The organism is Flavobacterium sp. WC2430 (assembly GCF_040822075.1).
Lineage (GTDB): Bacteria > Bacteroidota > Bacteroidia > Flavobacteriales > Flavobacteriaceae > Flavobacterium.
The window spans coordinates 57,672-288,357 of record NZ_CP162007.1; the positions used below are offsets into that span (position 1 = coordinate 57,672).

The window sequence follows — 230,686 nt, forward strand, 5'->3', positions numbered from 1 at the left end:
TTTGCAAAAAACTCATCTACTCCCCATGTTGCCAAAGCGAATAGAACAGAAAAAATAGCAACAACAATCGTTAGACGTTGCACCTCAGCCCATGTTGGCCAAGTCATATTTGACTTTAATTCCTCAAATGCTTCTGATATGTAATTAACTACTTTTGCCATTATGATATATTTTATTTTGCACGGGCGGAGGGATTCGAACCCCCATCAACGGTTTTGGAGACCGCTATTCTACCCTTGAACTACGCCCGTATTAAAAACCAGTAACAACCTAAGCCGTTACTGGTTTAAATTTATTTTATAGAATTATGCAATTTCAGTTACCTGACCTGCACCAACTGTTCTACCACCTTCACGAATCGCAAAACGTAAACCTACGTTTAATGCAATTGGACTTAATAATTTAACATCAATTGTTAAGTTATCTCCAGGCATAACCATTTCTACACCTGTAGGCAAAGTAATGATTCCAGTTACATCCGTTGTACGTACGTAAAACTGTGGACGGTAGTTATTATGGAATGGAGTATGACGTCCACCTTCTTCTTTTTTCAAGATATAAACCTCAGCTTTGAAAGTATCATGTGGTTTAACAGAACCTGGCTTACAGATTACCATTCCTCTTTTAATATCTTCTTTTTGAATACCTCTTAAAAGGATACCCACGTTATCTCCAGCCTCACCTCTATCAAGGATTTTACGGAACATCTCAACTCCTGTAATAGTAGAAGTCAATTTTTCAGCTCCCATACCAATGATTTCAACTGGATCTCCTGTATTAGCAACTCCTGTTTCGATACGACCTGTAGCAACAGTTCCACGACCAGTGATTGAGAATACATCTTCAACAGGCATTAAGAAAGGTTTTGCAACATCTCTTACTGGCTCTTCAATCCAAGCATCAACAGCTTCCATCAATTCAAGAATTTTCGGAACCCATACTGGATCATTGTTCAATCCACCTAAAGCAGAACCTTGAACAACAGGACCATTATCTCCATCATATTCATAGAAAGACAACAAGTCTCTGATTTCCATTTCAACTAATTCTAATAATTCCTCATCATCAACCATATCCACTTTATTCATGAATACAACCATTCTAGGAATACCAACTTGACGACCTAAAAGGATATGCTCACGTGTTTGTGGCATTGGTCCATCAGTAGCAGCAACTACAAGAATAGCACCATCCATTTGAGCAGCTCCAGTAACCATGTTTTTTACGTAATCCGCGTGACCAGGACAGTCAACGTGAGCGTAATGACGATTAGCAGTTTCATACTCAACGTGAGATGTATTAATTGTAATACCTCTTTCTTTTTCTTCAGGAGCATTGTCAATTTGATCAAATGATTTTGCTTGACAGTAACCTGCATCAGATAACACTTTAGTTATTGCCGCAGTTAATGTAGTTTTTCCGTGATCCACGTGCCCAATTGTTCCAATGTTTAAGTGGGGTTTGTTACGGTTAAAGGTTTCTTTTGCCATTTTACTTAATTTTTAATCTAGTTATATATTCATTTCAATTTCCTACTTACTTGAGCCAATGTCGGGAATTGAACCCGAGACCTCTTCCTTACCAAGGAAGCACTCTACCCCTGAGCTACACCGGCAGAGACTTTCATTTAGATTTATCTAATCTAAATTTGTGGGGAGAGCAGGATTCGAACCTGCGAAGTTTACACAGCAGATTTACAGTCTGCCCTCGTTGGCCGCTTGAGTATCTCCCCTCTTTTTTTATCTTAATATTACATTTAGCCAAATGCAATACTGCTGCTTATTTTGAGCCGGCGGAGGGACTCGAACCCACGACCTGCTGATTACAAATCAGCTGCTCTAGCCAACTGAGCTACGCTGGCAGTTTCAATAAAAAAAGTCCGCTATTTCTAACGGACTGCAAATGTAGAGATTTTATCTCTCAATCAAAACATTTTTTAAAAAAATTTTAATATTATATATGCGCTCTTATCTTTTCTTTCCTTTTTACCAACAATCGCTCTAAGGATTCAGCCGAAAGTTCTATTGCCTCTTCGAAAGTCTTACACTGTTTTTTTACTAAAAAATCATCTCCCGGAACATTAATTTTAACCTCAACAATTTTATTTTCTTTGTCACTCGTCTTTTCAACTTTTAAATAAACATCAGAAGAAACTACCTTATCGTAATACTTCTCTAATTTATCCATTCGTTCTTGAACATAATTTACTAGTTTTCCGTCAACTGCAAAGTTAACTGCATGAACATTTACCTTCATAATCATTTTTTTTTAATGGTTAAACTATTTTGAATTATAACTTATTCCTTGGATGAGCATCGTTATACACTTTTTGCAACTCTGACAAACTACTGTGCGTGTAAATTTGCGTCGAAGCCAAACTAGAATGTCCTAACAATTCTTTCACTGAATTCAAATCGGCCCCGTTATTCAATAAGTGAGTCGCAAATGTATGTCTTAAAATATGCGGGCTTTTCTTTACTTTTTCCGAGACAGTACTAAAGTAAGAATTTATTAATCGATACACAAAAGATTCATTCAATTTTAACCCTTTTTTTGTTAGAAAAAAAAAGTCATTATCCTTAATATATTCCAAATCAGATCGCTCCTTTATATATTGAGAAAATTGAGATTTAATAATTGGCAAAACAGGCAAGATTCTTTCTTTATTCCTCTTACCAAGTACCTTAATTGTACTATTCTCAACGTTAACATTACTAATATTGAGATGAATTAATTCAGCCCTTCGCATACCTGTAGTATAAAACAAATCAATTATCAATTTGTTTCTAATTTCTTCAAAACCTATTGGATTTTCAATAGTACTCAACACTTCCACCACTTCTTTTTCTGAAAAAGGTATCTGAAGCGTTTTAGGAATTCTTAAAGCTTTGTGTTTTAACAGAGGACTAACTTCTATTTGCTTTGTCTTTAATAGAAATTTATAAAAAGCTTTTAAAGATGCTATTTTTCTATTGACAGTAACATTAGACAAACCACCATTGACAAGTGAAACGATCCAGCTTCTAATTTGACCATAACCCAGATGCACAATATTTTCTTCGTCAAAGTTTATTGTATTAAATGTTTGAAAGCTCAAAACATCATTTAAATACGCATTTACCGTATGTGAAGAATACTTTTTCTCCTTCAATAAATAATCCCGAAATGCCGCAATAATAGTAACCATATATAAAAATAAAAAAACCGTTAGCATCAAAGTTATAAAACTTTAATGACTAACGGTAATTATCATGTAAAAAGAACTACTTAGTTTTCTAAGTTGTCTTTCATGTTTTGAATATAAGCTGCTTTTTGAACTTTAATTCTATTTTTCACAGAAGGCTTAATAAAAGCAGTACGAGCTCTTAATTGACGAACAGTTCCTGTTTTATCAAATTTTCTCTTATAGCGCTTTAATGCTCTATCTATATTTTCTCCGTCTTTAATTGGTATAATTAACATAATATTGACACCCCCTTTCGTTAAGTGTGCAAAAGTAATCATTAATTTGAATTACAGACCATGAATTTCAATTATTTTTTGGTGTGCCGGCCAAACACAATTCCATTCCAAGACAACATTCCGTTTTTGCCGTCAGGCTATCCGCTACAATCTTTTATTCCGTTACACTTCATAAAAGGATTTTCGCTTCTATCCTTCACACATAAAAAAAGAGCCAATAACTAAACTGGCTCTTCTAAATCACTCTAGTTCGTTCGCTTTTATTTCACCGCTGGCTTATAATTTTGTTTGTCAATTATCATTTTTGCTAAAATCTCTTTAAGAATTTCCGAAGTTCCACCCCCAATTGGCCCTAAACGGCTGTCTCTAAACAAACGTGCTAAAGGATACTCTTCCATATAACCATAACCACCTAACATTTGTAAACAACTATATATTGTTTCGTCAGCCACCTTTGTAGATTTTAATTTAGCCATAGTAGCCTCCTTAACCACATATTCTCCTTTATCCAATCGAGCTACAGCAGCATAATTAAACACTTTGCAGTGCTCAACATCAGTAGCATGTTCTACCAAAGTATGTCTTAAAGCTTGAAACTTATCGATTGTTCTACCAAAAGCCTCACGTTGCCCCATATATTCGATCGTATAATCAATAGCATACTCCGCTCTAGCATGGCCATTTATCGCCATAATCAAACGCTCTAAAGCAAAATGCTGCATAATATAAGGAAACCCCTTTCCTTCTTCTCCCATCAAATTTTCTACAGGAATTTCGACATTATCAAATGCAATTTCCGCAGTATCCGAAGCTCTCCATCCTAATTTATCCAGTTTTACAGCGGAAACTCCTTTTAAATTACTATCCATCAAGAACATACTGATCCCTTTATTACCTAGCTCAGGACTAGTTTTGGCTGCAACCACATAATAGTCTCCATAAACACCATTAGTGATGAATGTCTTAGAACCATTAATAATATATTTATCTCCTTTTTTAACAGCTGTCGTGCGCATACCAGCAACATCGCTACCTCCAAAGGGCTCTGTAATACACAAAGCACCTATTTTATCACCAGATATACTTGGCGCTAAATAGTCACGTTTAATTCGCTCATCACCTTCCGCATTCAAATGGGTCATCGCTAAATAAGAATGTGCCCACATTGCAGCAGCAAAACCTGCTGATTTAATTTTTTGAAGTTCTTCTAAAAAAATAACAGTGTAAAATAAATCTAAGTTTAATCCACCATAAACCTCAGGATAGCGTATTCCGAAAAAACCCATTTCTCCAAATTTTTTCCATATAAAACGCTCAATTGTCCCCGTTTTTTCCCATTTTTCAATATGCGGAACAACTTCTTTCTGTAAAAAATCTTTTAAACTCTCTCTAAATAATTGGTGTTCTTCTGTGAAATAATTTGAATCCATGTATTTTAATATTTTTTTTACTTTTATAAATTGAAGTGATTGAAAAGAAAAGCAAAGGCTTTATATTTCAGACTTAAGTTTTTTTTTTGAACTACATAACTAAGATCTGATTTAATGAAAGAAAAATACGCAACAAAAACAACTATTTTGCAGTAAATTAAAAAATTTTAAACCATTTCAATTATACACTTCTAATTAAAGTCCAAATATAAGGCAATTATTTTTGCTTTTTCAACAGGAAAACCCTTAATATTTATTAAATCCTCAATATTATTAAAATTTCCATTCATACTTCGATAGATAATAATCTCTTTAGCCAAAGGATATTTAAAATAAGGAAATTGAGCCATTTCTTTCAAAGACGCATTATTTATATTCACTTTTTTCAAATTACTACCAGCAACAATTTTAAAATGGGAATCAAGATTAGCGATCACTTCAGGAGATAAACCCCAAACGTCTTTCATTTGATCCATCGAAACAAAGCCTCCAAGACTTTCTTTTAAAATCAATATCCTTTTAGAAATCACCTCGCCTATACCATAAATTTTAATCAAATCTTCTTGCGTTGCCTTATTGATATCAATTAAAACTAATTTTTCCTTCTTAGGGAAATTTACAATCGACTTGTTTTTATAATCTACATACACTTTACGTTCCTTTTTATTATTTACCCAATCTGGAAATTTAAAAAGTGGCGCTATACTATTCAATAACGAGTCTGATACTTGAGTAACAGCTTGAAATTCTTTTGCAGAGTTTACATATTTATTCTCTTTTCTATAAGCGAGTAATCTATCAATTTCCTGAATTGACATACCAAGTTTGTAGCCTTTATAATCTGTAATGAAATTGGGGTTAAAAAGATAGACCTTAAATAGTGTTTTAGACTTGTCCTTTTTTAAAGCATCAAATTTAGACTGTATGGAAAGCCATTTTTGCTTACCCAAGTCAGTCTCTAGAATTACATTCTCGTTAAAAAAGAAAAAACCCAATTGTAAAAACAGTATTATTACAACTAAAGAAAATATACCAGCTCGTTGATCCTTTGAAAACTCAAAATAAGACTTTATATTTTTAAAACCCATTGACAAGAAATTGATTAAAAATTATATTTTTTTAGATAAAAATCGGTCAATATTTCCCTTTAATTACTGAGCTCTAAATTTATACAATTAAACGTCAAGATGGTTCGTACTAGAAAAATAATTTGACAATTATTAGTGTCAAATTGCTAAAAAAGCAATTTTATTATTAGTAAATAATAATATTATTTCGAAATTCGAAATTAAACAAACACCAAAGTCTTTTTATTTTTAAGTAAAATTGAAAAAATTATTTTTATATTTTGTAAAAAATAATACATTTGAGCACTAATAACAATTAAACCAATAAATATATGTCAATTTGGAAAACAAAACCTCTGTCGGTTTTACTAAATGAAGCTTCAGAAGACGAAAAAGGGTTAAAAAGAACATTGTCTTCGCGATCCTTAGTAGCACTTGGAGTTGGAGCAATAATTGGTGCTGGATTATTTTCCCTAACAGGAATTGCCGCAGCAGAACACGCTGGACCAGCAGTAACTTTATCATTTATCCTTGCCGCAGTAGGATGTGCTTTTGCAGGACTTTGTTATGCTGAATTTGCTTCTATGATACCAGTTGCAGGTAGTGCTTATACGTATTCCTATGCAACAATGGGAGAATTTATGGCTTGGATTATAGGGTGGGATTTAGTTCTTGAATATGCTTTAGGGGCCGCCACTGTCGGGGTAAGTTGGTCACGATACTTACTTGAGTTATTAAATAAATACGGCGTTCATCTGAACCCTAAATTCATATGCTCCCCATGGGAGACATTAACACTAGGCGATGGTACGGTTGTAGACGGAGGATACATAAATCTTCCTGCTATATTAATCGTTTCTGCTCTTTCCTTGTTATTAATTAGAGGTACAAAAGAATCTGCTAATATTAATAACTTTTTAGTAGTTCTAAAAGTTATAGTAGTTATTTTATTTATTGTCTTAGGATGGCAATATATTGACCCTGCTAATTACTCTCCATACATTCCGGAGAACACAGGTGTTAAAGGACAGTTTGGTTGGTCAGGAATTGCTGCAGGAGCTGGAACCGTTTTCTTTGCTTTTATTGGTTTTGACGCTGTTTCTACCGCAGCACAAGAAGCTAAAAATCCACAAAAAGGAATGCCAATTGGTATTTTAGGATCATTAGTAATCTGTACTATCTTATATGTGTTATTTGCTCACGTAATGACAGGACTTGTTCCTTATTATAAATTTGTTGGAGATGCAAAACCAGCAGCTACAGCGTTTGCTGTTACTGGATATTCATTCCTTCAAACTGGATTAATCGTAGCTATTTTGGCTGGATACACTTCTGTAATGCTTGTGATGTTAATGGGACAAAGTCGCGTTTTCTATACCATGAGTAAAGATGGCCTATTGCCTTCTTTTTTCGGAGATATTCATAAAAAATTCCGTACTCCATGGAAAACAAACATCTTCTTTATGATCTTTGTAAGTTTATTTGCTGGTTTTGTTCCAGTAAGTGACTTAGGACATATGGTAAGTATTGGAACATTATTAGCATTTGTATTAGTTTGTATTGGTGTATTAGTAATGCGTAAAAAAATGCCAGATGCTCCAAGATCTTTCAAAACTCCATTTGTACCATATGTACCTATCGCTGGTATTCTTGTTTGTGTGTATTTAATGTACTCACTTCCTTACGAAAGCTGGTTGCGATTAGTAATATGGATGGCAATTGGTATTGGGCTATATTTTGCCTACGGTAAGAAAAATAGTAAATTAAATAATCCAGATAAATAATATCTGGTAGTCATAAATAGAAAAAGGGATTATAAAGTGTCAAAGCTTTATAATCCCTTTTTTTATTTTTATTTTTTTTACAAATCAAATACCGAGGTTCTTTTTGCGCGAATTAAATCTTTAAGCCTAATCCAAAAGGCCAAAGTTAAATAGACACCAAACCAAAGACCAGCTGTAACAAAAGAGATGTAAATAAAAAAAAGACGAACACTTGTTACTCGCATTCCTAATTTATCAGCTAATCTTGAAGATACATGGAAACCATATTTTTCGAAAAAATATTTAAGTTTAATTACTCTAGCAATTTTTTGAGCCATTATCTATTTTATAAAATTGAATTTAGCAAAAATACGATATTATTTCTGATCTTCTAAACCAAAGAATTAATCTTGTTTCATCAACTCCATTCCCACTGCGCAATCTAAACACTTACTTTTTGAACAATATTCATTTTTAAGTTGCAATAATGACTGAGTTTCAAAAGCATTTAAAGTTTTTAATCCAAAAGAAGTAAACTTATCTATAATCGCATTTTTCTCTGGATGAACATCCATAACTAACTGGATTAGATTTTCAGAAATTTCTTTACCAATACTTTTTGCATACGCAAATTGAATAGGAATGATTGTATTTATAATCAATAAATCAACGAAGGCTTTAGATAATGTTTTCTTTTTCTTTGGACTTTCCTTGTCAAATTGATAATGATTCTCCCAATACTTTGAAGAAGCAATCTGAAATAAATCATAACAACTTTCAACTGAATTGAGATCAGTAATTTTAGAAAATAAATTATGTCTAGAGTGATATAAATTAGCTAATTGTGAAAGTCGTATCGTTGGAAAATTATCGGGTCGGTGTTTAAAAAACTGAACTGGGGCCAGATTCATTTTCTCTATTTGATACTTGTGCAGCAAATAAAAATACCTGATTTTTAAATCTTTAAAATAATTATCTTCCTTTTCGGAATCGAGTAGTCCAGCATTTCCAAAAAGTAAGGCTTCCAAATTTTCGACCTCCGTACTTTCTTTTCTAATGATAGTAAATGGAATTGATTTGGCATTTTGGTAAAAAACATCGCCATTCGTATTCAACCCAAAATTCTTAGCCAACAAGCTAAATAAAACAGCTTCCCAATCATTATTGGTTTGTTCCAATAATTCATAAATAGGTTTGGATTTTCTTTCTAATCGTTCAAAAAACAAACGCTCTTGCCAATTTTTCAATGTAAACTCGCTTACCTCTTTTAACTGTTTTTCGCAATAAATCCAAGATTTAGGAGCCATTAAAGATTGATAATTAGCAACCGTGTTCTTATCTACATATTGACACAGTTCTAAAACAGGAATTTCGGTATTGTCTTTCCTAAAGATTTCGGTATCGTGTTCCCAAACGACATGAAGAATCACATTTTCGTAACCCGCATCTCTTTCATGATGATGCACATACCAATCAGAAGATTTAAGATGGATCTCTACATTACCAGCCCATTTTTGATTGCCGATGGTAATTTGCGCATTAAAAAAATCTGGTCCTGCTAATTCTAAATATTGGCCAACATGAGTAATTGTAACCTCTTCTTTATTTGAAGTTTTTAAATTTAAAGTATCAAACTTCTTAAATTTCCAGAGGTAGTGCAGAAAATCTTCTTTCATCTTAAAGCCTTGTTGTTAAGAGACTAAAGTAATGAAAAAACTGTTCCGTTTCACTTAAACGATGAAAATGAAAGTCTTATCTCAGCATATACAATTTAGCACAAGCCCGAGCATCAGATAATGCTTCATGATGATTTAAAGCAATATTCATTGCTCTACAACAATCACTTAATTTTGTTGGTTTTAATCCTTTGGCTTTATAGATTTTCACAGTACATTCCCAACGAGAGGCAATATTTAAATCTTCATAATTTAAATTGTAAAGTGCCATCGATTTAGCCAATACATTCCTGTCAAAACTTTCATTATGAGCAACCACTACTCTATTTTGTAATCGTTTTTGAATTTCGGGATAGACTTGAGCAAATGTTTTTGCATTCACTGTATCACGTGGATATATTCCATGAACTTGAATGGTAAATGGAGAATATAAATTATTGGGAGGCTTGATCAAAGTAACAAATTCGTCCACAATTATTCCGTTTTCTACGGTAACAATACCTACAGAGCAAGGATGGAATGCAGTTGCGGTTTCAAAATCTATGGCAGTAAAAGTCATTTGTAAATTATAATTATAAGTAAGCAATTATCAACAACGAATTTATATAAATTAATTAAAAAAACTCGTTTTAGAAATTAAAAAAGCCACGAATTTAAAATAGCACACAAAATTAATTTATGCTTATCTATGTAATTCGTGGCAAAAAAAAATAGTTTGAAATTATTTTATAGATCCTATAATATCATATTTGGTAATTATATGGTGTTTCCCGTTTCCTAAATCAATCAAAACAGCAGCATTTTCTCTAGAGAATAATTTAGATACTGCTTCAATAGTAGTTCCTAGCTCCACAATTGGATAGGGTTTCCCCATGATCTCACGAATGGGTCTATCAGCGGTATTTTTATCGCTTACATAACTTTGAAACAAATCAGATTCATCAAGAGAACCTACAAATCCAGTAATATCCATTACAGGAATTTGAGAAATTTTATATTGACGCATTCTTTCAATAGCATGAGAAACTAATTCTTCAGTCCTTGCTATAATTAATGGTTTATCAATATGATCCTTAATAACATCTTCTGCTTTAGTAACTGTCTCTTCTAGGAATCCGCGTTCGCGCATCCAGTCATCATTAAACATTTTTCCTACATAACGACTTCCTGAATCATGGAATAACACGACTACTACATCGTCTTTCTTAAAATGTTCTTTGAGTTGCAATAATCCTTTTACGGCTGCACCAGCCGAATTTCCAACAAATATTCCTTCCTCTAATGCAATTTTACGTGTATAAACAGCTGCATCCTTATCGGTTACTTTTGTAAAACCGTCAATTAAAGAGAAATCAACATTTTTTGGTAATATGTCTTCTCCAATTCCTTCAGTGATATAAGAATAGATTTCGTTTTCGTCAAAAATTCCAGTTTCGTGGTATTTTTTAAAAACCGAACCATAAGTATCGATTCCCCAAATCTTAATATTTGGATTTTTCTCTTTTAAATATTTTCCTACTCCTGAAATCGTTCCTCCTGTTCCTACACCCGAAACAAAATGAGTAATCTTACCTTCTGTTTGTTCCCAAATTTCCGGTCCCGTTTGTTCGTAATGTGCTATGGCATTTGATGGATTATCGTATTGGTTTACGTACCAAGAATTAGGAGTTTCCTCCGCTAATCTTTTAGAAACAGAATAATATGATCTTGGATCTGTAGGCTCTACATCAGTAGGACAAACCACTACTTTTGCTCCCACAGCGCGTAGAATATCCATTTTTTCTTTGGATTGTTTATCAGAAATCACACAGATTAATTTATACCCTTTTATAATTGCTACTAAGGCTAATCCCATTCCTGTATTTCCAGAAGTACCTTCAATAATAGTTCCGCCTGGTTTTAGACGGCCGTCCGCTTCGGCATCTTCAATCATTTTTACTGCCATTCTATCTTTTACAGAATTTCCTGGGTTGAAGGTTTCCACTTTGGCAAGTACTAAAGCCTCTATTTCTTCGGTTACTTTGTTCAATTTAACCAGAGGAGTATTTCCTATTGTACCTAATATATTTTCAGCGTAATGCATTTGATTTTATTTTAATAATTGCAAAATGTTATAAATGTAGCTACAAAGATAGCATTTTGTTATAAAATAGCATCAATTAGTCTGTTTTGCGTTCGTGATAAAAGCGACATCCTCTACTTGCTCCCTTTAAGCAAGTGGCAGCTATAGCGGATAGCACGATGAAACGCCCAAGAAACACTTAAAATCGAATGGGAATTAGTTAAAGAAGTTCCAGATTAAACCAAAGCGAACTGTGAAATCACGATACGGACTATTGGGTGCTGAATAGAAGTTATTTCCTGTGAAAGAAGAATTAAAATGTTCTGCTTTGAAGTAGATTCTTGTTCGTTGAATGCGAGCATTAACGAAAAAATCAACATTAGGATAATTACCAATTTCTTTTTTATTTTGAACAAAAAATTCTCCAATAACCGGATTATAATCATTCGCCAAGTAGCTTGTGAAATAATTCAATGTGAAACCAGTTTGCAAAAACAACGCTTTTTTGAACAGGTAATTAGTATAATAAATGGTGTTTCTAGTCACTATTTCGGGAACATTTAAAATAGCATCTTGTTGATCTGCTTTTTGGTATAAAACGGTATTATCTAAAGCAAATCTCCCGAATTTAAATTCCTTACTCGCTTTAACAGAAATGTAATTTATCGTATTACCATATTGTTTTGGCGTTACAATTTGCTGGCTGTCATCAGTTGCTGTGTTTTCAAAATACAAGTGATCATTTAATGTCATTAATTGAAGAGAAGCTTCAATCCATGGCGTCGACGCATTGGCCGTTATCGAATTTATTTTTTCGTTTTTGAAATCATTCGACCAGTTGTAATTTATATAACTACTTTGATATAAGTTGTAATTATCGTTTGGTAGTTTATTTAAGTTTTGGTATCCAAATGAAAATTGATAATCATCATTCATTTCATAATGCAACTTAGCATCTAAATTCGACAACGATTGATTTGTAACCGATCTTGAATACAAGAATTTTCCGTTCCATTTATTTTTTTGATATTCGTATTGCCCGCCTGCACTATTAATATTTCTAGACAAAGAAGCAGGAACGGTTTTAGTATCAAAAATCAATATTTGATTGTAGTAATAATTCGATCTAAAATCATCGGCAAAAAACTGAAATTTACCTAAAGTCGTATTCTCATAAACCAACCCCACTTTATTATACATTTTATTGTAATGCGTTTGATCATTGATTCCAGAACTTACAAAAGAATCCCCAAATCTATAAACAATTGAAGAACCTACTGTAGAAGGAACTGTAGCTTGATTGTATTCGAAAAACTTATTTTCGTAATTGAATTGATGGGCAACATATAAATTATTTTCTCCCTTGGTTGGATTCACTCTGAAAAAATGATCCACAAAAAAACGTTTCCCTTTTAAGAAGGATTTGGCATCATTGAAATAAACCTCCAATCGTTGTCTATTATCGTATTTAGGATCTTCGCTTTCAAAATCAGAAATGGTTGTTATACCCCCATTCTCTTCATTTAAAATATCTTGATATGTAAAATGAGCATTGGCAACATAGCGGTTATTTAGCGTGTTGTAACTTGTTGTGAATCTAAAATTTCCTGTACTAGCCAACTGATTAATATATTTTCCCTCAGAACGCAATCCTTTATAAGCGATAGAAAAATTGAGTCTAGGTGATGTATTTATAGCAAAAAAAGCATCCAGAGATTGTCCTTTTTGCATAACCGATTTGAAGTACAATTCAGTTACTGGAGTTGCTACAGAGCTGTATTTAATTTGATTGGCTTCCAAAAAATTAAAATGTTTTGCCTTGAAACCAAATTCTGGATATGGAGAAAACTCTGTTAGACTATATTGAAGTGTGTTATAGGTTTGCCCTTCATTAGAAAAGGGTAAAAGTCCAAAAATGTCTTTTCGTAAATAATTAAACGAATATTCTCTTTTAATAGTAAGAGCAGTATCAAGATAAGTGGTATCACGTTCTATGTTTATAAAACGGTACATATCCATCGTAGCTACTTTTTGCGCTTTTATGGTATCTGATTCTCTTTGATATTTATTATTGTTGTTATTATTGCCGCCATTTCCTGAATTTACTTGAGAAAACAAAAGAGTAGGAAATATTATGAAATATAAAAAAAAGAGGATTCTCATTGAAACGGATATATAATTAGGGCTATTATTTTCACACTAGTAATACGAGCAAAGGTAAATGATAAAATCATATAAAAAAACACCATAATTTACAGACTTAATATTGCAAATATTTAAAATAACGAAACATTATTAATAAAATTTCATAACCTTTGTTAAACCAAAAACATTATATGCTTGCACTTAATTTTTCTAATTTTATTCTAGAAACTGGAACCGATGAAGCAGGTCGTGGCTGTATAGCTGGCCCTGTAACTGCGGCTGCAGTGATTCTACCAATAGATTTTGAAAATACAACCTTAAATGACAGCAAGCAGTTATCCGAAAAAACAAGAGAAAAACTAAGGTCTATTATCGAAAATCAAGCTGTTTCATTTGCTGTAACTCATTTGTATCCCAATGAAATTGATGAAATAAATATCTTGAATGCTTCGATGAAAGGAATGCAAGAATGTGTTTTGAAATTAAACACAGTACCCGAATTTATTATTGTTGATGGCAACCGGTTATTGAATGCAAAACTGGGTTTAAAAAGTAATTTTGGAAAGCAATTTTCAAAAACTGAAATTGAATTATTAAAATCAATTCCGAATCAAAGCATTGTAAAAGGAGATGCTAAATTCATGAGTATTGCTGCAGCTTCCGTTTTGGCCAAAACCTATCGGGACGAGTATATGAATGCCATTCATGAGGAATTCCCTATGTACAATTGGAAAAAAAACAAAGGCTACCCAACTAAAGAACATCGAGAAGCAATTAGAAAATATGGGGTAACTAAATACCACCGAATGAGTTTTCGATTATTGCCGGAACAGTATAAATTTGATTTGTGATTTTGAATTAACGATTGATGCTTTCAGATTTCACGAAAGTTGCATCAAATAATTGTGAGAAGTGTTTCAAAATTTTCCCTTTAACTTCCTCTTCATCTACTCTTTCAACTCCCAATTCTACTTGTAAAGAAGTGACTGCTTTGCCTCGAATTCCGCAAGGAATGATGTTGTCAAAATATCCCAAATCAGCATTGACGTTTAAAGCAAATCCATGCATGGTTACCCAGCGCGAAGCACGAACACCCATAGCACATATTTTTCGTGCAAAAGGAGTTCCAACACCTAGCCAAACTCCAGTTTCTCCTTCGCTTCGTCCACATTCTAAACCGTATTCTTGAAGTGTAAGAATAATAGATTCTTCGAGAAAACGCAAGTATTTATGAATGTCAGTAAAGAAATTTTCTAAGTCTAAAATAGGATAACCTACAATTTGTCCTGGCCCATGATAGGTAATATCACCACCACGATTGATTTTGTAGAAAGTAGCTCCTTTGTCTTCCAATTGTTTTTCGGATAACAATAAATTACTCAAATCCCCACTTTTCCCTAATGTATACACATGCGGATGCTCTACAAATAGAAAATAATTGGGCGTTTCTAATTCCAGTTCTTCTCTCCTATTCTTAATTTTTAAATCTACAACGCCTTTAAACAATTCTTCTTGGTATTCCCAAGTTGCTTTGTAGTCTTTATTTCCTAAATCTTGAAGTTGGATTGTTTTATTCATTTTTTGAAGTCTCAAATTTTCAGAGGGACAAAGTTACAAAGTTCTAAGCTCATAAATTATATTATTCTAAAACTACTTCCAAATTAGTAATCTCAGGATCTTGAAGACAATCTGTCAATAGAAAATGTAATTCCAATGATTTTTTGTCTGCGCTTAATTTTGCATTTGTGTTCGAAACAGATTTTATTTTTTTAGAAAAATGGTAGCGTAAAACATATGGCTGACTTATTTTTAAATTAGAAAACCGAGTTTTTAACTCGGCTATTTTATCCTGCTGTTTTTTTAATTCAGCTTCATCAGTAATTTTTACCATTCTTTTAAAATGACTTCCGTCAAAAGTGTAACTAACACTATAATAATGTTCTTCGGCAGATAAAGCATAGTTATGTTCTAAATCATCTGCATATTCCTGAGTTTTATATAAATCAGGTACTTCTCCTATTTTATTGAAATCTAGATTCATCTTTGTTCTAAATTCTTTCTCATAAGAACTATTCTTAACATGAACCTGTACTGCTGCATATTTTTGAAAAATAGCTTTTTCGAATGCTGGAAGTTTTAAAAAATTCTCCGAATATTTATTTATGTAATCCTTAAAAATATAAGTGGTGTCTTCAAATTTCTCCTCTTTTGAATAATTTTCACCAGACAATTGCATATAACTATTTTCGTCCCGAAGCGATTCGGTTTCAATTTTACCAGAGCCATCTTGGTTTAAATAAATGGTTTCTGTTATTTGGCAGCTAGTTAAGGATACCATTGAAATGAGAAGTAGATATATTTTAGTTTTCAAGTTTTAAAAATTGGGTTATAAATTAGTATCGAATATAGTATAATTACTTGAATCCCTAGCCCAGATTAAAGTGGAAATCCTTTAGTTTTTTTCTTTAAAAAACTAAAGATTATAACGGAAAGCTGGAAAATGCTCCAAAAAAAACTTTGCCCCCATAAAACTTTGCGATTTTGCGACTTATAAAGTATCTTTGCGCTCTTAAAATCAGCATAAAATGGCATTATCAGAACAAGAAATTATCCGTAGAGAAAAACTACAAAACTTACGCAATTTGGGAATAAACCCTTATCCCGCTAATCTTTTTCCAGTAAATCATACTTCTAAGCAAATAAAGGAAAGCTTTGAAGAAGGTAAAAAGGTCATTGTTGCTGGGCGTTTGATGAGTGTTAGAGACCAAGGAAAAGCTTGTTTTGCTGAACTACAAGATAGCGAAGGGCGCATACAATTGTATGTGAATCGCGATGTATTGTGTGAAGGTGATGATAAAACATTATACAATCAGGTATTTAAAAAATTAACTGATTTAGGTGATTTTATTGGTATTGAAGGAGAATTGTTTACTACTAAAGTAGGTGCGCAATGTATTCGTGTGGATGGTTTTACTTTTTTAAGCAAAACATTACGTCCGTTGCCTTTACCAAAAGTAGATGAGGACGGAAAAGTACACGATGCTTTTAATGATGCTGAATTGCGTTATAGAATGCGTTATGTGGATTTAACTGTGAATCAAAATGTGAAAGAAACGTTTATCAAAAGAACAAAAATGTTCAATGCGATGCGTAATTTCTTTAATGATAGAGGATATCTTGAGGTGGAGACTCCAGTTTTACAACCTATTCCTGGTGGAGCAGCAGCACGTCCGTTTATCACACATCACAACTCGCTTGACATTCCGCTTTACATGCGTATTGCAAACGAATTGTATTTGAAAAGATTAATTGTTGGTGGTTTTGAAGGAGTTTATGAGTTTTCTAAAAACTTCAGAAATGAAGGAATGGATAGAACCCATAACCCAGAATTTACCGCTATGGAAATATATGTAGCTTATAAAGACTACAACTGGATGATGGAATTTGCCGAAGATCTTCTAGAGCATTGCGCCATTGCTGTTAATGGAACTAGTGAAGCTACTTTTGGAGAACACACTATCAACTTTAAAGCACCTTATGCTCGCGTTACTATGACTGATTCTATCAAACATTTTACTGGTTTTGATATTTCAGGAAAAAGCGAAACGGAACTTTTTGAAGCGGCGCGCGGAATGGGAATTGAGGTTGACGCTACCATGGGTAAAGGAAAATTGATTGATGAGATTTTTGGTGCTAAATGCGAAGGGAATTACATTCAACCTACATTCATCACTGATTACCCAAAGGAAATGTCACCCTTGTGTAAAGAGCACCGTGACAATCCAGATTTGACGGAACGTTTTGAATTAATGGTTTGTGGTAAAGAAGTAGCAAATGCGTATTCAGAATTAAACGACCCAATTGACCAAAGAGAACGTTTTGAAGAGCAATTAAAACTAGCTGCAAAAGGAGATGATGAAGCGACTGAATTTATCGACGAAGATTTCCTTAGAGCATTAGAATACGGAATGCCTCCTACATCTGGAATGGGAATAGGAATGGACCGTTTAATTATGTTCTTGACTAATAATGCCTCTATTCAAGAAGTATTGTTGTTTCCACAAATGCGTCCAGAGAAAAAACAAATTGTGGTGGAGCTTGAAGCAGATGAAAAAACAATTGTTGCTATTTTAGAAGCAAATGATAACCAAATGGAATTTGGTTTACTAAAAATAAAATCAGAATTGAGCGGTAAAAAATGGGATAAAGCCATGAAAAACCTTTCTTCACTTGGAATGACCGAAGTAGTTGTTGAAGGTGATGTTAAAGCGTGCCGATTGAAAGGATAATAGAGATACAAAAAGGAGTTCCAATTGGAACTCCTTTTTTATTTTAAGGAAAGATCAATATTACTTCTTGATAAATATACTAGTCCTATATTTTAAAGAATTATAAACAAAGTCATTATGTCAGAATCATTACCTATTAAACGAGCTAAAGAATTACAATCCATTACTGTTCATCATCATAACGGATTACTTTTAAGCAGGAAAATTAGAATTGGATTTAACAAAAAAATAGAGCCAAAACGAATTAAGAAATATGTAGATTGGTATTATGAAAATCAAATAGTCCCACATTTACAACTGGAAGAAGAACTTCTTTTTCCTATTTTAGGCAATCAAAATGAATTGATTAAAAGAGCTTTAACAGACCACCGCCGATTAAGGCGTTTATTCAAAAAATCAGAACAAATTGAAAAAACGTTAGTCCAAATTGAAGAAGAAATAGAATCACACATCCGCTTTGAAGAACATACTCTTTATGCTGAAATTCAAAAATTTGCATCGGTAGAGCAGCTAACTGAAATCGAAGAAGCACATTCAAAAATGGCCTTTATAGAAAATGAAGAAGATCAATTCTGGAATTAACAATTCAGTACTTATCAGATTAAAAAATGAGTTTGAGAACCTTTTCAAACTCATTTTTTAATTCATAAACTTTCACTAAATGCCATACAAAAAATTGTGGTAACGTATAAAAACAAATGCTAAATCAACTTATTCCTCTACTAAAAAAGCGAGCTTAAAATTTAGCTTTTTTGATAATTTTAAAAAAAAAACTTTTACCTGTAATAATTCTAAACTTTAGCCACTAATTAAGAAAAAACATAGTGAGTAGCGATTTTTACACCACATTCATTTTACCGTATTCAGGAATCATTATCAAGATTTGCAGGGCGTATACTAACACCCAAGAGGATTTTGAAGATTACTACCAAGAAGTTTGTTTACAGATTTGGAAAAGTCATGCTAATTTCCGTGAACAATCAGAATGGTCTACTTGGATTTACAGGATATCATTGAATGTGTGTTTGACTTTACTGAAGAAAAAAAAGAAACATCATTTCGTTTCTGATGCTATGCCTGACGAGGCAATAGAGGACAGCCGTTCTTTTGTAGATGAATCTCTTAACCAACTCTTTCAAGCCATCAGACAATTATCTGAAATTGACAGAGCAGTCATTATGCTTTATTTAGAAGAAAAGTCGTACCAAGAAATTGCTGAAATTATTGGAACAAACCAAAACAACATTGGGGTGCGCATTAAAAGAATTAAAGAACGCTTAAAAAAATTATTAGATGGAAAAGTCAATTGAAACAATTTGGAACGAAGGTTTTTTGAAAAATGATGCTTTAATAGCACCAAAATTGAATGACCTCTACAATCGAAAGTCGATAGATATAGTAGAACAATTTAAAAGAATGTATAAAATAAATCGGATTGCAGTTCTTGCATTTGCTTTTATCATTTTACCTATTTCTTTTTTAGTCAAAATACCCTATATGGGTATCGGAATATTTATTTTATTTAATGTATTAGCTGCTATTGCTGATAAATTTGGTAAAAGTTTAGACAAAATAGACAAAACCGTTAGCAGTTACCAATACCTCCTTTCGTTTGACAAATGGACAAAAGAAATGGTTTCAGTAAACACTAAGTTGTCAACTTTTTTATATCCTTATGTATTCATAATCATGGTTTCCGGTTTTTGGTTTGGAAGCATTGGAGGAGACGTTCCGGGTGACAGACTTTTAAACTATTTGCTTTTGGAATACCCCAACACCTATTTAATCTTAGGCTTTCCCCTAATTCTAATCATCATAGCGATTACTATTATTAGTTTATTAGCCTATTTCGGAGGGAGAATCGGGAAATGGGATTTGAATCTTGTATACGGAAGAATATTAAAAAAGCTAGATACTATGCTGGCGGATATGGCAGAACTAAAAGCCTAATTATTTTTTTTAACAACCAATACATTAAACTAGTTTTTGAGAATCTCAATTTCAGAAAGTAAATAAAAAAAGCGGCTTGAAAATTCAAGCCGCTTTTTTTTAAGCTAATTCCAATTCTGGAATTTTAATATTTGCAATTTCGGTTTTATACTGATCTAATAAATCAATTTTACTATTCACAAAATCCTTTACAAAAAACGGAGTTGCAAATAAATTCTCATAATATCCGATACCCTCTAAAAGATTATTTTTAAACAAGTTCCATTTTTTAATTTGTCCCGCTGTTATGGATGCAGAAACAGTAGCAATTTCATTTTTTAAATAATCGATATACATCTTCAACTCTTTGACAAACATGTTTGGACGGTCTTCCCCATCTAATACAGTATCATTTCCATAAATATGTTGTACCATTTTTATTAATGAAACTTCATGATCAAAATACGCCATATTGGGTCCTGGACAAATGACCACTCCTTGTGCTTGCCCTTTAATTTTTAAGTCTTTTTCAAGATAAGACGCATTGGCTAATCCAACGCAAAGACAGGATTTGTCAGTGATTTTATTTTTAGCATTCGCGTACATTGTTGCTGTCAAAGTTTCTTTTTCTACCTCTAATTCTTGCAATTTTACATCTTGGTATTTCTTAGAAGCGGTACAAATTCCTTCGGCTCCAAATTCCTTACTCAATGCTAAAAACCTTTTAGGACAAGAACTTCCTGCTTTATTATCTTGAATTCGTTTTTGCTTGAGGGTTTCATTTGTCGTTCCTCTCAAAGTGTTAAATGGAATTCCTAATGGCGAAATTGGACTTAGATACAAATCTTCTTCTTTGGCTTTCGCCAATAATTCACGGGTATGGACATCTACAGAAGTTGCCTCAGGAACCAATAAAAAAGGACTTCCCCAACCCACAGAATCCACTTGATAGTGATCCAATAAAAAGTCATGTTCTGTTGCGGTTCCTACTCCACCTTGAACCGTTATTTTTAATTCTAATGGATTTTCTGGAATGTATTTCCCTTTAATAGCTAAAGCTTTTACCATCAATTCATGAGCTGATTGAATTAATTGTTCTTTCTTTTCTTTGAATTCTTCTAAAATAGGTCCTAATAAATAACCGTCAGTTGCGAAAGCATGTCCTCCACAATTCAATCCTGATTCTACGCGGTATTCAGAAACCCAAAGTCCTTTCTTAGCTAAAAAATTTCCTTGTATCATGGCCGAACGGAAATCACTAACTTTTAAAATAATTTTTTTATTCAGATGATCATTTTTATCTGGAAAAAAAACATCGAAATTTTCGAAATAGCTATACAATCTGGGGTTCATCCCTGCAGAAAGCACAACCGATGATGACAAATTACTATTTGCAAAACCACGAAGTGAAGCATGCGCATCATTAAACTCAGTAGGCAATTGTTCGTCTTTTATAAAATTATCCTTGTCAATTTTAGTCATGATATTCACATCAATATCACCAGGGCTTAGATTACTTTCCAGATAATTCATAATTGCTTCCTTGCCGTCTTCCATCATGTTTTGCAACCCGATTTTAATGGCTGATTTGTTAGGCAACATAGCAATATAATTGTCTAATGCTATTTTGCTTTCAGACAATTCATTTTTAAAATTTTCAAACTTATCTTTTACAATTTTGTCAACCAAATTCAAATAAGTTGTAATTCTTTTTGCACGATAATCATGCATTTTTTGTGTGATTTCTTGATAAGGAAGATTGAATTTAGAGCTGTAAAAAGCACTCATTTTTTCAATAAGATCATCATCAATAATTGAAATCACTGAGGAAATTCCAAATTTTGCAACTCGAATCGGACTATCAATCGTGTATGCCAATCCCATAACAGGAATATGAAATGTATGTAATGGTTTTGTAGTTGTCATGGATTATGATTTTAAATAAATAATCCACAAATATTGTTATAATCGCCCATAAAAAAGCTGATATTTATCATGCTCTAATTTTAGATAAAACAAAAAAACTTGAATTTTGAAGACGCATCTCCAAAATTCAAGCTTTTATAAAAATTTAAATTGTTACAAAAAAAGTGCTTTTTACAAAGTATAATTCAAATTCACACTCCAACGATAATTGGCTTCAATTCGTCCACTAGATAAATTTTGATTGATAGGAAACATGGCATTGACACCAATAGAAAATTTGTCTTTCCCCGCTTCTAAACCAAATTTACTAAACAGAATAGCTCCAGAAGTATCAGGCAATGTAGTCCCATATTGCTTATTGGACTCATAAACCTCACCAGCAAGACCAACTTGCGGCATCAGTTTTATAGCATCAAAGTCTAAAAGATAGAATAAAGTACTTCCATAATTAAGCTGATTCCCATACTGATAATTCTTTTTATTCTCTGTTTTAACAGTATAATTCAACATAGCATTCAAACCCAAATTTTGCTTTTTTATTACATATTCAGTCACAAACAGATAGTCAAAACTTCCGGTTCCTACCTGAAAACTCTGATTTACACTTCCTGAATTATTTGCCTCATTAAACTTACCTGTTGGTATTTTTACTCCTCCACCAACTTGTAGATTATGCGTAAACAGCGTGCTGTCTTTTTCCGTTTGATAAACGGAATAGGTTGCAATTACTGAAATATCTCCAAGACCTTGAATATTTTCAGTTCCCGTGGTTAGTGCTCTTTCATGAAACTGATACGGAATTAAAGCGGCTAGTTGAATTTTTGGTGTTACTGGAATTCTAGCCCAAACTTGTACGGTATTGAAGTTTTCATCAATCCAAGGGGAATTGGCAAAAATCCCATCACGACTCGTATAACTTTGATTAAAATAACGAACACCAATAAAATTACTATTAAGCATAGAGCTAAATCCCATACTTCCACCACTTGCCGAACAGCCGCAAGCATCACAATCATCCAGCAATTGCATTTTTACAAAGGTGAATCTGGAAATGCTGTCGTTTTCAATCTTTGCAGATGCATACTGAATAGCAAAAAGCGAAAAAAGAGTTATTATTATTTTATTTTTCATTGTAATTAATATTCTGAAAATCGTTTATCTGTAAGATATTGATTGTCGGTTAATGTATTTAAGAATGCAATTAATTGTACTTTCTGTGTGGCAGTAAGAGGAATCCCTACAATACCATTTTGTTTTAAAATAGGATCCAATGTTGGCGAATCAGTAACTCCTGAACTGTAATAATCCAATACTGATTCTAAAGTTCCAAAGCGACCATCATGCATGTAAGGAGCAGTCATAGCTACGTTGCGTAAACTAGGCACTTTAAACTTATAATAATCGGTGGCGAGTTCCGTAACACGATACCTTCCTACATCATTTATTGCAGGGTTTATTACCAATCCATTATTACGGAACGAGTTATCAGTCATCAAATCAGTGGCGTGGCACGAAGCACATTTTGTATTAAATAATGCATATCCCGCTAGTTCCTCAGTGGTCAAGCTTCCTCCAGTTTCAACCCTTCTGTACTTATCAAACTTAGAGTCAGATGAAGTGAGCATAACCATAAACTGGGAAAGTGCTTTCAGCATGTTCTCAATTGTAATGTCTCCATTTGTAAAAGCCTGTTTAAACAAAGTTTTATAGACTGGATCGGCTTTCATCATTACTAGAATAGCATTTAAATCTCCATTCATTTCCACAGTACTCGTTAACGGTATTATGGGTTGTAAATCGAGATGATTCGCTGCTCCATCATACATAAATGTAGTTTGGTAGGCCATGTTTTGGATAGCCGGTGTGTTCCTAGTACCAATTCCTTCTCCTACTCCATGACTGAAGGTGTGCCCGTGGTGTGTAAATGCATTTTCCTGAATGTGGCAAAACCCACAAGACACAATTCCATCAGAAGCCAAACGGCCGTCATAGAACAACTTTTTGCCTAGCTCAAATCCTTTTTCCGTTGGTGGATTAAGAGCAATGTTATAGGCTAATTCTGGAAAATTGGACGGAACTAAAACATCCAATGGTTTATTGATATAAGCATCGTCATTATCCGTGCAGCTGAATAAAAATGGAAATAGCAGGAAACAAAAATATATTTTTCTCATTTCAAATGTTTTAGAAACGAAGAAGTACTAAATAGCCCCGACTGAACCGATATCCCGCGCCTTTTTTGGCGTGGATAAAGGGTAAGGCGGGACAACTATTCCTTATGAAAAAGAATAGTTGTGCTCCTCCTTAATTATTTAATCATTATGAACATGAGCAACGGTAAACATATTAGATAGGTTAGCCGTGATAAGTGCTAAGCTGGAACCTCCCATAATAGTTGCATTGTCAGATAATTTGAATTTATTTGTTCCGTCGATGATTTTAGATACATCAGAAACAACGTGGATTTCAGGAGTAATTGTTGTTCTCACCATCGCATTTGTTGGTAAATCAAGTGTTACTTCGGTATAATTATAATCGGTTCCCGTTTGTCCTGTGTGTACTTTAAAATCTTTTGCAGTTGTTACTGTTGGTGAGGTAAATGTTCCTTCGAAAGCCACAAATTTATAACCTGCTGACCAACTCCACATCATTCCTGCTGCTTGAGCTTGAGCTAAAAAATCGCCTTGCCCTGTTGCTCCAAGTTCCCATTGTGCTTTATCTACTCCGATTCCGAATTTTATTTTGGTGTAATTTCCAGCAGGAATTCCTTCCAGTTCCGCTACTCTTTTATTAGAATCTGATTCATCAATAATAAAATAACTTTGACTTTTAGGATAGGTAAAAGTAGTTCCATCTTCCTTTGTCAAGACGATATTACTAATGATATATTTTACGGTACTAATTTTAAGCATTTCACTATTCGAAGTAGTATTTGCTTGAGTTCCTAATATTAAATCATTGGCTCCAAAAGCATTATCAAATTCAACTCCTAGATTTCCTGTTCCTGTAATTGCGAGTTCATCACTTGAGCATGAAGCAAATGCTACACTAATAGCAATAATTAAAATTGCTTTATTCAATACATTTTTCATTCTATTTTATAATTTTTTTTCTTTATTTAAAATAATTTTGCGCACAAGTCTCTTTCAAATGAAGATGTTCAAATGAAAAGTACAGCTGGCACTGCTTTTACTAAAATTTAAGAAATAAAAATGGGGGGATGAAAAATAGAGTATACTTCTAAATGGGAATATAAATTAGTGTATTTAGAATTTAAAATATATTGAACTGGTTTATTACCAATCATAAATACATACTCACTTACTTCCTGAACAAAAAGGTCGTTTAACGTATTGGTATTTGTTTTTTTATTGGTAGAAATGGGTTTTTCATCATCAGCTGCATTTGCCAGTTCTTTCATCAACTGACATTTTCCATTACAATGCAACTCCGGTTTGTCTTTATTTACACAAAGTACTGTAGAGATATAATCATAATTAACAATATAGTCTATAACCGGAAACACTGGTTTTAGAAAAAGAACTATAATGATTATGAGTGCGATTTTTTTCACTGTGCAAAGATAGCTTACCATTTTTAAAAATATCAAATAAATTTTAGCTTTTATTAAACTTTTGTTAAGGATTAAACCTTTGAAACGTATCCCTGTCTTATTACTATAACTTAAAAACAATAAAAATGAAAAAATTACTTATTGCTGCATTATTGGTTGTTAGTATGACAAGCTTTGCACAAGACTCTAAAGGAATGGAAAAAAAACAACATAGAGCTGAGATGGAAAAATTCACTCCTGAACAACGAAATCAGCTAATGTTGAAAAAAATGACATTAGAACTGGATTTAAATGCAAAACAGCAAGATCAAATGAAACAAGTCATTATGGAACACAACAAAAAAAGAGAAGCTATGAGAGAAGCTCATAAGGCAGATAAGAAAGAGATGACTAGTGACGAACGTTTTGCCATGAAAAACAAAATGTTAGATGAACAAATTGCTATGAAAGCAAAAATGAAAAACATATTATCTCCGGAGCAATTTGAAAAATGGGATGCTATGAAAAAGAACCATCATCATAGAAAAGGAATGCATCAAAAAAGAGGGATGCATGAAAGAAACACAAAAGAAGAAATGAAAAAATAATTTTAAAAAAAACTCTCGGTTAATGCCGAGAGTTTTTTTTTGTATTAAAAAGTTTTAGCAACTTTGTCAATGGCTTGAATCGTAAAATCCAAATCTTCATATGAAAGTGCATCCGTAATAAACCAAGTTTCATACGCTGAAGGAGCAATATAAACCCCTTCGTTTAATAATCCGTGGAAGAATTTCTTAAAAGTTTCATTGTCACCGTTCCCTGCCGTTTTAAGATCAACAACTGGTCTCGCATCAAAATGTACTGAAATCATGGAACCGATTCTATTGATTGTAAAAACAACATTATTAGCTTTCAAAACTTTATCAATACCTTCATGTAAGTAGGCTGTTTTATCAGCTAATCTTTGAAAAATAGCACGATCATCATCTAATGTTTGCAACATGGCTAATCCAGCTGCCATAGCTAGCGGATTTCCTGATAGCGTTCCTGCTTGATAAACAGGGCCTAGAGGTGCTAAGTAATTCATTATTTCTTCGCGTGCAGCAAAAGCACCCACTGGTAAACCTCCACCAATTACTTTTCCGAAACAAACAATATCAGCATCCACATTAAAAAGTTCTTGAACTCCACCTCTTGCTAATCGGAACCCTGTCATTACCTCATCAAAAATAAGTAGTATCCCATTCTCCGTACAAAACGTTCTTAACCCTTCTAGAAAACCTTTATTTGGAGGAATACAACCCATGTTTCCTGCAACAGGTTCTACAATAATTGCTGCAATTTCATTTTCATTAGCTTCAATTAAAGTCTTTACATTTTCTAAATCATTGTAATTAGCCAATAAAGTATCCTTGGCAGTTCCTTCCGTAACTCCGGGACTATTAGGACTACCGAAAGTAATTGCACCACTTCCTGCCTGAATCAAAAATGAATCAGAATGGCCGTGATAACAACCAGCAAATTTTATTATTTTATCTCTTTTTGTAAATCCACGAGCCAATCTTACGGCGCTCATACAAGCTTCGGTACCTGAATTTACAAAACGTATTTTATCAATATTGGGCACCATTGCAACAGCTAAGGCTGCAATTTGAGTTTCTAATTCGGTAGGCATTCCAAAAGAGGTTCCTAGTTTAGCTTTCTCAATTACTGCTTGTACAACTGGTTCAAAAGCATGTCCCAAAATCATTGGTCCCCATGAATTAATGTAATCAATTAAACGATTTCCGTCTTCATCGTATAAATAGGCTCCTTTGGCACTTTTTACAAAAATTGGAGTTCCTCCTACAGCTTTAAATGCTCTTACTGGTGAGTTTACGCCACCAGGTATTACTTTTTCTGCTTCAGCAAAAAGCTGACTACTTCTTTTATATATCATTTTTTTGTATAAATTCTAAATGTGAAATTATGATAATTTAATTTACTCTCAGTTTTTGTCCAATGGAGATTGTATTTTCTGACAGATGATTTTTTAGTTTTAAGTCGGTAACCAATAGGTTGTATTTTTTGGAAATGGAGTACAAAGTGTCTCCTTTTTGCACTTCATAATAATCACCAGACTGTGTATTTACACTAGCTATTTTTACAGGTTGATTTTCTGTTCGTGTATAGTTGATTCCTAAAACTTGTGAATCATATTGCCCTAAATTATAGCGTTCAATATAAGATATTAGCTTTTCAGGGTATCTAGGATCTGTAGCATAACCAGCTCTTCTAAGTCCTTTCGCCCAAGCTTGATAATCTGATTTTGACAAGGCAAACAAACTGGAATACCTACTTCTCCCTGTCAAAAACAAGGCGTGATCTTTAAATGATTCAGCTGGTTCTTTGTATTTTCTAAAACATTCTTGACTGGAATCATCATCATGCCTAACACTTTCTCCCGTCCAATCTACATGGCATTTAATTCCAAAATGATTATTTGCTGTTACTGCTAAATCTCCTCTTCCTGCACCAGATTCCAAAATTCCCTGAGCCAGAATAATACTCGCTGGAATTCCATAAACTTTCATATTATTCATGGCAATATCTTTATATTGAGAGATATAATTTCCTATAACATCATTAGAAACAACCGTTCTTGAAGTGGATTCGATTATTTCATCTTCTTGTTCTCTCTTTTCGTTTTCTCTCTTTTCTTGAAGTACTTTCTTTTCAGCTATGGGTTTTGCAATAATTTTCTTTTTAGAAGTACGAATAACTGGCTTTTTATTACTTTGAGAAACTGCTTTGGTGGTTACAATTGGAGATTTTGTAGCGTTACAACTTATTAACGTTATAATTATAAAAAGGAGTACGATTTTTTTAAACATGGATATCTAGTGTTGGTAATTTTTTCTTTTTTAATTTCAAATTCATTCCCTGTATTCCTTGAATTCCACCAGTGTGAATCAATAAAATTTTGGAGTGCGAAGGAAAATGATTTGTAGCAATCCTATCCATAACGCCAAAAACCATCTTTCCAGTATAAATAGGATCTAATGGAATTTTATTTTCTTGATAAAACTGGTTTATAAAAGCAATCAGTTCTTCATTAATTTTACCGTAACCACCAAAATGATAGTCCGTAATTAGTTCCCAATTTTTATTCTGCGCAAAAATACGAATTTCATCTTTTAAAAAGTCTCCTTTTAAAGCGGGAAATCCTAAAACTTTTTGATGAGGAAGTGCGCTATTTATAATACCTGAAATAGTACCACCAGTTCCCACTGAACAACAAATGTAATCAAATTGACTATCCACAGGAGTTAAAATTTCCTGACATCCTTTTATTGCCAATTCATTAGTACCTCCTTCAGGAATAAGGAAAAAGTTTCCGTAAATACTTTTTAAATTTTCTAAAAACAATGTTTCTTGCTTGTTTCGGTATTCTTCTCTAGAAACAAATTTAAATTCCATACCGCAGTTTTTAGCAAATTGCAATGTTGGATTTTCTGCAATTTTACTTTCTAATTCATCGCCACGAATAATTCCTATTGTCCGAAATCCATTTTCTTGACCTGCATAAGCAACTGCAGCAATATGATTCGAATAAGCTCCTCCAAACGTGAGCAATGTATCTTTATGCTCTTTTTTTGCTTGAAGCAAATTGTATTTTAACTTCCTGAATTTATTTCCTGATACAAAAGGATGAATAAGATCTTCCCGTTTTATAGAAACGGTAATCGAATTTGGAAACGATATGGTCAGGTGTTGATTCAATCTTTTTTTTTACAAAGGTAAAATTTATATACAACAAAAAAATGCAATCAGTTACTGATTGCATTTTTTAGAATCATAAAAAACAAACTAATTTTTAATTATAATTTTCTGATTGAAAATCGCGTTTTCATTTGTAGCTAACTTCGCAAAATAAATTCCATCACTTAGGTTTGCAGTTGTAAAACTGTAAGTCGCATTTGTACCTAGGTCTTTTTTATTAAAAATAAGTTTTCCTAAAACATCATATAAACTACAAGACACTAATTCCTTTTGCAAAGGGTTACTAAGTGTTAAGCTTTTAGTTTTATTATTTTGATACATCAAAAATTTTTCTTTGTTTACATCCTCTACCCCTAAAGTTGATCCATTTTTGAAGGTGATTTCAAATTGGGTATTATTAACACCCGCAGGCAAGTCTACCTCATAAAAACTATTTTTGATATCAAAATAAGCATCGGAAGTTTTATCATGCAAATAAACATTTTCAGTTTCTGTGAAGTTTATAATTTCTTTGACTGAAATTTTATAATTGGCTTGTGCTTGATTTTTAAATCCTAAAGGGATTTTTTTATCTATACCAAATTGTACCGCATCTATAATATATTCATTCTCATTTAATACAAAATAAATATCTGCTTGATCATTATCACTCGTTGATAAAGCATCCATGGCATGATCTACACCATCAGTAGCTTCAGGGACAAATGCAAGAACCAATTGACGAACACCCTGTCCATTCAACAATGTATTTAATCTAATTTGTGACGGAGGAGTTGTATTAATTGTCGTATAATCAAATCCTGAAACTGATTGTATGGTAGATAAAAACGAATTGCTTTTTACTGTTTTAGGGATATTGGCATTCTTTTCGAACTCAGATGAATTTGAAGCACCTTCTTTTACATAAACCCTGTAACTATTTTTCATTTCGACAATTCCATTAACCTTACCTTCAATCATAAAACCCTGCCCTACTGGTGAGAAACGTCTCCCATAAACTACTCCAGAACCAGTTGATATTACTTCATTTCCAGAACCATCATACGAATAAAAAGTAGCTGGAGTATACACTCCATTTCCAGATCCACCTAGCGGAGAATAAGCACCGTATCCCCCCTTATAATCAGCTATATAATGAGAATTTACTGTTTTATCTTGTTCCCAAAAATAAGCAATACCAGTAGAATTTGTTGCATTAGTTAAAAAAGCAGCTAAATCTATTGCAGATGGATATGGATTACCTGTTAATGTTAATTCTTCATGAACAACAGGTATAGAGATAGTACCATCATTAGGTTTACCCCTAAAATCATAACGTTGTTTACTACCTGAATTATTTTGCACACCATTTACAGTAATGGAATTAATCCCTGATGTTCCCTTCATTGTAAAACCTTCACCCGTATTTAAAGTGGAACCTGAACCTACATAAACCCAGTTTGAAGTGGAATTGGCAGGCAGTTTCCATATCCAATATGGAGCAATTGCTAAAGGGGAAGAGGCACCATTATAATTATTTGATGGTAATATAGTCGATGAATTACTATTTGTCAAATCTACTACATCCATTAGTTGTGTAATTCCAAAAGCTGTATTTCCAACTGTTGCACTACTTCCTCCTACTGGTGAACACCAGTAATTATATTGAAAATTATTAGTTGTTCCTTCTTGAAAAACAGATAAAGTTCCTAATCCTTTATTAGCACTTGCTGTTGTAGTCCCTTGTAGCAATTGAGCATCTTTCCTTAAATAAAAATTACTAGTAGCCCCTTTTAATTCCAATTCATTTTTTATAAAAACAACTTCGTTATTTACAAAAACAGAACTATTTGGGCTAACAAACATTTGGGCATTAGAATCATGCAAAAATAAAAACCCAATAATAATCACTGTTGTATTCCTAAGTATTTTTGAGCTCATAAATAATTGTATTTTAATATATTACACTAATTTCTTGTTAAAAAAGAATTCTAATTATTGAAAATGTAAAAATAAAATCAAAAGATTTCTCTACAAACTGATTAACTTTAGAAGACTTTATTAAAGTTACTGAAAAATAATTGTGAATTAAGATAAAATGACGATAATAAGTAAAATACATCGTTTAAATACATCTTTTTAATATAAAAAGAAGTTTTATCTTACATTTGTAAAATGTAAAAACAAAACAAAAAAGATGTTTAGTTATATCTTTAAAATAGAAGTATCAAACTCAGTTGATGAATAAATATTTTGTGAATTCAAAAAAGGATCTGTTTTTTAAATAATTCAAATCCGATTCATTAGCATAAGCTTCTCTTTCAAAACTAATATTCCTATAGGCCAAATTTCGATTCTTAAATTGAATCAAACGAACCAAATATTCCAAAAAATAACATATAAAAAAAGGAAGTATTAATAATTCTTTTTGTTGTCTCAAATGTATTTTTTCGTGATTGATAAAAACAAGATTTTCTTTATCAACATGGTATTTTATAAAAATAAAAGGAAATGCGGTTAATCCGGAAAATCCTTTGGGTATTAAATATTTTGTAACTACTAGATACATTCGCTTTCAATTAAAAAATAAGAGTTATACAGATTGCAAAATAATCAAAATTTTATAAAACTAAACTTTAAAAAAAACGTAAATGAAATTAGAATTCAATTACAAATTATCAATTTTAAAAAAAACAAACCATGTTATAAAATAAATCAATAAACAAATAAAAAAATATTTTACATTTGCAAATTATTTTTTTATCCAGATATTAATATAACAAATTAATTGACAGAATGATATAAAATAACAAAGGCTTTATATTTTAAATAAATACCACACTACTTTAATCCACTTTTGTTACATGAATAGAAAATTACTTTTGTCAAATAATATATTTTTTACATTATTTATTATACTGCTTAGTCTATCTGGATTTTCTCAAGCAACCCAGACTTACAATACAGCAGGAACCTACACGTTTACTGTCCCTGCTGGAGTTACTAGTATCAATATTGAAGCATGGGGAGCTGGTGGAGCTGGAGGTGGAGCAACTGGCAACAATTGTTCAGCTGGTGGTGGCTCTGGTGGTGCTTATGCCAGAAGAAATACCTATACAGTAACACCTGGTTCAAACTATACTGTAATTGTGGGTAGTGGTGGTATTGGCAGTAGGAACAACGGAACATCCGGCGGATCATCCTCGCTAAGTACTGGAGGAGCAACTATATTATTAGCAGTAGGAGGAAATGGTGCAAATGCAATAGGCATGAATAACTCATACACTATAGGTGCAACTGCTGTCAACACAGGCAACAGTGGTTTTACAGGAACCCTTAATTATTATGGAGGAAAAGGTGGAGACGGAATTACCACAAATGGTTATGCTGGTGGTGGTGGTGGTGGATCAAGTGCAGGTAGCGGTTCTAATGGAAACGCAGGAGTCAATCAAACTGGTGGAGCTGCAGTAACTGCTGGAGCTAAAGGAGCCGATGGATCTATAGATAGTGGAGACGGTGCTTTTGGTTTTTCTCCTGGTGGTGGTGGTGCAGGAGCAGTTGCATTAACAAATACAGATCGCTCTGGTGGTGGTGGTGGTAGCGGCCAAGTCATTATTTCTTGGACATGCCCTATTTTTACTTTGACTGGTACTAATATCGCTACTCCTTCATGTTCTAACTATGTAGCAAATATAAACGTGACGTCTACAGCAGCTGGACTACCAATAGGTACTTATACAGTAACTTACAATTTTTCTGGGGCAAATACCGCTTCTGGAAATACAGCAACTATGAACGTAACCACTGCTGGTACTGGGACTTTTACAAGCAGCACCCTAGCAAACTCAGGCTCTACAACTATAACTATAATACGATTAGCAACAGGAACCTGTAATAATACTATTTCTGCCTCTAACACTGCTACAGTAACAGTTGCAGCTACACCTACTATAACTTCTACAACACCTAACTCAAGAACAGGTACAGGTACAGTTCCGTTAAGTGCAACTGCATCTGCAGGAACCATTTCTTGGTTTTCTGGATCAATTGGAGGGACAGCTTTAGCCACTGGAAATAGTTATACTACTCCATCTATTAGCACAACGACAACTTATTACATACAGTCCACAAATGGATCTTGTACTTCGAGTCCTAGAGTAGCAATTACGGCTACTATAAACAATCCAGAAATTGCAGTTTCAGGAAATGGTATCAATATTGCAGACGATAGTACTACACCAAGTACTACTAATTTCACAAACCTTGGTAGTTCTAACGTTCTTATTGGGTTAACTCGTACGTACACTATAAACAACCTAGGAGCTGCCACCTTAAATTTAGGTAGCATTACAATAAGTGGAGCCAATGCATCCGAATTTGTAGCGACAAACCCTCCTACAACAATAGCTCCTCAATCAAGTGCTACATTCAGTATAACTTTTACACCTACGGCTATAGGATTTCGTAATGCTACTCTATCATTTACAAACAATGATTCTGATGAGAATCCTTTTAACTTTAATATCTCTGGTACTGGAGATAATGGAGTTACCCCCGAAATCAACCTTCAAGGAAATGGTAATAATATAAGTGATGGAGCTTCTTCTTCAACTACAAATAATAATACTGATTTTGGAGGTGGACTGATAGGAACACCAATTGTAAAAACTTTCACTATTCAAAATACTGGAACAGGTCCTTTACTCCTCACGGGAAGTCCAACAATATCTTTAACAGGAGATAATGCATTTTCGGTTACAAGTCAACCGACTAGCAATTCTATAGCACCTGGTGCTAGTTTAACTTTTCAAGTTACTTTTAATTCGGCAATAACTGGAAACTTCTTAGCAATTATTACTATAAACAATAATGATAATGACGAAAGCAACTATGACTTTGTGATTACAGCAGGTGCTACGGTTGTGGGTAGAGAAATTGACATTCAAGGTAATGATGTTTCAATTGTATCTGGGGACACTACTCCTAGCCCATTAGATCAAACTGATTTTGGTATTACAGATTTAACAACAAAAATTTCAATTCCTTTTCAAGTTTATAATTACGGAAACTCAACCTTAACTTTAACTAGCACAGTATCAATAAGTGGCACTGGAGCTTCTTCATTTACAGCAACAAATTTACCCAATTCATTATCAGCTCCTCCATCCACAAATACAACAAGTTTTGTAGTCACTTACAACCCTGCAGTGCAAGGAATTGGAATAAGAAATGCTACTATCACAGTTACAAATAACGATAATGTTGGTACCCCTAGCGAAACATCGTATAGTTTTGCAATACAAGCTGAATCCAAAGCAATAAATACTATTACAATAGCACCAGGAGGTATAACTTCAAATTTAAAATTTTGGTTAAAGGCAGACAGTAACATTGGAAAAATTATAGACGGAGCTCCATTATCTAATTGGATTGAGGAAACTTCATCAAGTACAAAAAATGCAATAGCAAAACTTGGGACAGAGCCTAAATTTAACCATAGTATAAACAAAAATGTTAACTTCAACCCTGTAATTTACTTTAATGGTGCCAATTCGATGGCAGGGGGTCAAGGTTTCAACAATCTTGATATGTACATAGTGGTTAAACCAAATGCAACAATAAATTCTCAATCAAATGCAAATGATATTTATTGTGGTGATGATGTAATCAACAACAAGCCTAGCCAAGATGTAACTGGTTTCGAAATGGGAAACACTTCCTCTAGATTTCTAAATGAAATTCTAGCATATAATCAAGCAAGTAGTTCTACTTATGGAGTAGGTGAACTTAGCACTACAAAATCTTACACGGGAGCAAACATTTTCAATCCTAGTGGCAATGGAACTCGTATGGGAATTTATAACAATGGTACTTTACTATCTACAACTGAAGCAAATACAGGTACTTATAAAAACATAGTAAACTCAAGATATTGGCTAGGAGCAAGTGAAACCTTTGGACCTAGTTATGAAGGAGATATCCTTGAAATCATCAACTACAATACTAGTAATAATGCAACCGATAGAAGAAGAATAGAGACCTATTTAGCAATAAAATATGGAATTACTTTGGGGAATAATGGAACCAGTTTGAATTATTATAACTCTGCCTCTACAAATACTGCTTCATCAATCTATGACGAAAATGCAGGATTCAATTACAATATTGCCGGTATAGGCCGTGATGATAAATCTGCATTAAAACAAAGACAATCCAAAACTGAAAACACCTCTGATGATATTACCATAGGACTTGGAGGCATCTATGATAAAAACACAGATAATCCAAATAATTTTGTCAATGATAAAGAGTTTTTAGTTTGGGGAAGTGATAATGGAACACTACTTGCTCAACCAGCTGTTGTTGTAAACATAAGTTCTGGAATAACACCAGCTCTTACCACTGATGTTGATTATATCACTATTGGGCGAACTTGGAGAGTAAAAGAAACTGGTGGTAACATTCCTTCTTGCAAGGTTTCGATACCTTCTACTCTTCTTACCTCGACAATTACTCCTCCGGGGGATTTCTTAATGTTTATATCCACTACACCTCAATTTAATGCAATATCAGAATATAGAGTGATGCGCGTCAACGGATCAAAACTAGAAACTGACTATGATTTTGATGGAACTAAGTATATCACTTTTGGTTATGCTCCAGAGCGCACCTACGAAAGGGCTATTGATTTTAATGGAGTAAGTGATTATTTAGATGCTGGTAAAGTTTTAGACTTAAATTCTTCTTTTACAGTATCAGCATGGATGAAAACCAACGGCTCAAATCAAACTATACTTTCCAAAAGAAACAGCCCCTATACAGCAGGATATGATTTGAGTATTAATGTAGCGGGAAAAGTTGAAATGAGTTGGTTTAATGGAACTAAACAAACCATAACTTCTTCGATAATTATGCCTTTAAAAAAATGGCATAACATATGTATAGTTTATGATAATACTACCTCTACAGCTAAATTATACGTAGATGGGTTTGAAGATGCAAGCAAGACATTAAGTAAGGTGCCAGCTAATCCAACACAATCATTTTTAATTGCTGCCGCAGACGGAACAAATCCAACTTCATTCTTCAACGGAACAATTGATGAGGTACGCGTTTGGAGTGTTCCTCTTACCGTAAATCAATTGCGTTACGTAATGAATCAAGAAATACTAAGTAATGGAATAGCAACTAATGGTAAAATAATTCCCAATACTATTTCATCAAATGAAATTAGTAGTATTCCATGGTCAAATTTAAGTGCTTATTACCCTATGTCTACCTATACATTTACTAATGCTAAAGATATTTCAAACAACAATTATACGGCTGCCTTACGAAATTTAACAACAGTAAATTTACAAACAGCACCTTTACCTTATGAATCATTAACAAATGGTTTATGGCAAACTCCTGAGACATGGAAAAACAATTCAGTCCAAGACATTCCATATAGTTTATCAATCGTAGATGACACTGAAACTATCAATTGGAATATTGTAAAAATGACTCACAATATCACTTCTCAAGGAAACAAAACTGTATTAGGGTTATATGTAGGTGTAGGAACAGGAAGTACTTTAACTGCAACAACAACTGGTGGATTACAAACAGATGGAACTAAAATAGAAGTTTCCCATTATCTAAAATTAGACGGTAAAATTGATTTAGTAGGACGCTCACAACTCGTACAAAAATTAGGAAGTGATTTAGATGTTACAAGTTCTGGTTCAATTGAAAGAGACCAACAAGGACAGGCTAATAAATACAATTATAATTATTGGAGTTCCCCTGTAGGAACCATTAACAATACAGCTAATAATACCCCTTTTACTGTAGGAACAATACTAAAGGATGGAACTAATCCAGCTTCACTCGCAGCTATCAATTGGGTTGGAGGGTATGATGGAGCTCCAACAACGCCAATTAGTTTAGCGCGTTATTGGATTTACAAATTTGATAACTTAGCCAATGACTATTATAATTGGAATCAACTTTTTGAAACAGGTACTTTACAAGCTGGTAAAGGATTTACGCTAAAAGGAAGTGGAGCTGCAACAGCTACCCAAAACCTGACCTTCGTGGGAAAACCAAATAATGGAACCATTACAAATACAGTTGGAGCCGATCAATTATTACTTACCGGTAATCCATACCCATCGGCATTAGATGCAAATAAGTTTATAAATGATAATATAGGATCTATTGAAACCTCAACATCCAATCCCGCTATTGATGGTGCACTCTATTTCTGGGAGCATTATGCAACCAATGTTAGTCATAATTTAGGAAGTTATCAAGGCGGTTATGGAATCCGAAATTTATCGGGCGGTGTTGCACCAAGTTCAGTAGGCGTTAATTTTATTAGTGGTTCCGGAGCAACAAGCAAAGCTGCTCCAAATCAATTTATCCCTGTGGGCCAAGCTTTCTTTATTAATGGTAAAATAGGGTCTGGTGGTAACGTAATATACAAGAACAGCCAAAGAGATTTTCATAAAGAGGATGAAATAGGAGTTTCACAAACCACTTATAAAATTCCTGAAAACCAAAAAGGATATGAAGCCCATTGGACTGATAACAGCAATGCTACGCTTGAAAAAGACAATTACAAAAGAGTACGATTAGGGTATAATTATTATAACCAAAATTTCCATAGACAAGTATTGTTAGCATTTATGGATGAAAAAGCAAATAGTGAGATTAACGATGGGTACGATGCTCTGAACATTGACGACTCTCCTAGTGATATGTATCTATTAAATAAAGAAAATGAATTAGCAATTGAGGGTGAAGGCTATTTTGATACTAATGCATCATATCCAATTGGTATACGAAACGAAGTTGCCGGGAAAATTTCTTTTAATATAGACTCTTTAGAAAATTTTGACGAAAGTCAAAATGTATATATTTTTGACAAGGAAACGAATACTTACAATTCTATAAAGAATACAATGTATGAAGTTGAACTTCCCGAAGGTACCTTTAATGACCGCTTTGTTCTCCATTTTAGTTCTATGACATCCAAAACATTAGGAACTACAGACTTTAATTTAAAAAATGGTATAAAAGTAATCGTCAATAATGGAGTAACTGTACAATCAGACACAGCACTTATAAAAACCATTTTGGTATATGACTTATTAGGAAGAAAAATTGATAGCTACAAAAAAGTGAATGCCGCAATTCAACTCTTAAATCACCTAAACAAAACAAATTCGGGTTTGATACTCAGGATAACATTAGATAATGATGAAGTCATTTCAAAGAAAATAATTTATTAATTTTTAAAAAGCCACTTCTAAAGTGGCTTTTTTTATAGCTCTAAAATCTACAATCTTTATATAAAAAGCGGTAGTGGTTAAATAAAAAAGCAAAAATCTACCTAAAATGAGCGTTCATCATTATTAATTATTTAGCACTAAGAGAATACAATCATTATAAAATGTATAAATTTGTATTACTAAAATAGTTTCTTTTAAAGAAAAACTCAATCGTTTGAGTTCTCCATGTAATTAGAGATTTAAAATACATTTCAACAGAATACGACTAAAATGATTAACCCAAATAAGAATACTGAATTAATTGAAGGGGAAGATTTTTATTATACTCCCGAAGGTTATAAATGTTTCACTGAAAAACACCACTTAAAAAGAGGCTACTGCTGTAAAAGTGGTTGTCGTCATTGTCCCTACGGATTTGATAAAAAAACGGGAACTATTAAAAAGTAAGCAGTGTTCAATGCTCAATCACCAATTCAACTCAACAAAATAAATGGATATTTGCTCTCAAAAATTTAGGATTACCATCTACAAATCCTATCACAGATCGGATATTCGTTATCCATAGTCACTTTTTTTAAAAAGAAAATATGCTAATTTAAAATTATAGTAATCTAATTTTATCAATTATCACTTTTTTCAATCTTTAAATTTTTCAATCTTTAAATTAAAAAAATGACTTTTCAAGAACAAATCCAACAAGGAATACCTACCCTATTACCACAACCTAAACCGTATGAGGCAAATATAAATCACGCTCCAAAGCGAAAAGAAATACTTTCAGCAGAAGAAAAAAAATTAGCGCTTCGCAATGCCCTACGTTATTTTGATACCAAACATCATGCGGAACTAATCACTGAATTCAAAGCAGAATTAGAAACCTACGGACGCATATACATGTACCGTTTGCGCCCTGATTATGAAATGCGTGCGCGTCCCATCAATGAATATCCTGGAAAATGCGAACAAGCCAAAGCCATAATGTTAATGATTCAGAACAATCTGGATTATGCCGTAGCGCAGCATCCCCATGAATTAATTACTTATGGTGGTAACGGAGCCGTTTTTCAAAACTGGGCACAGTACCTTTTGACCATGAAATACCTGTCGGAAATGACAGAAAACCAGACTTTAACCATGTATTCTGGGCATCCTATGGGTTTATTCCCTTCACATGCAGCAGCTCCAAGAGTGGTGGTGACAAATGGTATGGTAATCCCTAATTATTCTCAACCAGATGATTGGGAAAAGATGAATGCTTTAGGTGTATCGCAATACGGCCAAATGACCGCTGGAAGTTATATGTACATTGGTCCGCAAGGAATTGTACATGGAACGACAATTACAGTTTTGAATGGTTTTAGAAAAATAAAAAAAACGCCAGAAGGCGGCTTATTTGTAACCTCTGGATTAGGCGGAATGAGTGGCGCTCAACCCAAGGCAGGAAATATTGCAGGTTGCATCACCGTATGTGCCGAGGTCAACCCAAAAATCACGCACATCCGTCACAGTCAAGGTTGGATTAACGAAGTCATCGAAGATTTGGATGAATTGGTAAGCAGGGTCGCTTTGGCGAAAGCCAATAAAGAAGTGGTCTCTATTGCCTACCTAGGAAATGTGGTGGATGTATGGGAAAAATTTGACCAAGAAAACATCCATATTGATTTAGGAAGTGATCAAACATCATTACACAATCCTTGGGCTGGTGGCTACTACCCTATTGGAATCACGTTTGAAGAAGCGAATGATATGATGGCTAATAATCCTGATTTATTCAAGGAAAAAGTACAAGAAACGTTACGTCGACATACGACTGCTATTAATAAACATACCGCCAAAGGAACTTATTTCTTTGATTATGGAAATGCTTTTTTACTAGAAGCGTCCCGCGCAGGTGCGGATATTATGGCTGAGAATCACATTGATTTTAGGTATCCTAGTTATGTACAAGACATCATGGGGCCTATGTGTTTTGATTATGGTTTTGGTCCATTCCGTTGGGTTTGTGCTTCAGGAAAACCAGAAGATTTACAAAAAACAGATGATATTGCTTGCGCTGTGCTGGAAGAAATGGCCAAAACGGCACCTATTGAAATTCAGCAACAAATGCAGGATAATATCAAATGGATCAAAGGGGCTCAAGCCAATAAACTCGTGGTGGGTTCACAAGCTAGAATTCTTTATGCCGATGCCGAAGGTCGTGTAAAAATCGCCGAAGCTTTTAATCAGGCTATAGCCAAAGGTTCAATTGGAACTGTAGTACTAGGAAGAGATCATCATGATGTTTCGGGAACGGATTCGCCGTATAGAGAAACCTCCAATATTTATGACGGATCTCGTTTTACTGCTGATATGGCCATCCAAAACGTAATTGGAGACAGTTTTCGAGGTGCTACTTGGGTATCTATTCACAATGGTGGTGGCGTAGGCTGGGGAGAGGTAATTAACGGTGGTTTTGGTATGGTTCTTGATGGTTCTAAAGAAGCTTCAAGACGCTTAGCCTCAATGCTTTTCTGGGATGTCAATAACGGAATATCAAGAAGAAGTTGGGCGCGTAATGAAGGGGCTATTTTTGCAATAAAAAGGGCTATGGAAACGCAACCTTTATTAAAAGTGACCATCCCTAATATAGTTGACGATAGTTTATTGGATTTTTAAAAATTTGATCGTAACTTTAGTAAACCCATATTAATCAAATAATCATACCATGAAAGCAATAAAACTTCTTCCCGTACTTTTTCTTTTCGTTTTGGGCGCTTGTAGCTCTATCAGAGTCAATTCTGATTATGATAAAAATGTAGATTTTAGTCAATTTAAAACTTATGCTTTTCAAAAAAGCGGAATTGATAGAGTACAGGTTTCTGAATTGGATAAAAAAAGAATACTTCGTGCCATTGATGCGGAACTCAGCAAAAAAGGAATGACTAAAAGTGAAAATCCAGATTTGCTAATCAATATTCTGACTAAGGAAAGAGAAAAACTAGACGTTAACCAGTACAATGCAGGTTGGGGTTATGGCTGGGGTTACGGTTGGAATCCTTACTTATGGGGAGGACGTACCTATGTTACCTCTTCTACTGAAGGAACATTATACATCGACTTAATTGATGCCAAGAAAAAAGAATTGGTTTGGGAAGGTGAAGGCGTGGGTTATTTAACTGAAAATAGAGACAAAAAAGAAAGTCAAATCAATGAGTTTGTTGCTAAAATTTTAGCACAATTCCCACCAAAATAACAATAGCTTAAACCGTATATACTAGAAATGGCCTACCTTTGTGTAGGCTTTTTTTATACCCAATTATGACCATACAAACCGACATAACTACCCTAGACGATATTAAATTACTGGTAGATACCTTTTACGCTAAAGTGCAAAAAGACGATTTCATAGGTCCCATTTTCAATCAAAAAATAGGCAACCGCTGGCCTGAACATTTGGAAAAAATGTACCGCTTTTGGCAAACTATTTTACTAGAAGTACACACCTATTCCGGAAGTCCTTTTCCTCCGCACAAACATTTACCAGTAGACAAAGTCCATTTTGACCGCTGGATGGAAATTTTCATTACCACAGTAGACTCCTTATTTACAGGAACTATTGCTGAGGAAGCTAAACTACGCGCCAAAAACATGGCTGAGATGTTCAATTATAAGATTAATTATTTTAGAGATGCTGGACAAAAAGGAGATCTTTTAAATTCTAAATAACACTTCATGCGCAAATTATTATTTTTAGCTTTTTTACAACTTGCTTTTATATCCTGTTCGATTGTAAAACCTACAGAAACAGCACACGCCAGCCCAACCTTACACTTCATCAACACCATTGAAATACCTTACAATCTAGAATTTAAAAATACAGTTGTAGGCGGTTTATCCAGTATTGATTATGATGCCAAAAATAATTTGTATTATTTCATTTCTGACGATAGATCCATTTATAATGATGCCCGTTTTTATACTGCCAAAATTCATTTGGATTCAGATACCATCAAAAATATTGCTTTCGAGAATGTGGTTACTTTAAAAAATAAAGCTGGCGCCAAATACAGTAATTGGGAGACAAAACCATCTCAATCTATCGATCCCGAAGAAATGCGTTACAACCCCAAAACGAATTCAGTAGTTTGGAGTAGCGAAGGGGTTCGAGTGATTGCCAAAGATTTTGTGGTCTTGCAAAATCCTTCGTTGCAAACAGCCTACTTAAACGGAAATTTCGTCAACGAATTTAGTTTGCCCACCAACCTCAACATGCAAAAAAAGGAAAAAGGACCTCGTAGCAATGGTGTTCTCGAAGGCATAACCTTCAACAAAGACTACAGCAAAGTGTACACAAATGTAGAAGAACCGCTGTACGAAGACGACACCGAAGCTACAACTACTAAAGGCGGAATGATTCGTCTCTTTGAATTTGATACAAAATCGAGAAAAAACACGGCGCAATACGGTTACCTTCTCGATCCAATTGCACATGAACCCAACCCACATACTGGCTTTGCCGTAAACGGAATTTCCTCGATACAATATTATGGTAAAAACCAACTCTTGATTGTGGAGCGCTCTTACTCTACTGGAAAACAAGCCTGCACGATAAAAGTGTATTTATGTGATTTTACCAAAGCGACCAATGTAAAAGATATCGCTTCCTTGCAAAATCAAGGCATTCAACTGGCTTCCAAAAAACTGATCTTGAACATGGACGATTTAGGGATTTTTACAGATAACATTGAAGGGATTACCTTTGGACCAAAACTAGCCAATGGCAAGCAATCCTTACTTTTTGTATCCGATAATAATTTCTCTGACAAACAGAAAACACAGATATTGCTTTTTGAAGTGGAGTAAAAAGAGAACTTTTTTTAAATTTAGAAATTCGTGGCAGAAGTGTTGCGGATTTTTTTTCTTCTTTTTTAAAAAGGCTTAGCTATAAAAAGGCTTATTCAGAAATAAATTATATTTTTGGAATTGAAAGATGCTAAATACAATTTCGTGTCAAAGCCCTAATAAGATTGATTTAGCAAATCTTGTTTCCCCCGCTCCAGCACGAATCCTTTCTTGTGGCTCGTCATAATAAAAGATAAACTTCATATAAATACACATTGTTTCTGGATGTGATTTACTTCCTCTTTTCGCTAACGCTCGAATCTCCTTCGTCGGAATGAAAAAGAATATAGAATTTGTTTGTAAAAGAGTTTTAGTGTGATTGCGTCGTTCCTCGCAATGACTGTAAGCATGACAAACTACATCCAAAAACTCCATATTAAATAGAAGTCGTTTTTGAAAAAAGATTTAAAATAATGTATTCTTACCCTTTTTCAGAAATAAATTATATTTTTATAAAATTGAAAAAAGCGAAGAACCCTTTTGTGTCAAAACCCAAAATGGATTGAATTACAGCAATTTTAATTAAACGTATGTCAAAACTAAAAAGCATAAGAGAATTACAAAATCTAACTCAGGAAGAATTAGCGAAACAATCTGGGGTTTCGGTAAGAACTATTCAGCGAATTGAAACAGGAAAAGAGCCCAAAGGATATACGTTACGAATTTTGGCAAAAGCATTAGCTGTAGCAGAAAGCCAATTGCAAACACAAGAAATGGAAGCAGCAAACACTACTGTTATTGAAGAAAAAGAAAAAATAGAAGAAGCAATTTTGATTAATTATTCCACCCTAAAATTAATCAACCTTTCCTCCATTCCATTTATAATACTTCCCCCATTTAATATCATCGTTCCCCTTATTTTGATGATTACAATGAAACAAAAAAACACATTCACTAAACAACTCATTTCCGTTCAAATACTTTGGACCATACTAGCCCCTATTGTATTTATGTTAGGTATTTTTTTAAAGCTTGGACGTCAGTTCACATTAATCCTTATGATACTCATCGCTTTGTCTAATGTTTTTATCATCCTTAGAAATGCTTTAGAAATAGACCGGAATAAAAAACTTCATTACAAGCTGAAATTTAGCCTATTGTAAAAGCTGTCATGTTGTTGTCGGGTTATTGTCGGGTGAATTTTTTGTGTGTAAAAGATACTTTCCTAAACTTTGCCAAAGTATAATTTTAGCAAAATCCAACAGTATCATGACAAAAAAAATACTTTTCAGCTTCCTACTTCTAATCACTATTTGCGCCAACAGCAATGCGCAGGTTGATAAAAATTCAGCACTTTATAAAACAATCCTATCCAAAGATAGTTTGCTGTTCAATGTTGGTTTTAACACTTGCGACATCAAACAATTTGAAATTTTGCTGAGCGACAACCTAAAATTTTATCACGACAAAGACGGGATTTCTGATAAAACAAAATTTCTTTACGACTTAAAAAATGGCCTATGTAAAAGTCCAGAAACACGACAAGTAAAACGGATTTTAGTTAAAGAAAGCACCAAAATTTTTCCGCTGTATAGAAATGGAGTGCTTTACGGAGCCGTTCATAATGGCGAACATCTATTTTATGAAGAACGAGAAAGCCAACCTGGAATTGCGAAGTTCTCTAACGTTTGGCAATTGGAAAATGGAGAATGGAAATTGACTACTTCATTTAGTTTCGATCATCAAGCTTACGACAATAATAAAAAAGAAACTCCAATTTTTGATACTGATATTGAAATTGAAAAATGGTTGATACAAAATAAGGTTCCTACACTTGGGTTGGGCATTATTGAAAATGGAGCGCTGAAACAAGTAAAAGTCTATGGAGAAATCACGAAAGGCGTTGCAGCTCCTTACAATACCATTTTTAATGTGGCTTCCTTAACCAAACCAGTGACTACCATCGTCGCGTTGAAATTAGTTAGTTTAGGCAAATGGAATTTAGACGAGCCTCTTTACAAATACTGGACTGATCCAGATATTGCCAACGACCCACGCAATAAAAAACTAACTACAAGGCTAATCCTAAGCCACCAAACTGGTTTCGCTAATTGGCGTTGGATGAATGACGATAAGAAGCTCCACTTTCAATTTGACCCTGGAACAAAATACCAATATTCTGGAGAAGGAATGGAATATTTAAGAAAAGCACTAGAAAAGAAGTTTCATAAATCATTGCAACAGTTAGCGGACGAACTTATTTTTCAACCGCTAAAAATGACTGATACCAGATATGTTTGGGATAAAAATGTGGATGTATCAAGAATGGCGATTGGTTATGACAAAGATGGAAAGCCCTACGAAACCATAAAAAACAATACACCCAATGCGGCAGATGACTTACTGACGACTATTGAGGATTATGGGAAGTTTCTAGTGAGTGTATTAAACAGTGAGGGATTAACAGACGAAGTCTTTAAAGAAATGACCTCAAACCAAGTCGCAAGTTCAAAGGGAAAACATTTTGGTTTGGGATTTGAAATTTATGATTTGGGTAATGACGAATATGCCTTATCTCATGGCGGTTCTGACAATGGAGTACAAACTCTCGTGTTCCTTTTACCCAAAACAAAGCAAGGAATTATAATTTTCACCAATTCGGACACAGGCGCAAACGTATATGAAAGTTTGCTAAAACATTATTTAGGAACCAATGGACAAAAAATTGTGGACATTGAAACGAAATAAGAACACACGAATTGAAGCACTTTGTCATTGCGAAGAATGAAGCAATCTCATCCAGCGCTTCCATTATACTCCTTTTCTTTTGTATTTGTTTGTAGAATTCTATTGGTGTGATTGCATCGTTCCTCGCAATGACTTGCTGCACGTTTACTTATTATTGGAATTCTTCATTGATTGGAATGAAAACAAACCTACAAGGTTCAAAAAAACCTTGCAGGACAGGAATCAATAAACAAACATTTTACCACTACTCCCCTAGCCCCGACTGAAATAGAAAGCTTTTTGTACAAGCCGTTTTTTTAGGTTTTCCTGTTTATAAAAAGCGACCAGAGGAAGCTCTTTTATAAACTATGGAAAAACAAACGGCTGGACAAAAACTTGCAATGAAAAGCGGGAATTGGCTTCAAGAATTCGTACTTTTGCATGATAACTACAACGATTTCGAAATGAACTCAATTATAGAAAGTAATCCGTTATTAGACCGATTACCCAAACATTTAAAGCAATTTATTAAACCTCAGGATTATAGCGATTATACGCCTATCAATCAAGCGGTTTGGCGCTATGTGATGCGTAAAAACGTGGATTATCTTGCTCAAGTGGCGCATAGCTCGTATCTGGAAGGGTTGAAGAAAACAGGAATTGAGATTGACAATATCCCGAGTATGTACGGTATGAACCGCATTTTGACCGAAATAGGTTGGGCTGCTGTTGCCGTGGATGGGTTTATTCCGCCCAATGCTTTTATGGAATTTCAAGCGTATAACGTTTTGGTAATTGCCTCGGATATTCGCCAACTGGAACATATTGAATACACGCCTGCTCCCGATATTATTCATGAAGGTGCCGGTCACGCGCCTATTATTGCCAATCCAGAATATGCGGAATATTTGCGCCGTTTTGGAGAAATAGGATGCAAAGCGATTTCATCGGACAAGGATTATCAAATGTATGAGGCAATCCGACTTTTATCCATCGTCAAAGAAGCCGAAGGTACGCCACAAGCTACGATTGACGCTGCCGAAAAAGCAGTCGAAGACTTGCAAAACAACATGGGCGAACTGTCTGAAATGGCTCAAATACGCAACCTACACTGGTGGACTGTGGAATATGGCTTGATAGGAACGGTAGAAAATCCAAAGATTTACGGTGCAGGATTATTATCGTCTATTGGTGAAAGTGCGTACTGCATGACGGATCAAGTGAAGAAAATCCCTTACGATATCTCAGCAGCCTACCAAAGTTTTGACATTACAAAACTACAACCGCAACTGTATGTAACACCAACTTTTGCGTATTTGAATTTGGTTTTGGAAGAATTTGCGAATAAAATGGCATTGCGCACAGGTGGTTTGTCTGGAATTGAGAAATTGATTCACTCGGGCGCTTTGGGAACGATTGAATTGAGCACGGGATTGCAAATTTCGGGTGTTTTTACCAAAGTAATTGCTGATGAAGGGAAACCGATTTACGTACAAACAATTGGAAAAACAGCTTTGGCTTCCCGCGAAAAAGAATTAGTAGGCCATGGTACTTTGACTCATGCCGAAGGTTTTGGTAGTCCAATAGGAAAACTGGAAGGAATTAACTTAGCGATAGAAGATATGAGTCCGAAGGACTTGCATGCCTATGACATTATAGAATCCAAAGCCGTTAAACTAGAGTTTGAAGGCGGTATCACTGTGGAAGGCGAAATTGTAACGGGTTCTAGAAACCTACAAGGTGAGATTATCTTGATTCGTTTTAAAAACTGTACGGTGACGCATGGTGAAACGATTTTGTTCCAACCCGATTGGGGTGTTTATGATATGGCGGTGGGTAAAAAAGTAGTTTCGGCTTTCTCTGGTCCTGCCGATGTGAATAGTTTTGATTTGATTACCCATTTACCATCTAGCACCACCATTAAAGCGACACATACTGCAGAGCGCGATGATTTAGAAATTTTATACCAAACTGTTAGAATTATCAGGGAGACGCATGACATCTACGCTTCGCTTAGTCCTATTTTTCATAAATTAAAAGTAAATCACCCAAAAGATTGGTTACTTTCGGTTGAGATTGTGGAGCTTTTAAAAGACCGCAATGATGCTCCACTATTGGATGAAGTATTGACACATCTCGAACAATTAAAACTTGCCAGACCCGAAGTGGCACATTTGATTACTGGTGGATTGGACTTGATTTTTGAGAAGGCAAAAGCATAAATTTTAGCCACGAATGCACTGATTGAAATTAGTGAATTCGTGGCTTTTTCTTTTACAACTTTATTTGCTGACTTAAATCTTTATCGCTTTCAATTACTTTGCCTTCGTATTTTAAAGTCCAACCTAAATTACTGGTTGTAATAAGGATTTTAGACAATTCACTTATTAAGCGATTTTGAGCATTAGATTTTAATGTGGAAGTTTCCATTTTCTTAGCTAAATTAGCTTTTACTGACTTGTTGATTTTGTTATAATCATCACCCGTAAAAGGGTTCAGTTTGCTTTGTTCTACATCATAAAACTTGATATCAGGACTGATTTTTATTTCTTCTTTAGGGATATAAACGATCGAGATTGTTTTGTTTTTCTCATCAATATCGTATTTCATTTTGTGTAAATCGTATGCCACTGTCACATCTGCATTTACGACAATCAATGCTTTTTTATCAAAAGAAAACATTCCCATCAAGTATTTCTCTTGGTTTTTATAGGTTATCACTTCCGAATAATGCCCTTCGGTAACAACCAGTTTTCCTACGTTTACAATTTGCTGCTGAATCAAACCAGCGCCATCTATAGTTGTAGCATCATCTGCTTTTTTAAATTCACAAAACTTGAATAACAGCAACACTGTTACTATTAAACCTATAAAAACGAATAGTCTTTTTAACATAATTAAAATTTCATGAATGAATATTGGGAAACCATTTTGCTGATTTTAGCTTGCAAATTGGATTCAAATTTTTGATGACTTTCAGATGCTGGATTAAAAGCTCGATGTTGTAATGATTTTTGAATAGTCGCAACGGCATCCATTGTTTCGTAAGCTGTTTCGGCAATATTTGTTTCTTTAAAACGCTCCCAAATATAATCAACTGCTAACGCGCTTGGATGCAACATATCCTCTGTGTAAAAGCGATAATCACGCAGTTCATCCATCATGATTTCGTAACTCGGGAAATAAGTAACAGCCGAAAGTCGAAAGTCAAAAGTTGCATGTAGCGCACTTATTAAATGCGCTTTACTTAGTTGATTTTCTACAAAACCATCCTTAATGTGACGCACTGGCGAAACGGTAAAAATAAATTTTGCTTCTGGATTAATGGATTGAATTAACTGAATAGTGTTAGAAATACTTTCTGTAATTGTAGGTATCGAAAGCAATTCTTTGGCGAATTGTTTTTGCGGTACTTTATGGCAATTCGCTACTATTTCATTGCTTTCTGTAGCACGATATATCCAAGAAGTTCCATAGGTAATAATAATATGAGAAGCTTCGAGTAATTGCTGTTTTGTAATTTTTAGAATAGAGTTTAAAGTCGTTAATAGCTCTTCTTTGCTATTGGAACTTAAATCTGAATGAACATCGAAACAATGCCAACGTTGGTTATTAAAGAAAACCTCCTCCTCCGTAAATTGTTTTTCTGAAACCACAAATCCAACTAATTTTTCAATAGAAACAGGATTGAAAATAATTCCAAAAGGATTGCAACTATTTTGAAACTGATAATAATCTAGTTTCTCCGCCATATTGACTGCAAAACAAGAACCTAAAGAAACCACCTTTGAATTATAATCAAGGAGGGAATTACTTTTAGGAATAGGTATTTGGGTTCTGAATTGCATGATTGTAATTTACTACAAATTTGAATAATTTTAGTGACTTAAACACGGTTTAGTTGTTTTTTTCCTGCATCAAAAATAGCATCAAAAAACCCTTTTAACGTTTTATAGTTGAAAGGGTAGTTTTATATGGTTTTACAAACTAAATTGTTTACTCGTAGAAATATTGAAAAATAGCATTGAGTTTATCACCATTATTTACAAGATATTCTTTATTTTCAATTGGATACCCATTAGTATTGTAGGTATATTGATTGGTTGTTGGATAATACCCCGAAATATTTGTTTTTAAAACAGTGTTAGATCGATCTAAATGTGGTTTTGAATAAATAACACTAAAATTTGGTGGCAAATCAAAGTATATCATTTTATTAAATCCTAAAATATTTTTTTTGGGATTGGATTTCAAATCATATTCAAAACTAGAATACGTGTTAGTTCCATCTATAGAACCCATTTTAATAATATTTCTATTCGCATCAAAAACAATCTTACCACTTGCAGATGAATTTTCAATATTGTCTCTGGAATCTGTTGTAAACATTTTAAACTCCTGAGTATTATTATCAATGTTGGTATACAACACCTTGAAAATCATTTTAAATGAATCAAAATATTGTTCCCTTATCGATGAAATTAAATTTTCATTGCTATCATAAACAAAGTTAGTACTCATTACTAATTTTTCGGGTGCTCCAAATATATTATTAACCTTAATGTTAGTTATTAAATTTCCTGTATAAGTATAGTCCATTCTATAACTATAGCCAACGTCCGTCCCCATACTAAAACTATTTTGCTTCCAAGACTCACTTACAATTTTATTCCCATCATAAGAAAAGGTTGTTGTGACTAATAGTTTACCTGCTGAATCAGATGTAGTAATTTTCTTTACTAATGCAGAAGGCGCAACTACAACTGGCGAATCACTCCCAGAAGAATCACTTGAACAGGAAAACAACATCAGCATTAAACCGACTAATCCTAAAGCTAATTTATTCATGTTTATTTTTTATATAAATAAAGTAAATAAAAAACATTTAACACTATTTTTTGCACAAAAAAACTCAATTATCTTTTAATCAAGACCATTGAGTTTTTTATTATAATTCAATCTTTTTTATTCTGTTTTATTTGTAGAAATATTCAGTTTTTAAATACCCTGATTTCCCATCAGATGGCATCACTGATTCAGCAACTTTTTCAGTAGGATATCCTTCTTTATCATATTTAAAAGAGCTCTTGTAAAAATTAGCCGATGATGTGATTTGATCTTCTGCATTTGTAATTGTTGCTTCCACAATACCTATCTGGCTATTATTTATAGAAATTAAATCGTTTTGATTCAGCAACTTATCAAAGCCCAATATGTTATAAAAGGGATTGTTTTTTAAGTCATATTCATAACTCAGGTCGTAATTTGAAGTAATCCCTGGTTCAGTATCATCAAGCGTTCTTTTGTCTTTAATCAAGTTTTTATTTTTGAAAAACAAAACACCATGACAAACCTTAACCTCTTCATTCTGAGAACTCAAAGTTGTTTTTTGATAAGAAACCGTTTCATCGGACTTATGCGTGAATTTAATTGAGTAATTGTCTGATGATTTTATACCCACTAATTTGTCCTTATCATAAGTGAATTCTAAGGAAGTACTACTTTGATTTACCTTCGTCTTCGTAATTATCTTAGTGATTAAGCCATTCGTATATGTATAATCAACATGTTGTTTTTCATTGTCTGTATTTACAATTTCATTTTCTTTATAAATAAACAAAGTCGTATTTGATGTACCATCAGATGAAGTTTCAACTAATTTTTTAAGTAACTTTATGTTGTCACTATTATCTTTTGAACATGAAAAAAGAATCAATAAAAAAATTGACACCACCCCAAATAAAATTTTTCCTTTTCTCATTATAATAAATCTAATAGGGTCGACGCATAGGGCTTTACCAATATCAAACCTAAAAAAATAAAATAAAAGCTACAAAATTCATCGTTACAATCCTTATTTTTCGGATTAACTACTTATTAATAGCCTTGAAAAAACAGTATATAAGTAATGAATTTGGGAATTTACGAGTTAAAAACAATCCTATTTCATTTAAAAAATCATCAGTTCGCTACTACAAATTCTAGAATTAAAACAACCTGCTTCTTGGAAGATGAATTTTATTTGTTGTTTTTTATAATGTTCATTAATTATAAAATAATTGCGACTTTAAATGATTCGCATTATGTCCTCCAAACATTTCATTTTCAGAAACTATTTCCGTAGGATAGTCATTCGAATTATATTTATATTTATTGGTGTTCATTTTGACAGCTGAAATAGCTTGATCTTCATTTACATATTTAACTGATGATGTTTCCATACTACTAATATCATTATTTGAAGAAATAAATTTAGAATAATCTAACAGTTTACTAAATCCTAAAATATTAAGCAATGCGTTATTTTTATAATCATAAGTAACCTCCATTTTATTAACTGCCAAAACTCCTGTCCCCACATTATCTAAAACTTTTTCATCTTTGATAAGGTTTCCATTTTGAAAATATAAAGTTCCGTGATTACTTCTAACCTCATTAGCATTTGAATCCTTTGTTAGTTTTTCATAAGAAACTGTACCATCTGTGTTGTGAATATAATTCAACGTATAATTATCTGAAGAAATAATTTTTACTAATTTATTATCAGAGTATACATATTCCAACGTATTTTGATTTTGGGTTGATTTATTTAACACAGTAATTTTAGTAATTAAATCTCCTGTATAATAAAACGTTGAAAATTCACCAACTTTATCAATACTCACAATTTTATTAGCTTCATAAGCAATAAATGTTGCTTTCGAAGATCCATCAACAGCAACTTCAACAATCTTTTTTAATAAAAGAGCTTGGTTGTCATTCCCGTTATCGTTAGTACAAGAACACAGAGTTATTAATAAGATTGAAACTAGTAAAACTATTTTAGTTGGTGTTTGCATGTTACCTAATTTATCCACATTTATTAAATGTTTCTGTTTTTTAAATTGATGGGGCAAACCTAAAAAAATAAAATAAAAGCTACAAAATTCATCGCTACAATCCTTATATTTCGGTTAAACTACTATTTTAAAAAACTAACAAATACAACCTATGAGGTTCATTTTACAATAGATTCTACAAATAATAAACCCTTTTAAAGCGCATGCTCTAAAAGGGTTATTTTATATAATGATTAAAACTATTTTACTTCACAAACTCAACTGCTTTATCTAAAGCTTCTTGAATTCCTTCTGATTTTTTACCTCCTGCAGTGGCAAAGAAGGGCTGGCCTCCACCTCCACCTTGGATATACTTCCCTAATTCACGAACCACCAGTCCTGCATTTAAGCCTTTATCAGCTACTAATTCTTTAGAGATATAACAACTTAACATTGGCTTTCCTTCTTCGGCTGTAGCCAAAACTAGGAACATATTACTTCCTAGATTTCCTAATTCATATGCCAAATCTTTAGCACCCTCTGGATTTAAATCCACTTGTTTTGCTAAAAATTGAATACCATTGATTTCTTGCAACTCTTTAGCCAAATCCCCTTTCATATTTTTAGCCTTCTCTTTCAATAAGGTTTCCAATTGTTTTTTCAATTTGGCATTATCCTCTTGAAGAGAAACTACTGCTTTCAGCGAATCTTGTGGGTTTTTTAAAGCTACTTTAATTTCGCTCAACATGTTTTCCTGAGATGCAAAAAAAGCTTTTACAGCATCGCTAGTTATTGCTTCAATACGACGAATTCCTGCCGCAACTGCTCCTTCACTTGTGATTTTAAAATGCCAGATTTCCGCCGTGTTTTTCACATGGATTCCTCCGCATAATTCCATACTGTCACCAAATTTTATAGCACGTACATGATCTCCATATTTTTCTCCAAAAAGTGCCATCGCTCCTTCTTCTACCGCTTGCGCAAAAGGAATATTCCTACGTTCAATCAATGGCAATTGTTCTTGAATTCTAGCATTTACAAAATCCTCTACCTGCTGCAATTCTTCATCCGTTACTTTTGCAAAATGTGAAAAGTCAAAACGCAAATAGTTCGGATTTACCAATGATCCTTTTTGCTCTACGTGTGTACCTAAAACAGTACGCAATGCCAAGTGCATTAAATGGGTAGCCGAGTGATTCTTGGCACTTGCTGTTCTTAAATTAGTATTTACTTTAGCAACAAAACTAGCATTTACATTTTCTGGCAATTGCTTAGCAAAAAGTAAAATAAGGTTGTTTTCTTTTTTAGTATCTATAATTTGAATGGTCTCATTTGCTGAAACCAATGTTCCTTTGTCTCCTACTTGTCCTCCTCCTTCTGGATAAAACGGACTATTATCTAATACAATTTGGTATAAAACGCCATCTTTTTTAGAATCGACTTTTCGGATACGGGTGATTTTCACGTCTGCTTCTGTGTCGTCGTAGCCTACAAATGTTTCTACATTTCCAGGTATTAAAACAGACCAGTCTTCTGTTGAAACTTCCGATGCTGCTCGAGAACGCGCTTTTTGTTCTTGCATTGCAATATCAAAACCCGCTTCGTCCAACTCTAATCCTCTTTCTCTTAAAATCAAAGCCGTTAAATCCTTTGGAAAACCAAAAGTATCATACAATTCGAATGCTTTAGCACCTGAAACTTCTTTTCCTTTTGTTTCAGTAATAACATTTTCAAGCAATTGCAATCCTTGGTCTAATGTTCTTAAGAAAGAAGCTTCCTCTTCTCTAATTACATTCGTTACCAAGTTTTGTTGCGATTTGATTTCTGGGAAAAATTCACCCATTTGATTGGCCAAAACAGCAACCAATTCAAATATAAAAGGTTCTTTAGTATTCAAAAAAGTAAATCCGTAACGGATCGCACGACGCAAAATACGACGAATTACATAACCCGCACCAGTGTTTGAAGGCAACTGACCATCAGCAATGGCAAAAGCAACCGCACGAACGTGATCCACAATAACGCGAATTGCTATATTCGTTTTGTTTTGTTCCTCGCTTATGTCTTTAACTTCGTTTGAAGTATATTTTAATCCTGTAATCTGTTCCACTTTCTCAATAAGTGGCGTAAATACATCCGTATCATAATTTGAAGTTGTGTTTTGCATCGCCATACACAAACGCTCAAATCCCATACCGGTATCCACATGTTGCGAAGGCAATTTTTCAAGAGAACCATCCGCTTTGCGGTTGAATTCCATAAATACATTATTCCAAATCTCTACTACTTGAGGATGATCTGCATTTACTAAACTTCTACCTGAAACAGCAGCTCTTTCTTCATCCGAACGTAAATCGATATGAATTTCTGAACAAGGTCCGCAAGGTCCTTGATCTCCCATTTCCCAAAAATTGTCTTTTTTATTTCCAAGAATAATTCGGTCTTCAGGAACAAACTGTTTCCAAATATCAAATGCTTCCTGATCAAAAGGGACATTTTCAGCTTCGTTCCCTTCAAAAACAGAAACGTATAAACGGTCTTTGTCTAATTTTAAAACTTCAGTCAAAAATTCCCAAGCGAAAGGCAAAGCCTCTTTTTTGAAATAATCGCCAAAAGACCAGTTTCCTAACATTTCAAACATAGTATGGTGGTAAGTATCAAAACCTACATCCTCTAAATCATTGTGTTTTCCTGAAACACGAAGACATTTTTGCGTATCGGCAATTCTATTGTTTTTGGGTGTGGCATTTCCTAAAAAATACTCTTTGAACTGAGCCATCCCAGAGTTGTTGAACATCAAAGTAGGATCATCTTTAAGAACAATTGGTGCAGAAGGAACGATTAAATGCCCTTTGCTTTGAAAAAAATCTAGAAATTGTTTACGTACGTCTTGTGATTTCATTATTTATTTTAGTTTAAAGTTTAAGGTTTAAAGTTGATTAGACCAGAAACTATCTCTTTTTATTATTTTTTTTCTTGCCCCAGATAGTAGTGAAAAGCTTCGAGGTTTTGAAATTTATTTTTTCTTGTGGTGGTAGAGCGACCGCAGGAAGCTCCTGCCAACGCAGTAGAAAAAAAGATTTCAAGACGAGAACTTGAAACGAATAGCTGGAATAGGCACATTATTTTATTTATTCCTGAAAAAAGGGTTGAACAAATGAAACATTTATTAAATTTGTTCGACTAACATTTTACAATGTGCAAAAATAGGGTATTTTAAAACATGGCGAAAGTAAAATATTATTACGATTCCGAAAATCTAGCATATCGAAAAATAAAAACAAAAAAAAGATGGAAATTCGGTTTTGCCATCTTGTTTTTAGTGGCTTCTGCATTGTTTGGCGTTTTAAGTTTTGTCGTTTTATTGAACACCCCTTATTTCGACACTCCAAAGGATCGATTGTTATTGCGTGAAATTGAAAATTTAAAACTGAATTACGCTGTTTTAAATAAAAAAATGGACGAGGTGGATGATGTCATTGTAGCTATTGAAGATCGAGATAACAATTTATACCGCACGTACTTTAATACTGCTCCGATTCCCGAAGAGGAAAGAAAATCAGGTTTTGGAGATGTAAACCGGTATGTAGCACTTGAAGGATATAACAATACACAACTGGTTTTAAATACCACAAAAAGAATAGATGTTTTAAGTAAAGAATTGGCAATTCAATCTAAATCTTTGGACTATATTTTAAAATTAGCCAAAGAAAAAAACAAGCTATTGTCATCTATTCCTGCCATTCAGCCAGTCCGAAATGAAAACTTGAAACGCATGGCTTCTGGTTTTGGATATCGAACAGATCCATTTACTAAAGCGCGTAAAATGCATGAGGGAATGGACTTTACAGCCAAAACAGGCTCTCCAATCTACGCCACTGGAGATGGTGTTATAGCTGAAGCCAATAGTAATGCTTCAGGTTTTGGTAATCATGTGGTCATTAGGCATGGTTATGGATACGAAACGTTGTATGCGCATTTGAGCAAATACAATTGCAAAGCGGGACAAAGAGTGAAGCGTGGAGATATTATAGGGTATGTAGGAAGCACAGGGCGATCTGAAGCGCCACATTGCCATTACGAAGTACATAAAGATGGAAAAGTGGTAAACCCACTTAATTTCTATTACGGAAATATATCGGCAGTGGAATATGTAGCCATATCAAAATTAGCCAACCAAGAGAACCAGTCACTGGATTAATTTATAATATAGACGTTATAAAATGGAGCGTTTGGCTTTAAAATTATAACATTAAACTTTTAAACAAGAAAATGCATATAGAACTTTCAAAAGATAAAAGATATTACAGCATTGGGGAAATCTCCAAAGCTTTTAATGTTAATGCATCCTTAATTCGTTTTTGGGATAGTGAATTTGATATTCTAAAGCCTAAGAAAAATGCCAAAGGAAATCGAATGTTTACTCCAGAGGATGTGACCAATTTACAGCTCATTTATCATTTAGTAAAAGAAAGAGGTTTTACACTGGAAGGAGCAAAAACGCATTTGAAAGAAGGACAAAAGAAAACCTTAGATAAGTTTGAAATTATTAGAAAATTAGAAACGATACGAACACAATTAACAAATATTAAAAACCAACTTTAAAATTAAATAAACATGAAAAGATTTTTGCCTTGGATTATCGGAGCGGTTGTTATTTTAGCAATTTACAGCTGGGCGTCAGGAATTTATAATAATGCAGTGACACTTGAACAAGATGTAAAAGAAAGCTGGGGAAATGTTAATACAGCCTACCAAAGAAGAAATGATCTTATACCAAACATCGTTAGCACTGTAAAAGGATATGCTGAACATGAAAAAAGTACTTTAACAGCAGTAATCGAAGCAAGAGCTAAAGCAACTGCCGTAACTATTGACCCAAGTAAAGTAACTCCAGAACAATTGGCTGCATTTAATTCGGCTCAATCTGGCGTTTCTTCTTCTTTATCTAAATTATTAGTAAGTGTTGAGCAATATCCAAATCTGAAAGCGGATGCAAGTTTTATGAAATTACAAGATGAACTAGCGAGTACTGAAAACCAAATTTTGACTGCTAGAACTCGTTTTAACGAGTCTGTTAAGCCATACAACAACAACATCAATACTTTCCCAAGAAACATCTTGGCTGGAATGTATGGACTTAAAGAAAAACCTTATTTTGAAGCAGTAGCTGGTGCTGATAAACCCGTAGAAGTAAAATTCTAAAAACCGAATTTAAATTTTTGAGTACCGATTTTTGATAGCAGAATAAAAACTTCTCCAATCAGAAATCGTTACTCTTCATTAAAAAATAATTTCCATGTCAAAAGTAGAAGATTTTTTAACACAAGAAGAAGAACAAGAAATTGTAGAAGCGATTCGCGTGGCCGAAAAAAACACCTCTGGCGAAATAAGAGTACATCTTGAAAAAACGACAGAATTAGATCCTTTTGATCGTGCTTTAGAAGTTTTTAATGAATTAAAAATGGATGAAACCCAACTGAAAAATGGAGTTTTAATCTATCTAGCGGTAAAAGACAAAACCTTTGTGATTTGTGGTGACCAAGGAATTAATGAAATTGTAGCTAATGATTTTTGGGACAGTACCAAAGACATAATGGTTACTCACTTTAAAAATGGCAATTTCAAACAAGGTTTGATTGATGGTATTTTAAAAGCGGGTGAAGAATTAAAAAAACATTTTCCATGGTCCGAAGATGATACGAATGAATTATCAAACGAAATATCTAAAGGATAATATGATTATATCTAAATCGAATACCCCACTTTTTTTCAAACTACTTATTTGTTTTTTTATTACTCAAATAGGTTTTGCACAATATACAATACCCAAAGTCCCTAGTGAACAAACCTCTGTTTATGATTATGCTAATCTTTTAAGTGCGTCAGAAAAAGCACAACTTGAAGAAAAATTAATCCATTATTCAGATACCACAACTACGCAAATCGTTGTTATTACTATTGAAAGTTTACAAAACGAAGATATAAGTCAACTAGCAACTAAATGGGCTCAAACTTGGGGAATTGGAGGAACTGCAAAAGACGATAATGGAGTTATAATTTTGGTGGCTAAAGCCGAAAGAAAAATTGCTATCAACCCCGGTTACGGATTGGAAGATCGATTAACAGCGGGAATTGGAGGAGAAATAATTCGAAATATAATTACACCTGAATTTAAAGCAGGAAGTTATTACAATGGTTTAGACAAAGGAACTGATGCTCTTTTTGATGTTTTCAAAGGGAAGTACAAAGGAAAAAGAAAACAAACGCAGCAAAAAGACTTTCCAATTTTACCATTTATTGTTATTATCATCATCATCCTTGTTCTTATTTCTAAAAATAAAGGTGGCGGTGGCGGAAACTCTGGAAATCGCGGTGGTCGTGGCCCTAGTTTACTAGATGTCATTATCTTAAGTAGCCTTGGACGTGGCGGAGGCGGTGGTTTCGGTGGCGGTTCATCAGGAGGTGGATTTGGCGGCGGAGGCGGTGGCTTCGGTGGTGGCTTTGGTGGAGGAGGATTCTCTGGTGGAGGCTCTAGTGGAGGCTGGTAATTATTTATTAGAACCTTTTTATAAACCAATACAATGATCAACGGTACTATAAAGTAGCACCCAGGCAAAAATGCATACAATAATTTTAAATCCATACTAGTAAATGCTTTCACACAAAGCCAAATACGCACTAAAAGCGCTACTCTTTTTAGCTCAGCAAGATGAAAATCATATTTCAAAAACAATTGAAATTGCAGAAGAGGCCAATATTCCAAAAAAGTTTTTGGAACAAATCTTATTGGATCTAAAACGAGGACATTATGTGGGTAGTAAACAGGGCAAATTTGGAGGTTATTATCTTTTAAAATCTAAAAACGACATCACTTTAGCCGATATTTATCGGTTATTTGATGGCGCTATTGCCCTTTTACCTTGCGCCTCTTTAAATTTTTATGAGCGATGTGCTGATTGCACCAGCGAACACAACTGCCTGTTGCGAAGCGGATTAATCACTGTTAGAGATGAAACTTTAAAGGCAATGGAAGAAATCACAATTGCTTCTTTAGTAAAAAAATAAAAATTTTATTTTAAACTCTACTAATTCCATAGAATTAATTATATATTTGCTGAAAATTATATAACACTAACTAGTTAAAGTAATTTTTAAAATAGTGCATTTTTAAAGTCGACTAATTCTATATAGTTAATTATATTATGAGGCCAATTCAATCAAAAACTGAAGTTTTAAATACTATAGCATTTTTAAAATTTAGAGCAATGGATTCTTTTTGTTATATGTGCCTTCGGGCATACTAAGCACTGTTTCATTAGAAATAAAAAAAAGAAAATAAAAAAGTATCCAATAAAGATTTAAAAATAAAAATGAAAACAAAATACATACTCCTACTGATCATCACTTTTTTTTCAGTCGAAATAGTTTCGGCACAATCATCAGATGACATAATCAATTTACTAATTCAAAAAGGCATTGTAAAACAAACTGATGCTGATTCGCTTCGTGCTGAATATGCTTTCAAACAACAAGAAGTAAAAGAAAAACAAAAACTATTTAATATTCTTTCCAGCCGCAATATTACTATTGGTGGTTACACCCAGGTTCGCTATCAATCTTTACAAGAGCCAGGAAAGCCAGACGGTTTTGACATAAGAAGAGCTCGTTTTGATCTAAAAGGCAATTTTTCGCCAGAATGGGAATACCGATTACAAACCGATTTTGCAATCAACACCAAAATAATAGATGCCTATTTTGTCTACAAACCATTTGAGTTCTTAAAAATAACAGGAGGACAATTTTTAATTCCCAATTCATTAGAAAGTACCACTTCGGACAATTTATTAGAAACCATTGACCGCGCTCAAATAAGTGGCTTAACAGGACGAAATAAAGATGCAATAGGAGATCAAAATGGCCGCGATATAGGAATACAAGCGAGTGGTAGTTTATTCAAAACAGCTTCAAATCGTTTTTTACTAGATTATTATGTAGCTTATTTTGATGGACAAGGAATCAATATCGCTGCCGATAAAAACGAATCCAAAGACATTGCAGCTAGAATTGTAGGTCATCCTTATTCCTTTTTGGATTTTGGTATCTCATATTCAAACGGTCATGACTCATGGACTACGCCAGCTAGAAACCAAGACCAAGTACGTACTGGAGCTGATGTCGCAGTAAATTATAATGACTTTTCATTTAGAGCCGAATATTTACAAGCACAACAAGGCACTTATATTGTAAATGGAGTAAATAGAGATCTACTTAAGGACGGCTGGTATGCGCAGCTAGGCTATTTTGCACTACCTAAAAAACTACAATTTGTAGCAAAATACGACACGTTTGACCCTACAAAAAACAATCCTAAAAACGACATAACTTCATTCTATACCCTTGGTGCCAATTTATATCCAAATTCATTTGTGAAATTTCAAGTCAACTACAAGCACAAAAGTGAACAAGGATATTCAATCAACAAAGATGAAGTCATCGCACAACTACAATTAAAATTCTAATTAATAAAATCCCTAAAATAAATAAAATGAAAACAAATAAAATCACATTAATAGCCGTAATAATTTTAGTATTGGCAAATGCGACCGCTTCAAAAGTAGTGGCACAAGATTTAAAAGGAAATATCAGTATCTCTGGAGCATTTGCTTTGTATCCAATTACAGTAAAATGGGCCGAAGAATTCAAAAAAATCAATCCAAATGTAAAAATTGACATTCAAGCAGGAGGAGCTGGAAAAGGAATAACTGATGTACTTTCTAAAGTAACAGATATTGGTTTAGTATCTCGTGATCTAAATGCGGCAGAGTTTAAAAAAGGAGCTTTTGCCATTGCTGTAACTAAAGATGCTGTGATACCTACAATAAGTGCGACGAGTCCATACAAAAAAATACTGTATGAAAAAGGAGTTAAAAAAGAGGCATTTAACCACATCTTTATTACTGGAAAATACAAAACATGGAATAACTTAGGTTTTAAAAGCGAAGCTCCAATACATGTTTATACTAGATCTGATGCATCAGGAGCTGCTGAAACTTGGGCTAAATATTTCAATAAAAAACAGGAAGATTTACAAGGTGTGGCTGTCTTTGGTGATCCAGGTTTAGCACAGGCAGTAAAAAGAGATCCTTCTGGATTAGGGTTCAATAATATCGTGTATATCTATGATACCAAAACAAATAAACCAACAAATGGAGTTATTCCAGTACCAATAGATTTGAATAACAATGGAAAATTAGATCCAGATGAGAATTTTTATGATGATATCAATCAATTAATTGCGGCTATTGTTAGTGGAAAATATCCATCGCCTCCCGCTAGAGATTTATATTTTGTAACTGTAAATAAACCTACTAATCCAATCGTAAAAGAATTTATAAAATACATTCTTACTGATGGACAGAAATTTGTTCAAGAAGCAGGATATATTAAGTTTTCAAAAGAAAAAATCGCTAAAGAGTTAGAGAAAGTAAAATAAATAAATCGTTTCATATTCCCTTTAGCAATAATGGAAAGAACTTATAATTCCTTCTACAATCGAACTAATTGGAGTTTAAATAATAAAAAATGAAAAACATACGACTCCAGAAAGACAGTGCATTGAGCAAACTATTTTTAGTACTGACACTATTATCAATTTCTACAGTACTATTTATAGGTTTGGGTTTGTTTTACAAATCTTTCCCTCTATTAAAAACACATTCTTTGACTAATTTACTATTTTCATCAGAATGGAAACCTTTCAAAGAAGCCTTCGGATTTTATCCTTTTATTATTGGAACACTATGGGTAACGGCAATAGCAATATGTATCGCATTGCCACTATCAATACTTACGGCAATCTTTCTTTCAGAATATGCTCCAATAAAAATCCGGAAATTGATTTTGCCGCTTATTGAATTATTATCAGGAATACCACCTGTTCTTTTTGGAGTTTGGGGCGTGCTGGTTATCGTTCCATTAATACAAGATAAGATAGCGCCTCATTTTATAACATTCACAACAGGATATTCTATACTGGCAGGAGGGATTGTATTGGCCATTATGATTTTTCCGCTTATTATCAGTATTCTGATAGAAGTGTTTGATAATGTTCCGCAAGAGCTAAGAGATGCTTCATTAGCTCTGGGTGCAACAAAATGGCAAACCACAAAAAAAGTACTTCTTAGAAAAACATCTGATGGGATAATAGCGGGAGTAGTTCTGGCCATTTCCAGAGCATTTGGAGAAACTATCGCCGTATTAATGGTTTGTGGAAACTTAGCACAAGTCCCAAATACGGTTTTTGATTCAGGATATCCTTTGCCCGCACTTATTGCTAATAATTATGGAGAGATGATGTCGATTCCTATGTATGACTCGGCACTAATGTTTGCTGCTTTGCTCCTATTTGTCATTATCTTTTTGTTTAATGCCCTGTCCAGAATTATTTTATTCCGAATTGAAAAAAGAACCAATTAAATCCATCAAGATGAGAAAATTAGAAGAAAATATAGTTAAATTTTTGATGGTACTCAGTACATTCATCATCAGTAGTACTTTGTTCCTGATATTGTATACCATTTTTTCAAAAGGTATCGGATCCTTGAGTTGGGACATGATTTCAAAAATTCCAGAAGGAGGATTTTACATTGGTAAAGGAGGAGGAATTCTGAATGCTATAATTGGGTCCATATACATAACTATTGGCGCTACATTTCTAGGTCTATTAATCAGCATTCCTGTTGTAATTTACATCAATGTTTATGCAAATAAAAACTCGCTCTTAGCTAACATTACGAGATTGAGTTATGATATTTTATTTGGAATTCCATCGATTGTTTATGGAGCCTTTGGATTTGCCATCATGGTATATATGGGATTAAAAACCTCATTAATAGCGGGTATTATAACAGTAACTTTATTGATAATCCCCATTCTTGTACGAGCCATAGATGAAGCGGTACGGGTTATTCCTGAAGAAATGAGCAGTGCGGTTTATTCCCTTGGAGGAACACGTTATGAAACAGCCAAAATTTTATTGCGACAATCTATTCCTGGAATCATAACCGCTATTTTATTATCATTTGGTAGAGCAATTGGTGATGCAGCTTGTGTACTTTTCACTGCTGGTTTTACAGATAGTATTCCAACTTTACTTGATCAACCTGCAGCAACACTGCCACTATCCATATTTTTTCAATTAAGCAGTCCAATACAAGAAGTCCAAAACAGAGCCTATGCATCAGCAGTTATATTAACTATAATAGTTCTGGTTATAAGTATCTCAGCAAAAATAATAAGCAAAAATCTTTCAAAAAATAAAATATGATCTTTCAACCACATATTAGTATACAAAACTTAAACGTACACATTGGAGAAAACCACATCCTTAAAAACATCAATCTGGATATTCCTGATAAAAAAGTAACGTCATTAATTGGCCCTTCTGGATGTGGAAAAACAACGCTTTTAAAAACCATGAACCGATTGCTAGACCGACAAACTGATGTACGTGTAGAAGGAAAAGTTTTAGTTGATGGCGAAAACATCTATGATCCAAAAATTGAAGTTACACACATTAGAAAAAAAATGGGGTTACTCTCGCAAAGACCTTTTCCGTTACCAATGAATATCTATGACAATATTGCTTATGGGCAACGAATTCATGGAAATAATAACAAAAAAGAATTAGATGAAATTGTAGAAAAACAACTTCGGGCTGTAAATCTTTGGGATGAAGTCAAAGACCGATTAAAATCGCCTGCGACACGTTTATCCATAGGGCAACAACAACGATTGTGTTTAGCAAGAGGACTTGCTATTGAACCCGAAATCATTTTGGGTGACGAGCCTACCTCAGCATTGGATCCCATTTCTACACAACATATAGAAGAATTGTTTTTGCAGCTTAAGGACAAATATACCATTGTATTGGTAACACATATCCTTCGACAAGCACGCAGGGTTTCTGACTATATTGGTTTTGTGTATATGGGTGAAATTATTGAATTTGGTCCTACCGAGGAAATATTATTAAACCCGAAAGAAAAATTGACTAAGGACTATGTAAAAGGTTTTTTGAGTTAGATTGTAGCGTTAAAATCCACAGTTTTGTATTTAAAATTAACATATTGATTATAAGTTATTTAACTTATAAAAAAGTGCATTTATCGTAACTTTAATAGAAAACAAAGCCATGAAAAATTTTGCAATTCAACTCGTGTGGTTTACCACTTTGTATGTATTTATTTTTGCCGGTTTATGTCAATTCAACATCCCATTAACGGTATTAATCAGTTTACTCATTTTTGGACATTTATTAATACTCTTTATGGTTTATACAGTTCTCAAAGATAAATACACCACTACAAAAACCTTTAAAGACTGGTATGAAGATCATCCCATGGACACTTTGGATGAGTAAACACCATTAGTTTCATTAAAGGTATTGATGTAAGAATGCGGCTCAGCTGCTGCTATTTCTGCTATAGGAAGAAGGCATTAAAGTTTCACTACATGCCTTCTTCCTTTTTTTATTGCAAAGATCAAAAACTAACGTACTTTACTTTTTAATACAAAACGATGCAGCAACTTCGGAAAAAAGCGTTTTAAATAAATGCCTAAAACTTCTTTTCCGCCAATGTATGCCTCAAATTTTTTAGCCTCTACTGCCCTAACTAATTTTTTGGCAAACACTCCTACTGCCATTCCGTTTAAGGTTGCAATATCATCCTTATTTTGTTTTGTACCATCTCCTGTGAGTGCATTTATAGCCACATTAGTCTGAATAAAACCAGGGCAAATTAATGTTACATTGATATTATCTTTTTCATGCTCCATACGTAACACATCAAAAAAACCGTGTAAAGCATGTTTTGCACCACAATAACCGGAACGATATGGAGAGCCAAATTTCCCCATCAAACTGGTAATAGTTACAAAATGTCCTTTTTGATTTTGAATAAAATGAGGCAATAATGCCTTTGATAATGCTACAGTGCCCAGATAATCCACTTCAATCAATTTTTTATCCACTTCAAAGTCTGTTTCTACCAAAAGAGAACGTTGACTTACTCCCCCATTATTTATAAGAATGTCAATTTTTCCAAAAAAAGAAATTGCATCGGCTACCTGTTTTTTGGCATTATCAAAATCCGACAAATCAAATGGTAAAACAACCACTTCAGAATTCGCACATTTGGATTTTACCCGTTCTAAGTTTTCAATATTACGCGCCGATAGAATGAGTTTACAATTGCGGCCTGATAACTCATAGGCCAAGGCCTTTCCTATGCCACTTGAAGCTCCTGTTATCCAAACTACCTTGTTATTTATGGAATCCATTTTTTTTTATAAATGTAAAAAAGTTTATCGAGTTATGACTAACTCGATAAACTTTCTACCTTAAACGGGAAAATTACCCCCTGTTGCTCCTATTTTTTTAATGTTTAATGAAACATCATTCCACCACGAGAAGGTTTTTCTTTTCCCGCAAATTTCTCTAATTTATAGGTCAATGAAAACATTACGTATCGTTTTAAAACAATATTTTCTTCATCAACTAGTGTTGTTGGAGTTATAGTCCTGCTAGTACTTTGATTTTGATTTAAAAGATCATAGACCTTCACTTTTGCTGTCATCTTTTTTTCAAAAAAACTATAAGCCAAACTCGTATTCCATAAATAGAAATCTTTTTTAAAACCATCAGCAATATTGGAATTGTAGGTATAACCGAAATCATTTCCAAATACCCAATTCTTTGGCCAATAATTAGTAGTTTGAATATTAAATTGATGCACTACATTTGAAGCAGATTGCACTATATAATTAGAGTATTGATTTTCATTGTATGATAAGTTATAAGATGGATTGATAGACCACAACTCACCATAGTCATAAGAAAAACTAACACGCGGTTTAAGTTGAAGTGATTTGGCTTCAAATAATTCGTTATTAGCAAACCCTTTTATTAATGAATAATTGGCATTTAGACCTACACTATATTTAAAATTGTGCTTCTCATTTTTTATAGATTTATTCCAATTCGCTCCAAAAAATGACGAATAAGTCCCTGAAACATTTTCGTATGTCAAGCGTCTTTTTCGATTAGAGTCATAATTAGTCGAAGAAACTATTTGGCTATCATAAACATTTCCTCCCACATAAAGATTATAACCGGAACGTGTCGCAAAGTCATAGTTTCGAAAACTAAAATAACCCATATGATACTTATTGGGGTTTAAGTTTGGATTACCTATAATCGAATTTAAAGGGTCAGCTAAATTTTCAATTGGTAAAATTTGGCTTGCAGTCGGGAAGTCAACATTATAACTATAACTCGTCCAAATCGATTTAGACTTATTAATTTTATAACTAAGCCTAGCATTTAAAAAAGGGAGCACATAGTTTCTATCCAAATTTGTTTTTGCATCCAGATAAAAAGAATTATTTTGAAATACACTTATTGAAGGTCCTGCATTCACGTTGAAACTGTATTTTTTCTTTTCGATACTAAACCCAGCTTTTGGTCTAATCGTTTTAATAATGGAGGAACTAAAATTAGTCAGAAGCTCATTTTCTTCTGAATAGGTTTGTGAAGTCTCATTAAAATCAAATGCTTTTCTATCTTCAGATGTTTTGACCCATTTATAATCGAATCCTATTCTAACTTTCAAAGAATCTCCTATTGGTTCCGTATATTCAATTTCGGCAGTATAGCTATCTTTTAAATTTTTATTCTTCTTAATTTGATCTCTAATATCATCTGGATCTTCACTTTGATAAAAAATCGTTTTTGATTGATTCAACGCATTCAAAAGTTCTTTTGAATTTTCATTGTCAAAAACTAAATTTAAAAATCTGCCTTTTTTATTTAATTTTTTGCTGAAATTAATTGAATTACTAAACGTTGTTTTATCACTGTCATCAAAAGTTTTAGAACTACTCTCATTAAGCAATTGATTCGATTCATCTCTAGAAGATTCAAAAGAATCATTGCTATTTTTCTTGGTTGAAGAATTAAATTTTGGAGAAACAATCAAAGTAGCCGTTGAGTCAATTTTGTATTCAAAACTAGCATTGAAATTATGCCCCATGCGATCTTCACTTGTTTTTGCATTTGATTCAGTAGTAAAATTACCAGACGGCAAGAAATTAACTTGTTTGGTTCTGTTTACATTGTTAGCATTAGCTTTAGTGAAAAAATAACTTCCACTAGATTCTAAATCTTTAACCCACTGATCAGCATAATTAATTCCAACCATATCAGACTGTGTTATCCCATTTGATCCTCCACCAAATCGCAAACCACCAATACCATAAGAGCCATCACTATAAAAATACCTAGTACTCCTTCCTCCTCCCATATTATCAAAAACTTCATCCATGGAAAACCCCGTTGAATTAATGTTATTTGAAGAAGCTAATACACTAATTTTTCTTTTATTGTTAAAATAATTCATTAATGCACTACTTTCATAGCGGTCATCAGACCCAAAGCCTCCCATGAATTTACCAAAGAAGCCTTTATTTTTATCTTCATCAATTGTTAAATTGATACTTGCATTATTTGAACTAGATGCTTGCCCTGTTAATTCTTCTTTTTTGGTTTTTGTGTCAGATATTTGGACTTTATTAATGATATCAGAAGGTAAGCTTTGTAGTGCAATCTTACCGTCTTTATCGAAAAAGGGTTTTCCGTTTACTAAAATTTGGTTCACTTCTTTTCCGTTAACCGTAATTTTTCCATCGGTATCAATTACCACTCCTGGTAATTGTTTCAATAATGTTTCAACATTAGAATCTGGACGGACTTTAAAAGAAGAGGCATTAAATTCTAGAGTGTCTTTCTTTATTCTAATTGGTGGGGCTTCACTTTTTATTACAACTTCCCCTAAAGTATATGCGTTTTCAATCAAATGCAAAGTACCAAAATCCTTTTCTTTAAGAATTTCTTTAAATTCTTGTTTGTACACTTTGTATCCAATGTAGGAAACTTTTAAGAAAAATGGTTTTGTGATGGGTTTGGTAGAGATTATAAACAAACCGTTTTTATCTGAAATAGTGTAGTCAATAACGGTTGAATCTTTGACGGACGATAAATATACAGTAACTGATTCTAAAGGAATCTGCGTATCACCATCTATAATTTTCCCAGATAATTTAATGCTGTTTTGAGCAAATGAAGCGCAACAAATGAACAGTAGTATTTGTAGAAAGTATTTTTGCATAAAAAAATTAGCTATTATTGATTTAACAACAATAGCTAATTAAGTCTTTTGTAACACAGTGACAATTTTTGTTAAGAAAATTTTAACAAACTATTTCTCTCTAATATAGATATCTATTGGCACTCCTGAAAAGTCCCAGTTGTCACGAATTTTATTTTCAAGATAACGTTTGTACGGTTCTTTTACGTATTGTGGCATATTAGCAAAAAACACAAACTGAGGCGTTGGTGTTGGTAATTGCATACAATATTTAATTTTTACATATTTCCCTTTTGTTGCTGGTGGCGGGTATGCTTCAATCACTTTCAACATGTATTCGTTGAATTTTGAAGTAGCAATACGTTGTTGTCTGCTTTCATACACTTTTACCGTAGCTTCTAATGCTTTCAATAAACGTTGTTTTGTTAATGCAGATACAAAAAGAATAGGCACATCCGTAAATGGCATTAATTCTTCTCTAATTTTATCTTCATAATCTCTAGTAGACATGGTTTCTTTTTCAACTAAATCCCATTTGTTTACTAAGATTACAACCCCTTTTCTGTTTTTTTCAGCCAACCAAAAAATACTTTGATCTTGACCTTCAAATCCACGAGTAGCATCAATAATTAAAATACAAATATCAGCATGTTCAATGGCACGAACAGAACGCATTACAGAATAAAATTCTAAATCTTCCTTCACTTTAGCCTTACGACGGATTCCCGCTGTATCCACTAAATTGAATTCGAAACCAAAACGGTCAAATTTTGTATCAATAGAATCACGAGTTGTCCCCGCAATATCAGTAACTATATAACGATCTTTTCCAATCAATGCATTGATAAAACTTGACTTTCCAGCATTTGGACGACCTACAACTGCAAAACGAGGTAATGCAATTTCCTCTTGTGTTGGTTCTGGTTTTATAGGGAATGCTTCAATTAAAGCATCTAATAAATCTCCAGTTCCACTTCCTGAAATACTTGCAAAAGTGTAATATTCCCCTAATCCTAGGTTGTAAAACTCAATGGCATCTTTTTCACGCATTGCGTTATCTACCTTATTTACAGCTAGTAAAACAGGCTTAGTCACTTTACGCAATAATCTCGCAACGGCATCATCCATTGGTGTGATCCCTTCTTCAACATCAACTACAAATATGATAACATCAGCCTCATCGATAGCCAATTCTACTTGTTTACGGATTTCGCCTTCAAAAACATCATCAGAACCACGTACATAACCTCCTGTATCAATTACAGAAAATTCCTTTCCATTCCATTCACTTTTACCATAGTTTCTGTCACGGGTAACTCCCGAAACTGAATCTACTATAGCTTCTCTTCTTTGTATCAGCCTATTAAAAAGGGTTGATTTCCCTACATTAGGTCTTCCTACTATCGCAACAATATTGTTCATAATATAAATTCAAATATTTTGCAAAGGTAGTGTAAAAAGCGTGAATATCAATTATTTTACTATATTAGCTATAACCATCCTTTTAACTCCCTAAAATGTATTGTATGGATACTGAAAATGAGATTACACTTCGTTTGCGTTTTCAAAAAGATAGTAAGGAAAATAGTAGTTCAATACTCCTGAAGTTTGAAAACTATTCTAAAATGAAATCGGATAATTTTACCATTAAGACAAGTGACAATCACATTTGGCTAGACATAGTCCCAGCAAAAAGAAAGTATTGGACCCCGCATCTGCATCTAGAATTAGAACCTAAAAGTGATTCCGAAACTCATATTAGAGGATTATATGGACCAGACCCCACACTTTGGACCTTCTTCATGTTTCTCCATTTTATAATTGCAGGTATATTTCTAATTTTTTGTGCGATTGCTTATTCGGACTATATTTTAAAAAATTCCATTACTTTAGATTTGATTATCATCACGTTGATGACTTTCTTTTGGTTTTTCCTATATTATCTAGCTAAATCCATTCGGAAAAAAGGACATCCGCAAATGAACGAATTGGAAAATTATTTTAATACCATTTTAGAATCGTAATAAAAATAAAAAAGCCCCGATACAATCGCTAAAGATCGTATCGGGGCTTTTAATATAACTTCAATAAAACTATTGATTGTAACCAAAACGTTTTAACATATTGGCATTGCTTCTCCAGTTTTTATTTACCTTCACATATAGTTCAATATGTATTTGTTTCCCAAAAAACTTCTCTAAATCAGCACGAGAATCCATCCCCACTTTCTTTAAAGCGGCTCCTTTGTGACCTATTATAATTCCTTTTTGAGTTTCGCGCTCCACCATAATCAAAGAACGGATTCTAATGATGTTCTCATCCTCAAAAAACTCTTCAGTTACAATTTCTACCGCATAAGGAATTTCTTTGCTGTAATTCAATAAGATTTTCTCACGAATAGTCTCGTTAACGAAAAAACGTTCCGGTTTATCTGTTAATTGATCTTTTGGATAATACGCTGGTGATTCTGGTAAAAGACTAATTATTCTTTGGAAAACTTCAGGAACATTAAAGTTTTGTAATGCTGATATTGGAAAAATTTCGGCATTAGGTACTTTTTCAGCCCAGAAAGCTACTTGTTCTTCTAATTTTTCTTGATTAGAAGTATCTATTTTATTCAATAATAATAGTACTGGAATTTTGGCGTGGATGATTTTATTGAAAAAAGCTTCATCTTTCAAATCTTGCTCTCCTATTTCGACCATGTAAATCAAAATATCAGCATCTTCAAAGGCTGACTTTACGAAGTTCATCATCGATTCCTGCATTTCGTATGCTGGCTTAATGATTCCAGGAGTATCCGATAAAATCATTTGAAAATCTTCTCCGTTTACAATCCCTAAAATTCTGTGACGTGTTGTTTGTGCTTTAGAAGTAATGATTGATAATCTTTCTCCAACAAAGGCATTCATTAATGTTGATTTACCAACATTTGGATTTCCAATGATATTTACAAAACCTGCTTTATGTGACATTTAATATGTATTTATTTTGCAAAGGTAGTTATATCAAGTCAATAGATGAAATAAAACATTTTTTTAAATTTATCTTGCAAATACCAAATTTCGTTGTACCTTTGCACCCGAAACAACGCGGGATAGAGCAGTAGGCAGCTCGTCGGGCTCATAACCCGAAGGTCACTGGTTCGAGTCCAGTTCCCGCTACTAAGTTAATTTTATTGAGATTACAAACGCACATCGCGGGATAGAGCAGTAGGCAGCTCGTCGGGCTCATAACCCGAAGGTCACTGGTTCGAGTCCAGTTCCCGCTACTAAGAAAGCTTCACAGAAATGTGAAGCTTTTTTCTATTTAAGACGACAATAGCCTGAACATCCTAGTCAATCCCCTCAGTAACTTTTATTATTTAATCGCTTTTTTAAGCTTATCTAAAGAATCATCATTCAATAACTTGATTTGATCTATTGCTAAACCCGCAATTGCCAAAGCGCCTTTTTTACTTAAAGGAGTATTATCCGATTTTCCTTCTGGATAATATGGAATCTCCCCTGATTAGAAATGTAAATGCAGCCCTTTTAATTTTTCGGGAATATATGAAGCTTCTAATAATTCGGAATAATATTCTAAATCTACAAAAGGTACTTTATATTCTTGTGCTACCAGACGAGTTTCTAATGGATAATCACCATGCGTCCCAACTAAAACCCTATTTTCATTAAAATTCCTCCTTGCAATTGATGAAAACAAAATTGGAATCGCTGTAATAGTTTTCCCAGGAGGAGGTTATTCACATTTAGCAATAAATAAAGAAGGGAATAAAATTGCAGAATGGTTAAATACAATGGGGATAACACAGCCTATGTATTAAAATATAGGTTACCAACTGATCAAATAATGAAAGATAAAACTACTGGACCATTGCAAGATGCACAAGAAGCAATCCGGTACGTGAGACGAAATGCTGCTAAATGGAATATAAATAAAAATAAAATTGGAATTATTGGATTTTCTGCTGGAGGACATTTAGCCTCAACACTAGCTACACATTATAATGAAAAGGTTTATCAATCAACAGACACTGCAAATGCTCGTCCAAACTTTTCCCTCTTAATTTACCCAGTAATTTCTATGAATAGTGAGATTACTCATCTAGGCTCACAAACTAATTTATTAGGAAGTCAATCTTCAGCATCATCAATAGAGAAGTTCTCCAATGAGTTACAAGTAACGTCCGAAACTCCAGAGGCTTTTCTTGTACACGCATCGGACGACACAGTGGTATCAGCAAAAAATAGCATTGTTTATTATGAAGCTTTAATCAAACATAAAGTTCCAGTAGAGCTCCATTTATATGAGAAAGGTGGTCATGGTTTTGGATTGGGTAAAGAACACAGCAGTAAATATTGGACGACTGACTGTCAAAATTGGCTAAAAGAACACAAATATGTTGATTAGAAAAAGTTTCCTTCAAAAAAAAACCTGTGATGTTTTACATCACAGGTTAAACTAACTAAATTTATCACAAAAACTTATTTTAAAACAACCAAATTTTATAATATATTATTAATCTTCAGATACTAATGGTCTTTCAACATCCATTTTTACATCTAATAGTACTGCAACACCTTTATCATTAACCATTGTCATATTTAAAGTATCTAATACTGCCAATTTTCTTGATGTTAAACCACTAAACATATTGTATGAAATATTCATTTCTTTTAGATTATTTAATTTCTCTAAATCGAAAGGAACTTGTCCATCCATATTATTTTCAAATAAGCTAAGGTTTTCTAAATTTTCTAAATTTGCAACATTAACACTTAATTTCCCAACTATTTTATTACTATTTAAAAGCAACACTTTTAATGTTTTTACTTCATAAAGAGAGTTAGGTATTTGACCTTCAATTTCATTATTAAAAACGGCTAAAGTTTCTAAAGATTTTAAATTCCCAATTTGAGAAGGCAATTCACCAGAAATTCTATTCATGTAAAGTTCAAGATCTTTTAAATTATTCATTTCACAAATAGTAGCTGGTATAATTCCAGTCAATTTATTAAACGAAAGATCAAGTACTTTAAGTTCTTTTAAATTTTCCAAAGCATAAGGTATACTTCCAGAAATATTATTTTTATGTAAATTTAATTCTTGTAAATTGACTAAGCTTGAAATTTCACTAGGAATTTCACCAACTAAGTTATTATCAGATAAATTGATAGCAATTACTTTGTCTCCATCTAATTTGACACCATACCAAGTAGAAATTGGGGTATTTAAATCCCATTTTGTAGTCCAATTGTCTCCATTAGTTGCTTTATACAATTTCAACAGCACTGCCTTATCAGAAACAGAAACATCTGCCATCATCGAAAATGATGTTAAAACAGTTAAAAGTAGAGTTAAAATATTTTTCATAATAATTGGGGTATTACTTATTTAATAGAATAAAAGTACATACAAAGGAGTTTATCAACAAATAAAATCGATGAAATACATCATTTGTAATTATAATGGTATAATATTCCTACAAAAAAACTAATTTTTTATTAATAAAAAAATTATTACATTTGAAATATCAACTTTAAACATAACCTTATGGAAATTAACTTTTTAGCACTTATTGTTGCTGCAATTTCAACATTACTAGTCGGTTTTGTATGGTATCATCCAAAAGTTTTTGGAACAATATGGATGAAAGAGTCAGGAATGACTGAAGACAAAATGAAAGGCGGCAATATGGCCTTGATTTTTGGCATGGCCGTTTTTTATGCTTTTTTAATTGCTATGGTCCTTCAAACCCTAACCATTCATCAATTTGGAGCCTTAAGTATGGTTGGCGGTGACGCTACAATTGCAAAACCATCTTACACAGCATTTATGGCAGATTACGGAACAGCATTTAGAACTTTTAAACATGGAGCGTTACATGGTTTTATTACCGGTTTATTTCTTGCATTACCCATTATTGGAACAAATGCACTTTTTGAAAGAAAAAGCTACAAGTACACGTTAGTAAGTGGTGGTTTTTGGATCGTATGTTTTATGCTAATGGGCGGAATTATTTGTGCTTGGAAATAAAAACTAAATATTCTACTCTCTATTAAAATCTCATTTCATAAAAAATGAAATGAGATTTTTTTTAAAAAAGCTGTTCGATTGAATTTGCTAATTCAAAATCTTTATCAGTAAGTCCGTTGGCACTATGTGTTGATAATCTAATATCTACTTTATTATACACATTAAACCACTCTGGATGATGATTTTGTTTCTCAGCCAGCAATCCAACTTGAACAATAAACCCTAGCGCTTCACTAAAATTTTTAAAAATAAAATTCTTCTCAATGGCTTCATTTTTAAAAAACCAACCTTTCATGTCTCGCAATTTGGGTTGAGCTGTTTTTTCATTGTACTTTTCCATAACAATATGTTTTTATTAAAATTAGTTAAAATTCATATAATCTCTTTCTCATTTAACTTTATATATTAATTTAGACAAATACTAATTAACTATCTATTGGGCTCAAACTTTTCATTTCAAATCTATTCTTCCTCAAAAAATCTACCTATTGGCTGGGATTCATTAGTTGTTGACAACATCTTTCTTTCAAGTGATTATTTATCTGTTCTAGAATCATCTGCTCCTACAAATATGGATTGCCATTTTATTGGTTTGTTTCAAGACCAAGAATTAGTTGGCGCAGCTTTGTCTCAATTTATTAATTTAAGTGAGGTAAGTTCTTTTGGAGAAAGAGATCATTGCTTAAAAACGGTGATTCGGAATTTAGTTTTTAAAAATCTTAGTTCGAAAGTATTAGTAATTGGAAACAATATGCTTACTGGTCAAAATAGTTACCGCTTTAATGAAAAATTACCAGTAGCTGAAGGCTTAATTTTATTAGAAAAAGCGTCTGAAGAATTAAAGAAAATATTCAACCAAAAAGGGTTAAAAATACATCTCACCATCTTTAAAGATTTTGCAAACCAAGAAATTCAAAATTTTAAAATTCCTGAGTACAATCCTTTTTTCAACTTTTCTACACAACCAAACATGGTTTTTTATATTCAAGAATCATGGAATATATTTGATGATTATATCAATGATTTATCCAAAAAATATAGAGATCAATACAAGAGAGCAAGAAAAAAAGCAACAACTATTACTAAGAAAAAATTATCTCTAGAAGAAATAAAAGAATACAATATCAGAATACATGAGTTATATATGAATGTAGCAAAGAACGCACCTTTTAATACTTTTTATTTGCCTGAAAATCATTTTGAAGAATTTAAAAAAGCACTAAAAGACCAGTTTCTTTTTTACGGTTATTTTATTGATAATGAATTAATTGGATTTAATACCTTAATAAAAAATGGCAAAGACATTGACACCTATTTCTTGGGATATGATGAGAAGCACCAACGTGAAAAAATGTTATATCTCAATATGTTGTATGATATGATTGGTTATTCAATCAATAAAGGATACAAACGAATCATTTTTGCAAGAACAGCTTTAGAAATAAAAAGTTCGGTAGGCGCAAAACCAATTAAAATGTATGGTTTAATGAAACATAGCAATCCTTTTATTAATTTATTTGTTTCAAAAACGTTTAGTTATTTTGAACCTGTAATGAAATGGCAAGAAAGAAACCCTTTTAAATAATAGAAACATTACATATTATGGAATCGCTATCCTCATTTTTTGAGCAGAAATTGAAATATTAAGTTCCATTTCTAACCCATAATATTCTCCGTCAATTTGAAAACTAACCGGCCTATCTGTTTTGATTATGGCTTTGTCCGTTGAAATAATCTCAATGTCTTCGGTATCTAATGGTAAATTCCCTGTAATAATTTTGCCAAAAACAAGCAAATCTAAATTTTTTATAATTACCAATTCAAATTTACCATCATTCATCAGTCCGTTTGGATTTATAGTCACTCCTGTTCCATATTTTTGAGAATTAGCAACAACAATCATTTGTGCTAAACAGTCAAACTTTTTTCCATTTGCCTCTATTGTTGCATTAAAAGGATCTTCTCTATCAATCAAAGTATTAAATGCTTGCAAAGCATAGCCCCATTTACCATGCAGCGCATTATTTTCATAGTTTTTAATAAGCGAAGCATTCAACCCTAAGTCACTTAAATGCAAACTTTTTTTACCGTTTATTACAACTATATCTATTTCTACATAATCATTATGAAAACATATCGTTAAATTCTCCTCAAGAGTCTTTGGTAAATTTAAATCGGTTGCTAATCCATTTGCTGATCCTGCAGGTAAAATTCCAAAAATAACTTCAGCATTTTCTAATGCTTCCACTGCTAACTTTATAGTACCATCTCCTCCAGCTACAATTATTCTTTCTGGTTTGAATGTATTATAAATTTCTTTAATCTTTTTGCTATCAGCATCCCCTGTTGTTTCATATAATACAAAGTTAAGGTTTTCCTTAGCGGCATAAAGTGCAGTTGCCTCTATAAATTCTGATTTGTCAATACCTCCTGACACAGGATTAGTAATCATTACGATATTCTTTTTCAAAGTTTTATTGCTTTTATTGCTTAAAAATAATTAATTTTCAACTTACTTCAAAAGTACTACAAAATGAGACCTATATTAAAATTATATCGAGGTTATGCAAATGAGCAAGAGTTAATTGTGATGGGGCATGTTTTCAAGCCTACAAAAAAGAAAGATTATGACTTTCTTTCAAAAAATTTCAAAAATGCAAGTTCAGTTATAAGTATGTTCAGAATAAAAACAATGGCAAATGCCGATGTTTATTTGACCCATAACAATACCAAAATTCACACAAAAACATTAATAGACGGCTATTTTAAATTTTGTATTCCATTAGATCAAAACATTCATTATGGTTGGATTGATTATGAAGTGAGTATTATTCACGAAACGCATACCATTACAAGTAAGGAGAGCTTCATTCGACCATTCAAAGGAAATCTTGGAATTATCTCAGATATAGATGATACTTTTTTAGTTTCTTACACGATTAATCCACTCAAAAAACTATATCACCTTTTATTTAGAAATGTAAATACCAGAAAAATTTTCGCAGATGTAGCCCAGCATTATCAAGCCTTAAGCACTGCTGGAAGAAAAAAAAATGAAGAACTAAATGCTTTTTTTTATGTTTCTAGTAGTGAATGGAACTTATATCGTTTCCTAGTGAAATTTACAGACATCCACAAATTACCAAAAGCTGTTTTATTATTAAAAGACATTAAAACAAGTTTGACTAACTTTTTTTGGACTGGACGTGGAGGTCATAATCATAAATTTGACAAAATAAAACATGTTTTAGAATTCTATCCAAATCTAAAATATGTCTTAATTGGTGATGATTCTCAACATGATCCATTTCTTTACGAAGCTATTAGTAAAATTTTCCCTTTAACCGTTAAGGTTATTTACATTCGGCAAACGGGCAAACATAAGAAAACTAAGGTGATTAAAGCCTTAACTAATCTAGAAACCTTAAATATTTCCGTTTGCTATTTTAAAACTAGTACTGAAGCAATTGCTCATTCAAAAAAAATAGGGTTAATTGATTAAAAAATAGTCTTCAAATTCATACACTTATAGCCCAGATAGGAATGAAAATCCTTTCCATAAAAAAAATCCTTTTTTACAACTGAGGCAGAGCGACCAAAGGAAGCTCCTGCTACAGTTTTGTAAAAAAAGATTTTTTGTGGAAAGATTGTAATGAATAGCTGGATTGGCTACAAATTATCTATTTCTTCTTGTACGTTTTCCCAGTCAGCTAATAATTTATCTAACTCGGCTTTCTTTTTATTGTAGGCTGTAAAAAACTTAGCATCTTCTATGTGTTTGTCATAATTAGAAGCAAGCATTTTATCATCATTTTGAATGTCTTTTTCCAATTGCTTGATTTGGCTTTCGACTTTACTCAAGCGATTCTGTAACGATTTCCCTTTCTTTTGATCTTCGTATGATGCTTTATTACTTTCTTTAGGTGCTGCAGCTTTTTGAGCATCTTTTTTCTCGACTTCACGCATATTCTCTAAATTGCGTTGCTCCAAGAAATAGTTTATATCACCCAAATATTCCTTTATCTTTTGATCTTTGAACTCATAAACAAGATTTGACATTCCCTGTAAGAAATCTCTATCGTGAGAAACCAAAAGTAAAGTTCCCCCAAATTTTTGCAAGGCTGCCTTTAGCACATTCTTAGATTTAATATCCAGGTGATTCGTAGGCTCATCCATCAGCAAAACATTGATGGGCTGCAATAATAATTTACAAAGTGCCAAACGGTTTCTTTCCCCTCCTGAAAGCACCTTTACCTTTTTCTCTACATCATCACCACGAAATAAGAACGAGCCTAACATGTCACGGACCTTCATTCGGTTCGTATCAGCAGCGGCATCTTCCATAGTTTGAAGTAACGTAATTTCTCCGTCTAAGTATTCTGCTTGGTTTTGGGCAAAATAACCCAATTGTACATTGTGTCCTAATTTAATAGTACCGTCGTATTCGAACTCGTCCACTATCGCTTTGATAAAAGTAGATTTCCCTTGTCCATTTTGACCAACGAAAGCAATTTTACTTCCTCTTTCAACTAATAAATTAATGTCTTTTAAGATCGTTTTATCACCGTAACTTTTGGTTACATTTTCAGCTTCAACTACTACTCTACCTGGCTCTTTAGAGACTGGAAAAGTGATGTTCATCACCGAATTATCATCTTCATCTACTTCAATACGTTCAATTTTATCTAATTTCTTAATCATAGACTGTGCCATAGAAGCTTTGGAAGCTTTGGCACGGAATTTCTCAATTAATTTTTCTGTTTCTTCAATTTTTTTCGCTTGATTCTTTTGTGTGGCCAATTGTTTCTCGCGAATTTCATGACGCAATTCTAAATATTGAGAATAAGGCTTGTTAAAATCATACGCTTTTCCTAACGAAATTTCGATCGTTCTGTTGGTTACATTATCCAAAAACATTTTATCGTGCGAAACAATAACAACAACTCCAGGGTAATTACGTAAGAAACTCTCTAACCAAATGATACTTTCGATATCCAAGTGATTGGTAGGCTCATCGAGTAACAATACATCATTAGCTTGTAATAATAATTTGGCTAATTCGATACGCATTCTCCAACCTCCAGAAAAAGTTTCTGTTTGATTATTAAAAACTTCTCTTTTAAAACCAAGACCAAGAAGAATTTTCTCCGTATCTCCCACGTAATTATAACCACCCAACAATTCAAAGCGATGCGTATAATCCGATAAATCTTCAATTATTTTTGAATATTCTTCACTTTCATAATCAGTACGAGTGACCAATAAGTGATTAATTTCTTCTAATTTTTTTTCTACAATTTTAATATCTATAAAAGCTTCATATGCTTCTTCTAGAACTGTACGTCCTTGCTCAAAATCAATGTCTTGACGCAAAAAACCCATCCTAACATCTTTTTCTTGAGAAATCACACCTGTGTCAGGAAGAAAATCTCCTGCTAACATTTTTAGCATGGTCGATTTACCTGCACCATTCTTTCCAACAAGACCTACTCGATCTCCAGCTCCAAGACGAAATGTTACTTCTTCAAATAAATAAGTACCTCCGAATGAAACGGATAAATTGTGTATATTAAGCATGTATTATGAGTTTATTCCTTTTTGAATTTGTAAATTTACAACTTCCAGAAAAGGAAAAATTAAATTTTTTGCAAATGTTAAAAAAAGGATCCAAATTATATAGCATTTTAACAGGAACTTGTCCTAAATGTCAGAAAGAGAGCATGTATTTAGATCAAAACGTGCTGCATTTGGGCAATATTTTAAAAATGAATGAAAAATGCAGTCATTGTGGTCTAAAATATCAAATTGAACCCTCCTTCTTTTATGGAGCTATGTACGTTAGTTATGGGCTAAATGTAGCTACAGGAATTGCTGCGTTTATAGTTTCCTATTTAATTTTTGGCTCCTCTTTAAAAGTGGCTTTTATAGCTATAATAGCATCTATTATTATATTATTCCCATTTATATTAAGATGGTCAAGAAATATCTATATTAATATGTTTGTTTCTTACGATCCAAATTTTAAAGCTTAATACTTATTGTTTTTTAGGTTTAAACCGATTTATATTAATAACTGTATCTAAAGGTATTCCTTTTTCAATATTTTCAAATAAAGCTTTTGCCATTGCAGGTCCTAGCATTACGCCACGAGTCCCTAGTCCATTAAGAATATGCATTGAATTGTGCTCTGAATGCGTCCCTACCAACGGTCTTCTGTCTTTTACTGTAGGTCGTACACCAGCAAAGTGTTCCACAATTTCAAAATCACAGGTAATAATTTCTTTTATTCTGTCTATTAATTCCTGCTTGCCTTCTTCTGTAGGCAAATCTGTTTTGTCTTTCCAATTATAAGTGGCACCTACTTTAAACAAGTCTCCCCCTAGTGGTAAAATAAAAACACTTGTGTTAATAATTACATCTAAGTTTAATTGTGGCGCTTTGATGATAAACAACTCCCCTTTTGTACCATCTAACGGCAAGTGGTTAAAGAAAGGATTTGCATGCATACCAAATCCCTCAGCAAAGATTATATTCTTAGCTTGGATATCTTTATAACTAACACCTTCATTATGGATGACTAAAGAATCATAATCAAAGGATTCACACAAAAATAAATTATGCTCCATTAGATAAGCTCTATATTTTTCTAATAACAAAGCTGTATCAATATATCCAGTATGAAGTACTTCGCCATAATTATAAGGTGAGTAAATTCCAGAAAATTGGGTTGTAATTATATTTGGAGACAAGAAAGGAGATAAAGCTTCTTTATCCGAAGCTGTAAACCAATTATTTTGTTCTTCTATAGAAAAAAACTTTCTTAGAATTGGCTTTTTAAAATCGAATTGTATTTTAAGTTTCTCTCCAATAACAGAATAAAAGCTTTCCATCAATACTAATTGTTCCTGAGCACACCAAACTTCACTAAATCGTTTTAAAATAACAGGGTTGTACAATCCCCCAGCAATTCTAGATGAATTTTGAGAATAATTATCCAGAACCAAAATTGACTTATGATGCTTTAGAGCCATTTCGGAAAATGATATTCCTGCTAATCCAGAACCAACAATTAAATAATCAATCATATTAAAAAATGAATTTTAGAATAAAATACAAAGTACGTGTATTAAAAAATAAAACTAAGTCAGCTATAAATAAAAAACTCTTGCTTTACAGCAAGAGTTCTAATATTAACTAATAAATGAAATTAGTAATTCCACATATCAGATTCGAAATCACGTATCTTTTCTTTAACTCTTTCCGATTCCAACAATTGATTTTGAGCGTTGTCTTTCATGTATTCAGCAATAGATCTATCACCATATACATTTTCTTCTTTATAGATAACACTATTAAAACGCCTTGAATTTAAAATTTGATCAAAAGAAATAGGCATGGCAGAATTCACATCGTTAAATGCTTTTGCTTCATGCAAAACCTCTCTAGCTGATGGGAAAAAGATCCAAAATAATTCGATATAATCTTTTTCATCATTATTCATAGTGTACACATCTGGAGTAACTGGACAAATACCTAAAAGACGATATTTTAATTCACTTTGACGTTTATCAAAATACCAATATCCTTTAATTTTATATTGTGTTACATCTTGAGCCGTTAAATCTGACCTCAAAATGTATTCAGGAGAAACCTGCATTCCAGCATTTATTTGCTCCCTACCAGCATCCGTAGTATCAACTCTTGTTAAAGAAGATTGAATGTCTTTAAAAGATTTCTTAGTATTAAAATAACTATCAGAATAGACGTCACTAATTGCACCACTTCTAATTGCTTTTGTCAAAACATCATATAAAGAACGTCTATCAGAACCAATGTTAGCAGTATCAATAGGAAAGTATAAAGCGAAGTTGATTTTCTCGCTTAAATCAATAATTTCCCAAGTCGTCTTACCCATTAATACATCTCTATCATGAACGTAACCATAGGCCAAAGGCTTATCATTATCAGAAATAAGCTGAGCAGCAGTTTTAAGACCTATTTCAGAAGGTGTTTTTGCATTTAGCAAATTAGATTGCGCAAAAGATGAAACACTTCCAGTAACGGAAATAATAACTAATAAAAATTTTCTCACATTCATCATGTTTTCATTATAAGATATTGAAGATGCCAATAAGGCAACCTACTTATTATTGTATTTCAAAAATAACCGGAGCAGTTCTAGGTAATAAATAACTACCAGCACCTACTAATTTTGTTTTAATTTCAGAAATGGTAACTTGATCTCCTCTTCCCGCTTTAGAAAGTACAGCTTTACATTGAGAATTTAATTTATCACCTTGTACAACTACTGTTGGCTGTCCAGTAACTTTTAAATTGAACCCTACAACATTTAACCCCACTTCAAAATCAAAATCTTCCAATTTTGCTCCAATAGTAGCAATTTCAAGGTTAGATTTAGGTCCTTTTACAACACCCGTTTCTCCTCTAATTGTTCCTGTTGGTCCTGGAATTCCTTTAATTCTAAATGTCTTTTTATCTGAAACTTTAGAACCATCAGGTAACGTACCTGTAACATTAATCACTACTTCATTCCCAGATGTAGGACTCATGCTAAATTTACCACCACCTGCAGAGCTTAATCCTGGAGCTGAAGCTGAAATTTTATCAGCAGAAATTCCAGCAAATGAAATAGTCATTGGATTAACAACACCTCTGTACACTACATTCATTTTATCCGCTGAAATGGTAGCCGATTTAGGTCTTGCAACAACCACATATTTGTCTTTAATTGCTAAACTTACTGTCTTCCCTCCCTCATCAAAATTAAACGAACCATTTATAGGATGTTCACCAATATTACCTGCTCCAAAAGAAAATTTAGCTTGACCAGCCATCGCTTGAATATTTGAACCATTCAATACAACTGATTTGGCCTGTAATGATGGATCAAATTTTCCTAATATAATTTTACCTGAAACTGCTTCACCTTGAAAGAATACTGATTTATCAAGAACTACAATTGGTTGATAAGCTGTAAGTGATGCAGCTGCAACCAAATCAGATTGAAACATTCCACTCATGATATCACTTTCTGTAGCCTTAATGTCAGCTTGCAATTGAGATATTTTAGTAATTGTAGCAATCAAAGGAAAACCTTTGTAGTTATAATCAATCCAATCTAAATTAGCACCTGCTTTTTCTGAATACACTGGTTTTGTAGCAAATCTAGCTTCTATTTTTGCCATTTCAGACTCTGCAATAGAACTACCTCCAATTTGCTTAATCTGAGCTGGATAACTATTTATTTTATCTAAAAATTCTTTACCTTGTTTAGAGACTTTATCTCCAGTAAAAAACATGCGATCTATTAAATCGCCCTTATCCATTTGTTCATAAGGCAAATTACCTTTAGCGTCTCTTTCAAAATTTTTAGTAACAGATGCCTTTATGTTTTCTAAATAATCATTAAATTCTTTAGACAAAGCTCTAATCTTTTCAACTTTGATCTTTTTATCTCCAAATTGACCCGGCTGATCAACCGCTTTTTGCGCCAATTGTGCAAATGAGCCTTCATTTCTTTGATCAGTAATTGCATTTGACTCAACAATCTTAACGTTTAATATTCCAAAAGCTGATAAAACTTCTTTTGACATATTCAAAGCTAACATTGCAATAAAAATTAAATACATCAGATTTATCATCTTCTGTCTAGGGGTAAGTTTTCCTCCTGCCATATTTTCTACTAATTAGTTAGTTGTTTATTTATAGTTCGAAACTAATTATCCCTTGTTATTCATTGCAGAAAGCATTCCACCATAAACATTGTTCAATGACGACAAATTTGTAGTCAATGACTGCATTTGCTCTTTTAATTTCAAGTTATTTTCGACAACTTCTTCATTAATTTGGGCATTTCTTGACGCACTTTGCAATTGTATTTTATATAAACTATTTAAAGATTCCATTTGAGCAGCAGCAAGAGTCAATTCTTCACTGTATTTCTTAGTTGATGCCATTGATTCAGCAGTTGGAGCAATACTTTTTGCAGCTGATTCGAAATTTTTAATGCTATTTCCTAAACTTGACATCAATTCCCCGTCAATTTTTGCATCTTTCAACATGGCATCTAATTTTTGAGAAAGTAAACCTTGAGCTTCAGCAACTGGAGCCTCTACTTTAGGTGCTTTCTTTTTTGCCTCACCATTTGCCAATTCTGGATATACTAAAGTCCAGTCTAATTCATTATCAACAGGTTCAAAAGCCGAAAGAGCAAAAATCCCAGCTTCAACCAACAATCCAATCGTTAACATTAAATTACCAGTTATAGGACCAAATTCTATGTGTGTTATTTTGAATAATGCTCCTACGATTACAACTGCAGCACCCATTCCATAACAGAAATTCATTGCTTTTTTGCTTAATATTGCCATAATTTAATTTTTTTTAGGTAGTTAGTAGATTTGGTTTTTGTTTTTATTTATCTTTTAATTTTCTTACCGTTTCCAGTTGTTTCTAATCCCATGTAATCTTGAACAGTTCTGAATCCAATAAAACTTCTTGCAGAATCAGCATATTCAAAATCTCTTGTACTTACTTGTAGGAAATAAGCAACGTCTTTCCATGATCCTCCACGAACCACTTTACGTTTGTTTGAGCCATCCTGAACATTTGGGTTCATTGAAGAAACATATTCATAAGCATTTGGGTCATATGATGAATCTGTCCATTCCGAAACGTTTCCAGCCATGTTATACAAATTATAACCATTTGGCTCGTAAGATTTAGCTTCTACAGTATACAATGCCTGGTCAGCTGCATAATCCCCTCTATTTGGTTTAAAATTAGCAAGAAAACAACCTCTATCATTTTTAGTGTAAGGACCTCCCCAAGGGTAAGTACCTGACTCTAAACCACCTCTAGCTGAATATTCCCATTCTGCTTCCGTAGGCAATCTGAATGAATTGATTAAGTCGTGTCCTTTTTTCTTTGATTTGATATATGTATTTTTATTAAGTGTTCTCCAAGCACAAAAAGCTTTTGCTTGTGTCCATTTCACACCTACAACAGGATAATCTCCATATGCTTTATGCCAGAAATAATCATTATGCATTGGTTCATTGTAAGAATACGAAAAATCTTTAATCCAAACTGTTGTATCTGGATATACTTTTACTTCTTCTGTTTTAATAAAATCTTTTCTTTTTCCAACTTTAGCTTTAGCTGCGGCCTGAATATCCATCCAAGAGTAACGGAATTTAAGCTTATCTACATCAATAGTCCTTAAACCATTATAAGAAGCCGCTAAGGGCAAATACATCGAGTCCATTACTTCAACGTAATATTCGTCAGGATATAACTTAGTATCTTTAATTAATTTTACTTTTCTATTTAATCTTCTACCAGCATAAGGATCGTCGTCCGTACCTATACTGTAATAGTTATCGTACATATACTTATCATACGCAGTCATTTTTTCCGGATCAGAATCATTAAAAGCAAAATCACCTATACTTCCAGCATTTTTACCTTTTCCTTTTCCATCACCCGCTTTAATACCACTTTCATCTGCAAGAATAGCTAATCTTACTCTCATTGTAGAATCTTTTACCCATTCTACAAACTGACGGTATTCGCTATTGGTAATTTCAGTTTCATCCATATAAAAGGAACGAACAGTAACCGTTTTTGTTGGAGCATCTTGAATTGCAGCTACATCATCATCAGATTTACCCATTATAAATGCACCTCCAGGAACCAAAGTCATTCCATAAGGTTTTTCTGGATGCCATTTCCCTCCATTAATCCCTACCAATTCACCTTTGTCGCCTGATTTACCACAGCTTATTAATAGCGCCAAAATTGCCATAAATGCAATGAACTTCTTCATATAAATTCGGGTTAATTATTCATTATTATTTAAGTGTGTAAACCTATTTATTATTTTTTTAAAAAACAATTATTTTACACTAAACAACATTATTTTTTACAATAAAAATTCAGTAAGCTTAAAAACAATTTTTAAATACTGTTTTTACGCTGTGCCTTCCACCATCTTTCAGGTAATTCCTGATTACATGCCCCTATATATTCATCATAAGAACATGGTAATAACGTATTTCTTTTCAATTTATTATTCCCATTTGAAATAAATGGAATCTCAATCCACCATCTATCCGTCTTATCACTTTTATAAAAAACTAAAACTTCTTCTTCAGATGGAACTATATATTTTATATAATTTTCTCTACTTCCAAAAGGATATTCATTAGAACGATAATGAAACCCTTCAATAAAATACCAAATAATTTGTGCAACTAATACTGATTCCTGTACAGAATTATTATGATTAAATATCCCAAACATGGATACTTTATCACTTATACCAGCATACCTTGACAAGGAACAAATCTCTTTTCCATTAAAACCATTAGGCGTAAATATACTGAAATTTCCTGAATCTGAGGACTTTACAGAATTCAAATCAAGACTAACTATATCTGCATCTCTAAAAACTGGTTCAGCCAAAGCTATATTATTAGAAATTTCACCCAATCGATATCCGTCAAAAAATAGCTTTTCAACTAAATCTATCTCTTCTTGAGAATTATAATAGGTTTGATATCCTATATTACAATAATTAAAGAGATTATTAGGTTCGTCAATTATTATCTTGGTCAAATAAGAATTTGAAGATGTTTCTTCATTTTCTTTTCCAAAATCAAATTTACTATCTATAGAAACTAGGTTAACCATTTGTTCCAATTCGTCATATGCTCTATATAAGGCATAGGTCAAATCTTGAGAACCTCCTATAACAATTGGAATAATTTTATTTTTTATCAAATTAGAAACTACTTTACGTAAAGCAAAATAACTATCCGTAATCGTATCTCCGGCAAGAATATCTCCTAAATCCGCAATTGAAGCGTCCCAATTTCCCGGAAACATACTGTACAATTCTTTTCGAATAGCCATTATATCCACTTCCGAAAATGCAGTATCGCTTCCGCGATTTTCCAGTACACCAATCACAGCGATATTAATTTTATTTAAATCCGGAAATTGATCTTTAGTGTGAAAAACAATTTTACTTCCCAATTGCTGAGAAGACAACTTTTCCAAAAAATCACTATCAATGGGTTTTAAAAAATCAAATTCCATTTTATTTCTTTTTTACTACAGGTTTCTTAATAGCAACTTTTTTCACAACTGCCTTTTTAGCTGGAGCTTTTTTAGCTGCTGCCTTTTTAACTGGTGTTTTCTTAGCAATCATCTCTTGAACTTCTTCCAAAGTTAATTTAGTAGCATCTACGTCCTTACTCAGTTCAATTTTAATTTTTCCTTTAGTAATAACGGAACGACCCCAACGTGCTTTTTCAACTAAAATCCCTTCTTCAACCCAGTTGTGTAATACCTTGTCGATATTTTTCTGTAATTTATCTTCAATCAATGCTTCTATGTCCGATTGCGATAAATTATCAAAATTATATTTTTTACTTACATTAATAAATAAGCCATTCCATTTTATAAAAGGACCAAAACGACCCGTTCCTTTTTGAACTCCTTCTCCTTTATAAACAGCTATTGGAGCGTCAGCAATTGCTTTTTCGTCAATTAACTCTTGCGCTCTTTTAAAATCAACGTCAAGTGGATTCTCTCCTTTTGGCAAAGATACAAATGCAGCACCATGACGAATATAGGGACCAAAACGACCATTACTCACTTCGACCTCTTCTCCTTTGTATTCTCCTAAATTTTTAGGAAGCAAAAATAAATTCAGTGCTTCTTCCAAATTTATATTTCCTATATTTTGGTCTGCCATCAAACTAGCAAACTTTTTCTCTTCATCATCTGCAGCTCCAATTTGAGCCATAGGTCCAAACTTTCCTAAACGAACAGAAACTGGCTTTCCACTTTTTGGATCTGTTCCTAAAATTCGCTCTCCACTTTCTCTTTCAGCATTTGCCTCTACATCTTTAACTATTGGATGAAATTGATCGTAGAATTCTTTCATCATTACTGCCCAATCAACATTTCCCTCCGCAATTTCATCAAAATCTTGCTCTACTTTGGCGGTAAAGTTGTAATCTAATATGTTTCCAAAATTCTTAACCAAGAAATCAGTAACAATAGTTCCAATATCTGTTGGCACTAATTTTCCCTTATCTGAACCGGTATTTTCTTTAAGTAACTTCTCTCCTACTTTATTTGATTGCAAAGTAAGTTGAGTATAATTACGCTCCTGACCGTCAAGATTTCCTTTCTCTACATAGTTTCTATTTATAATTGTAGAAATAGTTGGAGCATAAGTAGATGGGCGCCCAATCCCTAGTTCTTCTAATTTTTTTACTAAAGAAGCTTCAGTATAACGAGCTGGTGGTCTTGAATATCTTTCTGTAGCAGTGATGTAGTTATTTAATAACTTTTCATTGACTTTCATTGCAGGAAGCATTCCTTCTTGCTCCTCTTCATCGTCATCATGACCTTCAAGATATACTTTTAAAAACCCTTCAAATAGCAATACTTCACCAGAAGCTGTAAACAACTCTCCGTGATTATTAGCTTCAATTTTTACGTTTGTTCTTTCCAGTTGCGCATCACTCATTTGGGAAGCCAATGTTCTTTTCCAAATTAAGTCATACAATCGAGCTTGGTCTCTGTCAATATTTACAGTGTGTCTTGACATATCCGTAGGACGAATCGCCTCATGCGCTTCTTGAGCTCCTTTACTTTTATTGACAAAAGTACGAGGCTTAGAAAACTCCTTACCATAAGATTTAATAATTTCAGCTTGAGCCGCATCCATAGCATCCTTTGACAAGTTAACACTATCGGTTCTCATATAAGTGATAAGTCCAGCTTCGTATAAACGTTGTGCTAATTGCATAGTAATTCCAACTGGCAAGTACAACTTGCGCGCCGCTTCTTGTTGTAAAGTTGAAGTTGTAAACGGACCTGTTGGTGATTTTTTTGTCGGTTTCGTTTCTAAATCTGAAACCTTATAAGTAGAACCTACATTTTTATTTAAAAAATCTTCGGCTTCTTTTTTAGTATTGAAATTCTTAGGTAGCTTTGCTTTGAATGACTTTCCTGCTTCGTTAGTAAATTCTGCAACAACAGAATAAGTTGCAATTGAATTGTAATTTTGAATTTCTCTTTCACGCTCCACAATTAAACGAACGGATACTGATTGTACACGACCTGCTGAAAGTCCGCCTTTTATTTTTCTCCAAAGAACAGGAGATAATTCATAACCTACCAATCGATCTAAAACGCGACGTGCTTGCTGCGCATTCACTAAATTATAATCAATCTCGCGAGGATTATCAATTGCTTTTAAAATGGCATTTTTAGTAATCTCATGAAAAACAATACGCTTTGTTTTTTTTGCATCTAATTTTAATTCTTCCGATAAATGCCAAGAAATAGCTTCCCCCTCTCGATCCTCATCACTTGCTAACCAAACCATTTCGGCTTTTTTAGCCAATCCTTTTAGCTTGGTTACTAATGCTTTTTTATCAGCCGAAACTTCATATTTAGGTTTAAAACCATTCTCTACATCTACACCAATTTCCTTTGAAGGCAAGTCGGCAATATGCCCATAACTTGACTCCACTTGAAAATCACTTCCTAAAAATTTCTCGATTGTTTTTGCCTTTGCAGGGGACTCAACTATTACTAAATTCTTTGCCATTGCTCTATTTTTCTAGGACAAAAGTATCTATTTTTTTTAAATATAGAGTTTTAGAAATGATTTTAAAAAAATATTTCACTCAAAAACGACGGTAAATAGGATTATCTAACATCCTTTTTTAGCCCAGATTGCAATGAAAATCCTTATTGTTCTTTTTGTTAAGAACAATAAGATTGTAATGGAAAGCAGGAAATAGCTCCAAAAATAAAATCTAAAAACATTGTTAATTCTTACACTGACATCTTGTCATATTTATTGAAATTGCCTTATCTTTGCCTTTTTAAAAAATACAATGGAAAAGATTATTGAAGAAAGCAAACAAGGTGAAAGTCTTGTTCTAGAAAACAAACCTGGGAATACAAAAAAATTATTTATAGAAAGCTATGGTTGTGCGATGAACTTTTCGGATAGCGAGATCGTTGCTTCCATATTATCCGCAAATGGATACAATACAACGCAAGTTCTTGAAGAAGCTGATTTGGTTTTGGTGAACACTTGCTCTATTAGAGATAAAGCAGAACAAACGGTTCGTAAACGTTTAGAAAAATATAATGCAGTAAAACGCATTAACCCGAAAATGAAGGTGGGCGTTTTAGGCTGTATGGCTGAACGTCTTAAAAGTCAGTTCCTAGAGGAAGAAAAAATTGTAGATCTTGTTGTAGGACCTGATGCCTATAAAGATTTACCCAATTTATTAGCAGAAGTCGAAGAAGGTCGTGATGCCATAAATGTAATTTTGTCGAAAGATGAAACGTATGGTGATATTTCTCCTGTTCGATTGATGAGTAATGGAATAACCGCATTAGTTTCTATAACTCGTGGTTGTGATAACATGTGTACTTTTTGCGTAGTTCCATTTACCCGCGGTCGTGAAAGGAGTCGTGAGCCACAAAGTATCATGAAAGAAATTCAGGATTTATGGGACAAAGGGTTTAAAGAAATTACTCTTTTAGGACAAAATGTTGACAGTTACCTTTGGTACGGTGGTGGTTTGAAAAAAGATTTTGAAAATGCCTCTGAAATGCAAAAAGCAACAGCAGTAGATTTTGATCAATTACTAGAAATGGTCGCTGTTGGTTTTCCTAAAATGAGAATTCGATTTTCAACATCCAATCCTCAGGATATGCACGAGAGTGTTTTACATGTGATTGCAAAACACAATAATATATGCAAACACATTCACTTACCGGTTCAATCTGGAAGTAATAGAATTTTAGCGGCAATGAATCGCTTACACACTCGTGAAGAGTACATGACTTTGATTGATAAAATAAGAACCATAATTCCAAACAGTTCTATTTCACAAGATATGATTGCTGGTTTCCCAACTGAGACTGAAGAAGATCACAAAGACACTTTAAGTTTAATGGAATATGTCAAATATAATTTTGGTTATATGTATTCGTATTCTGAACGCCCTGGAACTTTGGCTGGAAGAAAAATGGATGACGATGTAACCGAAGAAACTAAAGCCCGAAGATTGCAGGAAATTGTAGACTTACAACAAAAACACGCTTGGTTGCGATCAGAAGAATTTATTGGACAAACGGTAGAGGTCTTAGTTGAAAAAGTTTCAAAAAAATCGACTGAAGAGTTTTCAGGTAGAAATTCACAAAGCATCACTGTAGTTTTTCCGAAAGAGAATTATAAAATCGGTGATTTTGTAAATGTAAAAATCAACTCCTGTACTAGCGGAACTTTGAAAGGAGAGGCAGTGGGTCTAAGTGAGATGAATTAAGGAAGTTTAAAAAAATTACACCACAAATTACACAAATTTTCACAAATTATAATTTTCAATGTTGTTTATTAATCCCCTAACCTGATTATTTATAAATGGAATATTACAAACAAGAAGAGAATTATAAGATAGTTGGTATTTGTATGGAAGTTCATAGAATTTTAGGTCCAGGTCTACTAGAAATAGTATATAAAGATGCCTTGGAAATTGAATTTAAAAACAATAACATTCCATTTGAAAGAGAAAAAGAATTTTCAATTCAATACAAAGGAAATATTCTTGCTCACAAATTTTATGCTGATTTTATTGTTTATGATGAAATTATCCTAGAAGTAAAAACAGTTAAAGAAATTAATAACGAACACATAGCCCAAACATTAAATTACATTAAACTTGCAGATTCACAAATTGGAATTATCGTGAATTTTCAGAATAAATCACTAACAAACAAACGATTAGTTATATAAATAAATTTGTGGAAATTTGTGTGATTTGTGGTAAAAAAGACAAATAAAGACATGACAAAAAAACAAATAATCATAGCAATACTTACTTTCATTATAGGATTTGGGGGAACGTTTTATATAATTAGAACCTACTTTCCAAAGCACAAAGTAGAAAAAACGAGTACTGTAAAAGATACTTTGACAAAAAAATAAATTACAACAGTGAATCGTTTAATTAAATAGAGTTCGATTTTGAACTTGAAAACTTAAACCTCAAAACTTTAAATACAAAATAATGGATACAGTTCAAGCCATAAAACAACGATTTGAAATTATTGGAAATGATCCAAAATTAAATCGTGCCATAGAAAAAGCCATTCAAGTTGCCCCAACCGATATTTCTGTACTGGTCGTAGGTGAAAGCGGTGTAGGTAAGGAAAGCATACCTAAAATAATACATTCGCTATCGCATAGAAAACACGGTAAATATATTGCTGTAAACTGTGGTGCCATTCCTGAAGGGACAATAGACAGTGAGCTTTTTGGCCATGAAAAAGGAGCTTTTACAGGAGCAACAAGCACGCGTGAAGGGTATTTTGAAGTAGCTGATGGAGGAACTATTTTCCTTGATGAAGTAGGTGAATTACCCTTAACTACCCAAGTGAGATTACTTCGTGTTTTAGAAAATGGTGAATTTATTAAGGTAGGTTCTTCTCAAGTTCAAAAAACAGATGTCCGTATTGTAGCTGCTACCAATGTCAATTTATTTGACGCCATCGAAAAAGGAAAATTTCGTGAAGATTTGTACTACCGTTTAAGTACAGTAGATATTCTTCTTCCTCCTTTAAGAGACAGAAAAGATGACATTCATTTATTATTTAGAAAATTTGCTGCTGATTTTGCACACAAATATAAAATGCCCCCATTAAAACTAGATGAAAATGCAGTTCAAGTGTTACAAAAATTTCGTTGGAGTGGAAACATCCGTCAATTACGAAATGTAGCCGAACAAATTTCAGTATTAGAAACAAATAGAGATATTTCAGCTCAGACTTTACTATCTTACTTACCTTCAGAAGGGAGTAACTTACCCTCAGTTATTAAGGATAAAAAAGCAGAAAGCGACTTTAGTACCGAAAGAGATATTTTATACAAAGTCCTTTTTGACATGAAAAGTGACTTACATGATTTAAAAAAACTGACTTTAGAATTAATGAAAAGTGGCGCCACAAAAGTACAGGACATCAATCCTTCTTTAATTCAGAAAATATATGGTTCCAAAGAAAATGACAGCGAAATAGACTTTGAAGAAGAACCTAGAACAGCTTTAATTTCCACACCAAATAAAGAAGAACGTTACGAAGAAAATGACGAAAGTTATTTATTTGCAGAAACTATTGAAGAAGAAGAGGTCTTAAGATTAGAGCAAAAAGAAATCGAAATGATTAAGAAATCATTAGAAAAAAACAAAGGAAAACGTAAAGCAGCTGCCGATGAACTAGGTATCTCCGAAAGGACATTATACCGAAAAATCAAGCAATTTGACCTTTAAAAATTAGCAAATAGGAATAGATATTTACAAACAATTTTTTGAATACCTTTGAACCGAGCGTCAGCCAAATAACGTAGCAATTTTTAAATAAAAATGAAAAAAACATACTATACCCTCTTAATCGCTTTACTATTTGCACTTAACAGTTGCTCCGTATATAACTTTACAGGAACTGGAAAAATTGATGCCAAAACATTTCAAGTTAACTTTTTTCAAAATAATGCTGACCTGATTGAACCAGGAATTGACCGAACTTTTACTCTGGCATTACAAGACATTATACAGAATCAAACCAACCTAAATTTAGTGAAAAATGGAGGTGACTTGACATACGAAGGAGAAATTGTAGATTACAGAATAAGCCCAATGACTGCAACAGCAGATCAAAAAGCATCTCAAAACCGTTTAAAGATTAGAGTAAATGTTCGATTTACAAATAAAAATAAAGAAGTAGATAATTTTGAAAAAACTTTTGAATTTTATTATGATTATCCCGCAGCACAACAATTAGGCGGAGCAACATTGAGTAACGCTTTAAAAGAAATTTTTGACAGAATAACACAAGATATCTTTAACGAGTCACTAGCTAAGTGGTAGATGAAATTATTATTTCAAATAATTTATAAATCAATACATACAACTGAATAACTATTTATGAACGTAACCGATTATACTTACTTAATTAATAAACCAAATACGATTACAGAAAATCAAACAGAAGCTTTAACAAAAGTGCTGGATGAGTTTCCTTTTTTTCAAAGTGCAAGAGCTTTGCGATTAAAAGGACTGTATAATCAAAATAGTTTTAAGTATAATTTTGCATTAAAAGTTACGGCAGCCCATACAACGGATAGAACCGTTTTATTTGATTTTATCACTTCGGATAGTTTTATTGCGATTCAAAAAGAATTTTATGACAAGAAATCACTTGAACTCCTTGATATAACTGTAATCGATAGTGAAGTCGTTATTTCAAAAGAAAATTTAAAGATAGAGAAAACACCTATAGAACAATCTATTCTCACTTCTATTAAGGAAGCTTCAAATGAAACTATTGACAGCACAAAAATAGTTGAAGAAAAATTGGCCATAGGCAAGCCTTTGGATTTTTCTAAAAATGAGACACACTCTTTTCAGGAATGGCTTCAGCTTTCTAGAACACAACCTATAATAAGAGAACCCGAAGTCAATAAAACTCCAGAAAACACTGTTCTGGATGAGACAAAAAAGAAAAAAGCAAAACTAATTGACCGCTTTATCGAATCAAGTCCTAAGATTTCACCTGTTAAACATGGAGTACCTTCCACTATTCATATTGACATTAATAAAGACGATAATTCGTCATTAATGACCGAAACTTTGGCAAGAGTCTATTTGGAACAAAAAAAATATCAAAAAGCGATTCAAGCTTATGATATATTAATTTTGAAATATCCAGAAAAAAGTAGTTTCTTTGCAGACCGTATATCGGATATTAAGATTTTACAACAAAACAATAATAATTAAACAATGAGCACATTTTCAATTTTTTTAGTTTTAATCACAATAGTTTGTTTTCTATTGATCGTAGTAATAATGGTTCAAAACCCTAAAGGTGGTGGACTTTCTTCTACATTAGGAGGATCGACTCAAATGGGTGGTGTACAAAAAACAACAGACTTTTTGGACAAGAGTACTTGGACATTAGCTACAATTTTAATTGCATTAATATTACTTTCTAGTTTGAGTTTTACTGGAACATTAAGCGATACTGATTCTAAAATCATTGACAATACACAAACTGCAGCTCCTGCTTCGCCAGTACAAAACACACCTGCACCAACAACACCTGCAAAATAATTTACATTATATAAATATTACTAAGTGCCAGCCTGTCAAAGCTGGCATTTTTTATAAGAAAATCTGTCAGTTATAGCAAGATGGCACAATTTCTGAAATCGTATTAACAATCTATATAAAACAATAAAAACATATAATTATGGCTTTAAACATTAAACCACTTTCAGACCGTGTTCTTATTGAACCAGTTGCTGCTGAAACAAAAACTGCTTCAGGAATTTTTATTCCAGATACTGCCAAAGAAAAACCACAAAAAGGAACTGTTGTTGCTGTAGGAAGCGGAACAAAAGATCACTCCATGACTGTTAAAATTGGTGATTCTGTTCTTTACGGTAAATATGCAGGTACTGAATTAAAATTAGAAGGTAAAGATTACTTGATAATGAGAGAAGATGATATTCTTGCAATAATTTAAATTTTGTTTCAAGTTTGCTTCGCCTGTTCACTATCGTTCGGGTCAGGTTTCAATTTTCGAATCCTAAAATGAAACTTTAAACAAAAAAATTTCAAACATTAAACAAAAAAATTAAGATGGCAAAAGATATAAAATTTGATATTGAAGCACGTGACGGACTAAAACGTGGTGTAGATGCATTGGCTAATGCAGTAAAAGTGACTCTAGGACCAAAAGGTCGTAATGTAATCATCGGAAAATCTTTTGGTGGACCAAATGTAACTAAAGATGGTGTTACTGTAGCAAAAGAAATTGAATTGAAAGACCCATTAGAAAACATGGGAGCTCAAATGGTTAAAGAAGTCGCTTCTAAAACTAATGATTTAGCTGGAGACGGTACTACAACTGCAACAGTTTTAGCACAAGCTATTGTAAAAGAAGGCTTAAAAAACGTTGCTGCAGGTGCAAATCCAATGGATTTGAAACGCGGTATTGACAAAGCAGTTGAGGCCATTGTTGCTGACTTAGCAAAACAATCAAAAGTAGTAGGTACTGATTCTGAAAAAATTAAACAAATCGCTTCTATTTCTGCTAATAATGACGAAGTAATTGGTGAATTGATTGCTACTGCTTTTGCAAAAGTAGGAAAAGAAGGTGTTATCACAGTTGAAGAAGCTAAAGGAACTGATACTTATGTTGACGTTGTTGAAGGAATGCAATTTGACAGAGGATATCTTTCTCCATATTTTGTTACAAATCCTGAAAAAATGGAAGTGGAATTAGAAAACCCTTACATTTTATTATATGATAAAAAAGTTTCTTCACTAAAAGAATTACTTCCTGTATTAGAGCCAGTAGCACAATCTGGAAAACCTTTATTAATTATTGCTGAAGATGTTGATGGTGAAGCGTTATCTACATTGGTAGTAAATAAATTAAGAGGAGCATTAAAAATTGCAGCTGTAAAAGCACCAGGTTTTGGAGACAGAAGAAAAGCAATGCTTGAAGATATCGCAATCTTAACAGGTGGAACTGTAATTTCTGAAGAAAGAGGTTATACTTTAGAAAACACAACAATTGAAATGTTAGGAACTGCTAAAAAAGTGACTATCGATAAAGACAATACTACTGTTGTAAGCGGAGCTGGTGAAGCTGACATGATCAAAAATCGTGTGAACCAAATTAAAGGTCAAATGGAGGCTACAACTTCTGATTATGACAAAGAAAAATTGCAAGAGCGTTTAGCTAAATTAGCTGGCGGTGTTGCGGTTCTTTATGTTGGAGCTGCTTCTGAAGTAGAAATGAAAGAGAAAAAAGACAGAGTAGATGATGCATTACATGCAACTCGTGCTGCTGTTGAAGAAGGTATTGTTGCTGGTGGTGGTGTTGCGCTATTAAGAGCTAAAAATGCATTAACTAGTGTAAAAGCAGACAATGCTGACGAAGCAACAGGAATTCAAATTGTATCTCGTGCAGTAGAATCTCCATTAAGAACTATTGTTGAAAATGCAGGTCTTGAAGGTTCTGTAGTTGTAGCAAAAGTAGCTGAAGGAAAAGGTGATTTTGGTTATAACGCCAAAACTGATGAATATGTAGATATGCTAAAAGCAGGAATTATCGACCCTAAAAAAGTAACACGTGTAGCATTAGAAAATGCAGCATCAGTTGCTGGAATGATTCTTACTACTGAGTGTGCATTAATTGACATTAAAGAAGATAACGGAGGCGGAATGCCAATGGGAGGCGGAATGCCAGGAATGATGTAATATCAAACCCTTCTAGATATAAAAAAATCCGTTCAACAATGTTGAACGGATTTTTTATTTATACTTTTTTTTGAAAATAATATTTCGTCAAATAAGCACTACTTTTTTAGTTCTATTCCTCTGAAACTGGATGCTTTCTAGCTAACTTGATTAGTACTGGCGATAAAGTAATTACTACCAAACCAATAACGATTAACTCAATATGTTCTTTCAAATTTATTTGATAATTATCTAGTAAAAATCCATATAAATAATGTCCTGCGAAAATCAATATAAATGACCATAAAAAAGAACTAACCACATTATAAAACATAAATTTCTTTTTATCCATAGTCACAATTCCAGCAACAATAGGAGCGAAAGTTCTAAATATTGGCAAAAACCTTGCGAAAATAATTGCTCTACCTCCATGCCTTTCAAAAAAATCTTTAGATTGAACAAGGTATTTTTTCTTAAACCAAAAAGTGTCTTTTTTATTATAGAGATAGTATCCGCTTTTTGATCCAAACCAATAGCCGACAATATTACCTAAAATACCTGCAAAACCAACCATTGTCGACAAGAGAACAACATTTATAAAATCACTATCTATAAACAATATATTTTCAATCAATTCACGATTGTAAATTCCAGCAAGAAAAAGCAAACTATCTCCAGGTAAAAAGAAACCAGCAAACAATCCTGTCTCAGCAAAAACAATAAACAATACTATATATATCCCTAATTTTATTCCATTCACATCAAAATGAATATAAAAAAGTGGGTCTATCAAATTCTTCCAATCAAAGCTATTCATTCTGTGGGGTTTTATTCAAAAATGTTTTGTGCGTGAAAGTAAGTATAATTTACATGAACCACAATTTATTGAATCTTTTTAAAGATTAATTAACGATTAATCTAAAATTAAAATACCATGACAACCCTACATGCTTCTAGTACAGATTTAACAATCTAGTTTTTTTACGCCTAATAGTATATTCAACTGAATTACAATATGAAGGATTAAAGGTCAAATTCTTGTCCCATTAGTGGAATGACACAATCAAATCCATAATGTTCATTAATTTTTATACGCAACTCATCAGCAGGAATATTTTCCCCATGGACTAAAAATACTTTTTTAGGTTTATTTTCTAAGGCCGAAAGCCAATTAAGTAAATCCTTTTGATCACCATGTGCTGACAGCCCTTCAATGTCAATAATTTTAGCTAAAACAGCATAATATTTCCCGTAAATTTTAACTTCTTTGGCACCTTCAAGTAATTTGCGTCCTCTAGTTCCTTCCGCTTGGTACCCCACAATAATAACAGTAGTCTCTGGTAATCCAATGTAATTTGTTAAATAACTTAAAACACGTCCTCCAGTCACCATTCCACTAGCAGCAATTACTACTTTTGGTTTTTTATTATAAATAGCCTCTATTGTATCTTTATAATCCGTAATCATCGTGAACATTTTACTCATAGCCACGCAATCGTCTATGGAAAGCTTATGCCATTTTAAATTGTTAAAAAAAACATCAAATGCACTTACTCCCATCGGGGAATCAATAATATATTCAATGTCTGGGATTTTTTTCTCCGTTTTTAACTTCCATAACAAATACATTATACTCTGTGCCCGCTCTACAGCAAAAGAGGGAATTATTACTGTCCCACCATTTTTAAAAGTAGAATTGATATACGTTTCCAATTCTAATTTCGCATCCGTTTCAGGATGAAGACGATTACCATAAGTGCTTTCCAGAAATATATAATCCCCTTTTGTTGGCCTTGTGGGTGGAAACATTAAAACATCATTATCCCTACCTACATCTCCAGAAAAAACCAAAACTTTACCTTCTAAACTCAATTCTACGCTACAAGCCCCAATGATATGTCCTGCATTTGTAAAAACTGCTGAAATTTCAGCATCCAATGGAACTGTTTCCTTGACATTAACAACTCTAAAAAAAGGAAATACTTTCTCGGCTTGCTCAGCAGTATATAAAGGTTTAGCGACTTCATGTTTAGAATATTTTTCCTTATTTGCTTTGTACGCTTCTTCTTCTTGAATTTTACCACTATCCAAAAGAATTAATTTAGCAATTTCTTTAGTTGGACTTGAACAATAAATTTTTCCTTTAAATCCTTGTTCAACTAATATTGGCAACCAACCACAATGATCTAAATGTCCATGGGTCAATAGAACAAAATCAATAGTTGAAGGCAAAACTGGAAGAGGGTTCCAGTTAAGTTCTCTCAAAGGCTTTATGCCTTGAAAAAGGCCGCAATCTATCAAAATCCGAACACCATTACTTTCTACTAATGTTTTTGAACCAGTAACTGTTCCTGCTCCTCCAATAAACTTTACTTTCATGACTCTTTATTTATAGTGAACAATTAATCAAATCGTTATTTTAAGCACATCTACACAATTCCCTAACTTCTTTTAAAACATTTTTAATTCTATTAGCACTCAAGTTAATTTTTTCTAAAGCATCCGAATTATTCATTAATTCCTTAACTAAAATCACATCCAAAAACAATAGTTTATCTTTCTCAGCAATAGACAAAGTGGTTAAACAAGTCACTGGATAAAGACAGTCTATATCGTTTCTTGTTTTCAAACTATTATTTTTAGGGTAGTCCCAACTCAGTAAATTCAAACCAGAGCATTTAGCAAAAGTAATAGCATCAGAAGTGAACCGATTGTTAGTTGAGATCCAACATTTTGAAACGGTATCTTTTTTTGAAAAAATCATATGGTTTCTATCTTTCAAATCATTAAATCTCGAAAGAACATATAGAGGAATTTTAACATCCGAAACTGCTTCTCTACTAGAATGAAACTTACATTCTATCATTGCAATAGCATTATCTTTCTTTACTAAAACATCTATTTCATGTGAAACACACTTTCCTTGCAAAACCAGATTTGTGGTAGTTGTATATTTTTCGGCATCAAAAAGTCGAGCTATATATTTCTCGAAGAAAAAACCAGCAGGACCTAACAACTGAAGTGCTGCTCTTAGATTGTATCTGGCTGCATGTGAATTAGCCTCTTTTTTTAATAAAAGAAAAGCTCTTTTATAAATATGTTTGGTTGAAATTCCTTCGTAAAGTTCATTTTTAATTTTATTCAAAATATCTTCAACAATAACTGGACTAGCACCAGATTTCAACAATGAAACCTTTAGTTTTTCTGGCTCAAAATCAACAATATCTCCAGAGTGTTTTACTATTTTCATGACTCTAAATTATTGATTATTAATAATTTAATACTCAATTAAAGATAATAAAAATAAATCATTTATTAACCTTTTGGAAATAAAAAGCAGGAATAAACAATAGGACAAAAATAGGCTGAATTAAAAACCTCCTAATATAAAAAAGAAAAAGATTATTATTCACTCCATAAAAATTAATCACCATATAAAAAGAAGCGATTAAAATCATAAAAAAAAGCAGATACAAAATAGCAGCGAATTTAATTATCTCAACATCTTTAAATAATACATAAAGCAACCCTAACGAAATGATAGTATTAAGTCCATATCGAAATAAATAACCTATAAACAAACGATATGGACTATAAATAGGTAGCGGTAAATTATTAAAATCACTTTTAAAATAATTTAAGAAAGGATCATAGAATAAACGGTCTTCAAAGGCGCGAACTAAAATAAGTAATAGCACTAACAGTGCTGCCGTAACAAATCTAAGTTTATGTGTTAGTAGAATTTTTAGCATATAATGAAAATTTATTAACCCAAATTACCCATAAAATAAAAACGACTCCATAAATAAACAACGGAAAAAACACACCGTGTAAAATAGATTCTTGTGTAGGAAAAAAATAAATCAGAACACACAACAATGCAATTCGCATCACATTTAAAAAATAAATACCTAAACTTCCTCCGATAATATATAAAACTGTAGGTTTTAATTTTCCTGAAAAAGAAACTACAAACGAAATAAATAAAATAATAACACTAATCGCATTGCACCCCTCAATCAATCTGGCAACATATTTTTGATTGTAAATCAATTTGATGTAATCATCTGTTTTATTTTCTTCAAGTACCACATCAGCATGAAACAGTTTTAATAATTGCTCCGTATTTTGGGCTACCAATTTTGTAATTGAATCTGTTTGATTGCTCTCAAAACCATTTAAGAATATTTGATAAACAAAAGCTAATATTATGTAGGTTAAAAAAAACTTTGCTAAAAAAAACAAAAAAGGCTTATACAAAACAATATATTTTCTCAAAATGCAATTTTTAACAAATTTAATATAAATAAGATTAAGGACTTTAAATACTTTTGTATAAAAATTGAACAAAATGACATTTCAAGAATTGAAACCAAAAGTAACAGCAATAACGTCAAACAATTCACTTACAAGAGACGAAAAATTATTGACCATTTGCCAACTTTTAAATTCCAGCATAGAATACTATAATTGGGTAGGCTTTTATTTTGCAAACCACGATACAAAAACATTACATCTAGGTCCTTATGTAGGAGCAGAAACGGATCATACCGTTATCCCATTTGGAAAAGGAATTTGTGGGCAAGTAGCAGTTTCAAACGATAATTTTGTTGTGCCAGATGTTGCCGCTCAAGACAACTATATTGCTTGTAGCTTTACTGTAAAATCAGAAATTGTTGTTCCTTTATTTGCAAATGGGCAAAACATTGGGCAAATAGACATTGACAGTCATGTGATTGACCCTTTTACAGAAGCGGACGAACGATTTTTGGAGTTTGTAAATGAGGAGGTTGCAAAATTGTATTAAGATTTAAAATAATTATCAATTCATAATTATTAATTGATAATTATTAATTACTTTTGCACCCGTCTTACAATAGCTGTATGACATACATAAAAATCATTAAACAAATATTGGAATGTATTTAACTAAAGAGATTAAAGAAGAAATCTTCGCACAACACGGAGAAAAAACAAACACTGGAAAAGCTGAAGCACAAATCGCTTTATTCACTTTCAGAATTAGCCACTTAACTGAGCACTTGAAAAAAAATCGTCATGATTATAACACAGAGCGTTCATTAGTATTGCTAGTAGGTAAAAGAAGATCATTGTTAGATTACTTGAAAAAGAAAGAAATCAACAGATATCGTGAGATTATCAAAGTATTGGGTATCAGAAAATAATCAATATAAAAAAGAGGTGCGTAAGTGCCTCTTTTTGTTTTTACACAAGAATAAAAAAGTTTGGTTTTTCATTGGGTTTTAGGCATTAACTACGCAAACAACAACTACAACACAACTAGAACCCATGTTTAACTAATAAATTAAATTTATGATTCCACAATTATTTGTAGAAAGTATCGATTTAGGTGATGGCAGAAACATCACAATCGAGACAGGTCGTTTAGCTAAACAAGCTGACGGATCTGTAGTAGTAAGAATAGGTAAAACTGTTATTTTAGGAACAGTAGTATCTTCAAGAAAAGCTAGTCCAGGTATCGACTTTTTACCACTTACGGTAGATTATCGTGAAAAATTTGCTGCAGCAGGACGTTTCCCTGGAGGTTTCTTCAAAAGAGAAGCAAGACCAAGTGATAGCGAAGTGTTAACTATGCGTTTAGTAGACCGTGTTTTACGTCCACTTTTCCCAGATGATTATCATGCTGAAGTTCAGGTAATGATTCAATTAATGTCTTACGACGAAGATATTATGCCAGATGCACTAGCAGGTTTAGCAGCATCAGCAGCATTAGCTTTATCTGATATTCCTTTTGAAACATTAATCTCTGAAGCTAGAGTTGGAAGAGTTGATGGAAAATTCATCATCAATCCAAGCCGTGCACAATTAGCGTTATCAGACATTGATATGATGATTGGAGCTTCTATGGATTCTATCGCAATGGTAGAAGGTGAAATGAAAGAAATTTCAGAAGCAGAAATTCTTGAAGCAATTAAATTTGCTCACGAACATATCAAAAATCAAATTTCTGCTCAATTGCGTTTACAAGCTGCTTTTGGAAAAAAAGAGACTAGAACGTATGAAGGAGAAAGAGAAGATGAAGCAATTTACGCTAAAGTAAAAGCGGCATCTTACGATAAAATTTACGCTATTGCAAGCAAAGGTTCTTCTAAACAAGAACGTACAGCTGCATTTGACGAAGTAAAAGAAGAAATTAAAGCATTATTTACTGAAGAAGAATTGGCAGCTGATGGAGATTTAGTTTCTAAATACTTCAAGAAAACAAACAAAGAAGCAGTTCGTAACGTAACCTTAGATTTAGGAACCCGTTTAGACGGAAGAAAAACTACAGAAATCAGACCAATCTGGTGTGAAGTAGATTACTTACCATCTGTACACGGATCTGCATTGTTTACTCGTGGAGAAACGCAAGCTTTGGCAACAGCAACTTTAGGAACATCTAGAGAAGCAAACCAAATTGATTCTCCATCAGAACAAGGTGAAGAGAAATTCTACCTACATTATAACTTCCCTCCTTTCTCCACTGGTGAAGCTCGTCCTTTAAGAGGAACTTCAAGAAGAGAAGTAGGTCACGGAAACTTGGCTCAAAGAGCATTAAAAAACATGATTCCTGCTGATTGCCCTTATACAATTCGTGTTGTATCTGAAGTATTAGAATCGAATGGTTCTTCTTCTATGGCAACTGTTTGTGCTGGAACATTATCATTAATGGATGCTGGTATTCAAATGATTCGTCCTGTATCTGGAATTGCAATGGGATTGATTACTGACGGAGATCGTTATGCTGTATTGTCTGACATTCTTGGTGATGAAGATCACTTAGGAGATATGGACTTTAAAGTAACAGGAACTTCTGTAGGTATTACTGCTTGTCAAATGGACATCAAGATTGACGGATTGAAATACGAGATTATGGAAGCAGCACTAGCTCAAGCTCGTGATGGACGTTTACATATCCTTGGAAAATTAATCGAAACTTTAGCTGAGCCAAAAGCAGATGTTAAAGCATATGCTCCAAAAATCATTACAAGAAGAATCCCTAATGCTTTCATTGGAGCATTAATCGGACCTGGAGGAAAAGTGATTCAAGAATTACAAAAAACTACAGGAACTACAATTGTTATCAATGAAGATCCAATTACTGAAGAAGGAGTTATTGAAATCTTAGGAACAGATCCTGCTGGAATTGAAGCAGTATTGGCTAAAATTAAATCAATCACTTTCAAGCCTCAAATGAATGAGTCTTACGAGGTAAAAGTAATCAAAATGCTAGATTTTGGTGCAGTTGTAGAGTATACATCAGCTCCAGGAAACGAAGTTTTACTACATGTATCTGAGTTGGCTTGGGAACGCACAGAAAATGTTTCTGATGTAGTGAACATGGGTGACGTTTTTGAAGTGAAATACTTAGGTATGGATCCAAAAACTAGAAAAGAAAAAGTGTCAAGAAAAGCACTTCTACCAAGACCTCCACGTGAGGAAAGAAAAGAGTAATCAGATCTTAGTTTACTAAAGGTTTATTTATAGGAAATCCCGTTTCATGAATTTGAAACGGGATTTTTGTTTTGCATTAGGGATGGCAGCGTTTGTTTGAGCTCTTTTTATGCAATAAAATGGAATAAAAAAGCGAGTGCGGACAGCCCGACCGAAGGGAATGCCCAAATTAAATGGTTTAAAAAATAAAATAAATATTTATTTCATCCCTTTTGTAACTTTTTCACAACTTCGTACGTATAATCACTTGTACACTTAAAACTTGAGGAGACAAAAACATGAGACAACTAAAAATTACCAAGCAGGTAACGAATCGTGAAACTGCATCATTAGACAAATATTTACAAGAAATTGGAAAAGTTGATCTTATTACCGCTGACGAAGAAGTAGAATTAGCTCAAAAGATTAAAGCTGGTGATCAAAAAGCACTAGAGAAATTAACAAAAGCCAACTTACGTTTCGTAGTTTCGGTAGCAAAACAATATCAAAACCAAGGATTAACGCTTCCCGATTTAATTAACGAAGGAAATCTTGGTCTTATAAAAGCAGCACAACGTTTTGATGAAACACGTGGTTTCAAATTCATTTCGTATGCCGTATGGTGGATTCGTCAATCGATACTTCAAGCATTGGCTGAACAATCCCGTATCGTTCGTTTACCATTAAATAAAATTGGTTCTATCAATAAAATCAACAAAATGTACGCTTTATTAGAGCAATCTAACGAGCGTCCACCATCTGCTGAAGAAATTGCAAAAGAACTAGACATGACTGTGAATGACGTAAAAGAGTCTATGAAAAACTCTGGTCGTCACCTATCTATGGATGCACCTCTTGTTGAAGGAGAAGATTCTAACCTTTACGATGTATTGCGTTCTGGCGAATCTCCAAATCCTGACAGAGAATTAATCCACGAATCATTACGTACCGAAATCGAACGTTCATTAGAAACATTGACTCCTAGAGAGGCTGATGTGGTTCGTTTGTACTTTGGTCTTGGTGACCAACACCCAATGACTCTTGAGGAAATAGGTGAAACTTTTGACCTAACTCGTGAGCGTGTACGTCAAATCAAGGAAAAAGCAATCCGAAGATTGAAACACACTTCAAGAAGTAAAATATTAAAAACCTACTTAGGTTAATTCACAATATTCCCCAATTAAAATCTTTAAAACTTAAATTTTTTAATTCAAAATGAACAACAGTTTGATTGACTGTTCGTTTTTTGATTGATGATTGAAACTCCGGCTGATTACCGGAGTTTTATTTTTTATCAATAAAACCCTCGGTCTGTTCGAGCAAAGCTCTCGAGTTTAGCTTCGCTCTGTTCGACTTTCAGTCTCGGGTCCGGAGTTTTATTTTTTAATCTGAATTATTTTCAGATCCTCTTTCCCTCTATTTTCTTTTTATCTTTCTCTTTTCTGGCGTAACCCTTCGTAAAAACTTCGGGTCGGGCTTTATGTTTCAATCTTTTTATTAAAAAAAATAAAAAGGATTTCCACTTCAATCCCTTACGCAATACACGGATAAATCGCGAGTTGTACCTTTTATAAAAAAACTTTCCCGTTTGTTTTAAATAAACTAATTTTGCACAAACAACAACTTAAGAATCTGAAATAAATTCAGATTAAACAACAAAACAATGAAAAATACACTTATTGCTCCATCAGTATTAGCGGCCGATTTTGCTAACCTGCAACGTGACATTGAAATGATTAACAACAGTGAAGCGGATTGGTTTCATATTGATATTATGGATGGAGTTTTTGTGCCAAACATTTCTTTTGGAATGCCAGTACTGGAAGCGATTTCAAAACATGCAAAAAAAACAATCGATGTTCATTTAATGATTATTGATCCTGATCGCTACATTAAAACCTTTGCCGATCTAGGAGCAAATATCTTATGCGTACACTACGAAGCATGTACTCACCTGCACAGAACCGTTCAGTCCATAAAAGCCGAAGGTATGAAAGCTGGAGTAGCCTTAAACCCACATACAAACGTTGATTTATTGGAAGACGTAATCAATGACATTGATTTAGTTTGCATCATGAGTGTAAATCCTGGTTTTGGCGGACAGTCATTTATAGAAAATACCTATGCTAAAGTAAAAAAATTAAAAGAATTAATCACGAGAAAAGGAGCCAACACCATTATTGAAATTGACGGTGGAGTTACCAATAAAAATGCAAAACAATTAGTTGAAGCAGGAGCTGATGTACTTGTAGCGGGAAGCTATGTTTTTAAAGCAGAAAACCCAACAGCAACTATTGCCGATTTAAAGAAATTGACAACAATATAAATAATCCAAAACCCCATAATTACAACAGTAAGGATGGGGTTTTCTCATTTATATTGCTCCACAAAATATTTCATTAAATCCGTTGTAGTTACAATCCCCATTAAAACATCATTATCACATACTGGCAGTGCATGAAATTCATTTTTGGACAGAATTTCAGCTGTTTCTTTTATTGTGGTCTCTGGGCTAATAATCACAATTTCTTTAGTCATTACTTGACGTATCGAAAACATATTAAAAACGATTGACTCTACTTCTTCTGCCTCTCTTTCTACAACATCAGCATAAGAAACCCTTAATAAATCAGTATAACTTAGCATTCCAATAATTTTACCATCACTCACTACTGGAATATGCCTGATTTTATTTTTTTTAAATAAATCTTCTGCTTTTGTCAACTCATCAGAAAGATTCAACTTAATTATGTTTCTGGTCATAATTTCGGATACTGGAACATTATTCTTCATGACTTTGACTTTTAAATTTTTACTTAAATTTACAACTTAAAAAGCACAATTAATAGCAATTTTAATTATTAGGCAAACAAGAAAACTAAAAATATCTTTATATTAAATGGAAATAAATCCATAAAACACAATATTTTCAGGACCTAATTTAATTCGCTTTTTTATAAAAAATCACCAAATGTGGGTATTGTTTATCGATTTATTTTTTCAAATATTTGTGAGTAAATATTCACAAAACAACAAAATTTAGTCTCTTCTAGAAATCAAATAGTTAAGCAACTTATTGCTTGTTGAATCATTTAAATTAAAAACAAACAACCTCATTAATTGAAACTAAAAAAGAAATGAACAAAATTTTTATTACGCTTGCCTTCATTATTTGTATGAAAGCCAATTGTCAAACAGCTAACGACTACTACACATTAGGGAATAACAAATACCTAATAAAAGATTACAAAGAAGCAGTTAAAGATTATAGTAAAGCCATTGAACTAAAGTCTAACTTTATCGAAGCCTACTACTCAAGAGCTCTAGTAGAAAACATTCAAAAAGAGTACAAAGACGCTATTAAAGATTTATCTAAAGTGATAGAAATTGATCCAAAACAGAGCAAAGCTTATTATTCTAGAGCAACTACTAAAAGTATTTTGAAAGATTATAACGGAGCGATTGAAGATTATTCTAAGGCTATCGAAATAGAACCAAAATTTAGCAAAGCGTATAATGACCGGGCTGAATTGAAGTTTAAATTAAACCAAACAGAAAGTGGCTGTATTGATTTAAATAAAGCAGCTGAACTGGGCCATCCTTATCCCTTTGATTACATTAAGAAAAGGTGCAAATAAAAAAAAGAGCGATTATATGATCTATATAATCGCTCTTTCTTTTATGTAAAACTAAAAATTTTATTTTATTTGTGGCCGCGACAGGGTTCGAACCTGCAACCCTCAGAGTCGAAATCTGATATTCTATCCAGTTGAACTACGCAGCCGTTTGATTTAAGATTAACAATTTTAGATTTGTGATTTAAATTCGTTAACCTTGAATCCTAAAATTTATGTCAATAATTTTTTTACTATTGTAGAAATAACTTTCCCCTCGGCAGTACCACCTAATTGAGCAGCAGCTAATCCCATTACTTTTCCCATTGATGCAATACCAGCAGCTCCAGTTTCGGCAATTATTTTTGCTATCACTACTTCTACTTCAGCTTCTGTCAACTGTGCAGGTAAGAACTTTTCGATTACTGCAATTTGAGCCAATTCTGGTTCAGCCAAATCCAAACGGTTTTGTTCTGTAAAAATTCTAGCGCTTTCTTTACGAGTTTTCACTAATCTTTGTAGTAATTTAACTTCGTCATCTTCGGTAATTTCTTCTTTTGATCCCGTTGCTGTCTGAGCTAATAGAATCTCAGATTTAATAGCTCTTAAAGCTTCTAATGCAACTGTATCTTTAGCTCTCATGGCTGTTTTCATTTCGTCCATGATTTGTACTGATAAACTCATATTCTTTATTATTTATTTAATTAATCGATTATTCATCGATTGTTGAATTCCTGTTACGAACTATCTTTTGCCCCAGATGGTAGTGAAAAGCATTTTGAGAGCCAATGCTTTTTTTCTTGAATTTAAAAAGCGACCGAAGGAAGCTCTTTTAAAGACTTAGAAAAAACCATTTGGCGATAAAATCTTGTAACGGACAGCTGGATTAAGGCACAAAAAATATTCTTTGCTAAAATAGTGGTGCGAAGATAAAAAAAATAACCCGAAAATTAAATTCAATTTTCGGGCTAGTTCTTATTGGTTAAAATTAATTAATCTACATTGTCATGTAAATAAGAATTATTTGAACGCAACTGTAAATCATTATTGCTGTCTATACCAACAGAAATTCTAGAATTTGTATTGTTTGACTGTGTATTTGAGATATCTATTCCTAACCTTTTGTAAGCAGGTTCTCTTTCATATTCATCCACTTTAGAAACATTATTATGAAACTTATAGTTGAATTCTTTTAGCTTTTTTCTTCTCTCATCAGCTCTTAGCCTCAATGTTTCCTCAATTGTCATTTCCATTGGAGATATCTCCTCAAAATGAGAAGGAGCATTTACACTTTTATCCACTTGCTTCATTGTGATATTCAATTCAGCTGGTATCACTTCTTCCACAACTTTAGCAACTGGTTTTGAAGAAATCAATTCATTCTCCGCTTCCATATACTCCTCAAGAGAATATTTAATGATTCCATTATCAGACAATTCAGTTACTGGAACAAATTGAACGGGTTGATTCACTTTTATCTCACGTGTTTCATTTGTCAATTCAAATAAAACTTTCTCTTCTTTTATTTCTGCAACTGGCTCAGGTTTTGCAATTGGCAAGTCAAAAGAAAATGTTGTTTGCTCTTGTCTTTCAATTACTTTAGGCTGTTGCACTTCTGCTTCTACTTGTTTTGGAGCTGTAAATGTAAAATCAATATCTTTAATAGGAGAAACGATTTCAAAAGTAACATCTAAGTTCTTAATAAACTCAGACATGGCCAATAAACCTTCGTTTCCTGGAACTGGAACAATTGCTTCAGGCACGACTTTGTCTTCTAACAAATCAAATACGATTCTTTCATCGGAATTTGATTTTGGTGATTCTGTATTTAAATCAAAAGCAGGTACCGCATTTTTTGATAGATTATAAACATTACTTTGTTCATCCTCTAGTGCATGAATTATTTTTTTCGGCTCCGTATTTACGATTCCATTTTGTTGTTCAATATCAAAACCTGTTGCAATTATAGTAACTGCAATAGCATCACCAAGAGTTTCATCTTCACCAACACCCATAATAATATTGGCATTGTGACCTGCTTCATTTTGAATGTGGTCATTGATTTCTCCGATTTCATCTAAAGTGATTTCATTAGTTCCAGAAACGATGAGCAACAATACGTTTTTGGCACCTGTGATTTTGTTATCATTCAATAATGGAGAATCTAAAGCAGAAATAATAGCTTCTTTTGCTCTATTTTCTCCTTCAGCAACAGCCGAACCCATAATTGCAGTTCCACTATTAGACAAAACGGTCTTCGCATCACGTAAATCGATATTTTGAGTGTAGTGATGTGTTATCACTTCAGCAATACCTCTTGAGGCAGTTGCTAAAACTTCATCCGCTTTTGAAAATCCTGCTTTGAAACCAAGATTACCATATACTTCTCTTAATTTATTATTATTAATAACGATTAAAGAATCTACCTGCTTGCGTAATTTTTCTATTCCAATTTTCGCTTGTTCTTGACGCACTTTTCCTTCAAATAAGAATGGAAGTGTTACAATACCTACAGTAAGAATTTCTCTCTCTTTGGCTAATTGAGCAATAACCGGCGCAGCACCTGTTCCAGTACCACCACCCATTCCAGCTGTGATGAAAACCATCTTAGTATTGCGGTCCAACATTTTTTCAATTTCAGCAATGCTCTCAATAGCTGATTGCTGCCCTACATCAGGATTAGCACCAGCACCAAGTCCTTCAGTCAAGTTTACCCCTAACTGAATTTTATTAGGTACTGAACTACTTTGTAATGCCTGAGAATCAGTATTACATACAATAAAGTCCACCCCTTTAATTCCTTGCTTAAACATGTGGTTTATAGCGTTACTTCCACCTCCACCTACACCAATTACTTTGATTACATTTGATTGGTTTTTTGGTAAATCAAATGAAATACTTCCAAATTCTGAGTTGCTCATCATTTTATTTGGTTTTTGATATTAATTATTAATTGTTGTTCTATTTTATTTAGGTTTCCCCTATTCCGCGTTGTCTAAAAAATCTTTAATCTTATCTACATATCGGTCAAAAAAAGATCTTTTTATTTTATCTCCTGTAGACTCTTCCTTCTTGGCATGATTAATCCTTTTTTCTTCTTCATTTTCTTCAGGAATATCCTGATAACTTTCGGCAATTGGAGCGCGATAAACTGGAGCTTTTGGTTGTGGCACCTCTTCCTTTCTAATAGCGCTTTGCGTTTTATTTTCAATGCTATTCATTACTAATCCTACAGCCGTAGCATATAATGGGCTTGAAAACTCTTCATCAGAATCACCTGCTAAATGCTCATTAGGATATCCAATTCTAGTATCCATTCCAGTAATGTATTCCACTAACTGCTTAATATGCTTTAATTGTGCTCCACCACCAGTAAGTACTATTCCTGCAATTAGTTTTTTACGAGGATCTTCATGACCATACGCTTTAATTTCAGTAAAAACTTGCTCCACAATTTCAACAACGCGTGCGTGGATTATTTTTGACAAATTCTTTAAAGAAATTTCTTTAGGTTCTCTCCCTCTTAATCCAGGTATAGAAACAATTTCATTGTCTTTATTTTCACCTGGCCAAGCTGAACCAAACTTTACTTTTAATAATTCTGCTTGTTTTTCAATAATAGAACACCCTTCTTTTATATCATCAGAAATTACATTTCCACCAAAAGGAATTACTGCTGTATGACGAATAATCCCGTCTTTAAAAATAGCTAAATCTGTTGTTCCTCCACCTATATCAATCAAAGCTACACCCGCTTCTTTTTCTTCTTGACTTAGGACTGCATCTGAAGATGCTAATGGTTCTAATGTCAATCCAGATAATTCAATTCCCGAACTCTGAATACAACGACCCACATTTCTTATAGAGGACGCTTGACCAACGACAACATGAAAACTAGATTCTAGTCTGCCACCGTACATCCCTATTGGCTCTTTAATTTCAGACTGCCCATCAATTTTAAATTCTTGTGGTAAAACATGGATTATTTCTTCTCCAGGTAACATGGCCAACTTATTTACTTGATCAATTAGCAATTGAATATCATCACCACCTATCACTTCTTCTGGATTACTTCTGCTGATATAATCAGTATGCTGAATACTTCGGATGTGCTGTCCAGCAATTCCTACAACTACATCTTTTATTTTATACCCTGAATTATTTTCTGCTTCATGTATTGCTTGCTGAATGGACTGAATTGTTTGAGTAATATTGTTTACAACACCTCTTGCAACACCCAAACTTTTAGATTTACCTACGCCTAAAATTTCAAGTTTACCATATTCGTTTTTTTTGCCAATCATGGCAACAATCTTGGTAGTCCCAATATCTAGACCCACTGCAATATTCTCTTTTTCCATTATCTATTTATTTTGTACAAACTACTTGTTTAGTAAATCTCAGGTCAATCTTTTTATATTTATATAAAGAACTATCTAAAACTGCTTTTTGAAAAAAGGCCTTGTAATCTTTGAATTTTTGGTCCACATTTACCAATCTTCCAAAATCAATTTGATAATTAAAATTTCTATTGAACATTTTTAAGCTCCCATTAGGCATAATTTGAATCGCAATGATGTTTTTTTTCAAAAAATCATCGTCATAAATTACATGAAATAATTGAGCTAAATCTTCGCTATTTTTTTTATTTATCTCCCCCGAAACAAGTAGAACTCTAGCTGTAAAATTATCTGATAATGGCATCTTACCCCCTTCATAGTCAACATAAAAAGAGTGGTCACCTTCGAAAACCCTTGCTATAGGAGTCTTTTGTTTTACTACTGCTTTTAGAACACCATCAATACTTACAAACACATCTGATTTCTCAATCATAGCATTTGAATCCAGTATCCTTTCCAGCTTATTCAAATCTAATTTATCTTTTTCAATGCTTGAAGCATTCTCTTTATTTTCTATTAACAATTTATTAACCGTTTCTCTTTTCACAAAAAGAGCGTTATCTCCTACAAAAACAACTACGGATTTCTTTAATTTTCTATGTTCATTTCGATTTGACGTAAATGAAAACAGGAAAATTACTAATCCTAACATAAGAAATAATCTAATATTTGTCCAGTTAAATATTCTCATTTAGCGCTTGTTTTATTGACACTACCATTTCCCCAATATCACCTGCTCCAATAGTAACAATTATTTGAGCATTACTTTCCAAAATAGTCTTTATTACCTCTTCTTTTTGAACTAATTTTTTATGCTGATTATCAATTTTAGACAGCAACCAATCCGAAGTAATTCCCTCTATTGGTAATTCACGGGCCGGATAAATATCCATTAAAATAACTTCGTCAAAATTAGACAAACTTTTGGCAAAATCATCAGCAAAATCCCTTGTTCTACTAAATAAATGAGGCTGAAATACAGCCAAAACTTTTTTATCAGGATACAATTCTCTTACTGCCTGATGCACAGCATCAATCTCAGTAGGGTGATGCGCATAGTCATCAATGTAAACTAAGTTTTTTCTTTTAATTTGATACGAAAACCTTCTCTTAACTCCTTTAAATGATGCTAAGGCTACTGCAATGGCCTCGGTTGGGGTGCCGAATATTTCAGCCATTGCAATAGCCATTAAAGCATTCATCAAATTGTGTCTTCCTGGTAAACCAAAACGAAAATCTTTTAAAATCCCTTTTGGAGTATTTATATCAAAAACATAACTCCCATTTTCAATTCGCACATTAAAGACATTGTAAACAGCATCTTCATTTACCGCAACTGTCACCCCTTTTAAAGGCAAATCTTTAGTGATAAATAATTTATTTTTATCCTCAATTTTATTTGCAAATTCTACAAACGATTCTTCTATAGCATCACTTGTCCCATAAATATCTAAATGATCTGCATCCATAGATGTGACACAAGCAATATTAGGATGCAAATGCAAAAAAGAACGATCGAATTCATCCGCTTCAACTACCGTAACTGTTTTACCACTACCTATTAAATTCGAATTATAATTTTCTACAATTCCTCCAATAAAAGCTGTTACATCAACCCCACTTTCATATAAAATGTGCCCTAGAATACTTGATGTTGTTGTTTTTCCATGTGTACCTGCCACAGCAAAGCAAAAAGTGTCTTTTGTTATTATACCTAAAACTTCCGCTCTCTTTTTTACTTGATATTCTCTTTCCAAAAAATAATTCCATTCAGAATGCATTTTTGGTACAGCTGGCGTAATAATCACCAAAGTATTTTCTACATAAAAATTTTTCGGAATTAAATCAATATTATCCTCAAAATGAATTTCAATTCCACTTTCAATCAATTCTTTCGTCAGTGTAGTTGGAGTCTTGTCATAGCCAGAAACTTGCTTACCGATATTCTTAAAATACCGTGCCAAAGCACTCATTCCGATGCCACCAATACCGATGAAATAGACGTTATGTATTTGATTTAAATTCATTGTTTTTAATATCTTAAAGTCCGTTGAACTTACTATTTACTGTTTTTTGATTAATTTCACAATTTCATCAGCAATTTGCTTTGTTGCCTCCGGCATTGCTAATTGTTTTATATTTTCACTTAACTGTTTTTGCTTTCCTTCATCTTTTAAAAGTGCTTCAAAAACAAGACTGAATTGAGAATCCAAATCTGATTCTTTTAAAAGCAATGCTCCTTTTTTGTCAACAATTGCTTTTGCATTTTTTGTCTGATGGTCTTCTGCCACATTCGGTGATGGAATAAACAGCACCGGTTTTCCAACAATACATAATTCTGATACGGATGAAGCACCAGCACGTGAAATAATAATATCTGCTGCTGCATAAACAAAATCCATTCTTTCGATAAAAGAAACAACCTGAACATTTTCCGTATTGTATTTTTTATAATCTTCGTAATATAATTTTCCGCATTGCCAGATAATCTGAACATTTTGAGAAACAATCTTATCTAATTCTTTTTCAATTAATTGATTCATTCTTCTAGCACCCAGACTTCCTCCAAGAACAAGCAACGTCTTTTTATTAGGATCTAAATTAAAATATTCAATTGCGTCCCCTCTTTTACTTTCGATATCAATCAAATCCTGACGAACTGGGTTACCCGTAAAAACCATTTTTTCTTTTGGAAAAAAACGCTCTAAATTTTCATAGGCAACACAAATAGCACTTGCCTTTTTGCTCAATAACTTATTTGTAATTCCAGGATAAGAATTTTGTTCTTGAATTACAGTAGGTATGCCCATTGTATTAGCTACTTGTAATAATGGTCCACTAGCAAAACCGCCTGTACCAATAACTACATCTGGTTTAAAATCCTTAAGTATCATTCTGGATTTCCATAAACTATCAACTAATTTAAAGGGAAACATCGCGTTTTTTAAATTAATCTGACGTTGTAAACCAGCAATCCACAATCCTTTTATATTGTAACCCGCTTGAGGAACTTTTTGCATTTCCATTTTATCTTTGGCTCCCACAAAAAGGAATTCAGCATTAGGGAAACGCATTTTTAATTCATTAGCAATAGCAATTGCAGGATATATATGTCCTCCCGTTCCTCCACCACTTAATATGAATTTATATTGTTTCATTTAATTTAAAATTACTGTTATGACATACTTCAATTAAATATTATTTATTCATCACCGCATCCATAGGATTTCCAGCTTTATCTTCAATAGAATAATCTGAATTGATTTCCTCTTCAGAAGCTAGCTCAGCATCAATTAATTTTTGAAGCGCTTCTTCTCTTTTAGCTGCTACTTTTAATTCTTCCTCTATTTCTTCGTCTTTTTTAGTCACACTTATAATGATACCGAGTGCAAAGCACGTCATCCAAATGGAACTTCCTCCACTACTGATCAAGGGTAACGTTTGCCCTGTAACCGGCAGTAACTCTACAGCTACGGCCATATTTATCATAGCTTGAAATATCATTGGAAAACCGAGTCCTATGACGACTAATTTTCCAAATAAGGTATTGGCTTTATGCGAAGCAATGACAAAACGGAATAATAGTAGAAGATATAAGGTAAGAACACCAAACCCTCCTATTAAACCGTATTCTTCGACTATGATAGCATAAATAAAATCAGAAGAAGATTGTGGTAAAAAATTCTTTTGAACACTTTTCCCCGGTCCTAATCCATAAATTTTGCCTGAAGCAATAGCAATTTTGGCTTTCTCAATTTGGTAATCATCTTCGTCTGGTTTGTCAGTTGTAAAATTTTCAATTCGACTACTCCACGTACTTACCCTACTAAAAAATCTAGAATCAGGAAACGCTTTGGAAACAAGCACAAAAAAGGCAAGAAAAACAATACCTGAACCAATTATAAAACCAATATATTTTATTGGGTATTTACCAATAAAAACAAGCATAATTACCATTGAAAATATCAAGGCTGTTGTAGAAAAATTGGCAGGTAAAATAAACATTAAAGTTATAAATACGGGAATCCAAAGTTCTTTTAAAGATTCTTTAAAATCAATTGGTTCTTCTCGAGTTTTAGATAAATACCTAGCAACATAAATGAACAATACTAAGGATGCTAATGTTGATGTTTGAAATGTAATGCCCACAAACGGAATTTGAATCCATCGACTTGCATTAGCACCTGCAATTACCGTTCCTTTGATTAAGGTGTAAGCCAATAAAATCCAAACAACTGGTAATCCTACTTTAGAAATAGCTCTGAAATAATGATACGGCACTTTATGAACTAAATAAATAATCGTAAATCCAATGCAAATATGAGCCAAATGTTTTACCAAATAACCCAATGTATTACCAGTTCCATGACCTAAATAGGCCAAATTACTACTGGCACTAAAAACAGGCATAAACGAAAACAGCGCTAATAAAGCCACGAATGACCATATTACTTTATCTCCTTTTAAATTACCTATTAATTGCTTCATTTCAAAATTTGTTTAAAGTTTAAAAATGTTCAACCTTACCCTTTATAATTTACCTTCTTTCTATAAGTTTTGTACCGCTTGTTTAAATTGTTTTCCTCTATCCTCATAGTTTTCAAACAAATCAAAACTTGCACATGCAGGCGATAACAATACAGTATCCCCTTTTTCGGTCAAACGCTGCGCCATTCTTACGGCATCATTCATATTGGTAACTTCAACCATAATATCAACTACATTTCCAAAAGCATCTATTATTTTTTTATTATCGATTCCTAAACAAATAATTGCTTTTACTTTTTCACGAACTAATGACATCAATTCATTATAATCATTCCCTTTATCGACACCACCTACAATCCACACTGTTGGTGTGTTCATACTGTCTAAAGCAAAGAAAGTAGCATTTACATTTGTCGCTTTTGAATCATTGATATATTGAACATTTTGAATTTTCAATACTTTCTCCAAACGGTGCTCTACTCCTTGGAAATTAGATAAACTTTCACGAATTGTTGCTTTTCTTATTTGCATCAATTTAGCCACAGAGGTTGCTGCCATTGCATTTTTCATATTATGTTTTCCTTCCAAAGCAATTGACTCCGTGTCCATTTTAAATTCCTCTTGGTTAATTGATATTTCCATTATGTTGTTTTTGATAAATGCTCCTTCACTAAAAGTTTTTGTTAATGAAAAAGGGATTAGTTTTGCTTTTGTTTTATTTTTCTTTAGCCATTCATTAATAGCCACGTCATCTGCGTCATATATGAGGTAATCATCCTCTGTTTGATTCATTGTTATTCTAAATTTTGAATCAATATAATTTTCGTATTTGTAATCGTATCGATCTAAATGATCCGGACTAATATTGGTAATAACTGCTATATGAGGTTTGTAATCTTTAATGCCATCCAATTGAAAACTACTTAATTCTAACACATACGAATCAAATGTGTCATCAGCTACTTGCCAGGCAAAACTCTTTCCAATATTACCCCCCAAACCGACATTCAATCCAGCCGATTTTAACAAATGATAGGCTAACATTGTCGTCGTAGTCTTCCCATTACTTCCAGTTATCCCTATTGTTATTGCTTTTGTAAAAGGAGCCGCAAATTCTATTTCTGATATCACAGGGATCCCTTTTTCGATTAGTTTTTTAACAATTGGAGCTTTTTCTGGAATACCAGGGCTTTTCATAACCACATTAGCATTCAAAATCAAATCCTCAGTATGTTGTTCGTCTTCGAAATCAATACCATTACTTACAAGAACTTCTTTATAGTTTTCTTTTATCTTGCCAAAATCAGACACAAAAACATCATATCCTTTTTTCTTACCTAGGATTGCTGTTCCTACTCCGCTTTCTCCTCCGCCTAATACAACTAGCCTCATGTTATCTTAATTTTAAAGTAACAATTGAAAGTATCGCTAACATGATAGCTACAATCCAAAAACGAGTTACAATTTTACTTTCATGATAGCCCTTCTTTTGATAGTGATGATGTAAAGGAGCCATTAGAAATATTCTTCGTCCTTCACCAAAACGTTTCTTGGTATATTTAAAATAGGTCACTTGCAATACCACCGAAAAATTCTCAACTAAAAACACTCCGCAAAATAATGGAATCAACATTTCTTTTCGAACTGCAATCGCTAAGACGGCAATAATCCCACCTATAGTTAAACTTCCAGTATCTCCCATAAATACAGATGCTGGATACGAATTATACCATAGAAATCCAATTAGTGCCCCTGTAAAAGAGGCGATAAAAACCGTCATCTCGCCAGAATTAGGGATGTACATAATATTCAAGTAATTGGAGAATATAATATTTCCAGAAACGAAAGTAAAAATACCTAATGCCAGTACGGATATTGCCGAAGTTCCCGCGGCGAGTCCATCTATACCGTCAGTTAAATTAGCCCCATTAGAAACTGCTGTTATAATAAAAATCACAATAGGAATAAAGATTACCCAAGCCCATTTTTCATATCCTTCTCCAGTCCAAGCTAATAATTCAGCATAATCAAATTCATTGTTTTTAAAAAATGGAATTGTAGTCGCTGTCGACTTTTCTTCCAAAGGAGCTTCGTAAATAACATTCTCAGTGGTCATCTTAAAAACATCACTTTTACCCGTATCAGTACGTACTGTTACACTTGGATTAAAATATAGAACTGTCCCAACAATTAAACCTAACCCCACTTGTCCAAAAACTTTAAAAATCCCTTTTAGTCCTTGCTTGTCTTTTTTGAAAATTTTTATATAGTCGTCTACAAAACCAATTGTCCCCATCCATAAAGTCGTAACAATCAACAAGACGATATAAATATTATGCAATTTTGCGAATAACATAACTGGTAACAATGTGGCAAATATGATGATTAACCCCCCCATTGTAGGAGTACCAGCTTTTTCGTTTTGCCCAGCCAAACCTAGTTCTCTAACTGTTTCACCTACTTGCTGATTGCGTAAAAAATTGATAATTCTTTTACCATAAACAGTAGATAATAATAGTGATAATAAGAAAGCCAATGCCGATCTAAAAGTGATGTATTGAAAAACACCAGTTCCAGAAACATTCATCGTTTTATCTAAATATTCAAATAAGTAATACAGCATATTTTACTATTTATGAAGTTGTTCTAATATTTCTTTTACAATTTTCATATCATCAAAATCATGGCGAATTCCCATAATTTCTTGATATGTTTCATGTCCTTTTCCTGCTATTAAAATAATATCATTGGGTTGAGCCAATTGACAAGCTGTTTTTATAGCTTGTTTTCTATCAGTAATTGTCAAGATCTTTTTATAGTTTTGAGGAGCAACACCCGTTTCCATCTCAGTTAGAATAGTATCTGGGTCTTCATTTCTAGGGTTATCGGATGTAAGAATTACTTTGTCACTTAAATCAGAAGCAATCCCAGCCATGATAGGACGTTTGGTTTTATCTCTGTTGCCTCCACAACCCACAACTGTAATCAATTGTTCGTTTTTTGTACGAATATCATTTATTGTTTTCAAAACATTTTCTAGCGCATCTGGAGTATGTGCATAGTCCACAATGGCAGTAATATTAGAATCTGAAACGATATATTGAAATCTTCCCGAAACACTTTCCAATTCAGATAACAATCTTAAAGTTTCTAAACTATCTAAACCTAATTCAATGGCAGTACCGTAAATCGCCAAAACATTGTAAGCGTTAAAAGTCCCTATTAATTTTACCCAAACTTCATTCCCATCAATTTTCAACAACAATCCTGACAATTGATTTTCTAGGATTTGAGTTTTATAATCAGCATACGATTTTAATGCATAGGTGCGCTTTTTGGCCACTGTGTTTTGCAACATAATTGCCCCATTTTTATCATCAATATTAGATAATGCAAATGCCGTTTTTGGAAGATGATCAAAAAAAGATTTTTTCACATCTCTGTATTCAGCAAAAGTGGGATGGTAATCCAAGTGATCGTGTGATAAATTAGTAAAAACTCCACCCGCAAAAAATAATGCCTCTGTTCTTTTCTGATGAATTCCATGTGAACTCACTTCCATAAAACAATAATCAACATTGGCCGCTTTCATTTCAGCCAAGTAATAGTTGATTGTTATAGAATCTGGTGTTGTATGAGTTGCCTTATATTCAACATCATCAACCATTATTTTAACCGTAGACAATAACCCAACTTTAAACCCTGCTTTTTTAAACAATTGATACAATAAAGAAGCAATTGTAGTTTTTCCATTGGTTCCTGTAATCCCTACTAATTTTAAACTTTCCGAAGGATTTCCAAAATAATTAGCCGCCATATAAGCCAAAGCCTTGTTTGTATCCAATACTTGCACGTAGGTCACTCCCTTTACTAAAGTTTCAGGAAATGCATCGCAAACAATTGCTTTAGCACCTAAATCAATTGCTTTTTGAATAAAATCGTGACCGTCCGAAATAGCCCCACGAATAGCTATAAAAATATCATTTTGCTCTATTTTCCTAGAATCAAAATCAATTTTGTTAATAGCAATATCCGTTGAACCGTTTATAGACTCAATAGCTACTTTATATAATATGTCTTTTAGTATAATCACAATAATTCTAATGTTATAGTTGTGTTTTTTATTATATTCTGACCCGCTTGAAGCGATTGCGTTTTTACTTTCCCCATTCCTACCGCTTTTACCTTAATGCCTAGATTTTCTAATAAAGCAACTGCATCCATTCCTGGCATCCCTTTAACATCAGGAACGAGTTCTTGTTGTTTTTGTAATTTAGCAAAGTAATTGTTATAGCTATCTTCTTGTTTTGGGACTTTCTTATTTAATTTTTTAATTTCATTAGTCGAAGGCACATCTGTAAATATTTTTTGTGCAATTCGCTTAAAAACTGGACCAGCAACATCGGCACCATAATAATTATTGTTCACTGTACTAGGCTTATGCACGACTACAATACACGAATATTTAGGATGATCTGCAGGGAAGTACCCTACAAATGAAGAGGCATAGTATTTTCCTGCTCCTCCATCTTTGGCATAATTAACGGCAGCAGTTCCCGTTTTTCCAGCCATTGAAAATTCTTTGGAAAACAATTTAGAAGCCGTTCCTTTTTTAACCACATTAGCCAAGACTGCTTTTACTTTCAATAGAGTTTCCTTAGAACATATCTTAGGATTAATTACTTCTTTTTCGACCTTTACAATCGTTTTATTCCATTCTTTAATTTCAGAAACAAATTGTGGTTTCACCATTTCACCATTATTTGCTACAGCGTTATAAAAAGCCAACGTTTGCATAGGGGTTACTGACACTCCATATCCAAAAGCCATCCAAGGAAGCGAAATATTAGACCAGCTCTTATCCGTTGGTTGCGGAATAAATGGTCTCCCTTCCCCTTCAAAGTCCATATTCAATTTTTTATTCAATCCATACGAATTAACGTGGTTTACAAACTTGGTAGGATTATTTTTATAATTATCATAAACCGCTTGAACCATTACCGTATTTGAAGACAACTCAAAACCTCTAGCCAATGAGATCTTACCATATCCTCCTGTATGAGAATCCCTTACCGATTTTCCGGAATATTTAACTACCCCACCATGTGTATCATAAACAGTACTTGTATCCGCCACTTTATCTTCAAGAATAGCCATTAAATCAGCCAATTTGAACGTTGATCCCGGCTCATGCGATTCAGCTACAGCATAATTTGTAGTTTCATAGTAAGTACCATCGTTAGCTCTTCCTAAATTAGCTATCGCTTTTACCTTACCAGTTTGAGTTTCCATCACGACAACACAACCATGATCCGCTTGGTAATCTTCCAATTGCTTCAATAAAGCATGATGTGCAATATCTTGAATATAAACGTCAATAGTCGAAATTACATCGTAACCATCCTGAGGATCTACTTCATTTATATCACGTATGGGTTTCCATTGCCCTTTCGCAATTTTTTGTTTTAAGATTTTACCGTCTTTACCGTTAAGATATTTTCTATATGCCCATTCAATTCCTTTACCATCAGAAGTTCCATTTGAATTTCGACGCTCATAGCCAATCGTTCTTTCAGCTATTTTTCCAATAGGATGCTCTCTAACGGTCTTTTGTTCGACAATAATTCCTCCTTTGTAAGCTCCTAATTTGAATAAGGGAAATCCTTTTATTTTAATATAATCGGTATAACTTAAATCACGAGAAATCAAATAATATCTATTATTATTTGCTCTAGCTCTTCTTAATTCATTTTGATAAAAACTACTCGGTTTATCTAGAACTGTAGCTAAAGAATCTGATAATGCTTGAACATTTTTTTCGAATACTTCTGCTTTTGGTGCCAAAGCATCGAAACGTATTTCATAATTAGGAATCGAAGTAGCCAATAAACTCCCATCAGATGAATAAATATTTCCTTTATTAGAAGGAATTACAAAATTCTTAACCGTTCTTTCTTTGGCTAATTTTCTATAATAATCCCCTTCAACCCATTGAATATTTGTCAATTTTACAGCTATCGCAATTGCTATCAAAAAAATAGCAAATGCAACCAGATAGATTCGGTACGATATGTATTTATCTTCTACTGCCATAATTTTTTAAGAAAACTTTTCTCTTCTTCTTTTTTTACTTTTATTTTAATTGGAGGAACTGTCGACGGAAAAATATCTTTTTCAATCATCTTTTCAGAAACAGTTGACTCCATTTTTAACTTCATTAACTGTGAACGTCTGTCTACAAATTCGGAACGCAGTTCTTTCACCTCAGTTGTTAATTGAGCTATTTGAAAAACCTTTTGTTCAAAACGTTGTGTATTTGCAATCATAATTATAGCTAGTAATATCAAAAAAACTATAAAACGCCAGTTTTTTACCGCATCATCATCGATAAGAAACCTAGCTTTCAATATACCGTAAATGCCTTTTTTCATTACGTTAAATTATTTCTTTTCGGCTATTCTTAGTTTTGCACTTCTTGCCCTATTGTTAATTTTAATTTCCTCATCTCCAGGAACAATTAATTTACCTATCGTTTTAAATGGAACAGAAAAATTACCAAAAAAATCACGCTCAGGCTCTCCATCAAACATTCCGTTTTTCATGAATCGCTTCACTAATCTATCTTCTAAAGAATGATATGAAATAACACTCAACCTTCCACCTGGATTTAAAATTTCTAATGATTGCTCCAAAAATTCCTTTAAAACATCCATCTCTTGATTCACTTCAATTCGAATAGCTTGGTAGATTTGAGCTAAAATTTTATTCCTAACTCTATCTGGTAAATATTTTGCCAAAACTTCTTTTAGCGCATCGGTTGTTTTTATTGGATGCACTTCTCTTGCCTCCACAATTGTTCTTGCCAAAACAGGCGCGTTTTTCAACTCACCATAATCTAAAAAAACTCTTTTTAAATCCGCTTCATCATACTCATTTACCACTCTGTACGCATTCAAATCATTTTTTTGACTCATCCTCATATCCAATTCAGCATCAAATCGAGTTGAAAACCCTCTCTCCGCAACATCAAATTGATGTGAAGAAACACCTAAATCACCCAAAATTCCATCTACACTTTTCACTCCGTAAAAACGTAAAAAACGCTTAATAAATCTGAAATTTTCATTAATCAACACAAAACGATCATCATGCAACGTATTCTCTAAAGCATCTTCATCTTGATCAAATGCAAAAAGCTTTCCTTCAGGGCCTAACCTACTCAAAATCTCCTTAGAATGCCCGCCACCACCGAAGGTCACATCTACATATATACCGTCAGGCTTGATATTTAAACCATCTACAGATTCCTTAAGTAAAACCGGATTATGATATTCCATTGTCGTCGTCATTTATATTTCCCATTACATCTTCTGCCAAATCAGCAAAATCAACATCTTCTCCGCTTATTGATCTTTCATATAAATCTTTATCCCAGATTTCAACAATATTTACTGCTGATGAAAAAACAACATCTTTTGCAATATTTGCAAAAACAACTAAATCTTTAGGAACTAATAATCTTCCCAAAGAATCAATCTCAACAATTTTAACTCCCGCAGTGAACCTGCGTATAAAATCATTGTTCTTTTTAACAAATCGATTTAACTTATTAATTTTCAACATCATAAAATCCCATTCTTCCATGGGATACAGCTCAAGACACGGTTGAAAAACAGAACGCTTCAAAACAAAACCGTTTTGAAGAGATGGCGCCAATTGCTTTTTCAAAGGAGCTGGTAACAGCACCCTTCCTTTAGCATCGACCTTACATTCATATGTTCCAACAATTGTATTCAAACAAATAGCTTTTAAATGATATAGAGCAAAAATATGAAAAATATTACCACTATTTACCACTATATCCCACTTTGTTGATAAGTTTACCCGCTTTTAGAGAAAACACCTTAATTTTTGGACTGTCAGACTGTTAGCATCTTAATAATTTAAGTGTAAGAATATTCAGGCTATCGAAAAAGTGAGCAAATTATAATCAATAATTTAACGTTAAGACGATACTATTTGTATTACAAAAAGTATCGCGAAAATTGTAATCCAAAGGATTTTGAAGCAATCCATCTATTAAAAAATAAATGATTAATTATATACTCAAAAATCGCATTCAAAAATTCTTTTTAATTTATTAAATCATATATTTGTGAAAATTGAAAAATCGCATTCATAAACATGGAAAAAAACTATAAGAAAGAAGGCAGATACAGTTATTATGAAGCTGGAGAAGGAACGCCTATCGTAATTTTACACGGGCTAATGGGTGGACTAAGCAATTTTGATGCAGTTGCTGAACACTTTTCTGATAAAGGATATAAAATAGTTATTCCAGACTTACCATTATATACTCAAAATATTTTAAAAACTAATGTTAAAAATTTCGCTAAATACGTTAAAGACTTTATTACTTTCAAAGGTTTTGACAGAGTGATTCTTTTAGGAAACTCATTAGGGGGACATATCGCATTGTACCATACAAAAATGTATCCCGAAAAAGTAGCGGGACTTGTAATTACAGGAAGTTCTGGGCTTTACGAAAGTGCAATGGGAGACAGCTACCCAAAAAGAGGTGATTATGAATACATTAAGAAAAAAGCCGAAGATGTATTTTACGATCCTAAAGTAGCAACCCCTGAACTTATTGACGAAGTATATGCCTCCGTTAATGACCGAATAAAATTAATAAAAACGCTAACGATAGCTAAAAGTGCGATTAGACACAATATGGCAAAAGATTTACCTAAGATGCATGTACAAACGTGTATTATCTGGGGTAAGAATGACAAAGTAACCCCTCCTGATGTTGCAGAAGAGTTTAACAAATTGTTACCTAACTCAACTCTATATTGGATTGACAAATGTGGCCACGCAGCAATGATGGAACAACCGGAAGAGTTCAATCGTTTGCTAGAAGACTGGTTAACACATACCCATTTATCAGTTCATTAAATTTATAAAGGAGAATTTATACCTAAAAAAAATGAAAATTAATACAGCCGAATTTGTAATTAGCAATTCAGATGTCTCAAAATGTCCTAAGGACTTTTTACCTGAATATGCTTTTATTGGCCGATCAAACGTAGGAAAGTCATCATTAATAAATATGTTGACCAACCAAAAAAAACTAGCTAAGACTTCTGGGCGACCTGGAAAAACACAACTGATAAACCACTTTTTAATAAACAACAATTGGTTCTTAGTTGATTTACCAGGATATGGATATGCTAAAGTTTCTAAAAAAACAAAATCAGTTTTTCAGCAATTTATTACGGATTATTTTGAAACAAGAGAGCAATTAGTTTGCGCCTTTGTTTTAATTGACATCCGACATGAAGCTCAAGCCATAGATGTTGAATTTATGTCTTATATGGGTGAAAGTGAAATTCCTTTTTGTATTGTTTTTACAAAAGCAGACAAAATTAGCAAAGTAAAAATTGACTCTCATATCGCAGCGTATAAAAAGAATATGTTTGCCAATAACTGGGCAGAAATGCCTCATTATTTCGTAACATCAGCTACTGAAAATATTGGAAAAGAAGAACTACTTTCCTATATAGACGAAGTAAATCAAGAAGTTTTCAAAAACAATGGACAGTTTTAAATTACTGTTCATTATCCACTTCAAAAAGAAGATTTTTATACCAAAAAAAGTACAGCTAGCGCTGTACTTTTTTTTTACTTTATATTTTAAAAAGAAACTATTTTGATTCCAACAAATGAATATTCTTTTTTGTACTTTCATCAATATCATCTTTTATTTCAAGATTTAGGACTTTCCATTCTTTATATATTAAATACTGATATAAAATATAGAACAAGGAATTAAAAAACCAAAAATCCAATAAGAATGGCTTAGTGAAAATCACTGAATCACTATTTCCACTTAAAAAGATACTAGCACTACTAGCCAAATAAAGTATTAAGCCGTTACAAAAATAAAAATAATCGCTTTTATCCTTTTTAATATTAAACACTAAAAACAAAATTCCATAACTAATTAACAATAGTGATGTAATACCAATTTCAAGCATATTAAATTGCCAATAAATAGATGGATCTATTGAATATTGAATTCCTAAAAAAAGAAGAACTACTATTAATAAAAATGCAACAATTTTTTTTAAAAGTCCAATTGAGAATATATTATAAAAAAACAGACTCATTGTAACAAATTGAAAAACAAAATAATAATGAGACAAATAAAAATTTTCTCCTGGCCTTAAAAAACCTATTAGATTGCAACAAAATTCAACAATAAACAACAAAATTAAATAAACAGTAATTATACGATACAAAACATCCTTGTTTTTTCTTGCCAAGTAAAATCGTATCCCGTTAATAAGCAAAAAAAACAAACCTACTAAACTAACAATAAATGGAAATAACATATCATCAAGATTTAATTGCAGACTAATTTAAAAATCAAATTTCCAATTGTACAACATCCCATTATACAATGTACTACATAACAAATATAACTAACTCATAAAAAAAACTAGCGCTAAAAATAAAATTTTCTGTTTTTTTGACATAAAAAAAGGATAGTTTAAAAAAACTACCCTTAAAATATTTCACTGTTTTATTGCCACTACTTTGTCAACTCTAATTTTTCTGCAAAATAATCACAAAAATCTTTCATTGTATCGGCCATTTTTTCATCACCTGTAGCACGATGAAAAGTATCTGACATAGCAACTAAGGTTTGATGAAAGAAAATTTTCATCTCATCGACTGGCATTTCTTTTGTCCATAAGTCAATACGCATACTTTCTTTAGTTTTACTGTCCCATACAGACAACATAATCGCTTTCGCTTCCTCTAATTCCACCCCACCATCTTTGGCAGACCAAAGTAATTTTTCTGGAACACGGTTTTCATCTAATTCTACTAGAAATTTAATTTCTGATCTATTTATATCTGACATTACTTCTTTGGTTTATATTTTGATTTTTCAAATATTTCTTTAGCATTTGCTTTTAATAATCCTTGCAAAGATACTTCATTGTTATTCATATATGAACGAACAATTTGCCATCCAATCCAAGAACCAACTCTTCCCGGAGACTCATTATCAATTTCCAAATAAAATTTAGAAAATGGTGCTGGGTTTATAAATCGAGGAATCAGTTTTTGATCATCACTATATAGCATTTCTTTTTCTATAAAATAACGCCATATATAACTTTCATTTTCCTCACACCATTTAATTTGCTCAGGCGTATATCCCATTTTATCCGCATCGCTATAATCAGGCAAAAACATATCTTTTAAATACAATTCTTTCCCAGCATAAACCATATCAGACAATAAACTCTTTTCTTGATTAGGTGTCGTTTTATATTTAAAAAAACCAGAAACTACATCAGGCATAATTTGTTCTTGTTCAAAATTTTGCTTGATATAATTAGGAAACTGATAAAACTTATGTTCTTTACCTAAATACATCTCAAGAGAAATGAGTACGAGACTATCCGCATAAATTGCTTTGTTATTGTAATCCATTTCAGATATAACGGTAATTATTTTTGGTGTTTTCGTTTTAGGAAAATAATACTTTATATGTTGAAAAAGCGAAGTTAATTCCGATTTTGTTGGCTCAAAATCAGCATATTTTTTTTGCACTTCACTATATAATTCACGCCACTGAGCGTTTTGCATTTTTTCTAACCAAACTTCATCATCATTCCCTAAAGGAAAGAAAAACGGAAACTCATTTTTTAGCTTATTTAAATCTTTGGGCTGGGATTCAAAAAACAGTTTATCAAAACGAACCACTTTTAACTCAACAGGAACTTCAGCTACTGCTTTTTCGATTTTGCTTTTTTGACCACAGGATAAAAAAAACAGAGATACAACAAAAGGAATTATATATATTTTCATTTTTTTAATTAAATTTGCATACGAAAAATAAGGCAAAAGTACATACTGCCAAATGACTTTGCAAATATACATTCCTCCTACCTAAAAGTTAAACTATTATGACAAAAAAAAATACTATTGAAGTTGAAAAAGTCAATACTCATATTGTAAACTGGTTAAAAACTTATGCTGAAAATTCAAAAGTAAATGGGTTTGTTATTGGAATTTCTGGTGGAGTGGACTCTGCTCTTACTTCCACTTTATGTGCCCAAACTGGATTACAGGTATTATGTGTCGAAATGCCAATTCATCAACACGAAAGCCATGTAAGTCGTGGACGAGAGCATATTAAACAACTAAAGGAAAGATTCCCAAATGTTTCTAGTGTTGAAGCTGACTTAACGTTGCTTTTTGAAACTTTCAAAAAAGCGATGCCTACAAACGTAGAAGATTGTAAACTCCCTATCACACTAGCTAACACTAGAGCACGTTTACGAATGACAACTTTATATTATTTCGCAGGAATTCACGGTTTGTTAGTTGCTGGGACAGGGAATAAAGTAGAAGATTTTGGCGTTGGTTTTTATACAAAATATGGTGACGGAGGAGTTGATCTCAGTCCAATTGCAGATTTAATGAAATCAGACGTTTTTGCGTTGGCAGCATATTTAAAGGTACCCAATTCCATTTTAGAAGCCACACCATCAGACGGCCTATTTGGAGACGAAAAAACGGATGAAGAACAACTAGGTGCAAGTTATGACGAATTAGAATGGGCGATGCTAGTTGATGAACAAGATAAATCTCAAGAAAATTTTACCGAAAGAGAAAAAATAGTTTACGAAATTTACAAAAGGTTAAACAAAATCAATCAGCATAAAATGAATCCTATACCAGTTTGTTTACTTAATCGGGATTAATCGCATTTTATCAGAAATAAATAGTGATTATCTATTTTTTTAACTAACTTTAATGACATCGTTCAGTAAAAAACTCTTAAAAAAACAATATTATGATAAAAGTTTGTTTAGCAGATAACTATCCGGTAGTGCATTTTGGAGTAAAGTCTTACTTCAAGGACCATAGTGAAATTTCAATTACCGCAAATGTGGGAAGTTTTTTAATGATTAGAGATATTCTACTCACTAAGGATATTGATGTTTTAATTTTAGACTTAGAATTGGAAGGCCTTTCAAGTATTTTTGAAGTAAAATCAATTTTGAAAAATTTTCCAAAAACAAAAATTATAATCTTCAGTGGACTATCTGAACAAATATATGCGCCAAATGCAATTAAGGCGGGTGTATCTGGATTTGTTCATAAAAAAGAAAAATTAGAAACACTTGGTCTATCCATTATAAAAGTCTACCAAGGTAAGATTATAATGAATGAGACCGTTAAGAAAAACCTTGCTTTAATTGCCAAACAAAGTAAAAGTGAACGACTGTATAGAAAACTATCCAATCGCGAAGTAGAAGTGCTGCGTTATTTAAGTGGCGGGAAAAAGAACCATGAAATTGCAGAAATCCTAAATCTTAACGAAAAAACAATCAGTACCTATAAATTACGATTGTTAACCAAATTAAACGTAACCAATCTAGTAGATTTAGTTGATAAAGCAAAAAAGCTAGAAATCGTTTAATTAAATCTTGACATAACTCGTCCTAATTTTTTTGAAAAAGCATGAGTTAAGCCATTATAATCTTGAATCATTGTCATAGGTTCTGTATTATCTGCATCAGCTGATATTGAACCTTTTAATTCCTCAATAATCCTGCCTACTAGATACCAACGCAATGTCAAAATAGTTTCAGAAACATTTTGAGCAATGGTGTCATTTTTTGATTTGGGAAAAATATTTTGCCCCTCCCAATTGTGCATAACAAGCCTTTCCTCTTCCATCAAGATGTCTGTAACTTCTTGTGCAAATTCTGGCTGCAAATGCATTAAATATTGTTCTAAACTAAAAGAATCATTTTGGAGGTAATAATTTGTCAAGTCATTAAATATTTCTCTAAATAAAGGATTTGCTAATTGCACCTCATCTTCTTGTAGACTCAAATAAATTCTTTGAAAAACTTTAAATTCTCTTTTTTCAACAACCATGACAATCTCTCCTTCTTCATTAGTTTTCATGAATGTATCCTCAAACTCTTCTGTCTTATTGCCATACAAAAGTAATATTTCGATTATTTTTCGCTCCAAACGATAGAGAATATCGACTTTTTCAGCTTCAACTGGATTCTCATTTTTTATTACTTCAAAGGATTTTTTTCCTTGCTCCTGTTTTTGTTTTTTCCCAACCTCAACAACATCTTTTTGAACTAATTGAGCCAAAGTACTCACTAATACTTGTTCAGAAATATCCATTATTCTAGAACATTCCTGAATGTAAATTTCTCTTTGAATTCGATCTGGTATTTTCGAAATACTCTGTACCATATCTCGAATCAAATCGGCCTTTTTTATTGGGTCATTTTTGGCTTCATTCATCAACATTGAAGCTTTGAATTGTATAAAATCCTTCGCATTGTTTTCTAAATAAGCTACTAAATCATCATAAGAAGTTTTTTTGGCAAAACTATCTGGATCTTCTCCATCAGGAAAAGCACATACTTTTACATTCATCCCTTCTTCAAGAATCAAATCAATTCCACGAATAGCAGCACGAAGTCCAGCTGCATCACCATCAAAAAGTACTGTTATATTTTTTGTTAATCTATTCACCAAACGTATTTGGTCTGGAGTCAATGCTGTACCAGATGAGGAAACAACATTTTCTATGCCTGCTTGATTGAATTGGATAACATCCGTATACCCTTCGACTAAATAGCAGTTATTCAATTTAGCAATGGATTGTTTGGCTTGAAAAATACCATACAAAACTTTACTCTTATGGTAAATATCACTTTCAGGCGAATTGAGGTATTTTGCCGCTTTTTTATCATTGGTCAAAATACGTCCTCCAAAACCTAAAATCCGACCAGACATGCTTTCTATAGGGAACATTACTCTCCCTTTGAAGCGATCAAAAGGCCTGTCTTCTCTAGCAATAGTTAAACCTGTACTTTCTAAAAATTCTAATTTATACCCTTTACCTAATGCTTCTTTAGTAAATGCATCCCAACTTTCAGGAGAATAACCTAGACTAAATTTCTTAATAGTTTCATTTGTAAACCCTCTTTCTTTAAAATACGAATAGCCAATAGCTTTACCTTCCTCAGAGTTTAAAAGGGTCTTATGAAAATAGTCTTTGGCAAATTCAGAAACTAGATACATGCTCTCTCGAACATCAGTAATGGCTTTTTCCTCATCTGTTTGCTCCGTTTCTTCAATTTCAATATTGTATTTATTAGCCAAGTATCGAATGGCTTCAGGATAGGTAAAATGGGAATGTTCCATCAAGAATGCCACTGAATTTCCCCCTTTTCCCGAACTAAAATCCTTCCAAATACCTTTGGCAGGCGACACCATAAAGGAAGGGGAACGCTCGTCAGAAAACGGGCTCAAACCTTTAAAATTACTACCGGCGCGCTTTAAATTAACAAAATCACCAATAACCTCCTCTACTCGAGCAGTTTCGAAAACAGTATCTATAGTCGCTTTTGAAATCAATTTAATTAATGGTAAAAGTTATAAAAGGTCAAAGTTACAAAGTTTTTAAATAGTAAAACCCTTTCGAGATTCAATATCTGAAAGGGTTTATTAACTAACTCAAAACTATTCTAATTGAAATCAAAACGTAATCCTAGAGAAACATTATTTTGTTTTAGTACGTTTTCTTTAAATATGGGATTTAAATCATATTTAAGATACAAACTAGTTGCCTTGTACCCTACATATGTACTCAAACCGTAAATAAAATCATTGGTGTTAAAACCTCCTTTTAATTTATCAGTAACATCGTGATTATCGACTTGGTATTTTAAAATTTGTTTTGTTTTTAATCTTGTTCCTATATATCCTCCTAAACCAATTCTCCAAGATTGATGTGTTCTAAAATACGTTTGATCCTCTTTTGTCTTTTTTTCTGAAAAATCAAATTCGAAATGTAAAGGCAATACTAAATAAACATTTTTGAAACGAGCTTCCTCTATTTTTATACTATTACCCGCTGGGTCATTAGAATTTGCCTGCAAAACAGTTTGTTTACCGTTAACTTCAAAAAAACGATTATCAGTAGGTCGTAAATTGTTATACATCACTGAAAATCCATATTTTAAGTGCAACAGATTATTTTCTTTAAAAAGTCTTGTATTAGAGGTAAAACCCCATTCGTAAAAGTGAGATGCTAGATATCTAAAATCAGAATCTTTAACTTCACCTTCAGTTGCAACATTATTTAATCCCAATGCAAAAACAAATTGAGAAGTAGTTCTTTTTTCATTTCTATTATTATTCTCATACCCTTTATCTCCTTTTTCCCATTTCAATATTAATTTATACGGTTTTTTTAATGTATCTGATTCTGATATTTGGCCGTCTACTTTTTCTTGAACCAAATTTTTCAAAGCTTCTTGTTCTAGTGCTACTCTATTTTCGATATTAGTTGCCCTTACTTCTGCCAGCTTTCTCTTTCTTAGCTCTGCTTCTTCTTTCGTAATGTTTCCATTAATTAATTCATCATTGACCAAATCTACTTCTAATTTCAAAGCTGATTTCTCTTCATTGGTAATCATTTCGATCGTATTGGCAATTGATTTTGCCCTTTTTTCGAATGAATCTTGTGCCATCATTTTACTTGCTAAAAGGCATGTCAGAAGTACTAAGTAAATTGTAAAATTTCTCATGATAATTTGATTTTAATAATGATTGATGATTTGTTTATTCTAAATTTCTATTCGCCAACGCTACTTTTACAGTTTGGTAATTTTTGTTAATTTTTACAATTACTTTTTCTCTAAAAGAAGGTTCTAGTTCGTTATCTACTTGTGAAAGTAAGTTATTCGCATTAACAGAAACTGATTGTTTTTGCCCTATTTGGTTCTCTTTAACCATTTTTGACTCAATAGATCCTAAAAGAGTATTGATTGTATTATTACTCGCTTTCTCAGCAACTAAAGGAACAGGGACATTATTTTGATTGTTTTCTGATTTGTTTTGATTGATGACTGAAATCTCCTTGTTTTTATTCACTAATTGCGTTGGCTTTCTGTTTAGATTATTATTCTCGGCCACCACTTCTTTCCTCCTAATCAAACTTTTAGTACTTATAGAAGTTGTAGTATCTTTAATATTTACTTTTTGTTCTTCAGTAGTATTCCGATCTAATTTTTGTTCCAATACAACTGGAGTAGTAGTACTTATTTTTTTAGCTCCAAAACCATTAAAAAAAATAGTCCCAACAATTAGGAAACCTATAAAACTAGCTGCAATATACATCCAAGTAAAAGACCTTTTCGGTTTCTCAGTAGCAGTCAACATCGCATCCAATCGATCCCATGCTTGAGCAGAAGGCTGAATTTTTCTTGCCTCCAATTTCTCCTTCATTATGCTATCCAATTTATTCGGTTCCATAATCGTATTTTTTTGTTGCGTTAATTTGCTTCTGCAAAATTTTTCTTGCATGTGCCAATTGTGACTTAGATGTTCCTTCATTGATCCCAAGCATAATGGCTATTTCCTTATGTTTAAAACCTTCAATAGCATATAAATTGAAAACCATTTTATAGCCATCAGGTAAATTATCTATCATACACTGAATGTCATCTGTTGAAAATTCGCATTCTTCAGCTTCGTCACTTTCCTCTACATGAACTACATCTTCAATAAAGCTTACTTTCTTATGCACTCGCAAAAAAGAGATACATTCATTAACCATGATTCGCCTAATCCAACCTTCAAAACTCCCGTTGTGTTGAAAATTTTTAAGACCAGTAAATACTTTCATGAAGGAAGTAATCATCACATCTTCGGCTTGTTGTACGTCTTTTACATAAAGCCGGCAGATACTTAACATTTTTGGTGAAAACCGAGAATAAATTTGCTGCTGTGCCTGACGATTATTCTCGACAGCTAGCTGGATCATTTCTTTTTCCTCTTGATGTAAGTTGATTACTTTCAAAGTCTTTATAAAGGGTTTCTATTAGTATAGACGATTGACAATGCAAAAAGGTTGCATAGCAGTTAAAAAAAAATGGGGTTTAAAAAATAAAACAATAACTGCCAGCGAGTTATAATTTTAAAAAAAACTATTTCTTTCTTTCAATAACGTAATTAACCATTAAGATTAAAGCATCTTTAAAGGCCGAGTTGGGATAATTATCCAATAGCAAAAGTGCTTCTTGTTGAAATTCGACCATTTTGTTTTCGGCATATCCCAAACCATTATTATCTTTTACAAAAGCAATTACTTCTTTTACTCTTTTTTTGTCTTTGTTGTGGTTTTTTATGGAATTGATTAACCACGATTTCTCTTTTGAAGTACAGGTATTCAAAACATGAATTAAAGGAAGAGTCATTTTTTGTTCCTTAATATCAATACCTGTTGGTTTCCCAATAGCATCATCAGTATAATCAAATAAATCATCTTTGATTTGGAAAGCCATTCCAATAAGCTCACCAAATTTTCGCATATTCTCAACTTGCACCTCATCATCAATAACTGATTTTGCGCCAAGAGCACAACAAGCTGCTATAAGTGTAGCAGTCTTTTTACGGATAATTTCGTAATAAATATCTTCCGTAATATCCAGTCTTCTGGCTTTTTCTATTTGAAGTAATTCCCCCTCGCTCATTTCACGTACGGCGACAGAAATAATTTTAAGTAAATCAAAATCACCATTATCAATAGAAAGCAGCAATCCTTTTGAGAGCAAATAATCTCCTACAAGTACGGCGATTTTATTTTTCCACAATGCATTAATGGAGAAAAAACCCCTGCGACGATTACTATCATCCACCACATCATCATGCACTAATGTTGCAGTATGAATCAATTCAATCACACAAGCCCCGCGGTAGGTTCTTTCGTTTATTGTTCCAGCAGAAACCATCTTAGCGGTCAAAAAAACAAACATAGGTCGCATTTGTTTACCCTTTCGATTCACTATATAGTAGGTGATTCTGTTCAACAAAGCCACTTGCGAGGTCATCGATTCATAGAACTTTTTTTCAAAAAGTTCCATTTCTTTAAAGATGGGCTGTTTTATTTGAGAAGTGACATTCATTTAGCATTCAAAGTTACATCTTTTGGCAAATATATTTAGCCTTAAATCTAATTTAAGTCATTCATTTAAAAAAAACCTTCTCCTTAACATTGCTAACCCATTCTTAATTTCATTTGTCTTTTTGTTAAAGTTGTCTTAATCTGATGTAGAAATCCTACCTATAAGTTTGCACAACGAAAACAAACAACAAAAAAAAATGAAAATTTCAAGAAAAAATCTACTATTTCTTTTACTTGTGTTTTGTGTGCATTTAGTGAATGCACAAACAAAATCAATCTCTGGAAAAGTCACCGATTCGTCTGGTTTCCCACTTACCGGAACAACAGTTTTAGTTAAAGGATCTAAAAATGCAACTATTGCTGATAGCAATGGAAACTATACTATTAATGTCGAAAAAGGAAAAACAATAGTATTTACTTTTATGGGATTCACAACCAAAGAAGTTTTAGTTAGTAATCAAGAAAATCAAAATGTAATACTACAAGATGATTCCATATCACTGGGCGAAGTGGTTGTTACTGCATTAGGAATTAAAAGAGACAAACGTGCACTAGGATATGCTTCACAAGAATTAAAATCGGATGATATTAACAAAGTAAACTCATCTAATTTTGTTTCGAACTTAACAGGGAAAATATCTGGGGTACAAATCACTGGTTCTGGTAACGGAATTACAAGTTCTTCAAGAATAACAATCCGTGGTGATAAATCTTTGAATATTAATAATAACGGGCCTTTATTTATTGTAGATGGTATACCAATTAACAATAATGTATATGGTGTGGGTGGATCTGCAACGACTCAAACTGATTTACCTACTGATTATGGAAATGGTGCTTCGGAAATTAATCAAGAAAATATTGAGAGTGTAAACGTTTTAAAAGGAGCAGCGGCATCGGCACTTTATGGTTCCAGAGCCGCAAATGGAGTTATTGTTATCACAACTAAATCCGGTAAGAAAGGAAAAGGACTTGGAGTTTCAATTTCCTCTTCTTTTATGACAAGCGAAGCATTAAGATTACCTGAAATTCAAGGTGTGTATGGCGCGGGTTCTAAACAAATTTACGACGCAGGTGCAGATACAAATTTAGGCCCTCGTTTTGACTCTGGCATTTCATTATTACAAAACGGAAGCCCAGGGTATTCTGTAGGACAAGGGCAAGTATTACCCTTTGAATTTAGATACAACCTCAATGATTTTTTTAGAAAAGGAAGTTCTATCTCAAATTCGGTTTCGGTTTCGGGTTCTGATGAAAAAACGAATTTCAGATTGAGTTACGGAAAAACAAATAGCGAAGATATTGTTCCTAATTCTAATTTGAAAAGAGAAAATATAAGCTTAAACCTTAATTATTCTATTTCGGACAAATGGAAATTAAGTACGGTAGCCACTTATACAAAAAGTTCAAGTGATAACACGCCTGTTACTGGTTACGGAAGCCAAGGTATTATGTATAATTTACTTTGGAATCATACCAATGTTGATTTAGACTGGCTTAAAGATTATTGGATTACAAAAGATGTAAAACAAAATAGCATGTTTGGTTGGGGAGATAACCCATTCAAGATTGCTTACGAGAACATCAATGCTTTCAAAAAAGGACGCCTTTTTGGTAATATTTCTTCTACTTATGAAATCAACAATGACTTTTCATTCATGGCTCGTATTGGGATGGATAATTCAAATGATTTTAGATGGTCCAGAAGACCTATTGGTTCTTCAAGATATACTAACGGAATGTATCGCGAACAAACCATTGGGTTTACAGAGTATAATGCCGATATGTTATTGAGTTACGATCATAGTTTTGGTGATTTTTCCGTTAAAATATCTTACGGTGCGAATAGTATGAATCAATACACATCCGAAAGTAAGATTGAAGGGCAAGGGATCAGTATTCCAGGTATCTACAATTTACAGAACATCAATGTGATGCCGATTCAATCGAGAAACATTTACAAAAAGCGTATTAACAGTATGTATAGTTTGGCCAATATTGGATACAAAGATTATCTGTATTTAGACCTTACCGCAAGAAATGACTGGTCATCTACATTACCTGCAAACAACAACTCGTATTTCTATCCATCGGCATCATTGAGTTTTATTCCAACATCACTATTTGAAATGAATGAAAATATTGATTTCTTAAAACTAAGAGTGAACGCTGCATCTGTAGGAAATGATACTGATCCTTATCGATTAGTAAAAACCTATGACAATGGAGCTTTGGCTGGGACTTTAACCAATCCTAATTCTATTTTAAACAGTAATTTAAAACCAGAAATTGCAACTTCTTATGAGGTGGGTTTTGAAGCTCAGTTTTTCAAAAAAAGAATTACACTTGATGCGAGTTATTATATTACCAACTCTAAGAATCAAATTGTAGGTTTGGATATTTCACAATCAACTGGTTTTAATTCGAATGTGATTAATGCGGGTAAAATTCAAAATAAAGGAATCGAATTAGGTCTAGGAATTACACCTGTTAGAACAAAAGATTTTGAATGGTCGCTTAACGCCAATTTTACTCAAAATCGAGGTACCGTAAAAGAATTGACAGATGGAATTAATAATTATATCATTGCTCAAGGTCCTAATGGTGGTACCATTGAAGCACGTGTAGGTGAACGAATGGGAGATTTATACGGTCGTGGTTATTTAAGAAGTCCTGACAACCAAATTGTATATGACAATACTGGTTCTCCAATTTTAGATACTAAAATTAAAAAAATAGGAAACTACAATCCAGATTGGATGTTAGGTCTTGCTACTAATTTAAAATACAAAAACATCAGCCTTAATGCTTTATTTGATGTAAGACATGGCGGGAAAATCTATTCGATGACCAATGCTATAGGAATGGAAAGTGGCATACTAGCGGTTTCATTACCTGGTAGAGAAACTGGAATCGTTGGAAAAGGAGTCGTACAAAACACAGATGGAACTTACAGCCCAAATACCACTTCAATAAGCGCCGAAAACTGGTATTACTCTAATGCCTTTCGTAGAGATAATATTGAAGCCAATTCATTTGATGCGTCTTATGTAAAACTAAGAGAAGTAAGTTTAAATTATAGATTTTCTGACAAATGGTTCAAAGCAGTGAAAATGCAAAACTTAAGCATTGGTTTAGTAGGAAATAATTTAGCCCTTTGGACAAAAGTCCCAAACATCGATCCAGAAACTAAAGCGATAAGCGGGGGTACATTATTACCAGGATTTGAAGTACTACAACTGCCTTCATCTAGAAACTATGGAATCAAATTAAATGCTTCATTCTAAAAAAATTATCATGAAAAAAATCATATTATTCATACTATTATTAAGTGTCAGTATTTCTTGTACCGATGGATTTGAAGAAATCAACACTAATAAAAACCAACCAACTGCCTCACAACCGAAGCAGTTATTACCTAACGTTATTTTCAATCTAGCAAATAATAATGTTTCAAATTCTTTCAACTTTGGAGATATCGTGGCTCAATATGGCGGTAACTACGAGTACAATGAATTAGACATTTACAACTGGGGTGCTGACAACCGTTTTTGGGGAATGTACAAATGGCTTAATGACATCTACGACATTAAAAAGCAAGCAATTCTATTAAACAACAAAAACTATGAAGCGATAAGTCTGGTTCTTGAAACCTACACAATGAGTCTTATTACGGATTCTTATGGTTATGCCCCTTACTCTGAAGCCTCAAAAGGAGAAGAAGGAATTTTAAAACCTAAGTACGATTCTCAGGAAGAAATTTACACCCAATTACTTTTAAACTTAGATAAAGCAAATACTTTAATAGATACAAAAACAAAAGTAGAAGGTGACTTATTGTATGGTGGAGACATGTTGAAATGGAAAAAATTCTGTAATTCATTACACGTAAGGCTTTTGATGCGTATCTCTAATAAAGTAAATGTAAGCGTCAAATTAAATGAAATCATTAGTAAACCTACTGAATATCCTATATTTCAATCCAATGCAGATAATGCTAACTATGTTTACTCAGGAAGTTTTCCTAATATCTCTCCTATGAGTGATGGTATCAATAGATTATATGGATATAATATTGTGATTCCATCTACTAATTTAGTAAACACGTTAATTACAAATAACGATCCCCGACTAGAAGAATGGATTGATCCAATTGTGGGAACTACTAATCAGTTAGGACTTCAACCTGGTCTTACTTTAGATCAAATTGGAGAACCTACAAAATATTCTAGAAGAGCGGAAGATTATTTTTATAACAAAACAAAAATATCTTCAATATTCATGACGTATAGTGAATTAAACTTTTTATTAGCCGAAGCAAGTCAACGCAATCTTATCACATCTGGATCTGCGAAAACGTATTACGATACTGCTGTAGAAGCTTCTTTCAAACAATGGAATGTAATTATGCCTGCAGATTACTTGACTACAACTGCACCCTATAGTGCAACTACTGAGGTATTATATACTCAAAAATGGTTAGCTTTATACCACACTGGAGTAGAAGCCTGGCTAGACTGGAAAAGGACGGGTAAACCAAGTTTTATTAAAGCAGGTCCTGGTTCAAAAAACAATGGTAAAGTTCCAAGAAGAATCATGTATCCTAGTTTAGAGCAATCAGTAAATGCCGAAAACAATAGTGAGGCATTACAAAAAATGGGTAGCGATGATATCAATGTAAAAGTATGGTGGGATAATTTTTAATTAAAAAAACATGAAAAAAATATTTTTAATACTACTACTTTTAAGTGCTGTAATCACTAATGCGCAAAAAGCTGAAAACATAATTATCATCACTACAGATGGTTTTAGATGGCAAGAGGTTTTTAAGGGTATGGATGAAACCTTAGCAAGAGACAAAAAATTCAATCAAAATGACAGCTCTTATATTTACAAAAAATACTGGGCTGAAAATAGTGACGAACGCAGAGAAAAGCTAATGCCTTTTATGTGGTCAGTAGTTGCCAAAAAAGGACAAATTTATGGTAATAGAACACTTGGCAATAAAGTAAACAATGCCAACCCTTACTGGTTTAGTTATCCTGGTTATAACGAGATCATGACGGGATATGCTGATACTTTGATTAACTCTAATCACTATCCTGCAAATCCTAATGTTACTATTTTAGAATATTTAAATAAGCAACCCAAAATAAAAGGGAGAGTTGCTGCTTTTGGTGCTTGGGATGCTTTTGATAATATTCTGAACGAAAAAAGGGCTGGTTTTCCTGTAATATCTGCATTTGACAAAGTGGGTGGCAAAAATCCAACGGAGAAACAAAAACTGATTAATGCTATGCTGGCAGACTCTTTTAAGCCTTTTCATGAAGAAGAATGTTTAGACATTTTTACACATTATGGTGCGCTTGATCAATTAAAGACTAACAAACCTAGAGTATTGTATATCTCCTACGGGGAAACTGATGAATGGGCACATGCTGGATTTTATCGCTCCTATTTAGATGCGGCACATCAGGTAGATGCTTGGATAAAAGAAATTTGGGATTTTGTACAAAATGATCCACAATACAAAGACAAAACGGCTTTGGTTTTTACTACTGATCATGGGCGTGGTGATAGCACTAAATCAGAATGGACAAGTCATGGTCCAAAAATTAAAGACGCTTCTGAAATATGGTTTGCCACTATGGGACCGCAAATTGAAGCAAAAGGGGAAATTAAAACAGAATCTCAATTGTACCAAAACCAATTTGCACAAACAATGGCAAAAATTATGGGCTATACGTTTGAAGCCAATCATCCAATTGCAAAAGAGATATTTGGAGTAGTGAAATAATCACTTCCTTCTGCATAGAAAAGGGGTTTGACAAAATTGTCAAACCCCTTTTTATTTAAACTCTTTATTTAAAATTAAGCTTCTTTATTAGCCAATTGCCCACAAGCAGCATCTATATCTTTACCTCTACTTCTACGAACTTTAACTACAATCCCACTTGCTTCTAATGCTTTTATGTAAGCATTAGTCGCTTCTTCAGAGGCTTGTTGAAATTCTCCGTCATCAATCGGGTTGTATTCGATCAAGTTTACTTTACAAGGTACGTATTTACAAAATTTAACTAAAGCATCTATTGATTCCTTATTATCATTGATATCCTTCCAAACGACATATTCGTAAGAGATCTTTGATTTGGTTTTTCGATACCAATATTCTAATGATTCACGCAAATCTGCCAAAGGAAAATTAGCACTAAAAGGCATTATTCGAGCACGAATTTCATCAATTGCTGAATGCAGAGAAACAGCCAATTTGAACTTCACATCATCATCAGCTAATTTTTTTATCATTTTTGGTACTCCTGATGTCGAAACCATAATTCGCTTCGGTGACATTCCTAATCCCTCCTCGGATGTAATCATTTCAATTGCCTTCAATACATTATTGTAATTCATAAGTGGCTCTCCCATTCCCATGAAAACAATATTAGAAAGAGGATGATTATGATACAAACGACTTTCTCTATCTATGGCCAAAACCTGATCATATATTTCAGCAGGTTCTAAGTTTCGCATCCTTTTTAATCGCGCTGTAGCGCAAAAGTTACAATCCAAACTACAACCTACTTGGCTAGAAACGCAAGCTGTTGTTCTAGTATTGGTGGGAATTAAAACAGATTCTACTACTAAACCATCATGTAAACGGACGGCATTTTTTACCGTACCGTCTTCAGAACGTTGCATTGTATCTACCTTTATGTGATTGATTACAAAGTAGCTTTCTAACATCGCACGCGTTTCTTTAGAGATATTAGTCATATCCTCAAAACTGTGCGCCCCTTTACTCCACAACCACTCATATACTTGATTACCACGAAAAGCTTTGTCGCCACTGGTTACAAAAAAATCTCGTAATTCTTCTTTGGATACTGCCCGTATGTCTTTTTTCTCAATTTGCATGCTGCAAATTTAATGACTATTTATTGTATTAAATAATTATCCACACAAATTCAGCTTTTCAAGCTGATTCTATTGTTCTTTTTTAAAATAAAATTATTTCAAAAAAAAATCAAAGATATCGATATAGTACTACCGTTTTTTAATAAACCCTTAACCACTGATATTTATCATGTATTGCTCTTCTACTTCGGTATAAATTTGTCTCATAATTAATACAAAAAATAGAATTTACAAACCAGCATGAAATTAACTTAATAAATAACAGCATGAAATCAACAACACTTAAATCGGCTTTTTTAGCAATCACTTTATTGGGAATAATATGGTCTTCAAATGCTCAGAAAAACTATGAGTTAAATAAAAAACAAACTTTTTCTGTACTGGGAACTTCAACATTACATGACTGGGAAATGGAATCAAGCACAGCTACTGGTACTGCAAATATTACTATTGCCAATTCTAAATTAGAAGCCATTAATGGAATAACAATAAATCTAAAATCGGAAAGTATAAAAAGTGGCAAAGGCGCTATGGACAAAATAGCATACAAAACCTTAAACACAAATAAATTCAAAACCATTAAATATGTTTTAAAAACTGCTGAAAAGGTAAATGAAACCACTTGGGATTTAATTGGAACATTTAGTATTGCTGGCGTTAGCAAAGAATTCAAAACACAAGTACAAACAACAATAAGTAACGGCTCCGTTACTATACAGGGATCGAACAAAATTACATTTGATGAATTTGGCATGACCCCACCAACTGCATTATTTGGAACTATTAAAACCGGAAAAGAACTTACACTAAAATTCAATATTAACTTTAATTAAAGCAATCATGAAAATAATTTATCTTTTAGCTGCTGTCGTATTAAGTTTGACAACAATAACTGCACAAAATAGTTTTGGACAAATTCAAAATACGATTCCACGTGACCAAAATGGAATAAATCAATTTGACGTAAAAAAAGACAGCGTAGTATATAAAGGAATTAGCGTTGATCTTGGAGCTGCATTTGCTTTGCAATTTCAAGGAGTAAAATCCTTTAATGACCAATCCAATTTACCTGCTCCTATTACCGGTTACAGATTAAATAATCTAGGAAATAATTTTAATTTACCTACAGCGAATATGACTATTGGGGCTCAATTATATGATGGTGTACGAGTAAATCTAGAACTCTATTTGGCCGCGAGACACCACAATGAGACATGGGTAAAAGGAGGTTATTTACAAATTGATAAATTAGATTTTATCAAAAAAGACTTCTTAGCTGATTTTATGAAATATGCAACCATCAAAATCGGGCAAATGGAAAACAACTATGGTGATGCTCATTTTAGAAGATCTGACAATGGAAATACATTGGCCAACCCTTTTATTGGAAATAACATTATGGATGCTTTCACTACAGAAATGGGTGCTGAATTTTATTACAACAGAAACGGTTTTGTAAGTATGATAGGTGTTACCAACTCAAAACTAAATCAAAATGTAAAAGAAATAGTTGCAAGTTCACCTACTCAAAACACAACTATTAGCCCCACTATTTTAGCAAAAATAGGATTTGACAAACAAATTGATTCTGATTTAAGAGTACGATTAACTGGGTCTTTATTTCATGTTTCAAATATAAGTGGAAACTTATATGGATCTGATAGAGCAGGTAGCCGCTTTTATGGTGTTATGTCTCATGCGGCATACACAGGAGTTTCTGGAGAAGTAGCTGACAACTTTGATCCTGCAGCAAACAAAGATACTGGTAGATTCAATCCTGGATATGGCAACTGGGCAACTTCATACATGATAAACCCTTTTATAAAATACAAAGGCCTTGAATTCTTTGGAACATTAGAATTATCTTCTGGAGGAGATGCAAAAGGAAATGACGATAAAAGAACTGTTAACCAATATGTAGGTGATGTATTGTACCGATTTGGAAAAAACGAAAACCTTTATGTTGGAGCCAAATATAATTTAGTTACTGGAAAACTAAAAAATGCAGATGCAAATGCCGTTACAGTAAATAGATTAGAAACTGGACTAGGTTGGTTTATGACTAAAAACATATTGACTAAAGTAGTTTATGTAGATCAAAATTATAAAGATTTCAGTCAATTTACAGCAGGAAATCCTAATGATTTATATGGAGGAAACTTTAATGGAGTCTTATTTGAAGCCGTAATTACATTTTAATATAATGAAAAAAAGAATTGCAATAGGCATAATGGGTTTAGCACTTTTCACACTCTTAGGAGGTGCTAAGTCCACTGTTGCACTAAAAAATGCAACACTGATAATAAATAGAATTGAAATAAAAATTAGCGGAACTTCAAACGTGGGAAAATACCATTGTACCAATACTTTTTATATAAATGACACTATCAATTTGAACCTAAACAAGAAAAACTCTATAAATGCAGATATCCCAATGCTAAACTTTGATTGTGGTAATAAAATCATGACTAAAGATTTACAAAGCACTGTAAAATGCAAAGAATTCCCAAACAGCCATGTTACAATAACAGACATCAAAGCTTACAAGTCCGATTACAAATGCAACCTTACTTTTTTAATCACAGATAAAAAACTGAATTACAAAGACTTTATATTATATAAAGAAGATGACAAAATTCATGGCACTATCAATATCAATTTTTCAGATATTGACCTTGATCCGCCAGTAAAAATGGCTGGTCTTGTAAAAGTAAGAGACCAGGTTGTTATTGATTTTAGTTTATACAATAATTGATTTCTAACACAAAAAGCTTCCTTTAAATTTACTTTTAAACTTCTTTTATTCCCATTTTTTGATTTGTAACTTTGCATCAATTAAAAAAGTCAAAAATGCATTTCATCTCACAAGAATTAGAAGATTATATTGAACAACATTCTGAAAAAGAACCTGCTTTACTAGCCGCTTTAAATAAAGAAACGTATCAAAAAATTCTTTTACCACGCATGTTAAGCGGTCATTTTCAAGGACGTGTTTTGAGTATGTTAGCCAAATTGATTCGTCCTGTGAATATCCTTGAGATTGGTACCTATACTGGTTATTCGGCTCTATGTTTGTGCGAAGGGATGCAAGAAAATGGTGTTCTTCATACCATTGACATTAAGGAAGAACTGATCGATTTTCAGCGAAAACATTTTGACAAATCACCTTGGGGGAAACAAATTGTACAACATTTAGGTGAAGCTACTGCTATCATACCAAATCTTGACGTAAAATTTGATTTGGTTTTTATTGACGCAGACAAAGAAAACTACATTAACTATTTTGAGCTGATTGTTCCAAAAATAAATAAAGGCGGTATTATTTTATCGGATAATGTATTATGGAGCGGCAAAGTCTTGGAACCCTTAAACCCAAAAGACATTAGCACTAAAGTACTTTTGGAGTATAATGCCTTATTAAAAAATGACCCCCGAGTAGAAACTGTTTTGCTCCCCATACGTGATGGACTGACTGTAAGTAGAGTACTTTAATTATTTTATCGTTTACTCAGATTTTCTAGCCCAGATGGAAATGAAAATCCTTATGGTATAAAAATGAAATTTTTCTAAACAAAAAAGAGCGACCAACGGAAGCTCCTTTATTGTAATTGAAAAATCATTTTTACCAGAAGATTGAAATGTACAGCTGGAAATAGCTTTTTAAAATTAAACTGGAAAATATTTTTTTTGCGCTTTCTTATAAAGAATAGAAAATAGATATCCCGAAAATATCCCGAATACATACCCACAAAAAATATCTAGCGGATAATGCAATCCTAAATAAATACGACTATAGGCAAAAATTAATGGCCACAAAAACAATAGAATAAAATAGCTTGAATATTGGCGCAAAGTAAAATACAATAATGTCGCAACAGCCATACTATTAGCGGCATGACCTGAAAAAAAACTATAGGAATTACTTTTCTTGACTACTCTTATTATGGTATTTATTTCTGGATTATTACACGGTCGAAGTCTTTGAAATCCGTTTTTAAACAAGTTGGTAACTTGGTCCGTAAACGTTAATAAAATAGCAATAAATAGCAGTAAATACAAGGTTTGTTTTGTTCCTAATTTTTTTAAAATAACATACAATAACAATAAGAATAAAGGCAACCAATTGAGTTGATTTGTTATAATCAACCAAAGTCCATCATATTGCGTAGAACCCAAACTATTTAAGTAAACAAGTAATTGGGTATCTAACGTCAGTATTTTTTCCAACATTATTTTTGACGTTTTACTGGTCCTGTAATGTCTTCAATATCTTCTTTTACTTTATTTGCTTGCACAACTGAATCTCCTAAAAGATCGGTTTTTACTTTATTTGCCTGAGCAACGGTATCACCCATAAGGTCTTCTTTCACCTTATTGATATGAGAATTTATATCTCCTGTCAATTCAGACAATGATTTTGTATCCAAACCATTGGCCTCAACCCCTTTTTGGATTTCACTTTTGATATCATTTGTCGCATTTTTTAATTGCGCCATAGCTTTACCCATAGTACGAGCCATTTCTGGAACTTTATCCGATCCAAAAAGCATTAGCACTATAAACATAATAAAAACTAACTCTCCTCCTCCTATACCAAACATATTTTTTCTATTTTAATATTGCAAATATACCAAATTTTGATTCCGCCTCTTTTAAATTTTTCATAAAAAAAAAGACTCAAAATTGAGCTACCGTCTGGACACATCTCTAAAAAGTATCCAACCTTGCATAATTGAGGCAAATTTCTGAAGACCAATCCAAAAGGTTGTAATGCCGGGTCTTCTTTCAGAGAGATAGCCTTTCCATCCGCCTAATCTTGCTATAGCCCATATATATCGCTTCAAATCTGACGATTTATATGGGTTTTTTAATTTTTCGGTTTTACCTTCTAATTGTGCAATTTGCAGTTCTAAACATTCTATTTCTTCTTCTGAAAAACAGCTTCTGGGTTCAGTTTCCTCTTCTCTGGCATATGCAATTTGCATGATAAAGAGTTTTATAATAGTTTCGAGCATCAAAAGACATAGCTTACGAACTGCTTTGCCTTGAGATAATTCGCTGGCTTCTATATTGAAGCCTTCTTTCTTTAAAATTCTAAATACTTCTTCAATAGTCCATCTGTAGGTGTACCATTCGATACAAACTAATGCGGTTTGTAAATCTTCGACTTTCTTTGTAGTTAGCAATCTCCAAAGTATTGGGTTTTCAATATTTTCTCCCACTTCTTTTGCCTCGATAGCATAAAGATTGATTTTCTCTGGAAGATGTTTACCTGAATATTGATGTTTACCTATTGTTATTTCTGAAAAGCGCACTTCGATAGCAGCAGTTCTTTTTTGGATATTTCTTCTTTTATCTCCCTCTAGCTCAATAATGTACATTCCTTGAAGTGATTGAGAACTTAGATGATCGAACAGTTTGATTTTATTATCTAACATCCGATTAAATCGCGATCTAATCAACAAATGTGTTTTACTGTCAGGGACAAGACAAAATTGTTCGTAAATATCGCTCTCTCTGTCCTGAATAATGATTACTTCTTTTGCTTCACTCAGTCTTCTCTTTGTTTCAAGAGAAGAATCGATCCATTTATAAGACTCTTTCTCTTCAATGGGTATACGATTGTGAGTATGAGTCTTCATTTTAGGAGGCAGTTCATGTCCTCTATTCCAGATTTTTACATCTGAAAAACCATACGGCATTAAAGTATCCGCATCTATAATAAAACTTGGATGAATAAAAAAGCCAAGTCCTCCAACAGAAGCATTGGTTATTCCAATTGATCCGTCTTTCTTAATCCTATTTCTGTGATTATATAGGTTGATTTCGCTGGTATCCTGAATGCATAAAACAGATTTGTTAGCAACACATTTTTTACAATTAGAAGACATATTATTGATAATATCGGCTTCACTGACATTATCATTTTGCAAAAAACGGTAAATCGCTTTGGCTTCAGAATCACTTTCTGCTAATTGTCTTATCGAATAAATACTATTAGCAAACAAGCGATTGAGAATAGAATTACCTCTATTCAACAATCGCTTGTCTTTTAAATCTTCAAAATATCTAGTCTGCACTTTTTCTCAAATATAATTAAAATATTTGTGTCCAGATGGTAGCTCAAAATTGAGTCTTTTTTTTATATGAAAGTTGAACTTAATCAAATTTAGATTTTATCTCTTCTTTTGGCCAAGTGTTATTAGTCACATCAATATCTGCTGTTTCTAATTTTGGGTCAATTTGAATTTTTTTGATTGCTTTTTCAGTAGCATATACTTTCTTAGCGGTATCATTGTTCTTTCTCCAAATTTGAGCTGGATACTTATAATTATCTACCGTTCCATCTTCATAAGTAATTTCAACAAGAATAGGCATAATTAATCCTCCTGGCTTATTGAACTCTACTTCGTAAAAGTACTTTGGAGATTTTAAAGTTCCTTTCTCTTCTGCTGTAAGCGTGCTCACATAATCAGAAAGTAATTTTACATCTTCTACTTTTAATGCTTTCTTTTGGTTTGATTTTAATGCTACATTGTTTTCTTCAATTAAATAAACAAATGGACCAGCATCTACACCAAAACGCCCTTTTCTTACTTTAGCATTTTTAAGTTCAGCCGAAGGTGTTTCAGAAACATAATATTGCTTTACTTGATTGATACCTATATCAACAAAATCCGTGGAGTAAAACCACCCTCTAAAGAACCAGTCTAAATCAACTGCAGATGCATCTTCCATTGTTCTAAAGAAATCTTCTGGAGTAGGATGTTTGAATTTCCAACGGTTTGCATATACTTTGAAAGCATAGTCAAACAATTCCCTACCCATAATTGTTTCTCTAAGAATATTTAATGCAGTTGCCGGTTTTCCGTAAGCGTTATTTCCAAATTGGATGATGCTTTCTGAATTTGACATAATAGGCTCCAAAAACTTTTGATCCCCACTCATATATGGAATAATATTTTTAGCAGGACCTCTTCTTGATGGGAAATTTGTTTCTAATTCTTGTTCGGCCATGAATTCCATAAATGAATTTAAACCTTCATCCATCCAAGTCCATTGGCGCTCATCAGAGTTTACAATCATTGGGAAAAAGTTATGTCCCACTTCATGAATTACTACACCCATCATACCATTTTTAGTTTGCTCGCTTGTTACTCCTTTTTCATCAGGACGACCAAAATTCCAACAAATCATTGGGTATTCCATTCCTTGATCTTCTGCTGAAACAGATACCGCTTTTGGATAAGGATAATCAAAAGTGTGGGAAGAGTAACTTTTTAAAGTATGAGCTACTGTTATTGTTGACGTTTCTCCCCAAAGTGGATTAGCCTCTTTAGGGTAGATTGAAACTGCCATCGCTGTTTTAGTACTCAATTGTACCGCCATTGCGTCAAGAATAAATTTTCTTGAAGTTGCTATACCAAAATCTCTAACATTTTTTGCGCTAAATTTCCATGTTTTTTTCTTAGTTGAAAACCCTTTTTCGGCTGCTTCTGCTTCCGCTTGAGTTACGATAACAACTGGTTTATCAAATGTTTTTTGTGCCAATTCCCATCTTTTTACCTGAGCTGGAGTAAACACTTCACTTCTATTTGTCAATTCTCCTGTTGCTTCCATAACGTGATCAGCAGGAACTGTAATATTTACATCAAAATTTCCAAATGGTAAAGCAAATTCTCCGCTTCCCCAAAATTGCATATTTTGCCATCCTTCCACATCATTATACACTGCCATTCTAGGGTAGAATTGTGCTATTACATATAATCTATTGCCTTCTTTTTCGAATAATTCATATCCTGAACGCCCCCCTTCTTTTTGATAATTATTGATGTTATACCACCATTTTACTGAAAAAGAAATTGACGTACCCGGTTTCATTGGTGAAGCCAAATCAATTCTCATCATGGTATGATTAATATTGTACGTCATTGAATTCCCTTTGGAATCCTTAACATATTCAATATTAAATCCACGTTCCAAATCTTTTTTCAAAAATTTATCAGCAAAATTTGAAGCAGGAAAAGTTTGTGTTATTTTTTCACTCTCAGCCAATGGGGATTCAGAATCTTTAGCAGCTTGATTTTGATCTAATTGTACCCATAAATAATCTAAATTATCAGGAGAATTATTAAAGTAAGTAATGGTTTCAGAACCCATTAACTTAGCATTTTTATCATCTAATTCTATGTCAATTTTATAATCAGCTTGTTGCTGATAATACGCTGGACCAGGAGCACCAGCTGCATTTCTAAACATATTGGGCGTTGCCAATAAGTCATACATTTGACTGAATTTGTTGGTGTCGTATTTGCCTGTTTGTTTAGGAGTTACGGTTGTCGTTTTTTCTTGTGCAAAAATAAGAGCTGGAAGAAAAAGGAGTAAAGAAATTTTTTTCATAAATAAAACGCTAGTAGTTTCAGTTCGTGAAAATAATAATTTTTAACAAAAAACCGTCCTTTAATCAGTATTTTAACATTCCATTCCTTGAAGATTCTGTAAAAAGAATACTATTTTTGGTTCCAAGCACCGTAATATGTGTAATGTTTTGCTGTTCAGAGCTCCAATCCATCAAAACAGAATTATAAATTTCAAGTGTACTGATTTTTGAAATTCCTTTGATATTAGAATAACAAATTAACACATCGTCTTCCACTTCTTTACTTAAAAAATTCATTGGTTTAGATTGCCCATTGACTTTAACCGAGAAATTCCCCCCTAGGTATTTTTTAAACAACTCTAGTTCTTCAGGCGTCTCTTGATTAGTCCCAATATGGAAGTGTTGCTTTTTGTATTTTTTTTCCAATGTTTTATTTAAATCATCAAGAAAAATACGAGAAGTAATTTGTAACATTTTCTTTTCGGGTGCATAATTAATCTGATAGATACCCATATAAAATTTATGAGCAGCAAAAGACGACAAAGTCAATATTAAAAATCCAACAAAAAGGTATAAAGTTCTTTTTTTCATTTTCCAAAAGTAGCAATTCTTTTAAACTCTTTGTTTTTAGTAATCAAAAAATCCATTAACATGAATCTGTCTTCTGGTTTCAAATACTTCTTCGAAGCAGCATCATTCGAACAATAAAGCAAGAACAATTCCACCTCATCCTCTTTTAAACTTAAATCTTTAGAGAAAAAAGAGGGACTGAAATTAACTTTTACATATTCTGAGAAAGCAACATCTGAAATAAAATCGTCTTTAACTTCCTCTTTTTTTCTTAGTATTTTTTTAAAATCTTTAAAAATACGAACAAAATCCATTCCATTCTCTATAGTCCCATCTGCTGGCATTAATCGATTTTTAGGCGATGATTTCTCATCATCAAAAAACTTTTTGTCTACAAATCGCTGTGATCCACCACCTAAACTATTTACTTTTAACCCATTCGAAACAACTACTTCTTTCAATTCATTATTCACTAAATCCATTTGCACTAAGAAGAGTCGTTCTTGACAGTTTTTTTCAGTCAATACAATTTTTTTAGATTGAAAGGCTAAGCTTGAGAATAACAAAGTGTCTTTTGGCTTTGCCAAAATATCAAACAAACCATTAGCATTAATAAAAGTCCGTGTTTGTGAGTTAATGTTTAACACATACCCACTTTCTAAAGTTAACGAGTCATTTACTACCTGTCCATGTAACGGTTTTCTAGTTTCATTTTGCGCAAAGCAAACCTGAAAAAATAATACTGAAAAGATTAACCCTATTTTAGTTTTCATCGGTTATAATTTTATTATATTTTTCTGCTAAAGTAATAATCAAAAACATAGATAATGTTTTATTTTTAGACTTCAGTGCCGCTGCAAAATCGGTGTTTTCAACACAATAATATTGAAATCCTTTAATGTATTCTTCAGGAATTTTTAAAGTCTCTATATAATATTTATCTTCAAATAGATACTCTAGTTTATTCATGAGTTGCTCCTTATATTCTACTGCAACTTCTTTTTTTAGCATTGCAGTTCTTCCAGACATCCAGTTTAAAGGCCTATCTAACAATCCCGATCTTGAGGTGTATAATTTTCTTTCGGCAGGAGTATATTTTTTTTGCCCTTCAGGAATTATTCCAAGATTTTCGGCGTTGATTTGTGAGTTTTCATTTACCACAACCTCTTTTAACGGAATACTATTGGCTAGCATTTTAACACTTACATTTTCTTTTAAAATGTCCTCTTTAGATATCCTTCTACGTAAAGTTACGAGATTTACAGCAGAAAAAGCTAAAAGATCCCCTTCTTTTACAAAAAGATGAAACACACCATCTTTATTAGAAGAGGTCGCTTTATCCGTTGTTAGATTGACAATATTTATCCCTTCAACCGAAGTCGAATCTGCAGTAATTAGGCCGTGAATTTTTTTTTCATTGGAAACTTGACCAAAAATAATTTGAGTAAACAAACAAAAGAAAAAGAAGAAAGTATTATTCGTTCTCACAGGCAATTATTTCTTTATACTTTGATGCTAGTTCTCCTAATAAAAATTCAATGGTTGTTTTATTTTTTTGATCTAGAATTTTGGTGAATTTATCGTTGTCAACTGCATAATATTGAAAGCCTTTTACATATAATAAAGGTATTTGAAACTTTCCTACATATTGATCCAAATCAAACATTTCATCCAGCATTACTAAATAAGCTTCTTTTTTCTCTACTTCAAGTTCTTTCTTAAGCATTGCAGTCCTTCCGGAAAGGAAGTTTAACAAGGGATCTGCAGAAATTGAGCCTCCAGCCATACCACTTAGACTAGCACTAGGATTGAGACCTGTTGCTGTTGCTAATTTACGTTCTGCTACTGTATATGATCTTTGATTTTCAGGAATAATACCCAAGGACCTCGAATTGATATTATTGTATCTTTTAATCACAACTTCGTTTAATTGATTCATAACTGGAACCATCTTAACAAAGAAAAGTCTTTTATTAAAATCATCTTTAGTTAAAGCAATTTTCAATCCTTTATACTGAATCGAAGAAAACATTAAAGTATCTCCTACAATCGCTTTAATGGAAAAATAACCTTGTTGATCCGTAATTACAGCTTTTTCTGTTTTTAAATTTATAACATAAATCCCTTCCAAATTAGACATATCTGCATTTACCTTTCCTTTCAATTCCGTAGAAACAGATTCTTGAGCCAGACCAGCTGTTGCAAATAAAACAAAAAAGATACATCCTAATTTATTCATTGTATTTGTAATAACCATAATTATTGATAAGTTGTAAAAGTATCTTAATGTGTTCCAAATTAATTACTAAGGACATGGTAAAAAAATGTTAATAAAAATTAAGTCCAATTCGAAGTCTGATTTTATACCTTTAGCATATAAAATTCAATAAAAAAATGAAAAATATAATAATCGCAAGTACATCAACACTTCACGGGGGAGACTATTTAGAATATTTATTACCTGAATTGAGCAAACATTTTCAAGATTGCAAAACCATTCTTTTCATTCCCTATGCCAGACCAAGTGGTATTTCTCACGATGAATACACAGCCAAAGCAGTAGCTGCATTCTCTAAAATAAATATAAACGTAAAAGGAATACATGAATTTCAAAATCCAATTTCGGCAATTGAAAATGCAGAAGGGATTTTTACTGGTGGCGGAAGTACTTTTGTATTGGTTAACGAATTATACAAAAACAATATCATGACTGTGCTTAGTCAAGCGGTCAAAAAAGGGACTCCATATTTAGGCACAAGTGCTGGAAGCGTCATTTGTGGACTTAGTATGCAAAATACAAATGACATGCCTATTGTATATCCACCAAGCTTTCAAACGACAGGATTAATTCCATTTAATATAAATGCACATTATCTAGATCCTGATTTACAGTCCAAACATATGGGAGAAACTAGAGAGACTCGAATAAAAGAATTTCATGCTTATAATTCAATTCCTGTTTTAGGATTAAGAGAAGGAAGCTGGCTAGACGTAAAAGGTTCAAAAATCATCCTGAAAGGTAATTTGAAAGGAATTCTTTTTAGACAAAATCAAGCTTCAGAAGAAATAGAAAGCCAAAGCGATATAAGCGATATCAAATAAAAAAGCCGAAACATAAAATGTTTCGGCTTTTAAGAGCGAAAGACGAGGCTCGAACTCGCGACAACCAGCTTGGAAGGCTGGAGCTCTACCAACTGAGCTACTTTCGCATTAACAGGGTGCAAATATATAAATTAATTTACACCAACACAAGTTTTTTTATAAAAAATTTAAACTCGTTTTATTTTAAATTTTTTAGAACAAAAAAATGCTTTTAAGTTCTAATAAAAAAGCCGAAACATAAAGTTTCGGCTTTAAAGAGCGAAAGACGAGGCTCGAACTCGCGACAACCAGCTTGGAAGGCTGGAGCTCTACCAACTGAGCTACTTTCGCATTACTGTGGTGCAAATATAGATAATAAGTTCCCTTTCTAGCAAGCTTTTTTAATGAAATTTTCACTAAAAAATTCAGTAACAGCATAACCAATTTAAAATTAAATTGTTACAGCTTTATAATTCCAAACAAACATACCCTTCAATAAAAAAATAACACTTTTGAATACTAAAACTGACAGATATCAACCAGTTCGAGAATGAAAATCAATAGTCAACTTCTCGGTTTAGATCAAGAACCTTATTAATTAAAGTGAAATTTGGTCTTTTTATAAATCGGAAATCTCTAGGAGTCATTCCCCTTTTATAAAAAAAGCCAATCAAAATAAATTCTGATTGGCTTTATAAGTTATTTTTAAAATATTTACATCACTAATTTAGATGCTATTTTGTATGCTTTTGAAGGATAATAAACAAACAGACATGATTTATCTTTAATTGTTTGAATGATCTCATTTGTTAATTCCAAAGGAATTGCTGGGCAACCTAAGCTTCTTCCTAATCTTTTATTGTTTTGAATAAATGAATTCGAAACATATTGCGCTCCATGAATAACAACAGCTCTTTCTCTAGCATTACTATTAATCCCTTTTTCCAAACCGTCCAATTTTAAAGATTTACCATGTTTGCCATTGTATATCTCCCCAGTTGCGTAAAAACCCAAACTGCTTTTATAGGATTCTGCCGAATTTGAAAAGCTTGTTGCAAATTCATCACCCGTATTACGGCCATGCGCCACAAGCGAATTGTATAGGATTGTATTTGTAGTTAAATCTATAACCCAAAGTCTCTTTGAATTGGAAGACAGACTGAAGTCGATGAGCGTTAATATATTTTTACTTACTAATCCTTTCTCTTTTAAAAGATAAAAACCTTTTAAAGCCTCAGCAAAACTTTCTAGCTTAGGTAAAGAAAAATGGTTGGAATTCAAATTATGATAAACCAGTTCTTCACTAGTTTCAGAATTTGTTTTTACTAAATTAACCGCTTCCATTTTTTTAATGTCATGGGTCTCATTAAAGAATTCATTACTTGAAATTAATGACAAGACAACAAGAAGCACAGTAGGAAATATTTTATAAATCATTGATTTTAATTATGTTATGTGATATATTTGGGATTGCGAATATACTACAAATTACTTTAAAAAAAAATTAAGCTAAAAATTTAATATAATATTTGTAAACAAAAGATTACAAATAAAATCACATAGCATTTGCTTTTTGTGTTAAAAATGTTATTTTTGCTTAACCATATTCTTAATTTATGCATAAATCACACTCTTTATCATTACTCATCATTCTTTTCTTTAGTTTAAACGCCTATTCTCAGAAAAAAGTACTTATTGCGAAATCTATTTTGGAAGGTATTACTATTGACGGAAAAATTGATGAAGAAGCTTGGGCTAAGGATGAGGATATCGCAAGTGATTTTGTAATGTTTGAGCCTGATAATGGAAAACCCATAAGTGATACTAAAAAAACTGAAGTAAAAGTAGTATACGATAATAATGCCATCTACGTCTCGGCGGTTTTATACGATAATGAACCTGACAAAATACAAAGGGAGATAACCAATAGAGATGTTTTTGGAGTTTCAGACCATTTTTCAGTATCTATAAATGGTTTTAATGATGGTCAACAAGACTTTCGCTTTTATGTAAGTGCAGCCGGAGTACAAATGGACTGTCTTGCAACCGAAGGTAATGAAGATTTTTCTTGGGATGCTATATGGGATAGCGAGGTCAAAATAACTGATTTTGGATGGGTAGTAGAAATGAAAATTCCTTACGCTGCATTGCGGTTCTCTGGAGCCAAAAAACAAGTTTGGGGTTTAAATTTTATGCGCGAAATTAAACGAGATGCCCAAAAATACACTTGGAATCATGTTGATACTAAAATTGGAGCCGTGATTACGCAAGCCGGAGTTTTGAAAGGTATTGAAAACATTAAAACACCAACACGTCTTTTCTTTATTCCCTACACTTCGGCGTATTACCAACAAGACAACTACACCTCTGACAGAACAGTGAAAGCTGGATTAGACATAAAATACGGAATTAACGACGCCTTTACTTTAGATGCTATTTTAGTCCCCGATTTTGGTCAGACAAAATTCGATAATGCCATTTTAAATTTAGAACCTTTTGAACAAAAATTAGATGAAAATCGTCCTTTTTTTACTGAAGGTACTAACTTATTTAATATTGGAAATATATTTTATTCTCGGAGAATTGGTGGAGCGCCAAGCACTTATCCATCAACAACTGATGCAGAAGAAGTCACAAACTATCCAAATTCTGTCAACTTAATCAATGCCGTAAAAATTTCTGGTAGAACCGAAAAAGGTTTAGGAATAGGTTTTTTAAATGCATTAACCGAAAAAACTTTTGCTACAATTCAAAACACTGATACCCAAGAAACAAGAAAAGAAGTTATTGAGCCATTAACAAACTACAATATCCTCGTTCTGGATCAACGTTTCAATCAAAACTCATCAGTTTCATTTGTTAACACAAACACCACGCGCAATGGAAGCTTTAGAGACGCCAATGTTTCTGCTTTAGTATTTGATTTAAGCACAAAAGCAAATACATATAATTTATATGGAGACTATAAATACAGTACTATAAACGATGTAGTTGATTATAATGGATACAAAACCTCTTTGAATTTTGCGAAAACGAGTGGGAAATACAGGTATTTACTCTCAGGAAAATACATATCAGAAAATTATGATGTGAATGATCTTGGAATCGTATTTTACACTAACTATCATAATGCTTACGCCAATGGAAGTTATAGAATTTTAAATCCTACAAAATATTTTAATACCTTTAAAGTTGAACAAGAATTGAATTTAGAAATTCAAAATACTACAGGAAAACTGCAAGAAGCCTGGTATAAAACGGTCTTTAAAGCGACTACAAAAAAGAACGATTATCTTGAGTTTGCCATTGTAGCAACTCCTGTTGAGACATTCGATTTCTACGAACCCAGAGTTGGAGGAAGATATGTACAAATACCTAAAAGAGTCACCTCTTATTTTGGAGTTGAATTTAATAAAAATAACGCTTTTACTTTTGACTTTACTCCAAGTATCGCTGTATACGATCAAAATAAAAGAATCACTTATGGAATAGCTGTAGGACCAAACTATAGATTCAATGATAAATTATCTCTTTCTTGCATTTTAGATTATACTAATAAAAAAAATGACCGTGGCTGGGTGGGGTTTGATAATAACGACATTATTTTTGGACAACGAGACAGAGAGATTTTACAAAATGACATTTCAGGGAAGTATGCAATTAACAACAAAATGACCGTTAATCTAACCGCTCGTTATTATTGGTCCTACTCTGAAAATCACAAATTTTTAACGTTAGAAGACAATGGGTATCTGACGCCTAATACTACCTACACTCTCAATAAAAATAGAAATTTCAACTCTTGGAATTTTGACCTTGCCTACTCTTGGTGGTTTGCTCCAGGTAGCGAATTGTCCATTTTGTATCGTAATTATTCTCAAGAAAGCGCAAGTATTGTCGAAAAAAGCCTTACCACTAATTTGAAAAATGTTTTTAATAGCAACATGACTAACATTTTATCAATAAGTCTGCGTTATTTCATTGATTACAATAGAGTTAAAAATAAATTTTAATATTTTTTTAATATAAACTGTAACAATAGACCCTTACTTTAGTCTACTATACAAACCTAATTAAAGTACTATTTACTATAGTTTTAAAATTGGTTTTATCTTTTTGTTTCAACATTAAACAATTTCATGAAAAATCAACTTTTGATATTTTTTTTAATGACTTCTATTTTTGGCTTCAGCCAAAAAAAAGTCTTAAAAACCACATTTACTTCAAATAACATTACTATCGATGGCAAACTCGATGAAAGTATTTGGGAGACAACTCCAGTAGCTGATAACTTTATCATGTTTCAACCTGACAATGGAAAACCAATTCCTGAGAACAAAAAAACGATAGTAAAAGTAATATATGATAATGATGCTGTTTACATAGCCGCTACATTATATGATGACGAGCCCAATAAAATATTAAAAGAAATATCCAAAAGAGACGAATTTGGAACATCAGATTTATTTGGTGTTTTTATAAATGGCTTTAATGATGGACAACAAGATTTTCAATTTTATGTATGCGCTTCTGATGGTCAAGCCGATTGCATTACCACAGATGCAAATGGAGAAGACTATTCTTGGGACGCTATTTGGAAAAGCAAAGCTTTAATTACTGATTTTGGTTGGGTAGTTGAAATGCGCATCCCTTACGCTGCATTGCGCTTCTCAGGAGAAAACAAACAGACATGGGGACTTAATTTTTTTAGAGAAATTAAGCGAGACCGTCAAAAGTACACTTGGAATTATATTGACTCTAAAGTAGGCACCTTTACACAACAATCTGGAGTTCTTGAGGGAATTGAAAATATAAAGCCCCCTACTCGTTTATTCCTTTTACCGTACTCTTCTTTTTACGTCAATGCCAACTCGCAACAAAAAACAATTGGAACACTCAAAGGTGGGTTAGATATTAAATACGGGATTAATGATGCTTTTACTCTCGACGCCATCTTAGTTCCTGATTTTGGACAAACAAAATATGACGACAAAATATTAAATCTAGGACCATTTGAACAGCAATTCAATGAGAACAGGTCCTTTTTTACAGAAGGTACCGACTTATTTAGTAAAGGTGACTTGCTTTATTCTAGAAGAATTGGCGGAAGACCTACAGTTTACCCAACCACTACTGAAAATGAAGTGATTAAAGACAACCCTTCAAGCGTAAACTTAATCAACGCTTTAAAAGTTTCTGGAAGAACAAAAAACGGACTAGGAATTGGATTTTTAAATGCAGTTACCGAAAAAACGTATGCTACTATTGAGAACACAGTAAACAATGAAACTCGCAGAATCGAAGTGGAACCGTTAACAAATTACAATGTACTCGTATTAGACCAGCGTTTTAGAAAAAACTCGTCAGTTTCTTTTATTAATACTAACGTGACTCGAAACGGAAATTTTCGCGATGCAAATGTATCGGCATTGGTTTGGGATTTAAACACGAAGAAAAACACCTATAACCTTTCTGGAAATTTTAAAAGTAGTTTTGTAAATAATCTTGAGGATAAAAAAGGAATCGCTACTACTTTAAATTTTGCTGAGACAAGCGGCAAATATAGATATAGTTTTGGTGCAGATTTAGTAACAAAAGACTACGATAATAATGACCTAGGTATTAATTTTGAAACTAATTATTATTCGATTTACGGAAATGCTAACTATAGAATTTTAAACTCAACTAAACACTTCAACAGCTTTAGAATCAACTACAATATGTACACTCAGTTTCATAAAGAAACGGGTAAAATTCAAGGCAACAACATTAATATAAACCTAAATCTGAATAACAAGAAAAATCATTATCTTGGTTTTGGAACTAATATAAGCCCTCTTGAATCTTATGATTTCTATGAAGCCAGGACGGATAACAGATATGTAATTCTTCCACAAAGGTATAATGCTTGGTTGTACATATCCTCAAATTACAATAACAAATTCGCATTTGATTTTAATCCTTATTATGCCATTTTTAATGAAACAAAAAGAAACACTTTTGAAGTTTCTTTAGGACCTAGATATCGTTTTAATGATAAATTTTCCATGAGTTATAACTTTTATTTCCAAAGAAAAAACAATAATAAAGGATTCGTAGACAGCATTGATGATGATTTAAACAGTAGAACACCCGAAACCATTATTTTTGCAAATAGAAACGTAGTCACGTACTCTAACACTGTTTCTGGAAAATACTCCATTAGTAGCAAAATGAATTTCGATTTAGCTGTTCGCCAATACTGGTCTTATGCTGAAAATAAAAACTTTTTGTCATTAGAACAAAACGGAAGACTAGTTGACTATACTAATTACACTACCAATAAGAACTCTAGTTTTTATTCTTGGAATTTTGACTTATCGTACTCTTGGTGGTTTGCACCTGGTAGTCAAGTTTCTGTTTTATATCGAAATAATGCTGCTAATTTTGAAGATACTATCAATAAAAACTTCGAAAAGAACATTACGAATTTATTGAATAATGACGCATTAAGCCATACTTTTTCAATAAGTGTAAAATACTTTATTGATTACAATAGCTTAAAACGCAAATCATAAAACACATCAAGCGTAAGAAACAGACTTTGATCTACAACAAAATCAACTTTATTTGTTAATGTTCCGTAAGGAATGTATAATAGTCTTTTAGATTAGTCCAAACATTTTTAGAAATACTTTATCTTTGTTTAAAATAAATCGAAATGAACAAAAAAGTTATACTAATGATTTTGGACGGTTGGGGAAAATCTCCTGACCCAAAAGTATCTGCAATCGACAATGCTAATGTACCCTTTATAAACAGTCTTTACAAAAATTACCCAAGCGCCCAACTTAGAACTGATGGCCTTCATGTTGGTCTTCCAGAAGGACAAATGGGAAATAGCGAAGTAGGTCATATGAACCTAGGTGCCGGAAGAATTGTATACCAAGATTTAGCTAAGATTAATTTGGCTGTAGCCAATAAAACATTAGCAAAAGAACAAGTACTCAAAGATGCTTTTCAATACGCAAAAGACAACCACAAAAAAGTACACTTTTTAGGATTAGTTTCTGATGGTGGTGTTCACTCTCATACCTCTCACCTACGCGGATTGATTGATGCCACACAAGATTACGGTTTACAAGAAGTATTTGTTCACGCATTTACTGATGGGCGTGATGTTGATCCTAAATCAGGAAAAAAATACATTCAAGATTTAGAAAACTATATTGCCAACACCACTGTAAAATTAGCTTCAGTTATTGGACGCTATTATGCGATGGACAGAGACAAGCGTTGGGAACGAGTAAAATTAGCTTATGATTTATTAGTTAATGGAAAAGGAACACCCTCAAAAAATGCTATAGTAAGTATTGAAAAAAGCTACCAAGATGAAGTAACGGATGAATTTATTCACCCAATAGTTATGGTTGATGATAATGACAAACCGCTTGCGACTATTCAAGAAGACGACGTTGTTATTTTCTTCAACTTTAGAACGGACAGAGGTCGCGAATTGACCGAAGCACTTTCTCAACAAGATTTCCATGAAGAAAACATGCACAAATTAAATTTGTACTATGTAACTCTTACAAATTATGACGAAACCTACAAAAATGTAAAAGTAGTCTACAATAAAGACAACATTACCGAAACACTTGGTGAAGTTTTAGAAAAAAACAATAAAACTCAAATTAGAATTGCTGAAACTGAGAAGTATCCTCACGTTACTTTTTTCTTCTCAGGAGGAAGAGAAATTCCTTTTAGAGGAGAACACAGAATTTTACGAAACTCCCCAAAGGTAGCAACGTATGACTTGCAACCTGAAATGAGTGCTTTTGAATTAACTGATGCCTTGATTCCAGAGTTAGAAAAAGGAGATGTAGATTTTGTATGTCTTAATTTTGCCAATGGCGACATGGTAGGTCATACAGGAATTATGGAAGCGGCTATCAAAGCATGTGAAGCAGTTGATAAATGTGTCGAAAAAGTAATCACAACCGCTTTAGCTCATGACTATACCATTCTTGTCATTGCTGATCACGGAAATTGTGAAACGATGATTAATCCTGATGGAAGTCCAAATACGGCTCACACTACTAACCCAGTTCCTTTTATTTTAGTTGATAAGGAATTAAAAGAAGTTCACGATGGTGTTTTAGGTGACATTGCTCCAACAATTCTAGAATTAATGGGGATTCAAAAACCAGCAGTTATGACTCAACATTCATTGTTGTAAAAAAGCATATTTAATTTAAATATTAAAGGCTATTCTATTTGGATAGCCTTTTTTTATGTGAAAAATATTGTTTTTGATAGTATTACTGTTATATTTGCACTAAATAATATTAGTTATGAAGGATTTGATCGCGTCTATTAAAATACAAGTAAACGAAAACATCTATGTAAAAGATCCAGAAACATCAAAATTGGGTAAAAAAATTATTCAAGAAAGTATCCTTTTGATAGACGCGATTGGTTTTGACAATTTCACTTTTAAAAAATTAGGAGAAAAAATTGGCTCAAATGAAAGCTCTATTTACCGCTATTTTGAAAACAAACACAAATTACTGGTTTATCTTTCTTCATGGTACTGGAGTTGGATGGAATATAAATTGTTTTTTGCCACAAATAATATTGAAGATCCATTTGAAAAACTCAAAAAAGCGATCACAGTTGTAACTGAAAAAATTGAGGATGATGAAAAAACAGAGCACATCAATGAATTAATTTTAAATAAAATAATCATTTCTGAATTCACAAAAACACTTCATACTAAAGAAGTAGATGAAGAGAACAAAATAGGGTTCTTTTTAATTTACAAAAGAGTAACTAATAGAATTGTTAATTTAATCATTGAAGTAAATCCTGATTATCCATTTGCAAAAAGCCTAGCTTCAAATATAATAGAAGGTGCACTCCATCAGCATTTTTTAAGAGATCATCTTACTACTATCACCAACTGTAATGAAAAAATAAGCCCAACTGACTTTTACATTCATCTTATCACAACTATTTTAAAAAAATAAAAAGGCCATGACTCCACTAAAACGCTTTTACAACTTATTAGCACTTGACAAAAAAGACATTACCCAACTATTTTTTTATGCCATTTTTGCTGGACTAATCAGTTTGTCACTTCCCTTAGGCATTCAGGCTATTATTAATTTTATACAATCGGGTCGCGTAAGTGTCTCTTGGATTGTATTGATATTTCTAGTCGTAATGGGTGTAGCACTAGTTGGAATTCTATCTTTAATGCAATTGCGAATTACAGAAAACTTACAACAAAAAATATTTGTTCGTTCTTCATTTGAATTTGCAGTTCGATTACCTAAAATTAAATTTGAAGAACTGTACAATACCTATCCCCCAGAATTAGCCAATCGTTTTTTTGATACAATGACCATTCAAAAAGGTACATCAAAATTACTAATTGACTTTTCGGCGGCTTTACTACAAATTGCTTTTGGTGTTATTCTTCTATCGTTATACCATCCTTATTTTATAGTATTTGGAATAATGTTAATTATTTTGCTTTACTTCATCTTTAAACTTTCCTATAAATCAGGTTTAGAAACCAGTTTAAAAGAATCAAAAAATAAATATAAAGTAGCAGGATGGCTACAAGAAATGGCTCGAAATAATTATAGTTTTAGAAACCAACTCAACTTTGATTATGGTCTTCAAAAAAACGATCAGTTAGTAAGTGAATATTTAAACTATCGTGAAAAACATTTTAATGTTATCAAAAGACAATTTACTCAGTTGATCATTTTTAAAATTATTATTACAGCGAGTTTGCTTTCTATTGGTGGATTTCTCGTAGTATCACAACAAATGAATATAGGGCAATTCGTTGCCGCCGAAATTATCATATTATTAGTAATTAACTCCGTAGAAAAAATCATTCTTGGTCTTGAAACATTTTATGATGTACTAACCTCGGTTGAGAAAATAGGTCAAGTAGCAGACTTGAGTTTAGAAGAAGAGTTTGATACCGAAAATACTAATTTCTGCTATGCAGATATCACTTTAGAAACTGAAAAAGTAAAATTCAAATTTCCGGATTCTAAAAATACAATTCTGAATGACATTTCTTTGAAAATTGAACAGGGTGAACGCATTGTAATCAACGGAGAAAACGGATCAGGTAAATCAACATTAATCCGAATTTTATCGGGACTAATAAAACCTACAACTGGAAGTTTTTACATCAACGATGATACATTCAAAAAAATCGATTTGAAACAATACCGTTCTCAAATAGGAAGTGTTATTTATGGCGAAACTCCATTTGAAGGAACGATCCATGAAAACATAACTTTTAACGATGACTCAATCAGTCAAGAAGATTTAAAGTGGGCAATTGACGGGCTACAATTAACATCCTACATTAAATCACTACCAGAAAGTTTAGAAACAAAAATTTTCCCGGAAGGAAGACAACTTTCATCATCGAATGCTCAAAAAATACTGTTGGCCAGAAGCATCATTCATAAACCGAGAATTTTATTTTATGAGGATCCAACCGACACTATGGATGAAAAAGTAGCCAATGAAATTATTGATTTTATTACTGCCAAAGAAAACCAATGGACCATTATTGTATCCTCTAAAAACCCTTATTGGAAAACTAAATGCAATCGAGAAATCATCATGCAAAACGGACGTATTCAACACGACTCAAAAACACTATAGGTTATGCTAAACATATCTGACAATAACAAAACGAATTCACCGAGTTTAAAAAAATTCAATACAATTAAAAACCTGAACTTGAATTCGAATTCAAAGATTTTAAACAAAATCATCGTCTTGTTTTTTATTTTGGGAATATTAATTCTATTCCTTCCTTGGACGCAAAACATCTCAGGTTCTGGGGCTGTGACTACTTTAAAGCCCAACCAAAGACCGCAATCAATACAAAGTGTTATCTCAGGTCGAATAGAAAACTGGTACGTACAAGAAGGCGATTTTGTCAATAAAGGGGATACTATCCTTTTCATATCTGAAATTAAAGAGGATTATATGGACCCAAATTTAGTGGCTAATACTCAAAAACAAGTTAATGCTAAGAAATTGTCTCTGGAGTCATATGGTTCTAAAGTAAAAACCATGACAGGTCAAATTCAGAATATTGAAAGTGAAAAAAAACTAAAATTAGAACAAGCACAAAACAAAATCAAACAGTCGCTTTTAAAAATAAAAAGTGATAGTATGGATTTAGTAGCGGTAAAAACCCAACTTAAGATTGCAAATACGCAGTTTGATCGTGCCGTACAGTTGAATAAAGAAGGTCTTAAACCACTGACTGATGTCGAGGATAAAAAATTGAAACTGCAAGAAGTAGAAGCTAAAATTATTACTCAGGAAAATAAATTCCTAACTAGTAAAAATGAATATATCAATTCCAAAGTAGAAACCAACCGTATTACTGCTGAATACGCGGAGAAAGTATCGAAAGCACAAAGTGATCAATACACGGCTATGAGCAATCAATTTGATACCGAAGCACAAGTAAATAAATTAGAAAATCAATATGCAAATTATAGTATTAGAAATGGAATGTACTATATCAAAGCACCACAAAGTGGTTATGTAAACAGAGTGTTACAAGCAGGAATAGGCCAAACAGTAAAAGAAGGAACGCCTATTGTGAGCATTATGCCAGCACAGTACGACATTGCCGTTGAAACGTATGTTGACCCAATAGATTTGCCCTTAATTAATAGAGGGGAAAAAGTGAGAGTCTGGTTTGATGGATGGCCAACAATCGTTTTCTCAGGCTGGCCTGATGTTTCTTATGGAACTTTTGGCGGCAAAATTGTTGCTATCGAAAACTTCATTAGTGACAATGGAAAATACCGAATTCTAATTGCTCCAGACAAAGAAGAAGCTCCTTGGCCTAAAAAAATAAGTATTGGTTCAGGTGCCGAAACTATTGCCTTACTAGACACCGTGCCTATCTGGTTTGAAGTATGGAGAATTTTAAATGGGTTTCCACCAAATTATTATAAAACAGACGTAAAAACAGTTAAAGAAAAAAAATAATGAAACAACTTCTTATCCTTTTTCTATTCTTTGGATGTGTTGCTTTTGGACAAGCTCCAAACGATAACTCTTACAAAGAGTTTACTTATAATGAGTTTTTGGGCTATGTCAAGAAATACCATCCACTAGTAAAAACAGCCAACTTAGAAATCAATAAAGCACAAGCTAATTTGATGATGGCACGCGGTGGATTTGACCCGAAAATTGAAGTTGATTTTAAAGAAAAGCAATTTAAAGACAAAGAATATTATTCAATACTAAACAGCAGTTTTAAAATCCCTACTTGGTACGGAATCGAAATAAAAGCGGGTTTTGACAACAATGACGGAATTTACTTAAATCCTGAAAACACAGTGCCTAACCAAGGTTTAACCTCTTTAGGAATTACAGTGCCACTAGGACAAGGTTTGTTTATCAATCAAAGAATGGCCGATGTACGCAAGGCAAAAATTCAGTTGAAACTGAGCCAAGCTGAACGAAAATTACAAGCAATCGCTGTTTTGTATGATGCCTCTATCGCCTATTTTAACTGGAAGAAAACCTATAATGAAGTTAAACTATATGAAACCTACAGCAGCAATGCACTAATTCGTTTCAACGGAATAAAAGCCCTGATAAAAGCAGGTGATAAACGTGCTATAGACAGTATCGAGGCTGGAATTAGCGTAAAAAACAGACTGCTTAATCTGGAGGATTCTAAATTAAAATTGAACAAAGCCAAGCTAGAGTTATCTAACTTTCTTTGGTTAGAAAATTCGATTCCGCTAGAATTAGCTGATAGTCTTATTCCAGAAACAGCTGTGGATGCTAGTATTCAAGAAACATTAAAAACAAATGATTTAGTGAATTCTGATTTCACATTGGACAATCACCCGAAGATTAATGCGCTTGAAAACAAAATCGAAATTTTGACTGTGGAAAAAAAGCTAAAAGCGAATATGCTACTGCCAAAAATTGACGTGGGTTATTCTTATATCGCTGAACCCAGTTATATTGACAACTATCAATTTGAAAATTATAAAATTGGTTTGAACTTTTATTTTCCTTTGTTTTTACGAAAAGAACGCGGGAGTTTAAAACTAGCACAATACAAAATTCAGGAATCGGAATTTACTTTGAATCTAGAACGTGTGCAACTTTCGAATAAAATTAGTGCTCAAAAAATAGAAATTCAGTCTTTGGAAAAACAAAATAAAATTATTAAAACACTGGCCGAAGATTATACTGTGATGCTAAAATCAGAGGAACGCTTGTTTACTTTTGGCGAAAGCTCACTGTTTTTAATAAACAGTAGAGAGAACAGTTTGATCAGTGCACAACTAGCTTCAATAGCTTTAGAAAACAGATATTTTAACTCAAATGCTGAACTTTTTAAAATTATGGCCAATCCTGATTAAATAATTTAAAAATCGTACTTTTGCCAACTGAAAATTAGAAAATATGATTATAGTTAAATCCCGTGAAGAAATTGAGTTAATGCGCGAAAGTGCCTTAATCGTATCGAAAACATTAGGAATGATTGCTTCTGAAATCAAAGAAGGAGTAACTACATTACATTTAGATAAATTAGCCGAAGAATTCATTCGTGATCATGGTGCTGTGCCTAGTTTTCTAGGTTTATATGGATTCCCAAACTCATTGTGTATGAGTCCGAATGCGCAAGTGGTACACGGAATTCCAAATAATACGCCTCTAGAAAGCGGTGATGTGATTTCGGTAGATTGTGGTGCATTTAAAAATGGATACCACGGAGACCACGCTTATTCTTTTGAAATAGGAGAAGTTTCTCCTGAAACAAAAAAATTATTACAAGTTACCAAAGAATCTTTATACGTAGGTATCCGCGAATTTAAAGCTGGGAATCGTGTGGAAGATGTTGGTAATGCAATCCAAAAATATACAGAATCTCATGGTTATGGTGTGGTTCGCGAATTAGTAGGACACGGTTTAGGGCAAAAAATGCATGAAGATCCTGAGATGCCTAATTACGGAAAACGCGGTCGCGGAAAACTGTTTGTGGAAGGAATGGTTGTTGCTATCGAACCTATGATTAACCTCGGAACAAGAAATATCAAACAATTAAAAGACGGTTGGACAATCTTGACTGCTGATGGGAAACCAAGTGCTCATTTTGAACATGATGTGGCTTTAATTGATGGCAAACCAGAGATCCTTTCTACGTTTGCTTATGTATATCAAGCATTAGGCATTGTGAGTAATGAAGAAGATGAATTTAGAAAAGTGCCATTAGTTTTATAAAATATAAATCCTAATTTTTTAAAAACTTATATGGCCTTAAATGTCTTATATGGTTTGTAAATAACTTACCATTTAAGACATTTAAGGTCATTGAAGTAAAACTTAAACTTTTTTACAAAGATTCTTGCGAAATAAATATGAAAAAACTATTCAAACTCATACTCAATACCATCCCACGTCCTATTCTTATTCGTTTAAGTTATGTAGCGAGACCTGTTTTGGCTTTGGCCTTAAAAGGAACTGCTTTTACAGACCCTATTGATGGAAAAAGTTTTAAAACTTTCTTGCCGTATGGGTATGGAACGCAACGAAATAATGTGCTTTCACCAAGTACGCTTTCTTTAGAAAGACACCGTTTATTATGGTTGTACTTAAATGAAAAGACTGATTTTTTTAAACCTGAACTCGTTTCAGGTTCCTCTGTTACAGATACAAACAGAATTAAATTACGAGATACTGAAATGAATTCAGCATTAAAAGTGTTACATTTTGCTCCTGAACAAGCATTTTATAAATTGTTTAGAAACCAAAAAAATCTAGATTACACCACAACCGATTTATTTTCACCTTTGGCAGATGTAAAAGCAGATATTTGTGATTTGCCTTTTGAGGACAATCAGTACGATGTTATTTTATGTAATCATGTTCTAGAACACATTCCAGATGACACAAAGGCCATGCAAGAATTGTATCGCGTACTAAAACCGGGCGGAATGGCTATTTTGCAAATCCCACAAGATTTGAAACGTGCGGTAACTTTTGCTGACGATACAATTACAGATCAAAAAAAACGTGCTGAAATTTTCGGGCAATACGATCATGTACGTATTTACGGTCGGGATTATTTTGACAAGTTAAGAAGCATTGGTTTTAAAGTAATCGAAGAAGATTATACCAATACAATTGCACCAGAATTAGTCGAAAAATACTGTTTAGCTAAAGGTGAGATTATCCCTGTTTGCTTCAAATAAGTAAAAAGGGAAAACTATTTATAGTTTAGCATGCTCTTTGACACGCTATTAGTATGGCTTAAATTCTTATATTTACATTCTAGCAACTATAGAAAACATGCTCTACTCTTTTTTTCGAAAAATAATATTGCTTTTTATAATCACCTCAGTATCTGCTCAAGTAGAAACTGAAGTTGCTCCCCCATTTAATATCAAGACGGTATCTTTTATCCAAAATAATCAAAATACAATTCCTGTGTTTCAATTAGGCAGTGGGTTCCAGTTACAATTTGATGATTTATATGGAAATGAAGCTGATTACTACTATGAAATTATCCATTGCGATTACAATTGGACTCCTTCGGAAATACCAAAAAGTGACTATTTGCTAGGATTCGACAACCAAAGAATTCAAGATTACAGTAATTCTTTTAATACGTTACAAATCTATTCTCATTACAATCTTTCCATTCCCAACCAGTACACCCAACAATTACGACTGAGTGGAAATTACATATTGAAAGTTTTAAATGAAAATAAAGAAGTTGTTTTTTCTAGAAAATTTATTCTTTATGAAGACTTAGTAACCGTTCCAATTCAAATAAAAAGAGCGCGAACAGTAGCTAATTTAGAATACAAACACAATGTAGAGTTTTCAATAAAATCAACTACAATCAACTTTCAAAACCCCTTAAAGAATATTAAGGTCATACTGTTTCAAAATGACAAGTTAAACAATCCTATTAAAAATATAGTGCCTCAATATACAATAGGTAACGATTTAATTTATAAATACGACACCGAAACCCAATTTTGGGCGGGAAATGAATTTTTATATTTTGAGAATAAAGACATAAAAGTGGCCAATAATAATGTAGCTCGTGTAGATTCAAGCACTGATATTTATGGTGCCTATTTATATACTAATAATGCCCGAACAAATTTCCCTTACTCTTTACGGGAAGATATAGATGGTCGTTTTCTAGTTCGTAATATCAATGCTGAAAATAATGAAATCGAAGCCGATTATGCATGGGTTTATTTTAGTCTTTCCGCACCTACTTTTAGAATGAACAAAGACATTTACATCAACGGGATGTTCAACAACTATAGTCTGACCCCAGAATACAAGATGGATTACAATGCTAAAAAAGGGATTTATGAAAAAGCGTTGCTAATAAAACAAGGATTTACCAATTATGAATATGTAGTATCTGATACGAAAGGAAACATTGATTATGAAAATGCAATAGATGGAAATTTTTATCAAACCGAGAATAATTACTCCGTTTTAGTATATTACAGAGAAAATACCGATCGCTACGACAAGGTTATTGGCAAAGGAACCGCTAGTTCGATAAACATCATAAACTAAAAAACATTGCGAAAAATAGCGCTACAAAATCAAAATTTCGTAATTTTGTTGCTATTAAACACGTATTAAATACTTTAAGATGGTTTCTCAAATTACAAGAGGCATAAAAATTTCCGTTTTGACTAGTTTTGAAGGCACTTACTTCAAAAACTATAAGATTCACTTTGCCTTTAGTTACGAGATTACAATTGAGAACCACAGTAAGGATTCGGTTCAACTAACTTCTCGTCATTGGGAAATTTTTGATTCATTAAATGATATAGAAATAGTTGACGGTGAAGGCATAATAGGAAAAAAACCCGTTTTAAAACCTGGTGAGCTTCACACGTATAGTTCTGGTTGCCTTTTAGCTTCGCCTTATGGAGCTATGAAAGGGTATTTCAATATGATTAATTTCACTACTACAAAAACCTTTAAAGTATTTGTTCCTACCTTTAGATTAAGTGCACCATTTGCTTTAAATTAATCTATTTTATTTCTTTAGAATATATTTCGTTTTTCTTATACTTTCTTTATCAATTTTTTAAATTATCCTTTGTACTTTTGTTGTGCAATAAATTATTCGCAACATTTAGTGCAATTATCTATCTTTGAATGTCTAATCTTATCTGTATTTAAACAGATTAAAAAATTACAATATCATGCTAAAAGGATTTTTTCACGTACCAAAAGCGGTAAACGAACCAGTAAAAGGGTATGCACCAAATTCACCTGAAAAAGCAGCCGTACAAGCAGCTTACACTAAAATGTGGAATTCTAAAATCGATGTCCCTCTATATATTGGAAGCGAAGAAATTAGAACTGGAAATACAAAAAATATGTCGGCTCCTCACGACCACAAACATATTGTAGGAACATACCACCTTGCTGAAAAATCACATGTTGAGAAAGCTATTGCTAATGCTTTAGAATCTAGAACAGCGTGGGCAAACATGGCTTGGGAACAACGTGCAGCTATTTTCTTAAAAGCAGCTGAACTAATTGCAGGACCTTACAGAGCTAGAATAAATGCTGCAACAATGATTGCACAATCTAAAAATATACACCAAGCAGAAATTGATGCTTCCTGTGAGCTGATTGACTTTTTACGTTTTAACGTAGAGTTTATGACTCAAATATACGGAGATCAACCAACGTCTACTTCAGATATGTGGAACCGTCTAGAATACAGACCCCTAGAAGGATTTGTATACGCGATTACTCCATTTAACTTTACAGCAATTGCTGCTAATCTTCCAGCTAGTGCTGCCATGATGGGTAACGTTGTAATTTGGAAACCAAGTGATAGCCAAGTATTCTCAGCACAAATTATTATTGAAGTATTCAAAGAAGCAGGAGTTCCTGATGGAGTTATCAATGTTGTTTTTGGTGATGCGTTAATGGTTACGGATACGGTTCTTGCAAGTCGTGATTTTGCAGGATTGCATTTCACAGGTTCAACTCATGTTTTCAAAGACATTTGGGCAAAAATTGGAACAAACATTCACCACTATAAAACATACCCAAGAATTGTGGGAGAAACTGGTGGTAAAGATTTTATCATTGCACATTCAAGCGCTAACCCAAAACAAGTTTCTACAGGAATTGTACGTGGCGCTTTTGAATTTCAAGGTCAAAAATGTTCAGCAGCTTCTAGAGCCTATGTACCACAAAGTTTGTGGCCAGCGATTAAAGAACAAATCATCACTGATGTAAAATCAATGAAAATGGGTTCTCCAGAAGATTTTGGTAACTTTATCACAGCTGTTATTCATGAAGGTTCATTTGATAAATTAGCTGGTTTTATTGACCAAGCTAAAAAAGATGCAGATGCTGAAATTATTGTTGGTGGAAACTACGACAAATCAGTGGGATATTTTATTGAGCCTACAGTTATCGTAACAACTAACCCTCATTACACCACAATGGCAACTGAATTATTCGGACCAGTAATGACTATTTTCGTTTACGAAGATGCGAAATGGGAAGAAACACTGGAATTAGTAGATACTACATCTGAATATGCATTAACGGGAGCTGTTTTCAGTCAAGACCGTTATGCAATTGAAGTAGCAACAGTAAAATTACAAAATGCTGCTGGTAACTTCTATATCAACGATAAACCAACAGGTGCAGTTGTAGGACAACAACCATTTGGCGGAGCAAGAGCTTCAGGAACAAATGACAAGGCAGGTTCTCCATTGAACTTATTGCGTTGGGCTTCTCCTAGAACAATCAAAGAAACTTTTGTTACTCCAGTAGATTACAGATACCCATTTTTGGGAGAATAGATCGCAAAATATAAAGGTTCAAAGAACTTTTATAAATAACAAAACCCACAAGAACCAATAGTATTCTTGTGGGTTTTTGTTTTAAATCAAGGAGACTTTTTTGCCCGTTTCGGCAGCTTCGTAAATAGCTTCTATAATTCGGACATCCTTTATTCCTTCTTCTCCAGTAATATGACTAGGTAATTTTTTATTTTCTAAAATCAATTTTCCTATTTCATCAAGTTGCGTTTGCTGTTGATTTATTTCAGGGAAATTCAATTCTCCATTGCTGGTTCTTCCTTTAAATGGTCCGTAACTTATAGCAGGACTTAATTCAAAAAAACCATCATCAGCCGATGCAAATAACCTATCAACTCCACAATTATTAGTACTAGCGGAGTTACTAACTGCTCCACTTGGAAAATTCATTTGCCATGTAATCGATTCTTCAACCTCGGCATATTTAATTTTATTAGTAATGGGGCCAAATTGCGCCGTTACTGAAATAGGTTCTTCACCCAGTATATAGCGACTCGCTTGAATGCAATAAATTCCTAAATTAACCAACGGCCCGCCTCCCGACAATGCCTTTTTTTGATGCCAATCAATCGTATCGCCTGTATTATAACCTAAAGAAGTTTCTATTAAACGCACTTGACCAAAAACCTTTTCTTGACCCAATCGTTTCATCTCTAAATTATACGGTTCGTAATGCAAACGATAACCAACTGCTAATTGAACACCAGCCTTTTTACAAGCATCAATCATTTCTTGACAATCACTAGCCGTGACTGCCATAGGTTTCTCTACAATAACATGTTTTCCTGCCTTTGCAGCCCTAATAACATACTCCTTGTGCATGGCATTAGGTAAAACCACATAGACCAAATCAATATCTTTGTTATGAATTATTGCATCAAAATTTTGATAGTTATATTTATTTTTCTCTGGAATATTGTATTTTTTACCCCAATCTACAGCTTTTGAAGGTGTTCCTGTTACAATTCCCGCTAAACGACAATATTTAGAAACTTGTAATCCCTCGGCTAAATATCCTGCATAACGACCCAATCCGATAAGAGCAATATTCAGTTTTTTTTCGTCATGAATGGCACTATTATTTTCAGCCAAGCTCATAAATGAAGGCAATGATGCCATTACTGTTGTTGCCCCAACTCCAATACCAAAATTATGTACAAAAGTGCGTCTAGATATTTTTTTCATTGTTCTCCGGTTTTAATTATCAGCTAAATAATAAGACAGTAGAAACTTTCGAATGTTACAAAATTTGGATAAAAAAAGAAACCCTACAAAAACACAAAGTCTTTGTAGGGGTAGTTATTTCTGAATTTAATTTTCGAATATAATGTTAATTCATTGTATTAAACCACAAACTTCAATGGCAAATGTACCACCTTCTTGGTTTCAAAGAATTCATCTTCAAAAAAGTCGGCTAAATTATATTCTGTTGCCTTAGGAAAATCCTTCAACTCTTCGGTTAAATCTCCTCCTTTAAGGTATAAGATTCCGTTTTTCAATGCGTGTTTTTGTTGCTTTTTTATTTTGGTTTTCACCCAAGAAACAAAATCCGGCATATTCGTAACCGCGCGACTTACGATAAAATCAAAATCTCCTTTTACATTCTCAGCACGCAATTGTTCTGCTTTTACATTTTTTAATTCTAATGCATCAACAACTCCTTGAACTACTTTTATCTTTTTAGCAATAATATCTATCAAAAAGAAACGCGTTTCAGGAAAAAGAATCGCCAAAGGAATTCCAGGAAATCCTCCACCAGTGCCCACATCGAGAACAAAAGTTCCTGGTTCAAATTTCATTATTTTTGCAATTCCTAAAGAATGCAAAATATGCTTAGTATATAAAGCGTCTATATCTTTTCTAGAAATAACATTTATTTTTTCATTCCAATCGTGATATAAAAAGTCCAATTTTGCGAATTGTTCCTTTTGAATCTCGGTTAAATAAGGAAAATACCTAATAATCTCATCCATCGTTCTAATTTTTTAACAAAAGTACTGTTTTTAAGTCTTAAATATTTAACTCAATTTTGCAGAGTTAAAATTTTTAATAATTATCTTTGGGACTTATTACAATTACTTATGAATAATACTGCACCTACATTTGCAAAACAAGATAAACTGAAGTTCTTCAGAACACTTAACTCGCGGGTGAACAATTACTTCAAGGAAAACAACATCCAAAAAACAGGAAACTGGAGGCTTTATTTAAAAACGATAATTCTTATTACCGTTTTTCTTGCTCCTTACTTCTTGATTTTAACATTGGACATGCCTTTCTGGGCACATCTTCTATTGACCATAGTTATGGGAATAGGAATGGCTGGAGTAGGAATGAATGTAATGCATGATGGAAATCATGGTTCATACTCTAATAAAAGTTGGGTTAATAAATTTATGGGAGGAACCATTTATGTTTTGGCCGGAAATGTTCACAACTGGCAAGTGCAGCATAACGTACTGCACCATACCTATACCAATATCCCAGGTCATGATGAAGATCTAGATGCAGGAAGAATCATTCGTTTTACAAAAGACGCAAAATGGCATAATTTCCACCGTTTCCAACAATATTATTCGGTGTTTTTATACGGCTTACTTACTTTTAATTGGGCTTTAACAACTGATTTTAAGCAAATGAGAAGTTACCTAAAAAGAAAACTATCTTATGGAGAAGCCAAGAGTCCAAAAATACTTTGGACTACATTAATTATCACCAAAATCATCTACGTTTCTATCTGGATTGTACTACCAATCGTTATTGGTATCACTTGGTGGAAAGTATTAATAGGATTTTTTGTAATGCATTATACGGCTGGATTAATACTAAGTGTAGTATTCCAATTAGCACATGTTGTAGAAGAAACGACTAATCCATCACCAAATGAGTTAGGCGAAATGGATAACACCTGGGCCATTCACCAATTATTCACTACCACTAATTTTGCTCCAAAAAATGCTGTCGTAAACTGGTACACTGGAGGATTAAACCACCAAATTGAACACCATATCTTCCCAAATATTAGTCATGTCCATTACGGAAAAATTGCGAAAATCGTAAAAGAAACAGCACAAGAGTGCAACCTTCCTTATTACGAATACAAAACAATGCGTTCAGCTGTAATTGCGCACTTTAAGCATTTGAAAGATTTAGGAATGAAACCAGAAATGATATAATGTAAAGACACAATTTGCGTCTCTACAACAAAATAAAACTAAAAACTAATCATTAACCTCCCTAAATTAAGACAGTATTCAGGGAATTCAACACTATTTTTAATGAATCCACTTTCAGACAGAATTAACAATCTAGCGACTTCACAAACATTAGCAATGGCTGCTTTAGCTAGAGAATTAAAAGCACAAGGAAAAGACATCATCAGTTTAAGTTTAGGGGAACCTGACTTTAATACACCTGACTTTATCAAAGAAGCAGCAAAACAAGCTATTGACGATAATTATAGTACTTATTCTCCAGTTGAAGGATACGGTGATTTGAAAGAAGCAATTTGCCGAAAATTCAAAAGAGACAACAATTTAGAGTACAAACCATCTCAAATTGTAGTTTCAACAGGAGCAAAACAATCTTTGTACAACATTGCACAAGTAATGTTGAACGATGGTGACGAGGTTATTTTACCTGCACCGTACTGGGTTTCTTATTTCGAAATCGTAAAATTATCTGGAGGAGTTCCTGTAGAAGTTCCTACTTCTATCGAAACTGATTTCAAAATCACTCCAGCACAACTAGAAGCAGCCATCACACCAAAAACAAAAATGATGTGGTTCTCAACTCCTTGTAATCCATCAGGATCTGTTTACAACCGTGAGGAGTTAACAGCTCTTGCTGCAGTATTAGAAAAACACCCTAACGTATATGTTGTTGCTGATGAAATTTATGAGCACATCAATTTTTCAGGAACTTTTTGTAGTATTGGTTCTATCCCAGGAATGTTTGACAAAACGATAACTGTAAACGGAGTTGCCAAAGCTTTTGCTATGACAGGATACCGTATTGGTTACATTGGAGCACCTGAATTTATCGCTAAAGCATGTACCAAAATTCAAGGTCAAGTAACTTCAGGAGCTAACAGTATTGCACAACGTGCTACAATTACTGCTGTCGATGCTGATCCATCGGTTTTGAAACACATGGTCGACGCTTTCCATTCTCGTAGAGATTTAGTAGTTGGTTTATTGAAAGAAATTCCAGGAGTAAAAATCAATGTGCCAGAAGGAGCATTTTACGTTTTCCCTGACGTTTCTTCTTTCTTCGGAAAAACATTAAAAGGTACTGAAATCAAAAATGCAATGGATTTATCTATGTACCTATTGGCCGAAGCTAATGTAGCTACGGTAACAGGCGATGCTTTTGGAAACCCAGACTGTATCCGTTTCTCTTACGCAACTAGCGACGAGATATTGAAAGAAGCATTAAGAAGAATCAAAGATGCATTAGCACTATAATAAAACATCTTAAAGTCTACAAACCTACTTTTATATATACTAAATACCTCAGGAAATTTTCTTGAGGTATTTTTTTTGGGCGTGACCCAAAAAGGGTCGGGCTATTCGCTGTATTCCCGATTAACAAAAACTACGGCTAAAAAGCCTTGTTTTTCTAAATCGGGAGATGCCGCTACTATCCCTCACGCGGATTGTGACTAAAAATACGTATTCTTTACAAAAACAATTTGTGAATTGGCAGTAATAAAAATTGATTTATTTACTTTTACTGTCTCAATAAAGACAACAAAAACATGAAAATACTATTGCTAGGTTCAGGTGAATTAGGAAAAGAATTTGTAATCGCAGCGCAGCGCATCGGGCAAACCGTAATTGCCGTTGACAGTTATGAAAACGCACCCGCCATGCAAGTAGCTCATGGATTTGAAGTTATCAATATGCTTGATGGAGTCGAACTCGATCGTATTGTAGCCAAACACCAACCTGATTTTATTGTTCCCGAAATTGAAGCCATTCGTACCGAACGTTTTTATGATTATGAGAAGCAAGGAATTACAGTAGTTCCATCGGCAAAAGCGGCTAACTTTACCATGAATCGCAAAGCCATTCGCGATCTCGCTGCTAAAGAATTGGGATTAAAAACAGCCAATTACCGTTATGCCACAACTGCCGAAGAACTTCAAAAAGGAGTCGAAGCTGTCGGAATGCCTTGTGTGGTAAAACCCTTAATGTCTTCCTCTGGAAAAGGGCAATCCACTATAAAAACCGAAGCCGATATTGAGAAAGCCTGGCAATATGCTGTAGAAGGATCACGTGGTGACGTGGTTGAAGTAATTGTGGAGGCTTTTGTAAAATTCAATTCGGAGATTACTTTATTAACCGTTACCCAAAATAACAATCCTACTTTGTTTTGCGCACCTATTGGTCACCGTCAAGAACGGGGTGATTATCAGGAAAGCTGGCAACCTGCTAGAATTTCTGACGCAGCCTTGTATGAAGCGCAAGACATGGCGGAAAAAGTAACCGAAGCCCTTGGTGGCGCTGGACTTTTTGGTGTAGAGTTTTTCTTGGCAGATGACGGGGTCTATTTCTCTGAACTCTCCCCTCGCCCACACGATACTGGAATGGTAACACTCGCAGGAACACAAAATTTCAATGAATTCGAATTGCATTTACGAGCCATCTTAAGCTTACCCATTTCTGGAATTACGCTTGAAAAAGCAGGAGCCAGTGCCGTAATTTTAGCCTCGGAAAACAGTACAAATCCAACATTTATTGGACTAGAAAAAATAGCCACTTTACCAAAAACTGATTTTAGAATCTTTGGTAAACCAACATCACGTCCGTACAGAAGGATGGGAGTGGCATTAACAAATGACACTTTAGAAACCCCTATTGAAGAAATTGTAGAACGTGCCAAAGAAGCAGCCGCATTAATAGAAGTTCATTATTAAATTATTGCTTTGATAGTCGAAATCCCTTTGGAGTCATCGAAGTATTTTTCTTAAACAAACGCACAAAATAAGAGTAATCATCGTAACCTAATTTGGTAGCAATTTCGTTTATGGTTAAGTTTTTATTCATCAACATGCGTTTTGCTTCCAGAATTATTCTGTCTGTTATAACCTGAGTCGTTGTCTTTTTTAAGATTTCATTACAAATTCTATTGAGATGCTTTAAGCTAATATTCAGTGCATCTGCATAAAAAGAGGCTGCTTTTTCATCAATAAATTTTTTTTCTACTAATTGCCCAAATTGCTTGATTTTACTATTGTAGGCATGTACTTCAGGTACTACGGTTTCATTGTATTTTCGAGCCAATTCAATATGAATACAATCCAATAAATTCAAGATTTTGTCTTGCTTAAAAATTTTATTTTCTAAACTTTCCGCAAGCATCATTTTAAACAACGGCTGTAGTGCTATTGATTCTTGATCTGTTAATAAAATTTCTGATTTGGTGTTCACCGAAAAGTAAAAAGGAAAACTGTCTACGTCTTTTTGTCCAAAATAGAGATTGTACATTTCTTTTGAATAAAAAACAACAAAACCATCTACGTCTTCTGATAAATTCCAGTGATGCATTTGCCCTGGTTGCAAAACAAAAATACTTCCAGGTTGCACTTTAAACTTATCAAAATCCACCTCGTGACTGCCTGAACCAGCTGTAAAAAAGACTAATAAATAAAAATCATGCCGATGCGGTTTTTCTACAAAACTATGAGTCACTAAATGATTCTTAAACGTATTGATATAAAAATCACTGTTGACTGAATTGCAATTGAACTGTTGTATGTTGTAAATAGGATATTTTTTCATACTGTACAAAATGTCTTTATTGTGCTATAACTAGCGAATATATAAAATAGCTAGAAGAGAATGATGGAATACCTTTGAAAAAAAAAAAAAAAAAATGGCAAATTCACTTGTTCACATCCTAAATAATGAATGTCCTCACTGTAATAAAGGTAAGGTTTTCAATGAAAAAAGTATCTTTTTTAACATTGGGTTTCCAAAGATGAATCAAAGTTGCTCTCACTGCCATTATAAATTCGAGAAAGAACCCGGTTACTTTTTTGGCGCCATGTATGTCAATTATGGACTAACTGTTGCACAATCAATTGCAACCTACGTTATAGCCCAATTTTTCTTTGTAGAAACATTCGACTTACGTATTATTGCTATCATCGCCTTTGTAATCATAGCAATGGCTTCTTTTAATATCCGTTTTTCTAGATTATTATGGATTTATATGTTTAAAAATTATTCGTTATAAAACAAGCAAACGAATTTTATTAAAAACTATTATCTTAGCATCTGAAACCTTATAAGATGCCTTTAATACTTCAAAATATTGCAAAACATATCCTGCTCACACCTGAGGAGCAGCAATTATTTTTATCAAAAATTGGAGTACATCATTTTAAGGCAAAGACTATTTTGCTGAACTCAGGAGAAATTTGTACCCATTCCTATTTTGTAAATTCTGGACTGCTGAGAAGCTTTAATATCAATGATAATATAGTAGAGCATGTACTTAATTTTGCCTGTGAAGGCTATTGGATTGGAGATATGTATAGTTTAATATCACAAAAGCCAGGAAATCTTTTTATTGAAGTACTAGAAGATGCCGAAATTGTTTTTCTTTCTAAAGAAAATCAAGAACTATTATACAGCGAAATACCAAAACTAGAGCGCTTTTTTAGAATCCTAACCGAAAATTCATTGGTAGCCAATCAAGAGCGTTTAATGGACAACTTAAGCCTATCTGCTGAAGAGCGCTTTGATAAATTTTGCAAAAGATACCCAACACTTATCCAAAAAGTTCCTCAAAAACAAATTGCATCCTATATAGGTGTTACTCCTGAATTTTTTAGCAAAATGAAATCTCGACTACTTAGAAAGTAGTTATTTACGGAACCCTTTTTATCCTGCACTCCTTTTCTTAATCTAGGTTAAGTGCTTTCCCCCTTCACTATTTGTAAATTTGTAGTATAAAAATCACTAAATTTATACAAGATGAAAAATACAGTTTTACATAAAGCGAATACAAGAGGACATGCTGATCACGGATGGTTGAAAGCTAATTTTAGTTTTAGTTTTGGAAGTTGGTATAATCCTGAAAGAGTACAATTTGGCGCACTTCGCGTTTTAAACGATGATATTATAGGAGAAGGAATGGGTTTTGGAACGCATCCACACGATAATATGGAAATCATCACTATTCCGCTAGAAGGTGATTTAGCACACAAAGACAGCATGGGAAATGCCGCTACAATCAAAAATGGAGATGTGCAAGTAATGAGTGCTGGAACCGGAATCCAACACAGTGAATTCAATCCTAATGCCGATTTAAAAACAAAGTCATTACAAATTTGGGTTTTTCCAAACAAACGCAATGTCACTCCTCGTTACCAACAAATCTCTTTAAATAAAGAAGACCGTAATAATAAATTACAACAAATCCTATCACCAAATCCAGAAGACGATGGCGTATGGATTCATCAAGATGCTTGGTTTCATTTGGGTAAATTTGACAAAGACAGTGTTGTTACTTATGATCTAAAAAAAGAAGGAAATGGCGTTTATGCCTTTATCCTTTCTGGTAAGTTGACCATTAACGGACAAGAATTAGAAACTCGTGATGGTTTTGGAATTTGGGATGTCAATTCATTAGAAATAAAAATGACAACTGAGGCTGAAATTTTATTAATGGAAGTTCCAATGAAATATTAAGTTTATAAAGTAAAAAAGAAACGATGACACAGGATATAAAACTAGAAGTAAACGATAAAAAAGGTTTTTTCTACATAGAAAATGAAGGGAAGCTTCAAGCTAAAATGACATTTATTTTTGCAGGTGAGCACCAAATTATTATTGATCATACTGAAGTCAACTCGAACCAAAACGGAAAGGGATTCGGAAAACAAATGGTCGAAAGTGCTGTTGCTTATGCACGCGAAAGAGGAATTAAAATTCTCCCTTTATGCCCATTTGCCAAAAATGTTTTTGATAAAAATACGACTTTAAACGACGTATTATAACATGGAAAATGTATTAGAGAATAACATTACTGGACATATTGGAACTCAAAAGTATTTCTGTACCATCACATGGCGAAACGGTAAACTTATAATGGATGAGCCCGATAGTATTGAAGGAAAAGATCTTGGTCCAGATCCTTACTCTACACTCCTAGCATCACTAGCAGGCTGTACGTTATCTACTTTACGAATGTATATTGACCGCAAAGGTTGGGATATTCCAGAAATAAATGTTTCTTTAAACTTTTACCAAGAAAACGATCCCGAGCTGACTACAACAATTTCACGCTCCATTAGTTTTTCAAAGGATATTGAAGAAGACATTAAGAAAAGGCTTTTAATAATTGCTGAAAAATGTCCCGTTTCTAAAATATTAAAAAACAATATTATAATCAATACAACACTATAATTATGGATCCAAAAGACATTAAAAAAGAATATACCAATGGTGAAGTTACCGTTGTATGGCAATCTGGGAAATGCATTCATTCTGGAAACTGTGTTAGAAACAATCCAGATGTATTTCAACCCAAAGAGAAACCTTGGATAAAAATTGAAGGTTCTTCGACTGAAAAAATAATTGAAACCGTAAATAAATGCCCTTCGGGTGCTTTGACTTATTACAAAAACAAATAAAATGAAAAAAATTATCGCTTTTGGTGCTTCATCAAGTACTACCTCTATAAACAAACAATTGGCAGTTTATGCTGCCGAGCAATTTAAAAATGCAACTGTTGAAGTTTTGGATTTGAATGATTATGAAATGCCCATTTTTTCTATGGACAAAGAAACAGCAAATGGGATTCCAGAATTAGCCAAGGATTTTTTTGCTAAACTAGGGAGCGCTGATTTGCTAGTCATTTCATTTGCAGAACACAATGGTGCATACTCTACTGCTTTTAAAAATATTTTTGATTGGACTTCGAGAATCCATTCTAAAACATTCCAAGAAAAACAAACGCTTATCATGGCAACTTCACCAGGACCAAGAGGTGGAGCTTCTGTTTTAGAAATAGCAAAAAATCGTTTCCCTTTTCAAGGCGCAGTGGTAAAAGGAAGTTTTTCTTTACCTAGTTTCCATGAAAATTTTGACGAAAAAGAAGGAATTACAAACACCGATTTAAACAATGAATTGTTACAAATTATACAATCAATTACGCTGTAGTTTTATTTAAAATTCCTATTTCAAAAAAATGCAATTCTATTGCAAAAGCGTTGTGTCGAGCAGCGCTTTTTTTATGTGTTGAAATTAAAGTTCGCTATATTTAGCCCTGATGGCAGCGAAAATCCTCGCAGAGATTGTAGCGAACAGCAGGAGAAGTGTTCCAAAGAACAACTATTGTTGGTGCTCCTAAAAAAAATACTATTTTTGCAGTCGGTTTTGTTGTTGTAATTTAAAGAACTTAAACCTTAAACTTTAAATAAAAAATATGAAAGCATACGTATTTCCAGGTCAAGGAGCGCAATTCACAGGAATGGGAAAAGACTTATATGAAAACTCTCCATTAGCCAAAGAATTATTTGAGAAAGCAAATGAAATATTAGGTTTCCGCATTACAGACATCATGTTTGAAGGAACTGCTGAAGAATTGAAAGAAACTAAAGTGACACAACCAGCTGTTTTCTTGCATTCGGTTATTTTAGCTAAAACATTAGGAGCTGATTTCAAACCTGAAATGGTAGCGGGACATTCATTAGGTGAATTTTCAGCATTAGTAGCTAACGGTGCTTTATCATTTGAAGACGGATTAAAATTAGTTTCTCAAAGAGCCTTGGCAATGCAAAAAGCATGCGAAATCAAACCTTCAACAATGGCAGCAGTTTTAGGACTTGCAGACAATATTGTTGAAGAAGTTTGTGCCTCAATTGACGGAGTTGTTGTGGCTGCAAACTACAACTGCCCTGGACAACTAGTAATTTCTGGAGAAACAACTGCAGTTGAAAAAGCTTGTGAAGCAATGAAAGCAGCAGGTGCAAAACGCGCATTATTATTACCTGTAGGTGGTGCTTTTCACTCCCCTATGATGGAACCAGCAAGAGAAGAACTAGCAGCGGCTATTGAAGCAACTACGTTCTCTACTCCTATTTGTCCAGTGTATCAAAATGTTACTGCAACTGCAGTTTCTGACGCCAATGAAATCAAGAAAAACTTAATCATACAATTGACTGCTCCTGTGAAATGGACGCAATCAGTACAACAAATGATAAAAGATGGGGCTACTTTATTTACTGAAGTTGGGCCAGGAAAAGTATTAGCAGGTTTGATTGGGAAAATCGACAAAGAAGCGGTTACAGCAAATGCTTAATTAATATTCAACTCCTATTTTAATTTAAAACAGGCTTCAATATCATCCTCATAAATTAATTTTTGTGAGGATTTTTTTTTGTGATAATTTCTAAAAAAACTTTTTTGAGTAAAAAGTTGTACATTTAACACTCTTGTTCTTCTAAAACAATTAATTATCAAAACATTAAAAAAAATGAAAAAAGTACTTTTAAGTTTAGCCCTTGTCTTGGCATTAATGACCTCTTGTAAAGAAAAAACACAAGATAAAATGGGAGAAGCCACAGAAGCTGTTGGCGACGAAATGGATGAAGCAATGGATACAGCTGCCGTCAAAATTGATGCTGCGGTTGACTCCACTAAAGTAAAAGTTGGAGAAACTCTTGAAAAAGGAGCTGCAAAAATGGATGAAGCTGGTGAAAAAATGAAAGAAGCAGTTTCAAAATAATCGAATTAAAGGCTGTCAATTGACAGCCTTTTTTATTTTAATATGGGTATCAACCTATTTTAAATCCAATGACCTCGCTTGAATAGCCGTATCAGTAAAGTCTGAAAATACCCCATCCAAACCTAGCCTATAAAAAGCTTGATATTCTAAAAGGGGGTTGTTATTGTAATCACTTAACAAACGATGGCTTTCATTTCTAAAAGTATAGGCATGCACTTGCAATCCTCTTTTATGTGCTTCATTAATTAAGCTTGTAGGCGGTAATGCCATTTTATCGGCTTCATTAATTTTACCATCGGCATTTTTATCATCTGCAATACCATCCTTATTTACGTCAGTTGCTGTATAAGGAATAATAAAAGGTTTCCAAGGACCAATTCCAGTGGCGTAGGTTTTTACAAAATCCAATCCTTTGGGCGTGATGAAAAATCCAAAATCTCTAGTATCCCCTTTTAAATACCAATCATAAGGCATTCCATCAGAAATCAATTCTCCTTTAGGTACTGAAAAAATTAAGTCCCCGTTTAGAGCAACATCATAGCACCCTAGCAACTGAATAGTTTTTACAGTTGATTTGGATCTAATGTATTGTAAGTTAGAAACTTCAAAAGATTGAACAAATACTGGAGCCTCACTATTATTCCAGCCAGCTGCTTCTAATGCCGTTAATAATTTATCTGTAATGGGTAAGTTTAGCGCTTCATGAAATGAAGGGTGTTTTGTTTCTGGATAAATCCCAATAGTCCTTCCTAACTCTTTTGATTTTTGTTTTGCCAAAGCAATAACTTGTTCAAATGTGGGAATGGAATACAAGTTATTGAATTCTTGTGGCCTTTCGGCAAAAGCCTGTTTCGCACGCAATTTTTTTATCTCTGCCAAGGTAAAGTCAGACACAAACCAATCCGTTATTAGTTTTCCATCAATGTTTTTGGTTGTTTTTTTAGAAGCAAACTCGGGCATTTCTGAAACATTTGTTGTTCCTGACAACATGGGTTCATGACGAACAACGAGAAAACCATCTTTGGTTACAACTAAATCAGGTTCGATAAAATCAGCTCCCATTTTTATAGCATTGCTATACCCTTCTATAGTATGTTCTGGCAAATATCCAGGAGTACCACGGTGCCCAATAACAATTGTTTTTTCACCAGACAAAGTAAACTGTTTTTGAATTGGCATATTATTTTTTTTTACATCATAACTTTTACATGATACTATAAAAATTAAACTCAAAAACAGTACACTTTTCTTTATCATTATTTTGCTTTTCTCACTTTTTGTTCCCACTTCCAAGCACTTGCCATCGCTTCCTCTAATGTAGATTGTGCTTTCCATCCTAAAACAGTATTGGCTTTCTCAGTATTAGCATACGCCTCAATAACATCACCTTCTCTACGATCAACTAGTTTATACGGTAATTTTTGTCCGCTTATTTTTTCGAAAGCATGAATTACTTCTAAGACAGAACTTCCAGTTCCTGTTCCTAAATTGAAAGTCTCTACTTTTTCTAGATTCTTTTTATTCAATAATCGTTGTAAAGCAATTACATGGGCTTTCGCCAAATCGACTACGTGAATATAATCACGTACGGCAGTTCCGTCAGCTGTAGGATAATCATCCCCATATACCGAGAGTTCTGTTCTGATACCCATTCCTGTTTGGGTAATAAAAGGGACCAAATTTTGAGGAACTCCAAGAGGCAACTCACCAATTTCTCCAGAAGGATGTGCTCCAATCGGATTGAAATAACGCAATAAAATAGCATTGATATTAGTAACCTTGGCCGTATCAATAATAATTTCCTCTCCTATTTGCTTTGTATTTCCGTATGGTGACATTGCTGTTTGAACAGGAGCATCCTCCGTAATTGGCATTTTTTCGGCTTGACCATACACCGTACAAGAAGAACTAAAAATAAAACTAGCCTCCTCTTTTTTCTCTAATTCCTGCAAAATATAGATTAGCGTACTTAGGTTATTTTCATAATACAACAATGGATTTCCAACACTTTCTCCAACTGCTTTTGAAGCTGCAAAGTGAATTACTCCTGTTATATCGTGGTGTCTATTAAAAAACGCTTGTACCTTAGTTTTATCTCTTAAATCTAACTTTTCGAATGCTGGGATTTTTCCAGTTATATTTGAAATTCCATCCAATACACTTAGTGATGTATTTGACAAATCATCTACAATTAGTACATCAAAACCTTGATTTTGTAATTCTACAACAGTATGTGAACCTATAAAACCCAAACCTCCTGTTACAAGTATTTTCATAATTTATTTTTAATTAAAATGAGAGTTCTCATTTCATTTTATAAAAAAGACGCGATAAATCGCGTCTCCATTTTGCTTATTTTAAAAACTCTAAAACACTGTCCGTAATGAATTTTATTTGTTCATCATCAAGCTCTGTATGCATCGGTAACGAAATAACTTCTTTTACCAATTGATTCGTTACAGGAAAATTTTCTTCTTTGTAACGAACATCCATATACGCTTTTTGAGAGTGTAACGGAATTGGATAATAAATAGCACAAGGAATTCCTTTATCTAATAAATGCTGCATTAATCCATCTCTATCCGCATCTATAATGCGCAAGGTATATTGATGAAAAACATGACAATCACAAATGTCACAAATGTTTGGCGCAATAATGTTTTTATGTCCTACAAATGCAAGTGAATACTTTCTAGCTGCATCTTGTCTTGCTTTATTATATTCATCTAACAAAGGTAATTTAGCATTTAAAACAGCAGCTTGAATACTATCTAAACGGGAATTCACTCCTACTACATCATGGTGATAGCGCTCGTACATTCCGTGATTTACAATTCCACGCAATGTATGTGCTAAAGCATCATCATTAGTAAAAATAGCGCCACCATCACCATAGCACCCTAAATTTTTAGATGGAAAAAATGAAGTAGCTCCAACATGACCAATAGTACCTGCTTTCTTTTTAGCACCATCCGAGAATTTACAGTTGGCACCAATCGCTTGTGCATTATCCTCTATAACATATAAATTATATTCCTTGGCAACTGCCATAATCGCTTCCATATTGGCCGCTCGTCCAAATAAATGAACTGGTACAATTGCTTTTGTTTTTGGAGTAATGGCACGTTTTATTTCTTCAATAGAAATATTCATATTATGTAGATCCACATCTACTAAAACTGGTGTCAATTGCAACAAAGCAATTACCTCTACCGTTGCAGCAAACGTAAAATCAGCAGTAATAACTTCATCTCCTGGCTTCAAACCCAATCCCATCATGGCGATTTGCAAAGCATCCGTCCCGTTTGCACATGGAATTACATGCTTAACATCTAGATAATCCTCTAATGTTTTTTGAAAATGATGCACTTGAGGACCGTTGATATAGGTATTTGTGTTTAAAACTTCTTGGATAGACTCATTTACAACAGCCGAAATTTTATCATATTGACTTTTTAGGTCAACCATTTGAATTTTTTTCATTTATATTTTATTAAAACCAATTCATCTAAAAATTAAAAAAAGCACAAAACACAAAAATTGCTGTTTTGGGGTTAATTCTTAGCCTTTTAACATTAAATTGAACTGATTAATTTGAACTTTATCAAAACTCTTAATTGCAAAAATATGAATTTAAGCACTAAGATTTAAATGATAAACAAAAGAAACTGTATTTTAGCAAAATAAAATTTCTGGTATGCTTTTTCTTTATAACATCGTGATACAAATTACGGGTCCACTGTTAAAATTTATCTCTCTTTTTAACCCAAAAATCAAACTTTTTGTCAATGGACGAGAAAATGTTTTTCAAATTCTAGAAGAACAAATCAAACCCCAAGACAAATCATTTTGGTTTCATGCGGCTTCATTAGGAGAATACGAGCAAGGAATTCCCATAATTGAAAGAATTAAAAACGAGTATCCTTTACATAAAATTGTAGTTACCTTTTTTTCACCCTCGGGATACGAAGTTCGCAAAAACAATACCATTGCCGATGTAACCGTCTATCTCCCTTTGGACACCAAGAAAAACGCGAAAAGATTCCTAGAAATTGTTAATCCAGAAAAAGCGTTTTTTATTAAATATGAATATTGGCTGAACTATTTGAGTGAATTAAAAAAACAAAACACACCCACGTATTTAATTTCAGGTATTTTCAGAGAAAACCAAATGTTTTTTAAATGGTATGGCGGTTTTTACAGAAAAGCGTTAGACAGTTTTACCTATTTTTTTGTTCAAAATGAGAAGTCCAAATTATTATTACAGCAATTAGGAAAAACTAATGTTGTTATTTCAGGAGACACCCGTTTTGACAGAGTGGCAGCTATTCTAGAAAAAGACAATACGCTACAATTTATATCCGATTTTAAAAACGATACCTTGACTATCGTTGTAGGCAGTTCATGGCCAAAAGACGAAACTCTTTTACTTGACTTTATAAATAAGAACACCTTAAATGTAAAGTTCATTATTGCACCTCATAACATCAAAAAAGAACAAATAGAAGAATTAAAAAATAAGATTTCAAAAAAAGTGGTTCTATTCACTGAAATGGAAGGCAAAAATCTTTCAGATTATGATGTCTTTATAATAGACACAATCGGCATTCTAACAAAAATCTATAGCTATGCTGACATCGCTTATGTAGGTGGAGGATTTGGAAAATCTGGAGTTCACAATCTATTAGAACCAGCCACTTTTGGAGTTCCAATAGTGATTGGCCCTAATTACTCCCGTTTTGCTGAAGCAATTGCTTTAGTAAACATTGGTGGTTGCGTATCTATTTCTAAAACAAGTGAACTTAATAGGATCTTTAAAAACCTTGTTCTTGATGAAGCTTTCAGAAGCGAACAAGGACATATTTGTAGCACTTTTGTATTAATGAATAAAGGAGCAACAAATAGCATCATGAATAACATCTCCTAAAAAAGCATGTAAAAGTGATAAAAAACGCTTTGATTATATCGCAATAAATAAGGCTATTTTTTTAATTTTTACAAAAAATAAACTTCCATTAAATTTTTTAGATAATTGCCTTAGCCATTTACTTCTAATTCAGTATCCACAAATCTTAAAACAGTACCGCTAAAGGAATAATCACAGGTCTCAATCAAGTTGACCTAATAAATCATAAACACCTCATATACAGAATACTATGACTTAATTTCTATTTACAAGAAACAATAAAATCGTTTAAATCCAGTCCGAAACAACTCCATTTTTTGCTACTTCTAATTTTACAATATTTAGTAAAAAATTAAATTGCATATTATTTTAAAAAAAAATTGAAAAAATAATTTACATATCAAAAATTTTATATCTTTGCGTCGAATTAATAATTAACCTTTATATTAAATTAAGATGAAAAAAGTATTTTTAAGTTTAGCTGCTGTTGCTGTTTTGACTGTTGTATCATGTAAAAAAGCTGACGCTTCTGCAGAAGACGCTTCTGCTGTAGTTGATTCTGCTGCTGTTGTTGTTGATTCTGCTGCTGCTGTAGTTGATTCTGCTGCTGTTGTTGTTGATTCTGCTGCTGCTGTTGCTACTGAAGCTGCTGCTACTGCTACTGAAGCTGCAAAAAAATAATTAGAATTTAATTCTAAAAATTTTAAAGCCATCCGCTTAGCGAGATGGCTTTTTTATTTTACATAATTTATTTACAGTCATAAAAAAGGAGCTCTTGATTAATTAATCAAGAGCTCCTTTTGGATCAAGTCTAAATGTTGTGGGGAAATATTAAATTAAGATATTTGTATTTATAAATTTAATACAAATGCAAGATTCTTTTGTTGAACTTCTCAAGTTATTGTTACCAGAAATTATAGTTGATTATTTTGAACTTACTTCATATAAAAAAGGGGAAGAAATTCTTCATCTTTATTTAAAAGAGATTAATTCGATTCCAAAAGAATATCGTCAAAACAAATTAAGTTCAAAAGGATTCTTTGATGAGATAACTGTTCAAGATTTTCCAATCCGTGGACATCAAGTTTATCTACATATCACCCGCAGAAGATGGCTTAACGAAGATAGTGGACAAGTTGTATTTAGGGATTGGAATTTAGTAGCAGACGGAACTCGGGTAACACAGGAGTTCGCGTCTTTTTTAAAAGAAATCAATAGATTCCAAGCCTAATGATTGCAATGCTATTGCTTCTTTCTACGGTGTAAGCGGTAAGAATCTGCAACATCATTACAAAGATTTCTTAAGTGATTTTAAAATCTGGAATCAAAAACCACACGCAAAAGAATGGCTTATTTTTCCTGAAAACATTGGAAAAAGACTGTCATTGGACGAAACCTCACTATCCAACGGTGAGCTCTATACAATTCTAACTAATAAAGCAGCAAAAGGTAGAAAAGGAACCATCGTTGCAATGGTTGCTGGAACTAAAGCTGAAACAGTAATCGCTATCATTGAAAAGATACCTCTTAAACAACGAAATCTAGTCACAGAGATAACCCGGATCAAGTCTAAATGTTGTGGGGAAATATTAAATTAAGATATTTGTATTTATAAATTTAATACAAATGCAAGATTCTTTTGTTGAACTTCTCAAGTTATTGTTACCAGAAATTATAGTTGATTATTTTGAACTTACTTCATATAAAAAAGGGGAAGAAATTCTTCATCTTTATTTAAAAGAGATTAATTCGATTCCAAAAGAATATCGTCAAAACAAATTAAGTTCAAAAGGATTCTTTGATGAGATAACTGTTCAAGATTTTCCAATCCGTGGACATCAAGTTTATCTACATATCACCCGCAGAAGATGGCTTAACGAAGATAGTGGACAAGTTGTATTTAGGGATTGGAATTTAGTAGCAGACGGAACTCGGGTAACACAGGAGTTCGCGTCTTTTTTAAAAGAAATCAATAGATTCCAAGCCTAATGATTGCAATGCTATTGCTTCTTTCTACGGTGTAAGCGGTAAGAATCTGCAACATCATTACAAAGATTTCTTAAGTGATTTTAAAATCTGGAATCAAAAACCACACGCAAAAGAATGGCTTATTTTTCCTGAAAACATTGGAAAAAGACTGTCATTGGACGAAACCTCACTATCCAACGGTGAGCTCTATACAATTCTAACTAATAAAGCAGCAAAAGGTAGAAAAGGAACCATCGTTGCAATGGTTGCTGGAACTAAAGCTGAAACAGTAATCGCTATCATTGAAAAGATACCTCTTAAACAACGAAATCTAGTCACAGAGATAACCCTAGATATGGCAGGAAATATGGGGTTAATTGCCAAGAAATGTTTTCCTAATGCAACTCGTGTCATCGATAGATTCCACGTTCAAAAATTGGCCACAGAGGCCTTACAAGAAATCAGAATCAAATACCGTTGGCAAGCAATAGATCAGGAAAATGAAGCTATAGAAAAAGCCAAGGAAAACAAGAAAAAGTTCGAATCTGTAGTGTTGACTAACGGGGATACACTTAAACAATTACTAGCCAGAAGTCGCTATTTCTTATACAAGAATAAATCAAAATGGTCTGAAAATCAATTACAACGTGCCCATTTATTATTTGAATTATATCCTGATATCAAAGAGGCTTACAATCTATCTCAAGGATTACGCAACATTTTTGAAAGTACAGCCGATAAAATAATCGGTTTTGCTAGACTTGCAAAATGGCATGAAAAGGTAAGTCAATCTGGGTTTAAGTCTTTCAATACAATATCTCGAACCATAATCAATCATTATCAAAACATATTGAACTATTTTGATTATCGAAGCACAAATGCATCAGCTGAATCTTTCAACGCCAAAATAAAAGCGTTTAGATCTCAATTTAGAGGTGTTAGGAACATTGAGTTTTTCCTTTTTAGACTAACAAATATTTATGCTTAATTTTTGTTGCTCCACAGGTTTTGGGATTGATCCGATAACCCTAGATATGGCAGGAAATATGGGGTTAATTGCCAAGAAATGTTTTCCTAATGCAACTCGTGTCATCGATAGATTCCACGTTCAAAAATTGGCCACAGAGGCCTTACAAGAAATCAGAATCAAATACCGTTGGCAAGCAATAGATCAGGAAAATGAAGCTATAGAAAAAGCCAAGGAAAACAAGAAAAAGTTCGAATCTGTAGTGTTGACTAACGGGGATACACTTAAACAATTACTAGCCAGAAGTCGCTATTTCTTATACAAGAATAAATCAAAATGGTCTGAAAATCAATTACAACGTGCCCATTTATTATTTGAATTATATCCTGATATCAAAGAGGCTTACAATCTATCTCAAGGATTACGCAACATTTTTGAAAGTACAGCCGATAAAATAATCGGTTTTGCTAGACTTGCAAAATGGCATGAAAAGGTAAGTCAATCTGGGTTTAAGTCTTTCAATACAATATCTCGAACCATAATCAATCATTATCAAAACATATTGAACTATTTTGATTATCGAAGCACAAATGCATCAGCTGAATCTTTCAACGCCAAAATAAAAGCGTTTAGATCTCAATTTAGAGGTGTTAGGAACATTGAGTTTTTCCTTTTTAGACTAACAAATATTTATGCTTAATTTTTGTTGCTCCACAGGTTTTGGGATTGATCCCTCCTTTTTACTTTACCATAAAATTTCCCTAATCTTCAAATATAAAATCATCATTGGAGAAATCTAATATTTCTGCTTTTGAACCATATTTGACTATTTCATCAATTCCTTTTTGAACCATCAACTCTGTGGTATATTTTCTACTAGTTGCCTTGACAACACCATCAACTACAACCCTGAAAAAGAACTTCCCTTTAGTAGTTTTAAACTTCACGTAAGAACAAGTTTCAAAAACCGACCGGATATGCTCCGCATCAGCCTCACAATCCATTCTTAATTCATATGCATTACTAGTGAAAATTGTTTTTCCTTTTCTAGAAGTAAACTCAAATTTATAATCTCCGCTAAACCTTTTACTAATAACAAAAGAACCCATATTTTATTTAAGTGATATTTATGAATTTTCTATATAGACAAAAAAAAAGCCTCTTCAAAAGAAGAGGCTTTAGTACTCAGAGCGGGACTTGAACCCGCACGAACATTGCTGTTCACTGGATTTTAAGTCCAGCGTGTCTACCAATTTCACCATCCGAGCATTATGTGGTGTCGAGCGAAAAACGGGGCTCGAACCCGCGACCTCGACCTTGGCAAGGTCGCGCTCTACCAACTGAGCTATTTTCGCATTTTCAATCGTTAAAAAGAACCGCGATACTTGTTCTGTATTGCGGATGCAAATTTAAGACATTTATTGAATTACGCAAGCCTTTTTCACAAAAAAAATCAAGATAAAAGTTAAACTTCTGATAACCTAAACTTTAAAAATAAAAAAAATTACTTTCTTGTCAGCATTCTTTTTATTTCGTTTAATTTCATTAAAGCCTCCACCGGCGTTACTGTATTTATATCTAAATTTAATATCTCTTCTTTAATTTCTTCTAACAACGGATCATCTAAATTAAAGAAACTCATTTGCATTTCATCCTTGTCTGACTTAATTCCATTTAATGCTTCACTGGAATGATTCCTTTCTAATTTCTTCAAGAGTTTTTGTGCTTTCAAAATTACAATCTGAGGCATCCCTGCCATTTTTGCTACATGAATTCCAAAACTATGAGCACTTCCTCCTTTGACTAATTTTCTAATAAAAAGAACAGTGTCTTTTAATTCCTTAACTGAAACATTATAATTCTGTATTCTAGGCAATGATTCACTCATTTCATTCAGCTCATGATAATGTGTCGCAAATAAAGTCTTGGGTTTTGACGGATGTTCATGTAAATATTCTGCGATGGCCCAAGCAATTGAAATCCCGTCATAAGTACTCGTTCCTCTACCAATTTCATCCAAGAGCACCAAACTTCGATCCGAAATATTATTCAAGATGGATGCCGTTTCATTCATCTCCACCATAAAAGTAGATTCCCCCATCGAAATATTATCCGAAGCCCCTACTCTTGTAAATATCTTATCAACTATTCCCATCCTAACACTATCAGCTGGAACAAAACTTCCCATTTGCCCTAACAATACAATCAAAGCAGTTTGACGCAAAATAGCCGATTTACCAGACATATTAGGTCCAGTAATCATTATCAATTGTTGTGTTTCTCTATCTAGATAAACATCATTAGCAATATAAGGTGTCCCTACTGGCAATTGCTTCTCAATAACAGGATGCCTTCCGTTTTTAATCTCTAATTCAAAAGTTTCGTCAAGAATTGGACAAACATACTTGTTTTCAATTGCTAATTGCGTAAAAGAACACAAACAATCCAACTGAGCTACTAAATTAGCATTCAACTGAACAGGCTTGATATAAGTGGTAATCCAAGCTACCAGTTGCTCGAATAATTCCGATTCTATTTTATGAATCTTTTCTTCGGCTCCAAGTATTTTAGTTTCGTATATTTTTAACTCCTCCGTAATATAACGTTCCGCATTAACTAAGGTTTGTTTCCGAATCCATTCCGGCGGGACTTTATCTTTATGGGTATTTCTAACTTCGATATAATACCCAAAAACATTATTAAATGAAATTTTTAATGATGAAATACCTGTTCGTTCTGACTCTCTAGCTTCAATTCCTTCCAGAAATTCTTTACCCGAAATGGATATCGCACGTAAATCATCTAATTCTTCATTAACACCTTTAGCAATAGCATTTCCTTTGGCTATAGCCACGGGCGCATCCTGATTTAAAGTAGTTTTAATTTTTTCACGTAACAATTCGCAACTATGTAAACTATCTCCAATAATCTTAACTGCTTCTTGCGGGCTTTCTAATGCCAATTTTTTTATAGGAATAATGGCATCCAGCGACTCTTTAAGGTATACTACTTCCCGAGGCGATACTTTTCCTGCTGCAATTTTAGAAATTAAACGCTCCAAATCGGAAATTTGCTTAATTTGATATTGCATTTTCTGCAAAACCTCTTGATTCTCTTTCAAATAAGAAACTACTTCATGTCGGTTTTTTATTTTATTTCCATCTTTTAATGGCAATGCCAACCATCTTTTTAACAAACGCCCGCCCATTGGCGAAAGCGTCTTATCTATAACATCCAAAAGCGTAACCGCATTGGGGTTATAACTATGATATAATTCTAAGTTACGAATGGTAAAACGATCCATCCAAACATAAGCATCTTCCGCTATTCGTTGAATCGAAGTAATATGCTGAACTCTATTGTGCTGTGTTTCAGATAAATAATACAAAATAGCACCTGAAGCTATAATCCCTTCTTTTAAATCTTCAATTCCAAATCCTTTAAGGGAAATAGTTTGAAAATGTTTCGTTAAAGTTTCTAAAGCATAATCTTCTTTATAAATCCAATCTTCCAGATAAAAATTATGAAAATCTTCCCCAAAAGTATCTCGAAATTCATTCTTATAATTTTTGGGAATTAAAACCTCCGAAGGATTGAAATTTTGTAATAACTTATCAATATACTCCGCATTTCCTTGTGCAGTTAAGAATTCACCTGTAGAAACATCCAAAAAAGAAATACCAATCGATTTATTTGCAAAATAAATTGACGCTAAAAAATTATTCGTTTTAGAATGTAATACTTCATCATTCATGGAAACTCCTGGAGTAACTAATTCTGTCACCCCACGTTTCACAATAGACTTAGTCATTTTAGGATCTTCTAATTGATCACAAATTGCTACACGAAGACCAGCCTTAACTAATTTTGGCAAATAGGTATTAATAGAATGATGTGGAAAACCAGCTAGTGCTGTTTCAGTTGCCGATCCTGCACCACGTTTCGTTAATGTAATACCAAGGACTTTTGAAGCTCTAACAGCATCATCTCCAAATGTTTCATAAAAATCACCTACACGAAACAACAAACAAGCATCTGGATATTTCCTTTTTATGTCGTTATATTGTTTCATTAAGGGCGTTTCCTTAACTACTTTATCTTTAGCTGCCAAATTATATGTGTTTTGATATATGAGAAAAATATCAGCGAATTTAAATATTTAAATACGAATAACTGAACACTTGAAAAAAAATTAAATACTTTTAAGGAAATTTTAAGTCATTGGCATGATTTTTTCTTTAGATTTGTTAAATCAATTTTAAACTTAAAAAAATGAAAAAAATAATTTTACTAGCTATGCTGACTGTTTTAGGAGTAACTTCTTCTCAAGCACAAGAAACTACAAAAAAAATAAAAGCTACTGCAGCTAAAGTTGCAAAGGTAGATGGCGCAGGAATGGTGTTTGTTTCTGAAACTATTGATTACGGAACAATTGCTCATAATGCAGATGGAAAACGTGAGTTTGTATTTACTAATAATGGTAACAAACCATTAATTATTACAAATACTCAAGGTTCATGTGGATGTACAGTACCTTCTACTCCAAAAGAACCAATTGCTCCAGGAGCAAAAGGGGTTATTGGTGTAAAATACGCTACAGACAGAGTTGGTGCTTTTACAAAAACGGTAACAGTAACTTCAAATGCTGAAGGACAAGCTACAAAAATCCTTACTATAAAAGGTGTAGTATTAGCAGATGATGCTTCAAAAAGCTAAATTTTAAAAACATTAAAAAAAAGCTTCCCTTAACAGTGGAAGCTTTTTTTATTAGATCAAATCTTAAAAAATGAGAAAGCTAGAAAATAGTGAGTTGGAACGAAAATCAATTGAAGCTTTTAAAAAATCTGACAAAACTCCATTGATTTTAGTTTTGGATGACGTTCGCAGTTTACACAATATAGGTTCCGTATTTAGAACAGCTGACGCTTTTTTAATAGAAAAAATATATTTGTGTGGCATAACTGCTACACCACCAAATAAAGAAATCCACAAAACAGCGTTAGGCGCAACTGATACAGTGACTTGGGAACATAATGATAATGTATTAGATGTAATTCAAAATTTAAAGAATCAAAAAGTGACAACTCTTGCCATTGAGCAAGTAGAAAGCGCCATTTTTCTTCAAGATTTCAAATTGGAAAAAGGCGAAAAATATGCTTTAGTTTTCGGGAACGAGGTACATGGTGTCTCACAAGAAGCTGTTGCAATTTGTGATGGTTGCATTGAAATTCCTCAATTAGGAACAAAGCATTCCTTAAATATTTCTGTTAGTGCTGGAATTGTTGTTTGGGATTTATTTCAAAAAATGAATTGGCCTGCTAATTAAGAAAATAAATAATTGGTACATTATCCTATAGTTTAATTGATTTATTATTATTTTGTCACTTATTTATGAAAAAACTATTCTTCCTTCTTGTTTTGTTTGCAAATATTACTGCACAAGCCCAATACACATCAATTCCTGATGCGAATTTTGAGCAAGCTTTAATAAATTTAGGCATTGATAATGGAACAATTGACGGAAGAGTTCTTACAACAAATATTAGTGGAGTTACTAGCCTAAATCTTCAATTTGCAAACATATTTGATCTGACTGGAATAGAGGATTTTACTAGTTTGACATATTTAGCAACCAGTATAGGAAATCAATTTAACAATTTAGATATTTCAAAAAATATTAATTTACAAGTTTTGATTTGCGATCAAAACAATTTAAAAACCCTTGATGTTTCAAAGAATATTAATTTAACATTTTTAAGTTGCGAACAAAATCAATTAACAGATTTGGACGTTTCTAAAAATACAAAACTTGCGCGGTTATATTGCAAGAACAACAAACTCATTACACTGAACTTAAAGAACGGAAATGATTTAGCCCTAGACTCAACTCTAAACCCCGATTTATCTTGCATCTTAGTTGATAATGTAGCATATTACAATGCCAGTTACACTGTTTTTAAAGATTTAACTTCTGGTTTTTCAGCAACTTGTCAAACAAATATTGCTCCTATAATTACAGCGAGCGGAAATCAAATTTATTGCCCGCAAACCTCATTAAAAATTGTCACCGATGTTACAATCACAGATCCTGACGATTTCAGCACAGATGCTATTTATATCCAAATATCTTCTGGATATGTCAACGGACAAGACCAATTGTCATTAGCAAATCCTTTGTCACATCCAACAATTAATGCCATTTGGAATTTAAATGAAGGCAAACTAAAATTATCAAGCCCTATTAGCGGAACACCCGTAACATATGCAGACTTTATTGCAGCCATTAAAGATGTTGAATTCTCAAATTCTACAACCTCCCCTTCTGGAACTAGAGATTTCTCAATTAGTATTGGTCAAGCCAATTATCTCCCTAGAAATGGTCATTATTACGAATTTGTTCCTTTTTTAGGAATAAGTTGGACTAATGCAAAACTAGCTGCTGAAGGAAGTAATTACTATGGTTTACAAGGCTATCTAGCAACTATCACGGCAGCAGATGAAGCAAAAATATCTGGAGAACAAGCAGCAGGTGCTGGTTGGATTGGTGGAAGCGATGCAGAAACAGAAGGTGTTTGGAAATGGGTAACAGGCCCTGCTGTAGATCGTGTTGTATTTTGGAATGGCGCATCTAACGGCTCCACTCCTAACTTTGCATTTTGGAACACAAACGAACCCAATAACACCAACAACAATGAACATTACGCACACATTACAGCTCCCGGAGTAGGAATTAAAGGCTCCTGGAATGACCTAAGAGAATCTGGAGACCCAAGTGGGAACTACCAACCTAAGGGCTATATTGTGGAATATGGAGGCATGCCAGGAGACCCAATTCTTCAAATTTCTGCAAGTGCTAGTATAACAATTTCTAAAATAACAGGAACAATCCCTGCAACGAATTGTGGCCCTGGTACTTTGACGCTTCATGCAACAGCTTCAGTTGGAACTATCGATTGGTACGATTCTCCAACTTCAACCACTATATTACAAACAGGTAATAATTTTGACACCCCTTTATTAAATGCAACTACCACCTATTATGTGGATGCAGGATGCATTTCAACTAGAACTCCTGTTATTGCAACTATCAAAACAATACCAACAATTACATCAACGACTCCATCAATAGTTTGTGAATCTGGACCTGCAACTTTAGGAGCAGTAGCTTCGGCAGGAACGATCAATTGGTATGCCACATCCACTGGTGGAACTTCCTTGCGCACTGGGAGCTCATTTACAACCCCAAATATTAACGCAACAACAACTTATTATGTCGATGCGATTTCAGACGGATGCATAAGTCCTACAAGAACTGCTGTTACTGCAACAGTCAACGCTGCTCCTACAGTAATTGTTACAACCGCAGCATCACGATGTGACTCCGGAACTGTAATACTAGAAGCATTTGCATCAGTAGGCAATATTAATTGGTACAAAGAGTCGATTGGTGGTTCTATATTATTTACAGGAAATTCATTTTTGACTCCTAATATAGATACTACAACTACCTATTACGCTGAAGCGTTTTCTGATGGATGTCCAAGCTCCCGAATCCCAGTTACAGCAATTGTATATCCTATTTCTACTATGAACCAAGACGTTGTCTTGTGTCGAGGTGAAACGAAAATACTAGACGCATCCATTCCAAATATGACTTATTTATGGTGGCCAGGAGGAGAAACCACACAGACAATTGAAATTTCAACTATTGGTGACTACAGCGTATCCATAAGTTCCCCAACTGTTATTTCTTGTGAATCGAAAAAGAACATTAGCGTAATAGAGCATCCAGAACCTATTATTAGTTCGATTGAGGTTAATGAAAATTCAGTTACCATAGAGCTTGCAAATCCAGAAAGCTATTTTGAATATTCAATTAATGGCTTAGATTTTCAAGTTTCAAATCAATTTTATTTTATTTCCAGTGGTCAACATACCGCTTTTGTTAGAGAAAACAATGATTGCAACTTAGTGGCACAAGATTTTACAATTTTTACAATTCAAAAATATTTCACACCAAATAATGACGGTTTTAATGATGTATGGAAAATAAAAGAAATGAGCGATTATCCCAATTCAAGTGCTCAGATTTTTGATCGATATGGAAAATTAATAATAGATTTAACCTCAGTTAAATATAGCTGGGATGGCAGTTACAGCACCAACCTTTTACCTGCAGATGACTATTGGTATGTATTAAAACTAGACGACACACAACCCGAAATTAGAGGTCATTTTTCGCTAAAAAGATAAATTATTATTTTTTAAACACCTTTAAACAAACACAATAGAGCTACTCATTTACTTTTACAAAAAAATAGAATACTTTTATAAAATGAAAAGCAATCTGTTTTTTAGGTATATTATTCTATTGTTGTTTTTGAATTCAAAAATGACGTATGCTAATCATGCATTTTATGATTTAAAAAAAGATACACTTTCATCTAAAGAAGGAAAATTAAATTATACCATTTCAAAAAAACAATTTCCACATACAATAAATGCGGGATTACCCATTTTAAAAGCAACTGGAAATCAAATATACTGTCCGCAGACCAGCTTAAATATTGTAACGGACTTTACTATAAATGATTCCGAAAAGACAAGCACAGAAGCTATTTATATCCAAATTTCAATTGGCTACAACGATACACAAGATTTATTATCACTTACGGGATCACATCCTGCTATTATAGCAAACTGGGATATAAATACTGGAAGACTTACCCTTACAAGTTCAAATCCAGGTTCACTTGTCTCCTATACTGAATTCATTAATGCGGTAAAAGATGTTGTATATACAAATTCCTCCTTGAAGCCAACTGGAAACCGATCCTTTTCAATAAGTGTCGATAGAGTTAGTTTTTTACCATCAAACAACCATTTTTATGAATTTGTTCCAAGTTCAGGTCCCGCACCAAAATTTGGATTGGATTGGGGAGTTGCAAATGACTTAGCAAATGCCAAAAAATACTATGGATTACAAGGCTATTTAGTAACTATTTTATCTGCCGAAGAAAATCAATTAGCAGCAACACAACAATCAGGAACAGGATGGATAGGAGGGTCCGACATAGTTGAAGAAGGCATTTGGAGATGGATGAGTGGTCCCGAAAAAGGCATACAATTTTTTTACAATCTTGAAAGCACAATGACACCTGGAGTTTACAGATCAAACCCTCGCGGCATCGGATCAACACTCACTTATGTGAATTGGAATAGAAGTAGTCGCAATTGGTATGCTGGGATTCCTTATTACGAACCAGACAATCTATACAATATCGATAACGAAGACGAAGATTATGCAATTATTGTTGAAAATGATGGTCTTGGCACCAAGGGATCATGGAATGATATAAATTACTATGGAGAATCATACAAAGGATCCCAACAAGCCAATGGATATATTGTTGAATACGGAGGGATGCCAGGTGACCCAGAGATTTACATCGCTACAAGTACTTCTCTTATTATACCCCAAATCACTGAAACCTCAACTGATTCAAGATGTGGCACTGGTACGTTAACATTGGGGGCAACCTCCAATTTAGGGACTATTAATTGGTATGAAACCGAAAATGGCGGAACAGCAATTGCTACAGGAACTAGTTTCACCACACCCGAAATTACAAAAACCACAACCTATTATGTGGAAACAAAATATCCCTTATGTACAAAATCAGCAACTAGAACCCCTATTATCGCTACTATATTAAACATTCCAGTTATAACTACTCCGAATTCCAAATTCTCTTTATGTGGTGAAGGTGACATCACCCTCACTGCATCAGTAAGTGAAGGTACTATTTATTGGTACAGTGAACCAACAGGAAGTTCGTTGATTGGGATTGGAAATAGTTTGACTCGGTTTTTAAGTACAAATACCACATTTTATATTGAAGCCGTAAATAAAAACTGTACCACTGGAGCAAGGCTGCCAGTAGAAGTAGTGGTTTATGACTTGCCAAAATTTCAAGATCAAAACATAGTAAAATGCAAAGATGAAAAAATAACAATTGCTGGCTCTCTATACGGAGTTAAATATTTATGGTCGACAAATGAAACTACACCTACTATTGAGATAAATACATCTGGCACTTATACTGTAGCTGTTACAAGACCAGCACCAGAAAGCTGTATTCTGACCGAAACAATTACCGTTATAGAAAATCCTGCGCCAAAAATAAAAGAGGTGCTTATTGAGGAAAACACTATTTCGATTCAACTTGAAACTCCTGCTGACTATTTTGAATTTTCGATTGACGGAATTAATTTTCAAAGATCCAATGTTTTTCCTAAATACACTAGCGGATTGCAAACAGCAACAGTTAGAGATACAAAAAATTGCAGTTTTGATAGTCAAACATTCATTACTATTATTATGCCTAAATTTTTCACACCTAACAATGACACTTTTAATGATTTTTGGGAAGTTAAAGGTTTAGAAAATTACCCCGAAGCCACCGTAACCTTATTTGATCGTTATGGAAAACTAATTGCCATTTTAGATCCGTCAAACCCAACATGGGAAGGCACTTTTAATGGAGCTGATTTACCTGCATCCGATTATTGGTATGTATTAAAACTAGATTCTGAAAGCCCCGAAATCAGAGGTCATTTTTCGTTAAAAAGATAAATTACGAAGCAATTTTCTTTCTTATTTCTTCTAAAATATAAAGGTAATCTTCTTGATTTTTCACAAAATCCTTGTCCGAAACATCAATAATCAAAACATTCAAATCCGTTTGTGATTTAATGTAATCCAGATAACCGCTATTAATTTTGTCCAAATAATCAGCGGGGATTTTCTGCTCGTAACTTCTTCCTCTTTTCTTTATGTTTTGCAAAAGACGTTCTGAATTTTGATACAAATAAACATAAAGGTCAGGCTTGGGCATTTCTCTATAAATAATATCAAACAAATTGCGATACAAGCGATACTCATCTTCTGCAAGGGTAATTTTCGCAAAAATTAAAGATTTAAAAATATGATAATCAGCCACCAGAAAGTCTTTAAAAAGATCAAACTGCGCTAAATCATCAGATAATTGCTGGTATCTATCCGCAAGAAATGACATTTCGAGAGGAAAGGCATATCTGTTTTGGTCTTTATAAAATTTGGGTAAAAATGGATTATCAGCAAAACGTTCTAGAACAGTTTTGGCATTAAAATCTTCGGCTATTTTTGTTGCCAAAGTCGTTTTACCCGCTCCAATGTTACCTTCGAAAGCTACATAATTAAATTGTTCAAAAGAAATATTTTGCAATGGACTTTCTAAATTATGAACCACAACGCAATTACTGTCATCCGGACAATCTTGTAATAATACTGAAATCGATTTTTTCAAAATAGGATGTTCCCAATTCAAATCTAAATCCTGAATGGGCAACAATACAAATTTTCTATTTTGCATTAAAGGATGCGGAATTTGAAGCTTTTCAGAATCAATAATAATATCATCAAAAGCTATCAAATCAACATCAATAATTCGAGATTGATATCCTTTTTCATCAGTACGAATCCGACCTAGTTTTTTTTCGATTTTTAATGCTAGATTAAGCACTTTATTGGCCGAATTAAAAGTATGTAATACCAATGCACAATTATAAAAAGCATCACTTTCAAAACCCCATGATGGTGTTTCATATACTTTGGAAACTTTAATAATGGTACCTATTTCTTGGTGAATTAATTCCAGACACTGTTTAATGTTTTCATGGCGATTGCCTTGATTACTACCTAGAGATAAAACGACCTGATGTTGTGATTTCATATTAAGCACAAATTAACTAAAACAATTTTAGAATAGAACTATATTTGCACAAAGTGTTAGTAACTAAATTTAGAGGTTATACATATCTTATCTGTAACATTTAGATGCTTTTTGCGACATATTAAAAAAATAAGATTATGAAGTTTTTAGGAAATGTATTAGCAACTATTGTTGGTTTGTTTGTCTTTTTTATGTTGTTTTTCTTCGGGATAGTGCTTGTTGCAGCTGTTTTTGGAGGAGAATCGGAAGCGGTAGCAATAAAAAGCAACTCGGTAATTGAATTAAACTTAGAAGATATAGAATATGATTATGCCGGAAAATATGAAGATCCTTGGATCAACATTTTTTCAGACAAAAAAAGCGTTGGTTTATCTGATGTTATTAATGCGATTGAAGTCGCTAAAAATGATAGCGACATAAAAGGGATTTCTATTTTAAATAACAAATCTTCACTGGGAATGGCTCAGAGTAAAGAATTAAGAGATGAGTTAGAAAGCTTTAAAAAATCAGGGAAATTTGTTATGGCTTATGCCAATTCCTATACGCAAAAAGAATATTACTTAAACTCCGTTGCTAAAACGATTTACTTAAATCCAGTAGGTGACATGGATTTCAAAGGATTATCGGCAGAACTGATGTTTTTCAAAGATTTTCAAGAAAAAACAGGGGTAAAAATGGAAGTAATACGCCATGGAAAATACAAAAGTGCAGTAGAACCTTTCCTTGAAAACAAAATGAGTGATGCCAATAGAGAGCAAACTACGGCATTGTTAAATTCAATTTGGGGTTCTGTAGTTTCTGAAATTGCTTCCAGCCGAAAAGTCTCCGTAGAAAAATTAAATGAAATTGCTAATGGTCTTCTTGCTAGAACTCCAGAAATGGCTAAAGCGCAAAAATTAATAGATGTGATTGCTTACGAAGATGTGTATCATGATGCGATTAGAAAAGCATTAAAAGTGGACAAAGACGAAGATTACAACAAAGTGAACGTTTTTGACTATGCTAAAAAAATAAAAACAACTTCCATTGTTACTGATACACAAAATAAAATTGCCATCATATATGCTCAAGGCGAAATTCAAAGTGGAGAAGGTGATGTGAATACTATTGGTGAAGGATCTATGCGTCGTTCTCTACAAGAAGCCCGAAAAAATAAAGATGTAAAAGCAATAGTACTTCGTATTGATAGTCCAGGTGGAAATGCATTAACTTCTGACTTAATTTGGAGAGAAGTCGAATTGACTAAAAAAGTAAAACCAGTGGTTGTTTCTATGGGAAATTATGCTGCTTCAGGTGGGTATTATATTGCATGTAATGCGAACACTATTTTTGCCGAAAACAACACTATTACAGGATCTATAGGTGTTTTTGGAATATTACCTAATTTCAGTCAACTGACGAAAAAAATAGGTATTAATGTGGAACAAGTACGAACTCATGAAAATGCGTCCCGTTATAGTCCATTTGTCCCATTAGACGAAAAATTTAAAGCGGTTACTCTTGAAGGTGTAGAACATATCTACAATACATTTGTTACTCATGTAGCCGAAGGACGTAAAATGACTTTCGAACAAGTAGACGCTATTGCGCAAGGAAGAGTTTGGGCTGGATCAGAAGCCTTAAAAATTGGACTTGTAGATAAAATTGGTAGTTTGAATGATGCTATCAAAGAAGCAGCGAAGTTAAGTAAAACACAAAAATACGGTACTCAAAACTATCCTGAGTACAAGAAAGATTTTAATGATCTATTATCTAGTCTACCGTTTGCACAATCAAAAGTAAACTTCATAAAAGAGGAAATAGGCGAAGAAAATTATATGCTAATGGAACAAGTAAAAAGATTTCAAGAACAAAAAGGAGTGCAAGCCATGATGCCATTTGAAATTAATATAAAATAATAATATACATTTATCTTAATCCGTCTCGTTTAACTACCAGACGGATTTTTTTTATATTTATAGGACTTAAAACCAAACTACTGCTAACAAAAAAGATATAACTTATTATGAAAATATTATAAATTATCTTAGCCCTAATACGCTATTTTTGTAAATAAATTACGGCAACATTTTTGTACTACAAATAAAAATAAACAGCAAACCTTATGTTAAAGAAAATATTAAAAATCGTTGGAATCATAATGCTTTTAATAGTGGCATCTCTTTTTGCTATTCCTTATTTCTTTAAGGATCAAATAAAGGCTAAAATTACTGATGCTATAAATGAAAAAGTAGATGCCAAAGTTTCCTTTGCGGATGCTGATTTGAGTTTGTTTAAAAACTTCCCGAATGCAAATGTTACATTAAATAAGCTGGTTATTATCAACAAAGTTCCGTTTGAAGGAGATACTTTAATCTCATTGGGAGAGTTGAATTTAAAAATGTCAATCAAAGAGCTTTTTAAAGGCAAGAATGAAGCGATGGAAATTCAAGGAATTACATCCAAAAATGGTTTGATAAATATTCTATTTAATAAAGATGGTATAGGCAACTACGATATTGCTATAAAAGACAATTCTAAAACTGATTCGAAAAGTAGTCCCTTAGCTTTAAATATTCAAAATTATAAAATTGAAAATTTCAAGTTCAAATACTTTGATGAATCGTCCAAAATTAAAATGGTTATCGATAGTTTAAACCATGAAGGAACAGGTGATTTTGCAGCTCAAAAATTAGACTTAGTAACAAAGTCTACAGCTAAGGTATCTCTTGATATGGACAAAGTCAATTACATGAATAAAGTTCCTTTGACATTGGACGCTGTTCTAGGAATTGATCTAGATAAAAGCAAATATACTTTTAAGGAAAATAAAGCTTTAATCAATCAATTACCATTAGAGTTTGATGGATTTATTCAACTTGTAGATGCTGGACAGGAATATGATTTAAAATTCAAAACCCCAACTTCATCATTCAAAAATTTCTTAGGAATAATACCTGCTGCTTATGCTGCCAGTTTAGACAATGTAAAAACAACTGGTGATTTTACCGTGACTGGTTTTGCCAAAGGATTATATTCAGACACAACAGTGCCTAAATTCAATGTTGAAATCGCATCAAATAATGCTTCCTTTAAATATCCAGACTTACCAAAATCAGTACAAAATATTGTAATTGACACTAAAATCATCAATGAAACAGGGGTTTTAAACGATACTTACATCAATTTAGAAAAGCTATCATTCAAAATAGATCAAGATGTTTTTAATGCTAAAGCTAATATTAAAAACGTAACACAAAATGCAATTGTGGATGCCGCACTAAAAGGGACAATCAATTTGTCCAATTTATCGCAAGCCTATCCAATTAAATTAGATAAACCATTATCAGGAATTCTAAAAGCGGATGTGACGACAAAATTTGACATGCAATCTGTTGAAAAAAGCGAATATCAAAACATCAATAATGCTGGTACAATGAGTTTGTCTGGTTTTAAATATGTAGATGAAAACGGCAAATCAATGAACATCAGTAATGCATTAGTGCAATTCAATCCTAGTCAAGTAAATTTAAAACAATTTAATGCAACAACTGGAAAAAGTGATATAGCTATAACGGGAGTTTTAGAAAATTTCTACGGTTTTATATTTAAAAACCAAGAATTGAAAGGGAATTTTAATTTGAATTCAAATCAATTGGCCGTAAGTGATTTTATGACACCCGAAACAAATTCAGGAGCTGAAGCTAAAAAAGCAGAAGCCATGAAAATCCCAGCTTTCTTGAACTGTTCGCTTACTGCAAAAGCAAATACCGTTTTATATGATAATTTAACATTGAAAGAGGTATCTGGAAAATTGATCGTAAAAGACGAAAAAATGACCATGGAAAATGTTAAAACGTCAATTTTTGGTGGAACAATTGGGTTGAATGGTGCCGTTTCCACAAAAGGAAAAACACCAACTTTTGAAATGAACTTAGGTTTAAATCAAGTGGATATTGCACAATCTTTTACCCAACTGGACATGTTAAAAAAGATTGCTCCAATAGCCGGTATCATTAATGGAAAATTAAACTCCACCATTAAATTAAATGGAAATCTTACAGATTCTATGAGCCCTGATTTAAAAACATTGACTGGAGATTTATTAGGACAATTGTTATCAACTACGTTAAATTCAACCAACTCTACTTTGCTAACAGCATTGGGATCTAATTTGAAATTCATTGATGTTAGTAAAATTAATTTGAATGATTTAAAAGCAGCCATTACTTTTGAAAATGGAAAAGTGAATGTAAAACCATTTGACATCAAATACAAAGACATCAAAGCAACAATAGGCGGAACGCATGGATTTGATCAAAGCATGAATTATAATTTAAAATTTGATGTTCCCGCTAAATACTTAGGAACTGAAGCCAATGCACTTATAGCTAGATTATCTCCTGCAGATGCTGCAAAAATGGAAAGCATCCCTATTAATGCGATTTTGACTGGGAATTTCACTTCTCCAAAAATTACAACTGACATTAAAACAGCGGTTACTAATTTGACAAATCAATTAGTTCAACAACAAAAAGAGCGACTAGTAAAACAAGGAACTTCTGCTTTGACTGATTTAATCAATAAAAATAAAAAACCTGGTGATACTACAAAAACAGTTATCCCAGTTACCAAAGAAGAAATTAAAACAAAAGCTACTGAACAAGTAAAAACGAAAGCTACCGATTTACTGAATGGTTTTTTTAATAAAAAGAAAAAAGTGGTCGATACAACCAAAGTAAATTAATTAAAAATCTTATTTGAACTGTAATGAAAAAGGGGAATCTCAATGCTGGGATTCCCCTTTTTCATTTCATTATACGATTTAATTTTAAACTAAAATCTTTACTACATATCCTTCAGAACTTCGAATATTAAAAACTGTTCCATCTTCAAATAAAAGATACTGCCCTTTAATCCCTGTTAATTTCCCCTGAAAACTAGGCGTTTTATCCAGACTTAAACTTTTCACTTTTGTGGGATATTCCAACACCGGATAATGCATCTCATACAAATCATTCTTATCCATATAGAAATACTCATGAACCTCTTTTGGAATCAAATTTTCTAGTTTTAAACGTTCGGCAATTAAGTCTACATGTTCCACATTATTGGTAAGCATTTTACGCCAATTGGTTTTATCAGCATAATAATTTTTCAGCGCTACCTCCGTAATTCCAGCTAAATAGCGATTAGGTACCTCAACAATTGAAATAGCTTCATTTGCTCCTTGGTCAATCCATCTTGTAGGTACTTGTGTTTTTCTTGTCACTCCTACTTTTACTTCACTTGACAAAGCCAAATAGACTATGTGGGGTTGCAACTGTACTTTCTCTTCATAGGCCAAATCCCTATCTTCAATTCCTAAATGTGCTGTACTTAATTCGGGTTTCATAATCCAATCCCCAACCGAAGCACTGGAATAAAAACAATCATAACAACATCCTTGTCTAAATATTTTTTTCTTCTTTCCACAATTCAAACATTGATACCCTACAAAGTCAATTTCAATTTTTTTATCTAATAATTGATTGACATTTAAAAAACCGTCCTCGAAAACTAAATAATATTGAATTGGATTTCCAAATTCAGTTTGCATTTTAGTAAGTACACCTTCGTATTGCATTAAGTTTAAAGTTTAAAGTTTGATGTTTGGCAAATTTTGTTATTTTTGGTAAAGTTATCATTCATAATGCTAATTTCATAACGCCAATTTTAAAAAATGCCATTAACTATAATCAATTCGTTTGCATCTTGGGTTTTAAAACAACGAATCCATCAGATAGAACTTTTCCTGAAATACCCAAATGAGGTTCAGGAGGAATTGCTTATGAATTTAATCCATTCTTCAAAGAACACCGTTCTAGGTAAAGATTATGATTTTGCATCAATAACCTCGTACGCTACTTTTAGCGAAAGAGTTCCGGTCACTTGTTACGAAGACATCAACCCCTTAATTGAACGAACCCGCAATGGAGAACAAAATTTATTTTGGGAAACGCCCATTAAATGGTTTGCAAAATCAAGCGGAACAACCAATGCAAAAAGCAAGTTCATTCCAGTAAGTAATGAGGCATTAGAAGATTGTCATTACAAAGGAAGTAAGGATTTATTATGCCTGTATTTAAACAACAATGAGAATTCAGAATTATTTTTAGGCAAAAGCCTTCGCCTTGGCGGGAGCTCTCAGATCTATGAAAACAACAGTAGTTTTTTTGGAGATTTATCTGCTATTTTGATTGAAAATATGCCTATTTGGGCAGAATTTAGTAGTACGCCTAGCAGCAAAATTTCGCTTATGAGTGAATGGGAAACTAAAATCGCAGCAATTATAAATGAAACTAAGAAAGAAAATGTAACCAGTTTTGCTGGTGTTCCATCCTGGATGTTGGTCTTAATGAATAAAATGCTAGAGGAAACAGGCAAAGGAAATCTATTTGAAATCTGGCCTAATCTTGAAGTGTATTTTCATGGAGGTGTTAATTTTGACCCATACCGCGAACAATACCAAAAAATTCTACCTAAAAAAGATTTTAAATATTACGAAATATACAATGCTTCCGAAGGCTTTTTTGCCATTCAAGATTTGAACAATTCAAGTGATTTGTTACTGATGTTGGATTATGGAATTTTCTATGAATTTATTCCGATGGACACCTTTGGGACTCCCAATCAAAAAACCATTCGATTGGCAGATGTTGAATTGTTTAAAAATTACGCCATTGTCATTACCACTAATTCAGGTTTGTGGCGTTACTTAATAGGTGACACCGTACGTTTTACATCTTTAAATCCGTACCGAATTCGAGTGACTGGCCGAACCAAACATCATATTAATGTTTTTGGTGAAGAATTGATGGTCGAGAATACGGATCAGGCCATTGCTAAAGCCTGTTGCATTACCCATTCTGAAATAGTAGATTATACTGTTGCTCCCATATTCATGGTTGATAAAGAAAAAGGAGCTCACGAATGGATGATAGAATTTAAGAGAAAACCTACTGATATGGTTCTTTTTCAGAAAGTATTGGATGAAACTTTACAGTCTTTAAATTCAGATTACGAAGCTAAAAGACACAATAACATGACGTTAAATCCGTTAGTGATTAATATAGCTCGTGAAAATTTATTTTACGATTGGTTGAAAGACAGGCATAAATTGGGTGGGCAACATAAAATTCCTCGCTTGGCTAATCAGCGTGATTATTTAGAAGATTTAAAACAAATGCAGATTAAAGTGATCTACTAAAAATGAAAAAAGTCTTACTTTTATTAGTTAGTATTACCCTACTTGCCTCCTGCGGACCACACCGCATGCGATGTGGCGCCAGAGGAATATGCAAAGCTCCTCATCATCTAAAATCTATGGAAATTAAGAAGCATACCCTTGTTTTTAATGAGAATTAATTTTCATTTTCATCAAAATTCACCATCCAGTGAATTCCAAATTTATCCACAAACATTCCAAAATAAGCCCCCCAAAACGTTTTATTCATTGGCATAAAAGGATTCCCTCCCGCAGACAGTCCGTCAAACAATTTATCCGCTTCTTCTTTACTTTCAGCATTGATAGAAAGAGAAACATTTCCTCCAAAAACAACGGCGCCACTGGCTGAATTACTATCACTACCCATTAATACAGATCCTTTACCAATAGGCAAGGTAACATGCATTATTTTATTGGCATCTTCTTCAGAAAGTGCTGGTGTAGTATCGGAGGCTGGCATGTCTTTAAACTTTCCCAAATAAGGAAATTCACCCCCAAATACCGATTGATAAAATAAAAATGCCTCTTCGCAATTGCCATTGAAAATTAAATAAGGATTGATTGTTGCCATGATTCTATTTTTTTAAATTATTAAATTATCTACTTTTGAAGTTTTCCAAAATCCATATATAAAACATTCCAACGATGTCCATCTAAATCTGCGAAACCAAAGCCATACATCCATCCTTCATTTTCAGCAGGTTTAGAAAAAACAACACCTCCAGCATCAGTTACTTTTTTTGCCAATTCATTTACTTCTTTCTTACTTTCTGCATCTAACGAAATTAATATTTCCGAACTAGATTTAGTATCGGTAATCTTATTTTGTAAAAATTTACCAAAAACAGATTCCTCAAAAAGCATGACCACAAAATTTTTATCTCCTACTATCATACAAACCGAATGCGCTGTTTCATTTTTCTCATTAAAAGAAAAGCCTATTTTCTCAAAGAATACTTTTGATTTCTTAACATCCTTAACAGGTAAATTAAGCCAGATTTGTTTTGTCATTTTGCTAACTATTAAATTATTTTCAGCATCACTTTTCAATTGAGGTTTCTACTGCTTTATGTAAAAAAAAACGAACATTAAAATTACAACTTATTTAAAACCAAATCCTTTTTTAATGAAAATATTAACAATAAAAAAGCCTTAACTCAATTCGAGTTAAGGCCATAAATATTTTTATAATAATAATAATAATAATAATATATTACTCCATCATATCAATGTGTCGGTCATGGTAACCCAAAAGGTACAAAACGCCATCAAGACCCAAACTAGAGATTGAAGTAGAAGCACTTTCTTTTACTGTAGGTTTGGCATGAAAAGCAATTCCTAAACCTGCCAAGTTTAACATTGGCAAATCATTGGCTCCATCACCTACTGCAATGGTTTGGTTGATGTGTATTCCTTCTTTATCGGCAATGGCTTGTAGGTATTCGGCTTTTTTAGCTCCATCAACAATTTCCCCTATATATTTTCCTGTTAGTTTTCCATCAATAATCTCTAATTCATTGGCATGAACGTAATCAATTCCCAATTCCTTTTGCAAATATTTACCAAAATAGGTAAATCCACCAGATAATATAGCCGTTTTGTATCCATAATACTTCAGGGCTTTCATCAAGCGATGTGCTCCTTGCGTTATTGGTAAATTGACTGCCACATTTTGTAAAACTTCTTCACTCAAGCCTTCTAATAAAGCCATACGTTTCTTGAAGCTTTCGCTAAAATCAATTTCGCCGTTCATCGCTGATTCAGTGATGGCTCTCACCTGCTCCCCTACACCTGCAAGATCCGCTAATTCGTCAATTACTTCTGTTTGAATTAAAGTAGAATCCATATCAAAACACACCAAGCGTCTGTTTCTTCTATACATATTGTCCTCTTGAAAAGAAATATCGACATCTAAAGTTCTGGAAATTTCCATAAAACTAGCTGTCATCAACGTTTTATCTACAATATTACCCGTTACGGATAATTGTACACAAGAACGAGGAAATTCCTCCTTTTCTACAACAGAAGTTCTACCCGTTAATCTTTTGATAGCATCAATATTTAAATTTTGATCCGACATGATTTTAGTAACCGCCGCTAATTGAACAGCTGTCAATGTTTCGCCCAAAATATTGATGATATAACGTTGCTTGCGTTGCGCTTTTACCCAAATTTCGTAATCTGGGATTGTGATTGGAATAAACTTCACTTTGATTCCCAGCTCATAGGCTTTAAACAATAAATCCTTTAAAACAGGTGCTGAAGAAGAACCCGATTGTATTTCGAACAGAATTCCTAAAGAAAGTGTATCATGAATATCAGCTTGACCAATATCTAAAACAATAGCATCATAAGTTGCTAATATAGAAGTTAAACCAGCTGTTACACCAGGTTTATCCTGACCAGAAACTTTTAATAAAATAATCTCTTTATCTTCTGTTATCATTTTGTTTAATATTGATTTACGCGAACAAAAATCGGTAATCTATTGTTGATATAAAAGAATAATGTTTGTTTTTTTTTACAATAACAAATAGTGTAAAGTACCCATAAAAAAACCTGTTCAAATCAATGAACAGGTTACTATTTTTGAGAAAAACGCAATCTTTATGAAGCAATTTCCAAACGCTTCAGTAAATTTCTATTCAACGTTTCTTTAGCGTAATCTACATCAATTTCTAATATTTTGTCATCAGAACTTGGTAGTTCATACATGGCATCCGTCAATATCGCTTCACATAGAGAACGCAATCCACGAGCCCCTAATTTGTATTCTAATGCTTTATCAACAATAAAATCCAATGCTTCATCAGTAATGCTGAAATCCACCTCATCCATCAAAAATAATTTTTGATATTGTTTGATTAAAGCATTCTTTGGCTGAGTCAAAATCGCTCTTAATGTTTCTCTGTCTAATGGATCCATGTGCGTTAACACAGGTAAACGACCAATAATCTCAGGAATTAATCCAAAATCTTTGATGTCTTTTGGAATAATGTATTGTAACAAATTGTCTTTATCAATGTTATCCACATTTTTTGATGTAGAATAACCAACCGCTTGACGGTTCAATCGTTTCGAAATAATTCTTTCGATTCCATCAAAAGCACCACCAGCAATAAACAAAATATTTTGTGTATTTACCTCCACAAATTTTTGATCTGGATGTTTACGTCCTCCTTTTGGTGGTACATTAACAACCGTTCCTTCTAGTAATTTCAATAAGGCTTGTTGTACTCCTTCACCCGAAACATCACGTGTAATAGATGGATTATCACTCTTACGAGCAATTTTGTCTATTTCGTCAATAAATACAATTCCGCGTTCTGCTTTGGCTACATCATAATCCGCAGCTTGTAGTAAACGAGTCAAAATACTTTCGACATCTTCACCCACATAACCAGCTTCAGTAAGCACCGTAGCATCTACAATAGCCAAAGGAACGTCTAACATTTTAGCAATGGTTTTAGCTACTAATGTTTTTCCAGTTCCAGTTTGTCCTACCATGATGATATTACTTTTTTCAATCTCTACTTCATCATCTAATTGCTGTTGCATTAAACGTTTGTAGTGATTGTAAACCGCAACCGACATTACTTTTTTAGTTTGGTCTTGCCCAATAACGTATTGGTCTAAGAACGCTCTAATCTCTTTTGGTTTCTTTAAAATAAGATCCCCAGTTAGTTTAGAACTGCCAGATGATTTTATTTCTTCCAGTACAATTCCATGCGCTTGTTCGATACATTTATCACAGATATGCGCATCTATTCCAGCAATTAATAGTTGGGTTTCCGGTTTTTTCCTTCCACAAAATGAGCATTCTAATTTTTCTTTTGCCATCTTTTTTTGTTTAAAGTTTAAACGTTTAAAGTTTAAAGTTACCACAGCAACCTTAAACCTTAAACCTTAAACTTGTAACTATTTTTTTTAACTCCTTCTTAAAACTTCATCAATCATTCCGTATTCTTTTGCTTCATCAGCAATCATCCAGTAGTCACGTTCACTATCGTTGTGTACTTTTTCGAATGTTTGTCCTGAATGGTGCGAAATGATTTTATACAATTCGTCTTTCAGTTTCAACATTTCACGTAAGTTGATTTCCATATCAGTTGCTACACCTTGTGCTCCTCCTGATGGTTGGTGAATCATTACTCTTGAATGTGGCAATGCCGAACGCTTTCCTGCTGCTCCTGCACATAACAATACCGCTCCCATAGAAGCTGCCATTCCTGTACAAATAGTCGCTACATCTGGCTTGATGTATTGCATCGTGTCATAGATTCCTAAACCAGCATAAACACTTCCTCCTGGAGAGTTTAAGTAAATTTGGATATCTTTAGAAGCATCAGCACTTTCTAAGAATAATAATTGTGCTTGAACGATATTTGCAATTTGGTCATCAATTCCTGTTCCAAGGAAAATAATTCTGTCCATCATCAATCTCGAGAAAACGTCTAATTGAGAGATGTTCAACTGGCGTTCTTCAATGATGTATGGAGTCATATTTGTAGGATTCATTGCTGCTACGATTTTATCGTAATACATTGCATTTACTCCTTGATGCTTTGTAGCAAATTTTTTAAATTCTTTACCGTAGTTCATATTTTTTTGTTCTAAGTTTTACGTTATCTATTGTGTCTTTTATCCAAAGCAAAGGTCATACCTCTTTCTAAATGATGTCAATATGTCTCCTTTTCTAGCCCAGATCGCAGTGTAAAGCTTTTTGAAAACTGTTTTTTAGTTTTTTCATTCTTGTAAAGCGACTGAAAGAAGCTCTTACAAGAAGAATAAAAACTGAAACAGTTGAAAAAACTTGAAACGAAGAGCTGGATTAGCTCCTGAAATTGATTCAAATAAAAGAGCGTCAAAGAAAAAAATTCATTTGACGCTCAAATATAACTATTTTTTATTATTTCGTCTTTGTAATAAAATCATAATTTTTGACATTCGACTTTATGACTTTTGACTTTTTGGACTAAAATTTATTCTCCGTAAGACGCAGCAATAAATTCGTCGTAAGTAACTTCTTTCGTTGTTGGTTGTGCTTTTTCTTTGAACAATTCCAACAATTTTTCAGCAACCACTTGGTCAGAAAGTCTTTTTACTTCGTCTTGGTTAGACAAAACTCTTGCCACAATTCCTTGAACTTCTTCGTCCGTAGGATTTGTTTGTCCGAATTGTGCCATTTGTTGACGGATGTTTTTTGTAGTAAATGTTTTCAAGTCTTCAAAAGTGATTTTGATGTCTGATTGAGCCATTGCTCTACCTTCGATCAATTGAAAACGCAATCCTTTTTCAGAACGTGCATATTCAACTTCAGCTTCTTCAGGAGATAATTTTTTCTCTCCAACAGTTTGCAACCATTTTTTCAAGAATTCTGAAGGCAAATCAAATTTTGTGTTTTCGATTAAGAACTCAGTAACATCTCCTAATAATTTTTGGTCCGCTTGAGTTGCAAATTGCGCCTCAGCATCTTCTTTGATTTTTGCTTTCAACTCATCTAATGAAGCTACAGTTCCAGCACCAAACAATTTGTCAAACAATTCTTGGTTCAATTCAGCTAGTTCCGCTGCGTTGATTGCTTCAATAGTGAAGTTTACATCAACCTCTAAACCGTGAACATCATCATGACTTACTTTCATTACGTCCATCAATTGGTGGTCGTCTTCAAATAAACCTTTAGTATTTACAGTAACCACGTCACCTACTTTTTTACCAATGAATAAATCAAAAGTCGCTTTGTCTTTAAAAAGATCAGCAGCAATAGTCGTTGCGTTATTAATTCCTTTTTCTTCGTTAGAGAATGTTCCAGTAACATCAGAGTCAGCTGCAACAACCTCTTGAGGAACTGCAGTACCAAATTGTTTTTGGATACGTGCTACTTGACTATCGATTAATTTATCGTCAGCAGTAACTACATATTTCACGATATCGTTTTTGGCCTCTAAATCCAATTCGAAGTTAGGAACCAAACCAATTTCATATTCAAAAACCAATTCTTCAGCACTCCAATCAAAGTTTTCGTTTACTTTAGGAAGTGGAGTCCCAAGAAGGTTTAATCTTTCTGATTGTACAAAACGCTCTAAAGCCAAGTCAACCACTTTTTTTACTTCTTCTTCTTTTATCGCTTTACCGTATTGTTTTTCAACAAGATCTTTAGGCACAGCTCCTTTTCTAAATCCTTTAACTGTTGCCAAAGGCATTTTTTCGTTTATTCTTTTTGCTACTTGACCTTTGTAATCCATCTGAACAACTGTCATTACAATCGTTTCGTTTACAGCGTCTATTGCTACTCTTTTGATATCCATCTTCTTCTTTAATTTACATGATAAAATTCGCCTGCAAAATTATAAAATTTTTCCAAGCCAACCAAGCTTTTTTATCCCCGATACAGAAGCGTCAACACAGAATGAAATTTCTATGCGTTTTAGACTGCAATAACAAAGATTTTCCTAAGCATTTGGGCGTGACCCTTCCTAAAAAGTACGGGTCAGGCTGTTCGTTCCCGCTTTTATTGTTTTATCCCGAAGGGTAAAACTATAAAGAGCTCCACTGCCATCCTTCACGCAGTTCCTAGTCGAAAGTCCTAAAGTCAACCCCAAGTTTCAAATCAACACGATTCGAAAGAAAACAATTACAATCCATAAATAGAAAGCGGAAAAAGTTGCATATATTTGATGATATATGCAAGTTGTGCGTCAGTTTAGAGCGACATACAACCGAAATTTGAATCAACAATTATTTGCAAAATTTCATAACCAAAAAAGATTAAAGTTTGAATGGAAATAAAAATTGTAAAAGATAATCTCAAAAAGAAGTGGAATATAAATCCGTATGATTTTTGGATTCCATTAGTAGGAGAGCCAACAGAAAATACTATATATTTTGATTCTGAAAACTTTGAAAATGAATTTGGTTATGAAAAACTAAATAGAATCTTATTAGAAATTAATATTGGGGAAATTTATTCCTTTAACGAAGCTAGAGAAGAAAATATCTACTCCCAAATTTCAATAAGAGAATATGTTTCGCCAGATATTTTTTTTACTAATGAAAATGCAGATTGGGTAATTTATCAAACACACGAAGAAACTATTGCATTTGCTGGCGAAAAAATAATCGCTAAAATTAAATTAGAATGGAAAAATTGGAAAGAAAAAGCAAATCCTTGGGAAGTATAAATGAAAATAAAACCGAACGCACAACAGCTGTTTTGAGCTAGCTGGAGTTAAGTGGAATTACCGTTTCGCATCAAGTTTTCGTTAAGCCGAAAATTGAGCGGTTACGAACTTCCAGCCATCTCAAAGCAGCAAAACGTTATAAGACATTTTAAAAAAAACTGAAGATAATGGAATTAAAAATTTTAAATTTACCTACAAAAGAAATATATAAAGATTTATTTCAGCCAGGAATGACCAAAGTTGGTGAAGCTTTATCAACTGTACTAGATTCAGCAAACTTAATTTTATTACCTCTTAAATTAATAAATCAAAGATCCAAATTATACTTTGATGTAAATATAAAACGATATTCGGAAAAATTAGAAAATCCAAATCTAACATTGACTCAAGTCCAACCATATGTTGGATTACCAATTTTAGAAAAACTTACTTATCTTGAACAAAACGAATTATCCGAAAGTTTTTTAAATTTATTAGCTAAAGCTAGTTTTGAAGAAACTTCAAATTTAGTTCATCCAGCCTTCATTACAATTTTAAATAATCTTTCAGCCGATGAAGCAAAAATTTTATTTCATTATTATTTGAAAGATAGAATTCCGTTAATAGAGCTTTATATCCGTAGATATAAAGAAGAAATTAAAAAACCAGATGAAGAAGCAAAAACAAGGGACAATATAAAACGACTAATTGATTATTCCTTTCAAGATCGTGAAGAAGTTTTTATAGAATATGCAAAGAATCTAACGGGTATAGAAAACGAAGTAGACCTTATTTTTCCGAAGAATATTGACCTTTACATTGATAATTTATATCATAACGGACTTATTGAATTTGAAAGAAATTTAATTAATAAAAATGACTTGGATAAATATGAAGAACTAATAACTAAAGATTATAAAAAGATTCATGAAAAATTAGAAAACCAGCTCGATGAAATTCGTAATGAAAAGAATAATGAAGACCTTGTGTTAGAAATTGAAATTAGAAAGCAATCAATTAAATTCACTAATCTTGGGAAAAGTTTCATAAAAGCTTGTATTGTCGAATAAGCGATCGCACAACCCCCTTGCTGGCGCGAGCGTCTCGCTCGTGAACACAAAGTATAAAAAGAGCAACAAGAAATTTAGTTAATTAATAATTATCTACTTTTAAAATAATTAGCAATTGATTTTGATTGCGGTCACGAGCGAGACGCTCGCGCGAGCAAAGGAGCTAGCTGGAATTTAGTGGTATTCTCGTTTCGCATTAAGTTTTCGTTAAGCAGAAAACTGAGCGTTTACGAACATCCAGCCATCTCAAAGACAAAACGTTGTACGCAATCTTGAAAAATCTAATGCAAACAAAAAATATAAAACCTTTAAAAAGTATAAAATGAAAAAATCAATTTTAGCCCTATTTATTTTAGCCTCATCATCGGGATTTTCCCAAAATTCCGAATATAAAGTTTCCTCATATCTTTCAGAGGGCACAAAAGCACCAAATACTCATTACATAGGAGAAGCCTGGTTGAATGCAATTATTCACGATGATACTGAATTGGGTTATAATATCACAAAAGCAACATTTAAAGCCAACTCAACCTTGGATTGGCATAAACATGGTTCTGCACAAGTCTTAATAATTGTAGATGGAGAAGCATATTATCAAGAAAGAGGAAAAGAACCCATAAGTCTGAAAAAAGGTGATGTGATTAAATGTGAAAAAGATATAGAACACTGGCATTCCTCAACCAAGGTTAGTGATGTGACTTATTTAGCTTTATATGCTGGTGGACAACCGACAACTTGGACTGAGGTACTGACACAAGAATATTACGATGAGGTAGCCGAAAAACTAAAAAACTAATTGATAATGCTCAAAACTTTTCCCCCTTGCTGGCGCGAGCGTCTCGCTCGTGAATACCAAGTATAAAAAGAGCGACAAGAAATTTAGTTAATTAATGATTATCTACTTTTAAAATAATTAGAAATTGATTTTGATTGCGGGCACGAGCGAGACTCTCGCGCGAGCAAAGAAAGCTTTTCAAAATCGCTGTAACATTGAACTTATAAAGCATAAAATGAGCATAAACAAAATCAATGTTTGGGAAGAGTTTGCCAAAATTTCTTGTGGTAAATTTATCGAAGGTGTTTCTTGGTATTCTGACAGAACTGAAATTGATTATAAAAACACTAAAGTAGTTTTTGATAATTATACTTTATGGTCTGGAAAATTCAGCACAGAAAAAACACGTGTAATAGTTTCATTTATTTCCGTTGATAATTTCAAATTTGAAATATACCGAAATGGATTCGTGCGAAAAATAGAAAAATTATTCGGAGCTCAAGACATCGAAATCGGACGCGCAGATTTTGACAAAGATTTTATAATAAAAGCAAATAATGAATTCAAAACAAAGAAATTATTACAGAATCAGAAAATCAGAAATTATCTTGAAAACTTAAAAGAAGTAAATATTCAAATTTCAGATCAAAATGGAATTTGGGAAGACAAACTTCCAAAAGGCGAATTACAACTTTCATTTTTTTCAGATGAAGAAATAAAAGATTTTCAAGTTTTGAATTTATTATTAGATTTGTTTAAAGAAATGCTGGATGAACTTTTTGAAATGAATTCAATAAATTACAAGCAAGACTTCAGCTAACAGCCGTTTAGCCCGTCTGCTGGCACGAGCGTCTCGCTCGTGAACACAAAGTATAAAAAGAGCAACAAGAAATTTAGTTAATTAATGATTATCTACTTTTAAAATAATTAGCAATTGATTTTGATTGCGGGCACGAGCGAGACGCTCGCGCGAGCAAAGGGAAAATAGGGCTTAATTTAATCCCAAACCCGCTGTAGCAGCATAACTTTAGTCGCGAGTTTACCTAAAAATCGCAGAAAATAAAAATCAATAAAAAAGAATATGATTGCATTGTACATAAATTGGGATTTTGACTCCGAAATAATAAACATTTATGGTTTTCCATTAAAATATTACGGACTTTTATTTGCTTGTGGATTACTTTTATCTATGTACATTCTGAAAGGAGTTTTTAGAAGAGAAAACTTAAAAGATAGTGCACACGAAGCATTGTTTATTTACGGAATAGTTGGAATTTTTGTTGGAGCAAGATTAGGACATTGTTTATTTTATGATTTTGAGTATTATTCTAAAAATCTATTAGAAATTATTTTACCAATTAAGAAAACTCTAAATGGAGAATACAAATTTATCGGCTTTGCAGGTTTAGCTAGTCACGGAGGAACAGTTGGGTTAATTATTTCACTTTATTTATATTCAAAAAAATATGAAATGAAATATCTTAAAACACTTGACTTAATAGCAATCGTCGCTCCACTTGGAGCAACATTTATAAGACTTGCAAATTTAATGAACTCTGAAATGATTGGCAATCCGACTTCAATGCCTTGGGCATTTATTTTTAAACGTGTTGATAATATACCAAGACATCCAGCACAACTTTATGAAGCGATTTCGTATTTCTTAATTTTCATTACAGTCTTCACTATTTATAAAACTAATAACATAAAGTTAGGAAATGGATTTTTGTTTGGTTTAACAATAACTTTAATATTTATAATGAGGATTTTAATAGAATTTATTAAAATAAATCAAGTAGATTTTGAAAAAGGAATGAGTTTAAATATGGGACAAATATTGAGTATTCCCTTTGTTTTATTGGGATTATACTTTGTGGCTTTAAATATACTTAAAAACGAACCTAAGTAAAAAACCAACCCCAGTCTACTGGCGCGAGCGTCTCGCTCGTGAACATAATAAACAATCTGACCGCTACATTATTACAAGCTATATTTTTTGGTTAAATTTACTAGCTCTTAAAAAAGAGAATACATTAGAATGTAGAACTGAGCTCTTCTACAACTAGAAAATTGAATTAAAAAACAAAACCCTAAAAATGGCACCTATTTTTAAAACCCATTTAGAGAAATTCATCGAAATTGACGAAACTGAATTTTCATCAATTATGGCTTTTTTTGAAATTCAAAAATTCAAAAAAAAAGAAAACCTACTTGTAGAAGGAGCTATTTGCAAATCGCATTATTTTGTACTTACGGGCTGTTTGAGAAAATTTTTCATCAACAACAAAGGCATTGAACAAACCACTGAATTTGCTATAGAAAACTGGTGGATGACGGATAACATTGCTTACGAACATAGATTGGCCTCTGAATTCTACATTCAAGCTGTAGAACGTACTGAAATTCTAACCATCAGTAGGGACGCTCAGGAAAAACTACTATTGGAATTCCCAAAAATGGAACGTTATTTTAGGTTCATCTACCAACGGGCTTATGCAGCTTCACAAATGCGAATCAAATATTTATACGATTTTACAAAAGAAGAATTCTATTACCAGCTTTGCAAAAAACAACCTGAATTTGTACAACGAATTCCACAATATTTAATCGCTTCATTTTTAGGTTTCACTCCAGAATATTTAAGTGAAATACGAAATAAAAACCGTTCTTAAACCAGTTTAAGTTTTTACCGTTTCCTATTTCCGAATTTTGTTCTATCAAATAAAACAAAATAAAAAAATGGAAAAAAGAATCAACATCAACGACATCGAACCACAAGCGTTCAAAGCTATGTTTGCCTTAGAAAACTATTTAGGGAACACAGAATTATCTAAAATAAACAAAGAGCTAATTAAAATTAGAACTTCACAAATTAATGGTTGCGCCTTTTGTATCGACATGCACACAAAAGATGCGCTAAAATACGGCGAAACTACCCAACGCATTTTTCTTTTAAATGCTTGGCGTGAAACCGATTTATTTACTGCCGAAGAAAAAGTAATTTTAGCCATGACCGAAGAAATTACCTTGATTCACAACCATGGTTTGTCAAATGAAACGTATGAAAAAGCAACTGCTTTATTCGACAAAAACCAAATTGCTCAAATCATTATGGCAATTGCAACCATTAATACTTGGAATAGAATTGCCGTAAGTACGCAATTAGAACCTGGAAAATAAACCATCCATTTCGACATTTTAAAATCTTCATTTCAAACACGCCACAGGGAAATAAATACTTCTATTTTATGCTGTGGCGCGTTTTTTAATTCAAAAATCGCGCTCCTGAACACAAAGCAAAAAAAAGAGATTGTCTTTCGGGGGGAAGACAGCCTCTCTCTATTTAAAATAAAAAAACAACTTATATTTTCACAAAGATTTTTGTGTACTATTTTCTAACTATAGTATGGTTTTGTATAATTGAAATCCAAAAACTGGTAAAATTACCTTCTATATTTTTTTTATGTGCAGGACTCGCTAACCCTACTTTTAAAACAGCAGAAAGCGTGTCAAAATTAATATGACGCTCGAAAAAAAAAAACTATCGACGATATGCCTTTTGCTGTATTTAAATTGTAGTAAATCTTGCTTTAATTTGAAAAATCGATACCGCAAAAAAAGAATTCATCTTACTAGATGCAAAGCTCTTAACTCATTTTTAGACCAACAAAGACAACCCAAGTAGACACGCGGACAATCGCTGAAATTCCAAATTAAAAATGTGCCCGAGTAATAGAGATAAATAGAAATTAAATTATATTGCAGTTCTAAATATAAAATAGCTTCAAAAAGTATGAAAACGTCTAAATCAAATCGTAAATTTCTAATTGCAGTTCTTAGCTCCCTTGTATTTACACTGTTATTTAGCAATTCAATTATGGCACAAGAGAAAACTCAAATGGTTCGGTTTGCAAAATTAAAAATTGACCCTTCACAATTAGAAAAGTACAACACTGCACTAAAAGAACAAATGAATACCGCAATTCGTTTAGAGCCAGGCGTATTGAGCTATACCGCTGTTGCTGACAAAAACAATCCTACTGACATCACTATTCTTGAAATATATGCTGACACTGATGCATACCAATCCCATATAGAAACTTTGCATTTTAAAAAATACAAGGAAACAGTAAAGAACATGGTTCAATCTCTAGAACTTATTGACCTTTCTTTAATTGGCTCCGCTAAAAAAGAGGGAATGTAATTTTAGTGTAAGATAAAAATTTAACAAGTTGCAACTTTTGTACTTTTGATTTTAAAACTAAACCATTCTCAATTGACAAAACATTTAAAATACTTCCTATCCCTTCTTCTGGCTTTTGGTTTGATGGTGAATGATGGCGTTTTAAATTCTCAATCTAATTCGGTTGAACATTACCAGTATTCCAACGCAATTGTAAGTAACGAATGGAATATTTCCCGTTCTAAATCATACGTTTTCAATCAAGTAAGCGTTGTGAAAACAGCGATTTCGATTCCTTTTAAATATCTTCAGTTTGCAACAAGCTACAGTCTTACAATTCCTGTTCTATTTAAATTAAGAACACAACTGTTTCAAAAAGTAAGTTCATTTATCAAGCAATATCTCTTTTTAAACAAGAAAATTACTTCAACCAACTCTTATACCATTTTATACATAGCCTAGAAAAATCTTTCTACGCATTTATGCAATCCCTTGCATAACAATGATACCTAATGTCTCAATCATTTATCATTTACACCATGTATAAACACAAAAACCAATCTCGTTTGGAACAATCCAAGCACCCTATTCTTTGGGCAAAAAGAAAAATCATGCTATTCCTAACCGCATTTATGATAGGAATGTCAAACGGAATCAACGTTTGCGAAAATAGGATTCACAACAAACCATATCAAACCGAACAACACCATAAAAAAGATTGATTTCATTGCTTTTAGCATTCTAATTTAAAATTCATCTTGTCATTTTCTTCATAACAATAATGCAATCATGCCATGTATAATGGCTCAATTGGATATAAAAAATGCCATGAGTACTTCATGGCATTTGTATTTTTATGAGTATCTTAAGCAACTTTAAACAACTCCTTTTTTAGACACCTCTATAATAGCGCCAACATGGACACTTCCCTCCTGCTGTGCAATCAAATTTTGACCAAAAATTACATTATTACCTACTCTTTTATATTTAGACAAGGTCAATAAAGGCTCTTTTCCGGCTACAATTCCTTTTTCGGGATCTACAGTAACCATTACACATCTTCCGCATGGTTTAACTCCATAAAAAGGAAAATTTCCAATGGTGAATTTGCTCCAAGTTTCTTCTTCGTATTCTTGTCCTCCAGTGAACACAAAATTGGGGCGAAATCTTTTCATAGGCACTGCTTCTTTCAATCGGGAATTCAGATCATCTAAAGACGACTGCCCAATGATTAAAAAAGGAAATCCATCCGAAAACGAATTGATATCATTCGCTGTAATGGCATAATCAGGATCTACTTTTCGGTGACTTTCATCAGGCATATAAACCAATCGAACAGAGCATTTTAAAATTTTAGAAAACCAATCCGATAATTTTTTATCTACTTCATACGCATCAATTGCATCTTCCCAAAGTACCGTTTTTATATTCTCCCTGCCTTCTTGAAGAGCAGGAGTAATTGGTACTTTTATTTTATTAGTTATATTTTCTTTGTGAGTAATAATTAAAAACTCGCCTTCAATTTCAGTTTGGAAAAGGGCTAATTCAGGAGTGGTTCTTTGCGATAGAAAAATACCTTCTTCATCTACCAACATCCAGCGGCGATCGTGTTCAAGTCCACGATGTGTAACATTAGATTCTTGAAGGGGAATTCCTCCTAATGATTTTACAGGATAAATCCAGATTTCAGAAAGTTGAAGCATAACTACTTTATTTTTATCAAATCTACAAAAAAGTACAGCCACCACAAACAACAAAAAAAGCCTCGAAAGGGTTAGTTTTCGAGGCTTACTTTTTGTTTCTAGGAGGGAAATTGAATTAATTTACACATTCAAAAAGCAAATTCTATTTTCAAAAAATACTGAAATCCTTATATGTAAAATATTGTAGCCCGTAGCGGAATCGAACCGCTCTTACATGGATGAAAACCATGCGTCCTAACCGATAGACGAACGGGCCTTGCATTCGTATTTCGGGTGCAAAAGTAGCACTATTTTTGAGATGCACCAAGCCAAATTCCAAAACGGGCTAGTGAAAACTCCTTTTTTTTTATTTACAAATTATAATTAACTCAGAATTAGCACTTACCGTAAAAAAGAATTACAAAGTTTTTTTTTAAATGTAAATTCTTACTTTTAAAGTAAAGACACAACTTCATTAGTTCGCTCTACTTTAAAACAGCGGCTACATGTCGAAATTTAAAATCGATAATTGCCTTTTCGTTATATAAAAAATGCCCCCAAATAGTATCTGACTATTTGAGGGCATTTATGTAAACAGACTAATCTGTTATATTTGTGTTTAAAACTGATTAGTTGAATTGAGCAGCCATATATTCAATTAAACTGTCGTCACTCATCTTAATAGAAGTACTTTCTTTAGCCTCCACATTTTTATATTGCGGAGTCTCATTCAAGTAATTAATAAATTGTTCCTGAGAAATTCCAGTTCCAGTCACATGCAGTTCATCAACATTTTGCATATGAGCAGTGATGTTTTTGAATAATTTATGAAGCATATCTCTTTCTGCATTGTTTGATGCGTTTTCGCTTGTATGTACAAATTGATCTTCAACATTTTCGTGACCTAAAACAACGAACTTACCTGAATCTACATTTTCTCTCCCTACAATAGTTGCCTGATGTGAATCCATCCAAACTCCAAATTGTTTTTTATTTTTTCCTGACATAATTATATATTTATTATATTAATACTTGTGTTAAATTGTAAAAATTGTGCGCTAAACAAATGCACTGCTTTTCTTATCCTGCAATAGTAGCCTCATGAATCAAACCACCACTAATTCAATGAGTAGCTATTTATAAGTAAAATTTAGGGGCATTATTCCAAATTATTTAAACTTCTTTGAAAGTGGTTCCTACAGCAAAAACAATGAAACCAAAAAGCAATAGCGTGTAATTGTGTTCTGTTAAAAACGGAACAGCTGCAAAATGCCCGATTATTCCAAGGATACCAAAAATCAATCCTATAATCCAGGTAATTTTCTTTGGTGCTGAGGGGTTTTTCATAATACTAATTTAAATGATGGTCCGAAATAAACATATTCCAGTTAAACAAAAATAACCCTATCCCTTTTCAGAAGTGTCATACAATTCGTTATAATGATTATATAATTCACATGTTTTGTGAATGTACTACACACAACAACCTTATTTTAAGCTTATTAAAAAGCCAGCTTAGGTAGTAAGCTGGCTTTTTAATTAATGAATACTAGTTGTCGGTATTTAGCAATACAATATCTGCCTATACTTTTTTTAAAAATTACTTCTCAATAGATTTAATAATTCACATTCACTCCAAAACCTACACCCATATCACTGTCATAATGGGTCGTTATTCCAATATTTTTACCTACAATATATTTTAATCCCGCCATGTATTCTTTATCGGTATTGACCATAAGCGCCATTCGCAATCTTTTAGACACTGGAATGTCTTCTCGCATTAATTGCAAACGAACATTGCCATCACTAAAAACCTCAGCTTGTGCAATAACTAAAAGTGGCAAGGTATAATTAACCCCTAAACTGATTACCGAACGATTGTCTTTTGTATTCTTTTGACCAAAAACATTTTTTTCTACTTCGTTCATTCCAAACTTTCTATAACGCCAGTCAAAACCTATAAACGGCATTAACCATTGATTTTTCCCGATGTATCTACCAATATGTGTTTCGGTTTCATAACCGTGTTCGTCCATGTACCCCAAACGCCATTCAGTACCAAA

General features: G+C 33.1%; 212 protein-coding genes and 12 tRNA genes (2 of these 224 only partly in view). 110 read left to right on the top strand and 114 right to left on the bottom strand.

The genetic code is table 11. The features are described from left to right. The 11 genes from secE to AB3G36_RS00305 all read right to left on the bottom strand — a co-directional run. Positions 1 to 161 carry the 5' portion of a preprotein translocase subunit SecE gene (gene secE, locus AB3G36_RS00255; protein WP_367754863.1) on the bottom strand. The gene continues 37 nt to the left of window position 1, outside the view, so 161 of the gene's 198 nt are visible here — the first part of the coding sequence; its start codon is at positions 159 to 161; its stop codon lies beyond the left edge, outside the window. A gap of 19 nt (positions 162 to 180) precedes the next feature. Further along, a tRNA-Trp gene (locus AB3G36_RS00260) sits at positions 181 to 251 on the bottom strand. A gap of 54 nt (positions 252 to 305) precedes the next feature. Then, on the bottom strand, positions 306 to 1,490 hold the full coding sequence (gene tuf / locus AB3G36_RS00265; protein WP_367754865.1) for an elongation factor Tu: 1,185 nt from the start codon (positions 1,488 to 1,490) through the stop codon (positions 306 to 308). Between the two features lie 53 nt (positions 1,491 to 1,543). Then, positions 1,544 to 1,615, bottom strand: a tRNA-Thr gene (locus AB3G36_RS00270). Positions 1,616 to 1,651: 36 nt separating this feature from the next. After that, positions 1,652 to 1,732: transfer RNA gene (locus AB3G36_RS00275), tRNA-Tyr, on the bottom strand. A gap of 55 nt (positions 1,733 to 1,787) precedes the next feature. Next, positions 1,788 to 1,861 (bottom strand) — tRNA-Thr (locus AB3G36_RS00280). A gap of 92 nt (positions 1,862 to 1,953) precedes the next feature. Next, a complete protein-coding gene (gene raiA / locus AB3G36_RS00285) occupies positions 1,954 to 2,256 on the bottom strand; it encodes a ribosome-associated translation inhibitor RaiA (RefSeq protein ID WP_367757973.1) in 303 nt (100 codons plus the stop codon). Between the two features lie 34 nt (positions 2,257 to 2,290). Beyond that, positions 2,291 to 3,187, bottom strand: coding sequence for a tyrosine-type recombinase/integrase (locus AB3G36_RS00290; protein ID WP_367754867.1), 897 nt, complete (start codon positions 3,185 to 3,187; stop codon positions 2,291 to 2,293). Between the two features lie 80 nt (positions 3,188 to 3,267). Continuing rightward, entirely contained in the window at positions 3,268 to 3,462 is a 195-nt protein-coding gene (gene rpsU / locus AB3G36_RS00295; protein ID WP_007137807.1) for a 30S ribosomal protein S21, read from the bottom strand. 260 nt (positions 3,463 to 3,722) lie between these two features. After that, entirely contained in the window at positions 3,723 to 4,892 is a 1,170-nt protein-coding gene (locus AB3G36_RS00300; protein ID WP_367754869.1) for an acyl-CoA dehydrogenase family protein, read from the bottom strand. Between the two features lie 191 nt (positions 4,893 to 5,083). Continuing rightward, the gene (locus tag AB3G36_RS00305) at positions 5,084 to 5,980 is read right to left on the bottom strand and encodes a ComEA family DNA-binding protein (RefSeq protein ID WP_367754871.1); all 897 of its coding nucleotides are present in this window, start codon (positions 5,978 to 5,980) and stop codon (positions 5,084 to 5,086) included. A gap of 311 nt (positions 5,981 to 6,291) precedes the next feature. On the opposite strand from AB3G36_RS00305, the gene AB3G36_RS00310 reads away from it, so the two are divergent. Further along, positions 6,292 to 7,743, top strand: a complete 1,452-nt coding sequence (locus AB3G36_RS00310; RefSeq protein ID WP_367754873.1) for an amino acid permease — start codon at positions 6,292 to 6,294, stop codon at positions 7,741 to 7,743. A 77-nt stretch (positions 7,744 to 7,820) separates the two neighbouring features. Here the strand turns inward: AB3G36_RS00310 and AB3G36_RS00315 are convergent, their stop codons facing one another. The 5 genes from AB3G36_RS00315 to AB3G36_RS00335 form a co-directional block, all read right to left on the bottom strand. Then, positions 7,821 to 8,048 (bottom strand): PspC domain-containing protein, encoded by a 228-nt coding sequence (locus AB3G36_RS00315; RefSeq protein WP_367757975.1) that lies wholly within the window; start codon positions 8,046 to 8,048, stop codon positions 7,821 to 7,823. A gap of 78 nt (positions 8,049 to 8,126) precedes the next feature. Continuing rightward, positions 8,127 to 9,398, bottom strand: coding sequence for a DUF2851 family protein (locus AB3G36_RS00320; protein WP_367754875.1), 1,272 nt, complete (start codon positions 9,396 to 9,398; stop codon positions 8,127 to 8,129). Positions 9,399 to 9,474: 76 nt separating this feature from the next. Then, a complete protein-coding gene (locus AB3G36_RS00325; RefSeq protein WP_367754877.1) occupies positions 9,475 to 9,957 on the bottom strand; it encodes a 3'-5' exonuclease in 483 nt (160 codons plus the stop codon). A 162-nt stretch (positions 9,958 to 10,119) separates the two neighbouring features. Next, on the bottom strand, positions 10,120 to 11,481 hold the full coding sequence (locus AB3G36_RS00330) for a pyridoxal-phosphate dependent enzyme (RefSeq protein WP_367754879.1): 1,362 nt from the start codon (positions 11,479 to 11,481) through the stop codon (positions 10,120 to 10,122). Between the two features lie 195 nt (positions 11,482 to 11,676). Beyond that, a complete protein-coding gene (locus tag AB3G36_RS00335; RefSeq protein WP_367754881.1) occupies positions 11,677 to 13,623 on the bottom strand; it encodes a putative porin in 1,947 nt (648 codons plus the stop codon). Positions 13,624 to 13,796: 173 nt separating this feature from the next. On the opposite strand from AB3G36_RS00335, the gene AB3G36_RS00340 reads away from it, so the two are divergent. Next, positions 13,797 to 14,456 carry a ribonuclease HII gene (locus AB3G36_RS00340; protein WP_367754883.1) on the top strand — a complete coding sequence of 220 codons (660 nt, stop codon included), beginning with the start codon at positions 13,797 to 13,799 and terminating at the stop codon, positions 14,454 to 14,456. A 7-nt stretch (positions 14,457 to 14,463) separates the two neighbouring features. Here AB3G36_RS00340 and lipB read toward each other — a convergent pair whose 3' ends face one another. Both lipB and AB3G36_RS00350 read right to left on the bottom strand, forming a co-directional pair. Continuing rightward, complete coding sequence (gene lipB / locus AB3G36_RS00345; RefSeq protein ID WP_367754885.1) at positions 14,464 to 15,183, bottom strand: lipoyl(octanoyl) transferase LipB; 720 nt, start codon at positions 15,181 to 15,183, stop codon at positions 14,464 to 14,466. A gap of 61 nt (positions 15,184 to 15,244) precedes the next feature. Beyond that, on the bottom strand, positions 15,245 to 15,976 hold the full coding sequence (locus tag AB3G36_RS00350) for a hypothetical protein (RefSeq protein WP_367754887.1): 732 nt from the start codon (positions 15,974 to 15,976) through the stop codon (positions 15,245 to 15,247). 214 nt (positions 15,977 to 16,190) lie between these two features. On the opposite strand from AB3G36_RS00350, the gene lysS reads away from it, so the two are divergent. The 4 genes from lysS (at position 16,191) to AB3G36_RS00370 (ending at position 19,844) form a co-directional block, all read left to right on the top strand. After that, positions 16,191 to 17,894 carry a lysine--tRNA ligase gene (gene lysS, locus AB3G36_RS00355; protein ID WP_367754889.1) on the top strand — a complete coding sequence of 568 codons (1,704 nt, stop codon included), beginning with the start codon at positions 16,191 to 16,193 and terminating at the stop codon, positions 17,892 to 17,894. Between the two features lie 117 nt (positions 17,895 to 18,011). After that, entirely contained in the window at positions 18,012 to 18,476 is a 465-nt protein-coding gene (locus AB3G36_RS00360) for a hemerythrin domain-containing protein (protein ID WP_367754891.1), read from the top strand. A 242-nt stretch (positions 18,477 to 18,718) separates the two neighbouring features. After that, entirely contained in the window at positions 18,719 to 19,204 is a 486-nt protein-coding gene (locus tag AB3G36_RS00365; RefSeq protein ID WP_367754893.1) for an RNA polymerase sigma factor, read from the top strand. Continuing rightward, positions 19,188 to 19,844, top strand: a complete 657-nt coding sequence (locus AB3G36_RS00370; RefSeq protein ID WP_367754895.1) for a hypothetical protein — start codon at positions 19,188 to 19,190, stop codon at positions 19,842 to 19,844. Before AB3G36_RS00365 ends, AB3G36_RS00370 begins: the two co-directional genes overlap by 17 nt. Before the next feature lie 99 nt (positions 19,845 to 19,943). Here the strand turns inward: AB3G36_RS00370 and AB3G36_RS00375 are convergent, their stop codons facing one another. The 5 genes from AB3G36_RS00375 to AB3G36_RS00395 form a co-directional block, all read right to left on the bottom strand. After that, the gene (locus tag AB3G36_RS00375; RefSeq protein WP_367754897.1) at positions 19,944 to 21,749 is read right to left on the bottom strand and encodes a hypothetical protein; all 1,806 of its coding nucleotides are present in this window, start codon (positions 21,747 to 21,749) and stop codon (positions 19,944 to 19,946) included. A 171-nt stretch (positions 21,750 to 21,920) separates the two neighbouring features. Continuing rightward, a complete protein-coding gene (locus AB3G36_RS00380; protein WP_367754899.1) occupies positions 21,921 to 22,880 on the bottom strand; it encodes a transporter in 960 nt (319 codons plus the stop codon). 5 nt (positions 22,881 to 22,885) lie between these two features. Continuing rightward, positions 22,886 to 23,923 (bottom strand): cytochrome-c peroxidase, encoded by a 1,038-nt coding sequence (locus AB3G36_RS00385; protein ID WP_367754901.1) that lies wholly within the window; start codon positions 23,921 to 23,923, stop codon positions 22,886 to 22,888. A 138-nt stretch (positions 23,924 to 24,061) separates the two neighbouring features. After that, positions 24,062 to 24,841: an MbnP family protein gene (locus AB3G36_RS00390; RefSeq protein WP_367754903.1), complete on the bottom strand. Its 780-nt coding sequence runs from the start codon at positions 24,839 to 24,841 to the stop codon at positions 24,062 to 24,064. 107 nt (positions 24,842 to 24,948) lie between these two features. Next, complete coding sequence (locus tag AB3G36_RS00395; RefSeq protein ID WP_367754905.1) at positions 24,949 to 25,344, bottom strand: hypothetical protein; 396 nt, start codon at positions 25,342 to 25,344, stop codon at positions 24,949 to 24,951. A gap of 104 nt (positions 25,345 to 25,448) precedes the next feature. On the opposite strand from AB3G36_RS00395, the gene AB3G36_RS00400 reads away from it, so the two are divergent. Continuing rightward, complete coding sequence (locus tag AB3G36_RS00400) at positions 25,449 to 25,910, top strand: hypothetical protein (RefSeq protein ID WP_367754907.1); 462 nt, start codon at positions 25,449 to 25,451, stop codon at positions 25,908 to 25,910. Between the two features lie 44 nt (positions 25,911 to 25,954). On the opposite strand, the gene hemL is transcribed toward AB3G36_RS00400, so the two are convergent. The 5 genes from hemL to AB3G36_RS00425 all read right to left on the bottom strand — a co-directional run bounded on the left by hemL (position 25,955) and on the right by AB3G36_RS00425 (position 31,612). Further along, complete coding sequence (gene hemL, locus AB3G36_RS00405; protein ID WP_367754909.1) at positions 25,955 to 27,241, bottom strand: glutamate-1-semialdehyde 2,1-aminomutase; 1,287 nt, start codon at positions 27,239 to 27,241, stop codon at positions 25,955 to 25,957. Between the two features lie 37 nt (positions 27,242 to 27,278). After that, positions 27,279 to 28,175 (bottom strand): glucosaminidase domain-containing protein, encoded by an 897-nt coding sequence (locus AB3G36_RS00410; RefSeq protein ID WP_367754911.1) that lies wholly within the window; start codon positions 28,173 to 28,175, stop codon positions 27,279 to 27,281. Further along, positions 28,168 to 29,064, bottom strand: coding sequence for a 1-aminocyclopropane-1-carboxylate deaminase/D-cysteine desulfhydrase (locus tag AB3G36_RS00415; protein ID WP_367754913.1), 897 nt, complete (start codon positions 29,062 to 29,064; stop codon positions 28,168 to 28,170). The genes AB3G36_RS00410 and AB3G36_RS00415 overlap by 8 nt, the downstream gene beginning before the upstream one ends. Positions 29,065 to 29,151: 87 nt before the next feature. Further along, positions 29,152 to 30,984 carry a T9SS type A sorting domain-containing protein gene (locus AB3G36_RS00420; protein ID WP_367754915.1) on the bottom strand — a complete coding sequence of 611 codons (1,833 nt, stop codon included), beginning with the start codon at positions 30,982 to 30,984 and terminating at the stop codon, positions 29,152 to 29,154. Positions 30,985 to 31,276: 292 nt separating this feature from the next. After that, entirely contained in the window at positions 31,277 to 31,612 is a 336-nt protein-coding gene (locus AB3G36_RS00425; protein WP_367754917.1) for a hypothetical protein, read from the bottom strand. Between the two features lie 295 nt (positions 31,613 to 31,907). On the opposite strand from AB3G36_RS00425, the gene AB3G36_RS00430 reads away from it, so the two are divergent. The 9 genes from AB3G36_RS00430 to AB3G36_RS00470 all read left to right on the top strand — a co-directional run bounded on the left by AB3G36_RS00430 (position 31,908) and on the right by AB3G36_RS00470 (position 48,091). After that, positions 31,908 to 38,321, top strand: a complete 6,414-nt coding sequence (locus AB3G36_RS00430) for a choice-of-anchor D domain-containing protein (RefSeq protein ID WP_367754919.1) — start codon at positions 31,908 to 31,910, stop codon at positions 38,319 to 38,321. Positions 38,322 to 38,591: 270 nt separating this feature from the next. Further along, positions 38,592 to 38,768 carry a DUF5522 domain-containing protein gene (locus tag AB3G36_RS00435; RefSeq protein ID WP_367754921.1) on the top strand — a complete coding sequence of 59 codons (177 nt, stop codon included), beginning with the start codon at positions 38,592 to 38,594 and terminating at the stop codon, positions 38,766 to 38,768. A gap of 225 nt (positions 38,769 to 38,993) precedes the next feature. Beyond that, complete coding sequence (locus AB3G36_RS00440) at positions 38,994 to 40,976, top strand: urocanate hydratase (RefSeq protein WP_367754923.1); 1,983 nt, start codon at positions 38,994 to 38,996, stop codon at positions 40,974 to 40,976. Between the two features lie 49 nt (positions 40,977 to 41,025). Next, positions 41,026 to 41,553: a DUF4136 domain-containing protein gene (locus tag AB3G36_RS00445; RefSeq protein WP_367754925.1), complete on the top strand. Its 528-nt coding sequence runs from the start codon at positions 41,026 to 41,028 to the stop codon at positions 41,551 to 41,553. A gap of 65 nt (positions 41,554 to 41,618) precedes the next feature. Beyond that, complete coding sequence (locus AB3G36_RS00450) at positions 41,619 to 42,026, top strand: group III truncated hemoglobin (RefSeq protein ID WP_367754926.1); 408 nt, start codon at positions 41,619 to 41,621, stop codon at positions 42,024 to 42,026. A 6-nt stretch (positions 42,027 to 42,032) separates the two neighbouring features. After that, positions 42,033 to 43,163, top strand: a complete 1,131-nt coding sequence (locus AB3G36_RS00455; RefSeq protein WP_367754927.1) for an esterase-like activity of phytase family protein — start codon at positions 42,033 to 42,035, stop codon at positions 43,161 to 43,163. A gap of 569 nt (positions 43,164 to 43,732) precedes the next feature. Further along, positions 43,733 to 44,305 carry a helix-turn-helix domain-containing protein gene (locus AB3G36_RS00460; protein WP_367754928.1) on the top strand — a complete coding sequence of 191 codons (573 nt, stop codon included), beginning with the start codon at positions 43,733 to 43,735 and terminating at the stop codon, positions 44,303 to 44,305. 106 nt (positions 44,306 to 44,411) lie between these two features. Further along, positions 44,412 to 45,890, top strand: coding sequence for a serine hydrolase (locus tag AB3G36_RS00465; protein ID WP_367754929.1), 1,479 nt, complete (start codon positions 44,412 to 44,414; stop codon positions 45,888 to 45,890). A 443-nt stretch (positions 45,891 to 46,333) separates the two neighbouring features. Continuing rightward, the gene (locus tag AB3G36_RS00470; protein WP_367757977.1) at positions 46,334 to 48,091 is read left to right on the top strand and encodes an aromatic amino acid hydroxylase; all 1,758 of its coding nucleotides are present in this window, start codon (positions 46,334 to 46,336) and stop codon (positions 48,089 to 48,091) included. A gap of 52 nt (positions 48,092 to 48,143) precedes the next feature. On the opposite strand, the gene AB3G36_RS00475 is transcribed toward AB3G36_RS00470, so the two are convergent. The 6 genes from AB3G36_RS00475 to alaS all read right to left on the bottom strand — a co-directional run bounded on the left by AB3G36_RS00475 (position 48,144) and on the right by alaS (position 55,589). After that, positions 48,144 to 48,764, bottom strand: coding sequence for a DUF4230 domain-containing protein (locus AB3G36_RS00475; RefSeq protein WP_367754931.1), 621 nt, complete (start codon positions 48,762 to 48,764; stop codon positions 48,144 to 48,146). A gap of 2 nt (positions 48,765 to 48,766) precedes the next feature. Continuing rightward, the gene (locus AB3G36_RS00480) at positions 48,767 to 49,717 is read right to left on the bottom strand and encodes a GSCFA domain-containing protein (protein ID WP_367754933.1); all 951 of its coding nucleotides are present in this window, start codon (positions 49,715 to 49,717) and stop codon (positions 48,767 to 48,769) included. Between the two features lie 148 nt (positions 49,718 to 49,865). Continuing rightward, the gene (locus AB3G36_RS00485) at positions 49,866 to 50,717 is read right to left on the bottom strand and encodes a hypothetical protein (RefSeq protein WP_367754935.1); all 852 of its coding nucleotides are present in this window, start codon (positions 50,715 to 50,717) and stop codon (positions 49,866 to 49,868) included. Between the two features lie 127 nt (positions 50,718 to 50,844). After that, positions 50,845 to 51,630 carry a hypothetical protein gene (locus AB3G36_RS00490; RefSeq protein ID WP_367754937.1) on the bottom strand — a complete coding sequence of 262 codons (786 nt, stop codon included), beginning with the start codon at positions 51,628 to 51,630 and terminating at the stop codon, positions 50,845 to 50,847. Positions 51,631 to 51,913: 283 nt separating this feature from the next. Then, positions 51,914 to 52,708: a hypothetical protein gene (locus tag AB3G36_RS00495; protein ID WP_367754939.1), complete on the bottom strand. Its 795-nt coding sequence runs from the start codon at positions 52,706 to 52,708 to the stop codon at positions 51,914 to 51,916. A gap of 244 nt (positions 52,709 to 52,952) precedes the next feature. After that, the gene (gene alaS, locus AB3G36_RS00500; RefSeq protein ID WP_367754941.1) at positions 52,953 to 55,589 is read right to left on the bottom strand and encodes an alanine--tRNA ligase; all 2,637 of its coding nucleotides are present in this window, start codon (positions 55,587 to 55,589) and stop codon (positions 52,953 to 52,955) included. Positions 55,590 to 55,910: 321 nt separating this feature from the next. Between alaS and AB3G36_RS00505 the strand changes: the two genes are divergently transcribed. The 12 genes from AB3G36_RS00505 (at position 55,911) to AB3G36_RS00560 (ending at position 65,111) form a co-directional block, all read left to right on the top strand. Continuing rightward, positions 55,911 to 56,888, top strand: a complete 978-nt coding sequence (locus AB3G36_RS00505) for a M23 family metallopeptidase (RefSeq protein ID WP_367754943.1) — start codon at positions 55,911 to 55,913, stop codon at positions 56,886 to 56,888. A 71-nt stretch (positions 56,889 to 56,959) separates the two neighbouring features. Further along, positions 56,960 to 57,292 carry a MerR family transcriptional regulator gene (locus tag AB3G36_RS00510; protein ID WP_367754945.1) on the top strand — a complete coding sequence of 111 codons (333 nt, stop codon included), beginning with the start codon at positions 56,960 to 56,962 and terminating at the stop codon, positions 57,290 to 57,292. A 12-nt stretch (positions 57,293 to 57,304) separates the two neighbouring features. Continuing rightward, positions 57,305 to 57,892, top strand: a complete 588-nt coding sequence (locus AB3G36_RS00515) for a LemA family protein (RefSeq protein ID WP_367754947.1) — start codon at positions 57,305 to 57,307, stop codon at positions 57,890 to 57,892. Between the two features lie 94 nt (positions 57,893 to 57,986). Beyond that, positions 57,987 to 58,424 (top strand): TPM domain-containing protein, encoded by a 438-nt coding sequence (locus AB3G36_RS00520; RefSeq protein ID WP_367754949.1) that lies wholly within the window; start codon positions 57,987 to 57,989, stop codon positions 58,422 to 58,424. A gap of 1 nt (position 58,425) precedes the next feature. Next, positions 58,426 to 59,238, top strand: a complete 813-nt coding sequence (locus tag AB3G36_RS00525) for a YgcG family protein (protein ID WP_367754951.1) — start codon at positions 58,426 to 58,428, stop codon at positions 59,236 to 59,238. A 103-nt stretch (positions 59,239 to 59,341) separates the two neighbouring features. After that, positions 59,342 to 59,755, top strand: coding sequence for an Rrf2 family transcriptional regulator (locus AB3G36_RS00530; RefSeq protein ID WP_367754953.1), 414 nt, complete (start codon positions 59,342 to 59,344; stop codon positions 59,753 to 59,755). A 305-nt stretch (positions 59,756 to 60,060) separates the two neighbouring features. Beyond that, positions 60,061 to 61,209 carry a porin gene (locus AB3G36_RS00535; protein ID WP_367754955.1) on the top strand — a complete coding sequence of 383 codons (1,149 nt, stop codon included), beginning with the start codon at positions 60,061 to 60,063 and terminating at the stop codon, positions 61,207 to 61,209. 26 nt (positions 61,210 to 61,235) lie between these two features. Continuing rightward, on the top strand, positions 61,236 to 62,183 hold the full coding sequence (locus tag AB3G36_RS00540; protein WP_367754956.1) for a PstS family phosphate ABC transporter substrate-binding protein: 948 nt from the start codon (positions 61,236 to 61,238) through the stop codon (positions 62,181 to 62,183). 89 nt (positions 62,184 to 62,272) lie between these two features. Then, on the top strand, positions 62,273 to 63,166 hold the full coding sequence (gene pstC, locus AB3G36_RS00545; protein WP_367754958.1) for a phosphate ABC transporter permease subunit PstC: 894 nt from the start codon (positions 62,273 to 62,275) through the stop codon (positions 63,164 to 63,166). Between the two features lie 10 nt (positions 63,167 to 63,176). Then, positions 63,177 to 64,016, top strand: coding sequence for a phosphate ABC transporter permease PstA (gene pstA / locus AB3G36_RS00550; protein ID WP_367754960.1), 840 nt, complete (start codon positions 63,177 to 63,179; stop codon positions 64,014 to 64,016). Beyond that, entirely contained in the window at positions 64,013 to 64,774 is a 762-nt protein-coding gene (pstB, locus tag AB3G36_RS00555) for a phosphate ABC transporter ATP-binding protein PstB (RefSeq protein ID WP_367754962.1), read from the top strand. The genes pstA and pstB overlap by 4 nt, the downstream gene beginning before the upstream one ends. A gap of 109 nt (positions 64,775 to 64,883) precedes the next feature. Then, positions 64,884 to 65,111, top strand: a complete 228-nt coding sequence (locus AB3G36_RS00560) for a hypothetical protein (RefSeq protein WP_367754964.1) — start codon at positions 64,884 to 64,886, stop codon at positions 65,109 to 65,111. 128 nt (positions 65,112 to 65,239) lie between these two features. On the opposite strand, the gene AB3G36_RS00565 is transcribed toward AB3G36_RS00560, so the two are convergent. The 3 genes from AB3G36_RS00565 to der form a co-directional block, all read right to left on the bottom strand. Continuing rightward, positions 65,240 to 66,031, bottom strand: coding sequence for an SDR family oxidoreductase (locus AB3G36_RS00565; protein WP_367754966.1), 792 nt, complete (start codon positions 66,029 to 66,031; stop codon positions 65,240 to 65,242). A gap of 104 nt (positions 66,032 to 66,135) precedes the next feature. Next, positions 66,136 to 68,916, bottom strand: a complete 2,781-nt coding sequence (locus tag AB3G36_RS00570; protein ID WP_367754968.1) for an outer membrane beta-barrel protein — start codon at positions 68,914 to 68,916, stop codon at positions 66,136 to 66,138. 90 nt (positions 68,917 to 69,006) lie between these two features. Further along, on the bottom strand, positions 69,007 to 70,317 hold the full coding sequence (gene der / locus AB3G36_RS00575; RefSeq protein ID WP_367754970.1) for a ribosome biogenesis GTPase Der: 1,311 nt from the start codon (positions 70,315 to 70,317) through the stop codon (positions 69,007 to 69,009). 104 nt (positions 70,318 to 70,421) lie between these two features. On the opposite strand from der, the gene AB3G36_RS00580 reads away from it, so the two are divergent. Further along, positions 70,422 to 70,919 (top strand): hypothetical protein, encoded by a 498-nt coding sequence (locus AB3G36_RS00580; RefSeq protein ID WP_367754972.1) that lies wholly within the window; start codon positions 70,422 to 70,424, stop codon positions 70,917 to 70,919. 69 nt (positions 70,920 to 70,988) lie between these two features. On the opposite strand, the gene era is transcribed toward AB3G36_RS00580, so the two are convergent. Further along, positions 70,989 to 71,870, bottom strand: coding sequence for a GTPase Era (gene era / locus AB3G36_RS00585; RefSeq protein WP_367754974.1), 882 nt, complete (start codon positions 71,868 to 71,870; stop codon positions 70,989 to 70,991). 116 nt (positions 71,871 to 71,986) lie between these two features. Between era and AB3G36_RS00590 the strand changes: the two genes are divergently transcribed. Both AB3G36_RS00590 and AB3G36_RS00595 read left to right on the top strand, forming a co-directional pair. Continuing rightward, positions 71,987 to 72,059 (top strand) — tRNA-Met (locus tag AB3G36_RS00590). 34 nt (positions 72,060 to 72,093) lie between these two features. Continuing rightward, positions 72,094 to 72,166 (top strand) — tRNA-Met (locus AB3G36_RS00595). 239 nt (positions 72,167 to 72,405) lie between these two features. Here AB3G36_RS00595 and AB3G36_RS00600 read toward each other — a convergent pair. Beyond that, the gene (locus AB3G36_RS00600; RefSeq protein WP_367754976.1) at positions 72,406 to 72,600 is read right to left on the bottom strand and encodes a hypothetical protein; all 195 of its coding nucleotides are present in this window, start codon (positions 72,598 to 72,600) and stop codon (positions 72,406 to 72,408) included. Between the two features lie 81 nt (positions 72,601 to 72,681). On the opposite strand from AB3G36_RS00600, the gene AB3G36_RS00605 reads away from it, so the two are divergent. Beyond that, a complete protein-coding gene (locus AB3G36_RS00605; protein ID WP_367754978.1) occupies positions 72,682 to 73,308 on the top strand; it encodes an alpha/beta hydrolase in 627 nt (208 codons plus the stop codon). Positions 73,309 to 73,416: 108 nt separating this feature from the next. Here the strand turns inward: AB3G36_RS00605 and AB3G36_RS00610 are convergent, their stop codons facing one another. Next, a complete protein-coding gene (locus tag AB3G36_RS00610) occupies positions 73,417 to 74,271 on the bottom strand; it encodes a leucine-rich repeat domain-containing protein (RefSeq protein WP_367754980.1) in 855 nt (284 codons plus the stop codon). Positions 74,272 to 74,451: 180 nt separating this feature from the next. Here AB3G36_RS00610 and AB3G36_RS00615 point away from each other — a divergent pair, with 180 nt between their 5' ends. After that, positions 74,452 to 74,934: a DUF1761 domain-containing protein gene (locus AB3G36_RS00615; protein WP_367754982.1), complete on the top strand. Its 483-nt coding sequence runs from the start codon at positions 74,452 to 74,454 to the stop codon at positions 74,932 to 74,934. 61 nt (positions 74,935 to 74,995) lie between these two features. On the opposite strand, the gene AB3G36_RS00620 is transcribed toward AB3G36_RS00615, so the two are convergent. After that, positions 74,996 to 75,274 (bottom strand): 4a-hydroxytetrahydrobiopterin dehydratase, encoded by a 279-nt coding sequence (locus tag AB3G36_RS00620; RefSeq protein WP_367754984.1) that lies wholly within the window; start codon positions 75,272 to 75,274, stop codon positions 74,996 to 74,998. Between the two features lie 96 nt (positions 75,275 to 75,370). Between AB3G36_RS00620 and AB3G36_RS00625 the strand changes: the two genes are divergently transcribed. Then, a complete protein-coding gene (locus AB3G36_RS00625) occupies positions 75,371 to 76,519 on the top strand; it encodes a GNAT family N-acetyltransferase (RefSeq protein WP_367754985.1) in 1,149 nt (382 codons plus the stop codon). A 15-nt stretch (positions 76,520 to 76,534) separates the two neighbouring features. Here the strand turns inward: AB3G36_RS00625 and AB3G36_RS00630 are convergent, their stop codons facing one another. Continuing rightward, positions 76,535 to 77,404 carry a diacylglycerol kinase family protein gene (locus AB3G36_RS00630; RefSeq protein WP_367754987.1) on the bottom strand — a complete coding sequence of 290 codons (870 nt, stop codon included), beginning with the start codon at positions 77,402 to 77,404 and terminating at the stop codon, positions 76,535 to 76,537. Positions 77,405 to 77,467: 63 nt separating this feature from the next. Between AB3G36_RS00630 and AB3G36_RS00635 the strand changes: the two genes are divergently transcribed. After that, positions 77,468 to 78,436: an App1 family protein gene (locus AB3G36_RS00635; protein WP_367754989.1), complete on the top strand. Its 969-nt coding sequence runs from the start codon at positions 77,468 to 77,470 to the stop codon at positions 78,434 to 78,436. Positions 78,437 to 78,603: 167 nt separating this feature from the next. Here AB3G36_RS00635 and AB3G36_RS00640 read toward each other — a convergent pair whose 3' ends face one another. Then, complete coding sequence (locus tag AB3G36_RS00640; protein WP_367754991.1) at positions 78,604 to 80,511, bottom strand: ABC-F family ATP-binding cassette domain-containing protein; 1,908 nt, start codon at positions 80,509 to 80,511, stop codon at positions 78,604 to 78,606. Between the two features lie 74 nt (positions 80,512 to 80,585). Here AB3G36_RS00640 and AB3G36_RS00645 point away from each other — a divergent pair, with 74 nt between their 5' ends. Then, positions 80,586 to 80,966, top strand: coding sequence for a DUF983 domain-containing protein (locus AB3G36_RS00645; protein ID WP_367754993.1), 381 nt, complete (start codon positions 80,586 to 80,588; stop codon positions 80,964 to 80,966). Positions 80,967 to 80,969: 3 nt separating this feature from the next. On the opposite strand, the gene AB3G36_RS00650 is transcribed toward AB3G36_RS00645, so the two are convergent. From AB3G36_RS00650 to topA, 7 genes are all read right to left on the bottom strand, one after another. Next, positions 80,970 to 82,019 (bottom strand): NAD(P)/FAD-dependent oxidoreductase, encoded by a 1,050-nt coding sequence (locus AB3G36_RS00650; protein ID WP_367754995.1) that lies wholly within the window; start codon positions 82,017 to 82,019, stop codon positions 80,970 to 80,972. A gap of 122 nt (positions 82,020 to 82,141) precedes the next feature. After that, positions 82,142 to 83,032, bottom strand: a complete 891-nt coding sequence (gene gldN / locus AB3G36_RS00655) for a gliding motility protein GldN (protein ID WP_367757979.1) — start codon at positions 83,030 to 83,032, stop codon at positions 82,142 to 82,144. Positions 83,033 to 83,081: 49 nt separating this feature from the next. Further along, on the bottom strand, positions 83,082 to 84,629 hold the full coding sequence (gldM, locus tag AB3G36_RS00660; RefSeq protein ID WP_367754997.1) for a gliding motility protein GldM: 1,548 nt from the start codon (positions 84,627 to 84,629) through the stop codon (positions 83,082 to 83,084). A gap of 45 nt (positions 84,630 to 84,674) precedes the next feature. Continuing rightward, positions 84,675 to 85,325, bottom strand: a complete 651-nt coding sequence (gene gldL / locus AB3G36_RS00665; protein WP_367754999.1) for a gliding motility protein GldL — start codon at positions 85,323 to 85,325, stop codon at positions 84,675 to 84,677. Positions 85,326 to 85,372: 47 nt separating this feature from the next. Beyond that, positions 85,373 to 86,782 carry a gliding motility lipoprotein GldK gene (gldK, locus tag AB3G36_RS00670; RefSeq protein WP_367755001.1) on the bottom strand — a complete coding sequence of 470 codons (1,410 nt, stop codon included), beginning with the start codon at positions 86,780 to 86,782 and terminating at the stop codon, positions 85,373 to 85,375. 131 nt (positions 86,783 to 86,913) lie between these two features. Continuing rightward, positions 86,914 to 88,056: a formimidoylglutamase gene (locus AB3G36_RS00675; protein ID WP_367755002.1), complete on the bottom strand. Its 1,143-nt coding sequence runs from the start codon at positions 88,054 to 88,056 to the stop codon at positions 86,914 to 86,916. Position 88,057: 1 nt separating this feature from the next. Beyond that, positions 88,058 to 90,589 (bottom strand): type I DNA topoisomerase, encoded by a 2,532-nt coding sequence (gene topA / locus AB3G36_RS00680; RefSeq protein WP_367755004.1) that lies wholly within the window; start codon positions 90,587 to 90,589, stop codon positions 88,058 to 88,060. 292 nt (positions 90,590 to 90,881) lie between these two features. On the opposite strand from topA, the gene miaB reads away from it, so the two are divergent. From miaB to groL, 8 genes are all read left to right on the top strand, one after another. Beyond that, positions 90,882 to 92,327, top strand: a complete 1,446-nt coding sequence (miaB, locus tag AB3G36_RS00685) for a tRNA (N6-isopentenyl adenosine(37)-C2)-methylthiotransferase MiaB (protein ID WP_367755006.1) — start codon at positions 90,882 to 90,884, stop codon at positions 92,325 to 92,327. Between the two features lie 95 nt (positions 92,328 to 92,422). Continuing rightward, positions 92,423 to 92,794 (top strand): GxxExxY protein, encoded by a 372-nt coding sequence (locus AB3G36_RS00690; protein WP_367755008.1) that lies wholly within the window; start codon positions 92,423 to 92,425, stop codon positions 92,792 to 92,794. Positions 92,795 to 93,068: 274 nt separating this feature from the next. Further along, the gene (locus AB3G36_RS00695) at positions 93,069 to 94,325 is read left to right on the top strand and encodes a sigma-54 interaction domain-containing protein (RefSeq protein ID WP_367755010.1); all 1,257 of its coding nucleotides are present in this window, start codon (positions 93,069 to 93,071) and stop codon (positions 94,323 to 94,325) included. Positions 94,326 to 94,418: 93 nt separating this feature from the next. Further along, entirely contained in the window at positions 94,419 to 94,922 is a 504-nt protein-coding gene (locus AB3G36_RS00700) for an LptE family protein (protein WP_367755012.1), read from the top strand. Between the two features lie 57 nt (positions 94,923 to 94,979). Next, positions 94,980 to 95,831 carry a tetratricopeptide repeat protein gene (locus tag AB3G36_RS00705; RefSeq protein WP_367755014.1) on the top strand — a complete coding sequence of 284 codons (852 nt, stop codon included), beginning with the start codon at positions 94,980 to 94,982 and terminating at the stop codon, positions 95,829 to 95,831. A 3-nt stretch (positions 95,832 to 95,834) separates the two neighbouring features. Beyond that, positions 95,835 to 96,164: a preprotein translocase subunit SecG gene (secG, locus tag AB3G36_RS00710; protein WP_367755016.1), complete on the top strand. Its 330-nt coding sequence runs from the start codon at positions 95,835 to 95,837 to the stop codon at positions 96,162 to 96,164. A 139-nt stretch (positions 96,165 to 96,303) separates the two neighbouring features. Beyond that, entirely contained in the window at positions 96,304 to 96,579 is a 276-nt protein-coding gene (groES, locus tag AB3G36_RS00715) for a co-chaperone GroES (RefSeq protein WP_367755018.1), read from the top strand. A gap of 116 nt (positions 96,580 to 96,695) precedes the next feature. Next, a complete protein-coding gene (groL, locus tag AB3G36_RS00720) occupies positions 96,696 to 98,324 on the top strand; it encodes a chaperonin GroEL (protein WP_367755019.1) in 1,629 nt (542 codons plus the stop codon). Positions 98,325 to 98,436: 112 nt separating this feature from the next. On the opposite strand, the gene AB3G36_RS00725 is transcribed toward groL, so the two are convergent. From AB3G36_RS00725 to xrtF, 5 genes are all read right to left on the bottom strand, one after another. Continuing rightward, complete coding sequence (locus AB3G36_RS00725; protein ID WP_367755021.1) at positions 98,437 to 99,120, bottom strand: DedA family protein; 684 nt, start codon at positions 99,118 to 99,120, stop codon at positions 98,437 to 98,439. A gap of 206 nt (positions 99,121 to 99,326) precedes the next feature. Further along, positions 99,327 to 100,682: an MBL fold metallo-hydrolase gene (locus AB3G36_RS00730; protein ID WP_367755023.1), complete on the bottom strand. Its 1,356-nt coding sequence runs from the start codon at positions 100,680 to 100,682 to the stop codon at positions 99,327 to 99,329. 40 nt (positions 100,683 to 100,722) lie between these two features. After that, entirely contained in the window at positions 100,723 to 101,553 is an 831-nt protein-coding gene (locus tag AB3G36_RS00735; RefSeq protein WP_367755025.1) for a restriction endonuclease, read from the bottom strand. Positions 101,554 to 101,611: 58 nt separating this feature from the next. Then, complete coding sequence (locus AB3G36_RS00740; RefSeq protein ID WP_367755027.1) at positions 101,612 to 102,055, bottom strand: exosortase F system-associated protein; 444 nt, start codon at positions 102,053 to 102,055, stop codon at positions 101,612 to 101,614. Then, positions 102,030 to 102,581 carry an exosortase family protein XrtF gene (gene xrtF / locus AB3G36_RS00745; protein WP_367755029.1) on the bottom strand — a complete coding sequence of 184 codons (552 nt, stop codon included), beginning with the start codon at positions 102,579 to 102,581 and terminating at the stop codon, positions 102,030 to 102,032. Before xrtF ends, AB3G36_RS00740 begins: the two co-directional genes overlap by 26 nt. Positions 102,582 to 102,654: 73 nt before the next feature. Between xrtF and AB3G36_RS00750 the strand changes: the two genes are divergently transcribed. From AB3G36_RS00750 to rpe, 5 genes are all read left to right on the top strand, one after another. Beyond that, positions 102,655 to 103,110 (top strand): GAF domain-containing protein, encoded by a 456-nt coding sequence (locus AB3G36_RS00750; RefSeq protein ID WP_367755031.1) that lies wholly within the window; start codon positions 102,655 to 102,657, stop codon positions 103,108 to 103,110. A gap of 112 nt (positions 103,111 to 103,222) precedes the next feature. After that, entirely contained in the window at positions 103,223 to 103,489 is a 267-nt protein-coding gene (gene rpsO, locus AB3G36_RS00755) for a 30S ribosomal protein S15 (RefSeq protein ID WP_367755033.1), read from the top strand. A gap of 148 nt (positions 103,490 to 103,637) precedes the next feature. Next, the gene (locus AB3G36_RS00760) at positions 103,638 to 105,779 is read left to right on the top strand and encodes a polyribonucleotide nucleotidyltransferase (RefSeq protein WP_367755035.1); all 2,142 of its coding nucleotides are present in this window, start codon (positions 103,638 to 103,640) and stop codon (positions 105,777 to 105,779) included. A 278-nt stretch (positions 105,780 to 106,057) separates the two neighbouring features. After that, positions 106,058 to 106,921, top strand: coding sequence for an RNA polymerase sigma factor RpoD/SigA (locus AB3G36_RS00765; protein ID WP_007137700.1), 864 nt, complete (start codon positions 106,058 to 106,060; stop codon positions 106,919 to 106,921). A gap of 500 nt (positions 106,922 to 107,421) precedes the next feature. Next, entirely contained in the window at positions 107,422 to 108,084 is a 663-nt protein-coding gene (gene rpe, locus AB3G36_RS00770) for a ribulose-phosphate 3-epimerase (RefSeq protein WP_367755039.1), read from the top strand. A 44-nt stretch (positions 108,085 to 108,128) separates the two neighbouring features. On the opposite strand, the gene AB3G36_RS00775 is transcribed toward rpe, so the two are convergent. Next, positions 108,129 to 108,551, bottom strand: coding sequence for a CBS domain-containing protein (locus AB3G36_RS00775; protein ID WP_367755041.1), 423 nt, complete (start codon positions 108,549 to 108,551; stop codon positions 108,129 to 108,131). A gap of 344 nt (positions 108,552 to 108,895) precedes the next feature. Between AB3G36_RS00775 and AB3G36_RS00780 the strand changes: the two genes are divergently transcribed. Continuing rightward, positions 108,896 to 109,396, top strand: a complete 501-nt coding sequence (locus AB3G36_RS00780) for a tetratricopeptide repeat protein (protein ID WP_367755043.1) — start codon at positions 108,896 to 108,898, stop codon at positions 109,394 to 109,396. Positions 109,397 to 109,468: 72 nt separating this feature from the next. Here AB3G36_RS00780 and AB3G36_RS00785 read toward each other — a convergent pair. The 15 genes from AB3G36_RS00785 to AB3G36_RS00855 all read right to left on the bottom strand — a co-directional run bounded on the left by AB3G36_RS00785 (position 109,469) and on the right by AB3G36_RS00855 (position 126,057). Continuing rightward, positions 109,469 to 109,542: transfer RNA gene (locus AB3G36_RS00785), tRNA-Arg, on the bottom strand. A 64-nt stretch (positions 109,543 to 109,606) separates the two neighbouring features. Continuing rightward, positions 109,607 to 110,056: a GatB/YqeY domain-containing protein gene (locus AB3G36_RS00790; RefSeq protein ID WP_367755045.1), complete on the bottom strand. Its 450-nt coding sequence runs from the start codon at positions 110,054 to 110,056 to the stop codon at positions 109,607 to 109,609. Positions 110,057 to 110,364: 308 nt separating this feature from the next. Continuing rightward, complete coding sequence (gene ftsZ, locus AB3G36_RS00795) at positions 110,365 to 112,296, bottom strand: cell division protein FtsZ (protein ID WP_367755047.1); 1,932 nt, start codon at positions 112,294 to 112,296, stop codon at positions 110,365 to 110,367. Between the two features lie 57 nt (positions 112,297 to 112,353). Next, the gene (gene ftsA, locus AB3G36_RS00800; RefSeq protein ID WP_367755049.1) at positions 112,354 to 113,733 is read right to left on the bottom strand and encodes a cell division protein FtsA; all 1,380 of its coding nucleotides are present in this window, start codon (positions 113,731 to 113,733) and stop codon (positions 112,354 to 112,356) included. Between the two features lie 7 nt (positions 113,734 to 113,740). Next, entirely contained in the window at positions 113,741 to 114,463 is a 723-nt protein-coding gene (locus AB3G36_RS00805) for a cell division protein FtsQ/DivIB (protein WP_367755051.1), read from the bottom strand. After that, entirely contained in the window at positions 114,450 to 115,799 is a 1,350-nt protein-coding gene (murC, locus tag AB3G36_RS00810) for a UDP-N-acetylmuramate--L-alanine ligase (RefSeq protein ID WP_367755053.1), read from the bottom strand. The genes AB3G36_RS00805 and murC overlap by 14 nt, the downstream gene beginning before the upstream one ends. 36 nt (positions 115,800 to 115,835) lie before the next feature. After that, positions 115,836 to 116,930, bottom strand: coding sequence for an undecaprenyldiphospho-muramoylpentapeptide beta-N-acetylglucosaminyltransferase (murG, locus tag AB3G36_RS00815; protein ID WP_367755054.1), 1,095 nt, complete (start codon positions 116,928 to 116,930; stop codon positions 115,836 to 115,838). A 40-nt stretch (positions 116,931 to 116,970) separates the two neighbouring features. Further along, positions 116,971 to 118,260, bottom strand: a complete 1,290-nt coding sequence (locus AB3G36_RS00820; RefSeq protein ID WP_367755056.1) for an FtsW/RodA/SpoVE family cell cycle protein — start codon at positions 118,258 to 118,260, stop codon at positions 116,971 to 116,973. A gap of 60 nt (positions 118,261 to 118,320) precedes the next feature. Continuing rightward, complete coding sequence (gene murD / locus AB3G36_RS00825) at positions 118,321 to 119,652, bottom strand: UDP-N-acetylmuramoyl-L-alanine--D-glutamate ligase (RefSeq protein ID WP_367755058.1); 1,332 nt, start codon at positions 119,650 to 119,652, stop codon at positions 118,321 to 118,323. 1 nt (position 119,653) lies between these two features. Next, a complete protein-coding gene (gene mraY, locus AB3G36_RS00830; RefSeq protein WP_367755060.1) occupies positions 119,654 to 120,883 on the bottom strand; it encodes a phospho-N-acetylmuramoyl-pentapeptide-transferase in 1,230 nt (409 codons plus the stop codon). Between the two features lie 6 nt (positions 120,884 to 120,889). After that, on the bottom strand, positions 120,890 to 122,353 hold the full coding sequence (locus AB3G36_RS00835; RefSeq protein ID WP_367755062.1) for a UDP-N-acetylmuramoyl-L-alanyl-D-glutamate--2,6-diaminopimelate ligase: 1,464 nt from the start codon (positions 122,351 to 122,353) through the stop codon (positions 120,890 to 120,892). Next, positions 122,350 to 124,353, bottom strand: a complete 2,004-nt coding sequence (locus AB3G36_RS00840; protein ID WP_367755064.1) for a penicillin-binding protein — start codon at positions 124,351 to 124,353, stop codon at positions 122,350 to 122,352. Before AB3G36_RS00840 ends, AB3G36_RS00835 begins: the two co-directional genes overlap by 4 nt. Beyond that, the gene (locus AB3G36_RS00845) at positions 124,344 to 124,691 is read right to left on the bottom strand and encodes an FtsL-like putative cell division protein (protein ID WP_367755066.1); all 348 of its coding nucleotides are present in this window, start codon (positions 124,689 to 124,691) and stop codon (positions 124,344 to 124,346) included. Before AB3G36_RS00845 ends, AB3G36_RS00840 begins: the two co-directional genes overlap by 10 nt. A 9-nt stretch (positions 124,692 to 124,700) precedes the next feature. Next, positions 124,701 to 125,609, bottom strand: coding sequence for a 16S rRNA (cytosine(1402)-N(4))-methyltransferase RsmH (gene rsmH / locus AB3G36_RS00850; RefSeq protein WP_367755068.1), 909 nt, complete (start codon positions 125,607 to 125,609; stop codon positions 124,701 to 124,703). Further along, complete coding sequence (locus AB3G36_RS00855) at positions 125,584 to 126,057, bottom strand: division/cell wall cluster transcriptional repressor MraZ (protein WP_367755070.1); 474 nt, start codon at positions 126,055 to 126,057, stop codon at positions 125,584 to 125,586. The genes rsmH and AB3G36_RS00855 overlap by 26 nt, the downstream gene beginning before the upstream one ends. A 387-nt stretch (positions 126,058 to 126,444) precedes the next feature. Between AB3G36_RS00855 and AB3G36_RS00860 the strand changes: the two genes are divergently transcribed. Next, the gene (locus AB3G36_RS00860; protein WP_367755072.1) at positions 126,445 to 127,218 is read left to right on the top strand and encodes an alpha/beta fold hydrolase; all 774 of its coding nucleotides are present in this window, start codon (positions 126,445 to 126,447) and stop codon (positions 127,216 to 127,218) included. A 31-nt stretch (positions 127,219 to 127,249) separates the two neighbouring features. Then, the gene (gene yihA, locus AB3G36_RS00865; RefSeq protein WP_367755074.1) at positions 127,250 to 127,870 is read left to right on the top strand and encodes a ribosome biogenesis GTP-binding protein YihA/YsxC; all 621 of its coding nucleotides are present in this window, start codon (positions 127,250 to 127,252) and stop codon (positions 127,868 to 127,870) included. Between the two features lie 97 nt (positions 127,871 to 127,967). On the opposite strand, the gene AB3G36_RS00870 is transcribed toward yihA, so the two are convergent. The 3 genes from AB3G36_RS00870 to gldB all read right to left on the bottom strand — a co-directional run bounded on the left by AB3G36_RS00870 (position 127,968) and on the right by gldB (position 130,149). Next, the gene (locus AB3G36_RS00870; protein WP_367755076.1) at positions 127,968 to 128,588 is read right to left on the bottom strand and encodes a hypothetical protein; all 621 of its coding nucleotides are present in this window, start codon (positions 128,586 to 128,588) and stop codon (positions 127,968 to 127,970) included. Positions 128,589 to 128,857: 269 nt separating this feature from the next. Beyond that, a complete protein-coding gene (gene gldC, locus AB3G36_RS00875) occupies positions 128,858 to 129,193 on the bottom strand; it encodes a gliding motility protein GldC (RefSeq protein WP_367755078.1) in 336 nt (111 codons plus the stop codon). Next, the gene (gldB, locus tag AB3G36_RS00880) at positions 129,193 to 130,149 is read right to left on the bottom strand and encodes a gliding motility lipoprotein GldB (RefSeq protein WP_367755080.1); all 957 of its coding nucleotides are present in this window, start codon (positions 130,147 to 130,149) and stop codon (positions 129,193 to 129,195) included. The genes gldC and gldB overlap by 1 nt, the downstream gene beginning before the upstream one ends. Positions 130,150 to 130,247: 98 nt before the next feature. Between gldB and nadE the strand changes: the two genes are divergently transcribed. Then, positions 130,248 to 131,048, top strand: a complete 801-nt coding sequence (gene nadE / locus AB3G36_RS00885; protein WP_367755082.1) for an NAD(+) synthase — start codon at positions 130,248 to 130,250, stop codon at positions 131,046 to 131,048. A 92-nt stretch (positions 131,049 to 131,140) separates the two neighbouring features. Beyond that, entirely contained in the window at positions 131,141 to 131,770 is a 630-nt protein-coding gene (locus AB3G36_RS00890) for a LuxR C-terminal-related transcriptional regulator (RefSeq protein WP_367755084.1), read from the top strand. Here AB3G36_RS00890 and dnaG read toward each other — a convergent pair. From dnaG to AB3G36_RS00915, 5 genes are all read right to left on the bottom strand, one after another. Continuing rightward, on the bottom strand, positions 131,767 to 133,743 hold the full coding sequence (gene dnaG, locus AB3G36_RS00895) for a DNA primase (RefSeq protein ID WP_367755086.1): 1,977 nt from the start codon (positions 133,741 to 133,743) through the stop codon (positions 131,767 to 131,769). The genes AB3G36_RS00890 and dnaG overlap by 4 nt on opposite strands. A gap of 110 nt (positions 133,744 to 133,853) precedes the next feature. Beyond that, positions 133,854 to 134,918, bottom strand: coding sequence for a hypothetical protein (locus AB3G36_RS00900; protein ID WP_367755088.1), 1,065 nt, complete (start codon positions 134,916 to 134,918; stop codon positions 133,854 to 133,856). 34 nt (positions 134,919 to 134,952) lie between these two features. Beyond that, on the bottom strand, positions 134,953 to 135,645 hold the full coding sequence (locus AB3G36_RS00905) for a hypothetical protein (protein ID WP_367755090.1): 693 nt from the start codon (positions 135,643 to 135,645) through the stop codon (positions 134,953 to 134,955). Continuing rightward, positions 135,632 to 136,192: an RNA polymerase sigma factor gene (locus AB3G36_RS00910; RefSeq protein WP_367755092.1), complete on the bottom strand. Its 561-nt coding sequence runs from the start codon at positions 136,190 to 136,192 to the stop codon at positions 135,632 to 135,634. Before AB3G36_RS00910 ends, AB3G36_RS00905 begins: the two co-directional genes overlap by 14 nt. 127 nt (positions 136,193 to 136,319) lie before the next feature. Continuing rightward, on the bottom strand, positions 136,320 to 137,297 hold the full coding sequence (locus tag AB3G36_RS00915; RefSeq protein ID WP_367755094.1) for a polyprenyl synthetase family protein: 978 nt from the start codon (positions 137,295 to 137,297) through the stop codon (positions 136,320 to 136,322). A 196-nt stretch (positions 137,298 to 137,493) separates the two neighbouring features. Between AB3G36_RS00915 and AB3G36_RS00920 the strand changes: the two genes are divergently transcribed. From AB3G36_RS00920 to AB3G36_RS00930, 3 genes are read left to right on the top strand one after another with little or no spacing between them, the layout of a single operon-like run. Beyond that, complete coding sequence (locus AB3G36_RS00920; protein ID WP_367755096.1) at positions 137,494 to 140,583, top strand: SusC/RagA family TonB-linked outer membrane protein; 3,090 nt, start codon at positions 137,494 to 137,496, stop codon at positions 140,581 to 140,583. A 10-nt stretch (positions 140,584 to 140,593) separates the two neighbouring features. Further along, complete coding sequence (locus tag AB3G36_RS00925) at positions 140,594 to 142,000, top strand: SusD/RagB family nutrient-binding outer membrane lipoprotein (protein ID WP_367755098.1); 1,407 nt, start codon at positions 140,594 to 140,596, stop codon at positions 141,998 to 142,000. Positions 142,001 to 142,010: 10 nt separating this feature from the next. Beyond that, a complete protein-coding gene (locus AB3G36_RS00930) occupies positions 142,011 to 143,093 on the top strand; it encodes a phosphoglyceromutase (protein ID WP_367755100.1) in 1,083 nt (360 codons plus the stop codon). Between the two features lie 74 nt (positions 143,094 to 143,167). Here the strand turns inward: AB3G36_RS00930 and rlmN are convergent, their stop codons facing one another. After that, a complete protein-coding gene (gene rlmN / locus AB3G36_RS00935; RefSeq protein WP_367755102.1) occupies positions 143,168 to 144,211 on the bottom strand; it encodes a 23S rRNA (adenine(2503)-C(2))-methyltransferase RlmN in 1,044 nt (347 codons plus the stop codon). Positions 144,212 to 144,477: 266 nt separating this feature from the next. On the opposite strand from rlmN, the gene AB3G36_RS00940 reads away from it, so the two are divergent. From AB3G36_RS00940 to AB3G36_RS00955, 4 genes are all read left to right on the top strand, one after another. After that, entirely contained in the window at positions 144,478 to 145,044 is a 567-nt protein-coding gene (locus AB3G36_RS00940; RefSeq protein WP_367755104.1) for a YceI family protein, read from the top strand. 7 nt (positions 145,045 to 145,051) lie between these two features. Then, positions 145,052 to 146,410 carry a hypothetical protein gene (locus tag AB3G36_RS00945; protein ID WP_367755106.1) on the top strand — a complete coding sequence of 453 codons (1,359 nt, stop codon included), beginning with the start codon at positions 145,052 to 145,054 and terminating at the stop codon, positions 146,408 to 146,410. A 4-nt stretch (positions 146,411 to 146,414) separates the two neighbouring features. Continuing rightward, positions 146,415 to 146,966: a hypothetical protein gene (locus AB3G36_RS00950; protein ID WP_367755108.1), complete on the top strand. Its 552-nt coding sequence runs from the start codon at positions 146,415 to 146,417 to the stop codon at positions 146,964 to 146,966. Between the two features lie 95 nt (positions 146,967 to 147,061). Next, positions 147,062 to 147,703, top strand: a complete 642-nt coding sequence (locus tag AB3G36_RS00955) for an O-methyltransferase (RefSeq protein WP_367755110.1) — start codon at positions 147,062 to 147,064, stop codon at positions 147,701 to 147,703. A gap of 174 nt (positions 147,704 to 147,877) precedes the next feature. Here the strand turns inward: AB3G36_RS00955 and AB3G36_RS00960 are convergent, their stop codons facing one another. The 8 genes from AB3G36_RS00960 to AB3G36_RS00995 form a co-directional block, all read right to left on the bottom strand. Continuing rightward, positions 147,878 to 148,441 (bottom strand): phosphatase PAP2 family protein, encoded by a 564-nt coding sequence (locus tag AB3G36_RS00960; RefSeq protein WP_367755112.1) that lies wholly within the window; start codon positions 148,439 to 148,441, stop codon positions 147,878 to 147,880. Next, positions 148,441 to 148,812, bottom strand: coding sequence for a twin-arginine translocase TatA/TatE family subunit (locus AB3G36_RS00965; protein WP_367755114.1), 372 nt, complete (start codon positions 148,810 to 148,812; stop codon positions 148,441 to 148,443). Before AB3G36_RS00965 ends, AB3G36_RS00960 begins: the two co-directional genes overlap by 1 nt. Before the next feature lie 87 nt (positions 148,813 to 148,899). Then, entirely contained in the window at positions 148,900 to 150,291 is a 1,392-nt protein-coding gene (locus AB3G36_RS00970) for an IS4 family transposase (protein ID WP_367755116.1), read from the bottom strand. Positions 150,292 to 150,370: 79 nt separating this feature from the next. Next, the gene (locus tag AB3G36_RS00975; RefSeq protein ID WP_367755118.1) at positions 150,371 to 152,611 is read right to left on the bottom strand and encodes a M1 family metallopeptidase; all 2,241 of its coding nucleotides are present in this window, start codon (positions 152,609 to 152,611) and stop codon (positions 150,371 to 150,373) included. A 64-nt stretch (positions 152,612 to 152,675) separates the two neighbouring features. Then, entirely contained in the window at positions 152,676 to 153,182 is a 507-nt protein-coding gene (locus AB3G36_RS00980) for a DUF6702 family protein (protein ID WP_367755120.1), read from the bottom strand. Then, positions 153,179 to 153,934 carry a hypothetical protein gene (locus AB3G36_RS00985; RefSeq protein WP_367755122.1) on the bottom strand — a complete coding sequence of 252 codons (756 nt, stop codon included), beginning with the start codon at positions 153,932 to 153,934 and terminating at the stop codon, positions 153,179 to 153,181. The genes AB3G36_RS00980 and AB3G36_RS00985 overlap by 4 nt, the downstream gene beginning before the upstream one ends. Beyond that, positions 153,924 to 154,649: a hypothetical protein gene (locus AB3G36_RS00990; protein WP_367755124.1), complete on the bottom strand. Its 726-nt coding sequence runs from the start codon at positions 154,647 to 154,649 to the stop codon at positions 153,924 to 153,926. The genes AB3G36_RS00985 and AB3G36_RS00990 overlap by 11 nt, the downstream gene beginning before the upstream one ends. Then, entirely contained in the window at positions 154,636 to 155,400 is a 765-nt protein-coding gene (locus AB3G36_RS00995; RefSeq protein ID WP_367755126.1) for a carboxypeptidase-like regulatory domain-containing protein, read from the bottom strand. The genes AB3G36_RS00990 and AB3G36_RS00995 overlap by 14 nt, the downstream gene beginning before the upstream one ends. A 155-nt stretch (positions 155,401 to 155,555) precedes the next feature. Between AB3G36_RS00995 and pepE the strand changes: the two genes are divergently transcribed. Next, complete coding sequence (gene pepE / locus AB3G36_RS01000) at positions 155,556 to 156,263, top strand: dipeptidase PepE (RefSeq protein ID WP_367755128.1); 708 nt, start codon at positions 155,556 to 155,558, stop codon at positions 156,261 to 156,263. A 34-nt stretch (positions 156,264 to 156,297) separates the two neighbouring features. Here the strand turns inward: pepE and AB3G36_RS01005 are convergent. From AB3G36_RS01005 to AB3G36_RS01015, 3 genes are all read right to left on the bottom strand, one after another. Further along, positions 156,298 to 156,370 (bottom strand) — tRNA-Gly (locus tag AB3G36_RS01005). Between the two features lie 150 nt (positions 156,371 to 156,520). Beyond that, positions 156,521 to 156,593, bottom strand: a tRNA-Gly gene (locus AB3G36_RS01010). A 363-nt stretch (positions 156,594 to 156,956) separates the two neighbouring features. Then, on the bottom strand, positions 156,957 to 157,679 hold the full coding sequence (locus tag AB3G36_RS01015) for a murein L,D-transpeptidase catalytic domain family protein (protein ID WP_367755130.1): 723 nt from the start codon (positions 157,677 to 157,679) through the stop codon (positions 156,957 to 156,959). Between the two features lie 179 nt (positions 157,680 to 157,858). Here AB3G36_RS01015 and AB3G36_RS01020 point away from each other — a divergent pair, with 179 nt between their 5' ends. The 12 genes from AB3G36_RS01020 (at position 157,859) to pruA (ending at position 175,129) form a co-directional block, all read left to right on the top strand. Beyond that, positions 157,859 to 160,255 (top strand): DUF5916 domain-containing protein, encoded by a 2,397-nt coding sequence (locus AB3G36_RS01020; RefSeq protein ID WP_367755132.1) that lies wholly within the window; start codon positions 157,859 to 157,861, stop codon positions 160,253 to 160,255. A 126-nt stretch (positions 160,256 to 160,381) separates the two neighbouring features. Then, positions 160,382 to 162,799, top strand: coding sequence for a DUF5916 domain-containing protein (locus tag AB3G36_RS01025; RefSeq protein WP_367755134.1), 2,418 nt, complete (start codon positions 160,382 to 160,384; stop codon positions 162,797 to 162,799). Between the two features lie 143 nt (positions 162,800 to 162,942). Further along, entirely contained in the window at positions 162,943 to 164,460 is a 1,518-nt protein-coding gene (gpmI, locus tag AB3G36_RS01030) for a 2,3-bisphosphoglycerate-independent phosphoglycerate mutase (protein ID WP_367755136.1), read from the top strand. Between the two features lie 115 nt (positions 164,461 to 164,575). Beyond that, positions 164,576 to 165,250 (top strand): TetR/AcrR family transcriptional regulator, encoded by a 675-nt coding sequence (locus AB3G36_RS01035; protein WP_367755138.1) that lies wholly within the window; start codon positions 164,576 to 164,578, stop codon positions 165,248 to 165,250. 7 nt (positions 165,251 to 165,257) lie between these two features. Next, a complete protein-coding gene (locus AB3G36_RS01040) occupies positions 165,258 to 166,922 on the top strand; it encodes a peptidase domain-containing ABC transporter (RefSeq protein ID WP_367755140.1) in 1,665 nt (554 codons plus the stop codon). Between the two features lie 3 nt (positions 166,923 to 166,925). Then, a complete protein-coding gene (locus AB3G36_RS01045; protein ID WP_367755142.1) occupies positions 166,926 to 168,275 on the top strand; it encodes an HlyD family secretion protein in 1,350 nt (449 codons plus the stop codon). Further along, on the top strand, positions 168,275 to 169,672 hold the full coding sequence (locus tag AB3G36_RS01050) for a TolC family protein (protein WP_367755144.1): 1,398 nt from the start codon (positions 168,275 to 168,277) through the stop codon (positions 169,670 to 169,672). The genes AB3G36_RS01045 and AB3G36_RS01050 overlap by 1 nt, the downstream gene beginning before the upstream one ends. A 43-nt stretch (positions 169,673 to 169,715) precedes the next feature. Continuing rightward, positions 169,716 to 170,534, top strand: coding sequence for a type I methionyl aminopeptidase (map, locus tag AB3G36_RS01055; RefSeq protein ID WP_367755146.1), 819 nt, complete (start codon positions 169,716 to 169,718; stop codon positions 170,532 to 170,534). Positions 170,535 to 170,671: 137 nt separating this feature from the next. Beyond that, positions 170,672 to 171,505, top strand: coding sequence for a class I SAM-dependent methyltransferase (locus AB3G36_RS01060; protein ID WP_367755148.1), 834 nt, complete (start codon positions 170,672 to 170,674; stop codon positions 171,503 to 171,505). A 97-nt stretch (positions 171,506 to 171,602) separates the two neighbouring features. Further along, positions 171,603 to 172,859 (top strand): DUF5103 domain-containing protein, encoded by a 1,257-nt coding sequence (locus AB3G36_RS01065; RefSeq protein ID WP_367755150.1) that lies wholly within the window; start codon positions 171,603 to 171,605, stop codon positions 172,857 to 172,859. A gap of 79 nt (positions 172,860 to 172,938) precedes the next feature. Then, a complete protein-coding gene (apaG, locus tag AB3G36_RS01070) occupies positions 172,939 to 173,325 on the top strand; it encodes a Co2+/Mg2+ efflux protein ApaG (RefSeq protein ID WP_367755152.1) in 387 nt (128 codons plus the stop codon). A 175-nt stretch (positions 173,326 to 173,500) separates the two neighbouring features. Further along, positions 173,501 to 175,129: an L-glutamate gamma-semialdehyde dehydrogenase gene (gene pruA / locus AB3G36_RS01075; RefSeq protein ID WP_367755154.1), complete on the top strand. Its 1,629-nt coding sequence runs from the start codon at positions 173,501 to 173,503 to the stop codon at positions 175,127 to 175,129. Positions 175,130 to 175,210: 81 nt separating this feature from the next. Here the strand turns inward: pruA and AB3G36_RS01080 are convergent, their stop codons facing one another. After that, positions 175,211 to 176,332 (bottom strand): Gfo/Idh/MocA family protein, encoded by a 1,122-nt coding sequence (locus AB3G36_RS01080; RefSeq protein ID WP_367755156.1) that lies wholly within the window; start codon positions 176,330 to 176,332, stop codon positions 175,211 to 175,213. 158 nt (positions 176,333 to 176,490) lie between these two features. Then, a complete protein-coding gene (rsmG, locus tag AB3G36_RS01085) occupies positions 176,491 to 177,120 on the bottom strand; it encodes a 16S rRNA (guanine(527)-N(7))-methyltransferase RsmG (protein WP_367755158.1) in 630 nt (209 codons plus the stop codon). Between the two features lie 108 nt (positions 177,121 to 177,228). Between rsmG and AB3G36_RS01090 the strand changes: the two genes are divergently transcribed. The 3 genes from AB3G36_RS01090 (at position 177,229) to purT (ending at position 181,067) form a co-directional block, all read left to right on the top strand. Then, a complete protein-coding gene (locus AB3G36_RS01090) occupies positions 177,229 to 178,323 on the top strand; it encodes a fatty acid desaturase (RefSeq protein WP_367755160.1) in 1,095 nt (364 codons plus the stop codon). A gap of 102 nt (positions 178,324 to 178,425) precedes the next feature. Further along, the gene (locus tag AB3G36_RS01095; RefSeq protein WP_367755162.1) at positions 178,426 to 179,613 is read left to right on the top strand and encodes a pyridoxal phosphate-dependent aminotransferase; all 1,188 of its coding nucleotides are present in this window, start codon (positions 178,426 to 178,428) and stop codon (positions 179,611 to 179,613) included. Positions 179,614 to 179,906: 293 nt separating this feature from the next. After that, positions 179,907 to 181,067: a formate-dependent phosphoribosylglycinamide formyltransferase gene (gene purT / locus AB3G36_RS01100; RefSeq protein WP_367755164.1), complete on the top strand. Its 1,161-nt coding sequence runs from the start codon at positions 179,907 to 179,909 to the stop codon at positions 181,065 to 181,067. A 1-nt stretch (position 181,068) separates the two neighbouring features. On the opposite strand, the gene AB3G36_RS01105 is transcribed toward purT, so the two are convergent. Next, positions 181,069 to 181,932, bottom strand: coding sequence for an AraC family transcriptional regulator (locus AB3G36_RS01105; RefSeq protein ID WP_367755166.1), 864 nt, complete (start codon positions 181,930 to 181,932; stop codon positions 181,069 to 181,071). Between the two features lie 94 nt (positions 181,933 to 182,026). Here AB3G36_RS01105 and AB3G36_RS01110 point away from each other — a divergent pair, with 94 nt between their 5' ends. The 9 genes from AB3G36_RS01110 to AB3G36_RS01150 all read left to right on the top strand — a co-directional run bounded on the left by AB3G36_RS01110 (position 182,027) and on the right by AB3G36_RS01150 (position 186,889). Beyond that, on the top strand, positions 182,027 to 182,389 hold the full coding sequence (locus AB3G36_RS01110) for a DUF983 domain-containing protein (RefSeq protein WP_367755168.1): 363 nt from the start codon (positions 182,027 to 182,029) through the stop codon (positions 182,387 to 182,389). 56 nt (positions 182,390 to 182,445) lie between these two features. Then, positions 182,446 to 183,021: a Crp/Fnr family transcriptional regulator gene (locus AB3G36_RS01115; RefSeq protein ID WP_367755170.1), complete on the top strand. Its 576-nt coding sequence runs from the start codon at positions 182,446 to 182,448 to the stop codon at positions 183,019 to 183,021. Between the two features lie 111 nt (positions 183,022 to 183,132). After that, positions 183,133 to 183,849 (top strand): pirin family protein, encoded by a 717-nt coding sequence (locus tag AB3G36_RS01120; protein ID WP_367755172.1) that lies wholly within the window; start codon positions 183,133 to 183,135, stop codon positions 183,847 to 183,849. A 23-nt stretch (positions 183,850 to 183,872) separates the two neighbouring features. Next, the gene (locus AB3G36_RS01125; RefSeq protein WP_367755174.1) at positions 183,873 to 184,157 is read left to right on the top strand and encodes a GNAT family N-acetyltransferase; all 285 of its coding nucleotides are present in this window, start codon (positions 183,873 to 183,875) and stop codon (positions 184,155 to 184,157) included. 1 nt (position 184,158) lies between these two features. Continuing rightward, a complete protein-coding gene (locus tag AB3G36_RS01130) occupies positions 184,159 to 184,566 on the top strand; it encodes an OsmC family protein (protein WP_367755176.1) in 408 nt (135 codons plus the stop codon). Positions 184,567 to 184,568: 2 nt separating this feature from the next. Then, the gene (locus AB3G36_RS01135; RefSeq protein WP_367755178.1) at positions 184,569 to 184,793 is read left to right on the top strand and encodes a (4Fe-4S)-binding protein; all 225 of its coding nucleotides are present in this window, start codon (positions 184,569 to 184,571) and stop codon (positions 184,791 to 184,793) included. Between the two features lies 1 nt (position 184,794). Continuing rightward, on the top strand, positions 184,795 to 185,322 hold the full coding sequence (locus AB3G36_RS01140; RefSeq protein ID WP_367755179.1) for an NADPH-dependent FMN reductase: 528 nt from the start codon (positions 184,795 to 184,797) through the stop codon (positions 185,320 to 185,322). A 265-nt stretch (positions 185,323 to 185,587) separates the two neighbouring features. Further along, positions 185,588 to 186,463: an ACP S-malonyltransferase gene (gene fabD, locus AB3G36_RS01145; protein ID WP_367755181.1), complete on the top strand. Its 876-nt coding sequence runs from the start codon at positions 185,588 to 185,590 to the stop codon at positions 186,461 to 186,463. Between the two features lie 174 nt (positions 186,464 to 186,637). After that, on the top strand, positions 186,638 to 186,889 hold the full coding sequence (locus AB3G36_RS01150; protein WP_367755183.1) for a hypothetical protein: 252 nt from the start codon (positions 186,638 to 186,640) through the stop codon (positions 186,887 to 186,889). A gap of 54 nt (positions 186,890 to 186,943) precedes the next feature. Here the strand turns inward: AB3G36_RS01150 and AB3G36_RS01155 are convergent, their stop codons facing one another. The 3 genes from AB3G36_RS01155 to AB3G36_RS01165 form a co-directional block, all read right to left on the bottom strand. After that, positions 186,944 to 188,068 (bottom strand): glycerophosphodiester phosphodiesterase, encoded by a 1,125-nt coding sequence (locus AB3G36_RS01155; RefSeq protein ID WP_367755185.1) that lies wholly within the window; start codon positions 188,066 to 188,068, stop codon positions 186,944 to 186,946. Positions 188,069 to 188,145: 77 nt separating this feature from the next. After that, complete coding sequence (gene galE / locus AB3G36_RS01160; RefSeq protein WP_367755187.1) at positions 188,146 to 189,165, bottom strand: UDP-glucose 4-epimerase GalE; 1,020 nt, start codon at positions 189,163 to 189,165, stop codon at positions 188,146 to 188,148. Between the two features lie 76 nt (positions 189,166 to 189,241). Next, a complete protein-coding gene (locus AB3G36_RS01165; protein WP_367755189.1) occupies positions 189,242 to 190,372 on the bottom strand; it encodes a DegT/DnrJ/EryC1/StrS family aminotransferase in 1,131 nt (376 codons plus the stop codon). Between the two features lie 214 nt (positions 190,373 to 190,586). Here AB3G36_RS01165 and AB3G36_RS01170 point away from each other — a divergent pair, with 214 nt between their 5' ends. The 7 genes from AB3G36_RS01170 (at position 190,587) to AB3G36_RS01200 (ending at position 195,430) form a co-directional block, all read left to right on the top strand. Continuing rightward, complete coding sequence (locus tag AB3G36_RS01170; protein WP_367755191.1) at positions 190,587 to 191,816, top strand: 3-deoxy-D-manno-octulosonic acid transferase; 1,230 nt, start codon at positions 190,587 to 190,589, stop codon at positions 191,814 to 191,816. Between the two features lie 435 nt (positions 191,817 to 192,251). Continuing rightward, a complete protein-coding gene (locus AB3G36_RS01175; protein WP_367755193.1) occupies positions 192,252 to 192,476 on the top strand; it encodes a hypothetical protein in 225 nt (74 codons plus the stop codon). 187 nt (positions 192,477 to 192,663) lie between these two features. Next, positions 192,664 to 193,026, top strand: coding sequence for a transposase (locus AB3G36_RS01180; RefSeq protein ID WP_367753414.1), 363 nt, complete (start codon positions 192,664 to 192,666; stop codon positions 193,024 to 193,026). Positions 193,027 to 193,180: 154 nt separating this feature from the next. Then, positions 193,181 to 193,393, top strand: a complete 213-nt coding sequence (locus tag AB3G36_RS01185) for a hypothetical protein (RefSeq protein ID WP_367755195.1) — start codon at positions 193,181 to 193,183, stop codon at positions 193,391 to 193,393. A 28-nt stretch (positions 193,394 to 193,421) separates the two neighbouring features. Then, entirely contained in the window at positions 193,422 to 193,784 is a 363-nt protein-coding gene (locus AB3G36_RS01190) for a transposase (RefSeq protein WP_367753414.1), read from the top strand. Between the two features lie 13 nt (positions 193,785 to 193,797). Further along, positions 193,798 to 194,751, top strand: a complete 954-nt coding sequence (locus AB3G36_RS01195) for a transposase (protein ID WP_367757913.1) — start codon at positions 193,798 to 193,800, stop codon at positions 194,749 to 194,751. Beyond that, entirely contained in the window at positions 194,744 to 195,430 is a 687-nt protein-coding gene (locus AB3G36_RS01200) for a transposase (protein ID WP_367755198.1), read from the top strand. Before AB3G36_RS01195 ends, AB3G36_RS01200 begins: the two co-directional genes overlap by 8 nt. Before the next feature lie 61 nt (positions 195,431 to 195,491). On the opposite strand, the gene AB3G36_RS01205 is transcribed toward AB3G36_RS01200, so the two are convergent. From AB3G36_RS01205 to mutS, 4 genes are all read right to left on the bottom strand, one after another. After that, positions 195,492 to 195,839, bottom strand: a complete 348-nt coding sequence (locus AB3G36_RS01205) for a DUF1508 domain-containing protein (RefSeq protein ID WP_367755200.1) — start codon at positions 195,837 to 195,839, stop codon at positions 195,492 to 195,494. A 73-nt stretch (positions 195,840 to 195,912) separates the two neighbouring features. Further along, a tRNA-Leu gene (locus AB3G36_RS01210) sits at positions 195,913 to 195,998 on the bottom strand. 14 nt (positions 195,999 to 196,012) lie between these two features. Then, positions 196,013 to 196,085 (bottom strand) — tRNA-Gly (locus tag AB3G36_RS01215). Positions 196,086 to 196,234: 149 nt separating this feature from the next. Beyond that, complete coding sequence (gene mutS / locus AB3G36_RS01220) at positions 196,235 to 198,841, bottom strand: DNA mismatch repair protein MutS (protein WP_367755201.1); 2,607 nt, start codon at positions 198,839 to 198,841, stop codon at positions 196,235 to 196,237. Positions 198,842 to 199,002: 161 nt separating this feature from the next. Between mutS and AB3G36_RS01225 the strand changes: the two genes are divergently transcribed. From AB3G36_RS01225 to AB3G36_RS01240, 4 genes are all read left to right on the top strand, one after another. Beyond that, on the top strand, positions 199,003 to 199,446 hold the full coding sequence (locus tag AB3G36_RS01225; RefSeq protein WP_367755203.1) for a DUF1573 domain-containing protein: 444 nt from the start codon (positions 199,003 to 199,005) through the stop codon (positions 199,444 to 199,446). Positions 199,447 to 199,516: 70 nt separating this feature from the next. Continuing rightward, on the top strand, positions 199,517 to 200,056 hold the full coding sequence (locus AB3G36_RS01230) for an RNA methyltransferase (RefSeq protein ID WP_367755205.1): 540 nt from the start codon (positions 199,517 to 199,519) through the stop codon (positions 200,054 to 200,056). Positions 200,057 to 200,121: 65 nt separating this feature from the next. After that, the gene (locus AB3G36_RS01235) at positions 200,122 to 202,983 is read left to right on the top strand and encodes a T9SS type B sorting domain-containing protein (RefSeq protein ID WP_367755207.1); all 2,862 of its coding nucleotides are present in this window, start codon (positions 200,122 to 200,124) and stop codon (positions 202,981 to 202,983) included. A gap of 82 nt (positions 202,984 to 203,065) precedes the next feature. Further along, positions 203,066 to 205,366 (top strand): T9SS type B sorting domain-containing protein, encoded by a 2,301-nt coding sequence (locus AB3G36_RS01240; RefSeq protein WP_367755209.1) that lies wholly within the window; start codon positions 203,066 to 203,068, stop codon positions 205,364 to 205,366. A gap of 1 nt (position 205,367) precedes the next feature. Here the strand turns inward: AB3G36_RS01240 and folK are convergent, their stop codons facing one another. Beyond that, on the bottom strand, positions 205,368 to 206,504 hold the full coding sequence (folK, locus tag AB3G36_RS01245; RefSeq protein ID WP_367755211.1) for a 2-amino-4-hydroxy-6-hydroxymethyldihydropteridine diphosphokinase: 1,137 nt from the start codon (positions 206,502 to 206,504) through the stop codon (positions 205,368 to 205,370). Between the two features lie 137 nt (positions 206,505 to 206,641). On the opposite strand from folK, the gene sppA reads away from it, so the two are divergent. Further along, on the top strand, positions 206,642 to 208,402 hold the full coding sequence (gene sppA, locus AB3G36_RS01250) for a signal peptide peptidase SppA (RefSeq protein WP_367755213.1): 1,761 nt from the start codon (positions 206,642 to 206,644) through the stop codon (positions 208,400 to 208,402). 206 nt (positions 208,403 to 208,608) lie between these two features. Then, complete coding sequence (locus AB3G36_RS01255; protein WP_367755215.1) at positions 208,609 to 211,230, top strand: AsmA-like C-terminal region-containing protein; 2,622 nt, start codon at positions 208,609 to 208,611, stop codon at positions 211,228 to 211,230. 84 nt (positions 211,231 to 211,314) lie between these two features. On the opposite strand, the gene AB3G36_RS01260 is transcribed toward AB3G36_RS01255, so the two are convergent. Continuing rightward, positions 211,315 to 212,109 carry a DUF2797 domain-containing protein gene (locus tag AB3G36_RS01260; protein WP_367755217.1) on the bottom strand — a complete coding sequence of 265 codons (795 nt, stop codon included), beginning with the start codon at positions 212,107 to 212,109 and terminating at the stop codon, positions 211,315 to 211,317. A 96-nt stretch (positions 212,110 to 212,205) separates the two neighbouring features. Here AB3G36_RS01260 and AB3G36_RS01265 point away from each other — a divergent pair, with 96 nt between their 5' ends. Next, positions 212,206 to 213,732 carry a GH3 auxin-responsive promoter family protein gene (locus AB3G36_RS01265; RefSeq protein ID WP_367755219.1) on the top strand — a complete coding sequence of 509 codons (1,527 nt, stop codon included), beginning with the start codon at positions 212,206 to 212,208 and terminating at the stop codon, positions 213,730 to 213,732. A 154-nt stretch (positions 213,733 to 213,886) separates the two neighbouring features. On the opposite strand, the gene AB3G36_RS01270 is transcribed toward AB3G36_RS01265, so the two are convergent. The 6 genes from AB3G36_RS01270 to AB3G36_RS01295 all read right to left on the bottom strand — a co-directional run bounded on the left by AB3G36_RS01270 (position 213,887) and on the right by AB3G36_RS01295 (position 220,058). Next, positions 213,887 to 214,321: a VOC family protein gene (locus AB3G36_RS01270; RefSeq protein WP_367755221.1), complete on the bottom strand. Its 435-nt coding sequence runs from the start codon at positions 214,319 to 214,321 to the stop codon at positions 213,887 to 213,889. A gap of 29 nt (positions 214,322 to 214,350) precedes the next feature. Beyond that, complete coding sequence (locus tag AB3G36_RS01275; RefSeq protein ID WP_367755223.1) at positions 214,351 to 214,761, bottom strand: VOC family protein; 411 nt, start codon at positions 214,759 to 214,761, stop codon at positions 214,351 to 214,353. Positions 214,762 to 214,963: 202 nt separating this feature from the next. Next, the gene (gene serB / locus AB3G36_RS01280; protein WP_367755225.1) at positions 214,964 to 216,196 is read right to left on the bottom strand and encodes a phosphoserine phosphatase SerB; all 1,233 of its coding nucleotides are present in this window, start codon (positions 216,194 to 216,196) and stop codon (positions 214,964 to 214,966) included. A 161-nt stretch (positions 216,197 to 216,357) separates the two neighbouring features. Next, positions 216,358 to 217,590: an ATP-dependent Clp protease ATP-binding subunit ClpX gene (gene clpX, locus AB3G36_RS01285; RefSeq protein ID WP_367755227.1), complete on the bottom strand. Its 1,233-nt coding sequence runs from the start codon at positions 217,588 to 217,590 to the stop codon at positions 216,358 to 216,360. A gap of 87 nt (positions 217,591 to 217,677) precedes the next feature. Next, a complete protein-coding gene (gene clpP, locus AB3G36_RS01290) occupies positions 217,678 to 218,352 on the bottom strand; it encodes an ATP-dependent Clp endopeptidase proteolytic subunit ClpP (protein ID WP_367755229.1) in 675 nt (224 codons plus the stop codon). Positions 218,353 to 218,732: 380 nt separating this feature from the next. Continuing rightward, entirely contained in the window at positions 218,733 to 220,058 is a 1,326-nt protein-coding gene (locus tag AB3G36_RS01295; RefSeq protein WP_367755231.1) for a trigger factor, read from the bottom strand. 471 nt (positions 220,059 to 220,529) lie between these two features. On the opposite strand from AB3G36_RS01295, the gene AB3G36_RS01300 reads away from it, so the two are divergent. From AB3G36_RS01300 to AB3G36_RS01345, 10 genes are all read left to right on the top strand, one after another. Next, entirely contained in the window at positions 220,530 to 220,931 is a 402-nt protein-coding gene (locus AB3G36_RS01300) for a hypothetical protein (RefSeq protein WP_367755233.1), read from the top strand. A gap of 167 nt (positions 220,932 to 221,098) precedes the next feature. Continuing rightward, positions 221,099 to 221,980 (top strand): DUF4393 domain-containing protein, encoded by an 882-nt coding sequence (locus tag AB3G36_RS01305; RefSeq protein ID WP_367755235.1) that lies wholly within the window; start codon positions 221,099 to 221,101, stop codon positions 221,978 to 221,980. Between the two features lie 322 nt (positions 221,981 to 222,302). Next, a complete protein-coding gene (locus tag AB3G36_RS01310) occupies positions 222,303 to 222,776 on the top strand; it encodes a cupin domain-containing protein (RefSeq protein ID WP_367755237.1) in 474 nt (157 codons plus the stop codon). A gap of 214 nt (positions 222,777 to 222,990) precedes the next feature. Beyond that, positions 222,991 to 223,575 carry a hypothetical protein gene (locus AB3G36_RS01315; RefSeq protein WP_367755239.1) on the top strand — a complete coding sequence of 195 codons (585 nt, stop codon included), beginning with the start codon at positions 222,991 to 222,993 and terminating at the stop codon, positions 223,573 to 223,575. Between the two features lie 261 nt (positions 223,576 to 223,836). Further along, positions 223,837 to 224,664, top strand: coding sequence for a prolipoprotein diacylglyceryl transferase (gene lgt, locus AB3G36_RS01320; RefSeq protein WP_367755241.1), 828 nt, complete (start codon positions 223,837 to 223,839; stop codon positions 224,662 to 224,664). A gap of 187 nt (positions 224,665 to 224,851) precedes the next feature. After that, positions 224,852 to 225,427 (top strand): Crp/Fnr family transcriptional regulator, encoded by a 576-nt coding sequence (locus AB3G36_RS01325; RefSeq protein ID WP_367755243.1) that lies wholly within the window; start codon positions 224,852 to 224,854, stop codon positions 225,425 to 225,427. A gap of 67 nt (positions 225,428 to 225,494) precedes the next feature. Beyond that, a complete protein-coding gene (locus AB3G36_RS01330) occupies positions 225,495 to 225,935 on the top strand; it encodes a carboxymuconolactone decarboxylase family protein (protein ID WP_367755245.1) in 441 nt (146 codons plus the stop codon). A gap of 697 nt (positions 225,936 to 226,632) precedes the next feature. Further along, positions 226,633 to 226,959: a putative quinol monooxygenase gene (locus tag AB3G36_RS01335; RefSeq protein ID WP_367755247.1), complete on the top strand. Its 327-nt coding sequence runs from the start codon at positions 226,633 to 226,635 to the stop codon at positions 226,957 to 226,959. Between the two features lie 72 nt (positions 226,960 to 227,031). Then, the gene (locus AB3G36_RS01340) at positions 227,032 to 227,400 is read left to right on the top strand and encodes a hypothetical protein (protein ID WP_367755249.1); all 369 of its coding nucleotides are present in this window, start codon (positions 227,032 to 227,034) and stop codon (positions 227,398 to 227,400) included. A 50-nt stretch (positions 227,401 to 227,450) separates the two neighbouring features. Beyond that, positions 227,451 to 227,660 (top strand): hypothetical protein, encoded by a 210-nt coding sequence (locus tag AB3G36_RS01345; protein WP_367755251.1) that lies wholly within the window; start codon positions 227,451 to 227,453, stop codon positions 227,658 to 227,660. Between the two features lie 153 nt (positions 227,661 to 227,813). Here AB3G36_RS01345 and AB3G36_RS01350 read toward each other — a convergent pair whose 3' ends face one another. From AB3G36_RS01350 to AB3G36_RS01370, 5 genes are all read right to left on the bottom strand, one after another. Further along, positions 227,814 to 228,641 carry an MOSC domain-containing protein gene (locus tag AB3G36_RS01350; protein WP_367755253.1) on the bottom strand — a complete coding sequence of 276 codons (828 nt, stop codon included), beginning with the start codon at positions 228,639 to 228,641 and terminating at the stop codon, positions 227,814 to 227,816. Between the two features lie 184 nt (positions 228,642 to 228,825). Next, positions 228,826 to 228,897, bottom strand: a tRNA-Glu gene (locus AB3G36_RS01355). Between the two features lie 352 nt (positions 228,898 to 229,249). After that, positions 229,250 to 229,627 (bottom strand): hypothetical protein, encoded by a 378-nt coding sequence (locus tag AB3G36_RS01360; RefSeq protein WP_367755255.1) that lies wholly within the window; start codon positions 229,625 to 229,627, stop codon positions 229,250 to 229,252. Between the two features lie 166 nt (positions 229,628 to 229,793). Next, positions 229,794 to 229,967, bottom strand: coding sequence for a hypothetical protein (locus AB3G36_RS01365; RefSeq protein ID WP_367755257.1), 174 nt, complete (start codon positions 229,965 to 229,967; stop codon positions 229,794 to 229,796). A 269-nt stretch (positions 229,968 to 230,236) separates the two neighbouring features. Further along, a protein-coding gene (locus tag AB3G36_RS01370) for a multicopper oxidase domain-containing protein (protein ID WP_367755259.1) crosses the window boundary here: on the bottom strand, positions 230,237 to 230,686 show its 3' portion. Its footprint extends 1,872 nt past the window's final position; 450 of the gene's 2,322 nt are visible here — the last part of the coding sequence; the start codon falls outside the window, past its right edge; its stop codon occupies positions 230,237 to 230,239.

Excerpts from the sequence above, each read along its gene's own strand:
- tuf (WP_367754865.1), bottom strand. The coding sequence starts at position 1,490 with ATGGCAAAAGAAACCTTTAACCGTAACAAACCCCACTTAAACATTGGA.
- raiA (WP_367757973.1), bottom strand. The coding sequence starts at position 2,256 with ATGAAGGTAAATGTTCATGCAGTTAACTTTGCAGTTGACGGAAAACTA.
- AB3G36_RS00290 (WP_367754867.1), bottom strand. The coding sequence starts at position 3,187 with ATGGTTACTATTATTGCGGCATTTCGGGATTATTTATTGAAGGAGAAA.
- rpsU (WP_007137807.1), bottom strand. The coding sequence starts at position 3,462 with ATGTTAATTATACCAATTAAAGACGGAGAAAATATAGATAGAGCATTA.
- AB3G36_RS00300 (WP_367754869.1), bottom strand. The coding sequence starts at position 4,892 with ATGGATTCAAATTATTTCACAGAAGAACACCAATTATTTAGAGAGAGT.
- AB3G36_RS00305 (WP_367754871.1), bottom strand. The coding sequence starts at position 5,980 with ATGGGTTTTAAAAATATAAAGTCTTATTTTGAGTTTTCAAAGGATCAA.
- AB3G36_RS00310 (WP_367754873.1), top strand. The coding sequence starts at position 6,292 with ATGTCAATTTGGAAAACAAAACCTCTGTCGGTTTTACTAAATGAAGCT.
- AB3G36_RS00320 (WP_367754875.1), bottom strand. The coding sequence starts at position 9,398 with ATGAAAGAAGATTTTCTGCACTACCTCTGGAAATTTAAGAAGTTTGAT.
- AB3G36_RS00325 (WP_367754877.1), bottom strand. The coding sequence starts at position 9,957 with ATGACTTTTACTGCCATAGATTTTGAAACCGCAACTGCATTCCATCCT.
- AB3G36_RS00330 (WP_367754879.1), bottom strand. The coding sequence starts at position 11,481 with ATGCATTACGCTGAAAATATATTAGGTACAATAGGAAATACTCCTCTG.
- AB3G36_RS00335 (WP_367754881.1), bottom strand. The coding sequence starts at position 13,623 with ATGAGAATCCTCTTTTTTTTATATTTCATAATATTTCCTACTCTTTTG.
- AB3G36_RS00340 (WP_367754883.1), top strand. The coding sequence starts at position 13,797 with ATGCTTGCACTTAATTTTTCTAATTTTATTCTAGAAACTGGAACCGAT.
- lipB (WP_367754885.1), bottom strand. The coding sequence starts at position 15,183 with ATGAATAAAACAATCCAACTTCAAGATTTAGGAAATAAAGACTACAAA.
- lysS (WP_367754889.1), top strand. The coding sequence starts at position 16,191 with ATGGCATTATCAGAACAAGAAATTATCCGTAGAGAAAAACTACAAAAC.
- AB3G36_RS00360 (WP_367754891.1), top strand. The coding sequence starts at position 18,012 with ATGTCAGAATCATTACCTATTAAACGAGCTAAAGAATTACAATCCATT.
- AB3G36_RS00370 (WP_367754895.1), top strand. The coding sequence starts at position 19,188 with ATGGAAAAGTCAATTGAAACAATTTGGAACGAAGGTTTTTTGAAAAAT.
- AB3G36_RS00375 (WP_367754897.1), bottom strand. The coding sequence starts at position 21,749 with ATGACAACTACAAAACCATTACATACATTTCATATTCCTGTTATGGGA.
- AB3G36_RS00380 (WP_367754899.1), bottom strand. The coding sequence starts at position 22,880 with ATGAAAAATAAAATAATAATAACTCTTTTTTCGCTTTTTGCTATTCAG.
- AB3G36_RS00385 (WP_367754901.1), bottom strand. The coding sequence starts at position 23,923 with ATGAGAAAAATATATTTTTGTTTCCTGCTATTTCCATTTTTATTCAGC.
- AB3G36_RS00390 (WP_367754903.1), bottom strand. The coding sequence starts at position 24,841 with ATGAAAAATGTATTGAATAAAGCAATTTTAATTATTGCTATTAGTGTA.
- AB3G36_RS00395 (WP_367754905.1), bottom strand. The coding sequence starts at position 25,344 with ATGGTAAGCTATCTTTGCACAGTGAAAAAAATCGCACTCATAATCATT.
- AB3G36_RS00400 (WP_367754907.1), top strand. The coding sequence starts at position 25,449 with ATGAAAAAATTACTTATTGCTGCATTATTGGTTGTTAGTATGACAAGC.
- hemL (WP_367754909.1), bottom strand. The coding sequence starts at position 27,241 with ATGATATATAAAAGAAGTAGTCAGCTTTTTGCTGAAGCAGAAAAAGTA.
- AB3G36_RS00410 (WP_367754911.1), bottom strand. The coding sequence starts at position 28,175 with ATGTTTAAAAAAATCGTACTCCTTTTTATAATTATAACGTTAATAAGT.
- AB3G36_RS00420 (WP_367754915.1), bottom strand. The coding sequence starts at position 30,984 with ATGAGCTCAAAAATACTTAGGAATACAACAGTGATTATTATTGGGTTT.
- AB3G36_RS00425 (WP_367754917.1), bottom strand. The coding sequence starts at position 31,612 with ATGTATCTAGTAGTTACAAAATATTTAATACCCAAAGGATTTTCCGGA.
- AB3G36_RS00430 (WP_367754919.1), top strand. The coding sequence starts at position 31,908 with ATGAATAGAAAATTACTTTTGTCAAATAATATATTTTTTACATTATTT.
- AB3G36_RS00435 (WP_367754921.1), top strand. The coding sequence starts at position 38,592 with ATGATTAACCCAAATAAGAATACTGAATTAATTGAAGGGGAAGATTTT.
- AB3G36_RS00440 (WP_367754923.1), top strand. The coding sequence starts at position 38,994 with ATGACTTTTCAAGAACAAATCCAACAAGGAATACCTACCCTATTACCA.
- AB3G36_RS00445 (WP_367754925.1), top strand. The coding sequence starts at position 41,026 with ATGAAAGCAATAAAACTTCTTCCCGTACTTTTTCTTTTCGTTTTGGGC.
- AB3G36_RS00450 (WP_367754926.1), top strand. The coding sequence starts at position 41,619 with ATGACCATACAAACCGACATAACTACCCTAGACGATATTAAATTACTG.
- AB3G36_RS00455 (WP_367754927.1), top strand. The coding sequence starts at position 42,033 with ATGCGCAAATTATTATTTTTAGCTTTTTTACAACTTGCTTTTATATCC.
- AB3G36_RS00460 (WP_367754928.1), top strand. The coding sequence starts at position 43,733 with ATGTCAAAACTAAAAAGCATAAGAGAATTACAAAATCTAACTCAGGAA.
- AB3G36_RS00465 (WP_367754929.1), top strand. The coding sequence starts at position 44,412 with ATGACAAAAAAAATACTTTTCAGCTTCCTACTTCTAATCACTATTTGC.
- AB3G36_RS00470 (WP_367757977.1), top strand. The coding sequence starts at position 46,334 with ATGAACTCAATTATAGAAAGTAATCCGTTATTAGACCGATTACCCAAA.
- AB3G36_RS00475 (WP_367754931.1), bottom strand. The coding sequence starts at position 48,764 with ATGTTAAAAAGACTATTCGTTTTTATAGGTTTAATAGTAACAGTGTTG.
- AB3G36_RS00480 (WP_367754933.1), bottom strand. The coding sequence starts at position 49,717 with ATGCAATTCAGAACCCAAATACCTATTCCTAAAAGTAATTCCCTCCTT.
- AB3G36_RS00485 (WP_367754935.1), bottom strand. The coding sequence starts at position 50,717 with ATGAATAAATTAGCTTTAGGATTAGTCGGTTTAATGCTGATGTTGTTT.
- AB3G36_RS00490 (WP_367754937.1), bottom strand. The coding sequence starts at position 51,630 with ATGAGAAAAGGAAAAATTTTATTTGGGGTGGTGTCAATTTTTTTATTG.
- AB3G36_RS00495 (WP_367754939.1), bottom strand. The coding sequence starts at position 52,708 with ATGCAAACACCAACTAAAATAGTTTTACTAGTTTCAATCTTATTAATA.
- alaS (WP_367754941.1), bottom strand. The coding sequence starts at position 55,589 with ATGAAATCACAAGACGTACGTAAACAATTTCTAGATTTTTTTCAAAGC.
- AB3G36_RS00505 (WP_367754943.1), top strand. The coding sequence starts at position 55,911 with ATGGCGAAAGTAAAATATTATTACGATTCCGAAAATCTAGCATATCGA.
- AB3G36_RS00510 (WP_367754945.1), top strand. The coding sequence starts at position 56,960 with ATGCATATAGAACTTTCAAAAGATAAAAGATATTACAGCATTGGGGAA.
- AB3G36_RS00515 (WP_367754947.1), top strand. The coding sequence starts at position 57,305 with ATGAAAAGATTTTTGCCTTGGATTATCGGAGCGGTTGTTATTTTAGCA.
- AB3G36_RS00520 (WP_367754949.1), top strand. The coding sequence starts at position 57,987 with ATGTCAAAAGTAGAAGATTTTTTAACACAAGAAGAAGAACAAGAAATT.
- AB3G36_RS00525 (WP_367754951.1), top strand. The coding sequence starts at position 58,426 with ATGATTATATCTAAATCGAATACCCCACTTTTTTTCAAACTACTTATT.
- AB3G36_RS00530 (WP_367754953.1), top strand. The coding sequence starts at position 59,342 with ATGCTTTCACACAAAGCCAAATACGCACTAAAAGCGCTACTCTTTTTA.
- AB3G36_RS00535 (WP_367754955.1), top strand. The coding sequence starts at position 60,061 with ATGAAAACAAAATACATACTCCTACTGATCATCACTTTTTTTTCAGTC.
- AB3G36_RS00540 (WP_367754956.1), top strand. The coding sequence starts at position 61,236 with ATGAAAACAAATAAAATCACATTAATAGCCGTAATAATTTTAGTATTG.
- pstC (WP_367754958.1), top strand. The coding sequence starts at position 62,273 with ATGAAAAACATACGACTCCAGAAAGACAGTGCATTGAGCAAACTATTT.
- pstA (WP_367754960.1), top strand. The coding sequence starts at position 63,177 with ATGAGAAAATTAGAAGAAAATATAGTTAAATTTTTGATGGTACTCAGT.
- pstB (WP_367754962.1), top strand. The coding sequence starts at position 64,013 with ATGATCTTTCAACCACATATTAGTATACAAAACTTAAACGTACACATT.
- AB3G36_RS00560 (WP_367754964.1), top strand. The coding sequence starts at position 64,884 with ATGAAAAATTTTGCAATTCAACTCGTGTGGTTTACCACTTTGTATGTA.
- AB3G36_RS00565 (WP_367754966.1), bottom strand. The coding sequence starts at position 66,031 with ATGGATTCCATAAATAACAAGGTAGTTTGGATAACAGGAGCTTCAAGT.
- AB3G36_RS00570 (WP_367754968.1), bottom strand. The coding sequence starts at position 68,916 with ATGCAAAAATACTTTCTACAAATACTACTGTTCATTTGTTGCGCTTCA.
- der (WP_367754970.1), bottom strand. The coding sequence starts at position 70,317 with ATGAACAATATTGTTGCGATAGTAGGAAGACCTAATGTAGGGAAATCA.
- AB3G36_RS00580 (WP_367754972.1), top strand. The coding sequence starts at position 70,422 with ATGGATACTGAAAATGAGATTACACTTCGTTTGCGTTTTCAAAAAGAT.
- era (WP_367754974.1), bottom strand. The coding sequence starts at position 71,870 with ATGTCACATAAAGCAGGTTTTGTAAATATCATTGGAAATCCAAATGTT.
- AB3G36_RS00605 (WP_367754978.1), top strand. The coding sequence starts at position 72,682 with ATGGTTAAATACAATGGGGATAACACAGCCTATGTATTAAAATATAGG.
- AB3G36_RS00610 (WP_367754980.1), bottom strand. The coding sequence starts at position 74,271 with ATGAAAAATATTTTAACTCTACTTTTAACTGTTTTAACATCATTTTCG.
- AB3G36_RS00615 (WP_367754982.1), top strand. The coding sequence starts at position 74,452 with ATGGAAATTAACTTTTTAGCACTTATTGTTGCTGCAATTTCAACATTA.
- AB3G36_RS00620 (WP_367754984.1), bottom strand. The coding sequence starts at position 75,274 with ATGGAAAAGTACAATGAAAAAACAGCTCAACCCAAATTGCGAGACATG.
- AB3G36_RS00635 (WP_367754989.1), top strand. The coding sequence starts at position 77,468 with ATGAGACCTATATTAAAATTATATCGAGGTTATGCAAATGAGCAAGAG.
- AB3G36_RS00640 (WP_367754991.1), bottom strand. The coding sequence starts at position 80,511 with ATGCTTAATATACACAATTTATCCGTTTCATTCGGAGGTACTTATTTA.
- AB3G36_RS00645 (WP_367754993.1), top strand. The coding sequence starts at position 80,586 with ATGTTAAAAAAAGGATCCAAATTATATAGCATTTTAACAGGAACTTGT.
- AB3G36_RS00650 (WP_367754995.1), bottom strand. The coding sequence starts at position 82,019 with ATGATTGATTATTTAATTGTTGGTTCTGGATTAGCAGGAATATCATTT.
- gldN (WP_367757979.1), bottom strand. The coding sequence starts at position 83,032 with ATGAATGTGAGAAAATTTTTATTAGTTATTATTTCCGTTACTGGAAGT.
- gldM (WP_367754997.1), bottom strand. The coding sequence starts at position 84,629 with ATGGCAGGAGGAAAACTTACCCCTAGACAGAAGATGATAAATCTGATG.
- gldL (WP_367754999.1), bottom strand. The coding sequence starts at position 85,325 with ATGGCAATATTAAGCAAAAAAGCAATGAATTTCTGTTATGGAATGGGT.
- gldK (WP_367755001.1), bottom strand. The coding sequence starts at position 86,782 with ATGAAGAAGTTCATTGCATTTATGGCAATTTTGGCGCTATTAATAAGC.
- AB3G36_RS00675 (WP_367755002.1), bottom strand. The coding sequence starts at position 88,056 with ATGGAATTTGATTTTTTAAAACCCATTGATAGTGATTTTTTGGAAAAG.
- topA (WP_367755004.1), bottom strand. The coding sequence starts at position 90,589 with ATGGCAAAGAATTTAGTAATAGTTGAGTCCCCTGCAAAGGCAAAAACA.
- miaB (WP_367755006.1), top strand. The coding sequence starts at position 90,882 with ATGGAAAAGATTATTGAAGAAAGCAAACAAGGTGAAAGTCTTGTTCTA.
- AB3G36_RS00690 (WP_367755008.1), top strand. The coding sequence starts at position 92,423 with ATGGAATATTACAAACAAGAAGAGAATTATAAGATAGTTGGTATTTGT.
- AB3G36_RS00695 (WP_367755010.1), top strand. The coding sequence starts at position 93,069 with ATGGATACAGTTCAAGCCATAAAACAACGATTTGAAATTATTGGAAAT.
- AB3G36_RS00700 (WP_367755012.1), top strand. The coding sequence starts at position 94,419 with ATGAAAAAAACATACTATACCCTCTTAATCGCTTTACTATTTGCACTT.
- AB3G36_RS00705 (WP_367755014.1), top strand. The coding sequence starts at position 94,980 with ATGAACGTAACCGATTATACTTACTTAATTAATAAACCAAATACGATT.
- secG (WP_367755016.1), top strand. The coding sequence starts at position 95,835 with ATGAGCACATTTTCAATTTTTTTAGTTTTAATCACAATAGTTTGTTTT.
- groES (WP_367755018.1), top strand. The coding sequence starts at position 96,304 with ATGGCTTTAAACATTAAACCACTTTCAGACCGTGTTCTTATTGAACCA.
- groL (WP_367755019.1), top strand. The coding sequence starts at position 96,696 with ATGGCAAAAGATATAAAATTTGATATTGAAGCACGTGACGGACTAAAA.
- AB3G36_RS00725 (WP_367755021.1), bottom strand. The coding sequence starts at position 99,120 with ATGAATAGCTTTGATTGGAAGAATTTGATAGACCCACTTTTTTATATT.
- AB3G36_RS00730 (WP_367755023.1), bottom strand. The coding sequence starts at position 100,682 with ATGAAAGTAAAGTTTATTGGAGGAGCAGGAACAGTTACTGGTTCAAAA.
- AB3G36_RS00735 (WP_367755025.1), bottom strand. The coding sequence starts at position 101,553 with ATGAAAATAGTAAAACACTCTGGAGATATTGTTGATTTTGAGCCAGAA.
- AB3G36_RS00740 (WP_367755027.1), bottom strand. The coding sequence starts at position 102,055 with ATGCTAAAAATTCTACTAACACATAAACTTAGATTTGTTACGGCAGCA.
- AB3G36_RS00750 (WP_367755031.1), top strand. The coding sequence starts at position 102,655 with ATGACATTTCAAGAATTGAAACCAAAAGTAACAGCAATAACGTCAAAC.
- rpsO (WP_367755033.1), top strand. The coding sequence starts at position 103,223 with ATGTATTTAACTAAAGAGATTAAAGAAGAAATCTTCGCACAACACGGA.
- AB3G36_RS00760 (WP_367755035.1), top strand. The coding sequence starts at position 103,638 with ATGATTCCACAATTATTTGTAGAAAGTATCGATTTAGGTGATGGCAGA.
- AB3G36_RS00765 (WP_007137700.1), top strand. The coding sequence starts at position 106,058 with ATGAGACAACTAAAAATTACCAAGCAGGTAACGAATCGTGAAACTGCA.
- rpe (WP_367755039.1), top strand. The coding sequence starts at position 107,422 with ATGAAAAATACACTTATTGCTCCATCAGTATTAGCGGCCGATTTTGCT.
- AB3G36_RS00775 (WP_367755041.1), bottom strand. The coding sequence starts at position 108,551 with ATGAAGAATAATGTTCCAGTATCCGAAATTATGACCAGAAACATAATT.
- AB3G36_RS00780 (WP_367755043.1), top strand. The coding sequence starts at position 108,896 with ATGAACAAAATTTTTATTACGCTTGCCTTCATTATTTGTATGAAAGCC.
- AB3G36_RS00790 (WP_367755045.1), bottom strand. The coding sequence starts at position 110,056 with ATGAGTTTATCAGTACAAATCATGGACGAAATGAAAACAGCCATGAGA.
- ftsZ (WP_367755047.1), bottom strand. The coding sequence starts at position 112,296 with ATGATGAGCAACTCAGAATTTGGAAGTATTTCATTTGATTTACCAAAA.
- ftsA (WP_367755049.1), bottom strand. The coding sequence starts at position 113,733 with ATGGAAAAAGAGAATATTGCAGTGGGTCTAGATATTGGGACTACCAAG.
- AB3G36_RS00805 (WP_367755051.1), bottom strand. The coding sequence starts at position 114,463 with ATGAGAATATTTAACTGGACAAATATTAGATTATTTCTTATGTTAGGA.
- murC (WP_367755053.1), bottom strand. The coding sequence starts at position 115,799 with ATGAATTTAAATCAAATACATAACGTCTATTTCATCGGTATTGGTGGC.
- murG (WP_367755054.1), bottom strand. The coding sequence starts at position 116,930 with ATGAAACAATATAAATTCATATTAAGTGGTGGAGGAACGGGAGGACAT.
- AB3G36_RS00820 (WP_367755056.1), bottom strand. The coding sequence starts at position 118,260 with ATGAAGCAATTAATAGGTAATTTAAAAGGAGATAAAGTAATATGGTCA.
- murD (WP_367755058.1), bottom strand. The coding sequence starts at position 119,652 with ATGAGGCTAGTTGTATTAGGCGGAGGAGAAAGCGGAGTAGGAACAGCA.
- mraY (WP_367755060.1), bottom strand. The coding sequence starts at position 120,883 with ATGCTGTATTACTTATTTGAATATTTAGATAAAACGATGAATGTTTCT.
- AB3G36_RS00840 (WP_367755064.1), bottom strand. The coding sequence starts at position 124,353 with ATGGCAGTAGAAGATAAATACATATCGTACCGAATCTATCTGGTTGCA.
- AB3G36_RS00845 (WP_367755066.1), bottom strand. The coding sequence starts at position 124,691 with ATGAAAAAAGGCATTTACGGTATATTGAAAGCTAGGTTTCTTATCGAT.
- rsmH (WP_367755068.1), bottom strand. The coding sequence starts at position 125,609 with ATGACGACGACAATGGAATATCATAATCCGGTTTTACTTAAGGAATCT.
- AB3G36_RS00860 (WP_367755072.1), top strand. The coding sequence starts at position 126,445 with ATGGAAAAAAACTATAAGAAAGAAGGCAGATACAGTTATTATGAAGCT.
- yihA (WP_367755074.1), top strand. The coding sequence starts at position 127,250 with ATGAAAATTAATACAGCCGAATTTGTAATTAGCAATTCAGATGTCTCA.
- gldC (WP_367755078.1), bottom strand. The coding sequence starts at position 129,193 with ATGTCAGATATAAATAGATCAGAAATTAAATTTCTAGTAGAATTAGAT.
- gldB (WP_367755080.1), bottom strand. The coding sequence starts at position 130,149 with ATGAAAATATATATAATTCCTTTTGTTGTATCTCTGTTTTTTTTATCC.
- nadE (WP_367755082.1), top strand. The coding sequence starts at position 130,248 with ATGACAAAAAAAAATACTATTGAAGTTGAAAAAGTCAATACTCATATT.
- AB3G36_RS00890 (WP_367755084.1), top strand. The coding sequence starts at position 131,141 with ATGATAAAAGTTTGTTTAGCAGATAACTATCCGGTAGTGCATTTTGGA.
- AB3G36_RS00900 (WP_367755088.1), bottom strand. The coding sequence starts at position 134,918 with ATGAGAAATTTTACAATTTACTTAGTACTTCTGACATGCCTTTTAGCA.
- AB3G36_RS00905 (WP_367755090.1), bottom strand. The coding sequence starts at position 135,645 with ATGGAACCGAATAAATTGGATAGCATAATGAAGGAGAAATTGGAGGCA.
- AB3G36_RS00915 (WP_367755094.1), bottom strand. The coding sequence starts at position 137,297 with ATGAATGTCACTTCTCAAATAAAACAGCCCATCTTTAAAGAAATGGAA.
- AB3G36_RS00920 (WP_367755096.1), top strand. The coding sequence starts at position 137,494 with ATGAAAATTTCAAGAAAAAATCTACTATTTCTTTTACTTGTGTTTTGT.
- AB3G36_RS00925 (WP_367755098.1), top strand. The coding sequence starts at position 140,594 with ATGAAAAAAATCATATTATTCATACTATTATTAAGTGTCAGTATTTCT.
- AB3G36_RS00930 (WP_367755100.1), top strand. The coding sequence starts at position 142,011 with ATGAAAAAAATATTTTTAATACTACTACTTTTAAGTGCTGTAATCACT.
- rlmN (WP_367755102.1), bottom strand. The coding sequence starts at position 144,211 with ATGCAAATTGAGAAAAAAGACATACGGGCAGTATCCAAAGAAGAATTA.
- AB3G36_RS00940 (WP_367755104.1), top strand. The coding sequence starts at position 144,478 with ATGAAATCAACAACACTTAAATCGGCTTTTTTAGCAATCACTTTATTG.
- AB3G36_RS00945 (WP_367755106.1), top strand. The coding sequence starts at position 145,052 with ATGAAAATAATTTATCTTTTAGCTGCTGTCGTATTAAGTTTGACAACA.
- AB3G36_RS00950 (WP_367755108.1), top strand. The coding sequence starts at position 146,415 with ATGAAAAAAAGAATTGCAATAGGCATAATGGGTTTAGCACTTTTCACA.
- AB3G36_RS00955 (WP_367755110.1), top strand. The coding sequence starts at position 147,062 with ATGCATTTCATCTCACAAGAATTAGAAGATTATATTGAACAACATTCT.
- AB3G36_RS00960 (WP_367755112.1), bottom strand. The coding sequence starts at position 148,441 with ATGTTGGAAAAAATACTGACGTTAGATACCCAATTACTTGTTTACTTA.
- AB3G36_RS00965 (WP_367755114.1), bottom strand. The coding sequence starts at position 148,812 with ATGTTTGGTATAGGAGGAGGAGAGTTAGTTTTTATTATGTTTATAGTG.
- AB3G36_RS00975 (WP_367755118.1), bottom strand. The coding sequence starts at position 152,611 with ATGAAAAAAATTTCTTTACTCCTTTTTCTTCCAGCTCTTATTTTTGCA.
- AB3G36_RS00980 (WP_367755120.1), bottom strand. The coding sequence starts at position 153,182 with ATGAAAAAAAGAACTTTATACCTTTTTGTTGGATTTTTAATATTGACT.
- AB3G36_RS00985 (WP_367755122.1), bottom strand. The coding sequence starts at position 153,934 with ATGAAAACTAAAATAGGGTTAATCTTTTCAGTATTATTTTTTCAGGTT.
- AB3G36_RS00995 (WP_367755126.1), bottom strand. The coding sequence starts at position 155,400 with ATGAATAAATTAGGATGTATCTTTTTTGTTTTATTTGCAACAGCTGGT.
- pepE (WP_367755128.1), top strand. The coding sequence starts at position 155,556 with ATGAAAAATATAATAATCGCAAGTACATCAACACTTCACGGGGGAGAC.
- AB3G36_RS01015 (WP_367755130.1), bottom strand. The coding sequence starts at position 157,679 with ATGATTTATAAAATATTTCCTACTGTGCTTCTTGTTGTCTTGTCATTA.
- AB3G36_RS01020 (WP_367755132.1), top strand. The coding sequence starts at position 157,859 with ATGCATAAATCACACTCTTTATCATTACTCATCATTCTTTTCTTTAGT.
- AB3G36_RS01025 (WP_367755134.1), top strand. The coding sequence starts at position 160,382 with ATGAAAAATCAACTTTTGATATTTTTTTTAATGACTTCTATTTTTGGC.
- gpmI (WP_367755136.1), top strand. The coding sequence starts at position 162,943 with ATGAACAAAAAAGTTATACTAATGATTTTGGACGGTTGGGGAAAATCT.
- AB3G36_RS01035 (WP_367755138.1), top strand. The coding sequence starts at position 164,576 with ATGAAGGATTTGATCGCGTCTATTAAAATACAAGTAAACGAAAACATC.
- AB3G36_RS01040 (WP_367755140.1), top strand. The coding sequence starts at position 165,258 with ATGACTCCACTAAAACGCTTTTACAACTTATTAGCACTTGACAAAAAA.
- AB3G36_RS01045 (WP_367755142.1), top strand. The coding sequence starts at position 166,926 with ATGCTAAACATATCTGACAATAACAAAACGAATTCACCGAGTTTAAAA.
- AB3G36_RS01050 (WP_367755144.1), top strand. The coding sequence starts at position 168,275 with ATGAAACAACTTCTTATCCTTTTTCTATTCTTTGGATGTGTTGCTTTT.
- map (WP_367755146.1), top strand. The coding sequence starts at position 169,716 with ATGATTATAGTTAAATCCCGTGAAGAAATTGAGTTAATGCGCGAAAGT.
- AB3G36_RS01060 (WP_367755148.1), top strand. The coding sequence starts at position 170,672 with ATGAAAAAACTATTCAAACTCATACTCAATACCATCCCACGTCCTATT.
- AB3G36_RS01065 (WP_367755150.1), top strand. The coding sequence starts at position 171,603 with ATGCTCTACTCTTTTTTTCGAAAAATAATATTGCTTTTTATAATCACC.
- apaG (WP_367755152.1), top strand. The coding sequence starts at position 172,939 with ATGGTTTCTCAAATTACAAGAGGCATAAAAATTTCCGTTTTGACTAGT.
- pruA (WP_367755154.1), top strand. The coding sequence starts at position 173,501 with ATGCTAAAAGGATTTTTTCACGTACCAAAAGCGGTAAACGAACCAGTA.
- AB3G36_RS01080 (WP_367755156.1), bottom strand. The coding sequence starts at position 176,332 with ATGAAAAAAATATCTAGACGCACTTTTGTACATAATTTTGGTATTGGA.
- rsmG (WP_367755158.1), bottom strand. The coding sequence starts at position 177,120 with ATGGATGAGATTATTAGGTATTTTCCTTATTTAACCGAGATTCAAAAG.
- AB3G36_RS01090 (WP_367755160.1), top strand. The coding sequence starts at position 177,229 with ATGAATAATACTGCACCTACATTTGCAAAACAAGATAAACTGAAGTTC.
- AB3G36_RS01095 (WP_367755162.1), top strand. The coding sequence starts at position 178,426 with ATGAATCCACTTTCAGACAGAATTAACAATCTAGCGACTTCACAAACA.
- purT (WP_367755164.1), top strand. The coding sequence starts at position 179,907 with ATGAAAATACTATTGCTAGGTTCAGGTGAATTAGGAAAAGAATTTGTA.
- AB3G36_RS01105 (WP_367755166.1), bottom strand. The coding sequence starts at position 181,932 with ATGAAAAAATATCCTATTTACAACATACAACAGTTCAATTGCAATTCA.
- AB3G36_RS01110 (WP_367755168.1), top strand. The coding sequence starts at position 182,027 with ATGGCAAATTCACTTGTTCACATCCTAAATAATGAATGTCCTCACTGT.
- AB3G36_RS01115 (WP_367755170.1), top strand. The coding sequence starts at position 182,446 with ATGCCTTTAATACTTCAAAATATTGCAAAACATATCCTGCTCACACCT.
- AB3G36_RS01120 (WP_367755172.1), top strand. The coding sequence starts at position 183,133 with ATGAAAAATACAGTTTTACATAAAGCGAATACAAGAGGACATGCTGAT.
- AB3G36_RS01125 (WP_367755174.1), top strand. The coding sequence starts at position 183,873 with ATGACACAGGATATAAAACTAGAAGTAAACGATAAAAAAGGTTTTTTC.
- AB3G36_RS01130 (WP_367755176.1), top strand. The coding sequence starts at position 184,159 with ATGGAAAATGTATTAGAGAATAACATTACTGGACATATTGGAACTCAA.
- AB3G36_RS01135 (WP_367755178.1), top strand. The coding sequence starts at position 184,569 with ATGGATCCAAAAGACATTAAAAAAGAATATACCAATGGTGAAGTTACC.
- AB3G36_RS01140 (WP_367755179.1), top strand. The coding sequence starts at position 184,795 with ATGAAAAAAATTATCGCTTTTGGTGCTTCATCAAGTACTACCTCTATA.
- fabD (WP_367755181.1), top strand. The coding sequence starts at position 185,588 with ATGAAAGCATACGTATTTCCAGGTCAAGGAGCGCAATTCACAGGAATG.
- AB3G36_RS01150 (WP_367755183.1), top strand. The coding sequence starts at position 186,638 with ATGAAAAAAGTACTTTTAAGTTTAGCCCTTGTCTTGGCATTAATGACC.
- AB3G36_RS01155 (WP_367755185.1), bottom strand. The coding sequence starts at position 188,068 with ATGCCAATTCAAAAACAGTTTACTTTGTCTGGTGAAAAAACAATTGTT.
- galE (WP_367755187.1), bottom strand. The coding sequence starts at position 189,165 with ATGAAAATACTTGTAACAGGAGGTTTGGGTTTTATAGGTTCACATACT.
- AB3G36_RS01165 (WP_367755189.1), bottom strand. The coding sequence starts at position 190,372 with ATGAAAAAAATTCAAATGGTTGACCTAAAAAGTCAATATGATAAAATT.
- AB3G36_RS01170 (WP_367755191.1), top strand. The coding sequence starts at position 190,587 with ATGCTTTTTCTTTATAACATCGTGATACAAATTACGGGTCCACTGTTA.
- AB3G36_RS01175 (WP_367755193.1), top strand. The coding sequence starts at position 192,252 with ATGAAAAAAGTATTTTTAAGTTTAGCTGCTGTTGCTGTTTTGACTGTT.
- AB3G36_RS01180 (WP_367753414.1), top strand. The coding sequence starts at position 192,664 with ATGCAAGATTCTTTTGTTGAACTTCTCAAGTTATTGTTACCAGAAATT.
- AB3G36_RS01190 (WP_367753414.1), top strand. The coding sequence starts at position 193,422 with ATGCAAGATTCTTTTGTTGAACTTCTCAAGTTATTGTTACCAGAAATT.
- AB3G36_RS01200 (WP_367755198.1), top strand. The coding sequence starts at position 194,744 with ATGCTTAATTTTTGTTGCTCCACAGGTTTTGGGATTGATCCGATAACC.
- AB3G36_RS01205 (WP_367755200.1), bottom strand. The coding sequence starts at position 195,839 with ATGGGTTCTTTTGTTATTAGTAAAAGGTTTAGCGGAGATTATAAATTT.
- AB3G36_RS01225 (WP_367755203.1), top strand. The coding sequence starts at position 199,003 with ATGAAAAAAATAATTTTACTAGCTATGCTGACTGTTTTAGGAGTAACT.
- AB3G36_RS01230 (WP_367755205.1), top strand. The coding sequence starts at position 199,517 with ATGAGAAAGCTAGAAAATAGTGAGTTGGAACGAAAATCAATTGAAGCT.
- AB3G36_RS01235 (WP_367755207.1), top strand. The coding sequence starts at position 200,122 with ATGAAAAAACTATTCTTCCTTCTTGTTTTGTTTGCAAATATTACTGCA.
- AB3G36_RS01240 (WP_367755209.1), top strand. The coding sequence starts at position 203,066 with ATGAAAAGCAATCTGTTTTTTAGGTATATTATTCTATTGTTGTTTTTG.
- folK (WP_367755211.1), bottom strand. The coding sequence starts at position 206,504 with ATGAAATCACAACATCAGGTCGTTTTATCTCTAGGTAGTAATCAAGGC.
- sppA (WP_367755213.1), top strand. The coding sequence starts at position 206,642 with ATGAAGTTTTTAGGAAATGTATTAGCAACTATTGTTGGTTTGTTTGTC.
- AB3G36_RS01255 (WP_367755215.1), top strand. The coding sequence starts at position 208,609 with ATGTTAAAGAAAATATTAAAAATCGTTGGAATCATAATGCTTTTAATA.
- AB3G36_RS01260 (WP_367755217.1), bottom strand. The coding sequence starts at position 212,109 with ATGCAATACGAAGGTGTACTTACTAAAATGCAAACTGAATTTGGAAAT.
- AB3G36_RS01265 (WP_367755219.1), top strand. The coding sequence starts at position 212,206 with ATGCCATTAACTATAATCAATTCGTTTGCATCTTGGGTTTTAAAACAA.
- AB3G36_RS01270 (WP_367755221.1), bottom strand. The coding sequence starts at position 214,321 with ATGGCAACAATCAATCCTTATTTAATTTTCAATGGCAATTGCGAAGAG.
- AB3G36_RS01275 (WP_367755223.1), bottom strand. The coding sequence starts at position 214,761 with ATGACAAAACAAATCTGGCTTAATTTACCTGTTAAGGATGTTAAGAAA.
- serB (WP_367755225.1), bottom strand. The coding sequence starts at position 216,196 with ATGATAACAGAAGATAAAGAGATTATTTTATTAAAAGTTTCTGGTCAG.
- clpX (WP_367755227.1), bottom strand. The coding sequence starts at position 217,590 with ATGGCAAAAGAAAAATTAGAATGCTCATTTTGTGGAAGGAAAAAACCG.
- clpP (WP_367755229.1), bottom strand. The coding sequence starts at position 218,352 with ATGAACTACGGTAAAGAATTTAAAAAATTTGCTACAAAGCATCAAGGA.
- AB3G36_RS01295 (WP_367755231.1), bottom strand. The coding sequence starts at position 220,058 with ATGGATATCAAAAGAGTAGCAATAGACGCTGTAAACGAAACGATTGTA.
- AB3G36_RS01300 (WP_367755233.1), top strand. The coding sequence starts at position 220,530 with ATGGAAATAAAAATTGTAAAAGATAATCTCAAAAAGAAGTGGAATATA.
- AB3G36_RS01305 (WP_367755235.1), top strand. The coding sequence starts at position 221,099 with ATGGAATTAAAAATTTTAAATTTACCTACAAAAGAAATATATAAAGAT.
- AB3G36_RS01310 (WP_367755237.1), top strand. The coding sequence starts at position 222,303 with ATGAAAAAATCAATTTTAGCCCTATTTATTTTAGCCTCATCATCGGGA.
- AB3G36_RS01315 (WP_367755239.1), top strand. The coding sequence starts at position 222,991 with ATGAGCATAAACAAAATCAATGTTTGGGAAGAGTTTGCCAAAATTTCT.
- lgt (WP_367755241.1), top strand. The coding sequence starts at position 223,837 with ATGATTGCATTGTACATAAATTGGGATTTTGACTCCGAAATAATAAAC.
- AB3G36_RS01325 (WP_367755243.1), top strand. The coding sequence starts at position 224,852 with ATGGCACCTATTTTTAAAACCCATTTAGAGAAATTCATCGAAATTGAC.
- AB3G36_RS01330 (WP_367755245.1), top strand. The coding sequence starts at position 225,495 with ATGGAAAAAAGAATCAACATCAACGACATCGAACCACAAGCGTTCAAA.
- AB3G36_RS01335 (WP_367755247.1), top strand. The coding sequence starts at position 226,633 with ATGGCACAAGAGAAAACTCAAATGGTTCGGTTTGCAAAATTAAAAATT.
- AB3G36_RS01345 (WP_367755251.1), top strand. The coding sequence starts at position 227,451 with ATGTCTCAATCATTTATCATTTACACCATGTATAAACACAAAAACCAA.
- AB3G36_RS01350 (WP_367755253.1), bottom strand. The coding sequence starts at position 228,641 with ATGCTTCAACTTTCTGAAATCTGGATTTATCCTGTAAAATCATTAGGA.
- AB3G36_RS01360 (WP_367755255.1), bottom strand. The coding sequence starts at position 229,627 with ATGTCAGGAAAAAATAAAAAACAATTTGGAGTTTGGATGGATTCACAT.
- AB3G36_RS01365 (WP_367755257.1), bottom strand. The coding sequence starts at position 229,967 with ATGAAAAACCCCTCAGCACCAAAGAAAATTACCTGGATTATAGGATTG.